Below are 217,723 nucleotides of genomic sequence, written 5' to 3' on the forward strand. Positions count from 1 at the left end.
CACTGGAAAAACAAGGTCAAAATACATCGAGGATTGAAGAAGGATCGGCGGAGAAAAATGATCAGCTTTTTGCTCTCAAAATCGTGAATCTACCCACACCTTTTGATCATTATGCCCTAAAGGGGAATATCGCCATAAAAAAACACCGTCATGCCCGCGAAAGCGGGCATCCCGTTTGTTTTTTCTCTACGAGTCACTTCATTTGCTTTTTGGTATGACAGATCGGTTATCTGTTTGGCTCGCTAAGTTGGCGTGAATGGTTCGCTAGGCTAAAGACGTTTTCATTCCTGTAAACAAAGTCCCGATCAAGTGGCGCAATGGTTTTTAGGAAGCTTTGAGAGTTGGCCTCTTTGGGCAACATCCAGTCATGTAGCTCAATGATCAAAAGATCAAATTGGTCGATCCATTGCGTATCTTTTGAAAAAAGTTCACTTTCAAAGCCTTCGATATCAATCTTGATGATAAGGGGCGTTGCGTCCTTGTTTTCGTCCAACAGGCTGGGGACGGAGAGCATCTTGGTTGCCCCTCCCTCGGCCATCTCGGTGCGATAGCCCCACTCGCCGTACTGTGGGTCAATAAGGTTGGCGCTTCCTTTTTCCGAGGCGATGCCCGCATGAATAAAATGAACGTAGGGCGAGCGGCAATTCTTGGCGGCAAGCTCGATATTGTTTTGATCTGGCTCGATGGCGACGATGCGAGCCTTGGGAAACATTTGAGCAAAATAATCGGCAGATAAACCTATGTTGGCACCACAATCGATAATGAGGGGGATTTGGCCCTTTTCTACCATGGCTTGATAGAGGGTGATGATTTCTTTTTCGCGATCCAGAACGAGGCAATAATCCTCAATGTAAAACATTTGCACAAGCGTATTGTAATCCGCCAAAGACCTGACCTTATAGGCCCTAAAGCGCAAGGCGCGTTTTGAGAACACAACCTGCCGCGCAAACGCAGGCGGCGTGATAAGGACATAATTCCGATGAGGGGAGAGGGATCCTATGACAAACCTACCAAGCCACCGGATAAAACGCTCTATCGCTTTTTTGCAGCGGCGCATTGTTCCAGCCTTTTTCACAGCGAATAGAACCATGGCGCCGCACCATAGTCCGTGAAGTGCTGCGCGGAGACTTCCAAGACTGGTGTGCCGCATCTTATAAACGTCGGCAATATAGTGTAAAAGAGCACCCTTCAAGGAGCCCTCACAAGGCCGCACGGCCTGATAGCCTGCGACAAAGCTCCGCGCCATCGCGCAATAGTAACGCCCATGAAGGATAACGGCTTTGAGACCAACGTTAGAGAAAATACCGAATAAAAGAGAAATGACATCGCGACGCCTGTCTCCACTCAAAAGATCGTCGCGATAGGGCAGTTGCTCCGGTGGATGGGCATCGATAATAAACAACTTATCCACTGAGCAGAAAACATTGTGAGGAACAAAATCGCCATGCAACAAATTATTGTGACCATCAGGTGACGTTTGCGCATGAAGGGCGGCCAAGACCTTGCCGACACGGCGCATGCCGCCCTCGGTACAGGCGCGGGATCGCAACAGGTCGGAGAGAGAGGGCGGCAGAGAATCAAAATAGCGGTAGGTAATGCTTGTCGCGGTATGGGACAGCGGCTCCTCAAATTGGCAGCAAGGGGCATCCTTCAGTGCGGCGAATATGGCCTGCGCATGGGTATACAGAGCCTTGACTTGCTCTTGTGTGTAGGAGGGAAAGGGCTTGCAAATGACCTTTCCTGCTCCCTCATTCATTATTGTGTTTTTTGGCATAACGCTTCTTTGAACCATATTTTTCCCTCTTTGGGAATCTTAAAATAAAGACGGGCATTAAGGCTGGTTATTTTTAAGGCACTTTGCTAAAAAGGAGTCGCTAATAATTCGGTGAAAGTCAGAAAACCTATGCAAACGCGAGAATTAATCGCCAAGCTTGTGGGTGTCCATCACGCGACACTTTTGTCGGATATCGTGGCCGCGCCTTTTGGCGATATCGACCTTTATGTGCCGCCTGATTTCTTTCCCCAAGCGATAAAATGTGTTGAGGATGAGGGCTATACCATAACGCACAAAGACCCCTGTAGTGCCGTTTACTCGCGTTTTGAAAATGGCACGATGTACATGGTTGATCTTCTTTGCGACTTTAATGTCTACGCAAGGGCAGGGCCCAGCCTCCGCCTCTCACCTAAGGGCAGCGCGTCTTTGGTTCAGTCGGTTGTGTTGAATAGCTGTTTTAAGGGTCTTTGCCTTAATAGACGGGCTAAGATTCCCTTTATACAAACGCATTGGGCCGAGTTTAAGTCGTTTCTTATGGATGGCGATAATTTTGAAAGCCATCAAGTTTTGAGTGCTGGCTCTAAGAATGAAACGGCCAAGGGCTTTTTTAACCACATGGCCAGAGCGTCATTTTGCAAGCGCCTGATCGCAAGCCTTCGCTACCGCTGGAGCGTTCTGGGGACAGGCGTTTCTTTGGCGTTTATTGGCCCCGATGGTTCTGGAAAATCCTTTATTATCGATAAACTACGTCCCATCGGGCCGACCTCTTTTGTTTACATGGGGGATTGGTTCTTTGCCTTCCAGCGCCTCTATACACTCCTGTTAAAAATACCCTCGCCATGGAATCGTTTTCTTTATGGCATTTATTTTATCGAAAACCTTATCCGTTACGGCAAGGTTCTGCTCCTGCGGTTTCTGGGACATATAGTCCTGATTGACCGGTTTCCGGGCACAAACAGGAACGTCATTCACAAAGGTCTTTTGCAAAAGATCAACAAAGCCGTTTTTGCTTTCTTTCCAAAACCCGACTTGTTGGTTTTGTTAGAGGCTTCGCCGGACGTTGTTTATAAAAGAAAGCAGGAGCTTTCGGTTCAAGAAATTGCTCAAATCCAAGAGGCGCTTCGGGTGATGCTGAAGGGCGAACGGCATGTTGTCTTAAACACCGAGGCCCTTGATGAAACGCTGAACAGCCTTCTTGCGGCAGCCTATGCCTGTCGTGACGTCAAAAAGAAGAAAAGCGTCTAGGGGGGGGCATTTCTGGGCGTTTATTCCGCTCTATTTCTGGTTTCTATGGATTGGCCTAGATCAAGAAGGACAGACTTGAGTTCGGGGTCTTCAATATCTTTTGTTTTATCGCGTAGCGCCGCCTGCTGGCTGGACGAGAGCGCAGGAATCTCGGCAGGAAGGGCGGCGGCGGGCAAAGCGGTATCGTAGCGCCCTTGTAATGCAATTTTCTCAATCGCCGGATAGCCAAAGAATCCGTTGATGCGTGCCAGCATGGTTTCGGTAAGGAAGGAGAACTCCATGGCAAGGCCGTGGGGGAGGGCGATGGTCAGGATGCCGCCTGTTCTGTTCCCACTCGCCCATTTGTCCCCCTCTTTTTTTCCATGGGGAAAGACAATTTTGACGGGCGTTGTCACTTTGGCGTATTCTTCCCCGACGATCTCTCCCCAGTGATTCAAAAGGGTGGCGTAAAGCGCCCAGTCTTTGCCCATCGCCGTACGGGCGATTGAGTTGATGGTTGAGGCGATGGTTTGGGGTAAGCGCATGGGAAGGCAGTTTGGCTGAAAAAATGGATCAAGACAATCCTGTAAAAGCAGGCAAGAAGCCTTCAGCGGCTAAGCTTTTGGCGTGGTATGACAAAAATCGTCGTGTCTTGCCATGGCGGGCCTTGGCGGGGGAGGAGGCTAATCCCTACCACGTTTGGTTGTCAGAGATTATGTTGCAGCAGACAACCGTTGTGACCGTTGCTCCCTATTTTAACAAATTTATCAAGCGTTGGCCAAGTGTGCAGTCTTTGGCAAGGGCTCATTTGGACAGTGTTTTGCAAATGTGGGCGGGCCTTGGTTATTACCGCCGCGCCCGTACGTTGCATGAAACCGCGCGAGCCCTTGCTCGTGATTATGATGGTGTTTTTCCGCATGATGAGGAAGGCCTAAAGGCGTTGGCTGGTGTTGGCGATTATACCGCTGCCGCGATCCGCGCTATTGCCTTTGGGCAAAAAGCCAATGTTGTGGACGGCAATGTCGAGCGGGTGATGGCGCGGTTCTTTGCTGTCGATGAGCCATTGCCTCATGCCAAAAAGACCCTTAAGGCGTTAGCGGCCGGTTGTTTACCGCGAGGGCGTTTTGGCGATTATGCACAAGGTCTGATGGATTTGGGCGCTATGATATGCACACCGCGCTCGCCGCGTTGCGATCTTTGTCCGTGGGCGAGTGGTTGTCTGGCAAGGCAAAAGGGCTGCGCCGAACAGCTTCCCAAGCGTGCAAAAAGTGTCAAAAAACCGCAAAAAAAGGCTTTTGCCTTCGTTCTTTTTGACAAGAAAGGCCGCGTTTTTCTGCAAAAAAGACCAGAAAAGGGGCTTTTAGCGTGCATGATGGGCGTGCCGACGACGCCACTTCAGGCAAGCAAGCCCCTTTCATGGAAAGAGGCGCTGGCTTATGCTCCTGTTCTAGAGGAATGGAAGCCTTTAAAAAGAGGCGTTCACCATACCTTTACACATTTTGAGCTTGAATTGTCTGTTGTTGTAGCCACAACGGCTTGTTCTGTTCCTGAAGGTGTTTGGGTTGATCCAGAAAGGTTGTCTGCGCAGGCCTTGCCTAGTGTCATGCAGAAGGTTCTAAAAGTTGCACTTCAGTCTTAAGAGGGTTTTTATGAAACGGGTTAGCTTTTTATTGATCGTTATGATGTTCCTGCCCCTTTCACACAAGGTTATGGCACAGGAGTTTGCCAAGCCCAGTTTTGATAACATTGTCAAAACCCTTATTCGAGCGGGTGCCGTTGATATTTATCAGGATGATGTTATCGATCTTTATGCTCGCGTCATGCATTGTCCTTGGTATGTTGAATCCTATCATGACGATTTTTCTTGGGAGAAGAAGCGGCAAGAAATGCGCGAAGAGATTCGTCAAAACATATCGACCTACCCGATTAGTTATGCCTATGAAACAGCGGTCAAGCTGGGACGGTATAATTTTGAAGAGCGTCTTTATCCTTTTATAGGTGAGGATAATAAGGAAATTAACGTCAATGCTTTTTCCATGATTGTTCAAGATAAGAGTTTTTGTGCCGGACCAAAAAACTTCTGGTTGCCCTCTATTTATAGGCTTTTATTAAATAAGCCTGTCAAAATGGCTGGTCTTTACCTGAGCGAAGAAGACGGGCGCGCTTTGCTTCAGCGCATGGATGCAGCGGGAAACCCAACGCATGTTCTCTTTCTTCGCGTTAATGTTCGGGTTGTTTTTGTGGCTTTTTTGGCTAGACCAAGCGATTTTTCCAAAAGCCGAGCAGTACTAACGAGAAAAAACGATCTTGCTGGGAACGCCGTCGTTTTGCAAAACATAAAAAGTGGATCCGTCCAGTTGGATAGCCGTTTGGAATCCATCGAATATTTTGAGGATGAAGCACACACCAAGCCGATTTATACCTATCGACCCACAACCTTTTCTGCATATTAAAGGGCGAGGTTAAAGGCTGATGGTGGTTACTTTATGGCTCCGAATGGTGAGAGCCAGCTTGCCGCGTTTCAAGGCCAGCGCCGTTTCTCCGTAAACCGTGTGTCGCCAGCCTTGCAGGGTTTTGATGTTTGGCTCTTCTTCGCTGGCGAGGCGCTCCAGATCATCCGTTGAAGCGATAAGCTTGGCGGCGACTCCGGCTTCGTCGCTGATGCCGCGCAGCAAAACCTTAAGAAGCTCCAGAATCGCGGATGCGCCATTGGGCATGCCCCGTTTCTTTTCGGCGTGTGGGCAGTCTTCAAGGGGCAGGGCGTTCGCGTGGGCGATCGCTTTAAGAATGGCCGCGCCATAGCGTCCTTCGGCAAGGCCGTTTGGCAAGCCGCGCAGCCGTGCCAGCGCGGCGGGCGTTTCCGGCGCGTGCGTCGCGATGTCCACGACTTGTTCGTCTTTTAAAATGCGGGAGCGGGGTAGATTAGCGCTTTGGGCTTCTTGCTCGCGCCATGCCGCAACCTCACGCAGGACGGCAAGCTTTCTGGGTTTATCCAGACGAGACTTCAAGCGTTTCCAAGCGTCTTGAGGTTTGACGGTATAGGTGGAGGGATCATTGAGGATGGCCATTTCCTCGCGCACCCAATCGCTGCGTTTGCTGGCTGTAAGCATAGCCGCCAGCTTTTCATAGACGATGCGCAGGTGCGTCACATCGCCCAACGCATAGACGATCTGTTTGTCCGAAAGGGGGCGTTGTGCCCAGTCCGTAAAGCGACTGGATTTATCGACTTTGGCATCGGCAAGAGTGGCCGCCAGCGTTTCATAGCTGATAGAATCGCCAAAGCCGCACACCATCGCGGCGACTTGCGTATCAAAAATCGGGGTTGGGACGCGCCCCGTTGCCTGCACAAAGATTTCGATATCTTGCCGCGCGGCATGAAAGACCTTCAGGATAGACGGATCGTCCAAAAGATCATAAAGGGGCTTGAGGTCGATGCCTTCCGCCAAGGGATCAATGGCAGCCGTTTTGTCCGCCCCCCCGCTTAGCTGCACAAGGCATAGTTTGGAGTAATAGGTGCGCTCGCGCATAAACTCGGTGTCGATGGTGACATAGGGGCAGCCCGACAAAGAGGCGCAAAATGAAGCCAACGCTTCAGTCGTTGTGATAAGGCTCATGCTCTCTGTCTTAATCTATTCACATCGTGGGGGCAAGAGGCACGGCTGCCGCTGCCGCCGTACGAATCGGCGCTGTTGGATTCGCGAGGTGAGCCTTCGTGGCCTCAATCATGGACGGAGTCGATGCGGCCTTGGCTTCCGCAAATTCTTGCGGATACAGTTTTTCCGCCAAGGACAGGAATTTCTTGACCATTGCATCTTTTTGATCAGCGAGCATTAACTCGCCGATGCCTTTTGATACATCCTTTTCAACACCATTTTGACCCGTCAGAAGATTGATGCCCGCATCGCGGGTTAACCGCGCACCATCCTTTGAGTCAAGAAGACCGTATTGCCCCGCGCGGTTGACGCCTTCAAAGTCTATCATCGCCCCCTGTTTGTGTGCCAAAGGATCTTGAACTTCGTTCATCAGCACATACGACATTTCCTTGCATATATGCACTATGGATTTCTGGTTGCCGGAATGAAAGGCAGCAACGGCTTCGCGCTGCATCGCGGCGGGGAGCTTGTTGAAAACATCTTGCGACAGTATTTCTTGAAGCACCACGGGAACAGGCAGGTGCAAGATTTTCGCATGCTCTGCCGTCAGATGGACTGGATCGACAGGCGCTGTTTGGGGTGTGGCGTCCGCTACGATGGTTGCCGTTGGGGGTTGAGCAGCGATATCGTGCGTTTGGCTCATATCAAGGAATGTCTCGGCATCCGAGCATACGGCATGCGCATCCGGCAAGGGGGCAGATGCTTCCGGAACAACAGGCGGAACCACGATAGAAGGGGTTGAAACGGTTGTCAGGCCTTGGGTCGCGTCCTTAAAGGTTGCCACAACGGGTTTAACGGCGTCAAGGATGACAGGGTTATGGAGGAGGGCGCTAACGGCATGGAAGCCTTCACGCACAGCGCCACCAATAAAGCCGCCAACCGCGCCCCACGCTGTGCCTTTAAGGGCGGCGTTCATGACCCAATGACCCGTCTTTTCTTTTTTGCTGAAAGCTTCGCGGGCAACGCTGCTTGCCGCCCCGACGATAGCACTGACGCCCATCAATGTCGCTGCGCCTGTAAGGGTAGCAGGGGCTGTCATAGCGGCGGCAGCGCTGCTGAAGCTCATCAAAATGACCGAACGCGTTACAAAGCCCGTAGCCATACCAGCGGCAAGAGACGTTTTATTGGTCTTGATGGATTCCCAAACATTTCTTGCGATTAGCTTTTTGTTTGTCAAAACAAAGGTAGCGGCTTGACGAAGAAGAGCGGGCGTTTTTTGAGCCAAAATTACAGCGGACTTAAAATGCGCTTTGGCTGCGGTCGCTTTATGAGCGACAGCTTGATCCAATACAGACAGCCCCATTACAATCGGCATAACAAATGTTTTTGCGGCGTTAGCTTTGTTCTTGAGGGCTTGCCCCCATAGAGCTTTTTGAGTGCGAAGAGAACGTGCCCAATCAGAGGCAGACTCTAGCGCGTCCTGTATTGTGTCGTTGGTGGCTGTATAAAGTGAAACACTAACCATCATTTTTTTGAACCATGACGGTGCGCTTTTTCGTTGGGTTTTAGGGGGAGGGGCTTCCCCGATCTTTATTTCAAGCTCTCTGACGCGTTGGGAATATTTTTCGCCGACCATGCGGACGCGCTCAAGTATCTCGGCACGACGTAGTGTCATGCGCTTGGCAACTTTTTTCAGACGGCCTTTTTGTTGTTCTATGCCCTCAATCGCTCTGCGTGTTAGGGCGTGCCTGCGTACGCGGCGCTGCTCCGCTTGTTTTTGGTAGGGGGTCGGAGCATCCTCTTGTGGGATAGCGATGTTGCCAAAATAATCAGGGGTGGCGGTGTCTGTCATAATGGGTGGCCTCTTATAAAAATGGATTGGCGAGCCTTCATCGTTTTATAGCACGAAAACAGCGGGGAATTCAAACAATCCCAATAGTTTCATGGGGGCTCGAACTCATGTTAGCAAAAGCTCTGAAATCACTCTCCCGCAAGGGGAGGGTGATTTTTACAGGCATTGCGTGGCCGTCTTTAGAAAAAAAAGAGGCGGGCGTTTGACAGCCCGCCTCCTTGTTAACCTAGTCGCGCCCTATTAGCAGGGGACGTATTTTGTGTTCAATTTCACGTTAATTGAGCAACCTTCTCTGCCGTTTCCACAGGGGTGATGGCGTTGTGGTTCTACTACCCTGATGTGGTTGTTATTACGGATGTTGTTTTCGTTGCTCACCTTCGTTGAATTGGTCGCGGCAGCCTCTGATGAGGCCGCACCGCCCGTGGCACTTCCGCCAGTACCGCCAGCGCCACCCGCGCCGCCTTCGGCGCTGTTGCTGATAGTTGTTTGTTCGGGGGCCCACTTTTCGCCAATGCGCAAGTTGCCATAGCCTGACATCGCTGCGCCACTGCCCATGCCGAAGCTAAGAATAGCACCACTATACTGTTGAATATCTGAAGGGGCTGTAACTGGAATGCCGTTAAAATCTGTTGTCAATTTTGAAACAACGACGGGTCTTGATGCAACATTGACAACATTTGGATTAGTCGCGCCTTGACCATCAAGGACAAGCGCACCGACAACTTTTTCGTTATTGACGAGAATGGCGTTGCCGTCAGAGTCCACAATATGGGCTGTTTTCATTACAGGGTTGCTGCCGCAAGCGGTCATCGCGAGACCAACGGCAACAGAAGCAAACGCGATTTTCATATTCTTATTCATCTTATCATTCCTTTCGAAAGGTTGATGGGGTCTTAAGTTCGAGTTAACTCATAGCGCCTTTTTATAGTTTTGTACAGGAATGAAGGTAAAAAGCATCCTTAACTATAGAATAAATAGCGTTCATGGTTAATGATAAGGCATGTTTTAAGAAGAACTATTAAGGGCCATTGTCTACAAGGGGTAGAGCCTTGACCCTATAAAGGATTGCTTTCACCCCAGAAGTTGGGGATAAAGCACCCCCTGCCGCCTTTTGGGGTTTGTTTGAACCCCTCCTATCCAAGGAAAATACAGTTTTATGCTTTCGATACAGAACCTAACCTACCGGATCGCCGGACGCACGTTGTTGGACAATGTTTCCGTGAATATCCCTGCGGGGCATCGCGTTGGCTTTGTGGGGCCCAACGGCGCTGGGAAATCGACGTTGTTCAAGCTTATTTCGGGTGAGCTTGCCGCCGATGATGGCGCGATCTCGTTGATCAAGAACTCGACGCTTGGCCTTGTAAGGCAGGATTTTCCCGAAGACGGCCTTTCGCTTATCGATATTGTTTTAAACGCCGATACCGAGCGTGCCTCTTTATTGATCGAGGCTGAAACCACGCAGGACATCGACCGCATTGGCTATATCTATGAACGGCTAACGGAAATCAACGCCTATGAAGCGCCGTCGCGGGCGGCTTATATCCTGGCGGGCTTGGGCTTTGATGAAGCGGCGCAGGCGTTGCCGATCACCAGTTTTTCCGGTGGGTGGCGCGCGCGTGTGGCTTTGGCGTGCGTCTTGTTCTCGCAGCCCAATGTGTTGCTTTTGGATGAGCCGACGAACCATTTGGATTTTGAATCGATGGTATGGCTGGAAAACTTTTTGATGCGCTATCGCGACACGATGATCATCATCAGCCATGATCGCGACATTTTGAATAAAACGGTCGATCACATCATTCATCTGGATAACAAGAAACTGGTTCACTACACCGGAACCTATGACCAGTTTGAAAAGGCCCGCGCTGAGAAACAAATGAACCAGCAGGCCTTGCACGAAAAGCAATCGGCGCAAAAAGCGCAGATGATGAAGTTTGTAGATCGTTTCCGCGCTTCGGCCAGTAAGGCGCGGCAAGCGCAAAGCCGCCTGAAGGCCATTCAAAAGATGGACATTGTGGACGCCGTGATGGCCGAGCGCGTGACAGCCTTCACCTTTCCTGACCCGCAGGAAATCAAGTCGCCTTTGATCCGTTTGGAAAATGTCGAGGCAGGCTATACGGTGGGAAAACCTGTTTTGCGCAAAATGAATCTGACCATCAATCAAAGCGACCGCATCGCTCTTTTGGGCGCGAACGGCAATGGCAAATCGACGCTGATCAAGCTTATATCGGATAGGCTTCCTCCCATGGGCGGTGAGGTTCATAAATCTGCCAAGCTTAAGATCGGCTATTTTGCCCAGTTTCAAACGGATGAGCTTGATACAGCCCTCACGCCGTTTGAAACGATGAAGGAGGCGATGCAAGAGCCGTCAGAGGTCAAGGTGCGCTCGGCCCTGTTCCGTTTTGGTTTTGATAAGCATAAGGCCGATACCAAGGTGGGAGAGTTATCGGGCGGCGAAAAGGCGCGTCTCCTTTTCTGTTTGATGAGTTTTGATGCGCCGCATATTTTGCTGCTTGATGAGCCGACCAACCATTTGGATATGGATGCGCGGGAAGCATTGATGCAGGCGCTCAACAATTACGCCGGTGCGGTTATTTTGGTCAGCCATGACCCTCATTTGGTTTCCTGCGTGGCGGATGAATTGTGGTTGGTGGCGGATGGCGGGTGTCACCCGTACGATGGCGATTTGGATGATTACCGGAAACTGGTGATCCAGCAGCGCAAGCAAGAGCGTAAGGAAAACAAAGCCTCGGAAAAACCGTCAGAAAAAGCGCCCGTGGCCGTCGATCATGAAAAAGAGGCGGGCCGTCTTGAGGCGTTGATCGCCGATATTGAGGAGCAGAAAACGGCGCTTGAGCATGAAATCGCCGCCTGCTATGCCAAGGGTAATGAGCCTAAGCAGCTTAAGCGTCTTGAACATGCCTCCAGCAAACTCTGCAAAGAACAAGAAGCTCTTGAGGCTGAACTCACGCGCCTGATTGCGCAATTATAAAAAAGAGGCGGCGTGAAATAAATGACCGTTTCAAAATATGATGTTATCATTCTTGGTGCGGGGGCTTCTGGCCTTATGGCGGCGTTGCGCGCAGGGCAAAGGGGTCTAAAGGTTCTCCTTCTTGATCGCGCAGAACAGGTGGGATCAAAAATCCTTGTCTCTGGGGGCGGGCGTTGCAATTTCACTAATCGGCATATCGCGCCTGATCGCTACATTTCGCATAATCCACATTTTTGTTTATCCGCGTTAAAGGGCTATACGCAGCATGATTTCATGGCTTTGGTCGAGAAACATAAAATCGCCTATCACGAAAAGACGTTAGGCCAACTATTTTGTGATGCGTCATCAAGTGACATCGTTTCCCTGTTGTTGGAGGAGTGTCTGGCTGCTCACGTCGATATACGTCTTGAGCAACAGATACAGGCCGTAGAGAAGAGTGATGTTTTTCAGGTTGAGACTGAGGCGGAAGTTTTTCATGCTCTCTCCCTCATTCTGGCCACGGGCGGTTTGTCCATTCCCAAAATCGGGGCGACAAACTTCAGCCATAAGGTTGCGTCGCATTTTGGCCTTGCCGTTACGGAAACGCGCCCCGCCTTAGTCCCGCTGGTTTTTACGGGGGAAACGCTTGAGCTGATGAAGTCTCTTAGTGGCGTGTCTCTTGAGGTGATCGTGACGTGCGGTAAGCGTTCCTTTCGTGAAAGCATGATTTTTACGCATCGCGGCCTTTCGGGGCCGGCGATCTTGCAAATCTCTTCCTATTGGCGTGAGGGTCAGCCGCTTTCGATCAACTTCTTGCCGGACAGCGAGGTTGAAACTTTCCTTCTTGATCGAAAGAAAAGCCGTCCCAAGGCTGGCCTTAAAACTATTTTGGGCGAGGTCTTGCCTAAACGCTTGGTGCAAGGTCTGGTCGAGGATCATTTTCCTCCTTCCCCGATGGGTGAGCTGTCCCATAAGAACCTAAAGGCGGTCGCGACGCTTCTTGGCGCATGGACAGTTTTGCCGACGGGGACAGAAGGCTATGCCAAGGCCGAGGTCACGTTAGGCGGCGTTTCAACGCATGAGCTTAATTCAAAAACGATGGAGGCCAAGAAGGTTCGCGGCCTATATGTTATTGGCGAGGCGCTTGACGTAACGGGATGGCTTGGCGGGTATAATCTTCAGTGGGCGTGGTCAAGCGGCTGGGCCGCCGGTTCCGCCATGGCTCTATCGCCCATGTCGGGAAAATCGATTTAAACGGCGCTAGAACGCGTTAATAATTTTTTTGGCTGGGTTGGTGGCCGAGGACTCGAAATAACGCGTCCACGCTCATCCTAGGCCCCGTGAGGGGCATTATAAATGGATATTTCGCCCACATTATTGGAAACACCCCACAGATACCCTTTTAAAGTCCGATTTTAACCATGTTGCTTGCCTGTGACTACGGGGGTGGTGGTGTGATGGTTTTGGTAAGGCACTTGTTCTTACGGCTGGGGCTTCATAAGAGACGAAGGCTTACTGCCAAATATTGTAAATCTATTGATATAGGCTTCGACGGCTTTAACATCGATCTCATAGCTGGGTGGGGTGTCGCTTTGAGGCGATTTGAAGAGGACTTGTTTGACAAGTTGCTCCTTAACAGCATTAGCGATTACAAGCGCTTTTCTATATTCGATGGCTTGGTTCTTTGTCGTCAACGCCATGGGGCCGGCAGCGTTGGGATCCATCGCGATTCTTACGTTGGTCCTACTGGTTCTGATGTCATCTATCGTGACAGGTTCTTCAAAAAGGACTTCATAGGAACGCGGCTCTTTATCGCCTTGCAGTTTGACCTTGGGCGTTGTGTAGCCGTCGATCAGCGGGTTGTTGTCTTTGTCGCGCAAGACGACGGGTTTGCCGTCTTTTAGAACGGGCTCACCCTTTTCATCCAACGCCACCGCGTAACGAACATAAAGGGCATTTTCGTTGCGCTCAGCAGCTGGAACAGGATGTGCAAATTCCTCGGGGGTGGCGACGATCTCTGGCTTTGGCTCTAGCTTCAGCGCTTTATCTGATTCGTGATCTTTGGCGCAAGCGGGAAGGGTCTCTGCGGCGGCTAGAAGGGCGGCATATTTTAGAAACTTGCGGCGGTTCATGGGGATATTCATCAAAGACCTCATAGAAAAGTATTCGTTGGAAAAAACGCCCTGTCAGGAGCACTGTACTGAAAAAGAGCGTGTTTTACAATTGTGAAAGCATTAAAAAGGCGGAGCCTTGGCCTCTTTCCCCATTGCTCTTGCCCGCCGCGCGTTATAAAAGCGTGCGTTAACCTTTATTTATTGGAGTTTTTACTATGCATCCCTATCGCACGCATACCTGTGGTCAGTTACGTTCAGAACATGTCGGGCAGACGGTTCGTCTTTCAGGTTGGGTCAATCGCAAGCGCGATCATGGCGGTTTGCTGTTCATCGATCTGCGCGACCATTACGGTATGACGCAGTGCGTGATCGATATGTCCAGCCCGCTGATGAATGTGGTGGAGCATATTAAGAACGAAAGCGTCGTGACGGTAACGGGCAAGGTCGTAGCGCGTCCCGATGAGACGTTGAACGAAAGGTTGCCTACGGGCGCGGTTGAGCTGGACATTGCCGAGTTTGTCGTGCAAAGCGCCGCTGATCCCTTGCCCATGCAAGTGAATGCCGAGGCCGACACGGGTGAGGACGTGCGCCTGACCTACCGCTTCCTTGATTTGCGCCGCGAGAGCTTGCAGCAGAACATGAAGCTTCGCTCGGAGGTGATTGCTTCGCTGCGTCGCCGCATGTGGGATGCTGGCTTCCATGAATATCAAACGCCGATCCTGACCTCGTCCTCGCCAGAGGGCGCGCGGGATTATCTGGTTCCCTCGCGCGTGCATCCCGGTAAGTTCTATGCGTTGCCGCAAGCGCCGCAGCAGTTCAAGCAATTGCTGATGATCGCGGGCTATGACCGCTATTTCCAAATCGCGCCTTGCTTCCGCGACGAGGATGCGCGAGCAGATCGTTCTCCGGGCGAGTTCTATCAACTTGATTTTGAGATGAGCTACGTCACGCAGGACGATATCTTTAACACGATTGAGCCGGTTCTTCATGGCGTGTTTGATGAGTTCGGCGGCTTCCGCCGTGAGGCGAAGCCTGCCGTTGATGGCATTCCTTTCCGCCGCATCCCGTATGATGAGGCGATGCTGACCTATGGCTCGGACAAGCCCGATCTGCGCAACCCGCTTGTGATTGTGGACGTGACAAGCGTGTTTAAGCGCGATGATGTCGAATTCCGCGCCTTTCGCTCCACCATTGATGCGGGCGGCGTTGTTCGCGCCATTCGCGCCCCTAAGGTTTCCGATAAGCCGCGCAGCTTCTTTGACAAGTTGAACGATTGGGCGAAGGATATTGGCGCGGTGGGCCTTGGTTATATTGTGTTCGAAAACGGCGCGGGGAAGGGGCCTATCGCTCGTTTCGTTGGCGAGGAAGCGCAAAAGGAGCTGCGTGCGTTGACGGGTTGTGAGGATACCGATGCCGTCTTTTTCGTGTGCGATAAGCCCATGGTGGCCGCGAAGATGGCGGGGCAGGCTCGTACCAAGATCGCGCAGGATATGGACATCATCGAGAAGAACGCTTTCCGTTTCTGCTGGATCGTCGATTTCCCGATGTTCGAGTATGATGAGGAACGCAAGAAGATCGACTTTTCGCATAACCCGTTCTCAATGCCGCAAGGCGGCATAGAGGCTTTGGATACGCAAGACCCGCTCACGATCAAAGCCTATCAGTACGACATCGTGTGCAACGGGATTGAGTTGTCGTCCGGCGCAATCCGCAACCATCTTCCCGAAGGCATGTACAGGGCGTTCGCGATTGCGGGTTATCCGGCGGAGGAACTGGAAAAACGCTTTGGCGGGATGCTCTCGGCGCTGAAGCTCGGCGCGCCGCCGCATGGTGGCTCAGCCCCCGGCATTGATCGCATCGTGATGCTGCTGGCTGATGAGCCGAACATCCGTGAGATCATCGCCTTTCCACTGAACCAACAGGCACAGGATTTGATGATGCAAGCGCCCAACGTCATCGATGAAGATCGCCTGCGCGAGCTTCATATCCGCCTGTCGCTTCCCGTAAAGAAGGTGGCGGGGTAGAAGGTTTTACGCCAACGACTCGATGAAGTGACTTATTGAGAAAGAAAACAAACGGGATTCCCGCTTTTCCCTTTCGCCCGCCGCAAGAGCGGCGGGACGAGGGCGCGGGAATGACGGATTTATTTTAACATTAATCCACAAGTGTCATCCCCGCGAAAGCGGGGATCCCGTTTTTTTTGACCGTTGGTTTTACGCCCTAACCTTTTCCAAGAACTTCTGCACCTTTTGGCCGAGCGAGGCGGATTGTTCGGTCAATTTGTTGGCCGCCGCCTGTACTTGCGAAGAGACACTGCCTGTCTCTTCCGCCGCACGGCTGACGCCGCCGACATTGCGCGATACGTCGCGCGTGCCTGTGGTGGCCTCGGCAATGTTGCGGGCGATTTCCTGTGTTGCCGTTCCTTGCTCTTCAATCGCGGCAGCGATGCGTGTAGAGACTTGATTGATCCCTACGATGGTTTCGCGGATTCTTTCAATCTCGCCCACGGCGATGCCTGTGGCTTGTTGAACGCTGCCAATTTGGTTGGTAATCTCTTCGGTCGCTTTGGCAGTTTGGGTCGCCAGCGATTTAACTTCACTGGCCACGACGGCAAAGCCTTTGCCTGCCTCGCCCGCCCGCGCGGCCTCAATGGTGGCGTTAAGCGCCAGTAGGTTGGTCTGACTGGCAATCTCGCCAATCAAGCTTATAACGCGGCCTATTTTTTCAGCAGTTTCGGCAAGGTCGCGCACAGTTTTGTTGGTCGTATTGGCTTGCTCAACGGCTTTGTGCGTGATGTCCGAGGATTCGGTAACCTGACGGCTAATCTCACCGATCGAGGCCGTCAGTTCCTCTGTCGCCGTTGCAACGGTTTGCATGTTGGACGAGGTTTGCTCAGCCGCCGCCGCGACGGTTGCCGTGAGCTTGTTGGACTCTTGCGAGGTGGAGGCTAACGTGTCAGCGGCAGATTTAAGCTCGTGGGCTGAGGTGGTCACGTCATCCACAACCATTTTAATACTATCCTCAAACTCCTTGGCGAGTACCAGCATTTCAGCTTTGCGTTGTTTCATGGCGCCCACAATTATCCATATCAAGATCAAGTAGGCGATGCCTAGACCGATAATGGAAACAAGCAGGTGTTGAACTTTTGAATCATCAAGCTCAGATAAGAGTGTCGATTTTTTTTCATCGATCGCGTTCTTGTAGGCCGTAATGATGTCGATGAGGTTTTGCCGTGCTTGCAAGCGAAGCTCCCCAGAAGACAGGGCAATCTCTATGCCCTCAGCTTGTTTCCCAGCTTTCTTAAGGACTATCATCTTTTCAATGTTGTCAGAATATTTTTTCATAGTCGTCAAAGAGTCTTCGACAAGTTTCTTGCGTTCCGCGTTTTTAATGAGAGATTGAAACCCTGTCATATCAGTAATGAATTTCTTGTAGATTTCTTGATAGTTTGTTACGGCCTTGTTAATTCCTTCGACAGATTCCTCTAGCATGATCGTTTTTACCGCACCTTCAATACGATTCAGTGTTGAACGACCTTCAAGGGCAACAATGGAGCGAGTGACATCATTTTCGATAATACTGGTAAGACCCCCCTCAGCATTCGAAAAACCAAGTCTTGCCGTGACAATCAAAACCACACAGACAGCGACGACGAGGATCTGTGGAATAAAAACTTTGACAAGCAAACTGCTTTGAGACCACCAACGAAACATGACATCTTCCCCTTCTGATAAGATGTTCTATTAATAATAAATAGAAGTGAAAAAAGAATTACCGAAATAATATGATGGTATGACGTCAATATAGTATTCAAGCTGGTTTTTTCGATGATATTGGGAGCGAGATGGTTCTTTCTTAAATGAATACATATGTGTTACTTTGTAATCGAGGATTGAACTCTCTCTTTGCGTTTTAGATTGAAAATGAGTATCAATTCCGTTCCATGAGCGTCCTATTAAATGCCCTTCACAAAGCGGCGCACGATTATAGAAGTCAGAAGGCTCCTGTTATTGTTCCGTTATTGTCATCGCGTCCTGCTTTCTCGTTGAGGAAGCGGGTGGCGTTTGTTTCTGCGCTTGTGGCTCTCCTTTTCGTTGTTATTGGCGTGCTGGCTTTTTATGGTGGTGAGGCGGTGGCTGCGAAAGAAAACCTTTCAAAACGACAGGTTGCCGCTACACTTGTTCAAAAGAGCCCGCCGACTTCAAAGAAGGCTCGCAAGATGCAAGAGGGTGAGCCTTTGGGCATCGCTCTTTCAGAGGGAAGCCAAGATTCCGAGGTTCAGGACAAGCCCGTTAAGGCCGCGCCAGCCACCGCCACGAAATCGGGTGCAACGATTGTCGTGACCAAGGTCGAGAAAAAGTCGGCGAGCAGTGAAGATAGCGAGGATGTCGAGCGGGGTAGCGGCGATACGCTATCGCTCGCGCGCAAGGCTACGCAGGATGGAGCTTGGGACAAGGCCATCAAGCTGTATGGCGTGATTTTGAAAAAAGAGCCTAAAAATCAGGCGGCCTTGCAGGGCAAGGTTTTTGCGCTCTCGCAGCGTGGGCGCGATGAGGATTTGGACGTTTTGGATGGAATAGCCGAGAAAAACCCGTCTCTAGCGGCGGTGCATGCCGCCCGCGCCCGCATTCTGGTGCGGCAAAAGGATACGATGGAGGCTTTGACCGCTTGGCAAAAGGCCGTTGCGCTTGATCCCAAGAACAAGGATTGCCGTCTGGGCCTAGCCATCTTGAATGACAAGCTGGGACGGCAGGATGAGGCGCTGAAGCTTTATCGTGCGATCCCCAAACCCTTGCCGCCCGAGGCGCAGCGTCGTTTGGACTATTTGGCGTCGCATGAGGCGTCTGCGCCATCGTCTGCGGATGATGCAGGCGAAAGAGATACGGACGAGTAAAGGGACTTTATGCCTTTTTTGACGCATTTTGGCCTTGCCACCTATCCCTTTGGTCTTACACCCAATCCCGCCCTTTATTACGCGTGGGGTGAAACGGAATCCCTTCTTGCGGCGTTGAAGTTTTCGATCACGCGTGGCGACGGCCTTTTGAAAATTGTTGGTGAGGTCGGGAGTGGTAAGACGCTTTTGTGCCGCCTTCTTCTCGATGGTTTAAATCAGCTTCCTATCGATATTGCTTATCTTAATGCGCCTGTGGCGATCCAACCCAATGCGCTGCCTGCACTGGTTGCTCATGAGTTTGGGATCAAGCGCAAGGCTGGGCAGGACGAAGGCGAGGCGCTTCGCACGTTCCTTTTGGCAAGGCATGCGCAGGGTCGTCGTTGCGTTTTGGTGATTGATGAGGCGCAGGCGCTTGGCGCGGCGGGACTGGAGGTCGTGCGGCTTCTCTCAAACCTTGAGACGGAGACGGACAAGCTGTTGCAGATCGTTCTGTTTGGGCAGGCGGAGCTTGACCGGCTTTTGCATCAAAAAGCCTTGCGTCAGATTTTACAGCGCATTCATTTCAGCTTTATGACAAGGCCGTTTCCGCGCGAGGTTGTGGATTCGTACATTCGTTTTCGCCTAGAACATTGCGCGGTGAAGGCGGGTAAGGGGCGGCATAAAAAGAGCGGCCTTAGCGTTTCCTTTGCGCCACAAGCCACGTCGATGATCGCTCGCGCCAGCGGCGGCTTGCCGCGCCTTGTGAATGTCTTGGCGGATAAGGCTTTGCTGGCGGCCTATGCGCAGGGCGTAACGCTGATTGAGCCCGCGCACGTTCACGCTGCGTGCCGCGAGACGGCAGGGTTGGCGTGGCCGTGGAATTGGATCAATAAATTCCTTCCATAACCGCGCCCGTGAGAAGGTTGAGGCTTTGGTTGGTTCGCAGCGTTACCTCGCGCGGCTCTTTCTCGCCCAGCAAAAGGATGGACAGGCGCACGCTATCCGGCTCGACGCTTTGGATATGAAGGTTGGGTCGATCCGTCTGAGGCGTCCATTTTTCGCCCTGAAGCCACACCGTCCATTGATCCGCACTGACATACATAATGCTACCGCAATGAAGAACGTGCTTGGCTTGCGCCAGCAAAGCGGGCTCCTCGCGGCGTAACGCGGTTTCAATTTGCCAGACTTCTTGGGGCGTATAAAACAGCGAGGGCGGCGCCTCTTGCGCCCTCAGTGGTGAGGCGAAGAGGGCAAGTGCGGCGAGGAAAAGGCCTTTTCTTATCATGGCGCAGCTCCCTCGGCGGGTGCATTGGTTAGCCACAGAAAGCGTGCTGTCATGTGAAGGTTGAGCGCGGACAAAGGCGCGGCGTCATTATGGACGATGGGCTTGATCGTCAGTTGTTGCAGGGCCAGACGACCCTCTAGCGCATTCAGGTGGGACAGGAAGCCTATAATATCGGCATCATTAGGCGCGTCAGCCTCTAGCGTCAGCGCACTTTGCGCTATGCCGTCGATCCCCGTGAACGGCCCTGTTCCCGTCCATGGCTGCGTGGCAGAGAGAAGATAGGTCGTGTTAAACAGTCGCGCCGAGGCCGCCACGCTTTCCAGCCGCTGGGTCATCAACGGGCGGTCACTGGGCGCAAGAAGGGCGCTGATGTCGTTGGGGGAGAGTGTTCCGTCGATGGTTTTTGCCGTCTGCAGGTCTGCTTCAAATTGCACCTTTTGCTGGGCAAGGGCGAAGAACCGCGCCGCAAGGTCGTCTTGCGTTTTGGCTTGGCGTAGTCGCAAGACTTGCGCCGCCATCGGCTCCACCAGCGTCAAGGTAAGCGCCAGCGCAAGCCCCAAGACCCACGCGCGGTGATAGAGCCATTGGCGGCGGGTCATGGCTCTTTCCTTTCAATGGTGAAAGAGGCCGTGTCCTTGGGTGCGGCGCTCTTTTGTTGAGTGGCGCTAGAGAGGGCCGCGCCCGCGCCACCTTCTTGTGGCCCCTTCACGAGCGTGACGGCATAGGCTGGTAGGCCTTCTTGTAAAATACGCAAAAGCGCGTCGGCTTGAACCCTGTTTTGATCGGACTCATTGTCTGTTGGCGCAGCGAATTTGACATCAAGCGTCAGGACGCCCTCTTTCCAGTCAAGCGTGGTCGCCCTTGCATGATCTTGCATAAGCGGCGCAAGGTCGGTCCAAAGCGCGACGATTTCGGGCGGGGTGTTATGGAACAAACGCTGGCGCTCTACGGCTCGTCTTAAGGTCGCCAGCGACCCCGCGTTATCGCCCGTTGTCGCTTTGGCTTGAGAGCTGGCCAAGCTTGTCTCCAGTCTTTGAACGGCTTCGCGCGAGGCGTAGGTGGCTCTCAGGTCTTTGGTCAGCAAGGCCGTGTCTACCGTCATCATCGCAAGGAGAAGGGCCAGCATCAACGCCATAGCGATCAAGCCCGCGAGACGGATACGCGATGCGTTGTAAAGCCTCCGCGTTTCCGGCTTCATCAGGAGGGCAGTAGGGCGGCGGCGCTGCGCTAGGGCGACAAGGTGCAGCAGATCGCTATGCGGCTCATCCTCTGACGGGGCAAAGGGAAGGCCAAGCGTGAGCGCTGCTTGATGCGGCGTGAAAAGAGCGCGGGAGGACACATCCATCGGCGTAACGGCCAGCGCTTCGTGCGTGGCAGCGGCCATCACGGCAACAAGCGTCAGCGGTTCATCGGATGTCAGGCCAAAACGCGCCAGATAGTCGCGCAGGGTCTTAATTTCGACCGCGATGGTGGAGGCGATGAGGCCTGCGCTGGACGATGCGGGCGGTGAGCGCGTGAGGCGTGTGAAAACCATCTGGCCATCGCGCATGGCGATAAAGCGGGTGTGCCCCGTTTTCTGTTGCGTTAGGAAAAAGCACCAGCCCGTTGCCGCCGCAGGTGTAAGACGAGCGGCAAGGCCCGCGCTTTCCATCGGCAGCAGGCTAACAAAACCGGACAGGGCAGAACGCGCCGCCAGCCTCTCCAGCCAGACGGAAAGCGCGGCGTTTTCTTGGATGGCCATCAGCGTTGCGGTTTTATTTTTGTGCTGAAGAAATCCTTTATGTTCATGGCCTTCATAAGCGTCGTTCAGGCGGCGCTTTAGGATTTTAAGGCGATCCCAAGGTGCAAGAGGTGGCAGGGTTTCCGTTTTGTAAAGCTGCGCCTCACCATCATAAAGGATGAGGACGGGCACACGCGGCGCGGCGGCCAATTCATCCATAATCGCGCCTGTTTCGTCTTTGTCGCTCGTGGCTGCAAAAACGGGATGGGCCTTTTTCAGTCGCGCGGGCGGCAGCAAGAACGCGCCCCTGTCGCCGACCAAAAGAAGAAACGAGCGTTTGGGGTTCATGGCCTTACATTCCCTGCGCAAGTGGCGTGAGCGAGCCATAGACAGGCCCCAGAACAGCCAGAACAATCCATGCCAACAACCCACCGACCGACAGGGTAAGCGCAGGCTCTAACGCGCCAAGGAAGGCGTCGATGGATTCTTTGGCCTGCGTCTCAAAGCCCGCTGCGATGTCATCTAGCACGGCTTCTAGCGTGCCACTTTTCTCGGCGACGATCAATCTCTGCGTGATAAGCGGATCAAACAGCGTGGCCGTCGCTTGGGACAAGGGCTTGCCTGTTAAAAGGCTGTTTTTAGCCTCTACCACTTGTGCCTCTAGCGCGGCGTTGACACAGGTTGGTGCTGCCGTCTCTAAGGCTTCGGGCAGGGTTAACCCCGCCTTGATCAAAAGAGCAAAGCTTGCCGTCAGGCGCGACAGCGCGATTTTTTGAAGAAGAACGCCAACCACGGGCAGGGAAAGAAGGATGCGATCCGTCGTGATTTTTACGGCGTGATGGCGGCGGCGTAGGTGGACGAGGGGAACAGCCAGTGTCAGTGCCGCAAGAGGCAACGCCCACCACAAGGTTGCGAACAAATCGGCGCTGCTGATCAAAAAGAGGGTCATGGGCGGCAAGGTCGTGCCCAAGCTTGTCAAAAAAGCGATGAGTTGAGGCACGACGAACGTCATCATAAAGCCCGTTACGCTCAGCGCGACGACCATCAGAAACAAGGGATAGCGGATGGCGCGGCGCAGTTGTTTTCTCAGCGCCTGTTGTTCTTGAAAATGGCGGGCAAGGCGCGAGAAGGTTTCCGCAAGGTCGCCGTTTTTCTCACCCGCGCGAAGGATGGACAGGGCCACCGCGTCGAATAGAAAGGGGACGCTTTCAAAGCTTTGCGTGATGGAGGCTCCCGCTAAGAGTTTCTTTTCAATCTCGTCCAAAGGGTGGCGCAGGGCCGTATCACGCATGGCTTGAAGAACATGGTGAAGCGCCTGCGCAAAAGGCAGGCCCGCTTTCAAAAGATCGCGCAACTGCCCGCAGAGGAGAAGGCGTTCTTCACCTCGCAATGTGGGTTTGAACGGGTTGACCCAAAGGGAAGGCGGCCCCTCGCGCCGTTCGCGGGCGTCGATCAGCTCCATATCCTGCTGGCGCAAAAGGCTGGCCAGATCGTTCTCATTCGCCGCTGTCATCAGGCCTTTTTGCAAGCGTCCTGCCGCATTCACCGCGCGATAGGCAAAGGCGGTCATGGCCGTCCCCGTGTCAGATCAACGGCGCGGCGCAGATCGTCCAAGGCAATGTCTCCCGTCATAACGCGCCTTAGGCCATCTTGTTGCATCGTGACGAAACTCTCGCGGCGGGCGGCATCCAGCAGCGCGGCGCGGGGCGCTTTGGCCGCGATTAGGTCATCCAGCGCGGGCGTGATGGGAAGCGCTTCGGCAATCACGCTGCGTCCCATGCGTCCCGTGTGACCACACGCCTCGCATCCCTCGGCTTCGGTCAGCTGTGGCGCGTCAAGGCAAAACGCGCTGAAAAGGCCTTGCTCTTCGGGGGTGGCCTCGCGCTCATGCCGGCAATGGGGGCAGAGCGTGCGGACAAGGCGCTGCGCGATTAAGCCCGAAAGATTGCCGGAAAGGACTCGCGGGTTAAGGCCCAGATCGATAAGGCGCGGCAAAGTCCCCAGCGCATCATTGCTGTGCAGTGTCGTATAGACTTGGTGACCCGTCATCGCGGCGCGAAGCGCCATCTGCGCGGTTTCGGGATCGCGGATTTCGCCGATCAGGATAATATCGGGATCCATACGTAAGATGCCGCGCACGCCTGCCGCAAAATCGAGATTCTGGCCATCGGTAAGGGAGGTCTGGCGGATTAGCTCCAGCTGATATTCAACTGGCTCCTCCAACGTCGCAATATGCACGTCGGGCGTGCTTATTTTCTTCAGCATAGAATAAAGCGTGGTTGTCTTGCCGCTGCCCGTTGGCCCCGTCACCAGCGTGATGCCTTGCGGTTTGTCCGTCATAGCTTGAAGGCGTACTAGCGTCGCCGCGCTATAGCCCAAGGATTCCAGCGGCAGCAGGGATTTTTTATGATCCAAAAGGCGCACGACGATGGTTTCACCCCACACCGTCGGCATGATCGCCACGCGGCAATCGACCACGCTATCGCCCTGTTGTTTTTGAAAGCGGCCATCTTGGATGCTGCGTGTGTCGGCGATGTTCATGCCAGCCATAATCTTCAGGCGGTGGGACAGCGCAGGCCAGTGAGTCAGATGAATGGCGCGGATTTGGCGAAGGCGGCCATCGATACGATAGCGCACGCGGACAAAAGATTCTTCGGGTTCAAAATGAATATCGGATGCGCCTTGCCGGATGGCTTCGGCCAAAAGGTGATCGACAAGGCGGATAACGGGATGCTCCGCCTCTGCCTTGGCGGGGGACGCTGTGGACTCAATCTCATGCAAAAGATCATAAAGGCTGTCCGCCCGCGCTGTAAGACTGTCCAGAAAGGCGTCAAGCGAGGCTTGCGATGAGACGCAAAGAGAGAGCGTCGTGGCTAGAGGAAAGGCGCGATGAACCTCATCAATCGCGACCAGATCGAACGGGTCAGCCAGCGCGACGGTCAGGGTTTTTCCCGTCAGCGATAGGGGAAGCGCCTTTGCTCTCCTGACCTGATGCGGCGAAAAGTTTTCCAGCAACGCAAGGTCGGGCGCGATGGCGTCCAAAGGCAGGAACGAAACGCCCGCATGCCGCGCCAGCGCCTTGGCAAGGCTTTCCTGATCCAAAAAACCAAGCCCAATAAGCGTTGCACCCAGCATAAGGCGTGTTTTGGCTTGCTCATGAAGGGCGATGTGAAGCTGATCGGGCGTTATGATTTTCTCGCGCACCAGACGCTCGCCAAACTTAAGAGGCGCGCGCAAGGGCGGGAGAACCTCGACCTCTGTCAGGCTGTCATCATCAAAAGCGAAGGCTTGGGCGGTTGCTTTCATGCTTGTCACCATGTCGTTTGACAGGCTGGATTGCCAAGGGCGGTGACGAGCGCGTCGCGTCCCGCATAAACCATCACGTCGTCATACGGCGCGGCGGGGTCGTTTGAAAAGGGAGCCTCGACATACGCCAGATCGCTGTTTGCGTTGCAACGCTCAAAGCCTCCTGTGGCCGAGCATGGTGTAAGCGCGCCTTTAAAGAGATGATCATTAAGGCCTGCGCTGATGAGAGGATCGGCCTTGAACGCGCCCCAGCCGTTCGCGCCGTGGCTAAGGAAGAGGATCGCCGCTTGCTGCGTTCCGCCGCCAACGGTTGCGACAGCAATGCGATTAGAGGAGGGCAGATTGGCTTGGCATAGGCCTTTGCGGCTTTCGCCTGTGACACATAAGGGCGTGGTGTCCCCCGCCATGCAAAGGGCTGTTGGTGGCACGACGCCGAAGTTGATGGTCAACGCCGGATCGACGCGCATGGTAATCCAGCGACCCCAGCCATCCTTAGCCGTTTGTGTGGGAACGCCTAGCGAGACAAAGGGCACGATACCCTCGGCCACAGAACAAGTTCCGCAAGATGACGTAACGGTATCGCCGCGCACGCGCCCAAAGCCCGCCCCTGTCGTGGCGGCGGGTGTGGGGCAGGGCAGGCAGCCATTGGCCTGCACAAAAGCGGCAGAGGCCCGCATCAACGCCTGCAAATTGCTTTGCGTAGCGCTGACTTGCATGGTTTGCCGAAAGGTGGTCAGGGCGGGAAACACGATCATGATCACAAGACCGATAATCACCAGCACCATGCTCATCTCGGCAAGTGTAAAGGCTTTTCTATGAATTCGGTTTAGCGTCGTCATACCGGCGAAAGCCGGTATCCAGTTGCGCCGTGTCCACGGCGCGCATGAGTCAAAAACATGAGAAATTAGTCTATTTTTTATCAACCAACCTTTTATGCCGCGCGGACGCGCGGCGCTGGATTCCGGCTTTCGCCGGAATGACGGAGGGGAGGGTGGGTTTATGATGAGCCCTTGAATTGTTTTGCGAAGAGAGCGTCTCATTCGCTTTTAAATCCTTACGCACATCGTATAGGTCGTGTCGTCGCTATAGGTCGTTATGGGCGCGTTTGCGCTGCTGCCCGTGGCGTTTGTGTAGGGCGTGGCTTGGATTGATCCCGCGTTGCTCGTGCCGTCGTCAAGCCTTGCGTCGATGGCTTGCGCCGCGCCCGCCGTGACTTTGTCCAAGCACAAAACGGTCGTCGTGAAGACACCACCAAACGCGCCATTTTGGAAACCAAACACGCCACCAAAAGGATTGGGGGGCTGAATGGCCGTCGTGCCACCCGTTACTTGATTTTTCACAAGCCCCGCCGCGCGAAGGTGCGCCCAAACATGCAGGCTCTCGCTGGCTGTTCCCGTTGTCGTCGTCGTGTCAAAGGAACTGGCCGTCCCGATCTTGCCATCATTGTTGCCATTCGCGCTTTGCGTCATCGAAGAAAAGCGCGTCGTCGCGCTGGGATCGTCGCCCGCTAACGCGCCATAGTTTTGGGTATAGGTTTGCAGTTGCCCTTGATAGGCTTGGATGCCGTTGATCGCGTTGGTGATGCGGGCGTTTTGGATAATCTGCTGTCCCGTCAGCACGCCGCCGATAATCAGACCAATGATGACCAGAACGATGGAAAGCTCGACAAGGGTAAAACCGGATTGCGTCGTTTTGTTTTTCACTTTTATCTCCATCTAGCGCTGGGGAAGGGGAAGAGGGCGAGGATCGTTGTTGTATTTTTTGTACAGGTCAGTATCGGCTTTGTCGGGTGTGGCGTTGTTCAAAATCGTGGCGCGAAGAAGGATCACAAGCTCGCTGGTTGTGCCTTGGTTATCGCGTGATTTGGCAAGGTTGCCGACGACGGGCAGCGCGTCAAAAGGCGGCACGCCTTGATCCGAATTTTCCGAGCTGTCTTGCATCAACCCGCCCATCACCGCGACTTCGCCCGATTGCAGTTGAAGGACGGAGTCCATCTCGCGCACCGCTAACACGGGTATTTTCGATTGAATGGGGTTGGTGACGCCCGCGTTGGCGGCGTTAAGCCCAATGGAAGGATCATTCACGCGATCAATCACGCGCGAGATCGTGGGGCGCAAGGTCATCGTCACGCGGTTGCTGTCCGCGTTGATGGCCGGTTGCACCGTCATGACAAGGCCGACGGGAACGGTGCGCGGTGTGCTGGAAAAAACGGGCGTGCCCGACACAACAACACCGCTGGCGTTTGTCGTGGTCGGAAACTGCGCCGAGGTCAGGAAATAGACTTCGTTGCGGGCGACCTTTAGGACGGCAGTCTGGTTGTTCATGACCGTGAGGCGCGGTGAGGACAAGACGCGCGTCGTGCCAAAGGTGCGTACCAGACTTAAAATGCCGTTAAAATCCTTGGTATCCAGCGAGGCCGTAAAAAGACCCGTTGAGGCGGCGGTCATGGCTACGCCCACCCCTGGTGCGCCGAAATTGGCGGCTAGGCCCGTTGCGCCTTTAAACAATGTTGACCAGTTGACGCCGCTTTGGAACTCATCGGATAGCTCAACCTCGACGATCCGCGCTTCAATCAACACTTGTGACGAGGCCTTTTGATCTAGGCGCGTGAGAAAAGCTGCGACGGCTTCTTGCTGGCGGCTGTTGCCATACACGGTGACAAGGCCGCCTTGACGATCAATGCTGAAATTGGATTCCTGTTTGGCATCGCCTGCACGGCTCGTTGTCAAAGGCTTGTTCCTAACGGCGGTGGCGAGAACTTGCGGCAAAGACTTTTCAACCTCGCTCCAGAAATCAGCGTCCGAACTTGCCGCGATTTTCGACGTTGAGTTGTTATCGCTGCCGCTCTTTCCCCCACCACTGCTGGTTCCGCTGCTTCCGTTCGCGCCCGCGACATCAACATCAAAGACGTTCGTGGCGATGGTGACTTCGCTGGTCGTTTTGCGCGACAGGCTCAGGTGATCGAGGGCATAGGTGCGTTGATAGGGCTCATCCACTTCGATCCGCACGAACGCGCCATCCGCTTTGTACCGTAGGCCCGCCAGATCGCAAATGCGGCGCAAAACAGTGTCAAAGGGCTGCTCATGTGCGGTAAAAATAATGCTGCCTTCGATGCGCGGGTCAATCTCTAGGTTGACCTCACCCTCGCGGCCCAGCTCAATCAATATATCGCGCAAGGGAACAGAATCCGAAATCGTCACGCTGACTTTTTTGTCCGGCAAATCGGGGTTATAAAGGCTTTCGGGAGAAATGGCCTCAGGCAAAGCAGGGATAGGGGGCGGCGCATCCAGCAATAAAGGCGGCAGCTGCAACGCCGATTCCAAATCGGGAATGGGGGGAGGCTCTTCCAAAGGAAGGTTCTTTTTTTCCTTCGGCTCACCGCGATGGCGGAGCGCCAAATAATCCGCGCGGTCCATATTGCCCGCAGGGTCAATCTTGTCAGGGGGAAAAGTATTGGTGCAGGAGACTAAGAAGAGGCACAGGCTCAAAACAGTCAAAGATGTCTTCAAGAAAGCACTCACGCGTAACCGTTCCCGTTTCTTTTTCACAAAAACACTACAAATTATAGCGATGAAAGAAACTGAACGGAATAGGGGTGTATGTCAAAGCATTAACGCTCGTAGGGGTTGTGGATAACACCACTTATCTGTGGATAATTAAACCTTATACCAACCGCCATTTGGAATGATCCATTTAAAAAATAAGAAAACGGGATCCCCGCTTTCCCCCTACGCTGCTTCGCAGCTTCGGCGCGACAGGTCGCGGGGATGACGCTTGTGGATTGATATTAAAAACAAATCCGTCATTCCCGCGCCCTCGTCCCGCCGCACTTGCGGCGGGCGAAAGGGCAAAGCGGGAATCCCGTTTGTTTTATCTCTTAATGAGTCACGTTATCGTGCCGTTGGTATTAGGGCATTACCCCTGTTGCCTTTTCACCTCATACAGCGCGATGGCGGTGGCGTTGGAGACGTTGAGGCTGCCGATGCGTCCGCTTGTGGGCAGGCGGGCAAGATCGTCGCAGCGCTCACGCGTCAGGCGGCGCAGGCCTTCGCCTTCGGCTCCCATGATCAGCGCGACACGGCCCTCGGAAAGTTTGGATTCGCTTAAATCCTTTTCGCCTTCTTCGGCCAAACCAACGCACCAGAAATTCTCGGCCTTCAGCGCGTCAAGGGTGCGTGCGATATTGACGACGGAGATAAGCGGCACATGCTCAGCCGCGCCGCTTGCGGTCTTGGCCATAATGCCCGTGGCCGATGGCGCGTTGCGCTCGGTCACAATCACAGCACCCGCGCCAAACGCGGCGGCGGATCGCAAAATCGCACCGACATTGTGCGGGTCGGTCACTTGATCCAGAATGATGACCAGCGTGGGCGCGTTCTCTTGCCCCAGTAGATCGTCAAGGCTCATCTCTGCCAGAGGTTCGACCTCTAACGCGACACCTTGATGCACGCTGCCATGCGGCAGGAAATGTTCAATGGCTGACTTTTCCGATGAAAGGGGGGGGGGACGGGTAAGGCCTTTGGCCGTCGCCTCGTCCAGCGCTTCTTGCATCGCGGCCATGCCTGCCTCGGTCGTCCATAGGCGATGGCATTGGCGGCTGGGATTAAGCCACGCCTCACGCACCGCATGAATCCCCCAAAGGAGAATGCCTTGCCGGTTCAGGCTCTCGCGCTTGGGCTGCATCGGGCGGCGCTTTTCAAAGGAGCGAGGCGCAGCGGCAGAGAGGGTAGGGGCGGCAGCCTCGCGGGGCGGAGCGCGACGCGGACGCTTGTCCGTAGCGCTTGGGCTACGCTGATCATCCCGATTGCCAAACGCAGGTTTCTTGGAAAAGCGTGAAGCTGGGCGTGAGGTTGGCTTGCGCGTTTCTCCACGAGGCGCGGCTTCTTCGGCGCGGTCAAAGCGGCGCGGGCGCTTATCCGCATCCCTGCCTGTGCTTCTGCTTGCGGGACGCCCATCATCCCGATTGCCAAACGCAGGCTTCTTGGAAAATCGTGAAGCCGGGCGTGAGGTCGGTTTGCGCTCTTCTCCCGATGAAGCGCCTTCCCCAGCGCGATCAAAGCGGCGGGGGCGCTTGTCCGCAGAGCCTTCCGTCTTGCGGCCACCCGTAGGCTTGCTAAAGGACTTTCCAAAGGAAGGGCGTTTGGCGCCAGTTGAGGGGCGTCCTGTGGGCTTGCCTGTCGGCTTACGCGGGCTGCTTTTCATGATTTTTTGCTTTCTTGAGACAATCTTGAAGAATTTGTGTCCTACTCAAGCCTGTGGGATTGACAAGCGCAAGTAAAATCCGTTATTTGGCTGCTTCCCACTGTGATGTGGGACAAAAATGTGGAAGGGTGGCCGAGTGGTTAATGGCAGCAGACTGTAAATCTGCCCTCTTACGAGTACACAGGTTCAAATCCTGTCCCTTCCACCATTCTTCGCAAGCGCAGCTTGGGGAGAATGCCACGGCGCAGCCCAACGGGCGAAGACGGGCTGGTTGCCGCGCTTGCTACGCCTCGGCAAGCCAGTTATGGGCTACTCCCCCAAAGGATGGCGCAACGGCGAAAGCAAAAAGGAGCCTTGACGAGGCTGGGGACTTTCTGACACCATTAAAGGCATGAAAGCTTTGAACAGAAAAATAAACCGTCTGGCCGCTGCGTGTTGTTGATCCATTGACGCGCGCGCTTGGTTTATTCCGTCTTTTTCTGTTTTTATGAGGCTCTCCATGGATCATACCCCTTCTTCGGCTAGCGTTGTTTGGCAAAGTCTTCGTTCTGAATCCCATTACTTTGTCGGTAAGGGCGACCCTGTTGCCGCCGCCTTGTTGCGCCTGTTTGAGGTGTCAGCAGGGTTTGGCGATATGCTTTCCCGCCTTTTGGCGTACCAGCTGGCTAGTCCCTTTATCGATTACGATTCTTTGCGGCGTCTATTGTTCGAAGCCTTTGATGGTGATCCTGCCGTGATCGATCAGGCGGCGCGTGACTTGCTGGCCGTCAGGGCTCGCGATCCGGCGGCAGAGGGATTGCTGCGTCCCTTGCTGTTTTTCAAGGGCGTGCAGGCCATCCAGACCTATCGCGCCGCGCATATTTATTGGCATAAGGGGCAACGGGATACGGCGCTTTATTTGCAAAATCGCTCCAGCGTCGTGTTTGGCGTTGATATTCATCCGGCGGCCAAGTTGGGGGCGGGGCTGATGATGGATCATGCGACAGGCGTGGTGATCGGCGAGACGGCAGTGGTCGAGGACGACGTATCGATTTTGCACGGTGTTACGCTGGGCGGCACAGGGAATGAGCAGGGGGATCGTCACCCCAAGGTGCGGCGAGGCGTGATGCTGGGTGCGGGCGCGAAGGTCTTGGGCAATATCGAGATAGGACAGGGAGCCTGCATAGCGGCGGGGAGCGTGGTTCTTAAGGACGTGCCGCCGCATGTGACTGTGGCGGGCGTTCCAGCGGAAATTGTGGGGCGTCCTCGCAGCGAAGATCCCGCCAAGGCGATGGATCAGACGTTGGCGCATTGAGTATAAGAAACAGGCTTGCTTTTATAAGCGTTGTAGTAAGGATTGAAAGGCTTGGAAGGCAGAAGGCCGAAGCGCTTCGCTTCACGCTCAATGGTTTTTAAGGCGGCGTGTATATAAGATTCTAAGGTGTCGTCTATTGGCGTTACTGGAGTGCAAAGGGGATCATGGTTGCAATGGAATAAATGGAACAAATGGGTGGCGTGAGTAAAAACCGTTCCCTTTCGTGGCGATAAGCTATGTCCTATGGTAAGAGAAAAGTAGATGGGGGCTAATTTGCCATTGCTATAGCTTATAGGGCCGCTGGGAACATTGGTGTTGAAAACACTATGGACTTTGTTGTTTCCCGTGAGGCCGTGGAAGTATCGAATCCCAGATTCAGGATGATGTGATAGAATATCAAGGCCTTCCTTAAAGCACATTATCGCGTTTTTTATCTCGCGAGCGTCTACTTGTTGCGGGTACACTGAATAAAGAAAGGGGGAAGATGCTGTCATGGGAAGGACCTCGTAAAACAGAATCATGCAAAATAACGAATCATACTGGCAATTTTTTTCCTTCAATTCAATAGACTATATAGGCCTTTGAGAAATTATTTCTTGGTAAACCGCGCCGCCAGCTCCATATGCGGGGACCATAGGAATTGGTCAACGGGAAGCATTTTTTCCAAGGTATAGCCGCCCTGAATGAGTATTTTGGCATCGCGGGCGAAGCTGGCCGGATCACAGCTGACGGCCACGATTTCGGGGACATCGCTTTGGGCCAGATGCGCAGCTTGGGCCTTGGCGCCGCTACGCGGCGGATCAAAGATCACCAGATTATAGTCGTTGCATTCGCCCGTTGTGAACGGATCGCCCATCAGGTTCCGCAGGCTGACCTGATAACGCCCTGATGCCTGTGCCGCGCGTTGGAGGGATTCGATAGCGGGGCCGTCCAGATCGGCAAAGTGGACGCTTTTGACGTTTTCAAAGGACAGGCCGAAGCCCCCAAGACCGCAGAAAAGGTCTAAAACGCGCATTCCCTTTTCGTCATGCGTGGTGGCGAAGTTGATGAGGGCGGATTCTCCAGCCTCGGTGGCCTGCAGGAAGGACGCCGGAGGAAAAGGCAATTGTGTTATGCCAAAGCGAACCGTCAGGGGGTGGGCGTGGGCGATGGGCTCGACGGGGCTGCGGTCCCACTTGCGCCAAGACAGGTGGGCGACGCCCAAGGCTTGGGCCAGCGCGGCAAGATTGTGCCTTTGATCCATTTCCAGCTTGGGGCCGCCAATAAGCACAACATCAAGTCCGTCAGGCAGAGCCGTTACCTGAATATCGCACCCCATGTCTTGGGGCAGCCAAAGGGAAAGGTGCTTCTTCAAAGGCTCTAGCAGTGCCGTAATGGCAGGCAGCATAACACTGCACATGGTGATGGGAACGATGGCGTGGCTGCGCCATTCGTTAAAGCCAAGAGTTACGAGTCCTGTCTTATCGCGATGCGCGACAAAGCGGGCGCGCCTGCGCGTTTGGATGGCCGTGGTGACGACGGGCATCATGGACGGGAGGGGAAGGCCGGCGCGGATCAAGGTTTGCTGCAACTGGCCTAGCTTGACGTTGGTATAGGCCCCGTCCTTCATGTGTTGGAACTGACAACCACCGCATTTTGAAAAGTGGACACAGGGCGGGTCGTTGCGAAGAGAGCAGGGGATCAGAATTTCCAGAAGCTGACCGCGCTTAACCATATTGTCGTTATCGGGAACATCAGCGCGAACACGTTCACCCGTCAACGCGCCCGAGATGAAGATAGTTTCATTCCCGTGGTGGGCAATGCCATCGCCTTGCGTGCCGACATCGTCAATCGTGAGCTCTAGGATGGTCATAACGGCTTCTGTTTTGCTTTTTGATTTATAGGAGAAGCCGCAGTATAGTCACGCTTCGTTAATAATTAGTGCAAAAAAGGACGACATCAATGCGGGGCTATTTTGGCGTGGGAGTAGAAGGTATTAGCAAAAGCTTTAACCTTGGGAATCTGGTGCGAACGTCCCATTCTTTTGGCTCCAGCTTTTTCTTTACCATCGGCTCGGCCTTGGATTACCAGAACATTCGCACGTCGGACACGTCACACGCGGCCATTCATATGCCTTTTTATGCCCATGAGAATGTCGAGGCCTTTACACTTCCCGACGATTGCTCGCTGGTGGGGGTAGAGCTTTTGGACGAGGCGGTGGATTTGCCGACGTTCCGCCATCCTCTTCGCGCTGCCTATGTTCTGGGGCCAGAGAAAGGCAACCTCTCGCCCGCGCTGGTGGCGCGCTGCGATCATATCGTGAAAATCCCGATGAAGTTTTGTGTCAATGTCGGTGTGGCGGGGGCTTTGTGCCTTTATGATCGGATGATCTCTCTTGGCTCGTTTGCGGAGAGGCCCGTTACGCAAGGCGCACGCGTCAAGAGGTAATCTTGCCCCAGCGTTGACTTTTTGCCCGTTTCCTGCGGTTCGCTGCGCACGTACATTAACGTACGCTTGCGCTGCGATCCTCGCAAACAAACAAAAATCCTTTGCTGGTTCAAGATTACGAACAGGCCTTAAGGCAGGGCTATTCTCCTGTGGCGCTATGCTTGCGGATGAATTGGTGGACAAGCGGCTGGATGTTGTTGCGCCATTTGCGCCCGTTAAACACGCCATAATGGCCGACGCCGATTTCAAGATGGGATTGTTTCATTTCAGCCGGAAGGTTGCTGCAAAGGTCAAGCGCCGCGCGTGTATGTCCTGCGGGCGATAGATCGTCAAGCTCGCCTTCAACAGTGAGCAGTGCTGTCTTGGTGATGGTGGCGGGGTTCACTTTGCTGCTGCGCCAGACAAACGAGCCGTTCGCTAGATCGTGTCGTTGATAGGCGCGTTCAATATACTGAAGGTGAAATTCTTCCGGCACATCCATCACGGCCAGAAACTCGTTATAGAAGGCCTCATGCGCTTCGACAGCATCATCGTCCCCGCGCACAAGATGCCGATAATACTGGACTTGCTCTGTAATATGACTGTCTAAAGACATGGCCATGCGATCAAGAAGCTGCATTATGCCGGGATAAACGCGCCGGAACGCGCCCGCATAATAAGTCGGAACCATCTGGATTTGCGCGGTGCGAAACCACGACAGGGAATGGCTTTTGGCCTCTTCGCTAAGAGCGCAGGGCTGGCCCCGCGCATCGATGGGGCCGCCGATCAACGTCATAGAGAGAGGCTCGACCGGCGTTTCCTGCTCTGCCAAAAGCGCAACCGCGCATAAGATTGAGACTGACGCTTGACTAATCGCCAGAAGGTGAAGGTTAGCGCCAAGCGACTGGATCACGTCCATCAGATAACCAATCTGATCCTCAAGATCGAAGTAGCCTTGCGAAAGGGGAACGTTCTTCGCATCAACCCAGTCTGTAATGTAAACGTCATGGGACGGCAGCATGGCCTCAACCGTGCCGCGCATCAGCGTCGCGAAATGGCCCGACATGGGCGTGATGATAAGAAGCTTGGGATCGCCCACCAGATGTTGCGCGATTTCGGGATGGCGCGTGGCGCGGTCAAAGTGCAGCAAGTGGCAAAACGGCGTTTTGTGAACCGTCTTAATCTCAACCTCAATCGGCTCGCCGCGAAACTTCGTTGACTTGATATTGAAAGGGGGCTTTTCGTGAAAGCGCGTGCTGCGCTCAAACATCGCTATCTGCGCCTCTAAAGCGCGGCCACACTCATAGCGCGAGGTTGGGCATTGGGCGCTTTTTAGCGTTTGCGCCATAAACCGCGCCACGCTATTCCAAGGCGCCAGCGCCATATTTTGCATATCTAGTAACTGGTACAGGAACATCGAATCACAAGGGTTCAAAGCGGAGGGTGACGTTAGGCTATTATGGTTAATGCCGACTGTAAACAGGATGTCGGAGAAGGACGTTGCCAAAAATAACCGATTTTGAATCCAAAATCGGTCGAAGTTTGCTAAACACAGCAAAATCAATGGGTTAGTGTGTGGTCAAAATCGAGTCAGTATTGTTATATTTCAAGGTGTTACGGCATTAACTTTGTTCTGATGGCGACTGAGAGGCACTATTCCACGCCAGCGCAACTGTGGTGAGCGTTTTTTGACTAACACATTGATAGAAAAGGATTTCGTTTTTTGGATTTTGGGTGGCGTTTTTTCTGTATCGCGAGGCTTGATCGGGAAGGCGATCAAGGGGATAGCGAACGACGCCCCCCTCTCGTCATCCCGCACAGCGGATGACGCGGCAGCGTCAGACGCGTGATGCGGGATCCATCGCCTGAAGTGGCAAGAGGGACTTTGGTGGAAGGTTCAGGTGATGGATCCCGCATCTTCGCGATGCTGACGCATCGCTTTGTGCGGGATGACGTGGGGAAGACGAGGGCACGGGGATGACGAAGGGGGGGGCGGCAGGAGATGGATTGCCGCGCTCCCTTTGGTCGCTCGCAATTGACGGGGGTAATAGAAGGAGAAAGCACCGTCCTATTTCTTCGCCTTCATCCACCACAGGCTTTCGATATCCAGCCCGTATTTTGGATTGATGGCGGGCATGCCAAACTTGTCCCAATACGCGATCCGATACGCGCCAAAGTTCCAGTGCGGAATGACATACTGCCCCCACAACAGAACGCGATCCAACGCGTGGCACAGGGTTATCAACTCGGCGCGGTCTTTCGCGTGGATCAGCTTTTCGATCAGCGCGTCCACCACGGGATCATGCACGCCGATCAGATTGCGGCTGCCCTTTTGATCCGCCTTGGCGCTGCCCCAGAAATCGCGTTGCTCATTACCCGGAGAGAGGGACTGGCCGAACACATGAATCGTCATGTCGAAGTCAAAGCCGTCGATCATGTTTTGATATTGTGAGCTATCGACGATGCGGAAGGTCGCTTGAATGCCAAGGCGCTCTAGGTTGCGGATGAACGGCTGCACCCAACGCTCAAACAGCGGTGAGCTATCGACAATCTCAAAGCGGAAGGGCTCGCCTTTATCGTTCACCAGCTGGCCATTTTTCAAAGTCCATCCCGCTTGCGTGAGCAAGGTGGTGGCTTGCCGCAGATTGTCGCGCGCATCGCCGCTGCCGTCCGTCTTGGGAGGCTCATAGGTTTGCGTAAAAACCTCGTCAGGGATGCGCCCGCGATAAGGCTCCAGCACTTTCACTTCGTCGGGGGAGGGCAGGCCGCTGGACGCAAGCTCGGAATTCGCAAAATAACTTTTGGTGCGCGTATACGCGCCATAAGCCAGCGTCTTATTGCCCCATTCGAAATCGAATGCGAGAGCCAAAGCCTGCCTCACGCGCTTGTCTTGAAACAGCGGGCGGCGCGTGTTCATCACAAAACCCTGCATACCAGCGGGCAACTCGTTCTTGATCTCCTTTTTGATCAGCTTGCCTTCTTTGACGGCGGGCGTGGTGTAGGCGCTCGACCAATTCTTGGCGCTGTTCTCTAGGCGGAAATCATACTTGCCCGCAAACAAAGCTTCCAGCGCGACGGTCGCATCGCGGTAGATGTCGACGACGATGGTGTCAAAGTTATAGCGGCCCTTGTTGACGGGAAGATTCTCCCCCCACCAGTTGGGAACGTGGCGATAGGTGATCGTGCGTCCTGCCGTGAAGTTTTCGATCTTATACGGCCCGCTGCCCAGCGGTGGTGTGAGGGTCGTTGCGGCGAAATCCTTACCCTTCCAATAGGCTTTTGAGAGGATCGGCATCTGTCCCATAATAAGCGGAAGCTCGGTATTACCGGCGCTTTTAAAGGTGAATTTCACGCCGTTTTCGGACGTTTTTTCGGCTCGTTCGACGTCTTTATAGTAGCTGCGGTAGAACGGATGGCCCTTCTCGCGCAACGTCTCAAACGAAAAGACGACATCGTCGGCCGTGATGGGCGTTCCGTCTTGGAAACGCGCCTCAGGCCGTAGCTCATAGGCTACCCACTGCTTGTTGTCCCCCACGGTCACGCTTTTCGCGACGCGGCCATACTGGCTAAACGGCTCATCCAGAGAGCTTTCCATCAGCGTTTCGAAAACCATTGAGGATTCAGCGGCGGCTTGTCCTTTCAGGATAAAGGGATTGAGGTTGTCGAACGTGCCAATCGCGGCCAGATGCAGCGTGCCGCCTTTTGGCGCGTCGGGGTTGGCGTAATCGAAATGCGTGAAGCCTTCCGCATATTTCGGCGTGCCATGCAGCGCGATCCCGTTCGCGGGCGCAGCCGCGTAGGCTGGCGTGGCGATAAGCAGGGCAAGAAGGGCGAGGAGAAGAAGAGGGTGGTGGGACATGGTAACCAGCATTTAGGATTCAGGATTCGGCATTTAGGAAAAGAAGAGTTTAGACCTAAAGGAAAGGGGAAGCTATAGCTCCCCCCGAATCCTGAATCCTGATTGCTGAATCCTTTTTTACCCTTGTTCCTTCATGGAAGACAGGGCGATGAGGTTCTGCCAGCGATGTGAGGACAGAAGGTGCGCGAAGATAAGGCCGATCCAGCCCTTGCGCCGCCAGCTAAGATAGACATTGTCAGGCAGCAGGTCGAATTTCTTGGGGTCGATGACCTGAAAGCCCGCCAATTGCAGCTTAGAGCCGTTGGGCATGTCGATCTGCGCATCGTTGGGCATCAGCAAATTGTAGTCCTTCAGTGCTTTGACGAACTCGTCGGTCGCTTCGCCTTGTTGACGCAATGAGGCGCAAAAATTCATCGCGCTTTGCGTAAACTGTGTGGGCTTGCCGTCTTTGAACAGCGCGTATTCGCCGCTTGTGCCCAGCATCTCGCTGGTTTCATCGATGCACAGGACGTATTGCTTTTGGTTGGGATCATCCATCAACAGGAACGGATAGCGGCGGACATAGGCGGGGAGATAGCTGCCGCCCAGCCATTGGCCGTTCTCATCCAAAAAGAGGTTACTGTCGTTCGTGAGGCCGACCACGGCGGCGGGAACAGGAGAATCGCCAGCGGCAAAAACGATGGGGTAATGCGCGGCGGCCATTGGAAACTCATCGACCAGCAAGGGGATCGCGTTCGTCTTGGCGGCGAAGTTGAAATGTTTGGGAGCGGAAACAAATAATGAGGAATCATGCTCAATGTCCAACGGACGGATCGAGGAATAAAACATGGGCATATCGGGGGCAGCTTGCGTCGTATTTTGCGGGGTCTCGGTCATAGTCGCTCCTTAAATAGAATCTGATTTACCGGATGGATTTTAACCGCCGATAGGGGCGGGAAGGCAAGGCATTTCTTAGAATCTGCCCACAATCTCTACTGCAACTTTCGCTTTTTGTCTGTTTTCTGCGGTTCGCTGCGCACGTACTTTAACGTACGCTTACGCTGCGATCCTCGAAAACAAACAAAAACCCTTTGTCGCAGCGAGTTTGTGAACAGATTCTTATCATTAACATCTTTTCCTTATAAAACCCTTAAAGTGAGTCCATTATTCGGCCCGTGAACCACAGGCGGCCTTGGCGGTCTTCAACTTCGATAACCCAAAGGTCGGGATCAAAGGCGATTTGCTCGGCCAAATAGCGGTCGGCTTCTTTTTCGGGGGTTGCGTCCGTTGAAAGGGCTGGAACCCAGACCTTTTCGCCGTCCAGACGTACTTGATTGTAAACATGAGCCGTGCCGTCTAGCTTGTTGATTTTAAGGAAGAGTGCGCCGTTGCTGGGGTCGCCCTTATGCGTGACGATCATCGAGACGCCGCTTTGCGCCGCGATATGGCTTTGCGCCGCAATCAGTAAGTCGGTGGGCAGGTCGTCAGACATCGTGGATTAAATCGTCCAAAGGCTCATCAAGGATTTCGGCTTGAGGTTTAAACCGGACAAAGGGCTTGGCGATCTCAAGGCTATGGGACAGGCTTAGCGCCGTGATGGCAATTTCGCCTCGGCTAAGCAGTGCCGCTTCGCCATTTGGCAGGGGGACGGGTTCTTTTTCTTCTAAGGATAGCCAATAGTACTCCTCACCGCGTGGATTGATGCGGCGGCTGCTTAGGACGCGCGGGATGTTCTTGTGCCCCTGCATGGCCCAGCCATAGCCCTTGATCTCATCCGGCGGATAGTCGGGGATGTTGACCGACAGGCATGTTTCCTTGCGCCAGCCTTCGCGAAGGAGGCGTTGCAGAACAGCGGGCAAAACAATCTCGGTCGTCGCCCACGGCGTCTTGCCTTTCTTGGCGCTTTGTTGGCTGATCGCGATGGCGGGGATGCCCAGCATCAGCGCGGTCATCGCCGCGCCAACGGTTCCCGACAGATTGTTGGCATCCGCAATGTTGGCTGAAGGATTGACGCCAGAGAGGACAAGGCTTGGCCGCGCATCGGCCATCAGAACGTCAAGCGCCAGCGCGATGCAATCGGACGGCGTTCCCGTGACGGCATAGGCGCGTTCGCCGCGCGGGATGATTTGAAGAGGCTGACGCAGGGACAGTTTTTGGCTTGCGCCGCTTTGGTCTTCGGTTGGTGCGACGATCCACACTTCTTGCGCCAGCGTGGCCGCAATCTTGGCCAGCAACGTAAGCCCGATGGCATCAAAGCCATCATCGTTGGTCAAAAGAATACGCGGCAAAAGAAGATCATCGGGCATGAAGAACGTATCCGTTTACAAAAAAAGGAATCGTAACAGATCCATCTTATGCGGTTTTATTGGCGTTGGCTATGCACTCGCGTAAGCCGCGCATTAACCATAACAAGGGTTTGGCCACAAAAAAAAGGCGGGGATCAACCCCCGCCTTTTTCGTTATCAAGTATCGTCTTAGCGAAGAACAGGCGTGCTGTTTTCCGCATCGTAATCTTCAAAAACGGGCGACTGAGAGCCCATTTTTACGCCAAGTTGCTTGGCGCGGTATTGACGATAGACGCTACGCATCTGAGCATAGAAGTCCAAGGAGCCTTCGCGAAGAGCGTCAAGCCCTTCGATGTTGGCTTCGCGGCGAGACAAGGCCGAAGCCGACATATCGGCAGCGGTAAAGGTTCCCTCAATCGTCGCATCGCCATAGGAAACAATGTATTTCCAAGGCGACATAACCGTGTCAACGCCAAGACCAATAGCATCACGCACGTTCGACGGGCCAAAGAGCGGCAGAACGAGATAGGGGCCTTCGCCCATGCCCCATACATGCAGGGTCTGACCAAAGTCACCTGTTTGACGGGCAAAGCCATAATCGCCAGCGACTTCAAACATACCGCCACCACCAAGGGTCGTGTTGATCAGGAAGCGGCTTGCCGTCGTACCAGCGTTTTTCACTTCGCCTTGCATCAGGTTGTTGGCAAAGATAACAGGCTCGGCCATATTGCGAAGAATGGCGGCGATCCGGTCACGCAAGGGAGGCGGAACCGTAATGCGGTACAATTCGGCCATCGGACGGATCAGTAAACGATCAAGGAAATCGTTCACATCGAAAATGGCGCGGTTCACGGGCTCAATGGGATCATTGACGCCATTGAGTTCTGCTCTTTCTGCCTTTGTTTGGGGCAAAGACGAACAGGCCGAGAGGGCTAAAAGCGCGAAAAGGGAAAAAGTGACAAAACGTTTCTTTAGCATGGCTAACCTCAAACTCCTTAGTAAGGGCGTTGCGACTCAAAGCCCTATAGTTAGTGTTTATCGGATTTAGACCCCTCTAGCAAGACGGGAAGTACGACAAACGTGCATAAAAGCGAATATAAGAGGGCAATGGTTAATAATTCGCCCATCGAGCGCGTGCCTGTGTGAGAAGATAGTGATAGCGACCCAAAAGCCACAAGTGTCGTTCCCGCGCTAAAAAGCACCGCGCGAGCCATGCTGGAGGAAAGAGGATTCGTCTGCCCGTTTTTCCAATAACTTATAAAGTAGATCGCATACGATACGCCTAAGGAAAGCAGCAAAGGCAGAGCGATGACGTTCGCAAAATTTAACGGCAGGTTAATCGCTGTCATGGTGGCCAGCGTTAAGATTCCAGCAAGGATTAGGGGCGTGATCAGGCGAACAACGTCCATTGCACGCCGCAAAATAACCCAACCCAGAAGGGCAATCAGGAAAATGCCCAGCGCGCCCGCCTGAATAAAGGCGTTCATGACGGTCTTGCCAGATTCTTGGATCGAGATGGGGGAGCCTGTCGCGTCCGGCGCGATTTTTCTGACGGCTTGCGTAAAGGCGGTCAGGACGCGGTGATCCCGTGCATTGCCTTTGGGATAGACTTCAATCTTGGCGCGGCCATCGGCAGCGATCCAGTCATGGCGCAAATCATCCGTGATGGAATCGAGTGAGGCTTTCTCACCGCTCAGCAACAGGCGCACGCGCGCCAGATGACCCACCATGCCGCCGATCATGTTGCGCTTAAGCTTCGCCAGAAGCTTGATGCTGTCGCGATCCACGACTTTGTATAAAGCGTCCGCCAGCTTTTGCGCCTCAACGCGGCTTGTGCCTAAGGTTCGCAGTGTTTTGGCCGTATCCTTCATGGTGGCAAGGTTGTCTTCGTCCGACGGGGGGATAAAAATTGCATGAGGATTGAGCGAAGGATCCAAAAGAAACTTCGCATCGGTGATTTGCGCCAGTTTGGCTTCTTGATTTTCGGGGACGAAACTGGCCAGCGTGATCGTGTGGTCCACTTCGGGCAGCGCATCAATCTTGGCGGCTAGCGCTTTGGCAGCATCCAATGAGGGTGCGAGAATCTGGATAACATAGGGGCTGGCGTCGGGGTCCTTCATAATATCGAAAAGGGTTGATACGGATTCCGTGTGCGGGTCTTTCAGATTGAGCGGGTCGAAATCAAAGCGCACCTGCGCGGCCAAGAGCAAGGCGATGAGGGCAAGCAGACCGACCCCTAGGCGCAAGCGCTTACGGTGGGTGGTCAGGAAAGCGTCTATCGGCGCGGCCCATGCGAACCCGATGGCTTCCGGTTCGGCGGGCGGTCTCATCAGGGCCAGCAGGGCGGGCAGCAAGGTGAGATTGAGGATAAACGCGATTACCATGCCTGCGCCCGCGATGAGGCCTAGCTCAGACACGCCGCGATAGCTGGTGGGGATAAAGGCCATAAAGCCGATGATGGTAGAGGCGGCGGCCATCGTAAGCGGCGCGGCGATAAGGCGCGTGGTGGCCAGCATGGCCTTGGTGGCGTCGGGCTCCTTGTGATGCTCATCGCGGAAACGCACGCCGAATTGGATTCCAAAATCGACAGCAATGCCGACGAACATCACGGCAAAAGCGACGGAAATCAGGTTGAGCGAGCCGATGGCGGCCATCGCAAAAGCTGTCGTGGCGATCAGACCAACCCCCAGCGTCATCAGGATGGGCAGGATCAGGCGCAGCGAGCGCAACGCCAGAAACAGGATGAAAATGACCAGCACAACCGAGACGATGGTGGCTGTTTTTGTACCTTCGGCTACGCTGGCGAACTCTTCGTCATTCAGCGCGACGGAGCCTGTCAGGCGAACGGTCACGCCGCTTTCGGCGGTAAGGCCCAACGCCTTTGCGGTATCACGGACGACTTGGCTGGCCTTAGCGCCGGGCGACAGCGCGCCGAAATCAAGGATGGGCTGCACAAGGATAAATTTGCGCGTTTCGCGCAGCGTCGGGGCGTGGTTCGACATCATGCTCTGCCACGGCAGGAGGGCATCTTGTCCCGCCAGATTAGCGTCGAGTGTTTGTGCGATTAGCGCGAAAGAGGGCGCGATGTCTTTATAATCCGTCTGGCCGCGTTTGACGCCTTCGACGGCCAGATCCATCGTCTTGAACAGCCCGCGCAGAGAAGGATCCTTGGCAAGGCTGCCCATCAGTGGTTGCGCTTGTATCAACATATCCAAAAGGTCGCTTAACTTCTCCTCATCCAGCAATAGAAAGCCGTATTTTTGGAAAGTGGGGGAGGCGTCAGGGCGCATAACGGTCTTGAATAAGGCGGGCTGGCTCACCAACGCGTCGGCCAGTGAGGCGGCGGCATTCTCGGCCAAGTCGGCGTTCAGGCCATCCACGACGATGACAAGCCGATCCAGTTTTTGCGGAAAGGCGGCATCCAATTCTTTTTCGCGCTGCCGCCAATCAAGGTTGCTTGCCATCAGCTGATCGATATCGGTGTTGATCTTGATATGATCACGCACGTAAACGCCTAGCCCGACGCTAAGGGTCAAAAGGGACAGGACAACGACAAGCGCGAAGCGGCGGCAGAAAGAGACGGTTTGGACAAGAAAGGTGGTTAGCAAGGGGTGTTCCTTAGGTTTCAGAGTTCAGAGTTCAGAGTTCAGAGTTCAGAGTTCAGAGTTCAGAGTTCAGAGTAAAGAGTAAAGAGCCTTGATAGTCATTTCTCCCTTGGCGTCATCCCCGTGCCCTCGTCCCGCCGCTCTTGCGGCGGGCGAAAGGGAAAGGCGGGGATTCAGCTGCGCCGCGTCTGCGGCGCACATGAATCAAAAAAAGTGCGGCAAACACAATGTTTTTGACTCATCTGCCGCGTTGACACGCGGCGCTGGATCCCGACTTTCGTCGGGATGACGAGTGGGAAAGGTAACAAGAATGACAGTTTCTCATCAGGTGACTATTCTTTCTCTTCCTCCCTTTCAATCGGCACGCCCGCCGCGTATTTTGTGCGGCGCATGGCGGGGAAGGATTTGACGTGCGACACATTGGTTGTGGCGGTCAGTTGTGTTGTTAGAAACTTTTGAAAGGACTCCCAGTCCTCAGAGACGACCTTAAGAAGAAAATCGGAATCGCCCGTCAACATATAGCTGGCGCGAACTTGTGGCCAGCCATCGACTAGCTTGGCAAAGTGGAGCAGGTCGGATTCGGCGTGGTTGGCCAGTCCAACATGGATAAAGACGGTCAGGCCAAAGCCTAGTTTATCGGGCGCGACATCGGCATGATAGCCGCGAATATAGCCCGCATCCTCTAGCGCCCTTACGCGCCGAAGGCACGGCGGGGCGGAAAGGCCCACCTTTTTAGCCAAATCGACGTTGGAACCGCGCCCGTTTTCCTGCATTTCGCGCAGGATTGTAAGGTCGATTGAATCAAGTTTGACGTGCTTCATGCGTTTCTCGTACAGTGATTGTTCAGTCCAGAGTCGCTTCTTCAAAAAGGATCATAGCGTTATGTCTGCCAAGAGCCAAGTCACATGCTGGATCGTCACTTCGGGCGTTATCGGAATGGAAAACCAGTGCCTTGGGCTGGCGGCGGCCTTGGGCGTTCAGCCCGTGGTCAAGCGCATCAAGCTTCGCGCCCCGTGGCAGCAGCTTGCGCCTTTTTTGCGGCGCGGCCTTCGCCGCGCTTTTAGTGCTAAGGGCGATCCCGTCGCGCCGCCTTGGCCCGACTTGATCATCGCGTCGGGCAGAGCAGGGGCGGCCGCGTGCCTTTATGCCCGCCGTGCGGCGGCCAAGGCTGGCAAAAAGGTCTTCACGGTCTATATTCAAAATCCTGTCATTGATCCCTCGCGCTTTGATCTGGTGATTGTGCCGCGCCATGATGGCGTGCTGGGCGACAACGTGATGACCACGCGCGGCTCGATGCATCGCGTGACGCCAGAGCTTTTGGCGCAAGAGGCTAAGAAATTCCTGCCGCGCTTTGCGGAGCTGCCGTCACCGTTGGTGGCTGTCGCGATTGGTGGCAACAACGCGGTTTACCGCCTGACGCCGGAGGAGATGAAGCCGCTGGCCGCGCAGCTTGCCAAACTGGCCAAGACCACGGGGGGCAGCCTTTTGGTGACGCCCTCGCGCCGGACAGGTGAGGATAATATCGCGATCTTGAAAAAGGCGTTGAGTGGCGTGCCGCATTTTCTGTGGGACGGGCAGGGCGAGAACCCCTATTACGGGATGCTGGCGTTGGCAGAGGTTCTTCTTGTCACGGCGGATTCCGTCAACATGGCGTCCGAGGCTTGTTCGACGGGCAAGCCGACCCTCATTATTCCGCTGGCGGGCGGGTCAGAGAAATTCCGCCGCTTCCATCAAACCTTACGCGATGATGGCTTTACGCGGCCTTTTACAGGCAAGCTAGAGCGTTGGACGTATCACCCCTTGAACGACGTGGCCCTCGCCGCCGCACGGATTAAGGAAATGATGGGGCGCTGAGGGTGGGGTGATCCTCTTGCCCCTACGCTACGCCGATGCGCAAGAAGGTCAAGTCGGGCTTGTTATTAGGTTTATGCCTTGGCGGCCAAGAGGCGTGCCATACATTCCCTTGATGGGTTCTGATCCCGCATATTGCCATAGAGTGCAATCAGGGCATGCCTTCTTTAAGGTTGTTGCGCCGAAACGTTTTTCAAGTTCTCTTGAAAGCTGTGCATGACCACCCCAATCTTCACCCAAAAGAACATTTTCGCTTGCGGCATAGAGCTGTGACATTTGATACACAAAGCCTTCAGCTTTTGGCGATCGCATAACGATAGTCGCAAGGCTTGCATGGTAATCTGTTATGCGACCTGGTGCGCTATAAGCGCACCGTTGAGCTACTTCGTTGATGAAAGAGGCTTTACTAAAAAGCGTAGGGCGTACCTCAATGGCGTGACACAAAAACGAAGCAATCGCTGAATTACGGGTGTCAACTTCGTTCAACTTGTCTTGCGTGATGGGGGCGAATTTGTTGCGTCCCATTCGGTATACATCATAAGAATTAGAGCGGTAGGCCAGAAGAATCGGGTCTAGAATGTTAAAAATCAAAACACTATCTGAAATCTTCCGGTTGGTTGTGAGGTTTTGTGACAAGGTGCTAAGAGAGCCGCAGTTAAGGCCTCCGCTTAAGGCAACCTTTATCCTAAAACCCTTGTAAACGCCTTCATTGTAGGAATAGGCGCTATGGTTATCGTGCCAATTTTCTGCGGTGAGGCCACGAAGAAAAGATTTGGCGCACGATATAAAATCGCCGATTAATCGAGGGGAAGCTTCATGCTCCTTGCGTTTCAGAACTTTCCCTATAACAGGATGAGACATAGCAAGTGCACTAAGGGCATCTGTGTTGTCGTGTATTTCCGTAAAGGGCTTCGTCAATGATTTATTAGGCATTTAAATTTTCCTGTATCCAAAAAAGGGAAGAAAAATTGATACGCTTTGTGTATGCCGCAGCGCAATTAAAAAGCATGGTTAACGGCTACGCCACACCGATTTTCAGAAGATCATGGATATGCAAGATGCCAAGTGGCGCGGCGCGTTCATCCACCACAAAGACTTGTGTGCGGTTTTTCTCGTTCAGGACTTTCAGCGCCTCGGCGGCCAAAAGGCGCGGGGCAAAAACCATCGGGCTTTTCGTCATCACTTCAGCGGCTGTCTTTTGCGTTAGGCCATCGCCCATATGGCGACGCAAATCGCCGTCGGTGATGATGCCTTGCAGCGTGCCGTTTTCATCCACGATGCCCGCGCAGCCAAAGCGCTTTTCCGTCATCACGACCAGCACATGCGCCATCGTGTCGGTAAGCTTCGCCAGCGGCACATCATCGCCGCTGTGCATAATGTCTTGAACGCGTAGCAGCGCTTGACCCAGCTTGCCACCCGGATGGAAGTTGCCGAAATCCTCGGCGGTAAAGCCTTTCATCTCTAAGGCCGCAACAGCCAGTGCGTCGCCTAGCGCCAGCGTGGCGGTGGTGGACGTTGTGGGCGCAAGGCCCAGAGCGCCGACTTCTGGCACGTCGGGCAGTTGCAAAAGGATATCCGCTGCGCTGCCCAGCGAACTGGACTCTTTGCGCGTGATGCCGATCAGCGTCATGGCAAAGCGCTTGGCATAGGAGATCATGTCGCCAAGCTCCTTGGACTCGCCAGAGCTAGAGATGGCGATCACGACGTCCTCGCGCATCACCATGCCCAAATCGCCGTGGCTGGCTTCGCCCGGATGAACGAAGTAGGCGGGCGTTCCGGTCGAGGCCATGGTTGCCGCAATCTTGCGGGCGATATGGCCGCTTTTGCCCATGCCCGTCACGATCACGTGACCTTTACAGGCGACGATAGCGCGGACAGCGCGAACAAAGGCATCGTTCATCTGCTCGGCCTGTTGTGCCAGCGCCTTGCTCTCGGCCACAAAGACAGCCCGCCCGCTGGCGAGGATAGAGGAGTCGTTCATATAATTTAGCCTACTTTCCTAGCAATCGTTTGTTCGCCGCGTTTGGCTGTCCAGTTATCAAGATCATGGTCGCCGTAAAGCGCGGCTTCTGGTACGTCGTCGCCCAGAATGTTCAGCATCTTTTGCGCTATGGGCCGCAGCGAACCATGCACCGTTTTGGCCGAGCGAAGCTCACCGACATAAACCGTTTCCGGCACACTATAGGCCGTATGCACCAGCGCCTGCATCCCCATGGGGAAAAGGTACTGGTTTTGCTCTGGCGTGGCGGCGACTCCTTGAGCGGGCAGGGCGGCGATGGCCTTAACCTGCGCGTCGATGGAGTCTAGAAGGGTTTTATAATCCGCTTCGCCCATCAGGCTCTTGAACTGATCCAAATACCAAGGATGTAGGCCATAGCGTCCATCCAGAAGCGGGATTTGGCACACGCCATTGCGATGGCGCTGAATGTCGCGGAAACTGCCATAATCGAGCAAAAAAACGAAGTTGTACGAGCCATAGGCATTCAATCGCCACGGCAGCGCTGCGCCTTGCGGACGCGTAGCCAAAACCTCGCCTTCGTTTTTCTTAAGGCCGTCAAGGTCTAGGCTATCGCGCCGCGCCACCACGTCGCCTGCCGCCAGCGCGGTGCGCTCGGCCTCGGTCAGGTGAAAACGCGCCTCGATATCTTCGGGCGTTTGATAGTGCGTGCGGCTGGCATTTTGCTTGGCATAGGCATCGCGAGGGGCGGAGCCGCTGTCATCCATATCGTCGGCGCGGAAGCTGTGAGGGTAGCGCTCACGCAGCGTGGTGTGCAGGCTTTGCGCGACCTCGCGCACTTCGGCCAGAGGATGAAACTTCAGGCGGCGCAGATTATCCCGCGCTTGCCGCAGGGATGTGCTCCAGCTGAACAAAGTGGTGGTTCCCAGCGGCAGAAGGCTGCGGGCGATATCAAAGCCCCGCGCATTTAGCGTGTTATGCCAGACTTTTTCGTTCTTGTATTCGGTGGGGTCAAAGGGATGTTGTTTTTCTAGTCCCGCGATCAACTTAGCGAGCGTGTCGTTGTAAATCTCTTTCCAGCGGTTTTGGATGGCGGTAGAGGCCGCATGGTTATAAGGATCGACGATGGCTTGCTGGGCATAGTCCAGATAGCGAGTGGAGGCTTCCTGCCCGTTATACAGAGGGTTTTCCTGTACCGCCTTGGCGACCAGCATGGAGACTTGTTCGATAAAGCAGGTCGTCGACCCGCAATCGCCAATCGAGGCGTGACCATAACCGACATAATACTGATCCATAAACTTGCCGCTGCCGGACTCTTTCAGCTTTTTGATATGGGTTACAACGCTGGCGGGTGAGCGCGAGTACAGCGCTTGCAACATGGCCATGTCTTCGGGGTGGTGATCATCGACAACAAAAACTTCGTGCGGCATAGTTTCCCCCCATTTATTTTAAAATCAGGCTGTGTGTCAAAAAACAACACAAATCCTTGGGATGATCAATAACTAATACTGGGGGTAGGTTTTGCTTGCCAATGAGTCGTGTTTCGCCTTCCATTAACCATGGTTTCTGGATCATAGGCGGCCAGTTCATTCATGGCGGCGATAGAAAGAGCGTCTGATTCTTTACCCTGCACAAGTAGTTCGGCTTGTTTTAGAAAAGTGCCAACAAGACCCAAATACCATGTCGGTCTATCCTGTGTTACGCTGTTGACGCGATCATAGAGGTTAGTAACTTGTTCGAGATGGTCGCGTTTCTCCTCGCGGCTCCAAAGGCGGTTTTGCTCATCAAGTAGGATCTCGCTAACTTTTCTGTTGTGGGATTCTATAGGGGATAGGGCGAAAGGTTCTTGGCCTCGCCGATAGACGCTTACGGGGCTTTTGCAGGTGTATTCAAGCCTGTCCAACGATGATGAAAGGCCTTGGTATAACGCGTTGTGATAATCAACAGAAACCCATCGTGCTGGCGTGCCAGCAGCCTTTGCCTCTTCGAAACGGTTGATAATGCCGAAAAGGCTTTTTCTCCAATTAAGGGCAATGCATGACGCCCCAACGGTGTAACCAAGAATCTGAATGACCCCACAGAAGGGCATTTGAACGTAGGGCGACCATTTTGCTCCCTCGGTCACGATATGTGCCCGCCTCATAACGGCTTCAATGGTAAGCCGCCTACATAGGGCATTCATCTTTTTTCGAATGGGTCTTTGATCCATAAAAGGGTTTTTGTAGAGGGGGGTATAATCTGGATGAAGCTCTCCCATAGCATCGCCATCGCCCTCGAAAAGCAATTCACCCTTGGGGTGATCCTTTGCAATCATTTTTCTGCATGTTGTTTTACCGGATCCCGGTTGCGCCAAAAAGAATGTAAACTTTGGTGAAGATGGTTTGGTGCCGTGCGTAAAAAATGACTCCCTCAGTGTCTGAAAGAGGATTTGATCCTGTGGTGCGCTATTAGGAGGAAGAGTCACGGAAATGCTCATTTCTATATATAAAGTCTGGCTATTATAGGGACGGAAACCAATGTTTCAATACCGCAACAATACTTTCTTATGTAGATTCGATATAATTGTATGGTATACAGGCCTGTCGGTTAACGCCGACTATGGTGATAAACGCTTTGTGGCATAGACGCTGCGGACCCGGGGGCGGTACCCGGCGCCTCCACCATTCTTTTGTAGGGGGGCGAAATAGGATCGACGCGTGTAATAAAGACAGAGTTTTTGCCCGGCATGATACCGCCGTTATCGGGTCATTTTGACAAATGCCAACGACAATGTTGACATGAGTGCAGTTGCTGTTGCTGCCTAACCTCCGCTTTGCGGAATTAGGGTAGTTTGTGACTCACGCGGTTCGGGGGGCACCGGGCAACAGAAGCCCCCCACTTATACTTTGGGTCTTATTCGTTGAAAGTGCACCATGGCGACCGATCATATCCGATACGACATGCTTGTTGAAAATGCTTTGCGCTCGGTGGTGCATCAGGCGATGTCCAAGGTGGTTCAAACGGGTCTCCCTGAGGAGCATCATTTCTATATCTCGTTTTTGACGCACTATCCGGGGGTCGATATCCCCGATTATCTGTATGAAAAATATCCCGAGGAAATGACTATCGTGCTGCAGCACCAGTTTTTTGGGCTGACCGTAACGGATGAGGGCTTTAGCGTCCTTCTCAGCTTTAATAATGTGCGTGAGCGTTTGACGATTCCTTTCGCCGCGATCACGACTTTTGCCGACCCTTCCGTGAATTTTGCTCTCCAGTTCCAAAACATCCCCGTTTCGGAGGAGGGCGAGGAGCTGCCTGAGGCGATTGGGGTTGGCGATTCTCCCGTTGGCGAGGAGGAGCCCAAGAAGGGCGAAGTGATCAGCCTTGATAAATTCCGCAAGAAATGATGCAAAATACTTGTTTGGCATCAATGTCTTAGCCCTTTGTTGCGTTTTGTGCGGCGAGGGGAAAAGAAAAGCTTTTGCCTAACGCTTTGGTTGTGCTATCAAACGCTGCTGCTGATCGCCGTGAAGGCTTTCGGAAGGTGGCTTTTGTATCTTTTACAAATGACCCCCGATAAACTGTTTTTCATTCCCATAAGGAGGGGATTATTCGTGCAAGTACTCGTACGTGATAACAATGTTGACCAAGCGCTCCGCGTCCTGAAGAAGAAGCTTCAACGTGAAGGCGTGTTTCGTGAAATGAAACTCCGCCGCAATTACGAAAAGCCTTCGGAAAAGCGTGTTCGTGAGCAGGCTGAAGCCGTCCGCCGCGCCCGTAAGGTCGAGCGCAAGCGCAAGGAACGTGAAGGCATGTAAGCTTGCCTTTCAACGATCTAAAGAAATTATTAAAAAAGGCCGCTTCATGCGGCCTTTTTTTGTTTTCGTTTTGACACACAACAGTATTTTTCCTGCCAATAAGCGCGTAGGCGGGGTGTTAGGCATATTTAAACCAATAAAACCTATAACCGTCTTTATGAAAAGACGCACATAAAGGTTTTAGACGTGGCTCAACCCTATCAAAATCTTCTGGAAGACATCACCGTCGAGTTTCGGCGGGCGCACGTTGTCATCGTTGATGATGATCCGACCAACCGAATTCTTTTGCGCAGTGTGTGCGAGAAAATCGGTGTGGGCATTATTGATGAGGCCGAGGACGGCGTTGTCGCCATGGAATTGATCTCTCGCTTTCAGCCGGATTTGATCTTATTGGACATTCGTATGCCGCGCATGGATGGGCTAGAGCTTATGCGCCGTCTTCGTGAAAACCCTGCGCTAGAGAGGCTTTCCATTCTTGTGCAAACGGGTTTGCAGGGGGAAGATGATCGCGTTCGTTGTTTTAACCTTGGCGCGACGGACGTTGTAAGTCGCCCTTTCCATCTGACAGAGCTAAAGGCGCGCATCACCGCGCATTTGCGAAGCGCCATTGCGTCGCGCGTTCTTTTTGATTTCCGTAACCGCATTCAAGCGCACATCGAAATCACGCACTCGTTTCTGGATGCCATTTTGCCGACGCAGGAAAAGGCCGAGATTATAACAGCCTCTTTTGGGTTGAATTGCTCATCCGTTTATCGACCTCATGATGAAATCGGCGGCGACCTTTGGTCTTTGCATGCGATTGATGATGATCTTCTGGGCATTCTTTTGATTGATGCCAGCGCTCATGGCCTTGCGGGGGCTATCAACGCGCTTCGCGTCGATTGTCTGGTGCAGGAATATCAAGGTGATCTTCGTGATCCGGGGCTTTTCCTGAACAAACTTGATGCGGCTATGGCCAAGATATCTTTTGGCCAGTTGTTCGCGGGTGCGATTGCCATGACGTTCAATAAAAAAACGGGGGAAATCCGTTATGCCGGTTCAGGTATTCCTTACCCTCTTTTAATGTCGAATGGTTTCGTCACAGAGCTGAAAACACGGGGGCTTCCCTTAGGGTCTGGGGTTGTATCGTTGACAACGGCGTCGACGACGATGAAGGAGGGGGACACGCTCGTTCTTTATAGCGATGGGTGGTCCGAAAGCATCACGGGAGAACCGGCTGCTTTGCTCGCCAAGGCCGATCTTGATTGTTACGACTTGGCTGAAAGCTTGGCCCCAGAGGAATCCTTGATCGACGATCTTACGCTTATCACTTTTAAAAGGAGAGCAAGCCATGCCGTTTAAATTTCGTCATGAAGGGCGTGATTTGGCTGTTTATGTTTCCGGTGTTTTGACCTTTCACCAACACAAGGAGGGGGAGCAGTTGGTTTATCAGATTGCGACCCTTGTTGATAATGGTGAGGTGGGGTCGGTGAGGATGAACTTTGAGGAGGTCTTGCGGATGGACAGCCATTGGCTGGGTGTTTTGATACGCATCCTGCGCCGCGTGAAGGAAAGAAAGGCTACTTTCGTTATCGAAAAGCCGAATAAAGATATTTGCCGGTTGTTCGATATCGTTGAATTAAGTCGTATCGCTGAGATCAAACCTTAAAAAAATTGTGGGACGGGTATGAAAACTTTTGGTTTTCTCACTGATGAGCAGGTAAGGCCTATTCAAGAGGCTTTAGCACATCCAAATAACATTTATATGGCGTTGTTCGATCGGCAGTCGTTGTGGGATCCTATAACGCTTGATCTGGTGCTTGAATCTTTTCCGTCAGGCCATATTGATAGCGCCGATTTGTTCCTTGTTTTGGCCGAATGTATCGCGAATGCTGTTTTGCATGGGCAAGCCGAGATTCTTGGTTTTTCGGCGCGGCGGCGTAGCGATATCCTGTTGTTCACTTTCCTCCAAAAGCCCCCTATGCAAAAACGCATTAGCGCTGTTCTCTCGATGGCGAAGGGGGGGCAGATTCGTGAATGCAGCATGGAAGTGCCAGGTGGGTTGGGCTTCCCGATTTTGTTGAAGCTGGCGCGGAAAATAACGATCAGCTCAGACTATAGAAAGCTTCATCTTTGGATCAAGGCCGACGCTGGCTGACCCAAGGCACTGGGTTAGAACATGTCAACCACGGTTTGGTAGGTATTACCCAGCTTCGTGCCGAGCAATAGAACAACCCCGACAATAGCCACGCAAATCATGGCGGCGATAAAGGCATATTCAATGGCCGTCGCGCCGCCCGCGTTTCCCCAAAAGCGTTTTTTCGAAAAAGTCATCATGCCGGACTGCCTTTCGTTTGTTAGCTGATGGGCGCGTGGTGTTGCTCGCGGGTTTTGAGGAACTTCAGATCGGGGTTTTCCTCAATCGTGCGGTTTAGATGCCAAGCGTTGCGCGCCAGAAAGACTAGCGCACCATCATGATCTTCCGCAAGGGAGCTGCGATTGGCGTCGGTAAAGCGCTTCACAGCATCGGGGTGATCTGACTCCACCCACCGCGCCGCCTCTAGCCCTGCCGTCTCAAAATGAGCGGGCAGGCCGTATTCGGCTCCGATGCGAGAGGCCAAAACCTCAAACTGCAACGCGCCGACGACGCCCACAATCCAATCCGCGCCTGTCAGAGGTTTAAAGACTTGGCTGGCGCCTTCCTCGGCAAAGTGTTCCAGTGCGCGACGGACATGCTTGACCTTCATGGGGTCGCCGATATGGACGCGCTGTAGCATTTCTGGCGCAAAGCTGGGCACGCCGACGAAGTTGATCGCTTCGCCTTCGGTTAGCGTATCACCGATGCGCAAGGAGCCATGGTTGGGGATGCCCATAATGTCGCCGGCAAAGGCGTCCTCGGCCAGTTCGCGCTCACGCGCGAGAAACAGAACGGCGTTGCCCACGGCCAGCATCTTGCCGCTGCGCCCATGAAACAGCTTCATGCCGCGCTTGAAGTGGCCAGAGCACAAACGCACGAACGCGATGCGGTCGCGGTGGTTGGGGTCCATATTCGCCTGCACCTTGAACACAAAGCCCGTGACCTTATGTTCCAAAGGATGAACGATGCGGCTGTCGGCTTTTTGGGGGCGGGGTGAGGGCGCGTGCTCGGCCAATCCCATCAAGAGGTCTTGCACACCAAAGTTATAAAAGGCGCTCCCGAAAAACAGGGGTGTTAAATGACCCTCGCGGTAGGAGTCGATGTTGAACGGCTTGCACAGCGCCCGCGCCATCTCAACGTCCTCGCGCAGTTTTGTGGCAAGCGCCGCGCCTAAAAGAACGTCGATTTTGGGATCGTTCAAGCCCTCGCACGCGATGCCTTCCACCGCGCGGTGGCGATCGGCCTTGTCCAGCAAAATAAGGCGATCACGCAGCAGGTCATAGCAGCCCCGAAAGTCAGAGCCTTGCCCTATGGGCCAGTTCAGTGGCGTGACGTCCAATGCCAGCGTTTCTTCAATCTCGCTGATCAGGTCAAAGGGGTCGCGTGACTCGCGATCCATTTTGTTGACAAAGGTGATGATGGGCACGTCGCGCAGGCGGCAAACCTCAAACAGTTTGCGCGTCTGGGTTTCAATGCCCTTCGCGCCGTCGATGACCATCACCGCGCTGTCCACGGCGGTCAGCGTGCGATAGGTGTCTTCCGAAAAATCTTCGTGTCCGGGTGTGTCCACAAGGTTGAAGGATTTACCCGCGTAGTCAAAACTCATGACCGAGGCGGTGACGGAGATCCCGCGCTCACGCTCGACCTTCATCCAGTCCGAGCGCGCGCGGCGCTGCTCGCCACGCGCCTTGACCGCGCCCGCCAACTGGATCGCCCCGCCGAACAGCAAAAGCTTTTCGGTCAGCGTCGTTTTTCCGGCGTCAGGATGGGCGATGATGGCAAAAGTGCGCCTGCGCATCACGTTTAGGGTGAGAAGCTGGTCTGTCATAAGGGTGTTCTAACGATACAGGTAAAGGGCTTGTTCTAGCTGCGCGGGTCGCGGATCCATCTTCAGCGTGTGGACGGGAATTGGGTGAGGCGCGATGATATGGGGAAACATATCATCGCCGCCAAAGAAAACAGGTCGCCTTATGCGGTCGAACATATCGGCATTGCGATGGTAGAAAAGAGGAACGGGTTTGATCATGTCCTGTCCGTGATTACGGTCGCTGGGAACCGAGGGGCGATCATAGATCCAGTTCTTGCTATAGAACATATCGCCACGGCGATCATCAGGACGCGCAGCCGCGGGGCTTGAAAGCCCCACCAGCAAAACCGCCGTTGCTAAAAGAAGTGTAACCGCCTTCATCGCTCATCCTTGATCTTCGCCGACAACTTTGTTCCGGCCTGTTTCTTTGGCACGATACAGGGCGGCGTCGGCGCGATCAAGAATGGATACAGGGGTTTGATCATTTTCATGGTTAAAGGAGGCAACGCCGAAACTGGCGCTAATCATCAGGGAATCCCCTGTTTCGTCTAGGATAATGGGGGTTTGGGCCACGGCCTCGCGCAGGCGGTTGCCGACGGTGAGCGCTGTTTTATAGTCGGTTTCGGGCATAATGACTGCAAATTCCTCGCCCCCCATACGCACAACAAGGTCAAAGGGGCGCAGGCTCACCAGCACGCGGTTAACAACTTCCTTAAGGGCGATATCGCCCGCCTTGTGGCCCTTTGTGTCGTTAACGGCCTTAAAGTGGTCGATGTCGAAGGATAAAATGGAAAGGGCGTGACGTGTGGCCTGACTGCGTGAAAACAGGGTAGGCAAATGCATGTCCAGATAGCGGCGATTATAGGCCCCCGTTAGAGGATCGACGAGGGCGAGAGTCAGGCTGGCTTCATAGTTTTTATGCAGCCTTTCATAGTGCCGCTTCTGTCGTAGTTGCGTGCGCAGGCGTGTGAAGAGTTCCTCTTTTTCCAAGGGGCGGAGCAAATAATCGTTGGCGCCAAGGTCAAGGCCTCGTGCAACCTGATCGATGTCTTCTTCGCCCGCGACAAGCAAAATGGGCAGCGTGCGCGTTGACTCGTGCGCGCGCAATTGAGCACATAGATAAAGACCGTCGCCGTTCGTCAGATTCAAACTGATCATGATAAGGTCAAAGGACTGTTGGCTTAAGGTAGGCGCAACATCCTCAACATTTGGGACGCGCGTGACGGTGTGGCCGCCCGTGGTCAGATGCTTTTCCAGTATATCCGCGTTGTATGCGGAATCATCCAACAACAGGATTTTCCCGCCTTGGTCGCTGATAGGTTCTTCCTGCGCTGGATAAAGCGTGAATTGTGAGGCTGTCGATTCGCGCATGCGCCATTCATCCATCAGCATTTTAAGACGCAAAAGGGAACGGACTCGTGCCATCAGCGCAATATCGTTGATGGGCTTGGTTAGGAAATCGTCCGCGCCGCACTCAAGGCCGCGCACGCGATCTTTGACATCACTGAGCGCTGTGATCATCACGATTGGAATATGCTGGGTAGCCGGATCGGCCTTTATATGCGTGCAGACCTCAAATCCATCCATCTCTGGCATCATAATGTCCAAAAGGATCAGGTCGGGCATATCGCGTTTGACAAGCTCAATCGCTTCGGGGCCGTTTGCCGCTGTCGTGACGAGATAATAATCCTTCGCCAGTTTAGCGGACAAAAGCTTAAGGTTTAAAGGCGTATCATCAACGACAAGGATGCGTGCAGACATGAGTGGAAAGGCCTTAAGCCGGAGGAAGAGGCGGGGAGTCGATAAAGCGTTTGACGGTTGCCAAAAACGACGCGACAGAGATGGGTTTAGAGATATAGCCTTCACAGCCGCCAGCGCGTATTTTTTCTTCATCGCCTTTCATGGCAAAGGCGGTGATGGCGATGACGGGGATTTTTTTTAGGGTCGCGTCTTTTTTAAGCCAGCTTGTGATTTCAAGCCCCGACACTTCGGGCAGCTGAATGTCCATAAGGATCAGATCCGGTTTGTTGGCGCGGGCCATGTCGATGACCTGCAGGCCATCTGCCGTATGCACAGTCCTGTAGCCGTTCGCTTCAAGAAGATCGCGAAACAGTTTTTTGTTGAGTTCGTTATCCTCAACAATCATGACGCATTTGCTAGGGCCTTGAGACATGGGGTATAAACAAACAGAAGGGTTGAACAGATGCCGAATCCGGCCTCCTAAAGTACAGTCAAAACCCTTAGCATCCTCTTAAAGTTGGGAGGGGAGATGCGAAAAAGTCTTTTTAGTGAAAGCTTTACGATTTATTTACCATAAAAGGCGGTTTTGGGCGGGCATGAAAAAGAAAAACAAGAAAAGAGTAATGGGGCTGTTGTGGCTTTTGGTGCTGGGCGCTTTGGTCACCTTTTGGCTCTTGCCCGTCAGGGTGGCGGCTCCCCGCCTTCATTGGCGTGCCCCTGTTCACGTTGTCCTTCCCTCTTTACCCAAAACCCCGACGCTTGATGAGGCCTCCCATGTTCTTGAGGAAATAAGAAAGCAAACCCTGTTGTTTGAAGAGGAACATAAGCCGGACGAGAAAGAGCCCCCCGCCGTGACGGAAGCGCCAGCAACGCAGGCGCCACTGCCTCCCGTTCCCGCTCAACCCGTGCCGCCTCTCGTCCCCCCCCTTAAGGGCAGTCCCTTTATCGCTATTATTATCGATGATATGGGGATGACCCCTGCCTTGGATGCGCGGGCGCTCAGGCTTCCTGCGCCCGTTACGCTGTCTTATTTGCCTTATGCCCCACGCGTGCAAGAGCAAGCGGATCAGGCCAAGGCGCGGGGGCATGATATCTTGCTGCATTTTCCGATGGAGCCTTTGGGCAAGGCTAATCCGGGGCCGAATGCACTGCGCGTGGGACAAACGCCAGAAGAGTGGGCAGAGCTTATCGACAAGAACCTTCAGTCCTTTTCTGGTTATACGGGCGTGAACAATCATATGGGTAGCCGTTTTACAAGCGATCCAAAGGGGATGGCGGTTGTTGCCGAGGCTTTGCTTCAAAAGGGGATCTTTTTTGTCGATTCACGAACCAACCCCGCCTCCATCGCTGAACAAACAATGCGCGGCGCGGGCGTTAAAACGATTTCACGCGATATTTTTCTGGATGATACCCAGTCTTTACAAGCCATTCGGGGTGAGTTGGCACATCTTGAGCGCGTGGCAAGGCGGCAAGGCGTCGCGGTTGCCATCGGGCATCCCCACCTTGTAACGATTCAAGCGCTAGAATCGTGGCTGCCAGAGGCTGAATCGCGCGGTTTTAGGCTTGTACCTGTTAGGTCTTTGGTAAGATAATCTTGCCACAAGGTGCGTGGCTAGGCATAGTATCAACCACGCGTGAAAAAGCGCGATTCGAGGTAATGGCACATGAATGGGCTTGTCATGACAATAAATGGACGTATCTTCAAACGTAGTGTGTGCGCTTTTGCGTTGATGTGTGTTCTGATGATAGCCAGCGGGCGCGTTAGGGCAGGCGATATGCCAACGGCGGCAGGATCACCGATTGCGGGCATTTCCTTTGATGATCGTCCCCTTATCCTTCCCATTCAACGTAATTTCCAAATGGCGATGTTGACGGCCAGCAGCGAGATGGGCCGCAGTTGTGGCCGGATGGAAGCCTATGGCTGGCGCTTAGGGGATGCGGAGCAGGATCGTGTCAATCAGATTTTCGATAACACGGTCGATCGTATGCGTGCGCAAGGCTTTAATGTTGCGTCGAAAACGGCCACCACGGTGTCGCGCGATGTCACGCTTTTTGCGGCGGATCGCGCCGATAAGCATCTTATCTTCATGTGGTCGGCGGGTGAGATTGGGCTTGTGATGGTTCTGTGCGAAACCTCTGCGCCGCTTTCCCCCATTGCCTCTAATCTTGTGAAGAACGCCCAAGAGGATCAGCCTGCTTCTCTGCCAACGCTGTCCCCGATGTCCAAGGCCGTCGACTCGACCAAAACAGAAGGCAAGCGTGTGAGCTTGTCGCAGACGGGTAAGCCCCTTTATGAAAACTTTTCGCCGGTTGGTTCTTGGGCGGGGGATTATACCTGTTCGCAAGGCACAACGGGCGCGACGCTGCGCATTGCCAGCCTGAAGGGCGATCATTTCGAAGGGGAATTTCAATTCTATCCCACAGCCAAGAATCCCTATGTTCCTCGCGGCAGGTACAAGGTTTTTGGTGAGTATGATCGCGATTCTCAGCGCATTCTGGTTAATCCGGGGGCATGGATTGAACGACCCAAAGACTTTTATAATACGATCATGATTGGCAGCTTCGATCCTGTAAACAAGACGTTCAGCGCTTATTTCCAAGGGATAACGGGCTGCACAAGCTTTGAAGCGCGTGGTGAGCATGGGGCAGAGGCGGTATCGCCTTCTCATGAAAAGGCCAAGGCTTCAGCAGCAACGAAAGCCAAAAGCCAAGCCAAGCCCAAAGTCAAGAAACCAGTTAGTGTGAAAAAGAAGAAAGCTGAAAAGGCTCCCGCGACGACAGGAAAAAGCGCCGTGAAGGAAGCTCCTTTAGATTTGAAGAATGACGCGGTGACAGTGTCACCCGCGCCACGCGCCTCTTCAATTGAGCCTCCGGCGGAAGGCATTAAGATACCCTCTCCCTAAGAACTAAGGCGGCGAGAGGGGCTGACTTCTCCCTTTTCTCCGGTTTTGGCCGATCATTTCGCCTGCACCTGTGGATAACAATCTGTGGGTAGTTTTCCTTTCCGGCCTACTACATCTTGCGTCTAGGTGTTAACTATGCGTAAATGATTTCCTGTTTAGGGAGAATCTTTATGCGTCCTGTCAGTGAAAAATTCGTCGATTTGGGAAGCCCTTCTCGTATTTGGGCTGTGGCGGCTATCCATGGGGATCGTGAGCGTCTTGCGACGTTGCATGATCATCTGGCCTCGCGCTTTAATGTGCGGGATCGCCTCATTTATCTGGGCAACTATTTGGCCACAGGCGCATGGGACAATCATGCGCTGATCGAAGAGCTTCTTACTTTTCGCGCAGCGCTTATGTCCAAGGCGGGGATGATGCCGTCTGACATCGTTCATTTGCGTGGCCCTGCCGAGGAATCGTGGCAGCGTTTGCTGCGCCTTCAATTCGCGCCATCACCTGCGGCGGCCTTAGAAAAATATCTTGAGGCGGGGGCCGAGGCTTATTTGCGCCTGTATGGTGTCAGCCTAAACGACACAAAATCAATGGCGCGTGCGGGCAGTGTGGCCATCACGCGCTGGACGAACCAGCTTCGCGTGTTGCAACGGCAGACCGTGGGACATGAGGCCTTGGTGTGCAGCTTGCGTCGTGCGGCGGTTACGTCGCCACAGGATGGGCAGGGGCGCGTGTTGTTTGTGCCTGCAGGTTTTGATGCGCAGCGTTCGTTAGAAGATCAAACGGATCATCTGTGGTACGGCGGCCTTGGTTTTCACGGCGTTGTGCAGCATGAAAAGTATGCGCGTATCGTGCGCGGCTTTGATTCCATGCGCGGCGGCGTCAATACCGATGGCCTTGCCGTTACGCTTGATGGCGGCTGTGGTCGCGGCGGGCCTTTGGTGTGTGGTTGCTTTGACGGCGCGGGTCGTCTTCTTGAGATGGTGGCCGTTGGTGGGCGTGGTGCTATTGAAACCTCGCGCTTTGAAGAGGTCACGCAAGCAACATTCACTTCCTCACGCCATAGTTCCAAAGGCGTCTCTCCCAAGCAGCCGACCTTGTGGTCGGCGCAGGCGTAAGGGGTAGTGTATTATAGTCAAACAGAATAAGTTCCGTAATATCCCGCGTCATTGCGAGCGACCAACGGGAGCGTGGCAATCCATCTCCTGAACAGTGCAACAGGGATGATGGTGAAATGTTCAGGAGATGGATCGCCACGTCGGCCTGCGGCCTCCTCGCGATGACGGCGGGAGAAATACGGAACTTAAATGGTTTGGCATCACCCCTTTTTCACAACCCCATGACGCTTCTTGCCGGCGCTTAGGCGGGCCGTTGAGTCTTGGATCAAATCGGTGGCTGAGATACTTGCCGTGACATCGCTGACAACCGCATCGTTCAAACGCACGCCGCCGCCTTCGACCAGACGCCGCGCCTCGCCCTTCGAAGCGGCAAAGCCAAGCCCCACCAGCGCGTCCACGACGCTGACGCTTTGATCCGCCATCGCATAGGTCGGCAGGTTCGCGCCGATACCGCCGCCCTCGAACGTCGCCTTGGCCGTTGCGGCAGCTTGCTCGGCGGCCTCGACCCCGTGGCATAACTTCGTCGTTTCAAAGGCAAGGATTTTCTTCGCTTCGTTGATTTCGGAATCCTTCAGCTGGCCAAGGCGTTCAATTTCATCCAGTGGCAAGTCGGTGAAGATTTTCATAAAGCGCGTGACGTCGGCGTCCTCGGTATTGCGCCAGTACTGCCAGTAATCATAGGGGCTGAGGCGATCCTCGTTCAGCCACACCGCGCCGCCGACGGTCTTACCCATTTTTTCGCCTGACGATGTCATCAGAAGAGGCGTCGTCAACGCAAAGAGATCAAGGTTGTTCATGCGACGTCCCAGCTCAACGCCGTTGATGATGTTGCCCCACTGATCCGATCCGCCCATTTGCAAGATGGCGCCATAGCGTTTGTGCAGCTCAACAAAGTCATAGCCCTGCATGATCATGTAGTTGAACTCAAGGAAGGTGAGCGGTTGCTCGCGCTCAAGACGCAGCTTGACCGAGTCAAAACTTAGCATGCGATTGATAGTAAAGTGGCGGCCCACTTCGCGCAGGAAAGGCAGGTATTCCAGTTTGCCCAGCCATTCGTAATTGTTGACGAGTATCGCGTCTTTTTCGCCTTCGCCAAAGGTCAGGAATTTGGCAAAGCCCTTTTTGATGCCGACAATATTCTGGTTGATCTGATCGTCCGTCAGCATCGGGCGGCTTTCCGTTTTAAACGAAGGGTCGCCGACTTTGGTTGTGCCGCCGCCCACAAGTGCGATGGGCTTGTGTCCAGTTTGCTGCATCCGACGCAGCATCATGATCGACGCTAAATTGCCGATGTGCAGTGAGGTTGCCGTTGCGTCATAACCGATATAGCCCGTGATCACGCCCTTGCACGCGGCGGCGTCCAGCGCCTCAAGGTCAGAACATTGGTGGACATGGCCACGCTCAATCATCAGGTTCAGAAAAGCGGATTTTACGGCTGTCATAGGGGTTCTCTTTTGCGTCTTGTGGTTCCAAAGAAGAAAAGGCAGATTAAAGCGTGTTTGCCCCGATGAAAAGGGTGGAAATATGATTTCTTAAGAAAAACAAACGGGATCCCCGCTTTCGCGGGGATGACGGATAAGCTAAACATTCTACAAACTCTGTCACTCCCGCGAAAGCGGGAGTCCCGTTTACTGTTAAAGGGAACCCTTATGCTTGAAATCTATCGCGCCATCGGCCTTATGAGCGGCACATCGCTGGACGGGATTGATGTCGCCCTGATTGAAACGGACGGGCGCAGCCATGTCCGCCCTTTGGGGTTCCTTTTTTATCCATATGAAGCGGCGTTTCGTGAGTGGCTGCGGGCTTGTTTTGGCAAGCGGCAGGGGACGGCTGATCCCATGGTGCGCGAGGTCGAGGGCGAACTAACAACGCTTCATGCAAAGGCTGTTGCCGCTTTCTTGGCGCAAGAGGGGCTAAAGCCTGCCGATGTGAATCTAATCGGGTTTCATGGCCAGACGATTTGGCACAATCCGGCGGCGCGTGAGACGATCCAGATTGGCGATGGCGCTCTTTTGGCCAAGCTCACGGGCATCGATGTCGTGAATGATTTTCGCACAGCGGACGTGAAGGCGGGCGGGCAGGGTGCGCCGTTGGTTCCCTTGTATCATCGCGCCTTGGCGGCGGCGCTGCCTAAGCCTACGGCGATTATCAATATCGGCGGCGTGTCGAACATCACATGGATCGGCGGCGAAAGTGACGATGAGATTTTGGCCTTTGATCTGGGAACGGGCAACGCGCTGATCGATGATTGGATGCTGCGGCATACGGGGCAAAGCTATGATCAGGGCGGCGCAATGGCTGCGCAAGGCTGCGTGGATGAGGCTCATGTCGCCGCTTTTCTCTCCCATCCGTTCTTTGCACAAAAGCCACCGAAATCTTTGGATCGCGATGCGTTTGCGGCGTTTGTGCCAGAAGGCGTAAGCCCTGCCGATGGCGCGGCGACGCTCACCATGATGACGGTGGCCGCGATTGCCAAAGGGGTGGAAGCCTCACCGCAAAAACCGTGCGAGGTTTATATCGCTGGCGGTGGTCGCCACAACGTGACGATGATGCGGTGGCTGGCGGAGCGAACGGGAGTACCCGTCAAATCCGTCGATGAACTGGGTTGGAATGGCGATTCACTTGAAGCCGAGGCGTTCGCCTATCTGGCTGTCCGTTCTCTTTTAGGACTACCGCTCAGTGTGCCAAACACGACAGCTGTCCCCGCGCCGATGACGGGCGGGGTGTTGCATCACATGGATTAACGAAGTGGATGCAAGAAGTATGACTTCCACCGTGTACCAAGGCTTGGTTGCTGTCTTCGCTCATTCTTTGAGGCGTCGTCCGCGGCTTGTGCTAGCGAGATAATCGCATAAACGGTAAGTGTTAGGGCCGTGGCCACACCCGTCATGATATTCGGGTTCACAATGGATTCAGCGGCCGAGATAAACGCACCGACAAGCATACCTCTTTTGAGATAGCGAGCGACGGCTATATCCTCGGGAGTGACTTCTGTCTTGTGTTGTCGTGTTGCTGTCATAATCTCTCTCCTTTCAAAAACGTGAAAACAATATCAAAAACTATAGTCTATAAAGGTTTTAGCTAGCCATTGCGATTTGTGACGGCGCGGTGCGGAGAAGCGCGTTGTCGAGGTAATCTTCGACGTGCGTGGCCATCTCATCGATTTGCTGCGTGAAGAAATGTCCTGCTCCTGGTATCACGCGGTAATCCAGATGAATGCCGCGTTGGTGAGAAAGCTTGGCCACCAGCTTAGAGACAAAAGGTTCCGGCACGATATCGTCGGCTTCGCCATGAAGGATCAGGCCTGATGAAGGGCAGGGAGCCAAAAAGGTGAAATCCAGCATATTGGCGGGAGGTGCGACCGAGACAAAGGACTCAATCTCGGGGCGGCGCATCAAAAGCTGCATCCCGATCCATGCGCCGAACGAAAAACCGGCGACCCACACGCTGCGGGCGTTGGGGTTGATGGATTGAACCCAATCAAGAGCCGAAGCGGCATCGCTCAATTCGCCTTCGCCGCGATCATAGGCTCCTTGGCTGCGTCCTACGCCGCGAAAGTTGAAGCGCAGGGTTGAGAAGTCGCGTTCGGCAAAGGCGTTAAAGAGCGAATAAACAACCTTATTATTCATCGTCCCGCCATGCTGAGGATGCGGATGAAGGATAAGCGCAACCGGAGCCGTCGGAGATTTTCCGGGCGTATAGCGACCTTCAAGACGACCCGCAGGCCCCGCAAATAAAACTTCAGGCATGGCTCACCAATGTAAGTTGTTAATATCAAAAGAAGACCAAAGTATGCACCGATTAAAGCGCTTGACCCATTCTTTCTATGGTGAGACCATAGCACAAGTGATAGGTGTAAATTCAAGCAAGTAATGCCATTTATTAATATTATTTTAAAATACACCCATTGTGGGGTTGAAAGACCTTGAAGTGATACCGATATAGTCCTATAACAGTCATGACGACTGAGAAAAGGGGGAGAGCATGAGAATTAGCACAAAAGGACGGCATGCTGTTATGGCGATGGTTGACATTGCCCGTCACAGCGAGGAAAGGCCAGTTCCGTTGGCCGATGTAGCCCAAAGGCAACTGATTTCACTCTCTTACCTTGAGCAGTTGGTCTCAAAACTGAAGAAAAACGCCCTTGTTAAGAGTATGCGCGGGCCAGGTGGGGGCTATGTCTTGGCCAGCGATCCTGCGCTGATTTCCATTTATCAGATCGTGGCGGCGGTTGATACGCCTTCGCAAGCCGAAAGGCCTATGCCTCACGGGGAAGGGCAGACGGCGCGCAAGTTGACGGATGCCTTGTGGCACAGGGTGGGGGAAGAGGTTCAAAAGTACCTTAAAGCCGTGACCTTGGCCGAAGTGGTTCATAGAAAAAGCTAGAGAAGCTAAAACTTCTAAATTCCTCACACAGAAAGGCGCGATTCGGGTTATACTGAATCTCGTCTTTCTTTCGTTGAGGAATCTCTATGGACAATGTTATCGAGTTTAACGAGTTTACTGTTTCAGCCAATTGTTCAAATGGAGAGGCGTGCTGTTGGCTTTGTCAGAAAGGCACCTCGCTTCGCGCTCTTTTTTGCCAGTATTGTGGCACAATCCAGCCTGTCCGCGCCTTGGATTATTTTTCGCGCCTTGGGCTAGAGCGGCGCATTGACGTCGATTCCGATCTTCTTGAGCGTCAGTACGCTGCTTATAAGCGCGCCCTTGAGCCCGAGCGTTTCGTTTTGCGGGGCATGGGGGAGCGTGGGCATGCCGCCAAGCAGTTGGAGGCGATGGAGGAGGCCTATCAGACCTTGCGCGAGCCTTTGCGGCGTGGGCGTTATTGGCTGGCTCTTCATGAAAAAGAAATGGCTGAAGCCGACGCGGCAAACCCGATGGTTGCGGAATTGCGCCGTGATCTGAATGAGGCGGGGCAGGCCTCTCAATGCGACCGCATCGCGCAAAAAGCGGGGAACGCGATGGAGCAGGGCGTCGTGAGTTTAATGCAGGCCTTGCGCAGCCAGAACTGGCCGCTAGCGAACGCCATCTTATTCGAGGTTGATGGGCTTGAATCTATTTTGAAAGATGTGCGTGATCGTCGCACCGTTCTTGCGCCCCATATGGGGGTCAATGCTGACGATCTGGCCAGCGTAAAGTGAAAATCTATAAACCTAGACAAAAACTAAGGTGAGGGGGCGTGGGCTTCTTGCCAATTTGTCACCATATGGTGGACTTGGCGGCCCGAATTTTTGTCGAGAAGATCCTCAAGAACAATTTGTCCTTTAGCCATTGCCTCGTGCAAGGTCTCCCAGCCTTTCTTTAACACGATGACATGGGGGTTTGTATACATTCTTGGATGCTTCTCTATGAAATGTGCATGGCCCAAGCGGTGTTCGCGCAGATGGTCGTTGACCAAAAGCTTATTCGGCGACATGCGGGCCCCTACCTCTTGATAGGCGAAGTAGCCGAGGCGATAACCATGAGGCCCTTTGATGCAGCTATAATCCGTCGCGCTTTCGCCGACATAGAGCATTTCGTCCGCGGCAACATCAAACATCCGCAGCATTGTTGTTACCTGCTCAAAACTTTTTTTGCCAATATAAGGGACAACTTTTTCGGCAAAGGCGATGGCGCGTGGATCGGTTAGGTTTTTCCGCCACGGTAGATTGAATCCTTCTTCATCGTCGGTTCTGGCAAAAATCAAAGAGACGTGATCGGGATTCAGTTCGGTAGAGCGAGTCAGGCGGCGCACAGCCGACTCGGCCTTGGTGGCCGTATGAATGATAAAGCCTGTTCCGTTGGTGTTGGCGTCATCCATGACGCGCGTTGCGCCGCTGTAGGCTTTGAATGAATCATGAGCCATCGCGAGGCCCTGTTCCAGCATCGAGTCGATATGGACTTTTGTTCCATTGCGCGGCGTGCCGCCCTCTATTCTGCCTGCTTCGCCTTCGGCTTTGACAAGCAGGTTGACGATTTGTGGCAAAGCTTCATCGGGCGCATGCAAAATATCCGGCATCTGAATTTGGCCGCGAATACGATCCGTATAATGCTTGATGGCATCGTTAGGTCTTTTTACACACTTGCCAAGCTCTTGCATGATGTGATGCAGGCCTTCAAGAGTCCTGTAGGTTTCAACGAGAGTGCCATCAAGATCGGAAACAATAAGCCGTACGCGCCAACAGCGCTCGGTCGTTATTGAAGGATCAATCGTCACGGGTTGCAGTGAAAACCTTGTGTGATTGCCTTCGTCAACTGATGGGACTGATAACATGGGAGGAGGGGATCCGTGTTGGCGTTGGTTTGTGGTTAATGATGATGGCCGAATATGGCCTTATAAAAAACAAATTGTCAAAAACTTTCATGCTTATTTTGAATAACTTATCTCGCAACTGCGAAGGAAAAGCGGGGGCTTGACCGACGTAGAGAACTCTTCGCAGTTGCACAAAAACATAAAGGGGGCTGGTTGAGTTTTAAATTGTGGATGGACTTGTGCAGAAGGCGTGTGATAGGAGAAAACGTCGTTAAAAAGCCTAATGTAGGCTCTTCGCCTTTTCCTTATCTTGATCAAAGCAGGAGAAACCTTTCATGGAAGACAATTCATTTTTACGGTTCATGGGCAAGCCCGATGGTGAGCTTCTTAATCCGTCCGTTTTGCCTATTCGCGTCTTGTGGTTCGAACAAAGGCATCGTTATTACGAGTATCTTAACAATCCAACTACAGAAAATCTGGAAAAGGTTTTTGGCATTTTCGGCAAACCCGACAATATCGAAAGTTTGCGCCTTGATCAGGGCGCAGAAGTTCCTTTTGCTGGTGACATGTTTTTCAAAACGACCTTTGGTCGGAACGTCAGCATAGGCACTGAGGCTCTCTTTTTATCACACGCAGGTGTGCATCTTGGTGACGGAGCCATTGTTGGTCAAAAGGCACGTCTTGTGACTTTGGGACATCCAACCCATCCCTCACAGCGGCACCTACACAAGATTGGGCCTATTCGTCTTGACACAGGTGCGATGTTGAGCGCGAACGCGATCATCATTAATGGAGGCCGTGCGGATCCCGTTGTGATCGGCGAAGGGTCTATTGTTCTCCCTTATGCGATTATATCCAAGAATGTTCCGCCCTATAGCCTTGTCACAGGCACGAATGAAATTCTTTTGCAGGGCAAGCAGTTCTTCCGGCCTCTTGATCCGATGAAGACTCATGAACAGCTCAGCCTTAAGAGCCGCCTGACCCCCGAAGGATTGGACAAGCTGGCCTCGGCGAGGGAGATTCTTTGCGGTCTGGACGACCTCCTGTCCAAAACGACGGATGCTACCTATACCGCTAAAACAAACATCTACAAGGAAACGGGAATCGCTTTGACCAGCCTGAAGAGCGATTTCTTCAGCGCGACCCCTCCGGCGATTCTTGCCTCTTGCCTCATTCCTTCCCCTGTTTATGTTACGGGAACAATTCCCGTTCTTAAGGAAAGGATGACCGTTAATCAGGGCTGTCGCTTTACGATTGATGAGGGCTCAAGCATTGAGTTTTCGGAAACAGTTTTGTTGGCGCCTTGGGTTGATTTGAAGGCCAAGAACAAAGGTACAATCCATTTCGAGCCAAGTGTTTGGGTCGGTGTGGGTTGTCGCATTATTGCCGATGCCAAAAAGATTACAATTGGACAGGGCTCTGTTATAGCCTCTGGGGCTCTTATCACGGGCGACGTTCCGCCTTGGAGCATTGTGACGAATGGCGGAAAAGTTCTGAAAGCCATGACCGAGGCTGACATCATCCCTCTACCGCCAATGTGGCGCGACTGGGATGCCTATGCCAAGGCTTTTGCGGATAACACCAAGACCGCTAGAGACATGCCTTCGCCTGAAAGGATGGAGCTGCTGCAAAAAGCCTTACAAGCAACGCAACCACTTAATGGCTAAAGAAAACAATCTTCCTTCACCCCTTATCAGCGTGGACATCATGACACAAAATCCTCACGATTTTCTTATTGGTCTTTATAAGGCGGGTCTAAGCGCCGCGATGCCAAGCCAGTGCGTGCCGGCGAACCTGCCTGCGCCGCCCAAGGGGCGGACGATTGTTGTCGGCGCGGGCAAGGCGGCGGCCTCGATGAGCAAGGCGGTGGAGGAACATTACAAAGGCAAGATTGATGCGGGTCTGGTTGTTACGCGCTATCTGCATGGGCTTCCGCTTAAGACGATTGAGGTTGTTGAGGCGGGTCATCCCAACCCCGATGATGCGGGGCGCAAGGCCGCGCAGCGCATCCTTGATCTGGCGGGAACGCTTACGCCGGACGATATGCTGCTTTGTCTAATTTCTGGCGGTGGTACGGCGCTGTTGACGTTGCCGGCGGCGGGGCTAGAGATGCCCGACATTAGAGCTGTGAACGATGCATTGCTCAAGTCGGGTGCGACGATCAATGAGTTTAATTGCGTTCGCAAGCATCTCTCGGCTATTTCGGGCGGACGTCTTGCTCGCGCGGCAAAAGGTGCCAAGGTTGTCTCGCTGATTATCTCGGACGTATCTGGCGATGATCTTTCGGTGATTGCTTCCGGCCCCACCGTTGGTGACGTGACGACGTTTGCCGATGCGCGGGATATTCTGCGTCGCTATGGCATCACGCCACCGCCCGCGATTGCTGCGTATTTGGAAGAAGCGCGAGAGGAAACCGTTAAGCCTGATGATGCGTGCCTCAAGAATGTTGAGAACATCTTGATTGCAACCTCACAAGACGCGGTAGAAGCGGCGGCGGCCTATGCGCGGGAGCAAGGCGTCACACCCTATATCCTTGGCAACGCGATTGAGGGCGAGGCCAAGGACGTGGCGCTTGTCATGGCGGGGATCGCCAAGCAAGTCGCGCTCCATGACCAGCCGTTTGCGGCCCCTTGCGTGTTCATTTCGGGCGGCGAGACGACCGTGACGGTCAAGGGAAAAGGCAAGGGTGGACGCAACAGCGAGCTGTTGATCCATATGGCGATGGCGATGCAAGGCAACCCGCGCGTTCACGCGATCTCATGTGGCTCGGACGGCTCGGACGGAACCGAAAATAACGCAGGCGCGATCTTGCATCCTGATACGCTGGCCAAGGCAGCGGCAGCAGGTGCGGCCAAGCCCGTCACCTATGCCGACAACAATGATTCCTATAGCTTCTTTAAGCTGTGCGATGGGATTGTTGAAACGGGCCCGACGCTCACCAACGTCAACGATATCCGTGCGGTTTACGTCACGGGGAAGTAAAGCCGATTTTGTACCGGTAGAAAAAGAGAGCGCGCCAAGGAAAACCTTGGCGCGTTTCTTTTGTCTTAACCATAGTCTTTTGTTGATTCCGCTCTATCCGATCCTGTAAAAAAGGCCTTCTATTAAAAAATCAAACGTCATTCTTTGAAGGGATCGGTTATGAAAGTCATTAAGGATTTTACAGATTTGTATCTTGAATTATGCAACAAGCCTCGTGCCGGATGGGTGGCTCGTCAAGTGAAGCAGCCAGAGACGGTTTGGCAGCATACAGAGCGCGTCACCTTTTTATCAGAAGAATACGCGCCACAGTATCTTGGAAAAAAGAGCGTCTTTCATTGTAAAATGTTGGGACTATCCCATGATTTGCCGGAAGGCATTATGCATGACATCACCCCGCATGATAGGGTTACAAAAAAGCAAAAACAGGATTTGGAATTCCTTGTTATCGATCATATTGGAATGATGCCTTACAAAGAAGGGGATATTTTCAATGGTGCGGTGATGCGGGAGTATTTCTTGGAGTACGAGGCGCAGGAAACGCCTGCTGCCAAGTTCGTTGGCAAGATTGACAAGCTTCAGATGGGGGTTGAAGCGCTCAATATCGAGTTGACCAACCGTTGCGCCTATAGCCTTCAGCCTTTCTGGGATTATATTGAAAAACATCTTCAAGATTCCCCCCTTATGGAGGTTTTCGTTAATTTGAAAACAAGACGTCCAGCCTCTGCTTATCTTAAGCCTGAGATTGCAGTTCCGCCTAAGCCCCCCGGTTTTTTTGAGCAGATACAGCAAGAAGTTTTGATAAAAATGGGGCGGCTGCCTATTCCTAAGGAATACCCTACACTGCGGCGCTGATGGACGGCAGCCACGCGCCGAAATCTTCTTTGGCGCGGGTGGCATAGGCTTTTTTGCGCTCGCGCTTGCCTTTGACCGTTGTAATCGGCGGGAAGAGGCTAAACGTCACATTCATCGGCTGAAACGTGTCGGCATTGGCTTGCCCCGTGACGTGGGCGAGCAGCGCGCCCATCGCCGTGGTGCGCGGCGGCGGCGTGAGGGGTTGGCCCAAGGATTCCTGTGCGATGAGAAGACCCGCCACAAAGCCCATCGCGGCGGATTCGACATAACCCTCAACGCCCATGACTTGCCCTGCAAAGCGAATATGCGGGAGGGACTTCAGCCGAAGCGCGTGGTCAAGAAGGCGCGGGCTGTTGATAAACGTGTTGCGATGAATGCCGCCTAAACGGGCGAAAACAGCGTTTTTAAGCGCCGGAATTAGACGGAAAACGCGCTTTTGGTCGCCATATTTCATCTTGGTTTGAAAGCCGACGATATTCCACAGCGTGCCATCCACGTTATCCTGCCGCAGTTGCAAAATCGCATGGGATTTTTTGTCCGGTGCATGGGGATTGGTGAGCCCCACGGGCTTCATGGGGCCATAGCGCAGCGTGTCAATCCCGCGTGAGGCCATGACTTCGATAGGAAGGCAGCCTTCGAAATAGGGCGTGTTCTTTTCCCATTCTTTGAACGCCACGGTTTCGGCGGCCAGCAGCGCAGCGATAAAGGCTTCGTAACCGTCCTTATCAAGGGCGCAGTTGATATAGTCGCTGCCATCGCCTTTGTCATAGCGTGATTGCATCCACGCTTCGTTCATGTCGATGCTCTCGCGCTCGACAATCGGCGCAATCGCATCAAAGAAGTGAAGGGATTCCTCGCCCGTTATCGTCCGGATACTCTGCGCCAGTGCATCTGAGGTCAGGGGGCCAGAGGCAACCAGCACAGACATTTGCGCGTCATCAAGGGGCAGGGCGGTGATCTCGCCGCGCTTGATGGTGATCAGTGGGTGAGCCTCTAGCGCCGCCGTCACGTCCGCTGCGAACAGGTCGCGATCAACGGCGAGCGCGCCGCCAGCGGGAAGCTTATGCTTATCCGCCATCGACAGGATCAATGAGCCGCCGCGCCGCATCTCGTCATGCAAAAGGCCAACGGCATTATAATCGCTGTCATCCGAACGCAAGGAGTTGGAGCAGACAAGCTCCGCCAGCTGATCCGAGTGGTGGGCAGGCGTGGCCTTATTGGGGCGCATTTCATGGAGGATAACGGGCAGGCCGCGCTGCGCGATCTGCCACGCTGCTTCACTGCCCGCAAGGCCGCCGCCAATGATGAGGATAGGGGCCGACACGAAGGGGACTTATTCCTTCACGTCCGCCGCGACCTGCATCTTGATGATCTTGGACGGATCGCTGACCTTGCCGTTATCAAGGCGTGATCCTGTCTTGATCTTGTCCACGAACTCCATGCCAGAGGTCACATGCCCCCAGACGGTATATTGTCCGTCAAGATAGGAGGCATCATCAAAGCAGATGAAGAATTGGCTATCGCCGGAATCGGGGCTGGCCGCGCGGGCCATCGAAACCGTACCGCGTACGTGCGGCGACTTGCTGAACTCGGCCTTCAGTTTTTGGCCAGAGCCGCCCGTGCCGTCGCCCTTGGGGTCACCCGTCTGTGCCATAAAGCCCGGAATGACGCGGTGAAAGGCAAGGCCGTTATAGAAGCCCTGACGGGTCAGCTCTTTGATGCGGGCGACGTGGTTCGGCGCTAGATCGGGGCGAAGCTGGATCACGACGCGGCCATCCGCAAGGTCAAGATAGATTGTGTTTTCAGGATCAAGTGTGGTTTTGGCGTCTGCGAACTGGGTCATGGGCAAAGCTCCGATAAGAAAGGCGAAAAGAAGAGTGAGAATGGTTTTTTTGGTCATTGGCGCACCCTGTGGTTTGTTGTATGAGTTTTCTATACTCAAGACAATTTAAGAGTTGGGTTATAGTATAAGAGGAAAAAAGAAAACGGGATGCCCGTTTTCACGGGCATGACGGGATTAGTGTTTGATTCTAACCCTCTATCGTCATCCCCGCGAAAGCGGGGATCCCGTTTGTTTTCTTTCTTATTTGCCAACTCTTAAAGTGGAAAAGGTATACTTGTTTTTTATCTTGGTGGGAAGGGCGTAAATGAAGCGTAAGGCGCTATTTTTGGATCGGGATGGCGTGATCAACGAGGATGTCAACTTCGTCGGCACGGTGGAGCGGTTTGCCTTTAAGCAGGGAATCTTCGCTTTTCTTCGCGCCGTGCAGAGCCTTGGGTATCGGCTGGTTGTCGTCACCAACCAATCGGGGGTGGCGCGGGGGCTTTATACCGCGACCGATCATGAAACCGTGACCGCGCATATGCTGGCCGCGTTGGCGCATGAGGGCATCACAATCGATGCGGTTGAGACATGCTATCATCATAAAGATGGAACGGTTCCGCCCTATAACCGCGCCAGCTTTTGGCGCAAGCCGAACGCGGGCATGATTCTTGACGCGGCGCAGCGCCTTGGGATTGATCTCACGCGTTCCGCGATGATAGGGGATAGGGAAGGCGATATGCTGGCCGCGCAAAACGCCGGTATTCCCGTGCGGCTGTTGCTTTCGGCCTCGGCGGCGCTGCCAGAGGGGGCTGCGCGGATGGCCTCGTTTGACGAGGCGTTGGCCTTCTTAAAGAAAGCCTAGTTTGTCGTGAATCCGCCGATGTTGCGTAGGTAAAACTGGAACAGGATTGTCCTGCCCGCTTCAACATCCACGCGTTCGGTGTAGTTGCGCGAGGCCGTGACGCCTGTGCGGAAACATTCATCCTCATAGATCAGGCCAAAACCTGTGCTGCGCGGGCCGGGGGCTGGGTTGATTGCTTGCGTGTGGTTTGACGTCAGTGACCAGTATTTGGCAAAGGCGGAAGAAAGGCTATAAGTGACTTCCTCCATTCTATTGTTGGTGATGGTTGCCGTGTTCGGTTGATTGACGGAAAGATAATGGACAGACGGCCTAAAGAGGTTGGGGCCTGCCGAGGCTCTGACTTCCTGTTTAGAGAAAGTCAGGTCTTTTTGATCCAGACGGAAACCGTAGTTGATGTTGAAGTAACTGTTGGGCGCGATGTCAAGACGGCCAACGTAATCCGAAAGTTGTTCGGTAAGGCCCGACCCTTCGTTAAAGGAGGAGTCGCGGTTCAGGCGAAAGACTTGACCCCCCACCATTTCAATGCGTCCGCCGTTGGCGCCTGTAATCGCGTGGCGTAGGCCATAGGCCGCGCGCGTGCCGCCTTCCACGCGGTCATTGCCGGCATAGCGGTTGGGGGAAAACAGATTGGTTTCGTCAAACTCCATATCCAGACTGTCTTCATTGGGCAGCAGCGTGTGGCGCGAGACGCGTGGCGCGACGGAAAGAACGGCAATAGGCTCTAGCAATTGCTGATACGTCTCGCCATGACGCCCCAAAGGATAGCGCAAGGACAGATCGCCTTGAACAAAGGGGCGCGTGTGCACAACATTGGTGAAGCCGGTTCCCAGCGGAACATCGGCCATCGGCACATGATCCGCCCAATAGCTGTCCGAGCGAACAAGACCCGACACGGTTGTCAGGAAGCCGATGGACGAGGCCATCTGGCGCTCCCAGCCTCCCGCAAGCGACAGGCGGCGGGTATTCGCGCCTTGACGATTGGGATCGACATCGGTGCGGCGAGAGGTGACAAGCAGACCGCTGTTAAAAGACCAGCGTCCGCCCAGCGTTTTGTTCGGCTCGCCAAAGGCGCTGTATTTCATTTCAGGCGCGACGACAGGTTCGACCAGCTGGCTTCCGGGGCGCTGGTCTTTAAAATAGTACATATTGCCAGAGGCGTAGTTGCGGCCTTTAAAATTCTCGACATAGGCGCGGTTGACCAGCACGTCGTCGCCCGCAAGGCTATAGCGCTGCAAATAGCTTTTATCCGTCGTATAGGCGATATCGGTTCCCGCCCGCCATGTCGGCGTCAGGTCAAACAGCGTCGTTCCAAAAAGATGGCCGCGCCATTGCTGCCCTTTGTCGACCCCTGCGCTGCTTATAAAGTCTGTGCGGGCGACGCTGCCCGACCATTTCATCGAACCGTTGACGAAGCGATAGCGCCAATCGCCTTTCATTTGAAGTTTGTCCGTCGTGCTGAAAAGGGGTGTGACAACCAGATCGCTGTTAGGCGCGATATCAAAGTAATAGGGCGTGCGCGCCACCGTGCCCAGCGTGTTGTTAAGGCCTGCGGTAGGGGTCAGGAAGCCTTGCCTGCGCCGAACGGTGGGGTCGGGGTGCGAAAAATAGGGCGTATAAAAAACAGGAATACCGTCAAATTCCAACGTCGCATCGCGGTAAATCACGTTCTTGGTTTCCGTGTCATGCGTGATGCGTCGCCCTTTAAGTTGCCATAGGGGAGGTTTTTTCGGATCGTCCTTGCATAGATCGCAAGCGGAATAAATGCCGCGTTGGGTGATAAGATAGCGGCCTTCGTAACGCTGCGCGTCATTGGCAACCAAACGGGATTTGTCCGGAAAGTAGATGCCGACTTGATCGATGAAGCCTTGCTTCATGTCGGATGTCATTTCCATTTTGTCGGCAAACAAAATCTCTCCCGCTGTTTCGGTCAGGGCGACATGGCCGCTGGCCTGCACAACATCCGTCTTTTTGTTATAGGTGACGTTATCGGCGCGCAGCACCTTATCGTTCATGCTGACTTCCACATGGCCTTGCGCGGTCATAATTTCGGTGTTTTCGTCATAGGCCAGATGATCGGCCAAAAGCAGCGGCGGCGGCGACGGCGCTTTTTCGGCAGCGCAAGCGGGCGCATGGAAAGAAAGCCACAAAAGCGTAGCCGCCAAACCGAACAGAGCGCACCGTCGCGCATGTTTTAAGCTTCGTTTTTGCATGCCTTCTGCTTGCCAGAGTCTTGATAAAGGGCGTCAACTTGAAAACCCGAAAACTTTTTGGTCGCTTTGATTAACCTATCTTGGTCTTAGCCGGCTTGGCGACGAAAAACTTTTCGGGTTTTCAAGCGGACTGAGTATAAACCGACAAGAATGTAATGGGCTGAAAACTTTGATTATTTGTTAACTTTTTGCTCGAAGTAGAATGGCGCCCGCTGGGGGCCGTTTTTTTCGTATTTCCTTGCCCTTTGGGGGCGTGCCCCATACATTTGCGGCATGAAAAACAGCCCTTCCATCTTTTTTTGCGCCATAGGCGGCAGCGGCATGCTGCCGCTGGCTTTGATCATGAAAGAGCGGGGCTCTGCCGTGAGCGGTTCGGATCGCGGGCGCGATCAGGGGCGTACGCCAGAGCGTTTCGCCTTTCTGGAATCGCAAGGGATTCGCCTCTATCCACAAGACGGCAGCGGCGTAACGCCCGCCGTCAGCCGTGTGGTTGTTTCGACGGCGGTTGAGGAAACCATCCCCGATTACCGCGCCGCACTGGATTGCGGCCTTCCCATCGTGCGCCGCGCCGCCCTGTTGGCTGAGCTTTTTAATGAGGCCAAGAAGCGCGTGGCTGTGGCTGGAACCAGCGGAAAATCCACGACCACGGGCATGATCGGCTGGATTTTGCATCAAGCGGGGCTGAGGCCGACCGTGATGAATGGCGCGGTGATGAAGAACTTTGTGACGCCAGAAATTCCTTTAGCTTCCGCGTTGGTGGGTGATCCTGATCTGTTCGTCAGCGAGGTGGACGAAAGCGATGGCTCGATTGATGGTTTTACGCCAACAGTGGCTGTTTTGAATAACATAGCGCTTGATCATAAGACGATGGATGAGCTGCGCGGCCTGTTTTCCCGTTTCGTCGGTAAGGCGCAAAGCGTCATCATCAATCTGGATAATGAAGAGACGGCGCGGTTGGCCAGCCCGTCCATGACCACCTATAGCCTGCGCAATCCGGCGGCGACGCTTGTCGCCAGCGATCTGGTTTTTAAGCAAGACGGCGTGCGCTTTAATGTTGTCCACACCCCCACGGGGGAGCGTGCGACTCTACGTCTTCCTGTGGTTGGGCGGCATAACGTATCGAACGCTTTGGCGGCGATGGGAGCAGCGATGGCTTTAGGCGTTTCTTTAACGACGTCGGCCAAGGCCTTGGAATCTTTTTCGAGTATAGCGCGGCGCATGGAAAAGATAGGCCAAGCGAAGGGCATGACCGTCTATGACGATTTTGCTCACAATCCCGATAAGATAGGGGCCAGTCTTGAGGCTTTGCATCAGTTTGATGGAAGGCTCTTGATTCTCTTTCAACCGCATGGTTTTGGCCCCCTTAAACTGATGAAGGATGCGTTTGCCGCGGCCTTCGTCGCGGGCCTGCGGCCACAGGACCGCTTGTATGTCGTCGATCCTCTTTATCTGGGGGGGACGGTGGATCGCTCGGTCACCAGCCTTGATTTGACCAAGGGCGTAGAGGAGCAGGGGCGGCAGGCCTTTTACCATCCCTCACGCGATGACGCTGCCGCCGCGATGGCGCTGGAGGCGGCTGCGGGGGATCGCCTAATTATTATGGGCGCACGCGATGACACGCTGCCCGCCTTGGCACAAGCCTTGCTGGACAAGGTGGCCAAATCCCTCTGATTTTCGTTTGATTACGACGAGCGTTTTTCCACGCTGCGTGGGCGACGAAGGAAGGCGGGCATATGCTCGCCAAAGCCTTGGCCATGATCGTCGCTGGCGCTGCTGTGGGCTAACGCCGCCGCTGATGCCGTCGTGTGGCCGTAAGGCTGAGGCGCGGGATGTGGCGGCACATGCGGCGATTCATAGATGGGTTCAGGGACTCTTTCTGGCGCAGTCTCTGCCATCACGGCCTGTTGGGTCTTATCCTGCCGTGGCGCACGCGCACGAGGGGGCTTGCCCCGTCCTCGTGGAGAAGAGGGCTTGCGATCGCGCCCCGAAGAGCGCCCTTCCTGAACGGGAGGCAGGTCGAGGGTTGAGCGTTCGATGTCTTTCTTGATCAGCGTTTCAATTGCGGCGACCAGCTTGCTTTCATCGGGAGTCATCAGCGTAAAGGCCGTGCCTTCCTTGCCCGCGCGACCTGTCCGCCCAATGCGGTGGACGTAATCTTCCGCGTTAAAGGGCACGTCGAAGTTAAAGACGTGGCTGACATCTGCGATATCAAGGCCACGCGCCGCAACGTCTGAGCAAACGAGAAGGGAGATGTTGCCGCTTCTGAAGGAATCCAGCGTTTCGGTGCGTGTGCTTTGATCCAGATCGCCATGCAAAGCGCCCGCGTTGAAGCCATGCTTTTGCAGCGATTTGTGGACGATGGCGACATCGCGCTTGCGATTGCAAAAGATAAAGGCGTTCTGCACCGCGTGATTGCGCAAAAGGGTGCGCAGCGCTTCGCGTTTGTGCCAGTCATTTGCGGTTGGCAAATTGACGATGGAATGCGTGATGTTCACACCCGTGCTGGCGGGCGGCGAAACGGTCACGGTTTTGGGATTGCTTAGGAACCGATCCGCCAGTTTGCGGATTTCGGGCGGCATGGTAGCCGAGAAAAACAGCGTTTGACGCATCGCGGGCAACAGCCCCGCGATCTTTTCGATATCGGGAATAAAGCCCATATCCAGCATGCGGTCGGCTTCATCAATCACAAAAATCTTGATGTCGTTGAGCATAATCTGCCCACGCTCAAACAAATCGATAAGGCGTCCGGGCGTGGCGATCAGCACATCAACGCCGCGCTCTAGCTTTTTGATCTGCGGCCCCATGTTCTCGCCGCCGATCAACAAAGCCATGCTAAGCGAAGGATGATACTTGCCATAGGTGCGGAAGTTTTCGGCGACTTGCGTGGCCAGCTCACGCGTTGGCTCTAAGATCAGCGAGCGTGGCATGCGTGCCCGCGCCCGTCCGCTGGAAAGAATTTCGATCATCGGCAGCGTAAAGCCCGCCGTTTTTCCTGTGCCCGTCTGAGCGCAACCGAGAACGTCCCGCATTTGCAGGACATAGGGGATGGCTTGTTCTTGGATGGGGGTGGGGGTGGTATAGCCGACGTCGTCAATGGCCTTGAGCAGCTCGTCGCTTAACCCTAAATCAGCAAATGTTGTCACGTTGTTTATAGTATCTTTCTTTTTTCTTTTCCATTGCGGCGAGCCATCGTGGCGCGCTCACCTAAAATGACCGGTTCAAAAAATCGTGGGGTCAATAGGGCAATAGTGTTTCGACAGGCCGCCTTCGGCTGTCTCACTTTTTGTGAGCGCATACATAGTCCTTTTTAGGGGGGAAAGCAAACGACAAGGGAGCGGTGCGTGATTAGTTGTTTGATTACATGGGGATGCAAGGTTTTCTTAAGCTAGTGGTAGTGTGAAGCTAAACCGCGCACCACCTTCGGCGCGGTTTTGCGCCCAAAGCTGGCCGCCATGAAGATGAATGATGCCCGACGCGATGGTGAGGCCAAGCCCCGTTCGTTTTGTTTGACCCTCTGGCGCGATGGAGCAGAACTTGTCAAAGATTTTATCTTCAAAGCCTTTAGGTAGGCCGATTCCTTCGTCTTCGATAGTGACAAGCATGACCGCGCCTTGCCGCCCAGCCATCAGGGTGATCGTGCTTTGCGGCGGTGAAAATTGCGCGGCGTTTTCCAAAAGGTTGATAATCAGCTGTTCAATCAAGACCGGATCGATCAAGACATCGGGAAGGGCTTCTTCGATCTTCTGGACAAACGTATGTTGCGCCAGAGCCGTTGTCAGGCGGGTGGCGGCTTGATCGATGCGTTCATGAAGAGAGGAGGGCACGCGTTGAGGCTCAACCGCGCCTTGCTCCAGATTGCTGGCATCCAGAAGATGCGTCACCGTTTTTGTCAGATGCTTTGTTTCCTGATGAAGCGTTGATGCGATGGCTTGCAGTGTTGTGGGATCAAGAGCTTCCTGAGGCTGCATAAGGCCTGCGACGGTTCCCGCAATCGATTCAAGCGGCGTACGGAAATCGTGTGTGAAGCTGGTCATCAAGGAATCCCGCAGCTTTTTGTTTTCGCTTTCGACGATGGCTTGCGCCGCAATCTCGCCAGCGCGAACGCGCTGAAGCGCCGAAGCCAAAAGGCTTGCCATCGTTTCCATCGCCAGAATGTTGTCATGGGTAAAAAGGCGCTCTTTGTCATAGGGAAAACTTCCTAAAACGCCCAAGGTTTCGCCTCCTGTGACGAGCGGCAGGTAAAAGCCTGCGGCGCTGGGCATGGTCGATGTGCCGCGCCCCGCGCCTTTCAGGTTCTCAAAGCACCATTGCAGCGCACCGAAATCATTGTAATAGGTATCTTGGGGCAGTTCGCCCAGCAGCATGGCGGGATGGCCTTGCGCGTTGGTCATCCAGACGGTCGCGTTGACATGAAGCGTTTTGTCCAGATAATCCGCAATGACTTGGGCGACCGGCAGACGACCCCGCGTGGCGGTTAATTTCCGTGTCAGAAGGTACAGGGCTTGCGTCCGCTCCTCCTTATCGCGGGCGGCGCGCGCTTGGCTGCGAAGGCGGGCGGCTTGCGTTGCGATGGCATAGCCCGTGATGAGCATCACGACGAAAGTCATAATAGACGACTGGTCATTTGCTCCTTGGTCGGGGTGCAGGCTCATAAAAAAGATATTAAGGGCAGACGCCGCCAGCAGGGCGTAAAACAAGGCAGGGCCAAGCCCAAGCTTGGTGGCCACAAGGACAATGCCCGTCAGGTACAAAAGAGCCTGATCCGTTGTCGTCAGGATTTTGTCCAGCCCTCCGCCTAAAAGGGTGAAGGCGACAACCGTGATAAACGCAATCAGGTAATTTAAAGGCCTGAAATGGGTGAGAGGCGATACGGTGGATTCCGGCGCGATAAGAGAGTCCTGCCGCGTGATAATAAGAATATCGATCACTCCGCTTTGGCGGATCAAACGGTCAATGGCGTGGTTCTTTAACAGATTACGCAAAGACCACGCGCTGTCTTTGCCGACAACGATTTTGGTGATGCCGTGCTTCCGCGCATAGGCGAGCGTTTCATCAATAATATCGTCGCCGCGCAAAGAAACCATTGTGCCGTCCAGTCTTTCGATGATGCGTTCCATCATTTCGGCTGAGCGGCGTTTGGTACGATTAGAGGCCGAGTCATATTCGCCGACTTCGACATAAAGGGCTGTCCATGGCGCTTTAAGCGCAATGGCAAGGCGTTTGGTGGCGCGGATCAATTTAACGGAGTCGTAATCCGTATCAATTATCACCAGCAGTTTTTCGGCCACGTTCGCGTGGGGGGAGGACTCGCTGGCCGTCGCGCTGCGTTCGGCATCTACGCGCTCGGCCATGCGGCGTAGGGCGATTTCGCGCAGACTGTTCAGGTTATCAATTTTAAAGAAGTTTTCCGCCGCGCGTTTGTTCGCGCCCGCCGCGACATAGACCTTGCCTTCGCGCAGGCGCAGCAAAAGGTCTTCGGGGTTGATATCGACCAGAACGACATCATCCGCCATATCGAAAACAGAGTCAGGAAGCGTTTCCTTGACCCAAATGCCCGTAGCGCTCGCGACAATGTCGCTAAGGCTTTCGATGTGCTGCACGTTAAGCGTTGTAAAGACGTTGATGCCCGCGTCAAGAAGCTCAATCACGTCGTTCCAGCGTTTGGGATGGCGCGAGCCGGGGGCGTTGGTGTGCGCCAGCTCATCGACGATGATTAGGGCAGGCTTGCGCTCTAGCGCTTTTTCCAAATCAAACTCATACAGCGTGATGCCGCGATAGGTCAGCGCTTGCGGGGTCAGGACGGGGATGTCTTTCAGCAATTCTTCGGTTTGCGGGCGGCCATGCGTTTCGACAAGGCCGACGACGACATCGACGCCTTGCTTGATTTGCTCATGCGCGGCGGTCAGCATGCTATAGGTTTTGCCCACGCCCGCGCAGCTGCCGAAAAAGATTTTCAGGCGTCCGCGCTTGTCCTTCTTTTCCTCTTTTTGAATCTGCTTCAAAAGGTCTTCGGGATCGGGGCGGCCATCGTCGGTCATGGGCGGCCTCCGCTTAGCCGATCTAAGGCAAGGTTGAGGAGAAGGACATGCACGCGCGGCTCGCCAAGGATTCCTAGCGTTCTGTTTTCCGTGGTTGCCTGAATAAGGGCGTGAACGCGCTCTAGGGGAAGCCCCCGCGCTTTGGCGACGCGGGCGGCCTGATAAAGCGCAGCGGCGGGAGAGATATGCGGATCCAGCCCGCTGCCTGACGCCGTGACAAGATCGGCTGGGATCGTGCCATTTTGGTTCTCATGCGCGTTGGAGAGAAAGGCGATGCGTTTGCGTATCTGGTCAATCAGCGCAGGGTTGGCGGGATTAAGGTTGCTTGCCCCCGAAGACAGGAAGGCATAGGGATGTCCCCCCGATGACGGGCGCGGCCAGAAATAACGCTCCCCCGTAAAGTTCTGACCGATTAGCGCCGAGCCGATGATTTTGCCTTGATAGGAGACAAGGCTGCCGTCCGCCTCGTGGGAGAAAAAAAGCTGCCCTGCAACCCATACGGCAGCGGGATAGGCAAGTCCCAACAACAGCGTGAAAACGACCAGCAGGGCGAGCGAGGCGCGAAGCGTTTTAAACATGGAGGCCTCCCGCGATTAGTACGATAGCCATATCAATCAGCTTGATCCCGATAAAGGGCGCTAGTATGCCGCCAAGACCATAGATAAGGAGGTTGCGCCGTAAAAGCTCACCCGCGCCCACAGGGCGATAGGCTACGCCGCGCATGGCGACGGGGATAAGGGCGACGATGATAAGCGCGTTAAAGAGCAGAGCGGAGAGAATGGCGCTGTGCGGCGTTGCCAGCCCCATAATGTTTAAACGGTCAAAGGCCGGATAGGTTGCCATAAACACGGCCGGAATAATCGCAAAATACTTGGCGATATCGTTTGCGAGGCTAAAGGTTGTGAGAGAGCCGCGAGTCATGAGCAGTTGCTTGCCGATTTCGACCACCTCGATCAACTTGGTGGGATCCGAGTCCCTATCGACCATGTTGGCCGCTTCCTTGGCGGCTTGCGTGCCGCTGTTCATCGCCACTGCAACATCGGCCTGCGCCAGCGCGGGCGCGTCGTTCGTGCCGTCGCCCACCATGGCGACCATCTCGCCGCCTTCTTGCATTTTGCGGATATAGGTCAGCTTCGTTTCGGGCGTTGCCTGCGCGATAAAATCATCCACGCCCGCCTCGGCGGCGATGGCAGCGGCGGTCAGAGGGTTATCGCCTGTCACCATCACGCTTTTAATGCCCATGGCGCGAAGCGAGGTCAGGCGCTCCTTAATGCCTTTTTTGACAATGTCTTTGAGGTGAATGACTCCCAGAGGCTTCGCCCCTTCCGTAACCATAAGCGGCGTGCCGCCTTGCCGCGCAATGGTTTCAATCTGTTTGTGCAGGGTTGGAGGCACGCTGCCGCCCTCTTTGATAACATGGGCCTCAATGGCATCGCCTGCGCCTTTAAGGGTCGTGATGTTCCCTTGGGTCACGCCGCTAATACGCGTATCGGCAGAGAAGGGAATAAACACCATGTCCTCGGTTTTAGCGGGAGGCGTCAGGCCATAGGATTGATAGGCCAGATCAACGATACTTCTCCCTTCGGGCGTTTCATCGGCGAGAGAGGAGACGAGGGCGGCTTTGACAAGCTGGATCGGCGCGACGCCCTCTGCCGCGAAAAAAGCGACGGCTTGCCGGTTGCCCAGCGTAATCGTGCCTGTTTTATCAAGCAGCAGGACGTTGATGTCGCCCGCTGCCTCGACCGCGCGCCCCGATGTGGCGATGACGTTGGCTTGCATCAAGCGGTTCATGCCCGCGATCCCGATGGCCGAGAGAAGGCCGCTGATCGTCGTGGGCGCAAGGCAGACAAGAAGGGCGATAAGGACGGTCAGGCTAACAGGTGCGCCAGTAGATATTTGTTGCACGTTGTATAGAGAAAAGGGCAGCAGCGTGGCGCAGGACAAAAGGAAGATAAGGGTCATCGCGGCCAAAAGAAGCCCCAGCGCGATTTCGTTGGGCGTCTTCTGGCGCTTCGCGCCTTCGACCATCGCGATCATCTTATCAAGATAGCTTTCGCCCGCATTGGCCGTGACCTTGATCACAAGCCAGTCCGATAAAACGCGCGTGCCACCTGTCACCGCATCGCGGTCGCCGCCGGACTCGCGGATCACGGGGGCGCTCTCGCCCGTGATGGCGCTTTCATCGACCGAGGCCGCGCCTTCGATCACTTGCCCGTCGGCAGGAATGAAATCGCCCGCGCAGGCGTACACGCAGTCGCCTTGCCTAAGGGCGCTGGCCGGAACGGCTTGAACCTTTTGCTTGTCCGCTGAATCGTCCAGCTTTTTGGCCATGATGTCGCTGCGCGATTGTCGCAGTGTGGCGGCCTCAGCTTTGCCGCGCCCCTCGGCGTAGCTTTCCGCGAAGTTTGCGAACAACACTGTAAACCAAAGGATGAGGGAGACGGTCAGCGTAAAGCCAAACGTGTCGCCTTCGGGATTCTTAAGCGCGGCCATCGCATCGATAAAGGAAAGGATCGCACCGACAAAGACAACAAACATCACCGGATTGCGCATCTGATGAAGGGGAGATAGGCGCAGGATTGCAAGCTTGAGCGGCTCGATCAGGTCTTGGGGGGAGAGGCGGATAGGCGTTGCGCTCTTATTCATCCAAGGCCTCCTGCCGCCATCAAATGAAAGTGCGCGGCCACGGGGCCCAAAGAAAGCGCTGGAATAAAGGTCAGGACGCTAAGGATCACAATCGTGCCAACGAGAAGTCCGATAAAAAGAGGAGAGGCCGTGTCCAGCGTTCCGGCGGAGGTGGGCGTGATCTTTTTTGTGGCCATAGAGCCCGCGAGCGCTAGAAATGCCACAATCACGGCATAACGGCCTAGCAACATGCAAAAACCCAAAAGGATATTGTAAAACGGCGTGTTGCTGTGAATGCCGCCAAAGGCGCTACCGTTGTTGTGGCTGGCGGAGGATAAGGCATAAAGGATTTCGCTAAAGCCTTGCTCCGCCGGATTGCCAGTGCCGCTTTGTCCCGCCTGCGTCATGACGGCCAACGCCGCCCCGCCCAACGTCAGAAAAGCGGGGATCAGGACGATTAGCGACACCATTTTCATATCAAAGATGCCGATTTTTTTACCAAGATATTCGGGGCTGCGGCCAATCATCAGGCCCGCAATAAAGACCGTGAGAAAGACGTAGACGAACAGGCCGCATAGGCCGCTGCCGATGCCACCAAACACGACCTCGCCAAAGTGGATGAAAAGAAGCGGGATCAAGCCTGCCAGCGGCATAAAGGAATCGAGTGCCGCATTCGTAGAGCCACTCGATGTCGCGGTGGTCAGGCTAGCCCACAGGGTCGATCCGAAAACGCCAAAGCGCATTTCTTTGCCTTCCATGTTGCCTAAGGCCGGATCGACGCCGAGTGCCGATAAAAGAGGATTGATTTGATGCTCGGCCATAAGGCCCAATATGGCAAGTGGAATGAGGAGAGAAAACATTGCCCACAAAAGCGCCCGCCCATCGTGGGGCCTACGCGTCATCGCGCCAAAACAAACGGCGCTTGCCGCGGGTATTAACAGAATGGCCAGCATTTGCAGGAAGGTTGAAAGCGGTGTCGGATTTTCAAACGGATGGGCGGCGTTTGCCGAGAAAAAGCCGCCGCCGTTCGTGCCAAGTTGTTTGATGGCCACTTGCGAGGCCACGGGGCCCGTCGCGATGATTTGCGAAGCTGTGGGGTCCAAGGGGGATACAACAGAAACCTCACCGAACGTTTGAACGACGCCTTGCGAGATAAGAAAGAGGGCGAACAGAAAGGCAAACGGCAAAAGCAGATACAAAAGGCCTTTGATCAGATCGCTCCAAAAATTGCCTAGTGTTTTGCTGTTATCACGCGCAAGGCCTCGTATAAAAGCGATGAGGATGGCAAGCCCCACGGCAGCGGATAAAAAGTTCTGCACGGCAAGCCCGATCATCTGGCTTGCTGTGGTCACGGTGGTTTCGGGGACATAGGATTGCCAATTCGTGTTGGTGACAAAGCTGGCCGCGATGTTTAAGGCAAGGTCGGCGCTTATGTCGGGAAACGGCTGGTAGAGAAGAAAAAGAAAAAGGACGAGTGCGCCAGCAAGGGAAAATACAAGAACGCTTGCGGCATAGGTTTTCCAGCCCATCTCTTCCTTGGGGTCGATGCCGCCCAGTTTGTACAGGGCGTTTTCAAGGGGCTGCATCAGGGGCGTCAGAAACGTGTGCTCGCCTTCAAACACCCGCGCCATATATAGGCCAAGCGGCTTCATTGCGATCAACAGGATCGTGAAGAACAGGGCGACTTGCCCCCACCACGCAAGGGGAAGGGAGAGAAAGCTCATGGAAACAGCTCCGGCTTAAACAGCGCGAGGCCAAGATAGCCAAAGAGAAAAAGCGTCGCCAGAGCGGCAAGAATGATCATCGTCGGGTGGTTCCTTTAGGAGAAAAAGGAAAAAGGCAGGTAGGCTTCAGCGGGTTATACCAGCGACCATAAGAAATGACGTGTGACGATAAAAAGAAAACGGGATTCCCGCTTTCGCGGGAATGACGGGTTTAACGTTTAGTTTTAACCCATAATCGTCACCCCCGCCCCGTATCAAGTACGGGGCAGGCTCCAGCGGGGGTCCCGTTTGTTTTCTTCCTATACGAGTCATTTCATAGGGGCGTTGGTATTAGACTCTATTTATTCTTTGTCATCCCCGCGAAGGCGGGAATGACGTAAGGGGAAACGTAAGGTATCGAGGCTATTCTTCATCAAGAGTTAGGCTTGGTCTTTCCGGTAACGCTGTAGGGTTCCCTCCCCCTTGCGGGGAGGGATAGGGAGGGGGGAGTGACGCTTGGCACGATTACAATTAGGGATCCCCCCAGTCGCTCTCCCCCCTCCCTTGCTTCCACCGCTATCGCGGTGGTAGCTTTTCCTCCCCGCAAGGGGGAGGGATATGTGGCCGCAAGGGGAGGGTGATTATTAAAATTCTAGACTCGACCCCCTTTCTTATTCTTCATCGAGCTGACGTCCATAGATTTCGCGTTTGCCCACATGGTTGGCCTCGCTGATGATGCCGTCTTTTTCCATGCGTTCAATAAGCGTCGCGGCGCGGTTGTAGCCAATCGAAAGCTGGCGCTGCACATAGCTGATCGAAGCCTTGCGGTCGCGCAGGACGACATCGACGGCCTTGTCGTACATCTCATCGCCTGAATCGTTGCCGCCGCTAGAAAGGCCCTCTTCGTTTTCGCTTTCGTCTTCGGTTACTTCGTCCAAATAGTCGGGCTCGCCTTGTGCCTTAAGGAAGGCGACGACGTCCTCAACCTCTTTGTCCGAGACAAAGGGGCCATGCACGCGCGTGATGCGTCCGCCGTCTGCGCGGTAAAGCATGTCGCCTTGTCCTAAAAGCTGCTCGGCTCCCTGTTCGCCCAAGATGGTGCGGCTGTCGATTTTTGAGGTGACTTGGAAACTAATGCGCGTGGGGAAGTTGGCCTTGATCGTGCCCGTGATGACATCCACCGAAGGCCTTTGCGTGGCCATCATAATATGAATGCCAGCCGCACGCGCCATTTGCGCGAGCCTTTGGACGGCGGCTTCGATTTCTTTACCCGCGACAAGCATTAGATCGGCCATTTCGTCCACGATCACGACGATAAAGGGCAGGGGGGTCAGATCAAGGGGCTGCTCTTCGTAAACAGGCTTGCCCGTCTCGCGGTCAAAGCCCGTCTGCACCGTGCGAGTCAGACTTTCCTTATTCTTGGCGGCTTCACGCAGGCGGATGTTATAGCCGTCGATGTTACGCACGCCCAGCTTGGACATGGCGCGGTAACGCTCTTCCATCTCGCGCACCGTCCATTTAAGCGCCATGATGGCCTTCTTCGGCTCGGTCACGACGGGGGCGAGCAAATGCGGAATGCCTTCATAGATCGAAAGTTCCAGCATCTTGGGATCGATCATGATGAAGCGGCATTTTTCAGGTGGCAGCCGGTAAAGGAGAGACAGGATCATGGTGTTGATGGCGACGGATTTGCCCGCCCCTGTCGTTCCGGCGATCAGCAAATGCGGCATCCGGATCATGTCGGTGATGATGGGCATGCCCGCGATGTCTTTGCCCAGCACCAAAGGAATAGCGCCTTTATGATCGGTATAGACTTCGCTGCTGAGAAGATCGCGTAGGAACACCATCTCGCGCTTCTTGTTGGGCAGTTCAATGCCAATGACGTTGCGACCTTGCACAACGGCAACGCGCACCGAGACAGCGCTCATGTTGCGGGCGATGTCGTCGGCCAAGGATATGACGCGTGAGGAACGCGTGCCCGGTGAAGGCTCTAGCTCATACAGCGTGACGACGGGGCCCGGACTTACCTTGGTGATTTTGCCGTACACGCCAAAGTCGGCAAGGACGGATTCCAAAAGTTTGGCATTTTTCTCTAAGGCTTCCTCGGACAGATCCGGTGCGCTTTTGCGAGACGCTTCTGGCCATTGCAGCAATTCTAAAGGTGGCAAGGCGTGAGAGCCTTCGGCTCGCAAGGGTAGGCGAGCTTGCCTTCCCGTTGGTTTGGGTCTGCTGATAAGGGGCTTTTTGACGGTGCGTTTTAGGGGGCGGATAAAACCTTCTTCCTCTTCCTCATCCTCTTCTTCGTTCTCGTCTTCCTCCTCCTCCTCTTCTTCTTCGACTTCTTCGTCTTCAGCGGGCCATTCTTGATCGCGGTGGCGCAGGCGGTTCCACAGCGCTTGGCTCTTGTTGATCAAAGAGGTCGTGGCGCTATGTGCCATTTGGTGCAGGAGCCTTACGAAATCATGCCACTCGCCAAAGGTCAGCGCGCAGGCCATGTAAAGGGTTCCCAAGGACAACAAGCCCATTGTGACGGCCACGATGATCCCGCCGCCCGTTTTGGGCAGAAGGCCAAGGAGCGCTCCTGCGATAAGTTTTCCAAAAGAGCCTCCCCAAAAACGGGTCATGCCTAGGGACGCGTCGGGGGTAAGGGCGGCCATCGCGATTCCGGCGGCTAGTACGGACAAAAAGGCGGCCAGTGCGCGACTCCATGGCAAATCAAGTCCGCGCCCTTCGCTAATCCGCCAACCCCAAGCCGCGAGAACAATGGACAGTAAGATCGAGGCAATGCCCCAGTATTGCCATAGAAAATCGGCAAGGTAGCTCCCCGTTGTTCCAAAAAGATTGTGGATGACGTCGGTTGAGGCCGCGTTGAGTGAGGAATCTTCAGGGTGGTAGCTAATAATAACAAGCGCCAAGACAACCGCCAGCAGGATCATGGCGATCCCTTCGACGCGGGCGAGGAGTCGCAAAAGGGCCGCCCGCAAGGAATCCGGCATCCAAGGCGAGCCGCCGCGGCGATAACGTGAAGAGGTGCGAACAAGAGGACGTTGTGACATAAGGCAAAAAACTCAATGAACGACAAAAAGAAGCGGGTGGGGACATTCTTGCCGATTCGGGCGTTCCTGTCACCTTGTCGTTATACGCGTAGGGTTCAACCTGAAGAAACGAAAAATCCTGCCAAAAACAAACAAAATAGCGTCCGTTAACTTCTTGCACACCGTTATTGTTGCATGACTGAAACTGTAGGGGAGGCGACTCACAGGGGTGAGTCGAGGGCTTCTCGTAAAAAGCAGGTGGATAAGGCGTGGTTAAAGCATTCTTTCATAACGGGTTAAAGGCCTTGTCGCGTTGGCTGACCCCGCGCGTTTTGCCGTCAGGGGGCGGCGGGAAGCTGTCGCGTATGCGCCGCATGTTCCAAGGTCTTGCCGTGATGACGGCGCTGGGCATGGTGGCGGTTTTTGCCCCTTATTTTGCCGGCGACCTTGCGGGCATGATTATCGGGGGGCTTTTGGCCGCCTCGCTTTTGGGCATGTCGGCCGCCGTGTGGTGGCAGATCAAGCACTCCCATGATGATGCGGCGGAAGAGGTTTTGCTGCGCGAGGCCTTCCATAGCATGCTCACCCCCCAATTGATCACCGATCAAAAGGGCGACATTGTGATGGCCAGTCGTGCCTTTCGCGGCTGGATTGATTGGGGCAAAGAGCCGGTGATGGAGGCCCTGACGACGCGGTTTGGTGCGACGGCGGAAAGTCGGCAGAAGTTTAAGCAGATTCAGGACACCTTGAAAAAGGGGCAGTCCGTTATTGTGGATCTTCCCGTCATGCGTGGTCAGCGCATGGTCGAATGGCGCCGCATTGTGGCAAGGCCTATTGATGGGAATAATCGCTATTATCATTGGCGCTTTGAGGACATTAGCGAAAGCCGCCGCATGGAACGCGCCATGCGGGACGAGCAAAACAAATTGATCGATTTTATGGCGCGTGCGCCTATTGGTATCTATTCCGTCGATCAACATGGCCGTTTCCGCTTTGTGAATGAAACGTTGGCCGATTGGCTGCAAGTCACGCCTGACGATCTTGTGAAGGGCGACGTTCGGATTCACGACATATTGAAGGATGCCCCCGATGGGGCGGCGGCTTATGCCATTGCGGCGGGCGCTCAAGGAGAAACGCGGGGCGAAGTGATCTTGCGCCGCCGCGATGGTACGCTCTTTCCTGTGGCTGTTACCCAAACAGTTGTGCCTTCCGAAGACGGCAAGGCCCTGCGCACGCGCTCGGTCGTGCGCGATCTCTCGCCAGAGCGCGAATGGCAAATGGCGCTTTCGCTTTCCGAGTATCGCTTTCAACGCCTGTTTGCCGAAGCGCCGATTGGTGTCCTTCTTTTGGATGCCAATTTTATCGTGATGGAATGCAATCAGGCGTTTTTGACGATTGCGCGGCGCAAGCGCGAGGCCACGATTAGCCAGCCGATAGCCGAACTGGTCGCGCAACAAGCGCGTAAGGAGTCGTTGGATATTCTTGCTCAGGTTCTCTCTGGCGCGGACATGACCAAGCCGATTGAAGTCCTCCTTCAGGCGGATCGCGATATCATCGTGCATGTGTTTGCCAAGCGTTTTGGCGACGCGACGCAGATCGAAGGCGAAGGCGGCGGCGATGGCGGCTTGATGCTCTATTTCATCGATGTGACAGAGCAAAAGCGCATGGAAATCCAGTTCGCCCAGTCGCAAAAGATGCAAGCCATCGGTCAGCTGGCGGGCGGCGTCGCCCATGACTTCAACAATTTGCTCACGGCGATGATCGGCTTTTGCGATTTGCTTCTTATGCGCCACAAACCGGGCGATCAAAGCTTTACCGATATTATGCAGATCAAGCAGAACGGCAACCGCGCGGCTAACCTTGTGCGCCAGTTGCTTGCCTTCTCGCGTCAGCAAACCTTGCAACCCAAGGTTATCAACATCGTCGATGTGGTGTCTGAGCTTACGGCGCTGTTGCGCCGCCTAATTGGTGCACAGATACGCCTCGATATGTTCCATGGGCGTGACATCGGCCTTGTCAAGGTTGACCAAGGCCAGCTAGAGCAAGTCGTGATCAATCTTGTGGTCAATGCGCGTGACGCCATGACAGACGGTGGTGCGGTCACGATCACGACGGCCAATCATATCCAAAAAGACCATGTCCTGCGCGGGCAGGACGATATGCCACCCGGACGCTATGTTTTGATCAAGGTGGAGGATACCGGCTCAGGCATTCCGTCGGAAATCATTCCGCGTATTTTTGATCCTTTCTTTTCGACGAAGGAAATCGGCTCTGGTACGGGGCTTGGCTTGTCCACTGTGTACGGCGTTGTGCGGCAAACAGGCGGTTTTATCCATGTGGAAAGCGCCGTGGGGCGTGGCACAATCTTTACGGTTTACCTGCCAGTGTTGGCCGAGAATGAAAGCCAGCGCGTCACCGATGTGACGGATGAGAATGCCGAGGAAAAACCCGGCCCCGATTTGACAGGCGCGGGCACGATCTTGCTGGTTGAGGACGAAGACGCGGTGCGCGTGTTCTCAACCCGCGCGCTGAAGAACAAGGGCTATAACGTCCTTGAGGCGCGCAGCGGCGAAGAAGCCTTAGAGATTTTGGAAAAAGAAGGCGACAAGATCGACCTGACAATCACGGATGTCGTGATGCCCGAGATGGACGGGCCGACACTCTATAAACATATGCAAGGAAGATGGCCCAAGATGAAGGTTGTCTTTGTGTCGGGCTATACCGAAGACCGCCTGCGCGAGCAATTTAAGTCGGGCGAGGTCATCCACTTCCTTGGCAAGCCGTTCTCCCTCAAGCAACTCGCCAGCAAGGTCAAAGATCTGCTGAGCGAAGGGGCGTAAAGGTATGTCCGCACTCGCCCAAACCGATAAGCTTTTTTTTGAGGCCGCGTCATTGGATCGCGGCAAGGTTGAGAGCCTTGTCAGTGACACGCTTATGGGCGCAGACGATGGTGAGTTGTATCTTGAATACGCGCAATCCGAAGGCATGGTGTGGGACGATGGTAAGCTGCGCACGGCCAGCTATGACACCACGCAAGGCTTTGGGCTTCGCGCCGTGTGTGGTGAGACGATTGGCTTTGCCCATGCCGTTAATCTGGATGAGGAAACCTTGCGCCGCGCCGCATCATCCGTGGCGGCGGTGAAGGGCGGCTATGCGGGTGAGCTGGCACTGCCCCCCATCGGCACAAACCGTCACTTGTATGGCGATGATAATCCTCTTTTGTCTAAAACTTTTGAGCAGCGCCTTGTGCTGTTGCAAGAGATCGACGCCTATGTGCGCGCGCGTGATCCCCATGTCCATCAGGTAAGCGTTTCGCTCGCTGCGACGTGGCAGGCCGTGCAGATCATCGGCGCGGGCGGGTTTCGCGTGGCAGACATTCGCCCCCTTGTGCGTCTCAATGTTTCGGTTGTCGCCAAGCAGGGGGATCGCATGGAAAGCGGCGCACGCGGCGCGGGCGGGAGGCTTTCCTATGACCATCTGTTTGATCCAACGCAGTGGCAGGGTATGGCCGATGAGGCGTTCCGCAAGGCTCTTGTGAACCTTGACGCTGTTGAAGCGCGGGCGGGTGAGATGACGGTGGTGGTTGGCGCGGGCTGGCCCGCCGTGCTTCTTCATGAGGCTATCGGCCACGGCCTAGAGGGCGACTTTAACCGCAAGAAGACCTCGGCTTTCGCGGGGCTGCTGGGGCAGCAAGTGGCGGCCAAGGGCGTGACCATTGTGGATGATGGCACGCTGGAAAACCGGCGCGGCTCCATTTCCATTGATGATGAGGGCACGCCGTCCCAATGCACGACGTTGATCGAGGACGGGAAGCTTGTGGGGTATATGCAAGATCGCCTGAACGGGCGGCTGATGGGCGGCGCATCAACGGGCAACGGGCGGCGCGAGAGTTTCGCGTGCCAGCCGTATCCCCGCATGACCAACACGATGATGCTAAAGGGCAGCCATGTGCCCGAAGAGATTATCGCTTCGGTTGATCGCGGCATTTACGCCGCCGACTTTGGCGGCGGGCAGGTAGATATCACCTCTGGCAAGTTTGTTTTCTCGGCAACCGAGGCTTATGAGATTGAGGGCGGCAAGATTGGTCGTCCCGTCAAAGGCGCGTCGCTTGTCGGCTCCGGTTTTGAGGTTCTCAAGAAAGTGTCGATGATTGGCAACGATGTCAAACTGGACACGGGCGTCGGGACTTGTGGCAAGAATGGCCAAAGCGTCCCCGTGGGCGTGGCGCAGCCGACCTTGCGGATCGATGCCATGACGGTCGGCGGCGCAAGTGTGTAGGTGAATAGGATTCAGCATTCAGGATTTAGGATTTAGGATTTAGGATTTAGGATTTAGGATTTAGGATTTAGGATTTAGGGAAGTGTTGCGTCACCCTTTTTCCTTTACCGTCATCGCGAGCGACTGTAAGGAGCGTGGCGATCCAGCTGCCGAGCGTCTGCGAGGCCGAAGAGTCATTTGCGCGGCAGACGCCGCGCAGCTGGATTGCTTCGTCGCATTCGCTCCTCGCAATGACGAAATTGAGGAAAGGGGAAACCCCTCACTTTTTGCCCCTTTTATAGGCAGTTTTAAAAGGCCCCGTACGGCGCTTGTGATGAGCGCTGAATAGGGGTAAAATCCTAGGCCACACAGGTAGCGGAGGCATCAGAATAACGCGTCAGCGCTTATCTAAACGCGTGTACGACCCCTTCTATAAGTGATTTTCCCCAACACCCAAAATGAGGGCCCGTTTTTGCCCCTATTGCCCCGCTAAAACGCCCATGACGGCGGCGGCGCTGGCGGCACTGGCCTCGACGTCATAGCCGCCTTCCAACAGCGCTATCAGGCGGCCTTGGCACTTGCGCTTGGCCATGTCCAAAAGGTCGCGCATAAGGGTCGCATAATCCTCTGTTTCCAGATTCTGCGAGCCCTTCGGATCGTCCTTATGCGCATCGAAACCCGCCGACACAAGAAGAAGGTCAAAGTCCTCCGTCTCCAACCGCGCCATCGCTTTCTCGCGCCACTGCGTCAGCCATGCCTCACGCGGTGTGTTGGGTGGGAAGGGGATATTCAGGATGTTGCCTGCGCCGACCTCATCCGCATGACCCGACTCCGGCCATAACGGCAGTTGGTGAAGACTGATAAAAAAGACGGACGTGTCTTTTTCAAAAATCGCCTGCGTGCCGTTGCCGTGATGTACGTCAAAGTCAACAATGGCGATGCGCTTCAGCCCATGCGCTTTCTGCGCATGACGCGCCGCGAGGGCGATATTGTTCACCGCGCAAAAGCCCATGGCTTTGTCCGGCATCGCATGATGACCCGGCGGGCGCGTCAGGCAAAAGGCGTTATCGGCTTTTCCCGTGACGACTTCATCCACCGCCTGCAAGGCTCCGCCGACAGAGCGCAAGATAGCATCGCCAGAGCGGGGGCACAGAACGGTGACCTCACCCGCATCGTCGTCCGAAGTCACTTCGTTGATTTCGATAGGGCAGTAGCCACTTGCCGGAACCGACATAAAAACAAAGTCGATGTAAGCGGGCGTATGGGCCAGCAACAGCGCCGCACGATCCGCCAAGGGAGGTTCTTTCCACACAATAGTTGGATCGGGGAGGGCGCGCAGCGCCTTGACTATGGCCGTGATCCGCGCCGCACGTTCCGAGTGTCCCTTGCCCGGATCATGCGCTTCATTGTCGGGATGGTAAAAGCAGAGTGTTGTCATGGTTCGTTCTCCTTAATCGGCCGGTTTAGTAAGGTATACCCCTTCCACTTCAAGAGCTGGGGAAATTGGGCAAGATAGTCAAAAGAAAACGGGATCCCCGCTTTCGCGGGGATGACGCGTATAGGATTAAATTAAAACAAAAACCCCGTCATGCCCGCGAAAGCGGGCATCCCGTTTGTTTTGTTCCAATGACCACCTCTTGACCGGTATTGGGTATAACAAAATAATCTTTCTTCTATCGTCATCCCGCTGACCCTGCTTCGCTCTGACGAGCTTCGCAGGGCCGAAGCCTGGCCCGACGAAGCTGCGGAGCAGCGCAGACGGGAAAGCGGGATCCAGCGCCGCGTGTCAACGCGGCATAAGACGCAAAAAACTTCACAATAGCGCTTGTTTTTCATTTTTAACTCATACGCTCGCTATCGCTCGCGCTGGATTCCCGCCTTCGCGGGGATGACGATAGGTTTCTCTTATGGCCCATAAACCAACTCTTCAGGTGCGGGGGGGGAATGACGACAGCGGACAAAACATTCCTTTATGACTTTCCATGCGTTCATGGTTAATGACAACGAAGATGCGTTGTCAGATCGCGGTTGCCGTAACGGCAGGCAAGCTTGTGAAGTGCGGAATCGTGTAAGCTTCTGACGATCATCTTGTCCTCACCATAGGCTAACGGCTCAAACCCCGCTTGTTCGATAACGGGATTAAGCCATTCCTTTTGCCTATCGGCAAGAGTGATATCCGTATGGCCCAGCAGATTCCTTTTGTGCTGAAGGGGCGTGAATTGGCGCAGGAGGCTGGAAGCAATCTGCGGATCATTGCCTTGCGCGTAAAGGCTGCTGATATGCAGGCCGCTAACAATGCGGAAGGTTGAAAAGCTGCGATAGGCCGAGGCCATGCCAACAACGTTGCCCTCATGCCCGCTCTTTGTCGTTTCTGTTGCGACGATAAACAAGGGGTCTTCGTCGTAGGCTTTGTGGCTCAAAAGCTTTCTTTGCCCTTCATGGGGAGGCATTCCTTGCTCTTCTAAAAAAGAGATCAGTGGCCTATAGTTGCCAAAGCTAATTTTGCGAAAGGCTAGCCCAGAATCTGTGTCAGTTTCCTGTGCGTTAAGGTTGGGGACTTGGCCTTGCCGCCATGTGTGTTGGTCATTGTGGCTCATGGCCCCGTGAGATGTATAGAAGTCTTGCGCCACCGTGTTATGAGCCGCGCATTCCCATGCGACATAGTTAAACCTTCTCTTTAGAGCCACTTGCGCCAACGTCGCCAAGGCGAACGATCCCGCGCCACGGCCGCGCTCGCGCTTTGTCGTGACAATATCTTCAAGATAGAGGCCCGCGCCACGCCCGTTATGGGCGGCGTAATAGGTCACGGCCGTCAACGGCACAGGCTGCCATGGAATCGTCGTGTCCATCACAAGAAAGGCCTCGCATTGTCTGTGGCGGGCGATGGCATCGAAAAGCGCCTCAGCCTCGTGCTCTCTTTCCTTAGCGGCGGGGGAAAAGGCATGCTGTTCGGCTTGCTCTTGGATCAGATCGTAAAAGGCCTGTTCCCAAAGCTTGGCGAGTGGATGAGGTTCAAGATTTTGCGCATAAAGAGGAAAGGCGGCTAAATTGTGGGCATGGGCTGACATAGGATAAAACTCCCGATAAACGGATTAAAGGTATTCTTTTGTTTTTTGGTGGGGGAGGCTGGTGCGGAACGTCAACGCTAGGCAGCAGCCAAAATATAAAAAGGCCTTAGGCCTTTTTGTGTTTCAAAAAAGGCTTTATCTGTAGAGCAAAAAGGGCGCTGTTCGTGACCATAGAAGAAACCTACAGATTTCCTGTGCGCCTTACAACAGAAAAAAATAGTTTCAGGCGCTACTTGTTTTTATCAAGGACAAGCTTGTAGCCCTTATAGTTTTCTTGTTCTAAAAAACGCGCCACGCGGCCAATGGTTGTGACGCTGACCCCCGTTAATTGATGAATGGCGCGATAGGATAATCCGCCTTCATTGAGCAAGCGGGCAACCCACCAACGCTCGGCCATGTCCGATAACTCTTTGGGGGTGCAAAGGTCATAAAAAAAGCGGCGGCAGTCGTCTTCATTTTTTAATGTCATGAAAGCCGCGAAAAGCTCTTTTTCTATCGATTCCTTTTTGGGCTTGTTGGCAGCGTTGCTGCCTGAGCGCGTATGATGGGTTTCGGACATGACGAATCCTTTGAAGGTGTGCTAAAGGAAGCATAGCACCCCCAAAAAGGTGTTACCACCTTTCCGTTCCACCTTGATTTAAGCAGAGCTGTTCCATGTTTTTTCCTCCTGATTTGGCTCCCAACTTTATGGCCGCTCTGAAGCCCATTTGGGAGGCGGACTACCCCGATCATATCAAGCTGCGCGGCTTGTGGAGCATGCTCAGCGGTCTGCAAGGCGCGGTGCTGGGGCAGCATCTTTTGCATCGCATCGGTAATAAGGTTTTTGCGGGGCCGTTTCGCGGGATGGAGCTTTCTGCCGCCATGATGAAAAACCATCTGCCGCCGCTCTTGCTGGGAACCTATGAATGGGAGCTGCATGACGCTGTTGAGGCGGTCATCGCAAAGCCCTATAAAAACATTGTCAATATAGGCTGCTCGCAAGGTTATTACAGCGTTGGCTTTGCGATGCGGATGCCGCAAGCGACGGTTTATGCCTATGATAAAGATGACGCGGCGCAGGCCGATTGTAAGGCTTTGGCGGCCCTTAACAACGTGGAAGATCGCGTGATCGTGGGGGGCGCTTTCGCGGATGAGGCCTTCAGCCAATTCGCGGGTGAAGAAACCTTGGTCTTTATGGATATCGACGGAGCCGAGCAAGACCTTCTTGATCCTGAACGGTTTCCCGCGCTTAAAAAGATGGACGTGATTGTCGAGCTGCATGATGGCTTGCAGGCCGATTTATCGACCGTTATCCCCTTGCGTTTTGCACCAACGCATGATGTGCGCGTGATCCCCAATGCGGCCTTTAGTTTCCCGTTGGATAAAATCCTTGGCCCCGATTACGTTCCCGACCATTTCGACAATCTTTTGGCGACGTGGGAGGGTCGTGTCGGCCCAACCCCTTATGGCGTCTTTGCAAGAAAGTAGTTTAATATCAGTTGGGTATCCTGTTTTTGGGTCGTGGAGCAAAAAGAACAAAAAAAGAACTTGCCAGCGCGTATGGACGAGGGTAGGATGAGAACAAAGCAGAAACAGAACGATTCGAACCAAAAGGAAAAAGCTATGGCCTCCAAAACCACCACAACCCTTCATGTCGTCGAAAAAACCCATCAGGATCCCGAACGCCAAAAGGCCTTGGATGCCGCACTCAGCCAGATTGAGCGCGCCTTTGGCAAAGGCTCGGTGATGAAATTGGGCTCGCAAGAGGGGGTTGGGGAAACCGAAGTGATCTCGACGGGGTCACTTGGTTTGGATATCGCCCTTGGCATTGGTGGGTTACCACGGGGCCGCGTGATCGAAATCTATGGCCCTGAAAGCTCTGGCAAGACGACGCTGGCTCTTCACGCCATCGCGCAAGCCCAAAAGAATGGCGGCACATGCGCCTTTGTGGATGCGGAACATGCGCTGGATCCGTCTTATGCGCGGAAGCTGGGCGTCAATATCGATGAGTTGCTGATTTCGCAACCCGATGCGGGGGAGCAGGCTCTTGAGATTGCCGATACGCTTGTCCGGTCGGGCGCTATTGATATTCTGGTCGTGGACTCCGTTGCCGCGCTTGTGCCGCGTGCCGAGTTGGAAGGCGAGATGGGGGACTCCCATGTTGGCCTTCATGCGCGTTTGATGAGTCAGGCCTTGCGTAAGCTGACGGGTTCTATCTCGCGCTCGAACTGTATGGTTATCTTTATCAACCAAATCCGCCTGAAGATCGGCGTGATGTTTGGTAATCCCGAAACGACGACGGGCGGCAACGCGCTAAAATTCTACGCCTCCGTTCGCCTTGATATTCGCCGCATCGGCGCGATTAAAGATCGTGACATGGTCGTGGGTAACCAAACGCGCGTCAAAGTTGTCAAAAACAAAATGGCGCCGCCGTTCCGCGTTGTTGAATTTGACATCATGTATGGTGAAGGCATTTCCAAGCTTGGCGAGCTTATTGACTTGGGTTCTCAGGCAGGCGTCGTCGAAAAGTCCGGCGCTTGGTTTTCTTATGACGGCGTTCGCATAGGGCAGGGGCGTGAGAACGCCAAGCAGTACCTGCGCGACAATCCCGAAATGGCGGCGTCCATCGAAAGCAAGGTTCGCGCCAACGCCGGTCTTGTGGGCGAGGCGATGCTGAAGGGCGTGCCAGAACACGATGAAGTGGAGGGTTAAGAGAGCGTTTTTCCACTTAACTTCTTGATTGTAGTAATCATATGGCGTTAAGAGAAGTGCGCTTTTCTATTCTTTCCCGTGTAAGCAAGGCTTGAAAAGAAAACAGCAGGGATGGGCTTGACTCGTGGCGCAAGGACACTATACTGCGCGCCTCGGCTCTTTTGTGTGGGAGCCGAAGCCCCTGTTTCGTCTTAGCGATTCTTTTGTCATCTTATGACGGGTTTTGCGCGACTTTGAAGAGGAACGCCTCGGCCACCAATCGTAAGGTTAGGTGATCGGGTCGTTTTTGCGTTGATTGAAAGCTTTTTTTGATCGACTTCTTTGATGGACTGGGGTGATTAACACAAAAGAAAAGAGTGGGTCGTTTTTGATTTTTGGATCGAGAGGGGCCTTATGAGGCTGGGAGCTTCCTTTGCCTACCGCAAGGTGGATAGTAGGATGCGTTTGAACCGGTCGTTTTAAACTGAGGAGAGCCACGTGGCCCGTATTGCAGGCGTTAACATTCCGGCTGGTAAGCCTTTGCACATTGCATTGCGTTACATCTATGGAATTGGTCCGACAAACTCGCTAGAGATTTGCGGCCGTATTGGGATCGCTCCCGAAAAGCGCGTTAATCAATTGACTGAAGCTGAGCTTCTTCGTATTCGCGAAGACATCGATAAAAACTACAGGGTCGAAGGCGATTTGCGCCGCGAAGTGTCCATGAACATCAAGCGTCTGATGGATTTGGGCTGCTATCGTGGTTTGCGTCATCGCAAGGGACTGCCGGTTCATGGCCAACGCACGCACACCAATGCGCGTACGCGTAAAGGCCCTGCCAAGGCAATCGCTGGCAAGAAGATCGCAGCCCGTAAGTAAGGGTTGAGGCTTTTACCTGTTCGCTTTGCTCCCTAGCGAAGTATCGATGACATCAAAAGAAAATGGATTTAAAAAATGGCTGCAAAAGATCAAAAGGGCAAACCCGTCGCCCGCACGCGTCGCCGCGAGAGAAAAAATATTGTTAGTGGCGTCGCGCATGTGAATGCAAGTTTCAACAACACCATCGTGACAATCGCGGATGCCCAAGGCAACACGATCGCGTGGTCGTCTTCGGGGCTGATGGGCTTTAAGGGCTCGCGCAAGTCAACCCCTTATGCGGCGCAGATGGCGGCTGAGGACGCAGGCAAGAAAGCCATGGAACATGGCGTGCGCACAGTTGAAGTTGAAGTGAAGGGGCCTGGGTCAGGCCGCGAGTCGGCGCTACGCGCCCTTCAATCGGTTGGGTTTACAGTCACAACCATTCGTGACGTGACACCCATCCCCCACAATGGTGTTCGTCCCCGTAAGCGCCGTCGCGTTTAAGGGTTTTGTTGTTTAGTCGTATTTTTTACTCGAACCAATGAGGTCGATCCGTGTTGCAAAAGAATTGGAAAGCGCTCATTCAGGCCAGCAAACAAGTTGCCGTTTCGGACACGCCGAACCGTTATGCTTCTTTGGTGATCGAACCGCTTGAACGCGGCTTCGCGCTAACGCTTGGAAACTCTCTGCGTCGTATCTTACTGTCCTCGCTGCAAGGCGCGGCGGTGACGTCTATTCAAATTGAAGGCGTGTTGCACGAGTTTTCGTCCGTTCCGGGCGTTCGTGAGGACGTGACCGACATCATCCTTAACGTCAAAATGCTCGCCATCGATATGCATGCCGAAGGCATGCGCCGGATTCGTTTGCATGCCGAAGGGCCATGCGAAGTGTTGGCCGGTCAAATTGAAACGGGCGCAGACGTTGAAATCATGAACCCTGATCTTGTGATCTGCACGCTTGATAAGGGCGCTCACTTGAACATGGAAATGACCGTTGAAACGGGCAAGGGTTACATCCCCGCCTCGGCGCTTCGCAAAGAAGACACGCCCATCGGTTTGATCCCTGTCGATGCGCTGTTCAGCCCCGTTCGCAAGGTTGCTTATAAGGTTGATAACAGCCGCGTCGGGCAGGTCACCGATTATGACAAGCTGACGCTTTCGGTTGAAACCGATGGCTCGATCACGCCGGAAGATGCCGTGGCCGTGGCCGCGCGTATCTTGCAAGACCAGCTGCAACTCTTCATCAACTTTGAAGAGCCGCGCGCTGCTGTGCCGCAAGAACAAGCCGTTGGCGATCTGCCGTTTAACCGCAACTTGCTGCGCAAGGTGGATGAGTTGGAATTGTCCGTTCGCTCGGCCAACTGCCTGAAGAACGATAACATCGTTTATATCGGCGATTTGGTTCAAAAGTCGGAGAGCGAAATGCTTCGCACGCCGAACTTTGGCCGTAAGAGCCTTAACGAGATCAAGGAAGTCTTGCAGCAAATGGGCCTCGGCCTTGGGCTGCAGATTCCTAATTGGCCCCCCGAGAACATCGAGGATTTGGCCAAGAAGCTTGAAGAGCCTTTCTAAGGGGGATTCAGCATTCGGCATTCAGGAATGAGTGACGAATTGTTTTCTGCCGGTTCTGGGTTCAGGTCGGCGGAGCGCGTAATCGGTTCCTGCAGGAGCGCCATGGGGGCGTAGCACAGGAGCCACATCATAAAGGGAGAACGCTATGCGTCACGGTATTAAAGGTCGTAAACTCAACGTCACAAGCAGCCATCGTCAAGCGATGCTCGCCAATATGATGTGTGCGCTGATCAAGCACGAACAAATCAAGACAACGCTTCCTAAGGCGAAAGAGCTTCGCCCTGTCATCGAAAAGATGATCACGATTGGCAAAAAGGGAACCCTTGCGGCTCGCCGTCAGGCCTTTTCTACGCTGCGTGATGACGCGATGGTCACCAAGTTGTTTTCCGTTCTGGCCGAACGCTATAAGACACGCGCGGGTGGTTATACGCGCGTTTTAAAGGCGGGGATCCGTTACGGCGACGCGACGACGATGGCATTCATCGAGTTTATCGATCGCGACCTTGAAGCTAAGGGCAAAGACAGCGGCCCCGTGATCGTCAAGACAGACGAAATGGACACCGAGGCGGCGGAATAAACCAAAGCTTACCGTTTATAACTTTAGAGAAGGGGCCTTCGAAGATGTTCAACAAAAATATCGGGAAGGCCCCTTCTTTTTTTCTGTTACTCGCGGGGATTGCTTTGCTTGGCGCGTGCAGCGCAGCGCCCCAGAAGACAACCTCCTACACCAGCTCAAGCGGCGCGGTGATGCTGCTGGATAACGACAAAGAATCCTGCACGCGCTCGTGCAATGCGGACTTTGATCGTTGCAGTGAAAGCAGCGCGGCACAAAGCCCCGTAGGCCGTGGCCAGATGACGGGCGTCTTCGGCGCTCAGGCCGATTGCAAAGCCTCCCTTAAGGATTGCTTCTCCCGTTGCAAAGCGCGGTAGAGCCGCTTGCGAAAGGCGACCCTCATGTCATCTGGCATTATTAAACAAAGCGACAAAATCGGTATCATTGTATCGATTATAACCGCCGCAGTTTATGGCCTTTATCCTGCTGCCGCGCGTGGTGCGTACGCTGATGGGGCGAACGCCATCTTTATCGTGTTGATGACAACATCGGTCAGAGCCCTTTTAATGGCCACGTTCTGTCTGTTGAAACGCAAGCCCCTTTATCAATCCAAAGATGATCGCAAGATGGCGTTAATCGGCGGCTTTTGGCAGGCTGTTTCCGTTATCGGGATTATCGGCGGGTTGGCTTATCTTTCTGGCCCTATCGTTCTCGTTATTGTCTTTACGCATACGTTGATGCTTCTCTTTTTTATGGCGTGGCGGCGCGAAATTAAACTTGACGCTGTGACGTTTGGCTCAACGGTGGCCGCGCTTATCGGTCTTGCGTTCGTTCTTGATCTGTGGAGTGCACAAACGCCTTCGCATTGGGAAGGTGTGGCGCTCGCTTTTATGGCGGCTATTGCGACGGCCAACCGCCTTTATATCTATGGCCGCCAAATGAAATCGCGCAATCCGGCGGTTGTCGGGGCTGAGACTTTTATCGTGACGACCGTCATCTTGATCCTCATCGCGCTTTTCAAAACGCCTGTGATGCCCGAGACAATAAGCGGGTGGGGCTGGGCAGTTTTGTGCTCCCTCTCTTTGGGAACGGCCAGTTTTGGCATGTTCTATGGCATTGCGCTTTTGGGGTCTTTCCGGTGGAGTTTGTTTGCAAAGATCGAGCCCATCTTTACAGCCCTTTTCTCTGTTTTGTTTTTAAGTGAGTATTTGAAGGCCTATCAGTATCTTGGCATGGGGTTGGTTCTTGGTAGTTTGATTGTTTATCAAATCATCACGCATCGTGCTGCCCTAAAAGAAGCCATTCTTGAAGGGCAGGGCTGACCCCTTTTGTGGGCGGTAGTATATTACCACAACCTTTTTCTTGGCTTGAAAGCTTATTTATTGTTGACTCGTGCGCGTTAAAAACGTAAAGGACACCCCTGAAGAGGACATCTCTTGGTATTTTGCCATGGGAAGGTTCGCACGTAATATGCCTGAAAGGTACGATCAATGGCTGGAAAAACAAGTTTATCAAAGCGGAGCGTTCAGACGAAGAGCTTTGCTGCAAAACATGGCGAAGTCGAAAAGAACTGGGTTCTTTTCGACGCCGAGGGCGTTATTTTGGGTCGTTTGGCGGCGGTTGTCGCGACGATCTTGCGCGGCAAGAACAAGCCGACCTTTACGCCTTCTGTTGATTGCGGTGACAACGTCATCATCATCAACGCCGAGAAGATTGCTCTGACGGGCAACAAGGCGACGGACAAGCCTTTCTATTATCACACCGGCTTTCCTGGTGGGATCAAGTCGCGCACGCCTGCCGCTATCTTGGCGGGTAAGTACCCAGAGCGCGTGATCGAAAAGGCCGTTGAGCGTATGTTGCCAGGTGGGCCTTTGGGTCGTCGCCAGTTGGGCAACCTTAAGGTCTATGCCGGCACAGAGCATCCGCACGCAGCGCAGACCCCCAAGACGATTGATTTTGCCGCCGCTAATCCCAAGAACAAGAGGACAAAGTAATGGCCACGACTACTCGCAAATCTACCCTCACAGGGATCAAGGCCGCCGTGACTGAAGCTGCGGCTTCGGCTCCGGCTCAAGATGAAGTTGTGGCTGTTAAGGCCGCTGCTGATGAAGCGCCCAAGCATGAGCGCAAGGTCGATGACTTTGGCCGCTCCTATGCGACGGGCAAGCGCAAGAATGCGATTGCTCGCGTTTGGATCAAGCCCGGAAATGGCAAGATTTCGGTCAATGGCCGTGACGTCGCCGTTTACTTCGCACGTCCCGTTTTGCAAATGATCGTCAACCAACCTTTCTCGGTTGCTGATCGCGCCGGCCAGTTCGACGTTGTTTGTCTTGTGAACGGCGGTGGTTTGTCAGGGCAAGCGGGTGCTGTTAAGCACGGCATTTCGAAGGCCTTGACGTACTTTGAGCCTGCGCTTCGTGCGCCACTCAAGGTTGCCAAGTTCCTGACACGCGACTCGCGCGTTGTTGAACGTAAGAAGTATGGTCGGGCTAAAGCTCGTAAGCGATTCCAGTTCAGCAAGCGCTAAAAAACGTTTGCCCCACTTGGGCACACAAAAGAAAAAGGGAGCCGCAAGGCTCCCTTTTTTTGTCGGACGCGAACATTATCCGCGCCGCCATTTGCGGGCATAGTCGTCGATGAGCCAGCCTTGGAATTTGGTGATGCCAAGTTCCACGCCCGCCTTCAGGGTTTGATCGCTGTCACAATGATAGAAAATAATCTTCTCACGCGGGGCGTGCATGATGGATTCTCGAATAAGAGGGTATTTAAAAGAAACAGCATGATCGCGTGAGGCTTTGATCTTGATAAAATCGACGTTCAGGCGCGTAAAGTTAAAGAAGCCAATCATATCGGGCGTTACGCCATCAATGGCAACATTGTAGCCTTCCTGATGCAGCGTTTCGAGAGCGCTGAGCGATTGAGCAAAGTCTTGCAGTAAATCCCCGCAGTGAACTTCAAACCCGATCCTTGCGCGCGCGGCGCGTGGAATACGGTGTGTGAATTGCGCAAAATCAACGCCTAAAATGGTCTGTAACGACAGGTTGAGGCTCAGGTTCATGCCGCTGACGGAGTCGTAATTGATGGTCAGGGCTTGAAGCAAGCTTCTGTCCAGAACGTGGCACAAATCTAAAAACAAATGGCGGGGCTGTTCGGCATCGATGTGGGGAAAGAAGCGTTGTTTGACTTCTTCAAGCCCGATGTAGGATTCATCGAAAAGAACCTTCCAGCTACGATCTTTTTGAATCTCGTAAACGGATTGGGAGCGGATAAAGGGGCATAGATCGATTTCTTTGACAAGGCGATCAATGAGGTCAACGGTCCATGCCGTCAGTGGGCCTCGTGCTGCCTCGCTTTGGAGAAGTCGCGAGGGCGAGTTTTCATCTTCGTCGCTTTCACCTGCGCGTGATTCATTCACATAGTGGTTGGCACGTTCACGCAGCAGCGCATAGTCTTGCGGCAGGTTAAAGAGAACCGTGAATTTGGATGTATCATCCGGTGCGACGCCGTTAGGCAGGGCCACCATCATGGCTTGATGGGGAAACGTCTTGGCAAGCATCGTGTCGGGCCAGATCAGAAAAACATCGCCGTTTGACATTTCGGCGTAAGTTCCTTTTTGAGCCAAGGCCAAAGCTTGAAGCCTTCGCTGCGCGTCTCTAAGCGGGCCACGCCCGCTGTAATCTTCTGGAATGGTAGATAAAAGGACGTTGGCGACGAGATGAGGCGAATTCAGGCGATGCAAACGCCGAATGCGCAGGATGAAATCCTGCTCAAGGACTAGGCTCGTTGCCGCTGTGCGGCTGTCTTCGGCGTCCCATACTCTCATGCTATTATTTTTACCATAGAAAGAGATAAATTCTCTTTAAGAATGACGTAATTCTCTAAATAAATCATAAAAATCAACCCCTTCATGCTGCATCTGCGAAATGCATTCTTTAAAGTAAGGTTATTAAATAACGTTCTTCTGCTTTGTTTTTGAAGGGTTTTCTTATTTTGAGGCTTTTGCGGTTTATTCTTGGTCAAATAAACCTTTGGGCTGCGGCAAACAGGCAACAATCCCATAAAAATAGTTCTGCTGCAGTTGGTTAGAACCCATGAAAGCAAAACAAGGCCTTCTTTTTCGCCCAAGAGTATGGCATAAGGTTTCATCATCAAAACGAGGGATGGGATCCCCATACAGCGGCCTTTTCGTGGCCGTCTCTTTTTGTTCACAATCGCATTACAGGAGCAGTTCCATATGACCTTATCGCTTGCCTCTCCAAGCATCGCTATTCTTGTCGCCAATGGTTTTGACGAAAACCACATCACCGCTGTCCAACGGTCTATGACCAAGGAAAAGATGACTTACAAGATGATTGCGCCGGAGCAGGGCTTGGTCAATGGCTGGCAAGATTCGACATGGGGGCATTATTTTACCGTTGATGAGTCCATTTCAACGGCGATGGGGTCGGATTACGATCTTTTGGTTCTTGTTGGCGGTGAGCGTGGCGTTGCAAAACTGAAAACCAATTTGCATACGCGCCGTATTATCAATCATTTCCTTGAGGCGGGGAAACCTGTCGCCGCGATTGGATCGGGCGTTGACCTTTTGACACTTTCTCCTAAAAGCGCTGGCCTTTCCGTTTCAGGCTTTTCGGGCGCGGCAGAAGAGTTGCAAGCGGCCCAAATGGTTGTTAGCGAAGAGGACGTGTGCGTTGATGGCGCTGTTTTGACAGCCAAGGACTCCCAAATCGAGGGGTGGCTTTCTGCCCTTATGGGGCAGGTGGCTCAAGCCCAACTGGCTCAAAAAAACGAAGACGAGGCCGTGGCCGCCTAATCGCGCGGCATCGGCCTATCGTTGAATCCGCCGCCACAGATAGTTGCGAATACGCCGATAGTCTTTCTTCGATAAGTCTTGCAGCGAGGGAAGCTCAAACACATCCTGCAATTCTTGCCGTAGAATCCTTTCATTGATTTTTTCTTGCCGCGCCGCATAGAAAACGAGGGCGTCGAGTTCCACGCGTTCATAGCGCGTGATGGGATTGTGCGATTCCCCGATATAGCTGGTGAGGGCAGCGCTGCCGATAGCGGCGGTCACAGCGGCGACGCATACAGCCTTCATGGTTTTTTTTCTAGCGCTTGTTTCGTTTTCGACTTCTTTATAAGAAGCTGTTTCTTGGGTCGCTGTCTGCCGCAACATTTCATGTGCTAAATAAATGATGTTATCGCTGTCATCACTCATAATTCTATCCTTTCAATAAAAGGGTGGCACTATCGAAATAACGTCTCTCTTCAGAATTCACATCACAAACAAAACTTAAAGGCCCGTTCAAAACAAGTGTCAGCTCTTGCTGCCTGAACGGCGGCGCAGCGTGTCATAGGTAACCAACTGGTTGATCGTCGGCGTGATGTCGGCACGCGGATTCTTGAAGGCTGGTTTTTCTTTGATCGTGCGGAAAATCGTGGTCGCCATGGCCGCGAAATCCCGTGGCTTGAGCGGCTGTTTCTGTTCTTCCGCCGTCTCTTGAAGGCGGGCGATAATTTCCGTCAGCAAGTTCAAATCTTCCTGCGCCATAGGATCGCCGCCAGCAGATCCATCGGCAAGAGGGCTGCCCCCCATCAATTGAGCAGGGGTGACTTCCAAGGAATGCGCCAACGCCTCAATGGTGTCATAGCGAGGATAGCGCGCACGGCCATCCAGCATATCGCGCACAGCTGTTGCGTTGAGGCCTGACTTGATCGACAGGCGTCGAGGATTGAGATTTCTGGCGGCCATAAGGGCCTTCAGGTTTTCGATCCAGTGAGGCGGTTCTTTATCTGATTTCTTCATCATGGCTTTAATTCCTAAAGAAAGGGATATTTCCTGTCAAGGTTTCTTTCGTAGCGGCCTATTTCCTTAAAAAGCCGCCACGCCGCAAAGCTTCCAATTTTTCGGGGGTTTCCGCAAGCTCTGAGGAGATCATCCCTCCGGCGGTAGCGCCCATTAATTCTTCAGCCGCATTCTCCAAAAGACTCTTTGCGTCGCTATCGACTTCTAGCGCATCGCGGACAAGGCCGCAAAGGGCGAGATAAGCTTTGGGTGATAATTCTACAAGCACGATATATTCCTTTTATGTTTGGTTGTTGATGATGTGACCAACAACGCTCTTGTGGATAGAATAAACTAAAATTCGGAAAGTGAAAAAACTTTCATCACTCTTTTTTTCTTCTAACATGATGAAAATTCAGTCTAAATACCCATTAGGGGTAAGAACTTACCCTTTTTAGGCAGGTGGTCTTTTTTTTAGCCTTCGGTGATTCCCGTTCGCGAGATTCGGATGTCGCGATGTACCGAGATGCTCAGCAAGACACCGCACCCGAACAGCAAGGTCATCATGGCCGTCCCGCCATAGGAAACGAGCGGCAAGGGGATGCCGACGACGGGAATAAGGCCCGTGACCATCGCGACATTGACGAAGACATAAAGGAAGAAGCTTGTCGTCAAGCCAAAGGCGGTCAGGCGGGCGAATTGGCTGCGGCTTGTCAGCGCGATCATCACCCCATATACCAGCAGCATAAAATAGAGCGCCAGCAAAGCGACCGCGCCAACCATGCCAAACTCTTCGGCCAGCACGACGAAAATGAAATCGGTGTGCTTTTCAGGCAGGAATTGCAGTTGGCTTTGGCTGCCCATGCCAAACCCTTTGCCAAACAAACCGCCAGAGCCTAGCGCGATCTTGGATTGGATAATGTTATAACCCGTGCCTAGGGGATCATTATCGGGATGGACGAAGGTGAGCAGGCGGTCTTTCTGGTAATCGTGCAAATGGTTCCACGCATAAGGCAAAATAAGGGCCGCTAGAGCGATCACAATCATGAATTTCCACCATCTTACGCCTGCGACAAAGAAGATAGAGCCGCTGGCCAACGTCAGAAGCAGGGCTGTGCCAAGGTTGGGCTGTAAAAGAACGAGGCCAACGGGGGCTAAAACCATCAAAAGGGGAGGGATGAGCATGGCGGGGCGGCCAATCTCGTCAAGTTCTAGCGAGTGAAAATACTTGGCGAGCGCCAGAACGAGCGCGATTTTCATCAGCTCTGATGGCTGCAGGACGAAAAACCCAAGATTGATCCAGCGTTGCGCCCCCATGCCGACATGACCCATGATTTCGACGACAATTAACAGAAAGAACATAAAGCCAAAAAGGGGATAAGCGGCGCGAAGCCAAAACCGAATATCAACCAGCGCTAGGCATAGCATCAGGCAAAAGCCCAAGGCCAAGCGAATGGCTTGGGGGGCAGCCCATGGCTCCCAGCTCTTCCCGCCTGCGGAGTAGAGGAGGGCGATGCCCGTCAGGCCGATAAGGGCAATAATCGCCACAAGCCCCCAATTGATAAGGTGGAGCTTGTCGGTCAGGCTCATGTGTTCGGCGCTGGAAAGACGGGACATGGGGGCTAATAAACCGTGTAAAAGGATGGTGGTGGCATAGACCAACGGATATAATTAATGACACATGGACGGACAAACCCCCTTTCGTCATCCCGCTGACCCTGCTTCGCTCTGACGAGCTTCGCAGGGCCGAAGGCTAGCCCGGCGAAGCTGCGGAGCAGCGTAGACGGGAAAGCGGGATCCAGCGCCGCGCGTCCGCGCGGCGTAAGACTCTTATGCGCCGTGGACACGGCGCGACTGGATACCGGCTTTCGCCGGTATGACGCTAAAGGAAAAGGCTTTCCATAAGAGTCAGTATTTATGGCCGTTGGTATTAGGCCATAGTTATGACCTGTAAGAACCCTTGGCGTCAAGAATCGTGAGCTTCAAGCCTTGCGCGGGAGGCTTAGGCCCTATAGATTTCCCTAACATTCTCTTTTTTCTTGATTCTCATAAGGTGGGGCTCCGATGAAGGCTGCTGTTGTTGTATTTCCGGGATCCAATTGCGACCGTGACGCGGCGCGGGCGCTTGAGCTTGCCACGGGGCAAAAACCCCACATGGCGTGGCATGGCGATGCGGCGATGCCCGATGTCGATCTGATTGTTTTGCCCGGTGGGTTCTCCTATGGCGACTATCTGCGTACGGGCGCGATGGCCGCGCATTCCCCCGTGATGCGCGAGGTTGTGGCGCGGGCGCAAAAAGGCGTGCGTGTGATCGGCATTTGCAACGGCTTTCAGATTTTGTGCGAGTCTGGCCTTGTGCCGGGTGTTTTGCTGCGTAACACCAGCTTGAAGTTCGTGTGCCGCTCGGTGCGATTGAAGGTGGAGAATAACACCACCGATTTCACGAAGGGCTACGAGCAGGGGCAGACGGTGGCCATTCCTGTCGCGCATGGCGAGGGTAACTATTTCGCCGAGGCCGAGACGATCAAGAAACTGGAAGGCGAGGGCCGCGTGGTGTTTCGCTATCTCGACAATCCCAACGGCTCGATGAACGATATTGCGGGTATCATGAATGAAAAGGGCAACGTGCTGGGCATGATGCCTCACCCCGAGCGCGTGGCCGAGCCTTTGCACGGCTGCACCGACGGGATCAAAGTGTTTGAAAGTTTGCTGAAGGCGGTAGGGTAGGGGAAAGCATTCAGGATTCAGCATTCGGCATTCAGGGGATAACGATGATCAATCCCCCCCTGTCATTGCGAGGAGGCCGAAGGCCGACGCGGCAATCCATCTCCCCAAAGAACGCAAAGGGATGATGGTTGAGAGTTTAGGAGATGGATCGCCACGCGCCTTTGGCGCTCGCGATGACGGATAGAGAGAGCGGGAAAACAAAAATGGCAACACGAGGTAAGACAACACCGTGAATAAGCTTTCATCCCTTTTGCTGATGGTCGTGATTGCCGTGGTGGCGTCTTATGGAACCATGCGGTTTGTTGATCGTGGAATCTTGCCGACCGCGCAAACCGCTGCCAAAGAAAGCGCATATGATCGCGTGATGCGGACTCAAGCCATTCGGTGTGGGTATATTGTTTATCCGCCAGAGACAATCAAAGATCCTAACACAGGGAAATTGTCGGGAACGATTGTTGATACAATGGAGGAAGTTGGCCGTCAGCTTGGTTTGAAAATCGAATGGACGGCAGAGGTTGGTTTTCAGGACATGTTTGAAGGACTTAAGAACGGTAAATATGATGCTCTTTGTGCTGGCCTTTACGAAAATCCGGATAGGGCTAAAGCCGCATTATTTTCTGTTCCCTTTAACTATGGGGCAACATATGCGCTCGTCCGTGCCGAGGATAAAAGATTCGACGCGTCTCTTGATGCTATCAATGATCCTGACGTTAAAGTCGCCCAGATAGACGGTGAAATGGGTCAGTTTATTGTGCGAGAATCTTTCCCCAAAGCCGGACAATACTTGCTGCCAACGCTAAGCGATATTTCTATGGAGCTTGAGGCGTTGGCAACACGGAAAGCGGATGTCGTTTTTATGCAAGTCGGGCCTGCGCGGGGTTATATGCAGAACAATCCTGATAAGATAAAGGTTTTGCGCAAGGTTCCGGCTCGCGCTTTTCCAGCACCTTTGATGGCGTTTGCCCGTGAAGAACATGACTTGAAGTTTATTGTTGATGCGACATTGCGCGCTTTGCACGAAAATGGATTTGTTGAACGGACTCTCCGCAAATATGATCCAAACTTAGATTCTTATAAGCTGGTCGCCAAACCCTATGCGGAGTGAAAGGTTCTTATATCAAATGGCAACGCATAAAAGGAAAACCCTATGACTAAGCTTTCATCCCTTTTGCTGATGGTCGTGATTGCCGTGGTGGCGTCTTATGGAACCATGCGGTTTGTTGATCGTGGGAATCCTTCTGTTTCGCAATCCGCCGTCAAAGAATCAACCTATGACCGGATTATGAGAACCCGTACCCTTCGGTGTTCTTACCTTATTTGGCCTCCCTATATGAACCGCGATGTGACGACGGGGAAGCTGTCAGGCGTTTATTATGACCTTCTTGAGCGCATGGGGAAGGATTGGGCGGTAAAAATAGATTGGGTTGAAGAAGTTGGTGCTGCCAATAGGTTTGAGGGGTTTAAAACGGGACGCTATGATCTTTTATGTTCCCCTACTGGTGGAACGGCGGAGCGTACCGCTGTTAGCGATTTTTCGATCCCTTTTGTCTATGAGTCCTTTTATCTTTACGCTCGTGTTGGGGATACGCGCTTTGACAATTCTTATGAGAAACTGAACGATGAGCATATGACCCTTGTGACGCAAGATGGTTATATGGGAGCGATCATCACAAAATCCGAGTTTCCAAGGGCAAAACTTTCTTCTTTGCCGGAGCTATCATCCAATATTGAAATTTTGACAAACGTTGAAATGGGGAAGGCGGATGCCGCTGTGTGCGATGCGTCGATGGGGTATGATTTTATGAGAAATAACCAAGGCAAAATTAAGCGTGTGAGCGGCCATCCTCTTCGCGTTGCTGGTGAGACAATACCCTTTCCTATCGGCGAGGATAGATTGCGCTCTAAGATCAACACGACGTTGACGTACTACCTTGATTCAGGCGTGATTGAGAAGATTTTGACGGCCAACGGCCTTACTGCAGATAAAGTTTTGCGCGTCGCCAAACCCTATGCGGAATAATTGTTTCTTACAACACGAGGAAAACACAATGACCATCAGCCCCGAAATTGACAAGCTTATCGCCGAGCACAACATGGCGCGTGACGAATACGCGGTTCTTCTGAAAGTGTTGGGGCGGGAGCCGACCGAGGCCGAGTTTGGCGTCGTTGCCGCGATGTGGTCAGAGCATTGCTCATACAAATCCACGCGCGTTTGGCTGAAAACTTTGCCCACCACGGGGCCTCAGGTTATCATGGGTCCGGGCGAAAACGCGGGCGTCATCGACATCGGTGACGGTCAAGCGGCGGTCTTTAAGATGGAGAGCCACAATCATCCGTCCTATATCGAACCCTATCAGGGTGCGGCGACGGGCGTGGGCGGCATTCTTCGCGACGTGTTCACGATGGGCGCAAGGCCGATTGCGAACCTTAACGCGCTGCGCTTTGGCGCGGTTGATCATCCCAAGACTCGCTCGCTGATCGTGGGCGTTGTGGCGGGTATTGGCGGCTATGGCAACTGCGTGGGCGTGCCCACCGTGGGCGGCGAGACGAATTTTCATGCCAGCTATAACGGCAACAATCTTGTCAACGCGATGACGGTTGGCCTTGCGGATGCTAAGCGCATCTTTACCTCGGCGGCGGCGGGCATTGGCAACGCGGTTGTGTATGTCGGCTCAAAGACGGGGCGCGACGGGATCAAAGGCGCGACGATGGCGTCCGGCGAGTTCAACGCGAATGCGGAAAGCCAGCGCCCCACGGTGCAGGTCGGCGATCCGTTCACGGAAAAGCTGCTGATTGAAGCGTGCCTTGAGCTGATGAACACCGAGGCCGTTGTTGCTATTCAGGATATGGGCGCGGCGGGCCTCACGTCCTCCGCCGTTGAGATGGCGTCGAAGGGCGGCCTTGGGATTGAGCTTGATCTGGATAAGGTTCCGCTTCGCGAAGAGGGCATGAGTTCCTACGAAATCATGCTATCCGAAAGCCAAGAGCGCATGCTCTTTGTTCTCAAGCCCGGTCATGAAAAAGAAGCCGAGGATATCTTTAAGAAATGGGAGCTGGATTACGCCGTCATAGGCAAGCTCACCGACACGGGGCGCATCGTTTGCCTGCGTCACGGCAAGGTTGATGTGGATATTAAGGTTGATCCTTTGGTTGAAAGCTCGCCCGTCTATAACCGCCCCTATGAAGCGACTCCGGCGCAGCCCGCCCTGAACGCGGCGGATTATCCTTTCCCTGCGGGGCAGACTCCACTTTCGGTTTTGAAGACAATGATCGCAACGCCAGACCTCTGCTCACGCCGCTGGATTTGGGAGCAGTATGATTGCCACGTCGGCACGAACACGGCGCAGTCTTCGGGCGGTGATGCCGCCGTGGTGCGTATTGAGGGCACAACGAAGGGCCTTGCGATGTGCGTCGATTGCTCGCCGCGTTACTGCGCCGCCGATCCCGTTATGGGCGGCAAGCAAGCAGTAGCCGAGACGTATCGCAATATCTCGGCGGTTGGCGCAAAGCCCCTTGCGATTACCGACAACATGAACTTTGGCAATCCCGAAAAGCCGCGCATCATGGGGCAATTCGTCGGTGCGTGCGAAGGGATGAAGGAAGCGTGCATCGCGCTTGATTATCCCATCGTGTCGGGCAATTGCAGCCTTTACAATGAAACGAACGGCCAACCGATCCTGCCCGCGCCCGCTATCGGCGGCGTTGGCCTGATGCCCGACGTGGCCAAGATGATGACGGTGGCCTTTAAAGGCGAGGGTGAGAGCATCCTTTTGATCGGCGAGACAAAGGGCCATGTTGGCCAGTCTTTGTACCTGCGTGAAATTCATGGGAAGGAAGAGGGCGCACCGCCACCCGTCAACCTGACGGCAGAGCGCCGCCACGGCAAGTTGATCCGCCAGTTGATTGAGGACGGTGAGATTACGGCTTGTCATGATGTGTCTGATGGAGGCCTTCTGATTGCGTTGGCCGAGATGGCTTTGGCGGGGGATGTTGGTTTCAAGCTTGACGCGCCCGCTGCCGATGCCGGTTTCTGGTTCGGCGAGGATCAAGCGCGTTACGTCGTGACAACCCATGATCCTGACGCCTTATTGGTGAAGTGTGAGGACGCGGGCGTGCCCTGTATGCTCCTTGGCTTGACGGGCGGGGACAAGGTTGTTTTGGGCGCGGAGGCCGTCGATTTGGCGTGGCTGCGCGATTTGCACGAAAGCTTTCTGCCAGACTATATGGAAGGGTGAAGGACGTGCGATGATGCAAGCCGATGAAATTATCCAACTGATTGCCGAGGCTCTGCCCGATGCGCGGGTCGAGGTTGAGGATTTGCGCGGCGACGGCGACCATTATGCCGTCACGGTGCAAAGCGCGGCCTTTCAGGATATGTCGCTTGCCGATCAACATCGCATGATTTTTACGGCGCTTCAGGGGCGTGTGGGCGGCCTTCTTAAAGGGATGACGCTTACGACCATTATCGACGAGAGGGCGAAGTGATGAGCCAACCGCCTGACGAAAGAATGCAACGCCTTATTGATCCCTCTGTCCTTGACCGCATTCAAGCCGAGGTTGATTCCGACCTTGTTGTCCTCTTTATGAACGGGACGCCTGTGTTTCCCTTATGCGGCCCTTCGGCGCAGGCGGCGCAGATTTTGGGTCTATTGGGGGTTCGCTATAAGGCGATTGATGTGACGGTTGACCCCAGCGTTCGCCTTGCGATCAGGGACTTCAGCAATTGGCCGACCTTGCCCCAGCTTTATATCAAGGGGCAGTTTATTGGCGGCAATGATGTCATGCGCCAAATGCTTGAAAATGGCCAGTTACAGGCTCTTTTCGTGCGTCATGCTATCCCGATGGCTGACTAGACCCTTTGAACAACCTTATTGGAATTGACAGGCAACCTTGCCGTTTCCAACATATTGCGCGGTAAGCGTTCCTACAGTGGCGTAGGCTGTTTTCTTTTCAGGGGCGCAGCTTGATCCGCCCGTGAGAAGAATAGAGTATTTGTCGCCTGAACGCGTGATGATGCCGGCATTGGGGGGGAGCTCTTTGGGCGGGTTACAAATGGCGCGTGCCTTGAAAGAGGCTTGTTGAAACTCGCCGTTGTACTTGATCTTTTTTTGCTGGCCTGAAAAGATTTGCCCCGCATAGGGTGCGTCTGTGTTGGAGGTGTTCACCGTGGCGTCAAGCCTGACCTGACAATTTTGAGGAATGGTCTTCGCGTCATAGCCTAGCGATCTTTCCAACAATTGAATGTCCTCTTCTCCCCATAAATAGGTCGGGGCCACGGTCACGTCTATGGCGGCTTTGTAGGCGCTGTCGTCAAGTGGGGTCGGTTCAATTTCGTCAAGAAAGAGAGGCGGCCTCACGTCTTTTTTCTGTTGGTCTTCTATCGATTTTCTTATTTTCTGGGCAAACTGCATCATTTTTGATGGAGGGCTTGATTGTTGAGGAAGGTTCTTGCCAAATATCTTTTGGGCGGCGAGTTGCTCTTCTGTCATGGATTCCGGTGCGACGTTGCCTCCGGGAGAAATGGCTACAGGCCCCTTTGGTGTGATGGCGCTATAGGAGGACGTATCAAACATTTTTCTCTGTTCGGGAGTCAGCTGGTTCATAATCGCTTGGACATCTGCCGCGCTTTTGATGTTTTCAAGCTTGCCGCCCATTTGATTCATAATCGCTTCTTGCATTTTGGCCATAGCAGCAGGATCAGACATCAACTTTTGCAGATTGCCTGCCTGTGGTATAGCAGGCATGGTCGGAGGCGTCGGCGCGTTAGGTAGGGAGGGCGAAGGCGTGGGCGGAGCGACTTTGGGGAGAAGCCCCAGATTGACGGGGGTCGATCCGCTGTTATCGTCATCGGGGAGAAGGACGGATTGGCTCATCGCGGGCTGTGCGGCCAGTATAAGAAAAAACGATAAGGCCAAAGCGGAAAAACGCATGGGAAGCTCCTTGGGAAAAAAGACTATCGAATCATAATCTACTCTTTTTAAAAACTCAACGACTTGTATGGGTCTCATCCCGATCTAAAAAGCCGCACAGCGGCATCTTTTTCGAATAAGTACAACAAGATGCGCAGAGCCTTGCCGCGTGGGGTTCCTAATTCAGCATCTTGGGCCAAAATGACCTTGGCATCGTCGTGTGCGATGGCCAAAAGGTCGCGGTCGCGGGCAAGGTCAGCAAGGTGGAAGGTCGGAAGGCCGCTTTGGCGCGTACCTAAAAGCTCTCCGGGGCCGCGTAGGCGCAAATCTTCCTCCGCGATCACAAAGCCGTCCTCCGTTTCGCGCATCATCTTAAGGCGTGCCTTGGCGATCTCGCCCAAGGGCGCTTGATACATCAAAAGGCATGTCGATTGAGCCGCGCCGCGCCCAATGCGCCCGCGAAGCTGGTGAAGCTGCGCAAGGCCAAAGCGCTCGCTATGCTCCACGATCATCAGCGAGGCGGTTGGCACATCTACGCCGACTTCGATTACCGTGGTGGCGACCAGCAGCTTGATCGTGCCACTCGCAAAGGCCGTCATGACGTTTTCTTTTGCTTCGGAAGATAAGCGGCCATGCACAAGGCCTACCTTATCCGCGCCAAAGCGTTTGGCCAAAAGCTCGGCCCGCTGCGTGGCGGCGGCAAGGTCGCTTTTTTCGGACTCTTCAACCAAGGGACAAACCCAATAGGCTTGCGCCCCTTTGGCCAGCCCACGGCCTACGCCCTCAATCACTTCGTCAAGGCGCGCCATGTCGATCAGGCGCGTGTCGATGGGTTGGCGTCCTGCTGGTTTTTCCATAAGGCGCGAGACATCCATATCTCCAAACGCAGTGAGGGTCAGCGTGCGCGGAATGGGCGTGGCCGTCATCACCAGAATATCGACGCCGTGGCCTTTTTCCGAAAGCTGCAAGCGCTGGTGAACGCCAAAGCGGTGCTGTTCATCCATCACGACAAGGCCAAGATTGGCAAAGGCGACATCGTTTTGAAACAGCGCATGCGTGCCGACGATAAGGGAAAGACTGCCGTCCTCTAGTGCCTCTAGTGTTGCCTTACGGTCTTTGCCGCGTCCTTTGCCAACCAGAAGGCCGATGGAAACGCCCAGCGGCGCAAGGAAAGCTTGCAACCTTTCATAATGCTGCCGCGCAAGGATTTCTGTGGGAACCATCAGCGCGGCCTGAGCGCCGGACTCCACAGCTTGCAGCATCGCCATTAGAGCGACGATGGTCTTGCCCGACCCGACATCGCCTTGCAAAAGGCGCAGCATGCGGCGCGGGGCGGCCATGTCCTCGCCGATTTCCTGGATCGCGTGCTGCTGCCCCTGCGTCAACGTAAAGGGCAGGGAGACAGTAAGCTTGTCTTGCATCTTTTTTGTGCCTGCGAAGGCGCGGCCTCCTGCTTGCCGATGATGGCGGCGGATAATGGCCAGCGCCAGCTGATCCGCCAGCAGTTCGTCATAGGCAAGGCGGCGGTGGGCGGGGGGGATAATATCATCGTCATTGCGAGGAGTCTCTAAGACCGCCCCCCCTGCGGGGGAGGTTTCTGGACAATGCCCCCCCACCAACGCCGCCTTCCAAGCAGGCCAGCCTTCGCGCTTCATCAGCGGTGCATCGTTCCATTCGGGCAAGTCGGGTAGGCGATCCAAAGCCTGCTGCGCGACCTTATGCACCATCTTGCGGGAAAGACCTTCGGTCAGTGGATAGATAGGCTCAAACTTCGGGATTTCAGCGATGCGCGAAGCGGGGAGGGCGTAGTCGGGATGGCTCATCGTCCAGCCGCGCCCAAAACGCTCTAGGTTGCCGCTCACGACCAGTGGCACGTTGGTGGGATAGAGCTTGGTCAGGTAATCGCCCTTGGCCGTGAAGTAGGTGAGCGTAATGTCATCGCTGCCATCGGTGCAGATGATGCGATAGGGCTTGCCCTTTTGTTTGTTGGGCACATGTTCGGCCACGGTCAGGGTGAGCGTCGCAACGCGGCCTTGCTGCGCGTGTTTCAGCTTGGGGGCATAGGTACGGTCGATCACGCCGATGGGAAGATGCCATAAAATATCAACAATTTTCGGCCCACACAGCCGCTCATAAAGCGGTGCAAGCTTGACTCCCACGCCCTTGAGGGTCGTCAGCGGCGCAAACAGGGGAAAAAGGATCGATGGGCGCATGGGGGGAGAATAGCGGATAAAAGGGATCGAGGGAATAGACCGAAACATCTTCTCTTTGCCTCCCCCCTTGCGGGGAAGGAAATGAAAACTTGGGTTTATGCCGTAACGCAGTGTAGGTATAAACCTTAGTTTTCATAGGTGGGGGGGTAGAATCCGATCCATCCAATTACCCCCCACCTGAAAAAACTAATGACTTGCTGACGCAAGCCAAAGTTTTTTCTTCCTCCCCCGCAAGGGGGGCGGTAAGAAGTAGGTTCTGTCGGATATAGAGAAAAGAAAAAAATAGCGTTAACCATAGATGTTCATCTCCTCCTTTAACCCATCCAAGCCATGCCGCGCCCGCATTGGCGGAGCGCCTGCGGGGCATGATGCCCGCGTGGTGGCCGAGGTCGCCTTGCGCTGCGCTGGCGTGCCGCTTGTGCATGTCGCGCTGGATGATCTGCGGGCGGCGGTGATGGCCGAGGCCTTGGCCTTTTTCGCCCCGCATGTTGAGGTCGTGAGCTTCCCTGCGTGGGATTGTTTGCCCTATGACCGGATATCGCCTCATGCGGATATTGTGGGGCAAAGGCTGGCGGCGCTGGGACGTTTGGGGCGGCCCTTTAAAAAACCGGCAGTGCTGCTGACCACCGTTGGCGCTTTGATGCAAAAAGTCCTGCCGCCTGAAATCCTGAAAGACACCTGTTTGTCCCTTGCGGTGGGGGAGGTGATGCCGCTGGAGAAACTCACGCGGCTTTTGACGGCGAGCGGCTATCACAAAGCGGGCACAGTGCGCGAGGTCGGTGAGTTTGCGGTGCGTGGCGGGATCGTTGATCTGTATCCTACGGGCTACGACCAGCCTGTCCGCCTCGACTTCTTTGGCGATGAGCTGGAGTCCTTGCGCTTTTTCGATCCGCTGACGCAGATTACGACGGAGAAAGCGGATAGGTTGTCGTTAGAGCCGACCTCGGAAGTCCTCCTTGATGAGCGCAGCATTGCCAGTTTCCGCAGCGGCTACCGTGAGCTGTTCGGCGTGTCGTCGGATAATGATCCCCTCTACACGGCGGTATCGGCGGGCCAGAAATTTCCGGGAACCGAGCATTGGCTGCCGCTTTTCTATCCGCGCCTTGTAGGACTTTTGGATTATGTGCCGTCCTCTGCGCCCGTTTTCTTTGACCCGCAAGCGCAAGAGGCGATGGAGTCTCGCGCCGCGCAGGTGGCGGATTTTTATCAGGCACGCGTGGCGCTGTTCGAAGCCTCACGGCGTGGTAAGGAGAGGAAGAAGGAGACGCAAAGCGCCCCCGCCCCCTATAAGCCCGTGCCGGTGGAACGCCTGTATTTTTCTGTGGCTGAGCTTGACGCGGCGCTATCCAGCCATGCCGTCGGGTTGCTTTCGGTGTTTGTGGAGGAAAATACAATGACCCCTCCCCCTTGCGGGGAGGGGCGCGACCACCGCGAAGCGGTGGACGCAGGGGAGGGGGGAGGACGACAGGGAAAACAACTTTCGGGTTTGTCCCCAGTCGCACTCCCCCCTCCCTATCCCTCCCCGCAAGGGAGAGGGGACTCCATCGTGTTCGCGTCATCCCTTAACGCCGCCGCTATGCGTGGCCGCGACTTTGCCGATGCGCGGGCGATGCCGCAAAGCGCCGCTCTTTACGATGCGGTCAAAGCCTATGCCGCGCAGCATCAGGGGGCGAACAGGCGCGTCGCCATCGCGTGTTATTCCCATGGCTCTGCTGATCGTATCGCGGGGCTGCTCCGCGCCCACGGCGTTGACACCGCGACGCTGGCAACCGATTGGGAGGCTGCGCGTAAGCTGGATCCCAAACTGATCGCGCTTGTTGTGCTGGGGCTAGAGCATGGCTTTATTGCGCCTGATCTTGCGCTGATGACCGAGCAGGATATTCTGGGCGACCGCCTTGTGCGCCAAACGCGCAAAAAGAAAGCCTCCGCGCAGTTCCAGCTAGAGCTGGGCAGTCTTGAGATTGGCGACTTTGTCGTGCATGGCGAACATGGCATTGGCCGCTATGAAGGGCTGGAGATGATCACCGCGCTGGGCGCGGCGCACGATTGCGTCCGCTTGATTTATGATGGCGGTGACAAGCTGTTCGTGCCGGTTGAGAATCTGGATGTTCTCTCGCGCTATGCCTCGGCGCAGGCGGGCGCGGTGCTGGACAAGCTGGGCGGCGTGGCATGGCAAGCGCGTAAGGCTCGCGTCAAGAAACGCTTGTTGGATATTGCAGACGGCCTTTTGAAGATCGCCGCCGAGCGCCAGTTGAAGGCGGGCGAGGTGATTGAGATTCATGACGGCGGCTATCAGGAATTCGCGGCGCGTTTCCCTTATAACGAAACGGATGATCAGGAGCAATCCATTCAGGCCGTCTTGGACGATTTGTCCAGCGGCAAGCCGATGGATCGCCTTGTCTGTGGCGATGTCGGTTTTGGCAAGACAGAAGTGGCGCTTCGCGCCGCTTTTGCCGTTGTGCAGGCGGGCTTACAGGTCGCGGTGATCGTGCCGACGACGCTTCTGGCGCGGCAGCATTACCAAAACTTCGTGCAGCGCTTTGCGGGCTTCCCCGTTCGTATCGCGCAATTGTCACGCATGGTGACGCTAAAGGAAGCTAAAGAGGCCAAGGAGCAGTTGAACAAAGGCCAAGTCGATATCGTCGTCGGAACGCATGCGATCCTTAGCAAGGAGTTGAAGTTTCAGCGCCTAGGCCTTGTTATCATTGATGAAGAGCAGCATTTCGGCGTGAAGCAAAAGGAACAGCTGAAGGAGCTTCGCGCCAATGTCCACGTCTTGACCCTCACCGCCACGCCCATTCCGCGCACGCTGCAACTGGCTTTGACAGGCGTGCGTGAGCTAAGCCTTATCACTACGCCGCCCGTGGATCGTTTGGCCGTTAGCACCTATGTTTTGCCTTATGATCCGATGGTGATCCGCGAGGCCTTGATGCGTGAGCATTATCGCGGCGGGCAGAGCTTTTACGTTTGCCCGCGCATAGAGGACATCGCCGCGCTGTCGGCAGAGCTGCGTGAGCTTGTGCCAGAGTTGAAGATGATTGCCGCGCATGGCCGTATGGGCGCGAGCGAGCTGGACGATATTATGACGGCGTTTGACGCCAACAAGTATGATCTTTTGCTGGCGACGAACATCATTGAATCCGGCCTTGATATCCCGAACGCTAACACGATCATTCTGCATCGCGCCGATATGTTTGGTCTCGCGCAGCTGTATCAACTGCGTGGACGGGTGGGTCGTGCCAAGCAGCGCGGCTATGCCTATTTTACCTATAGTCCGCGCGCGCCTCTTTCCTCGACGGCGCAGCAGCGGCTTGAGGTGATCTCGACGCTCGATCAATTGGGGGCAGGATTCCAGCTGGCCAGCCACGATATGGATATTCGCGGCACGGGCAATCTGCTTGGCGAGGAGCAGTCGGGCCATATCCGTGAGGTCGGGATTGAGCTGTATCAGCAAATGCTAGAGGATGCCGTCGCGGCGGCGAAGGCCGGTGGCGGTGGGGCTGAGGCTGGAGGCGCGGCAGCACCAGAAGAACGCTGGACACCGCAAATCAACATCGGTTTGTCTGTTATGATTCCTGAAACCTATGTCACGGATTTGAACGTGCGCCTTGGCCTTTATCGGCGCTTGGCTGAGGGCGGTGAGGACAGCGAGGCGGTTGCCGCCGAGATGGTGGATCGTTTTGGTGCGTTGCCCGAGGAAGTCGAAAACCTGTTGCAAACCGTGGCGATCAAACAGCTGTGCCGCAAGGCGGGCATTGCCAAGCTGGATGCGGGCGCGAAGGGGGCTGTCATTGGCTTTTATCAGGATAAATTCGAACGTCCTGACCTTCTCATTCAGTGGATCACGAAACAGGCGGGAACGGTAAAGGTTCGGCCTGATCAACGGATCGTCCTTTTGCGCACATGGGACGATATGACGCGCCGCCTTGAGGGGCTTAAGAAAACGCTGGAAGAATTGGTTGCCTTAGCAGCGGGCTAACTTTACCGCTTCAAATCCTCAAGAATCTTAAGGGGCGCGTGGCTATTGTTCAGGCGCGCGCGATAGAATTGCAGGTTCTCGATAATCCGTTGGATGTAGTTGCGCGTTTCGTAGATAGGGATCAGCTCGATCCAGTCGATGGGATCAACATTGGGCGTACGAGGATCGCCGTAGGTGTCCATCCATTCCCTTGCGCGGCGTGGCCCCGCGTTATAGCCCGCTAAGGCCAGAACGTATGAGCCGTCGAAATTATCAATCTGGTGTTGAATAAAAGTTGTGCCAAGACGCACATTGTAATCGGGGTCGGTCAAGCGTGAAGCGCTAAAGGGCATCCCTAGCTTCTTGGCGACGTCCTTGGCTGTGGTAGGCATCAGTTGCATCAGGCCTTGCGCCCCCACGGGGCTTCCCGCATCGGCCTTGAATTGGCTTTCCTGTCGGATCAGGGCGTGGGTGAGGGCTGCTTCAGGCTGTCTTGGCATGGCCATTGCCAAAACGGGATAGGCTGCGCCTGTGATGATAAAGTTTTTCTGGTTGGCGGCCTTGGCCGCGCTCACGGCCCAGTCGGGGCGTTGCAGTTGATAGGCCAGTTCCAATGTCAACGCGAAATCCACGCGCTGTGTGGCGTTGTCCGTGATCGCTTTGAAGAAAGTGCGCGCCAAGTCGTTTTGGCCAGCTTTGTAAAGGCGCTCGGTGGCGCGGACGACATCGCGATCAAAAAAGCGCGTGCGAATAGCGGTCGGAATGGTGGGCTCAGTGGCGGCGCGAATGGTGGGCTGCGCGTAAAGCCTTGTGATCGCCAACTGCCCGTAAAAGGTGGTGTTGAGCGTGGCAGCGGTTTCATAAGCTTGCTGCGCGTCGCCTGATTGTCCGGCGGCCTCATAGGTGCGACCCAGCCAGTAATAGCCGCGCGCGCGGGAAATAGGCGTGACGCATTCTTTAAGAAGGGCCGTGAAATGATGATGGGCGAGGGTTGGTTTGTCCAAAAACCGCAAGGCTAGCCACCCCGCCAGAAACTCGGCCTGAACGAAGTTAAAGCCTGTTTTTAGACCGTGACGGGCGGCAAGGCGGTAGGCCGTGGCGAAGTTTTTGGCCTCCATCAGGCGGCGGATGACGATATGGCGTTCTTCCCACCATTTCTCAGGTTGACCCAAATCATCTGGCGCATTAAGCAAAAGCTCTAACGCTCCGTCATCATTGTCGTTCTTGCGCCGCCAGCGCACGCGCTCATAAAGCAGACCCGCATCGTTTTGCAAGGACGAGGGAACCTGCGCGATAAGCGCCTCGGCATTGCTTGTTTGGTTGGCTAGGGCGATGCGCGCTTCGGCTAGCGCCTTGTGGGCGGCATCGACATAGGGATACATGGCTCGCGCCGCCGTCATCTCGTTTTCCCAAAGCAGACGGTCAAGGCGCACTTCATGGTCGGTTTTGTTTAACATGAAGGCATAACGATCGAAAAAAGAGGCCTGATCGCCGTTCCCAAAATTGCGATCAACCCAGCGGGCCTGCACAAGCTCCTGTGCTTTGGGGGCTTGCCCGATGGCTTGCAGCGAGTCGATATAGCGGTAAAACGCGGTTGGTGTCAGGGGTGGGTGCGCGTTAAACCAGTTCACCAGCTGCGCGTCGGTCGCGCCAGAGGGAATCTTTTGCTCAAGGATCATCATGATCCCCTTAAGTCCGGGCCAGTCGGGATTATTCGTCACAAAGGCAGCCAGATCGTCAAAGCTGTAATCATTATTGGGTTGCGCCATCAATAGGCCGCGCAGAACCTTGTTCAGGATGGGATCGTTTCCCTTTGCCATCATCTGGCGGGTCTTGTCGGCATGGCCTTCTGCCAACGCGGAAAAGGCGCTGTGATAGGTGAGGGGAGGTGGCACTGGGGGTGGTGGAGAGGCCTTTTTCTTGGCGTGCACATCGCACGGCCAAAGAAGCAGCAAGGTTAACAGAAGAAAGCTGATGCGGCGGAAGAGAATCATAAGACGCACTAAACAATTTTATACAGGCCATTGCAAGCGTCCCTCAGGCAGGGTATTGGTTTTTTATGACCGAACCCAAAGCATCCGATCGTTTAAATGCGCAGCGCTATGTCGCGATGAACCGTCGTGCCCGTCATGATTATTTTATCACGGACACGGTAGAGGCGGGCATTATCCTGACGGGAACGGAAGTGAAGGTTCTTCGTTTGGGCCAAGCCAGCATTCAGGAGGCTTTTGCTAGCGGCAAGGATGGCGGTATTTTCCTAATCAACGCCTATATCCCCGAATATCAGCAGGCGGGCACGCATTTGCAGCACGAAACGCATCGGCCTCGCGCCCTTCTTCTCCATAAACGGGAGAGGGATAAGATTTTGGGTGCGGTCAAGCGCGAGGGCATGACCATTGTGCCTTTAGGCCTTTATTTTAATAAGCGCGGGATTGCCAAGGTGGAGCTAGGCCTTGCCAAGGGCAAGCATAAGGCTGACAAGCGCGAGGCGATCAAGGATCGTGACTGGAAGCGCGATCAGGCTCGCATCCTGCGTGATCGGAATAGGTAAGGGTTCGTCACGTTTTTCCCATAAAAAAAGGCGGCCCCTAAAGGGCCGCCCTTTCTTATGGCGTATTGGGATCCAGTCAAGCAACGTCCTGTTTAAGGGAGTCGTCAACATCGGCCATGGTGTCCGCCACGTCATCCAGCGTGGGCTGGGCTTGTGGGGGCGTGACCTGAATCGGGGGAGCATTGGGATCACGGGCACGAGCAACGTGCGGCATAAGATCCTGCAACTCGATGAAATTATCGGCTTGGCGACGCAGCTCATCCGCCACCATAGGAGGCGAGGAGCGCATCGTGCTGACAACGCTGACGCGTTTGCCGCGACGTTGGACGGCTTCTACCAAGCGGCGGAAGTCCCCGTCGCCTGAGAAAATCATGATGTGATCGACGTTATCGCACATTTCCATGACGTCAATGGCTAGTTCGATGTCCATGTTGCCCTTGATTTTACGGCGACCAAAAGCGTCTGTAAATTCCTTCGTAGGCTTGGTGACCATGGCATAGCCATTATAGTCTAGCCAATCGACGAGAGGGCGAATGGGGGAGTATTCTTCATTTTCGACAAGCGCCGTGTAATAAAAAGCGCGAACAAGGCGAGCCCGTCCGGCGAACAGCTCCAAAAGACGTTTGTAATCAATGTCGAATCCCAAACCGCGTGAAGCGGCATAGAGGTTGGCTCCGTCAATAAACATTGCCATGCGTTCTTCTTTATAAAAAATCATAGTGACCTTCCTTGGATATGAGACGTGTTGTTAACTATAACAAAAAATTCTACGGCTGCCTACCGTTTCTTGCGCCGAAATCCCACAAAAATACCCAAAAAAGGTAACAAGCAGGCTGCGGCGCTGGTGGGCTACCGCTGTATCCTTACGATAAAAAAAACCGTTGCGCAACATCACGATTTAAAAACGGAGCCCTTTTTTATCATTAAGCCTTCGTAACGCTTTACATTAAGGATAAGAGACGGCTAATATGCGCCTTCGCGTTAGAGATAGACCCTTCTACTCAATCAGGATTATATCTTCTTCCCTGTTTGGAAGGCTTCCTTTCTGCGCCGTTTTTTGTTTTTTATGAGGATAGGCCCTATGGCACGCGTTACCGTTGAAGATTGTGTTCTTTTGGTTCCCAACCGTTTTGAGCTTGTGATGCTTGCGTCGCATCGCGCCCGTGCGCTTTCGTCGGGGGCTGAGCTGCATGTTGAGCGTGATCGCGATAAAAACCCCGTTGTGGCGTTACGCGAAGTTGCCGAGCAAAAGCTTGATCTAGAGAGCTTGCATGAATCGCTTGTGAAGGGCTTGCAAAAGCGCATTGAGCCGGATCGTCCCGAAGAGGAAGTGACCGAGCTGATGAACAGCGAACAGCAAAACTGGATCGGTGCGGCTATGGACGCCGACGATTCGGATGATGATCTGGATATGGATGCCGATCTTGATGAGGAAGAGGGCGGCGATGACGCCGACCTTGGCATCACCGGCTCCTTTGAAGATGCAGACATAAAGGATTAATTGGGTTCAGGAAAGAGCAGTACGATGGCTGATGGCTGGAAAAAGCTCTTCTTGTTGGTAATGTGGCAAGGGGCGCGATCATGAGCCCTTCTCAAAAGAAGCCCCCTTCGCCTGACGAGCCTGCTCCCTCTGTTGTCCCCTCTCAAAATTCCGAAGAGCCTCCCCGCAAGCCTGTTCGAATGCTTCGCCAATATGAGTTGGTGGAACGCGTGCGCGCTTATGACCCTTCTGCTGACGAAGATTTGCTCAACCGCGCCTATGTCTTTTCTATGCAGGCGCATGGCACACAAACGCGTGCGTCGGGCGATCCTTATTTTTCCCATCCGTTAGAGGTCGCGGGCATCCTCACCGAAATGAAGATGGACGCGACGACCATCGCGACGGCGCTTCTTCATGATACGGTCGAAGACACGTTGGTGACGCTCCCCGATATTGAAAAACATTTCGGGCGCGAGGTGGCGCGGCTTGTCGACGGTGTGACCAAGCTTTCGCGAATTGAGCTTCAAAGCGATCAGGCCAAACAGGCCGAGAATTTCCGCAAGCTAGTCTTGGCGATGTCCGAAGATATTCGCGTGTTGCTTATTAAGCTGGCGGATCGTCTGCACAACATGCGCACGCTTCATTTTATTAAGGGCGAGGAAAAGCGGCAGCGCATCGCGCGTGAGACGCTGGATATTTATGCGCCCTTGGCCGAGCGCATCGGTATCGAGAAAATGCAGAACGAGTTGCAAGACTTAGCCTTTGCCGAGCTTCATGCCGATGCGCGTGACAGCATCGTGGCGCGCCTTACCTATTTGCGAGAGGAAGGCGGCAATCTGGCCAAAGATATTCGCGCCATATTGCAGCGCGTTTTGGCCGAAGGCGGCGTCGCGGCGACAGTCGAAGGGCGCGAGAAGAAACCCTTTTCGATCTGGCGAAAAATGAACCGCAAGGACATGGGGTTCGAACAGCTTTCGGACATTATGGCCTTTCGTATCCTTGTTCCGACGGTCGAGAGTTGTTATCAAGCGCTTGGCCTTATCCATAACCACTATTCCGGTATTCCGGGGCGGTTCAAAGATTACATTTCAACGCCCAAGCCCAACAAATACCAAAGCATTCACACCACCATCATCGGCCCCGAAAATCATCGCATCGAGGTTCAGATCAGAACCTATGAAATGCATGAGGTCGCCGAGCTGGGCGTGGCCGCCCACTGGGCCTATAAGCAAGGCGAGCTGACACAGGAAGGGTCGCAATATCGTTGGCTGCGCGAGCTTTTGGATATTGTGGAACATGCCCAGAAACCGGAAGAGTTTTTAGAGCATACGAAGCTAGAGCTTTTCCAAGATCAGGTTTTCTGTTTTTCTCCCAAGGGGACGTTGATTGCGTTACCGCGCGGCGCAACGCCTGTCGATTTTGCCTATGCGGTGCATAGTGGCATTGGCGATTGCTGTGTCGGATCCAAAGTCAATGGACGCATGGTTCCTTTGCGCACCGAGCTTCATAACGGCGATCAGGTTGACATTATCACGCAGAAAAATGGCAACCCTTCGCCAGCGTGGGAGCGTTTTGTCGTAACAGGTAAGGCACGGGCGCGAATTCGGCGCTTTGTCCGTCTTCAGCAGCGCACAGAATACGTCGCGCTGGGCAAGGCCATTTTAGAAAAGATTTGTAAGCAAGAAAACGTCGACTTCGGCGAAAAGCCTTTTGAGGCTGTCGTCAAAAACTTTCAGGCGGCGACCCTTGATGATTTGTTTGCCAATGTTGGCGCCTCGCTGCAATCCTCACGCGATGTTTTTACGGCGGCTTTCCCAGAGCATCGAGCCAAGCAGCCGGATAAGACGTTGCCGGAAATCGAGCTAGCGGCGCAGAAAATGAAGGCACGCGCTGCGGCGCAGGCGGCTTCGACGTCCCCCCTGACGCTTAAAGGGCTGATTCCGGGCATGGCCGTTCATTTTGCGCGGTGCTGCCATCCCTTGCCGGGTGATTCCATTGTCGGGATCGTATCGACAGGGCGCGGTGTGACTATCCACACGACGGATTGCGACACGCTGGATTCCTTCCGTGATATGCCAGAGCGCTGGATCGACGTGGATTGGGGCGAGGGCCATGGCAAAGATACGGGCATGGTTGGCAGACTCTCTATCGTCGTAACCAATAGGCCTAACTCCTTGGGCACGTTGACCACCATTATCGGCAAGGGCAACGCGAATATCCTTAATCTGAAAATCACGAACCGTTCCATTGATTTCTTCGATATTTTGATCGATGTCGAGGTTGTGGATACCAATCACTTGCTTAGTGTTGTGGCGGCGCTTCGCGCCAGCAGCGTCATAATCTCGGTCGAGCGCACCAAAGGACGGTAGCCTTGCGTTAAGGCTCTTTCATGGCTAACCTTGCCTTCGTCTCGCTAAGAAAGTATTTCCTCTATGATCCATGAATCCAGCCGCCTTGTTGCCGATATTGAAGCGCTGTCCGACTTCCGTATTTTTGGTCGGGTTACGGCTGTGCAAGGATTGCTGATTGAGGTCGCGGGCGTTGAGCGCCACTTGTCGCTGGGTGGCCGTTGCGCCATCGTGGCGCGAGGCGGACGGCGCGTTTTGTGCGAAGTCGTTGGCTTTCGCGATGATCGCGCCTTGCTCCTTCCTTTTAACACGCTGGATGGGATAGGCCTTGGCTGTAAGGCGGAGGTTGCCGAAGCGCAGCCGACTATTTCTCCGACGCCTGCATGGCTGGGGCGCGTCATCAATGCGCTGGGGGAGCCGATTGACGGGGGGCCGCCGCTGCCGATGGGGGATCGTCACCAACCTATCCGCAGCATGCCGCCGCCTGCCCACAAAAGAAAACGCGTCGGGGGCAAGCTGGATCTTGGCGTGCGGGCGCTTAACACCTTTTTGACCTGTTGTAGCGGTCAGCGTATGGGCATTTTTGCGGGATCGGGCGTTGGTAAATCGATCCTGATGTCCATGGTCTCGCGCTATACCTCGGCTGACGTTTCGGTCATTGGCCTGATTGGCGAACGTGGCCGCGAGGTTCAAGAGTTTATCCATGACGATCTTGGCCCCGAAGGTTTGGCGCGTAGCGTTGTTGTCGTGGCCACGTCCGACGAGGCCCCTTTGATGCGCCGTCAGGCGGCGTTTATGACGCTTGCGATGGCCGAGTATTTCCGCGACTTGGGTAAGAATGTCCTTTGCCTGATGGACAGCGTGACGCGCTTTGCTATGGCGCAGCGTGAGATCGGCCTTGCGGCGGGGGAGCCTCCCACCACGAAGGGTTATCCGCCGACGACCTTTGCGGAATTGCCGAAATTGTTGGAGCGGGCAGGGCCGGGGGAAAGCGGTAAGGGCGCGGGATCCATCACGGGACTCTTTACGGTTTTGGTCGACGGCGATGATCATAATGAGCCGATTGCCGACGCGACGCGTGGTATTTTGGACGGTCATATTGTTTTGGAGCGTTCGATTGCCGAGCGTGGCCGCTATCCCGCCATCAACATTCTGCGCAGCGTCTCGCGAACGATGCCCGCCTGTAATAATGATACGGAAAACACGTTGGTCAGCACGGCGCGGCGGCATTTGGCGGCCTATGAAAACATGGCCGAGATGATCCGCCTTGGCGCGTATCGCAAAGGAACCAACCGCGAGGTTGACGATGCCATCAATTTTTATGAGCCTATCGAAACTTTTTTGCGCCAAGGCAAGAATGAAAGCGACAATCTGGGAGGCGGTTATGAAAAACTGGCGCAGATTTTGGGTGTGCCTTGGAGCGGGACGTGATTTTTCTTGCGCTCACTTTGTTTGTTGTTACCCATGCTATTTCCATCGCCGTCATACCGGCGAAGGCCGGTATCCAGAGCGCCGCCCCGCATCAAGTGCGGGGCAGGCTAGCAGCGTGTATGACTCTTATGCCGCGCGGACGCGCGGCGATGGATCCCGCTTTTCAGCGGGATGACGGTAAGGGTTGGGGGCTGGCATGAAATCTCTTGTAACGCTGATTAAATTACAAAAGACCAAGGTGGATGAACAGCGCGTCCTTTTGGCTAATCTTCAAAAACAACTGACGGATATTCAAGCGCAAATTGATGCGTTGATGGAGCAGCAAGCGCAGCAGACCGCGATGCTGCGGCAAGAGCCTGCCTTGGCGCTGAATTATGATCTTTATCTTAAAGGGGCGATCAAGCGTCTTGAGGAGTTTGAGAAAAGAAAAAGAACGGTAGAGCTGGCCGTCAATCTTGCGCGGGATAAATTGGCCGAGCTTTTCGAAGAGCAAAAACGCTATGAGTTGGCCGAAAAAGCCCGCCTTGAAGAGGAAGAGGCCGAAGAACAGCGTCGCGAAACCCACATCCTTGACGAAGTTGGTAGCGTCAGCTTTGTCCGCAAGAAAAAGAAGAAGTAATCTCATGGCGCCTCATACCGATATTCGCGTAGGCGACTGGATTGATCGGTTCTTGCCGTCCGTGGCGCGTCCTTATGCGCGGTTGATGCGCCTTGACCGCCCGATTGGCACATGGCTTCTTTTGTTGCCGTGTCTGTGGAGCGTAACGCTGGCCAGCGAGGGGCGGCCTTCCATCACGATGCTTTTTTTGTTTGCCTTGGGCGCGCTTGTCATGCGCGGAGCGGGGTGCGCGATCAACGATCTTTATGACCGCCACCTTGATGGCAAGGTGGAGCGGACGGCTACGCGGCCTTTGCCCAGTGGTCAGGTCAAGCCGTGGCAGGCTCTCCTTTTTGTGGTGGCGCTTTTGCTGCTAGGCCTTGCGGTTCTGGTGCAGTTTAATACGTTCACCATCCTGCTTGGCGTGGCATCTCTGGCGCTGGTCTTTACCTATCCTTTGGCCAAGCGCGTGACATGGTGGCCGCAGTTCGTCCTCGGCCTCGCCTTTAACTGGGGCGCACTGATGGGGTGGAGCGCGGTTCAGGGCAAGCTGGAAGCGCCTGCCTTCCTGCTTTATGGGGCGGGAATCTTTTGGACGCTGGGCTATGACACGATCTACGCGCATCAGGATAAAGAGGACGATGCGAAGATAGGGATCAAATCGTTGGCGCTGAAACTAGGGAGCCGCTCACGCCCCGTCATTGCCTTTTTTTATGCGGCGACTTTGGCGGGGCTTGCGCTGACGGGCTTTGTGGCCAAGCTGGACGCCCCCTTTTATGGGGTTCTTTTTCTGGCCGGACAGCATGCGTTTTGGCAAGTAGTCTTGTGGCGGGTCGATGATCCGGCGGATAGCCTTAGGCGCTTCAAATCCAACCGCGACTTTGGCCTGATCATTTTGGCCGCGCTCGCGGTTGGGAAGCTCTTGTAGGAGAGAGGGTTATTCTGCCGCGCCGCGATATTCTTGAATGCGGGTGGCGCGAAGGCCATGGACGCCGTGGCTGTCAAGCAGGAACGACCACGACTTAAACTCTTCCTCGGACAGGTGGTAACGCTCACAGGCTTCGTTCAGCGAGATAATGCCATTGCGCACAGCCGTTACGACCTGAGCCTTGCGGCGCATGACCCAGCGACGGGTTTTCGGGGAAGGGAGCTTGTCCATCTCTCGCTGGCGTTCTGTTGAACGAACAATATGGACTTGATCTCCATCGGTGCTGAATGACGCATTGCTCTGGGGCATGGTATGACTCCGTTTGAAAGTAATTCGATGACAAGGGAAAGGATACACGAAAATCCTTTAGGAACGCCTAACGTTAAGCTTAACGTAACGGCATCGCAACAAATAAAAATACTTTCATAAAAAAGAGTTAGAAGTTAAATAAAGTTAAGAAGACCCTGCTTGCAGGGCCTTCTTGTTGAAACTATTGGCTTACACGCAAGCTTGAAAGCGAGTCCGCGATCTGATTAAACACCCCTGCAAGATCGGACGAGGTTGGTGAATTAAAATAGTAATTCTCGGCCGACGCGCAGGCTTTCAGCTTGGTTTGGATGTTCGTGCCGGGATTCCCAAGCGCGATGGTATAGATATAAATACCAGCAGTTTTCATAGCTGTGCAGACGGTTGACAATTTCGTATCCAAGGTTGCAGCGGCTACTGCGGTGTTGGTTGTTGTACCAAGTCTTCCATCGCTGAGGTAGCCATAGGCGGTGAAGATAGTGCTGTTCATCGTGTTTTCACCGTCGGTGAGCAGAATCATGGCTTTGTTCATATGCTTAGTTCCGTAATCAAGCGGCAGGCTGTTGGCAGTCATCTCGCCACCCCACAGACCGCGCCAACGTGGGGAGAGCATGTTCCATGCCCAAAGCGCGCCTAGATTGGTGTGCGTGTTGCCGTTGGCCACCATGCTGTTTACCGCGTTTAAAATGGTCGTTTTATTTGATGTCATAGGTGTCATGACCTGTGGGCAATAGGCGTTGGGTCCAAGCGTTGTCGTGAAGGTCGCATAGGTTTTGGGAGTTCCGTCATGGTAACGCGAAGTCACCCATTTATTCACGGATGTATAAATAAAGGTATTATAGGGAGCGGGTCTGTTATCCGTACTGGGCGAGTAATAAGCCTTATAGGTTTGAATGGTGGGAGGATCATCAATCTTGTCTCGGTTGTTCAGCTCACGCGCGTCAACGCAACCCCCCCAGCTTGTTGGCCCCCAGTTCAGGGTCGCAAAGTTGACTTGATCGATCCACGACGTGCGCGATGTGCCGATGTTCACGGTTTGAGAAAAGGGGACAAGGCCTATCCACAGGTTAGGCACTGTTGTTTTTGAGCCATAAAGAATATTGACTAACGATGTGGCGGCCAATTTCAAAGAGGTTAGTTTGGTTCCGGCCATCGAGCCCGTGTTATCAAGCGCTAGAACAAGCTCCAACCCTGATGACGTGCGCGTGACCTGTGATGTAGCGGATAGGTTCATGCTGGTAATGCCAAAGACGTTCATAAAGGTTGTTGGCATGGTTGTCGAGGCGGCCAGATCGATGATCATATTGTCGGCGGAGACTTCTGATGTAACGGCTGGCGTTGTTGCGCCCATATAATTTGCCGGAAAGTTGGCCGTCATATATTTGGCCAGCTCTTCATTCAAGTTGCTGGTGTTCAGGGTCGATCCTGCCGCAAGCCCTGCGGCATCCAGCGAGAAAGAAAGGCGTGATTGGACAAGTTGTAGCCTTGCGATATCGACAGAGGTTCCCACAAAGCCCATGACGCTCAAGAAGGTCAGCGCCAGCATAGGCAGGGTCATACCCTTTTCATCGCTGGCAAAGCGGCGCAGCGTTGAAGCGGAACAAAGAAGTGAGCGAAGTGATACCATGATCCTTCTCCTTTATGTCGGCGGCGTGATAAGGGGACTAAGACGCGGTTTATAGATGGCGACGCGATACAAATCCGCCGCTTTCAAAATCCCCGCGTTGATAAAAAGAGGCGTAAAGGCATAGTAAACCTCTGTGATAATGACGTTATCATTGTCGTTGAGGGTTAAGCCGTTGGGCAGAACTGGCGTCGATCCCGCTATGCCCATTTTGCTGACGCGTGCCAACGATCCGCCGCCTGCGTATTGCCAACTTATTTTTGTTGCTAGACCGGCCGGTTTGTAAACCGAACTGACAATCACGATGCCCTTCACGCCAAAGGGGAACGGTTCCATCAGCTGTCCTGCCGCAAGCATAATATTATTCAAATCGTTGATGGTCACCATTTCCGATTGGGTCACGATGTCTGTAACGGAATAGGCGATGCGATCCACGCGCTGTGAAATGATCATCAAAAAGGCCGCATCTGAGCTGCCGAGCAAAAGGATAATCCAGATCGGTAGCGCCAAGGCAAACTCAATAGCGACCGAGCCTCTCTCCTGTAAGGCCAAGGAGGATCGCTGAAAAAGACGCTTCGCTGTTTTAATCAGTCGGTTCATTGCGCACCACGATACGAGATGTCAAATTGATAACCCTGTTTTCATCCCCGATGAGGTTTCCGATAAGGGGTGTAAACATTGTCCATGGATAGGTGATGGTATAGACGACGACTTGGCTGGCTGTGCCCAGACTAGATTCCGTGCCTTGCTCCGGCTGGCCAATATCGCTGAGGTCGCCATAGGATGTCGTTGTGATCGTGATTTTGGCCGGATCAATCAGGGGATCCAAACCGCTGAGGCGCGACAGAAGCGTATCCGTCACTGTTTCAAGTTGTGTTTTACCTTCTGCGACGTAGCCCGTCTTACCTGTGCGCGAAGCGTTATAGGTTGCGTTTTCCAACAAGTGATTGGCCAGAAGGACAAGTGACATTTCCGTGATGCCGACAAGAAGCATAATCAGGACAGGCGATATCAAAGCGAACTCGACGGCCGTAACGCCGCGTTCGCCTTTGGCGCGCTTCGCACGAAGGGATAGTTGCCGATACGTTTTTATAAACCGAAACATCGTATGCGCCTTTGGTTGCTATCAGAGGAAAACACGCACTTTCCCATTGTTTTATTATGTCACAGTATGCTTGACGTTCGTTTAAGTTATCGTGACATTTTCGGGATTGTTAACGGGTCTCCAACGTCCTGACTCTAGCCCCGAATCAGAGCGTGTGACAAATGAGGATGTTGGCGGAAAAAGTTTAAAAAATACTTCGATTTTCGAATGATTTTTCTTTTTAAGCGCACCCGTGACATTCGGGCGATTGTGCCTTAAACTGCGCTCTTCAAATCCCTTTACTAAAGGCTTTAGCGATGACCTTTTCCTACACCTTCGATCCCGTTATTATCCGTGAATACGACGTGCGTGGCACGGTCGGCAAGAACTTGGGGCGTGAGGACGCTTTGGCGCTTGGCCGCGCCTTTGGCACAATGATCCGCCGCGCTGGCGGCAGCAAGATCATGGTGGGCTATGATGGCCGCACCCATTCGCCGATGTTTGAAGAGGCCTTAGTCGAAGGTCTGATGTCCACGGGGATGGCGGTCACGCGCGTTGGCCTTGGCCCGACGCCGATGCTCTATTTTGCGACGTACCAAAATGATGCCGATGCGGGCGTGATGGTGACAGGCTCACACAATCCCCCTGATCAAAACGGGTTTAAGATGCTTATGGCTCCGCGCCTTGTCGGCGGCGGGCCTATCTATGGCGACAAGATTAAAGCTCTGGCCGAGATTGCAGCCAAGGGCGATTTTGAAGTTGGAGAGGGGACGTCCCAAACGTTGGACGTAAGCGAAGCGTATATCGAGCGGATGCTGAAAGACTTCCAAGGCACAAAGGGTCTTCATGTCGTTTGGGACAACGGCAACGGTTCAGCGGGCGATGTTCTGGCGCGTCTTGTTAAGCGTCTTCCCGGTAAGCACACCATTTTGTTTGGCGAAATCGATGGAACCTTTCCCAACCATCACCCCGATCCGACCGTGCCGAAAAACCTTATCGATTTGCAAAACGCCGTCATCGAGCAGGGTGCGGATATGGGTATAGCGTTCGATGGCGATGCGGACCGCATCGGCGCGGTGGATGGGCAAGGGCGTATCCTTGCGGGTGATCAATTGGTGGCGATTTATGCGCGGGAAGTGCTGAAAAGCTTCCCGAATGCGACGATTATCGCGGACGTTAAGGCCTCGCAGGTTCTGTTTGACTCGATTGCCAAGGATGGCGGCAAGCCGCTGATGTGGAAAACGGGCCATTCGCTCATTAAGGTCAAGATGGCGGAAACCAAGTCGCCGTTGGCGGGCGAGATGAGCGGCCATATCTTCTTTGCCGATAAGTATTACGGCTATGACGATGCGCTTTATTGCGGCGTGCGCCTCATGTCGCTGGTGGAGACGTTTGGGCAGTCGCTCGCCGCTCTGCGTGACACGCTGCCGACGATGATCAACACGCCGGAGCTTCGTTTTGAGGTTGATGAGGCGCGTAAGTTTGCCGTGGTGGATGAGGTGAAGGCGAGCCTTGTCGCGGCTAAGGCGAACGTTGATGACACAGACGGCGTGCGCGTTTTGACGGCGGATGGCTGGTGGCTTTTGCGCGCGTCGAATACGCAGGCTGTCCTTGTCGCCCGCGCCGAAGCCAAAGATACGGCGGGGCTGGAGCGGCTTAAGACGCAACTGGTTGAGGCTTTGGCCGCCAGCGGGATTGCGCCACCAGCGTTCTGAAAATCTTCTATACCTGAAACGGGTCAAGAGATGGTGTCATTGGGACAAACCAAACGGGATGCCCGCTTTCGCGGGCATGACGGGTTTTTTGTTTTAAGTTAATCCTATATGCGTCATCCCCGCGAAAGCGGGGATCCCGTTTTCTTTTGACTATCTTGCCCAATTATCCCAACTCTTAAAGTGGAAAGGATATAATGAAGCGGGTCGGAGTGGGTGAGGGGATCGGTGAAAAGGAGGCCGTGACCCATCACAGCACGCGAAGGCGACCGTAGTCGCGCCTCCTTTTACCTTTGAATGCCTAAGGCGAACCCGAGGTCAAAGGATCCGCCTCTCTCTACTCTAGGCAAGGAGAAGGGTAGCGCAGCGGGGCGGGCCAAGTCAACCGAATGTTCTTCTTTTGTTCAAAACTATTTCTTCATTTTAAAAGAACGCTTGCGAAACTAATCGATTGAATCTATTGAAATAGATATGAATGACGTTAACGAAAAAAAGCTTGCCAAGCCCTTGGCGTGGATCGACGCGGTTTTGCCCTTTCAGCTAGAAGGCAGTGCTTTGCGAGGCCGTTTTGTGCGCCTTGGCGGGTCCATCGACACGATTTTGCGCCAACATGATTACCCCTTGCCCGTTGCGCGTCTACTGGCCGAGATGACGGCGCTTGCGGCGGCGTTAGGAACGGCGATGAAGTATGAGGGCGTCTTTACGATCCAGACCAAGACCGATGGCGCGGTGCGCATGATGGTGGCCGACGTGACCTCGGACGGCGCGGTTCGCGCCTATGCCCAGTTCGATGAGGCGGCGGTGGCCGAGGCCAGCGCCAAGGAGGGCGGCAGCCTTTTGGGGCGCGGCCATCTGGTGCTGACGCTTGATCAAAAGCTGGGCGAGGAGCGCTATCAAGGCGTTGTGCAGGTCGAGGGCGATGATCTGACGCAAGCCTTCCAGTTGTATTTTAAGCAGTCCGAGCAAATTCCGACAGGCCTTGTCGTTGCCGCGCATCGGGATGAGGCGGGCGTTTGGCAGGCGGGTTGCCTTATGATCCAACGCATGCCGCGTGAGGGCGGGCTGGCGGTCATGCCCGCGACGGATACGGCCATTGAGGATGACTGGCTTCGCGCCATGGCGCTTATGCAGACGTGTTCGCCGGATGAGCTGACGGATCCGTCCTTGGCTGCGCCAGACCTGCTTTTCCGCTTGTTTCATGAGGAAGGCGTGCGCGTTTATGAGCCGTTGGCTCTGCGGCACGAATGCCGTTGCTCGCGTGACAAAATCGCGGGCGTTCTGGAGGGCATGCCGCCGGATGAGCTAAAGGCGATGGCGCAAGACGAAGGGCACATCGCCGCGACCTGTCAGTTTTGCAGCAAGACCTATCGGTTTGGTGTGGACGAGTTAGCTGCGCCTGAGCCTGTTCAGCCATCCGCCTAGGCAGACTGGCGACATGCGCAAAAGAATATCGTCGCGCTCAAAGAAATGGTGAAGCAAGGCCGCGCCGGTATGGATGCCGACAAGCAGAACAAGAAGCCCAGCCAGCGATTCATGGCTTTCTTCGATCAGGGTGTAAAAGAAGCCGTCTTTTGCCACAAGATCAAGAAGGGGGAGGTTGGGAACGGGCCATAGGCCGAAGAGTTGAATGCCGTGGCCGCTCATGGAAACCAGAGCCCATCCTGACAGGGGAATAACAATCAGCAGCGCATAAAGGCCTCTATGCGTAAGCCTCGCCGCCCAAACTTGCCAGCGGGGCATGGATGCGACGGGCAGCGGTGGCGCATGATGACGATAGAGCCAATAAAGGCGGAAAAACGTCGCCAAAAGGATCAAAATACCGATGGTTTTGTGTGTGGTGAACAGCGCACGCCGCACGTCAGGCGGCCAGAAATCTTCACCCATGACACCGCCCAGAACCAACATGAATCCTATGGCCAATACCGTGCCCCAATGCAGAGTCTTGGCAACGGGATCATAGATTAAAGATTGTGACATGGCTTTCCCTCCTTAGTTTAAAGCAAATTCCATTTGAATAATCTTAACATATCGCGTCATGCCCGCGTAAGCGGGCATCCCGTTTGTTTTTTTTTAAAGAAAACGAGACTCCCGCTTTCGCGGGAGTGACGGAATAAAGAATTTACGTCAGGAGCTTACCATTTATAGTGCGCGGCGAGGTTAAAGATATTTTCGGAAGAATCGTCGCGGAAGAAGTCGTGTTCATACTGCGCGGCGAAAGTCCAATCGTTGGCTAGCGCTGCGGTTAGGGAGGGGTTCACGTTGACCCAATCGCGCGATTTCTTGGCGCCCTTGGTTGTGAAGCTTGAGCCTGCCAGATTGGCGAACTCGGCCTTGATGGTGGATTGGTCGTCGCCAAGCTCGTGATTATAGCCAACGCGCAGAGCGGGCAGGAACACGCCGCCATTGCTCATCGCATAGGGCATAGAGCCGCCCATGCCAAGGCTTGCGATGGCGGAGAGGTCGCTTGTGCCCTTAACCTTCAGGTTGAAATTGCCAGCCCCGTCTTCTGTGAAGCTGCCAAAGTCGGCATAAGCAAGTCGCAGGCCAGCATAAGGCCCATATTTCAGGTTCTCGTGCTTGAAGTCATAGCCTGTTTCGGCTTTGCCCGTGAATTGGAAGCCGTCGGGGGAGGCCGTGGCTTTGCGTGTTGTGTCATTGCCCGCCAAAATCGTGCGCTGGCTGTCAAGGCTGTGATACCCCACGCTGATAAAGCCATCCACATAGGCGTTGGTGGCATAATCGGTCGTGCCATAGGCGGACAGCGCCACGCTATCGGCCTGTAGATCGCCAAGGCTGGCTGTCGTCAAACTGCTGTGGGCATAGGTCAAAGCCAGCCCGACATAGCTATTATCCTGAACGCGGTAGTCCATACCCGCCGTGATCCCCGCGCGGACGGATTTGGCTTTGGCGCCGTCTGTTTGGAGTTCATCGTGGCCAAAGCCCGCTTGGCCGGAGACAAAAGTTCCCCAACGACGATCAGCATTGATGGGGGTGGCCTCAAGCGGCTCTTGCGCCAAAAGGGGAGTCTCATCCGTTTTCGTGGTGGTGGTCAAAGGCGTCAGCGTGGCGTGGCTGTCTTCGTCATCGGAAAGCCAAAGATAGGTTCCTGCATCGGTTGTTGCCCGAAGGGGGACAAACTGGCTCTTTTGAACAGTGTTGGCCTCTTTTGCCACAGGATCATTGACCATCGCGAAATGATTGGTCTGACGGAAGCGCAGCGTCGATGAGGTGGTTTTTGAGACGGGGGCGGCTATGGCTTCGTTATCAGAGGAAAAGTCAAAGAGTGAAGACGATTGAGCTGGCTCCGGCTTGGCAACGGGCTTATTCGGCGCATCATCGTCTGGGCCATAAATGACGGGGGGCACAGGGGCGGCTTGCGGCGCGGGAGCCACAGAGTCAGCGGGGATAACGTTATAGTTCACCATGTTGGACAGGGGTTGTCCGGGATAGTTGGCGATAGCCTTTTTGTCTTTTTCGCGCAAAGTCGGTTGGGTGTAGCGCGGATAAAGGCCTTTGGCCGAGTCAAAGGTATGGCCAGAGCCACCGACTTCTCCGGCCCAATTCACGATATCGCGCCCTGTGCGGTCGGCTTGGTTCAAAAGGATACGCTGACGAACGCCTTGTGTGTCGCGCGTTGTGGCGTTGGCCGCGCCCGCGCCAATAGAAATCTTGCGCATCATTTCGTCATATTGGCGCTCAACCCATGTGCTCGCGGGCTTGGGCGGCTGAGGATCTTGATAAACGGCGGGGTTGTAAAGGCGATAATGGTTGGTCGTGCCGTGGGTTGAGGTGGCGGCTGGCGTCGGCTCTTTAAGGCGCAAATCGTGCAGCGGTTCGTCAGATTTCTGTAAATCCGTAAAAGGCGCAGGGCGGGTGGCTGCAACACGGCGCGTGGCAAGGCGGTTCCCTTCGCGCAAGGAGCGAAGCCGTGACGTGATGGCGCTGTCTGTGCTGGCGGCTAGACCGCTTGCGACGCCTTGCATGTTATAGGCCGTTGTCGGCAGCATGGATTGAAGAGAGGCGGCCTCGCCGCCGCCGATAAACAGGCGGTTGTAATCCGTGTCGAGGGTTGATCCACCCGCAGCGGCGCTTCCATAGGTGTCGAACACTGTGCCGACCGTGGTTTGATCTGGCGTTTGCGCGTAGTCCGCTAGGGAGGTGCTGGCCTGCGCGGTGCAGGGAGCCAAAGCCCACAAAAAGGCCAGAACGGACAGGGACGAAACGCGGGGGTGAGCCATAGAAAACCTCGTGCGACACGAAAAAGGGGCGATGAGAAAGAATCCCCTCGACCCTAAGGTCTTTGCCTCCTCCTGTCCAGCGATTCGAATCGGTTAGGGGGATGGCGTTTTTGCGGCTTGAATGGCCGTAAGGGTTTGGCAAAAGCGGGTCACAACGCCTCGCGCTTTTTCTTTCGAAGCAGAGTTGGCCAACGGATACCTAAGTATTTCGTCGCTTACGCTTTCAAGGCGAATAGCTGGATAGTCGTAGGCGGTAAAGAGCGCTGGATTGATAAAACGGTCAACAATCCTTCTTAAATCTGTGCCTAATGGCTTCATGTTAAGGCAAATCTCTTCGCGTATTTTATAAAAAGATTCGTTTCCGGCGGTTTCGCTCGTTGCGCCGTGGCGCGCGCAAAGTTCTTCAAAATAGTCCTTCCATAAAGTGACGATGTCCTTGGCTTCATCGACGGGGTCTTTTTTGAAAGGCAAGCGAAAGCCAGCAAGGCCGCGATTCAGCCAGTGCTTCATCGTTTCGCCGTAAAACATAAGGTGGGCTTTTGTCGCCTTATCATACAAAACAGCCGCATCACCCATGCCTTGCAAGGGAATAGTAAAAGCCGATTGTAGGACATAAACGGTCAGTCGTTCATTGCCCATGGAAAAGCCTTTCGCATAGCTTCCGTCCCGAACAGCAATAGATAAAGCATCGGTGTTTGATCGCGTTGAGTAAGATCTGTGGAAAAAATTGGAATAATCACTTTGAAACGGGCGACCCACGTCCGCTTCACGAAGGGAGCTGACAACTTCCCAGCGTTTATAATTCTTATAACGGTCTTTGCTATGTATAGGATAAGAGAGCATGAAAATCTCCGTCAAAAAAAGAATAGCGATCCCGCATCTTAAGCGAGTGGTGAGAAGCCCTTCAACATATATTTATGGTTAATAGCCTAAAACGTCAGCTTCCCCATTCGCTCAACCGCCTGTGCCATGCGCTCTTTGGAGACGGTGAGGGCGAAGCGAACATAGCCTTCCCCCGGCTCGCCAAAGCCGCTTCCCGGAGTGGTGACAATGCCCGCTTCTTGCAGCAAAAGTGCAGTGAACTGCGCCGAGGTCATGCCCTTGGGCGTGGCGCACCAGACGTAGAACGTCGCGCGGGGAGGCTCGACCTTCAGCCCCAGTGCTTGCAGACCGCTCACCAGAACATCGCGGCGCTCGGTATAGATCGTTTGCATGGCGGCGATGCTGCTTTGATCGCTGTCCAGCGCGGCGATGCCTGCCTCTTGCACGGCATTGAACGCGCCGGAATCGATGTTGGCTTTGACTTGGCCAAGCCCGTCCAGAATCTCGGCATTACCGATGGCAAAGCCAAGACGCCAGCCTGTCATGTTAAAGGTCTTGGACAGTGAGTGAAACTCAACCCCCACATCACGCGCGCCCGCGACTTCAAGGAAGCTGATCGGACGATAGCCGTCATAGCCCATTTCGCTATACGCTGCATCATGGGCGATGATGATGTCGTGATGCTTGGCAAACGCCACGACTTTCTCAAAGAATGAGGCATCGGCGGTCGCGCCCGTCGGATTGTTGGGATAGTTCAGGAACATAATCTTCGCTTTTTGTGCCACATCCTCAGGGATTGCGTTCAGATCGGGTAGATAATTATTCGCAGCCACAAGCGGCATAAAGTGCGAGACGCCGCCCGCGAAAAGCGTGCCGGAGTGATAGACGGGATAGGCTGGCGTGGGGATGAGCGCCACATCGCCCGCATTCAGGAAGGCGAGCGGAAAATGCGCGATGCCTTCTTTGGAGCCGATAAGCGTGACGACTTCGGTCGCGGGATCAAGCTCAAGGCCAAAGCGGCGCTTGCACCACGCTGCCGCGCTTTTGCGGAACGCGCCCATGCCAGAGTAAGAGGGATATTGGTGATGTTCGGGGTTCTCGGCGGCTTTTTGCAGCGCCTTGACGATAAAAGCGGGTGTCGGTTGATCGGGATCACCAACGCCCAGATTGATCACGTCCACGCCCTTGGCCGCCACTTCGGCCTTGAGCCTATCGATTTCCTTAAACAAATAAGGGGGCAGGGCTTGAAGACGGGCGGCTTTGGGGTGAGGCATGGTAAAAATCCTGTTGCTAGAAAAACGGTGAATTCTTTTTCCATCCTATCATCCGTTTTCTGCTTGGCGAAAGAGGAATAACGTGGTTAAAAATGAAAGGCCTAGGAATAGAGGCCGTGACATTTGATTGAGGAAAGAAATCTGTTAGCATTCCGTTAGCGACTGATTCTAGTCCGTCCGCTTGATAACCCGAAAAGTTTTTCTCCGCTATGTCGCATAAACCAAAGAGAAACAAACAGACGCGGCCAAAAAGTTTTCGGGTTTTCAAGTTGACGTGGTATCTAATGCGTTGATCAAAGGGAAAAGGCGGGCCATGAGCTCTACGACCAAAGACAAGAATTTGACGAATGATATTCTGATTGTCGATGACGAAGCCGACATCGGCCTTTTGATTGAGGGTATCTTGAACGATGAGGGTCTTAAGACCCGTAAGGCGATTAGCGCCGAAAAAGCGCTGGGCGAGATCGCTGCGCGTCGCCCCAATCTGGTGATCCTTGATATTTGGCTGCAAGGCAGCGGCATGGATGGTCTGCAGCTTTTGGACCGTATTGTGCGTGACCATCCCGATGTGCCCGTGATTATGATCAGTGGCCATGGCAATATCGAAACCGCCGTCTCGGCCATTAAGCGCGGCGCGTATGATTTTATCGAGAAACCCTTTAAGGCGGATCGTTTGGTCTTGCAGGTGCGTCACGCGCTGGAGCATGCCCGCCTGAAGCGTGAAAATCAGGTTTTAAAAGTGCGTGCCGGATCGGATATCGAGCTGATCGGCAAATCCAGCGCCATGGCGCAAGTGCGCCAAGTGATCGACCGCGTCGCGCCCACGGGCAGCCGCGTGATGATCATCGGCCCTTCAGGTTCCGGCAAAGAGGTTGTGGCGCGCGCCCTTCATGAACGCTCACGCCGCGTGGCGGGCGCTTTTGTGGTTATTAACTGCGCCGTTTTGCGCCCCGATCAAATCGAGGTTGAGCTGTTCGGCACAGAAGGCGATGCTACAGGGCAAAACCGCAAGGTTGGTTTGTTTGAGCAAGCCCACGGTGGCACACTTTATCTGGATGAAGTCGGCGATATGCCTCTTGAGACGCAGGGCAAGATCGTGCGCGTTTTGCAAGAGCAGGTCTTTTCCCGTGTGGGGGGCAATGCACGTGTTGAGGTTGATGTGCGCGTTGTGGCTTCCAGTAATCAGGATTTGCAAACGCAGATGCAGGCCGGAAAAATTCGGCAAGATTTGTATTATCGCTTAAGCGTTGTGCCGATTGTCATTCCGCCCCTTTCGGATCGGCGTGAAGACATTCCCATGCTTTCGCAACATTTTCTGACACGCGCCGCCGAGGTTTCCGGCCTTGCGCCGCGCACGCTGGGCGAAGATGCCCAAGCGGCACTGCAAGCGTATGCTTGGCCCGGTAACGTTCGCCAGCTCCGCAACGCAATGGAGTGGCTGTTGATCATGGCGCCGGGAGAGGCCGAGGACCTTATTCGCGCCGATCAGTTGCCACCCGACATTACGGCGGCGACGCCCAATGTTTTGAAGTGGGAAAAGGGCGGCGAGATTATGACTCTGCCCTTGCGCGATGCGCGGGAGATGTTCGAGCGCGAGTATCTTTTGGCGCAGGTCACGCGCTTTGGAGGGAACATTTCGCGCACCGCGAATTTTATCGGCATGGAGCGATCGGCCCTGCATCGCAAGCTGAAATTGCTAGGCGTTCATGGTGGTAGCGTACTTGAAGCTCCCGCTGAGATTGTCGATAAGGCGAGCTAATCGCGAACGGTTCTGACGGTTATTCCCTTTGTTTTTATCCTCGAAAGGCGATGCCATGACTCCCCAATCCCAAGACCCCTCGTGCAACACAAAGACGGAAACGAAAGCCCCCTGTTGCTGCTGTTGTCAAGGAAGCGCACGCACTCAGAAAACGATGCTGGTTGTAACTGGCCTTGTTCTTATTGTGCTGGCGTTGGCCTTTCTTTGGAAAGGAGGACATTCTCTTTTTATAGGCATGCAAGATGAGCGTGCCCATAAGGTTTTTAACGCCGCGTTGACAGAAGTCTTTTCGTCGCAGGACGTTTCTCTGGTTCGCAAAGATGGGAAGACTTTTAAAATCAAGGCCGAGATCGCTGCGACGCGTGAGCAACAAGAACAGGGCTTGATGCTTCGTGATCATGTGGAGGAAAGTGAAGGGATGCTTTTTACCTATGTCCAACCTCAGCGCGTTTCTTTCTGGATGAAGAACACACTTATTCCTTTGGATATGCTTTTTATTGGCCCTGACAGCGCCATTATCAAAATAGTCAAAAACGCCACACCGAAAGACGAAACCCCTATTCCCTCGGACGGGTTTGTTCTGTCTGTGCTGGAGTTAAAGGGCGGAGAAGCCGACCGTATGGGGCTAGCCGTTGGCGATAAACTGAAGTGACAGAAGGCGCGACAACAGAAGGTAGTGCATTTATCTTTGCCTACACAACGACGCCGACCTATGAAAAGGCCCGTGAGATTGCGCAGGATGTTGTGGAACGCGGTCTGGCTGCTTGCGCCAACATTATACCCACGATGACATCGGTTTATTGTTGGCAGGGGAAGGTGGAGGAGGCGCAAGAGGTTGTCTTGATTCTCAAAACGGCGCGCGCCCGTTTTGAGGAGCTGTCTGCGCGTATTAAGGCTTTGCACCCCTATGAGTGTCCTTGTATTATCGGATTACCTTTGGCTGCGGGATCGTTGGAGTATCTGAATTGGATGCGTGTCGAAACGGAAGTGGCCTTGTAATGTATCAGGAGATTTTATGACTTATAAGAATCTAAATGAGTTCTTAGGCGAGTCCGCTAAGGTTATGCAAGCGGCAGCGACGTCGTCTATGGAAGAAGCACTTGAGAAGGCCACGGATCTGTGCGTTGACGCTTTAAAAGCGGGCAAGCCTCTTCTTGTGTGCGGCAATGGCGGAAGCGCTTCGGATGCCATGCATATTGCGGGTGAGCTGGTGGCGCGGTTTTTAAAAGAGCGCAAGGGGCTGAATTGCATTTGCCTGTCCTCTAACCCTGCGATGATCACAGCTTGGGCGAACGATTACGATTATGATTCCGTCTTTGCGCGGCAGGTTGAGGCGTACGGGCAAGGTGGCGGCGTCCTTCTGGCGATTAGCACCAGCGGCAATTCGAAGAATGTGTTGCAAGCCGCGCAAAAAGCTAAGGCGATGGGGCTTGCCGTGATCGGCTTAACGGGCGGTGGGGGCGGTAAGCTTGCGCCTTTGTGTGACGTTCTGCTTGATGCGCCCTCGACCTTCACGCCGATGATCCAGCAAGTGCATTTGTGCCTGTATCACTATTTGTGCGAGCAGATCGAAGCGCGGATGATCGGCGCTTAACCCCTCATCAACTTTGCTGATCGAACAGTTTTGTCGATAGGTAGCGCTCGGCGCTATCTGGCAAAAGAGCGACGATAATCTTGCCCGCCATGCTGGGGCGCTTGGCGAGTGTGAGAGCGGCGGCGACCGCCGCGCCCGATGAAATACCAGCCAAAATTCCTTCTTTTTGAGCTAGTTTTTGCGCGGTTTGGATCGCCTCTTCATCGCTGACGGAAACGATTTCATCGACAAGGGCAAGGTCAAGGTTGGCAGGAATAAAATTGGCGCCGATGCCTTGAATTTGATGGGGCTGAAATGTGCCGCCTGATAAAACCGGACTGCCCGCAGGTTCGATGGCAAAAATCTTGATCAAGGGGTTGTGCGCCTTAAGGCCTTCGGCGACGCCTTGCACGGTTCCGCCTGTTCCCACGCCTGCGACAAAAGCGTCAACATGGCCATCCGTGTCTTGCCAAATCTCTTGCGCCGTTGTCGTGCGGTGAATGGCAGGATTGGCGGGATTATCAAACTGTTGAAGCATTACGGCTTTAGGATTGGTTCTGACAATCTCTTGGGCTTTTTCAAGCGCTCCGGCCATGCCGTCTTTGGCGGGGGTTAGAACGATATGGGCACCAAGATGGGCCAGTAACTTGCGTCGCTCGATTGACATATTATCGGGCATCGTGAGCGTTAGGCCATAACCACGGATTGCGGCGATAAAGGCCATCCCAATGCCCGTGTTACCAGAGGTCGCTTCCACCAAAACTGATCCCGCCTTAAGCCGTCCGTCTTTTTCGGCTGCCTCAATCATGCCCAGCGCCGCACGATCCTTGACGGAGGAGAGGGGATTAAAGAATTCCATTTTCGCCAGAACGGCTCCAACGCATCCGGCTTCGGCGGGGAGTTTGTTCAGGCGAACAAGCGGCGTTCCGCCGATGGTTTCCGTTATGTCCGAATAGATTTTCCCGCGTGCGCTGCTCATGCGTCTTTTAGCCGATCAGCTGGCGCTGGTTTCGCGCCAGCTGGTAAGCCAGCGGTTAAACTCTTCGGGCGGCATCGGTTTGGCCATATAGAACCCTTGGGCAAAATCGCAGTTTCGCTCGGCCAGCATGCGCCATGTCCGCACGTCCTCAACCCCCTCGGCGATAACTTTCAGGCCAAGGTTATGGCCCAGATCGATGACCGAGTTGACGATCACGGTGCAGTCGCGGTTGTTGACCATGTCCATGACATAGCTCTTGTCGATTTTCATTTCGCTGAACGGCATGCGTTGCAACTCGCGCAGCGAGGAATGCCCCGTTCCGAAATCATCGATGGACACGCCAATGTTGCGAATGCGCATGCGTAACAGAACGTCCATGGTGCGGGTGACATCGCGCATGGCTTCCGTTTCCGTGACTTCAAGGACAAGTTTTTCTGCCGGAATTTGGTGTTGCGCGCACATCTCGGCGATGCGGTCGGGCAAGCTAAGCTCCAGCAGGGATGAGGCGGTGACGTTGACCGAGACGGTCAAATTTTCTCCGGCATGATGCCACTTGGCAACTTGGTGAATGGCGGTGGTCAGGACATGCTCGGTCATCGGGGGCATAAGGCCCTCTTTGACGATTTCGTCCAGAAACTCGGAAGGCGGCAGAATGCCGCGTGTGGGATGAGCCCAGCGGATAAGGGCTTCGGCCCCTTTGACGCGGCGCGTGGCCAGTTCAATGACGGGCTGATAATAGAGGATAAGCTGCCCCAGCGCTAAGGCTTGCGCGATGTCAGCGCCGACGACGCCCTTGTTATTTCCCGCCGCCAATTGATCAAGCGTGGCGCGTAGGGATTCAATCTCGATAGGTTTTTCCAAAGCGGCGACAACGTCAAGGCCATGCGCGCTGCCAAGGCGGCGGGCACTGTTCAGGACGCGCGTGTCGCTACCGCTCATCAAACAGATTTTCGCGTTCTTCACGCGATCCACAAGGACTCGTAAAAGCTCAACGCCATCCGTTCCCGGCATCATAAGATCCAGCATGATCACGTCAGGCTTAAACTCATCCAGTTTGTCCGCGACCGTGGCGGGCGAGCTGGTGGTGGCGACTTCAAACCCACGGGCTTCGGCAATCTCGGCGATCGTTTCGCAGATATCTTCTTCGTCATCGATGACCAGTAAACGCATTGTCGGTTCCTTGTGCTCAGCCTGCTGTTTCAGGCGGTGGGGCGGGGAGGTGTGATTCGCCTGAGCCTAGTGTGCTCTGGCTTTCGTTTTCCTTCAACAGTTTAGAGAGGGCCTTTTGTACATCGGCAAGGCGATAAGGCTTTTCAATAACAGGTACGGGCGTTTCACTCAAGAAGGCGTTGACATGAGGAGACAGCGTATCGCCCGTTACATAGATGATTTTGTTTAAGTATTGGGGCAGATTTTTCTTAAGTTCCGCATACATTGTCGGGCCATCCATCACGGGCATCCGCAAATCGCTGATAATAACGTCAAAGGGCTTTTTCCTAAGTTTATCGAGGGCAATCGCGCCATTGGCCGCCAAATCAATGTCATGACCTTGGGGATCCAACAAATCCGCCAAGGTTTGGGCAAGCTCCACCTCGTCATCAACAAGAAGGATTGAGAGTTTGCCGTAGGTTGTTTCCTCGTTAGCGGGGGCGGCTTCCTCTGGCAGTTGGTCGAGGGAGGCCACGGGCAATTCGATGGTAAAGGTCGCGCCGCCGCCCTGTGTGTCCTCAAGACGCATCACGCCGCCATGATTTTCGATAATGCTTTGACAAAGGGCTAGCCCGACGCCCGTGCCGCCGACGCTGCCCTTGGTCGTGAAGAACGGTTCAAAGATACGCTTTTGAAGCTCAGCGGGAACACCGGGGCCCGTGTCGATAAAGGATAGGACAATGGGCCCTCCCTCACGCAGGGCGGAGCGAATGGTCAGGTTGCGTGCCCCTTCAAAGTTGCGCATGGCTTGCGCGGCGTTGAGAGCGAGGTTGGTGAAGACTTGGGTTAATTGATCGTCATCGCCGACGATAGAGGGTAAGTTGTCCTCAAGCTCCAGCTTCAGTGTCACGTTTTCGTTACGGAATTGATAGGTGAGCAATTCCAGCGAGGCATGGATAATGTCGTTAAGCGCGACGTTTTTGTGCTCTGGCGCTTTGCGCCGCGCCAAGGAAAGAAAGCTTTTCACGATGCGCGAGCAACGATCCGCGGCCTTAAAGATTTTCTCGGCGCGTGTTTTTGTTTTCTCTTCCTTTTGGTTTTCCATGAGCAGGGTCGTTTGCCCCATAACGACGGACAAAGGATTATTCAGCTCGTGCGCGACGCCAGCCAAAAGACCGCCTAGCGCCGCCATCTTTTCGCTTTGTTGCAACGCTTCTTGCTGCATGGCGATTTTGACTTCCGCTTTCTTGCGTTCGGTCAGGTCATAAAGACCGATGACCATCGCCGCTTCGTTCTGATAGTTGATGCGTCGTGCCGATAACGCGGCGGGCAGGGGGTCGCCATCGCCTCGCGACAGCATCACTTCCTTCATATTGACTTCTTGGCCTGAGGTAATGGCCTCATGAATCTCTTTTCTCTCCAGCGCACGCACTAAAAAGCGGTCTAGCGTATGGCTGATCAACGTGGCATGCGGAAGACCCAGCAGGTTTTCGGCCCCTGGGCTGGCATACAGGATGGCGTTGTCCTGTAGCTTGATGATGAGAACGGGGACTGGGTGGGCCTCGGTAATGCTGCGGAACCGCACCTCGCTGGCGCGAAGGGCTGACTCGCTGCGTTTGCGTTGCGTGACGTCGCCAATCGATCCTACCAGACGCTGGATATGGGTCGAGTTTGTTGGCTTAACAGCCACCATTTTGGTGTGAATCCAATGCATCTCGGCATTGCTGTAGCGCACGCGGTATTCAAAACTTACGGTCGAGGTTCCGGCGGCGTACTTCAGCTTACGCAAAGCTTTCATGATCAAAAGGCGATCCGGCGCATAGACAAGACTGAGCCATTCCTTAAAGCTTTTGGGGCTTAACGGGCGTGGTAGATTGGTGATGCGACGAAATTGTTCCGAGATATAAAAGGTATTGAGGTTTCGATCCCAATCGAAAAGACCTTCGTTGGAGCCTCGCGCCGCTAACGAAAAACGCTCGTTACTGACCTCCAGCGCCTTTTCTTTTTCTTCCTGACGTGTGGCGAATTGTCCGGCAATAACGATGGCGAACATCATCGCCGCAATAGCATATCCCATATACATAAAATTCTTGGCGGTATCCAAACTGTCGATGAGTCCTAAATCATACAGCGGCATGGCCATGGAGCCGACCAAAAAGGCCGTAAAGGCCGTTAAGTGGCTTAGGGCTCCGTTGACTCCCATTTGCAGCGTTATAAGGCCGATGGCCAATGCTAAAGAAACGGACAAGGATCCTAAAGTGGGGAGGATAAAGCGCACATCGCTACTAAGTGAGGCAATAGCCAGAACCAGAATCTGCGTTAGGGCAAAGACGATAAGTGGCGTTTTCATAAAGGGCGTGTTGGTATCGACCTCTAGGAAGGCGTAGGTAAAAAGGAGGCTGAAAAAAAAGGATAGGATCAGGCTATAGTTTTGCAGCAGGCTGACCATGTTGGCGCTGTAGATACCCATAAGTTGAAGCATGGAGTCATTCGTGCTGGCCATATTGATGCCGAGGCAGAGCAAAAGCAGCATCAGAAAGATTTGACTGCGATCACGAATAACAGCCCAAATAAAAAACAGGTACATCGCCGCCGTCATCATCACGCCGATGAAAAGCCCAAAAACAAGATCGGGGGTGTGATTGACAAAAAGGGGCGCAGCCGTTTCCTGTGGAAAAACACTTGGCATTGAGGATTGGAGCGTTTGGGAACTATTCGCAAAAACAGGAGGAATCATAAGAAAAAAAGCCCCCCAAAAGGCAGCCCCAAGCCTTAGGGCGCGCGTCTGTAAAAGGGTGCGCCACAAAGTATTGGGGAGTAGAAGGGTTTTTTTGAGTATAAACACAGATGATAGGCCGTTTTCTAATAGAGCGTTCACTTTATTGTAGAGTTGAACTTGCTAAAAACTTCCTAAGACGCGTCCATTGGAATCAACGCGTTATAAGAATAAAAACTGGCCATCTGTTTAATATCCTGTTAACGTCCCGCCCACCTTTTGGATTCCCCTTTTTTCATTGTTAACGAGGACGTTACGACCATGACCGAGAAACCTGCCCGCATCACCGATGAAGAAGCCCTTGCCCTGCACGCCAATGGTCGCCCTGGTAAGCTTCAGATTATGCCAACCAAGCCGCTGGCCAATGCGCGGGACTTGTCTTTGGCTTATTCGCCGGGCGTGGCGGCTCCTTGCTTAAAGATTCAAGAAGATCCGTCTAAGGCCTATGACTATACGGCCAAGGGAAACATTGTCGCCATCATTTCGAACGGTACGGCTGTTTTGGGCCTTGGCAATCTGGGGGCTCTGGCGGGTAAGCCCGTGATGGAAGGCAAGGCGGTTTTGTTCAAGCGCTTTGCGGATATCGACGGCATTGATCTTGAAGTCGACACCGAAAATGTTGAAGAGTTCATCAACTGCGTGCGTTTTTTGGGGCCTTCCTTCGGTGGCATCAACCTAGAGGACATCAAGGCACCGGAATGCTTTGAGATTGAAAAGCGGTTGGCGGCCATGATGGATATTCCCGTTTTTCATGACGATCAGCATGGTACGGCGATCATCGCCAGCGCTGGCCTTTTGAACGGGCTAGAGCTTACGGGTCGCAAGATCGAGACGACCAAGATGGTGATCAACGGCGCTGGCGCGGCGGCGATTGCCTGCGCCACGTTGTTCAAAAGCATTGGGTTGAAGGCTGAAAACATCATCATGTGTGACACCAAGGGCGTGATTTATAAGGGACGGACGGAGTCCATGAATCCTCATAAAGAAGCCTTTGCTGTTGAGACAACGGCGCGGACGTTGGCCGAGGCTGTTGCGGGCGCGGACGTTTTCCTTGGCCTTTCAGCCAAGGGCGCGATGACGCAGGACATGGTGAAAAGCATGGCGGCCAAGCCCCTTATCTTTGCGATGGCTAACCCCAATCCCGAAATCACGCCCGAAGAAGTCGCCGCTGTTCGTGACGATGCGATTATGGCGACGGGACGTTCGGACTATCCGAACCAGATCAACAACGTCCTTGGTTTTCCCTATATTTTCCGTGGAGCGCTGGACGTTCGCGCCTCATGCGTCAATCAGGAGATGAAGATTGCGGCGGTCAAAGCCATCGCGGCGCTAGCGCACGAAGAAGTGCCCGCCGAGGTAAAGGCGGCCTATGAAGGGCGTGATCTTGTTTTTGGGGCTGGTTACATCATCCCGACGCCGTTCGATCCCCGCATGATGACGCGTGTGCCACCCGCCGTGGCGCAGGCCGCCATGGACACCAAGGTTGCGCGTAAGCCTTTGACCGATATGAATGCCTATATAAAGGTTTTAGAGGCTCGTCAGCGCGGTTAACCCAATCGTAACGCTCTTGGCCGTATACATAATCGGTTATATTTCCGAGGGAACCTCCCTCGGTTTGCGGTAAGGACGTTTGTTTCATGGGTTTAGTAACGCAGGAAGAGCTTGAGCCTATGCTTGGGCTGCATGAGCGGTTCTTGAAGGGGCTTAACAACTCCCATCGCCTTGATTTGACGATGGCGCACGCGCGCAATCTTGACTTCTCCAAACGTCTCCTCAGTGAGGGCGACTTTGTCGGCTCGATCATGGATGGCAGTTGTTTTGCGGAAAGCACCGTGCAACGCGCCAACTTTTTTGGGGCGAACCTAAACCGCTGTGATTTCCAGAAGGCTGATTTGATACAGGCGGATTTGCGCGGGGCGCATATGCGGGCCGCTGACTTTACCGGTGCGATCCTGACCGAGGCCAATTTTGGGGAAGGCTCGCTTTTGCAACGCGGCGGTGACGGGGACATCGCCCCCGTTCACGATCAAGGCAGCCAAAAGTCACGTATGAAGGATACAGTCTTTCGTCATGCCTCGGCTGAGCGCGCACGTTTTTCTAGCGCTGTGGCGCTTTCAACGGATCTTAGCTTTGCCAACTTTCGCGGCGCGAAACTGTCGGGCGTAAACTTTGCAGGCAGCAATCTGCGCGGTGTTTCCTTTTCCCAGGCGGATTTGAGTAACTGCGATTTTTCGGGAACCAACATGAACTCGGTTATTCTCAGCGGCGCGATCCTTAAGGGCGCGACGTTTGAGAAGGCTGACCTAACCGCCAGCGTCATCGATATGAGCGATTATTCGCATGTTTCCGTGATGACGGATAAACTGCCTCGCAATCTGGAGCATTTGGATATCGAGATTCAAGAAATCCTTTCCAATCATCATTTATGGATTAGCTCAATCGGTAGGCAGGGGGCTCAAGCCGATCTGTCGGGTGTCAATTTGGCCTCGGCGGTATTGAATGGCGTTCAGTTGCAAGCCGCTAATTTGAAGAATGCGCTGCTGCGCCACGCGTCTTTTAATAGCGGGACGTTTTCTATGGCCGATTTGTCAGGCTGCAACGCTGCTGGCGCACAATTCCTTAAAGCGGATTGTCGTGGCATCAACTTTTGCGAAGCGGCTTTGGAAGAGATCGATATGCGTGAGGCCAATTGTTCGCCCATGTCGATTATGACGGGTTTTTCAGGCTCGCGTCCTGTCAGTTGGCCTGCTAATTTTTCACAATGCAGCCTTCGGTACAGTAAAATGAATGGGGCCAACTTGAGCTTTGGCAACTTTGAAGGGGCTCTCCTCACGCATGCTGATTTGCGCGATGCCAATCTTGAGGAAGCGAACTTGGTCGATGCCGATCTAACAGGCGCAGATTTGCGTGGCGCCAATTTGAATAAGGCAGATACGCGCGGCGCTATAGGTTTATGAGGGAATTTCGATGGCAAACAAATATCTAAAACCGATGCTGGACACGGGAAGCCCCCGTGTTTTCAACTGCAATGAAATGTCGCGCCGCGTTCTGGCAGTCAACCCAGAGGCGGCCCTTTTCTTTCGCAACAAAGCGCTCAATCAAATTGTTTTGATTAAAGATGCAGTGCCCGAAAACGAACGCGTTGCAGGCATGGTTGCGGTCGGGATGAAGCTTTATTTCCCTTTTAACCAGAACGACATTTATGAAGGTGGACGCACCATTTTTCTGCATAGCAAAGGCGTGGAAAGCGCCATCACGGATTATTGTGGCGAAGGAGCCGTGACGCCTGACTCGCTTGCCCATGATATGAAGATGCTGTCGATTTTGAATCATATTCCTTCTTTGGATCCTTTCTTGATGAAGGATGTTTTTTTGCGCGAGGGCATGACAATTGACGAGGCTTATTTCGAGGTAAGCGCCGAGATGTGGGCTGAAATCGAACTCTTCATGCTTCAAAAGTTTGAGCCGTTGATCATGGCCGCTTTTCCTGAGGCCCAGTCGTCGGATGAGAAGGCGCGTTTACTGATCGACAAGATTTGGGAAGCACGTGACCTTGAGGCGTTGATGCCGCTTATTGAAGGCTTCCGTCTTCCTAAAGAACGTGCTTTGGATATTTTTGCGTCGTGGAAGGGCATTGTTTATTACACCTATCAATATGCGCGGGAGCAGCCTCACTTTGTTGAGCTTTTGAAATGGGTCAAAGATAATGAGACTCTTCCCGCTGGTCTGACGGCTGCCGAGATCAAAGATTTTACAACCATGATGACGATGATCCGCGACCAACTGCGAACGGAGTGGCAAAAGACGGATCAGATCGTAAAGGACTATCAGACCAGCTATGACAAGATGTTTAAGGACAGGACGGGCTCGGCGGATTTCTTGGCCTTTTTGAAAAACAGCGACAAGATTTATTGGGAAATCGGCAACTGCCTTGGCAAGGTCGACCACGCCCTTTATTGCTGGGATGTTATGTCGTCCCGTTATAATGATCGCAAAACGCCGTGGCCCGCTAGTCAGGAAATCTTTCGTTTGTTGGCTCAAGTCTTGGAGCCGGAGAAGAAACAAACAACCAGCGCGGCATGGACGTGACGACCGAACTTTTGATGCCGGCCGGCTCGCTGGAAAAGCTGAAGGTTGCCATTCTTTATGGGGCCGATGCCGTTTATATGGGCACGCCCGACCTGTCGCTGCGCACGCGATCCAATTTTACATTACAGGATGTGGTTGAGGGCGTGGCGTTTGCGCATGCTCATGGCAAACGCGCCTATCTGACGCTCAACCTGTTTGCGCATAACCACGATGTTGAAAAATTGCCGGACTATGTGGAAACGATCCGCAAGGTTGCCCCCGATGGCGTCATTGTCGCGGATCCGGGAGTGTTCCAGTTTGTCCGCAAGAACGCGCCAGATCTAGAGATTCATATCTCGACCCAAGCGAATGTTTGCTCAGCGGCAGCGGTTACGTTTTGGCAAGAGATGGGCGCAAGCCTTGTCGTGCTGGCGCGTGAGGTGTCGTTTGCCGAGCTTAAGGAAATCCGCGCTGCGTGCCCCGATGTGAAGTTGGAAGCCTTTGTCCACGGCGCGATGTGCATGACCTATTCGGGGCGTTGTTTGCTGTCGAACTATTTGGCCGAACGCGGCGCGAACCAAGGCAACTGCGCCAATTCCTGCCGTTGGCATTACAAGGTGCGAATGCGCCTGAAGGACGGCACGCTCAAAGAGCTGGAGTTGAACGAACAGACGCGTGAGCTGTTTGATTTCTTCTTGGTCGAAGAGCAGCGGCCCGATGAGTTTTTAGAAATCGAAGAGAACGAGCGCGGATCGTACATCCTCAACAGCAAGGATTTGTGCTTGATGCCGCGCCTTGACGAGATTTTGGCGATAGGTATCGATTCCTTGAAGGTCGAAGGGCGCAACCGCAGCGCTTATTACGCCGCCGTGACCGCTCGTGCTTATCGCATGGCGATAGACGCGTGGCGGCGCGATCCAGAAGGCTGGCGGCCTGATGACTATATGCGTGGGCTTTTGACGCTGCCGACGCGTGGTTATTCCTTGGCGTTTCATGAAGGCCGCCTCAGCCATCACGCGCATAACTATGAGGACACGCACACGCTGTCCGCGTGGGACTACGCGGGAATCGTGGTCGAGGTAACAGACGACGCCTTTATTTTGGACATTAAAAACAGGCTCTCGCAAGGTGATGTTTTAGAGTTTATTCCTCCCGATGCGGGCGAGCCTTTGTTGCTGCGCATTTATGAGTTTGAGGATATCGCTCATCGTCGCACGACGCATGAGGAAGGCATCCACGCGGGGCAAAAACCGCGCCTGCGGATTCCGTTCTCGTGGTTCCATGAAGAGGACGCCGAGGTAATCAAAAAGCGCTTTCCGCCCTACACAATCGTGCGCAAGGAACGCGCCTTAAGCGAGGATGAAGTGGCGCGTCTTAAGTTGGATAAGGTCGCCTCACAGGTGGAGGTGGGCCGCGCCAACGAAGAGGAATATCAGACGAAGCGCGACGCGCTTGTCGAGGCGTTGCAGGAGACGAACAGCGGCAAGACGTTCCGCTCGCCGCGTTTGGGCGTTGAGGGCTGCTGCGGGCGTGGCTGTAACGGCTGCCAGCATTTCTGGCATGATGAGCGCTTTGCCAAAGCCCGCGATCTTCTCCGCACAAAGAAGCAAGGCGTTTTGCTAAGCGGGGAAGAAGCGAAAATGCCCGAAAAAGGGCTTTAAACGTCAAATTCCTCGCAAACAGGCAAAGTATGCTATAGAAAGGGGCTTGCCCTGTGGTTTCTTTGAGTTTTTTGACAATGAAAAAAATGTTTTCTATCGCTATCGCTGGCCGTCCTAACGTCGGCAAGTCGACTTTGTTCAATCGCCTGATTGGCAAGGCCATGGCGATTATCGATGATCAACCCGGTGTCACGCGCGACTGGCGCGATGGCGAGGGCAAGCTGTTCGACTTGCGCTTTATGCTTTATGACACCGCTGGCCTAGAGGATATGAGGCCGCGTGGCAGCATCGCGGCGCGAACGGCGCAACGCACGAAAGAGGCCATGGCGCGGGTCGACGTCATCATGATGATGGTGGATGGTCGCGCAGGGCTGACAAATGATGATATTTTTATCGCGCGTGAAATCCGCAAGGCGGATCGTCCCATTATCGTGCTGGTCAATAAATGCGAAAGCACGAAGGTGACGGTTGGCTTTAACGAAGCGCTGACGCTGGGCTTTGATCGTGTGATCGCGATCTCGGCCAAGCATGGCGAGGGTCTTGGCGACGTGTATGACGCGCTAAAGGATCTGGCGCCGGAGTCAGCCTTTGAACCTGAGGAGGATGAGGCCACGCCGGACGAAAGTGAAATGCGCCTGCATCTTGCGATTACGGGGCGTCCCAACGCGGGCAAGTCCACGCTCGCCAATCAATTGTTGGGCGAGGAGCGTATGCTCACGGGCCCCGAACCCGGATTGACGCGTGATGCCATTCATATGGAGTTCGCCTATCGCGGCCAGCCTATCCGCCTTGTGGATACGGCGGGTATTCGTCGCCGCTCGCGCATTGATGAGAAGCTGGAGAAAATGAGCGTGCAGGAATCCTTGCGCTCTATCCGTCTTGCGCATGTCGTGATTTTGATGATCGATGCCGATATGCCCTTTGATAAGCAGGATTACACGATCGCGCAGCATGTGGCCGAAGAGGGGCGCGGCCTTGTGATCGCGATCAACAAGTGGGACACGGTCACGGAAAAGACCGCGACGCTTCGCATGATCCAAGCGAAGGTCGAAGCCTCTCTCGCGCAGCTTTCCGGCGTGCCGATTGTGCCGATGTCAGCCTTAAAGGGCGACGGGTTGAACGCTTTGATGAAGGCCGTGTTCCAAGTCTATGAAACATGGAACAAACGCGTCTCGACGGGGCAACTCAACCGCTGGTTTGCGGGCATGCTTGCCGACCATCCGCCTCCCATCGTTGGTGGTGGTCGCGTCAAGCCGCGCTATATCACACAGATGAAGGGGAGGCCTCCCACCTTTGGCATGTGGGGCAATAAGCTGGACAAGCTGCCCGAAAGCTACCTTCGCTTCCTGACGAACGGCCTTCGTCGCGCCTTTGATTTCCAAGGCGTGCCCATTCGCTGGGATCTGAAAAAGGGCGAGAATCCCTATGATAAGAGTTAGCCGCGATGAGCCTTCCGTTTCCTCAAGCCGTTGTCTTTGATTGGGACAATACGCTGATTGATAATTGGGACGCGATCACCGAGGCGCTGAACAAAGTCCGCGCCATGAGCGGCCTTGAAACATGGACGACTCCTGAGGCACGGGTGAAGTCTGCGAGGCCCATGCGCGTTAGTTTCCCCGAATGGTTCGGCGATGCGTGGGAGGCGCGGCGCGATATTTTTTATGCGCATTTTGAATCTGTTCATATCGAAAGGCTGAAGGTCATGGCGGGCGCGCCAGAGCTTTTGGCGTGGCTAGAGGCGCAAAAGATTCCGGCGTTTATCGTCAGCACGAAGAAGAATACTTTGCTGAATAAGGAAATTGATCATCTGGGGTGGCGGCACTATTTTAAGGGTATCGTCGGGGCGCTGGATTGTCCGCGTGATAAGCCCGACAGGATGCCCATCGATCACGCGCTTGCGGCAGCGGGTTTGAAGGCGGATGATCCCGCCAACTGGCTGGTGGGGGATACCCATGCGGATGTTGAGTGTGCCTTGCGCAGCGGTTGTACGCCGGTTCTGATCGGTGATCCGGCCTATGCCGCTAGCCTTGGCATCCGCGCCTCTTTCCCCGATTGCCACGCGCTAAGAAAGTGGCTGGAGGATGCAAGGTGCTTGTGATGGATTTCTGAAAGTAATAAATATAAAAAATTAACCAACATTATTAACGGGTTGTCAACTTATGCTATGAGAGAATGTCTCAACGAAACGAATTTGATCACGTTTTTATTTGGCGAAAGGATAAAAAATGCTAACATCGGCTCATAGCTATCCGCCCTTTTTAAATAGGGGCACTTTTATGGATGTGACTGGAGCCATGTCAACGACAACACCTAAGAAACGCGTTTACGTTCCCCGCGAGCTTTCCCTACCAGAGGGAAGCACGATCTTTGGTTTTGCCTTAGACGAGGTTCCTGATTTAACGGTTGATGATATTGTTAAAAGAGCAGTGAAAATAGGGGCTAAGCCCACTCAATATGATTGGCATTTGCTTGTAAGGTATGGGTTTGATCCTGAAATGCCAAAAAAGCCGCAAGGCGGAGATTCTTTGCTCCATTACAAAACAAACGCTCTCTAACTAATTTCCCGCGCTCGTTTTCTATCATTAATTTTAACGGATGGTTTTTATGACTCATAATGCCTCCCCTCTAGAAAAGCCCAATTGTAATCATGACCGTGCCCAGTTGGCGGCGGCAGCGATCAACGTTTTTTGTCCTGTCGGCAATAAAGAAAAATATCGTGGTAATGCGTTCATGGATTTTATATGGGACTATGATCATTTGCCATATTTTACACTTGAACATGGTCTTTCTGAATTAAAAAGTTCTGGGTATGTTGCTGCCCGTCTTCAGAACGCAAAGATGGATTGTAAATCTGAAAACATGTTTGAACTTGGTCTTTTGCAAATTCATCATAGACTTGGCACAATCGAAACCGTTGCCAAGGATCATAGAGGACTTAGTGGTGTTCAGAACATTCGATTGTCCAAAATGGCGAAAGAACTGGCAGAGGCTAATCGCAGCTTGAAAGCAACTCAAAAAGAGCTTCAAGCAACCAAAGATGAACTTATCAAATCCAAGAAAACCGCCAGAAGGAGATTCTGGGCGGGTGCGGCGCTTTCTGTAACAGGCATTGTTATTGGGGCTGCTATAAAATTTGGCGCTTTCGATAAAGTGGAAAAAAAGGTTGAAGATTTATTCCGTGACGGGCCGCAAAAAGAACATACCCTGAAAGAGCAGCCTTCGCCGACCCTTCCTTTGACGGGGGAGGTTCAGCGTTTTGCGTTGCCGCCTGTTCGCTCGCTCAGAAAAGACAGGGCGATGACAAGCCTGTTTTGCTAGAGAGCAAATCCCGCCGTCCCTCAAAGTGTGAAGACGCTTATAACGGCAGTTTTTCTTCCCAATGGCATTAAGTCGCCAGCCGTGATAACCTTGCTTGACGGTTTATCGTTTTTATAAGGCCTGAAAGCGTGAGCAAAAAACAATTTGAAGAGACGGATCAATCCTTGGACGTTGATGGCGTGCGCCACGGCGTGAGGGCGCTTGTGCTTAAGCCGGTTTTGCGGGTTGAGACTTCCGCCAAAGGAACAACGCGCCAAGTTGCCATGATCCTTGAAGAGGCCGTAGCGCTGGCGCAGGCCATTGATTTAGAGGTTGTCGAGGCTCAATCGTTTAATCTGAACCGTCCGACGCCCGCCACGCTTTTGGGCAGCGGGTTGGTGGAGGAATACGCCGCGCTGATCAAGGAAAGCGAGATTGACCTTGTGGTTGTTGATCATGCGCTATCGCCCGTGCAGCAGCGCAACCTTGAAAAAGCATTTGCCTGCAAGGTCATTGATCGCACCGGCTTGATCTTAGAGATTTTCGGCGCCCGCGCCCGCACGAAGGAAGGCAAGCTGCAGGTTGAGCTGGCGGCGCTATCCTATCAAAAATCGCGTCTTGTGCGCTCATGGACTCACCTTGAGCGGCAGCGCGGCGGCTTTGGCTTTATGGGCGGCCCTGGTGAATCGCAGTTAGAGATTGACCGGCGGCTGATTACGCAGCGCATTGTCAAACTGAAGGACGAGCTTGATCAGGTGCGGCGCACGCGCGGCCTTGGGCGCGAGGCGCGGCAGAAGGCCGAGCATCCGACCATCGCGCTTGTGGGCTATACCAACGCGGGCAAATCGACGTTGTTCAATCGCCTGACGGCCTCGGACGTGATGGCCAAGGATATGCTGTTCGCGACGCTGGACACCTCTATGCGCGGGCTGAAGCTGCCCAGCGGGCGACAGGTGATCATGTCCGACACGGTTGGCTTTATATCGGATTTGCCGACGCACTTGATTGACGCCTTTCGCGCAACGCTAGAGGAAGTGCAGTTCGCCGACGTGATCCTTCATATTCGCGATGTGACCCATCCCGAAGCGCGATCGCAAAAAGAAGCTGTCGAACAGATCCTCGCCGATTTGGGGATTGAGGAGGACGATGCTCGTTTGATCGAGGTGATGAATAAGGCCGATTTGCTTGACCCCGATGAGCGCGACAATTTGCGCGACTTCGCGCAGCGCCAGTCGTGGGATAGCCAGAACGCGCTTATCTTGGAGGGCGTAAATCCACAGGCGCGGGGCGGCGTTGTGGCCGTGTCGGCGCTCACGGGCGAGGGGATTGATGCTCTCCTTGCGTTGCTTGAAGAGCAGTTGGCGGCGCGGACGAAAGTGTATGATATAGACTTGCCGCTCAGCGAAGGCGCGGCGTTCGCATGGCTTTATGGGCATGGGCGCGTTATTGAAAAGCAGGACAAGCGCGCCAAAGTGCTGCTAAAAGTTACTTTAGAACCGGCTGATTTCGGAAGGTTTATCAGCAAGTTTGGGAAGATTGCTCATGTTAAAGATAAAGAGTGATGAGGTTGAAAAAGCCATTGTCGACGTTGCCGATCAATTCATCGTGCCGCGCTTTCGCAACCTGAAAGCGGGGGAGATTCACTTCAAAGGCGAGGACGACCCCTATACAATTGCCGACAAAGAGGCCGAATTAGCCCTGTCAGAGCGCCTTTTGGCCCTGTTACCCCCCTCAAAAGTGGTGGGAGAGGAGGCTTTCGCCTCTGATTCGGGTCTTTTGGGGCATTTTTCTGGCGATTCGCCCGTCTGGATCATCGATCCGGTGGATGGAACCAAGGCTTTTATAGCTGGTGAGCCGGTTTATGGCGTCATTGTTGCCCTGACGGAACAAAATCAAACGATTGCGGCATGGCTTTATGATCCGACCTCAAGAGAGTTCATCACGGCGGAAAAAGGCGCTGGCGCGTATTACAAGGGGCAGCGCCTTAGCGTTCTGCCGCCTGCTCCTATCGCGCAGATGTCGGGCGTTATCGGGGCGCGGATCATCGATGCTTTCCATGCGTGCGCGGAAAACGCACCCACCGAGAAGCCAACCTTTCACCGGATGCTGTCATCGTGTCATGACTATGCCCGCCTTGTGGTGGGGGGGCCGCATTTTTCGCGGCGGACGACGCAGGCTCATTTTCATACGTGGTTGAACAGCTGCACGCCTTGGGACTGCGCGGCGGGGATTTTGATTCATGGCGAGGCGGGCGGCCACACGGCGCATTGGAACGGCGATCCGTTCCAGCCCTCGCATTATCAGCGCGGCCTCCTCAGCGCCCCCGACCCCGATAGCTGGCACGCCTTGCGAGGCTGGATTTCCCAGTTTTGTGAAATGCCGGAATAGGGGCTACTACATCGCGCCCGCTTCGGCCCACTTGCGCTGCCAACGGCGGTTGAAGACATAGAGGGCGGCCGCCAGCGCGGCGAGTGCCAGCAAATAGACCCTTACATTCACAAACATGATCGGGACGAAAACGATAATGCCGATGGCGCGTCCCGTTGCCATGTAAACCTCGCTCCACATCATCGTGGCATAGCTTTGCATTTCGTAAAGGCCAGAGGCTAAAGCCCCATTGGAAAAGTTCATACCAATGCCATAGAGGATAAGAAAGGCGAGAAAGACAAGACTAAGCGATGGGTCTATCGCTAGGATAAGCATTGCAACGCCGATAAAACCAAGGCCTATCGCATAGCCGTGATGTCTGTGATTATGCGCAATCTTGCCGACAAGCGGGGACAGAAACGCCATAAGGACAAGGCGGGCGATAAGGATCGTCGCCATAATCGTTGGCGAAATCCCGACCAAAAACATCAGGGCGGCAAAGGTGAAGCTAGAGGCTTCGAAGAGGCTTTGCGAGATAATGCGTCGCGCCATATAGGGATTGTCGCGCGCCGTGTCTTTGCATTCCTTGATATAACCTGTGACGGTTTTTTGGCGAACGCAACGCGAGGTCAGCAAGAAACAACCCGTCCCTGTCATAAGGGAGGAAAGGGCGAGGGTGATGGCAACCAGCGGATTGGCTTCTTTCAGATAATGCGCGGCGAATAAAGCCGTCGCCACACCGCTCAACAACATGAAGAATTGCGAAAGCGCGACTTCAAATCCCCGATTGTCTTTGGTCGTGTTTTGAACCATGGCGATGTGATGGGCTGTCCAAAAAGGAGCCAGCACGATGCCTGCGGCAAGGCCTCGCCAAAACGGTTGGGCGGGGGCGATGAGATAGCCCGCGATAGCAGCCATTTGGAAAGCAAAGATAAAGAAGCGCCACTTCATGCCGTCCGCGACGCTAAAGCCCATGTAGAGAAGCGGCCAATAGATAAAACCCGCCAACAAAAGCGCGGGCGCGAAATAGGAGACTAAAGAGCCATACCCGCCCGCGCTTAGGTCATAGGATGAGAAAACATTGACGAGGCCAAAACCGAACACGCCCAAAAATGTGCCCAGAAGGACAAGCGTGCGTTTGATGTCTTTAAACGGATCGAAATAAGTGCGCTTGGCGGCGTGACGAGGTTTGCTCGCGGGCATGATGATAGGTCTTTCAAATAAACTTCGATAAAAGGGGGATAACAGAAAAAGAAAGAATCAAAAAGAGATTTAGAGCCGAACCATTTAATTTCCGTATTTCTCCCGCCGTCCTTGCGAGGAGCCTTGAAAAGGCGACGCGGCAATCCATCTCCTGAAGAAACAAACAAAACCAATGGTGGAAAGTACAGGAGATGGATTGCCGCGCTCCCGTTGGTCGCTCGCAATGACGCGGGATATTATGGAAACTATTCGGTTTGACTATAGAACCTATTCTTCCAAAGCCGACAGGACGAGCGAGAGGCCTTCGATGACGGCTTGGTGGCGGATTTCGTGGCGGTCGCCTTTCAGGTTGCTTTGAACATGGACGTGCCGTCCATCGCGCGTTGCCACGCCAAAAAAGACAAGGCCGACGGGCTTGATCTCTGTGCCGCCATTCGGCCCCGCCACGCCCGTGACGGACAGCGCGATGTCGGCGTGCGAATAGGCCAGCGCTCCGGCGGCCATGTCGTCGGCGATTTCCGCGCTGACCGCGCCAAAGACGTTGAGGCGGTCGGGCAGCACGCCTAGCAAATCTGTTTTGGCGTTGTTGTCATAGGTGACGAAGCCCCGATCAAACGTGGCCGATGCGCCAGAGATGGAAGTCAGCGCCGCCGCAATCAGGCCGCCTGTGCAGGACTCGGCGGTCACGATCTTTTTGCCTTTTTGCGTTCCGGCTTCAATGACCTGAAAGGCGAGGCGTTCGATATCGTCTAACATCCGCATGGCGTGGGCTCCTTTTCGCGATTAGAGTCTTAAGTCATTAGATCAAACACTCTGTTTCGATTTCGTCATCCCCGCGAAAGCGGGGATCCCGTTTTCTTTTTTTCAAAGTTCAACAAGCAGCTATGGTATTAACGGCGATTATGTAAAACAAACTGGATCCCCGCTTTCGCGGGGATGACGCTAAGGGATAACGCGTTGTTGTATGATCTTACTTTCGTTCTCATTAATAGCATCCCTAAATCCTGACTCCTGAATGCTGAATCCTTGGCTTATCCTTCAAACCTTACCGTAGCGATGGCCTGCGCCGCAAGCCCTTCGCCGCGTCCCGTAAAACCAAGGCGCTCGGTCGTTGTGGCCTTCAGGCTCACGCGCCCCTCATTGACTTCCAACAATTCGGCAAGGCGCTTTTGCATCGCGGCGCGGTGAGGATTGAGCTTTGGTTCCTCGCCCATCAAGATCACATCGACATGCGCGATCATCCCGCCGCGCTCGTTGATCATTTGAACGACATGGCGCACGAAAAGGGCGCTGTCCGCGCCTTTCCATTGTGGGTCAGAGGGCGGAAAATGCGTGCCGATATCCCCCGCTGCCATCGTGCCCAGCAGCGCGTCCGTGATGGCGTGAAGGATCACGTCGGCGTCCGAATGGCCTTCCAGTGTTTTCGTGTGAGGGATGGCAAGGCCGCCCAGATGAATCACGTTGCCGTCAATCAGGCGATGCACGTCAAAGCCCATCCCTGTGCGAATGTCGCCAAAGTTTTGGCCGAGCAAACGCGCCGCACGACCCAGATCGTCGGGATTGGTGATTTTCATATTGTCGGGGTTCGAGGGAACGAGGGTCACGCTCATACCTGCTTTCTCCGCCACGGCGGCATCGTCGGTGAGTTGTTGGCCGATGGTGGCCTGATGCGCTTTTAAAATCGCGCCAAAGTGAAAGGCTTGCGGCGTGTGCGCTTGCCACAGGTTCGCGCGGTCGATGGTGTTTACTATTATTTGGTCTGCGACTACTCTGCGGGCGCTGTCGCTCCCGCAACCGTGACTGCAGACGGGCGCGCCCTTCTTCAACGTATCGACAAGCGGCTTGGCGGCAATCGCGCCCTCGGCGCTGTCCAGCGCTTTGCGTACCGCCGTGATCGTCACGGTATCGATAAGCGGTCGTGCCGCATCATGGATCATTACGAAGTCGGGCGGGTTCTCTTGTGCGGCTAGCGCTTCAAGACCAAGGCGCACGCTATCCTGCCTTGTCGCGCCACCATGAACGGGGGAGGGGAGATCAAGCCCCGCCACGGCGCGGTCGTACAGATTGCGGTGCTGCGGGCTGATGACTATCTGCACGTCCGTGATGTGGGGATGGTTCAAAAAGGCAAGGATTGAGCGGCGCAAAATCGGCATACCGCCGATGTCCTGATACTGCTTGGGGATCGGACTGCCAAAACGCGAGCCAGAGCCAGCCGCGACGATCAGCGCTGTTGTACGGGTCATAAGGGATTCTCTTCGTGAACAAAAAGGGGAGTGTAATCATTCCAAGACGAGGAGGAAAGGGGGTTAACCATACAAGGTGCTTTCTCTTTGCGGCTAAGAGCGATAAAATCATTCGATAAGAGTGGAAAAGACAAGGGGGTAGGATGACAGCGCTTGGAAAAGATCCGGAGTCTCGTGTTCACCGGTTTTGGCGTGAGCCTGCGAAGAAGGCGTGTTGTGGTGCAGGCCTTGCGGCGGTAAGCGCGGGCATGATTTGGCAAAGGGAGCCGCTGTGGAAGGCTATTTCATCGGCAACGTCCCTTCCACTGCCTGCGGCTGAGCAGCTCTGGTGGATGGGGGCGATGACCGCCTTGGCGGCGGCGGGCTGCTGTTTTTGGGAGGCTAACCAAGCCTATAAGATTCATAAACGCCGGAAACACGACGTGGCAGACATGGCAAAATACCGCGACGAAAGAAAAATAACATTAACCTAGTTTATTTCCTTGACATAGGGGGACAATTCTGCTATTGACATTGCTACGCGGAGCTTTGCCCCTTTAACATTGCCTCTTTTTTAGGCAAATGCTATTGGGGTTTTTGCTTTTTGAACCCCCGAAAAAATGAATCCTGAATGCTAAATCCTGAATCCTTTGAAGGCCTGACGATGCCTCGACCTCTTGCGCCCATCCAGCTGGGGCGTGAGGTGATTGACGTGCCTGTTATCCTTGCGCCGATGGCAGGCGTGACAGACAGGCCTTTTCGCACGCTGGTGCGGCGGTTCGGCGCGGGCCTTGTGGTGTCCGAGATGATCGCCAGCCAAGCGATGATCCGCCATGTGCGCAAAACGATGCAGATGATCATGCCTGCGGATAAGGACGATATCCTGACGGTGCAACTGGCGGGCAGCGATGTGGCCGTGATGACTGAGGCCGCGAAGCTGAACGCGGATCGCGGCGCGCGGATACTGGATATCAACTTTGGCTGCCCCGCCAAAAAGATCGTGAGCGGTGAGGCGGGTAGCGCTCTGATGAAGGACGAGGTGAAGGCGGCGCGGATTATGGAGGCTCTTGTTAAGGCGGTGTCCATTCCTGTGACTGTCAAGATGCGCCTTGGCTGGAGTCACGAGAATCTGAACGCGCCTCGCCTTGCGAAAATCGCGCAGGAGTCCGGTATTCAGATGGTTACGGTGCATGGCCGCACGCGCCAGCAATTCTATGGCGGGCAAGCGGATTGGGCGGCGATCCGCGCGGTGAAGGAGGCGGTGAGCCTTCCCGTTATTGCGAATGGCGATATTCGTGGGATTGAGGATGTTGTGGAGGCTCTCACGCTTTCCGGCGCGGATGGCGTGATGATTGGGCGCGGCGCCTACGGCAAGCCGTGGCTTTTGCGGCAGTTGATGGATTTTATGACGACGGGGAAGATTTCTCCTGCGCCCGATGCCGCGGCTTTGCGTGCCCTTGTGCTGGCACATTTCGAGGACATGCTGGAGACGTATGGCGAGTATTCGGGCCTGCGGATCGCAAGGAAGCATATGGGGTGGTACAGCAAAGGCATGGTGGACGCGGCGGAGTTTCGCGGCGTGGTCAATCATGCCAGCGAAGCGAGCGAGGCGAGGCGGATGATTGAGGGGTTCTTTTAGGGGTCAGAGTTCAGAGTTCAGAGTTCAGAGTTCAGAGTTCAGAGTTCAGAGTTCAGAGTTCAGAGTTCAGAGTTCAGAGTAAAGAACCTTGATAGTCATTTCTCATGTCCGTCATCCCGCACAGCGGATGGTGCGAAAGCGCCAGACGCGTGATGCGGGATCCACAGAGGACTGGGCAGTGAACGAACGAAAGAGATGGCGGTAAGGAAAACTGGATCCCACGTCCATTTTCTTTCGCCCAAATGGGCGAAGAGAAAATGTCTTGGGATGACGGTAGAAAGAAAGGGGCGAGCATGACGGGATTACACGAAAGCGAGAAAAAGGCTGGATTAGCCGCGTCGGTCGAGCGTCACTTGAGCGCCTATTTCGCGGCGCATGAGGGGGCTTTGCCCGCTTCGGGCCTGTATGATCGCGTCCTGCATGAGATCGAAACGCCGTTGATCGTTCTGGCCCTTGAGGCCTGCGCGGGAAACCAGATTCGCGCTGCCGCTCTTTTGGGCTTGAACCGTAACACGCTTCGCAAGAAGATGTCCGAGCGGGGGATTACCGCCTTGCGGGGCCGAGTCCAAAGACGGCAAAGGGAAGAAGGAAAAAAGATATGATCAGGATCTTTGAAAAAAGCCTTCGCTCTTTGTCCGGTTGGTTTACGCGCCATGGCGTGCGCGACAATCTGGCGCTCTTCTTGTCGATTGCCGCCATCGTTTTGGGCGCATCGACCTATGCCGCTATGACGCGCTCGCCCTTTTTCGGCAGCGATCCGACGACCGTTACCGTTTTGCTGCTGTCGGATTTGGGAGTCATGCTGCTGCTTGGCACGCTTGTCGCGCAACGAATCTGGGTGATCTGGGGCAAGCGGCGCAAGAATATGGCGGCCTCGCGCCTTCATGTGCGGGTTGTGTCGGTTTTCACCATGCTGGCCGCTGCGCCCGCCGTGCTGGTTGCCATGTTCGCGGGTGTGTTCTTTTACTATGGCGTCGAGGCTTGGTTTTCCGACCGCGTCCATACCGCCTTGGATGAATCGCAAGCTGTCGCGCAAGCGTACCTGAAAGAGCATCAGCAGGTTCTTCGCGCCGACGCGATGGCGATGGCGAACGATTTGAACCGTAACGCTGTGCGCTTGGCCGAGGATCCCGTGCGTCTTGCGCAGGCGGTATCGGCACAGGCTTATTTAAGATCGCTGACCGAGGTGATCGTCTTTGATGGGGCAGGGAAGATCCTCGCGCGGTCGGGTTTGACTTTCGCGTTGTCGTTTGAGCCGATCACGGACGAGATGCGCGAGCGCGCCCGTGCGGGCGAAGTGGTATTGGTCGTTAGCGATAACGATGACCGCGTGCGCGCGCTTTTGCGGCTGGATAACTTCGTCGATACCTATTTGTTTGTCGGGCGTCTTGTCGAGCCAAAAGTGCTGGCGCACATGGAAACGACGCAAAAGGCCGTGACCGAGTATAATAATTTAAAGGAGCATAGCTCTGGCATTCGCGTGATGATTACGGTGATTTTTGTTGTCGTCGCGCTTCTGTTGCTGTTGACGGCGGTGTGGTTCGGTTTGAATTTCGCCTCTAGTCTTGTGCGGCCTATCAGTGCACTCATCGGCGCGACGGATCGTGTGCGTCATGGTGATCTAACCGCGCGGGTCGAAGAGACTGAGGATCAAAAGAGCGATGATGAGCTGGCCTTGCTGGGCCGCGCGTTCAACCGCATGACGGGGCAGTTGGAGGGCCAGCGTAGCGAGCTGGTAGAGGCCAACCGTCAGCTTGACCTTCGCCGTCGTTTTACCGAAGCGGTTTTGGAAGGCGTATCGGCGGGCGTGATCGGCCTTGATGCGCAGTTTTGTATCCAGATGATGAACGCACGGGCGATGGAGTTCTTTCAGATTACGAACGATGAGGCTTTGGCGGGGCATCCGTTGAAGGTTATCGCGCCGGAGATTGAGGCTCTTTTGGTCGCTATGCCTCATAGCGCCAAGATGAAGGATGGCGAGGTCGAGATTAAGCGGACGGGCCATTCGCCGCGCACGCTGTTGGTGAGGCTTGCCTCTGAGATGGCAGGTGGTGAGGTGCGCGGCTATGTCGTGACGTTTGATGATGTGACCGAGCTGGTTTTGGCGCAGCGCAAGGCCGCATGGGCCGACGTCGCACGGCGCATCGCTCATGAGATCAAGAATCCGTTGACGCCCATTCAGCTTTCGGCGGAGCGCCTTCGCCGGAAGTACATGAGCGAGATCACGACGGATCCCGAAGTCTTTGCGACCTGCACCGACACGATCATTCGCCATGTGGAGGATATTGGCCGCATGGTGGATGAGTTTTCGGACTTTGCCCGTATGCCTACCCCTGTCATTCGGCGCAATGATGTTCGGGCGCTGTGCAGGCAGATGCTGTTTTTGCAAAGCTCCACGCGGGCGGATATCCGGTACTTCCAAAGCTTGCCGGATGACAAGGTGATGGCCGATTGCGATGAGCGGCAGCTGGCGCAGGCGTTGACCAACCTTTTGAAGAATGCCGCCGAGGCTATCGACGGGCGGCCTTTGCCCAAGGGGGATGAGCGGTTGCCAGCGGGCGAAATTATCCTGACTTTGAGCGTTGAGGACGGCATGATGACGCTTAGCGTCGCAGATAACGGGCGCGGCCTTCCGGTGGAGGAGCGCGAGAAGCTGACGGAGCCGTATGTCACAACGCGCAGTAAGGGGACGGGGCTAGGTCTTGCCATCGTCAAAAAGATTATGGAAGATCATGGCGGTAGCCTGACCTTGCAAGACCGGACAGGTGGCGGCGCGGTGATCGCCCTCACATGGCCGCAGTGGCAGAAGACGGCAAGCAGTGAGGGGGAGGCGGAGGTTTAATGGTTTTTAAGGATTTTGGAGTAGAATGTTTTTAGAAGAGTTTTATTAAGACGCCTCCTTTGGGGCGCTCTAACTTCCTTTCAGGAAAGGCTGCTATCATGAAACGTCTCATTTCTTCTCTTTCTTTAGTCGCGCTTATGGCCTTGTCGAGCGGGGCATATGCCGGTGCGCCTATTCAGATGCTGCCGCCTTTGCAGGATGATCTCACTGGGGCAGGGGGCCAAGCGGATAATTGCTCTTCAGTAACCGATAATAAAGTTCTAACATGGAATGGCTCTACTGCTATCAAGTGTCGAAGTGGTCTTGTGGTTAATAGCACGACGGGTCGTGTGGTCTCGTCAATGGGCTTAAATGTTGGAACGGCTTCCTCTGGGGGAGATTTGTATGTTGGAGCTACCAATGCAGCGAACGAGGGGGCTCAATTAACGTTGGAGGGCGCTGGGACGTACGACACATGGTATCCCGACGTTTTTCAGCACAATTTACGTTTTTTGACAAACTCGGCCAATACCAATCAGGTGCAAATATCTAATATTGGAACTGGCGCGGCGGGATTGTACGTTGAAGGTAATGTTGGGATTGGAACGGCAGCGCCAGCGGCTAAACTGGATGTTGCGGGTGCGGTGAATGCTTCTGGCAGCATGAAAATTGGAGCTGACGCGGCGGCTTGTTCGGCGGCTAAAGCGGGGACGATAAGATGGACGGGCACAGCCTTCCAAGGGTGTAATGGAACGGCGTGGACAAGTATTGGCGGTGGAACCCTGTCCTGCAGCGTGGTGGGGAATTCGGGCGTTGCTCCTCACTATGTGTCGACGGCTACTTGCAATGCCGATGAAACCCTTACAGGTGGGGGCGGGTACATCCCTAATCCTATTGCTAACCGTGGGTTTATTCATCAAACAAATCCAAGTGGACAAAGCTGGATTGTAGATGCTTTCACGTACACTTATGGTGGGGATGTGCCAACAACAGCCTATGCCATTTGCTGTAAGGTTCAGTAAGGGCATCGTTTAGTTTTTTGAACGAAGTGGTGATTGAGGGGGCCGATCCTTTAAATGGGGTCGGCCCTTTTTCTGGAGTGGGTCGTGAGGGCGGAGAGGGATGACGGAAGGGAAGGGGCATTCAGGATTCGGGATTCAGCATTCAGGAAAAGACTGCGGTGCAGTCCTACTCTGAATCCTTATTATACCAACGGCACGATGACGTGACTCATTAAGATAGAAAACAAACGGGATTCCCGCTTGCGCGGGAATGACGGATTTATTTTTAATATCAATCCACAAGCGTCATCCCCGCGAAGGCGGGGATCCCGTTTTCTTATTTTTCTTTGTGGATCAGTTCAAAAGGCGGTTGGTATCACGCTTCCTTTTTCAGGCCCGCTTCTTCGATGGTTTCATCAAGCTCGATGACGTGTTCGTTGATGGCGCTCATCGTCGTGATCAGCTCGTTGATGATCTCGGTCTTTCTGTCTTCGGCTTCGTCGCTGGTGGCGGCGCTCTTGATTTCGTCTGTGGCCTCGCGGATTTTTTTGTCCATGACCACAAGGCGCGTCTCCAGCTGGTCTTTTTGCTGAATGACCAGTTGCGCCAGTTGATCGTGCATGGCCTCGATTTGCACGACGGCCTCATGCCATTGGCCTTGAAGCTCCTTCATGATGTCTTCGGTCTGTTGCAAGATGAGAGCCTTGGTTTCCTGTCCGCCCATCGCGGAATCGGAAGATGCGCTGCCAGCATAAAGTGGCAATTGCGTGAGCGTCGGAACCAGCTGCCCCAGCTGCCCCGCGACGGTTCCCAGCGTACCCGTCAGTTGCCCCAGCATGCCAAGGCGCTGCATGACGCTATCGACTTGCTCGGCGATGGTGGTGAGTTTGGTAAAGCTTTGCGCCGCCCATTGCTCGGTTTTGCCGAAGGTCGTCGTCGCCTGCTGCTCAAAGCGGGTGCTAAGGTCATTAATGGTGTCGCTGAAATGATTGCGTGTGGCCGTCAGCTTTTCTTGCTCGCTCTTAAGGGCTGTGACGGTTTGCGAGAGGGTTGAGGTTGTCGTTGTCGCTTGCTGCGCCATTGTCTGTCCGTGGACGGAAAGCGCTTCGATATGCGTTTCGGCGCTTTGCGCTTGCTGCTGGATTTGAACCTCTAGCCGTTGCATGAGCGCATGGCTCTTTTCTGCCAGCGTTTGCGCGGCGCTGAAGCTCATCTGGCTGTTTTGGTGAACGGTTGCCAACAGCTGGTCGTTGTTCGCGTGCAAATCGGCCAAAAGTGTGCTGATCAGCGTGCCATCGCGGCGCACCTGCGCCGTGGCATCACTCATCGAGCGCTGAGCGGCGTCGAAGCTGGAGACAATGGATTCCATACGATGCGTGGCGGTCACGACTTGCTCGCTCAGGCCCTCATGCCTATCGGCGATGGCATTGACGGCCTGTTCCATCTTTTGGGCGCTGATCTCGGTCCGCGTGGCCAAAGACGCCATGTTTTCTTCGGCATTGATGGTGCTGGCCAGTCTGCTTTCGGCGCGTTCGATGATTTGCTGTAGATGCGTTTCGCCGCGTCCGAGCGTCGCGACGGCATCACTAAAGTTGCTTTTGACGGTTTGTGTCGTGTCGCCCAAAAGCTTGCCGCTGGCTTGAACCAGATTGAGGGCGGCGAACATGCGCTCGCCCATCTGGTTTGTTGCCCCTGCCAGCTGTTGCGTGACTTGCTCGCTGCGCGCGGCACTAGCGTGTAGCGTGCCTTCGGCCTTGACCAGTGTTTGTAGGGATTGCGCGACTTGCGTGCCCGCCAGTTGCGTGACCTCTGCCATATTCTGGATGCGCTCTTGTAACGCGGGGACGAGCTTGCCGATTTGAGCAACGCCTTTTTCTTGCGTCTGGGCAAGGTTGTCGCTGGCGTCAATGAGGGTTCTGGCAAGCGCCTGCATCGTTTCTCCATTTGACGCGCCGCGCTCTTGCAATTGGGTCAGTGTCGCGTTGAGGCGCGAGGTCAGGGACAAAAGCGTCTCCTGTTGCAGACCCATCATGTTGGTGAAGCTAGACGAGCTTTGCTTTGTTGTATCAAGATGATCCGTGAGGTTTTTGATCAAGGATTGGAAGAGAGAGCGTTGCTCACCATCCACTTTAACGCGCACGGGGCCGTCTTCGCCCATAATGGAAAAGTCGGGCATTTGAATAAAGGCAAGGCGCGCCTTTTCAATCATGCGGGCCAGATCGCCAATCGCATCGCGGCGCTCGATGCCCCAGATGGCGGTTTGATCCGAGCCTTTGAGCATGTTGTCGATGCACTGCGTCAGTTTGCCCAAAGGCTCTGCCTGCCGCGTTTTATAGGTGTAATAGAGGCTGCCGCCAAGAAGGGCGGTTATGATCAAACTGCTCCATGTCATGAGCATAAGCGCGAGGCTCCAAAGCTTGATCGAGTCCTGCGCCGTTTTCCGTTGCGTGGCCGCTGCTGTTTGCAAGCGCGAGTCGAGCGTCGTCAGGGCACTGGTGGCCGTCAGGAGATCGGCGTTGGTCAGGCCGTTGCTCATGGCGTCGTTCTGATCGGCCTTGGCAATGAGCGAGGCAAAGATATCGAGGATAGCTTTGATGTCGCGGCGCGTGGCGGCGGGCGCTTTGTCAGCAAGGCGCATCGAGGCTTCTTGCGCGGTTTTAAAGTTCATGCGCATGTCGGCCAGTGCGGCGCGGTCGCCGTTGTTCATATAGGTTTGCGCAGAACCCAGAAAGCCGCTGTAGCCTAGCGCGACGATAGTTTTCTCATACGTTTCTTGATCGGGGGTGAAGGCGGAATCCGGCGCGGCCAGCGTGGTTTCGTAGCGATCCAGTTGATATTTGACATAGCCTGTGCCCGCCATCGCGGCCAGACAAAGCCCCATAAACGCAACAAGAATCAGGGAAGAAAACGAGCCGGAGGAAGAGGAGACTTCATGGGTCATGGGGCACTCACCAACGAGGAAAAAGACGGTTCTTAAAGAAAGCGCATAAAGTTAACGGATTTTTTCGAATCAGTCAAAGAATTAGTCAAAAAAGTAAGGCGGCTCAAAGAGGTTGGTCGTTTTCCTCATCCGGTGGGTGAGCGGGGCATGGGCCTACAACATAAACTGTTCCCGAATGATGCGCTCCCCTAGATGTTGATCGGGATCGAAGAGAAGGGTGAACGCTGTCTCGCTATCAAGGCTTAAGCGAGCCGAAAGAACGTTATGGATATTTTCCGTTCCGGCTTCGACGCGAACGGGGCGCTTTTCATGTTCGACCACTTTGATGTCGATCACGGCGTTTTGCGGCAAGACGGCATATGACCAGCGGCGCGGGCGAAAGCCGCAGATTGCGGTCATCACCAGTGTATTGGAGTCGAGCGGCATGATGGGGCCTCCCGCCGAATGGTTGTAGGCGGTGCTGCCCGCTGGCGTCGAGATCAGGAGGCCATCGCCGCTATAGCGGTGGATACGCTCAATGCCATCGATGCACACCTGAAGCTTGGCAGACTGCGGAGAGTCGCGCAGGAACGAGATTTCGTTGATGGCCAAGGCTGCGTGGGTCTGGCCGCCTGTCGTCGTGCATTCGACTTTAAGGGGGTGGAGAGTCACGCTTTGGGCGCGTTCAATCCTCTCGATCAGGTTTTGCGGGTTGTAGTCGTTGCACAAAAAGCCAACCGACTGCGTGCGCCTAAGGGCAAAGACCCGTTTGTTGCCATGAAGGGACGCGTGCAGGGTTTTAAGAACCTGACCGTCTCCGCCCATCACGACCAAGGTGTCAGCCTCTTCGACGGGGACATGGTCGTAGAGCCTTTCAAGATCAAGAAGCGATTCTTGCGCCAAAGGCGTAGGGGAGGCGACAAAGGCGATTTTCATGGCAACCTGATGACTAAAAGAATAGGGATGTTAACCCCTCATTAATGATCAATTAACGGTTGCTGCGCAACTGTAAATGTGAGGGGCGGTCTTTTTTTGTACCATGAGTCGCCGCCCTGTTGAATTATGGGCGCAGAAGGGGATTTTATGCAGATAGACTTGCGTGTTCTTGAGCTTTTGTCCTCGAAGATTTGCCATGATCTGATCAGTCCCGTGAGCGCCATTAACAATGGCGTTGAGCTTATTGAGGATATTGGCGAAACCGTCGTCGATGAGGCCATGAAGCTGATCGCGGATAGCGCCAGCGTTTCCTCGCGCCGCCTCAAGCTCTTTAGGATCGCCTATGGCCGCGCGGGGAGCGAGGAAAGCCTTCCCGTTAAAGATGTTCGCCTTGTGGCGGCGCAGTATTTTGAGGTAGGCAAGATCAAGCTTCATTGGGATGAGGCGCTGGCGCTGTCCGATTTGTCGGAGAAGCGCGGGGCTTTGAAGACGCTTATTAACATGCTTCTTCTAAGCGAGGAGGTCTTGGCCTATGGCGGGACGATTACCTTGCAACGAATCGAGGGGGAGGGCACACTTGGCTGTCGTTTGGAGATTGTCGGAAAGTCGGCGCAGTTATCGCCCTCTTTTGGGGATGCTTTAAACGGCATCACGCCTGTCGAAGACCTCACGCCGCGAACGATCCAGTCCTATATGACGGGCCGATTTGCCTCTACTTTTGACCTGTCTATCCTTCCTTCCTCTCCTTGTCCTGATCAGCTGGATTTGACGCTGCTGGTCAAGGCTCCTGAATACGATAGCGACCGCCCCTTATAAGGGTTTTTTTAAGATTTGTTCACCATGATCACCGCAGAACGATTTTGTTGGTGATTCTGTCTAACTAAAGGGCCTTGAAAATGGATGATCTGTTAAGAGAGTTTTTGACGGAGACTCATGAGAGCATCGCTCAACTTGACGTTGAGTTGGTCAGGCTTGAGCAAAATCCCAACGATCCTTCCTTGATCGGCAGCATTTTTCGGCTGGTTCATACGGTTAAAGGGACGTGCGGCTTTTTGGGGCTGCCCCGTTTGGAAAAAGTTGCCCATTCGGGCGAGAACATTTTAGGCAAATTCCGCGATGGTCAGCTTAAGGTTACGCCGCGCGCTGTGACACTTATTCTGCGCTCTATCGATGCGATCAAATACCTTTTGTCTGTTTTGGAAGAAACGGAAGCCGAAGCTCCTGGCGATGATAGCGTGTTGATTGCCGAATTGGACGCTATGGCCGAAGGGCGAGGGGAAGAATCGTCTGCGCCCGTTGAGGCCGCCGCGCCTCCTGCGATGGAGCCTTCGGCTTCGCCCGTTCAAGAGACAACGCCTCCTGCCGCCGAGGCGGATGCCTTTGGCTTTGTGCCTGTTCGCGCCGAAGATACGGGTCTGAATATGAAGGAGACTAAAATGTCGGAACAACCATCTCAGCAAGCGACCGTTCCCGCCCCGATGGATGCCAAGAAAGATGCTGAACCCGCTGGCGGAGAGGGCGGTATCAAGGAGTCGGCGGTTTCGTCGCAGACGATCCGCGTGAGCGTCGATCAGCTTGAGAATTTGATGGTGATTGCCAGCGAGTTGGTTTTGACCCGTAATCAGCTGAACCAGATTTCCCGCACGCAAAAGGACAATCCTTTTGCCACGTCTTTGCAGCGCTTGAGCCATGTGACCTCGGAGCTGCAAGAGGGTGTGATGAAGACGCGCATGCAGCCGATTGGCAATGCTTGGTCGAAACTGCCGCGTATTATTCGCGATTTGTCTTTGGAGCTAGGCAAAAAGATTGATCTTCAAATGCTGGGGGCAGAAACCGAGCTGGATCGTCAGGTCTTGGAGCTTATTAAGGATCCGTTGACCCATATGGTGCGTAACTCGGCTGATCATGGCATTGAGATTCCGTCGGATCGCGCTATGGCTGGAAAGCCGGAGACGGGCGTTGTTTTGCTGAACGCTTTTCATGAAGGCGGGCATATCATCATCGAGATTTCCGACGATGGGCGCGGCTTATCGATGAACAGGATCAAGGCCAAGATTGTCCAGAACGGGATGGCCAGTGAAAACGAAGTTGCGACGATGAGTGAGCAACAGATTATGCAGTATATTTTTAAGCCTGGTTTTTCTACGGCGACGCAGATTACAGCCGTGTCAGGCCGTGGCGTGGGCATGGACGTTGTCAAAACGAACATTGAGAAAATCGGCGGGACGGTTGATCTTCAATCAACGGAAGGTAAGGGCTCGCGTTTCTTGATTAAGATTCCTTTGACGTTGGCGATTGTCTCGGCTCTCATTGTGGAATGTGCCGGTGAGCGGTTCGCTATTCCCCAAATCAGCGTTGTCGAGCTTGTTCATGCCTCGGCTCATAGTGAGTATAGGGTGGAGCGGATTAACGATACCCCTGTTCTTCGTCTGCGCAATCGTTTGCTGCCGCTTGTTTCTCTGCGCCGTGCGCTTAAGCTCGGCGAAGGCAAAAAAGATGAGGAAATGTCCTTTATCGTTGTGGTTCAGGTCGGTAGCTCAAGCTTCGGCATTATCGTGGACCGCGTATTCGATACGGAAGAAATCGTGGTCAAACCCGTTTCCCCGATCTTGCGTAACATCACCATGTTCTCGGGCAACACCATTTTGGGGGATGGCAGCGTCGTCATGATCCTTGATCCAAACGGCGTTGCGACGCACGCGGGCGAGATTCACACGACAGCGGATTCAACACTGAAGCATCATGCGGCCTCTGGTCATGGGCGCGTTTCGTCCAAACAATCGTTGTTGTTGTTCCGTGCGGGTGGTGAAGCCCCCAAGGCTGTTTCCCTTTCGTTGGTTGCGCGCCTTGAGGAAATTGATCTGACCAGCGTTGAGTATTCGGATGACAAACCCGTTGTGCAGTATCGCGGAAAACTTATGCCCCTCGTGCCGCTTGATGAATCTTTCAAGCTTGGCAAGGAGGGGATGCAGCCTATCTTGGTGTTCAGTGATCATGAGCGCAGCATGGGGCTGATTGTCGATGAAATCATCGATATCATTGAGGATCAGGTTGAGGTCAATGTGGCGGCGCATCATCCCGGATGTCTGGGGAGTGCGATCATCGCGGGGAAGGCCACGGATATTATCGACACGGGCCATTATCTGGCGCAGGCCTACCAAGACTGGTTCGGATCGCAGCAAGACTCTTCCTTTGGGACTGAGCAATTGCACCGTGTCTTGCTTGTGGATGACAGTCCCTTTTTCCGCAACCTATTAACGCCGCTTCTTATGGTGGCTGGGTATACGGTGACAACGGCAGAAAATGCGGCGCAGGCTCTTAAGCTTCGCGAAGAAGGCGAAGAGTTTGATGTGATCGTCAGCGATATTGAAATGCCCGGTATGAATGGTTTTGATTTTGCCGCAGCGGTTCGCAAGGACGGCGGCAAATGGGGCGAGCTTCCCTTCATCGCTTTGTCATCGCATGCTACGCCACGCGATATTGAGCAGGGACGTCGGGCAGGCTTCACGGATTATGTTGCCAAGTTTAACAGAGAGGCCTTGCTCTCAACGCTTCAACAAACTCTCAGCACAATAAGGGTGAACGCATGAGCGAAAACAACCTTCCCGTGAAATCCGATAAACCGCTTCCTGCTGTTGTGGATAGCGCTTCGGGACGTGAGTTTGTGACGATGTATATCGAAGGGCAGCTTTTCGGTATCCCTGTCCTTCAGGTTCAAGATGTTTTGGAGCCACTAAAGATCACGCGTGTTCCTTTGTCGCCACGCGAGGTCGCTGGTTCTTTAAACCTTCGTGGACGCATCGTCACGGCCATTGACGTTCGTACGCGACTTGGACTTTCGCCGCGTGAAGGTAATGTCAAGTGCATGAGCGTTGTCGTGGAGTCAGGTGGTGAGTTTTACAGCCTGATCGTTGACCAAGTTGGAGAAGTGATGACGCTTGCCGCCGCTGAGTTTGAAAAAACGCCCGCCACGCTTGACGACCGTTGGCGCGAAATAGCGGACGGTATTTATAGACTTCAGGAATCCCTTTTGGTGGTTATTGATGTCAAAAGGCTGTTACGTTTAGAAGAATTAACGGCAGCTTAAAGCCGTCTTTACTGGAGCAAACCATGAAGTCATGTCTTCTTGTTGATGATAGTCGCGTTATTCGCAAAGTAGCGAGGCAGATATTTGAGGCGCTCGATTTTGCATGCGAAGAGGCCGAGAATGGCCAAATGGCGTTGGAGGCCTGTCAAAAGGCTATGCCTGATGTCATTTTGTTGGATTGGAACATGCCCGTTATGGATGGGATGGAGTTTTTGCGCGCTTTGCGTAAGATGGCCAACGGGGGCGAATCGGTTGTCGTGTTTTGCACGACAGAGAATGACATGAAGCATATTCAAGACGCTATGGCGAGCGGTGCGAATGAATATATCATGAAGCCTTTTGATGCGGATATTGTGCGCAGCAAGCTTGTTCAGCTGGGGATTGTCGAGGGCTGATTTTTTTGGCTTTGGACGCAAGAAAACAACAAATAAAGAATTCGGTGATTATGGATTATTCTTCGATGACAGGTGATGAGGACGGATGTTCTGATATTTATCAGGTCATGGTTGTAGATGATTCCGCGTTTATTCGCGGTGCGATTACGCGTGCCATTGAAAGCGATCCTAGTTTGCGTGTGGCCGTTTCGGTCAGCAATGGTGAGCAGGCTATCCGTTCTCTTCAACGTGAGGCAGTTGATGTTATCGTTTTGGACATCGAAATGCCTGTTATGGATGGCTTGACGGCGTTGCCCAAGCTTAAGGAAATCGATGGTGCTGTGCAGGTGATTATGGCTTCGACTCTAACACAAAAGAACGCTGAAATTAGTTTGCGTGCCATGTCCTTGGGCGCCACGGACTATATTCCGAAGCCCTCCAGTAGCCATGAGGTCATGGCGGCGGAGTCTTTTCAGCATGACTTAATTGAGAAGGTCAAAGCCTTGGGCGCGCTTGCGCGGCGATCCGGCGTGCGTGAGCATCCTCGCTCGGCCCCCCCGCCCAAAAAGACAGAAGAGGTGGCTAGACCAGCTTCTTCCCCATCAGCAGCCCCCCTCGATCAGGGAAAGCGCGCTGAGAATGTGCGTTTGGTTTCACCTTTCCCTAAACAAGGGCGGCGGGAAGTCGTTTTGCGCAAAGACCCAATCTTGCGCCCAGACGTTTTGGCGATAGGGAGCTCGACAGGCGGGCCTCAAGCGCTTTTTAAGGTGATCAAGGATATGGGGAAGGGGCTTCCTCAGCCAATCGTGATTACGCAGCATATGCCTCCCGCTTTTACAACCATTTTGGCTGAGCACATTGCCCGCCAGTGCGATGTTGTTTGTCAGGAAGCGAAGAACGGCGATATTTTGGTCGCGGGGCATTATTATATAGCGCCCGGTGATTTTCACATGTTGGTGGAGCGCAGGGGCTCGGATGCCATTGTCAAGTTGGTGAAGGATCCGCCAGAAAATTTCTGTCGTCCCTCTGTTGACCCTATGTTGCGTTCTTTAGCTGTTGCGTATGGACGTAATATTCTTGTCGTGATTTTGACGGGCATGGGCGCTGATGGCACAAAGGGTGGGGAAGTTGTCGTTAAGGCCGGTGGTTCCGTTATTGCCCAAGATGAAGCGACAAGCGTTGTGTGGGGCATGCCCGGATCCGTTGCTATGGCTGGCCTTTGCACGGCTCTTTTCCCAGTCGATAAAATTGGTAGTTTTGTTCGCCAGACGGCGATGGGAGCAAGAGCATGAAGCCAGAAGATTTTGATCTGTTCTCAAGCCTTGTGAAGCAGCGGTCAGGCCTCGTTCTGACGAAGGACAAGTCGTACCTGCTTGAATCGCGACTGATTCCTGTCGCCAGAAAATACAATTTAAAGACCCTTGAGGATCTCGCTCAATTGGTTCGTACCAAGCGCGAGGAATCTGTTCTTCACGATATTACGGAAGCCATGACGACCAATGAGTCCTTCTTTTTCCGTGATACGAAACCTTTTGACCAGTTTAAAAAGTTATTGTTGCCTGAGCTTCTACGCACGCGCGCGGCCAAAAAACAGTTTCGTATTTGGTCTTCGGCTTCGTCCAGCGGGCAAGAGGCCTATTCTTTGGCCATGATTTGCGCGGAAGAAGCAGCTAAGCTTCAGGGGTGGAAAGTTGACATCCTTGGAACCGATATTTCGACCGAGATGGTGGAGCGCGCGAAAAGCGGCATTTACTCGCAATTCGAGGTGCAGCGTGGCTTACCGATTGCGCTTTTGATGAAGTGCTTTTCTCAAATCGGCACGGACAAGTGGCAGATCAAGGAAGAGCTTCGCCGCATGGTTCAGTACCGTGAGGGGAACCTTTTGCTGGATTTTGGTCCCATCGGGTCGTTCGATGTTATTTATTGTCGCAATGTTCTTATCTATTTCGACCAACCTACCAAAACGCGTGTTTTAGAGGCGATGAGCCACGTTCTGGCTCCCGATGGCGTGTTGTTCTTGGGCGGCGCGGAAACCGTTTTGGGCATTTCCGACAAATTCAAGCCGTTGGAAAATGAGCGCGGCGTTTATGTTCTGGCAAACCGACCTGACACAGGTATGTTGCCCAAAGGGCGGGGGACGGGTGTGAGTCCACTTGCCGGTTCTTCCTTTTCTGGAACGACAGCTTCCGTTTCTATGTAGATAGGTGTGTTGTTTATAAAAAAAGGGTTGGCTGGCTTATAGCGCCGTGCCAACCCTTTTTATTTGTTTCTACCTGATAGAAATCTAGACGGGTCTTTGTTGAAGCTTGGGGGGCTCTGATCCGGCAGGATCGCGCAGAACATAGCCGCGTCCCCAAACGGTTTCGATGTAATTCTCGCCGTCTGCGGCTTGCGCCAGCTTCTTGCGCAGCTTACAAACAAACACGTCGATGATTTTCAATTCAGGCTCATCCATGCCGCCATAAAGGTGGTTGAGGAACATTTCCTTGGTCAGTGTCGTGCCCTTACGCAGGCTAAGCAACTCAAGAATGCCGTATTCTTTGCCTGTGAGATGAAGAGGGGCTCCGCCGACTTCAACGGTGCGAGCATCAAGATTGACGGTCAGCTTGCCTGTACGAATGACACTGTCCGAATGGCCCTTGCTGCGACGAATAATGGCGTGAATACGCGCGACGAGTTCGCGGCGGTCAAAAGGTTTCGTCAGGTAGTCGTCCGCGCCGAATCCAAGGCCTTTAATCTTGTTATCAAGTTCGGACAGACCGGAAAGAATCAAAATGGGGGTCGTGACCCGTGCGGCGCGAAGGCGGCGCAAGACTTCATACCCGTCGATATCGGGCAACATAAGATCAAGGATGATGATGTCATAATCATAAAGCTTACCAATCTCCAATCCGTCTTCACCAAGATCAGTGGTATCGACGATAAAGCCTTCGGCTTGAAGCATGAGCTCAATGCTCTTGGCGACGGAAGTGTCATCTTCAACAAGGAGAACGCGCATGGTATTGCCTCTTGGGAAAAGGGGGCTTAGGAACATCATCACGATTAACGGTGGGAGTAAAAGGAACCGCGTTAACCATAACTTTCTACCTATTGGTAAAGCAGCTTTAACAAAAAGTAAACATTATTAACAGAGAAATTTGTTAAAAAATTCAGGGTGATCAGTTTTGGGCCCTAAGTCTATTAATGAGAAAACCAAGCTTCCTTCTTGATTTTTGTTCTTTTAAATCATAATGTTAATATGTTGTCGTGGGGGCGGAGCGATGAGCTTGTTTCCTTGTCCCCGTGATTTTTCTTGGAAAAGAGGCTCTTGTGAGACACTTTAAGCCTGTGTTGTTGGGATGCGAAGGCCCTGTTTTAACGGAAGAGGAACGCAGCTTCTTTGCGCGCCTTAATCCTTTTGGCTTTATCCTTTTTCAAAGAAACTGTGTCAATCCCGATCAAGTGAAAGCGTTAACGTGTGCGTTAAGGGCGTGCGTCCAGCAGCCTGCCCTTCCCATTTTTATTGATCAAGAGGGGGGGCGAGTCGCCCGCCTAAAGCCCCCTTATTGGCCATCCTTGCCAGCGATTCGCACAATCGGAAAACTTTATGAAAGGAATCCCGTCCAAGGGCGCGAGGCTATGCGTTTGCATTCTCTTGTAACAGCCAAGATGCTGCGAGCCGTCGGGATCAATGGCAACTGCGCGCCAGTTCTGGACTTATGCCTTGATGGCGCGTCGAGCGCGATTGGTGATCGAGCGCTTAGTGCTTCGCCTCAGACTGTGGCTGATCTGGGGCGCGTGGCAATTGAGGCCTATCTTGCCGAAGGCGTGTATCCCGTCATCAAGCACATGCCGGGCCATGGGCGCGTGCAGGTGGATCCTCATGTTGATCTGCCTTTTGTCGATACAGATGAAGAGACGTTGCAGAAAAATGATTTTGTCCCGTTCAAAAAGCTTCATGACGCGCCGATGGCCATGAATTGTCATGTTGTCTTTCGGGCACTTGATCCTTTGGCGCCAGTTTCTCTTTCGCCGTCCGTTCATGAGCGGATCATACGCGGCGTTCTAGGGTTTCAGGGGCTTCTTATGACGGATGATCTGGCGATGGGTGCTTTAAAAATGCCGCTTGAGCAGCGCGTGCGCGGCGCGCTGGAGGCTGGAGCCGATATAGCTCTTTATTGCACAGGCTCCATGGAGGGGATGCGCACTGTTGAAGAATCGCTGCCAGCTGAAACGTGTGAGGCGACTCTTATGCGATGGGCGCGGGCGCAGGATCATTTGTCAAGGGCGGGCGCGATGAGGTCGGTTGAGGACGAGGCGGCCTTGCGAGCGCGTCTGGCGGCGCTTCTTGATGTGGGCGCAGTTACGCAAGAGGCCTGATCTTGGTGTCGGTCATAATCGCGTTTTTGAATATCGTGCCCGTAATATCCGCGCCTGTGAAATTGGCCGAGCTTAAATCCGCGTCGGTAAAGTCGGCATCGCGGAGCACCGCGTTGGTAAAGTCACTATAGCGGAGATTAGCACCGACAAAACAAGTGTTCAGCGTTCTGTTGCCTTCAAAAAAAAGAGGCTCCATGCGGGCCTTGGTGAATTTGGCGCCCACCATGACGCATTTGCTAAAATTGGTTCCGCGTATGTCCGAGCTTCTAAAGGCGCAATGACGGAAATCACTGTGTTTAAGGTTAGCGGCTTGAAGATTGATGTTCGAAAGATCGTGGCCGTACCAAATTGAATGTTCGGCAAAAAGCATCGTCAAGTTTACCCCTGTTAAGGGCGGGGCGTTGCGCAGGTCAAGGTTGGACAAATTGAGTCTCTTCCCGTCTTCGCCTTGTGTCCTTAGCCAAATTTGATGGAGTTTGAGCATTTCCTCAAGGGGAGCCTCTAACTCGTTCAGCGTATTTCCCATCGGTTGATCCGTCAGGGTTCCCGAAAGATCGACGTTTTCAAGATTAGAAAAGTCCATCATCGTGCCCGTCAGGTTCGCACCCTTAAGACTGACATTCTTCAATTCGCACTGACTAAGATCCGCGCCGGATAGATTGGCTCCGGCCAAATTAGCGCCGTTTAGGTTGCCACGGATGATGGTTGATTTGGACAGGTTCGCGTCTTCGAAATTGGAGTTGATGGCGATGGCACCGGAAAGTTTAACAGAGCCAAGATTGGCCCCGCGCATATCGACGCCGCCTGTGCCTTCTTTCCAAACGTCGCTGTCGCTTGTGAAGGTGAGGCCCTTATCGGGGTCATAGGTGGCATAGGAGCCTTCGCGCAAATCGGCTTCGTTGAGATCGGCATTGGCCATGATCGCGCCGCGCAGGCAAGCGCCGCGTAGATCGGCGCGAACAAGACTAGCATGAGAAAAATTGGCTTTACGAAGGTCGCAGGCATAAAAAACGCAATAGTCCAGTTTGCAGTTTTCAAGATCCGCCTCCACCATAACGGAGCCGGTGAAGTCGGCATTGGACATATCGCTGTCTTTAAAGGAAAGGCCGGATAAATCGTAATGTTGCAAGGCCGCCCGTGCACCATTGGCGCGACCTTTTTTAAAGGCCACATGCTTGGCGATAATGTCGTTCAAGCTCGCTTGATCGATGATTGTCAAAGCATCTGTTGACATAGTGGGGGGTGCCTTAATTCTTTTGTTATTGTTTAACGCCCGTCAAGGGACGGAGCATTTTGCAAAGGCTGCCCTCGCATTGAACAAGCATAGAGGTTGGCATGGGTGTTACATTTTCTCCGACGGTTTTGGGGGCTATACACTCAACGCGATAAAGAGTCGATGAATTGCTTCCCATCTTCTGCTGATAGATTTCAATCTTTTTAGGGGAACAATTGTTCATGCGCGCGACTTCGCGCGCGTCTGCCGGTGCGGCTAAACAATCCGTTCCATAAAGGCTTGTGAGAAGGGAAAGAAGGGCTATTCCTTTCACCACAAGACTATAACGAAAGAATGTTAAGGGGGCGTTACTGATGGGATTCATCGCCGCGATGCTTCAAGTCGTTCAACATATTGTTATTGATAGTCACAGGAAAAGCCTTGCGAATATAAAGGGCATATTCCTCGGCTACGTTTTGGGGCAGGTGGGTGGTTACGTCTTCTACGACTGTTGAGAGGGTCTCCTCTGGCTTCTTGGGGTCAACGGGGACGATGTCCGAGAGCCTTAAGATATAGTGCAAGCCTTGTCCTTCAGCCGTTATGACATCCCCTTTCTTCATCTTGAAAATGGAAGCAATAGCCTGCGCCGGAAGGGTGCGGTCGGGTTCGCTCAGTTGAGAAAGAGGCTTGGAGAGAGTGAGGCTAACCCCCGGATAGGAGGCATAGCTTGTCGCAGTTTTTCCTTCGCGCAGAGCCTTGGCAATATCTTCAGCGGTGGCGGCTGCCTTGATGGATTGTTGTTGCTTGAGCCAGTCAGCGGCGACCTGCGTTTTGGCTTCTTCAAAAGGTTTGGCATGGGTTGGCGTTATTTGGTCATTTCGCACAACATAGTATTTGCCGTGCCCGCCGTCGATGACTTGGCCGGTTTCTCCTTGGCCCAATTCAAAGGCTGCGCGCAACACGGTGTCTTTGTTGGGGATGTCCTTGGCTTCTTTCCCATCAGGCGTGTGACCCGTCTGGTCGAGGGAGGGGAAGCGCTCAAGGCGGAGCTTAAGGGTGTCGGCGCATGTCTCCAGCGATTGGCCGCCCGCAATCATATCATCCATCTTGTTGACGGTGCTGGCAACTTGGTCACCAGCTTGTTCGTCCTGAAGCGTCTTTTTGAGGTCGCTCCGAACCTCATCAAGGGAAGGAGCGCCGCCTGCATGGATTTTCTTACTCTGAAGAACGTGCCATCCAAGAGAGCTTTTGATAGGAGACGAAATCTGTCCCTCTTCAAGCGTAAAGACGGTTGTGTAAAGTTCAGGCAGGATGTTCTTTTCGCTCACCTTGTCCATGGTGACAGGGGTGAGGCCTTTTGCTTTGGCCGTAGCGGTTAGGTTAGAGGCGGTGTGCGCGGCTTCGTAAAAAGCCTTGGCTTTTTCTTCGTCTTGAAAAACGATTTGAACAAGATCACGTGTTTCTGGTCGCATAAGTTCGCTTGCGCGGGACTCATAGGCCGCTTTGATTTGTTCCTCACTCACCTTGATGTCTTTGACGAGGGAGTCGGTCTCAAGGGTGGCCACGGTCACGCCCCGATATTCGGGGACAACATAGCTGCTTTCATGGTCTTTGTAAAAAGCCTGCAGCGCAGCGTCATCAGCCTTTGGCATGTTTTTCAGACTATCGTTGCGCAAGGTTAGAACTTCTAGAATCCTTTTGGCTCCGCGCGCCTGATAAAGCGTGTCGATCATGATCTGGGGAATGGGCCGTTCTGAGGCTATGGACGAAAAAATAAGCTTACGCGCTGTTTCATGACGTTGCGTGTCCAGAAATCCTTGCTCGCTCATGCCCGTTTTATTGAGGAACTGTTGCCAGAGTTGGGTGTTGAAGCTCCCGTCTTTATCGCGAAAATGGTCGTTTTGAGCCAACTGGCTCATCACAAACGCGCTGTTGAGATTCAGACCAAGACGCGCCGCTTCTTGATCAAACAAATCTTCATGGATGATAAGGTGAAGGGTTCTATCCAAAACGCCGATTTGTCTGGCCTGCGTCACGGTAAGGTCAGCGCCAAAAACCTTGCGAGCTTCGGGCATGCCCATTTGAAAGCGTTGTTCAAGGGTTTGAACGGGGATGGCTATCGAACCGACCTTGGCAACTTCCTTCAAGCGGGGATTACCCTTGAATATATCCCCGATGCCCCAAATGCCAAAACTGACAATGAGGAGGAGCATAAGGCTTTTGAAAACCCATGATTTGGCAAGCTCGCGTATCGTTTGAAGCATAAAAAAATCCTCGGTGTTAGTGAAAAGTGATTCCCGATTGCACAGGAACATGATAAAAGCCTATGATCGATACGGCAACAGGATTAAGAAAAAAAGCCGCGACAACGATAACCCAAGGAAACCGCTATGGCCAAAAGACGTAAGCTGATTGTAGGCAATTGGAAAATGAATGCCCGTTTGACGTCGGGTCTGAATTTGGCGCGGGAAGTTGCGGATCGGGCCACGGCTTCGATGCCTTTGACGTTCGATATTGTTCTTTGTCCTCCTGCCACCTTGATCTGGCCGCTTGCCGAGACTCTTATGGGATCGCCCGTTATGTTAGGGGGGCAGGATTGCCATTATGCCAATCATGGGGCCTATACCGGCGATCTAAGCGCGGGGATGCTGGCCGATCTGGGTTGCCGCTATGTTATTTTAGGCCATTCTGAGCGTCGTGCGGCCTATGGCGAGTCGGGCGAGCTTATCGCCAAGAAAGTCACGTCCGCCCAGTTGGCGGGTCTGACGACAATCGTATGCCTTGGGGAAACGCTGGAGCAGAGGGCCAGTGGCGCAACGGAAACAGCCATTGTGCAGCAGCTTTCGGCGTCTTTGCCGGATAAATATCATGCCTCGCAGCTTGTTGTGGCCTATGAGCCTGTGTGGGCGATTGGAACGGGCGAGGTTCCCAGCGTTGAAGAAATCCGCGCCGTTCATAAGCTTATTCGTCGTTCCTTGGGTGTGGCCGGAGAAACGGTTCAGGTGATCTATGGCGGCTCGGTTGTTCCCAGCAATGCTGAAAGCCTCTTGCAAGACGATGATATTGATGGGGTTTTAGTGGGCAGCGCCAGCCTAAACAGCGAGGGTTTTTGGACCATTGCTGATAAAGCGCGGTAAAAGGCTTAAAATAGGGCTTGCCTTCCCCTGTGCGTATCGACTATAGAAGCACCCTCGCTGCCCGCAAGGGCGGAGATTCCTGTCCAAGACTGCGGGCGCTGATAACTCAGCTTAAACTTGCCAGCATAGACGGAATTGATTGTAAGAGCGCCCTTTGCGGATCAGCCGCAGACTTTCGCGCCGTTTCATTCCTTCTTTCCCCTTGGACATGACAGATAAAAAAGTTTTACGCCGCAATCGGTTTTGCGTGCGTCGTTAGGGTTTGAATTTGGTTTTTGAAGGAGGAACTATGATCAATCTAAGCAATAACCGTAAGGGTAAAGAGAAAAAAGTCGGGGCGCTTGCCGACCTGATGGAGTCCGATCTTGTTGTCGTGGCTCATTCGTCGGGCTTGAATGCCGATCAGACGTTGGCCTTGCGCCGCGCTGGTCGCGCCGCTGGCGTGACGATCAAGGTAGAAAAGAACACGCTGGTTAAGCTGGCCATTAAAGACACATCGCTTGCCGGTTTGGATCCTTACATGACAGGCCCAACGGTTCTGCTGTATTCCAAGGATCCTGTGGCTGCGGCGAAGATTTCGGCCGAGTTTTCGAAGAAGAACAAGCAATTCAAAATGGTCGGCGCTGCTTTGGGCGACCAGATTTTGGATGCCAATGGGGCGATGGCTCTGGCAACCTTGCCATCGCTTAATGAGCTTCGCGGTACGCTTGTCGGCTTGCTTCTGGCTCCGGCCACGAAGATCGCCGGCATTCTGCAGGCTCCCGCTGGTCAGCTGGCTCGTGTGGTTTCCGCGCACAGCAAGCAGGCCGCTTAAGGATACAAGAATTCCGCTCTCCCTACGCTAAGGCTGCGGGAGACAAGCGGATAGAAATGCAACAACACTATACTGTTTAACAAAGGAGAGAGTACGATGACCAAGCTAGCGAAGATTGTTGATGAATTGTCGGCCCTGACCGTTATCGAAGCGGCTGAGCTGTCCAAGTTGCTGGAAGAGAAGTGGGGCGTTAGCGCCGCTGCTCCTGTGGCTGTTGCCGCTGCTGCTGGCCCTGCCGCCGCTGCTGCTGAAGAGCAAACCGAGTTCACGCTCGTTCTGGCCGCCGCTGGCGACAAGAAGATTGACGTCATTAAGGAAGTCCGTGCGATCACGGGTCTGGGCCTTAAGGAAGCCAAGGATCTGGTTGAGGGCGCGCCCAAGACCGTCAAGGAAAACGTTGCCAAGGCCGAAGCCGAAAAGTTCAAGAAGCAGCTTGAAGCCGTTGGCGCCAAGGTTGAATTGAAATAAGCGATAAGCTTACTTCAAGAGTTAAAAAAGGCGGGGTTCATCCCCGCCTTTTTTTATGTATATTACGAAGGAGACAGGCCGTCAGGATTGATGCGATGCGCAATTTCGTGCCGACCTGGGTGTCTTAAAGAACCATAAAGCCGCGCGGCGGCATGGACAAAGGACATAAGCGGGCTTGGCATCTTACCCATATCCGCAGGTGCTGTGGCTAGAGAGTTCAACCAAACGCTTCGCGCATGGTGAATCCTGCGTATTTTTTCATGTGCCATGTTCTCCTGCGAAGGTGCTGCATATCCATACAAGGCGGATTTACTGCCGGACTGGTCGGCCCAGAATTTGTTTCCATAATCCGCGTGCCACGGTTCATCGGGGAAAAAGGTAAAACCGACAGAACTCATTATGTTGTAAAGCAGGCGGCGGTTTTGGAGGGCTTCCCTATCTTCAGTGGAAAGCTTGCCTTCTTTTTCAAGTTTCTCTTCAAAATAACGAAGTGAGGTTTTGTGATTGCCGTCTTCATCATCGGCGACTTCATCGAAGGCGACCCCCATGTTCAGCATCTTGCTCTTTTCACGCAAAAGCTGATGTCGCTGCATTTCGATATTATAGATTTCCTGCCAGCGTGATGGATCGGCTGCTATGACTTTCAGTTGCTTTGTAAGAGCCTTCATCCTTTCCCATGCTTCAGGTTCGTCGGGCAAAAACGTGACAATGGTCAAATCGACCGCGCCGCCTGTCATATGGGGTGCGTTGGCGCGAGAGGGTTGTGAAACGTAATGTTGAGTTTCGGTTATGGCCTTTTCTTCGCTGTAATTATGTGGAGCGTCCATCAATTTATTTTTGAAGTATTCGAATAATGATTGCTGCACCTCTTCTGTACGCAACGTGTCCAAAAGTAAGAACGCGCAGCCATCAGGCAGTAGTTTGCTGGCTTTAGCGAGCCGTTTGGCGACGCCCTCCCTCACAAAGCTTGTGATTAAAGCGCCGCCCAGCTTCACTGCGGGCGCGGGTTCGTTTCCCCCACCACTATATGAATAAGGTGATGTTTCACGTTCGCCGTAATAGATTCCGTCTGTAAAGATTTCGGGACAATATGTTTCGCGGTATTCTTCTGTGAAAAGGCCGAGCGGCACTAAAGGCTCATTAAACGCTGCGCCTTGATCGTTAATAGGGGTGTCCCTCCAATCAGAAGATAGGGGCTTTAACAGTGGGATTGGGCTGTTGTAATCTACATGCCGAAAATTCTTCACCCAAAAAACTTTAAACGCGGTAAGCATTCACATTCTCCGCAAAAAATATGATGTTAGTTGTAAGAGTTGTTATACCACTTTTTAGTTACGATTAAATTACTTTCACTCTGCCAAATGGTTAATTTTTGCAAGGAGCCTTTATTTCATGAAACTTTTAAGGGTTGAGGCAAAAGCTGGTATAAACCTTTTGAGAATTATCTAACCCTGATTATAGGAGCGCAGAAATATGGCCGGTACAACGGATGCCGATAAGGGGAGTCTTGAGGGCTCGAAATCTAGAGAGGAAGTAATTGCGGGATTGAAACTTGCTTTGCAAAATGGCTCTAAACCTAAAAAGGAAATAATTGCGGAATGGAGGCGTGCCACGCAATGCACGAAACCAACTGTCGGAGGCACAATCATGTCTTATGCGTTCGGCGGCGTGGTTCTTTTCATGGGGGCGGCCGGTTTTTTGGGGGCGGTAAGTTCTGGCGCTTATGCCGTGCAGGGTCTTATGGACGCTGCGCCAGCAAAAGACGTGCTAGTTGGAGCTGCCATTACGGTTCTTATGGGATGCGGCGGGTATGAGTATTCAAAAATTGGTTTTTCCCTTTGTCGAAAAACAACCGCCATGTGGAAAGCAAGAAACGCTCCTGCCTTGAAGCAAGGATAGGCGTCCCCCCCGCTTTGTATAGTTAAACCGGATAATCATTGTAGTGTCCTGTCGTCATCGCGAGCGACGCAAGGAGCGTGGCGACCTGTCGCGCCGAAGCTGCGAAGCAGCGTAGGGGGATCCATCTCCTATATTTCCCACCATTGACTTTGTTGGCCAATTCAGGAGATGGACTGCCGCGTCGCCTTTACAAGGCTCCTCGCAGTGACGGCAGAAGGCTTTACGAAAGAACGCTTGTTTGCTCGTCCGGCAGAGGCCGCGATGACGTGGCCTTGCGTTGATCAAGAGCGCTGAGCCAAGGCTTTTCGAACGAGGGCCTGCCCAGATGATAGCCTTGCAGCATATCGACGTTCTCATCACGCAGCCATTGCGCGACTTCTTCGTCCTCGATGCCCTCGGCAACCGAGCGTAGGCCAAGGCCGTGAGCCATGGCGATCAGCATACGCACAAGATGCTGCTGTTCGCCGTTTGTCGTAAGGTCGATGATGAGATCGCGGTCGATTTTCATGATCGCAAAATCAAGATCGCGCAGATGGCGGATGGAGGTTGAGCCAGCGCCGAAATCGTCCAACGACACCTCACTGCCCAGACTACGCAGAGCCTCAACAAGGTTTTTCATCTTGGCGATGTCCATCACGGCCGCGGTTTCCGTAATCTCGATGATCAGGCGACGTGCCAGATCGGGATGGGCCGACAGCTTGTTTTTGATGTGATCGGGCCAATGGGGCAGGGCGGCGGTCAGGCCAGAGATATTGACGGCAAGGTGCAACGTATCGCACGCCGCAAGCTCACGCAAAGACAGATCCAGAACATGCTCATCAAACTCTGGCGCCATGCCCATTTGCTCAACGATAGGAATAAACTCGCCCGCCGGAATGGCCGTGCCATCGTCATAGAAAAGGCGTGACAGGACTTCATAGAATAGAATCTCGCCCGTTTTCGCATCCACAACGGGTTGAAAGGCCAGCTTGACGGTGTCGTTTTTTAAGGACTGTTTGACCCGTTCGCAAATATCAAGAACGATGCGGTTTTGTTCGGCGCGGCGCGCGGACTCGCTATAGGTGACGTTTTGCCCGCGTCCTTTTTCACGCGCTTCGGACAGAGCTTGTTCGGCGTGAATCATCATCTCGGTCGCATCGCTTTGCGTGCCCTCAAAGGGGATCGTGCCGACACAAACGGACAGATGCAGGCATGTGCCGCCCGCCGAAAGGGCGTGGTCATGGAAATTAGCCAATATCCGCGTCACCAGCGATTCCATATCGTGCGCCATATTGGGCAGCAGGACGCCGAACATATCGCCCGCCACGCGCCCGACGATGGCGCGTGTGGGGCACAGCTCATTCAAGCGATCCGCAACAGCGCAAATCAAGTGATCGGCGGCCTTGGTTCCCATCGCCTCATTGACAAAGGCGAGCTTATCGATGCCGACCACAAGATAGGCGCTTTGATGGCGGTTCTCGCGCGATATTTTCAGAATCTTTTCGATCAGCGAAAGCATGCAGGCGCGGTTGGGGCGCCCCGTCAGCGGATCGCGGTCGGGACTCGTTACCGCATAGGGGCTTTGCTTTTCCGCATCCTCGATGATGCGTAGCATGCCTTGCTGGCGAATGGCGCGACCCTTTTCGAAGTCGGTCGTGCCGTGTTCTTGAACCCAGATAAAAGAGTTATCCGCAGCGCGTAGGCGATATTCGCGATTAAAGGTTGGTGTGGTGTCATTGAAAATCAAATGGTGATCGTTGGGCAAAACGATGGTCGAAAGCTCTAGTGCATTGATGGGCGGCTGCTCGCGATCATGGCCAAACAATTGCTGCCACGGGCCGCACCAGACGATGCGGTCGGCTTTCAGATCCCACTGATAGGCGATGTGGCCAGAGGCGGAAAGAATGTCGGTCAAAGAGGTAATAGAGGTCACTTCATTCATGATAAAAACAAACTGTCAAATGGTGAAAGGGAAGGGGAGGCCTTCCCTAAAATACAGGGGCAGTCTTAAAATTAGATAAAATTGCCATTTCAAACTTCAAAATCGGGCGAAGTTTCTAAAATCGTTTATTATCAATGGGTTATCATGTGCCCAAATTCGAGTCAGTATTGTTATATTTCAATAAGTTACGGCATTAACTTTGAGCAAAAACAAAAAAGCGGTACATTCCCACGCTCTTGGGGCTGAAAATCGATGTTATTTGACTAAGTCGTTGATAAGCAACGATTTCGGTTTTTTGATCAGGTGCGGGGAAAACGGTTCCTGTTTTATGCCGAGCGAACCGTCAGACGCGAGAGGCCAAGGCCAAAGGCGAAGACCAAAAGCGTGCCGATAAAGCCCGCAAGCCCAGTCGAGAGTCCTTCGGCGGTTATCGCGCTCACCTGATAATCGGGAAACAGGCTATAGGCCCACGTGGTCGCGCTGGCCATAGAGAGGAAGCCTTGATCTGTTGCGATTTTCTCTAGGCCGTCGGGGCTGCCAGAGGCAAAGGGGCTAACCAGCACCGCCAGCGCAAGCGCGACGGCAAGGCCGCCTGCAACCAGCTTACGCATGGATATTTTTTCTGCCGCTTTGGTGTTGCCAAGGAGTGCCCATGCGGGCAGGACGCTTGGGCGCACAGCGGCCACTGTCGCCAGAGCTGCGACGGTGATTGCGGCCTCGCCAACGCCGATGATGGCGTGCGTTTCAACCATAGCGGGGAAGGAAACGGATAGAAGTGTCGTGCCCGACAAGGCCAGCTCAATCGCGCAAGCGGCAGAGGCAAGGACGATTCCGATCCAGCTGGCGGCTCCCGCCGACAGGTAATAGCCAGAAAGACCCTTGGGCATAAAGCGGCGCAGGGTACGCATAAGTGGATACACCATCGCACCACCAATGATCCCCATGTTCATGATGTTGCTGCCCAGCGCGGTGACGCCGCCATCGGCAAAAAAGAAAGCCTGCGTCGTCAGGACAAGCGCCATCATAAGGCAAGCGCTCCATGGCCCCAGAAGAGCCGCGATAGCCACGCCGCCAAGGAAGTGGCCGCTTGTGCCGCCGCCGATGGGGAAGTTGAGCATTTGCGCCGCAAAGACGAACGAGGCCATCATGGCGGCCAGAGTCATCGATGAACCATCGTTGTTTTTAGGAGAGCGCGTGCGCCAGAAAGCCACAGCCAGCGTTGCGGCTGTCGCCACCATCGTGGCGGCATTGACGGGAAGGCTGACGAATCCATCGGGGATATGCATGGCGGAGGATCTCCTGAAAAAAAGGGGGGGGAATCAGGGCAGGAAGCAACCTCTTTATGGTTAATGAAAAAAGGCGAACCCCACAAGGCCAAAATTGAAGGGGTGTGTGTGCGCAAAACGCTGTTAAAGTAAAAAGGTATGGAAAGCACGGAGCTATTTGTGCTATCGCAAGTGAAGCGGCATAGGAAGTATTAGCCCTGCAAAAGTATGTAAGCATAGTGTTTTAACGAAATTTAGGAGAAGATTATGAGTTTAAAAACATTCTTTCAGAGTGCATGGCGTGAGATTTCGGGCGCAAACGATCCAATTCGCATAGCGGCTAAATCTGTGCGCCTTGCGGCAAAAAATAAAGATCAAGAAAAAGCCAGAGAGAATTTCTTCAGCCTTTTGGGCAAGATAAACCCAGACGATCCGAAGGCGGCTGATTTGGTTTTAAGGGATATTATTCCCTTTTGCCGCGAGAATCTTGGAACGCACTTTGCCTGCAAGATGGCGGATGCAGTTTACTGGCGTTTTTGGGACAATCTCTTTCTTGGAGCTACGCTAAACAGTTTGCGTTTTGAGCTTGCCAAGGAGGCGATGAATGAGGCGATTGAAAAGGGGGATCGGGGGGCGTTTGTGGATGCCCATGAAATATACTGTCAAGCGTGCAACCCACTTGACAAAAAGGTTAGCACACTATGGGCAAAGAGCATCGGCCTAGCCATCCCCAAGTTTGGCGCAACGCTTGTCAGTCGTATGGTGGATGAAGTTCGTTGGAATACTCCGCACGGCACGCCTCTTAGGGAAGAAGCTGTAAAAGCGCGCTACAGCCTGTGTGAAGATAAGCCCACTGCAGGCTAGGGTGATGCCCGTAAAGGTGGCGTGATGTCCGTTATAGCGCCTTCGCCCCTCGCGTCATTGCGAGCGACCAGCTAGATCGCAACGTCGGCGGCAGCCTTCGCTACGCTTCGGCCTTGATCGCCTTCGCGATCAGGCCTCGCGATGACGGATAGAGGGGGATGCTTACTTCCGGCGGCGTCTGGTGGGGGTGGCGGAGGTTTTGCTTTTACCTGCGCCTTTCTCTTTGGGGCTTGCTTTAGGTTTCTGCCTTGGTTTTTCTTTGGCTTTCTCTTTGTCCGGATCGATGATCGAAAAGCTCATGCTGCCCGTCAGAGGATCGGCTTTGTCGAGCTTGACGGTGACGGCGCTGCCCAACTGATACACGCGGCCATGACGTTGGCCAACCATGGACTGGTTCTTTTCGTTGTACTCATAGAAATCACGGGGCAGGGCATTAAACGGAATAATGCCGTCCGCGCCTGTTTCATTCAGCCGCGCAAACAAGCCAAACCGCGCCACGCCGCTAATCCGCGCGGGGAAAGTCGCACCGACTTTATCCGCCATAAACATTGTCGTGAAGCGATCCACCACGTCGCGCTCTGCCATGGCCGAGCGTCTTTCGGTTCCCGAAATATGCGCCGCCGTGTCCTCCAGCTTTTTGATGGCCACGTCGGTCAGTCCATCATCGCCCAGATTAAGGGTACGGATCAAACCACGATGCACGACCAGATCAGCATACCGACGAATGGGCGAGGTGAAGTGCGCGTACTTCGCTAAAGCAAGCCCGAAATGACCGATATTCGCGTGGCTATAGGCTGCTTGGGATTGTGAGCGCAGCATGACTTCGTTGATGACCTGCGCGTGATCACCACCCGCCGCGTTTTCCAAAATGTGGGTCAGCATGCGCGGGTGAAGCTGTTTAAACGGAACCAGCTTGATCCCCAGCGTATCCAGAAAATCGCGGAGCGCGTCTAGCTTAATTTCCGTTGGCTTATCATGCACGCGATAAAGGCATAGGCCGCCTTTGCCTTCCAGTTGTGCGGCGGCGGCGACGTTGGCGCAGATCATGAACTCTTCGATCAGCTTGTGGCTATCAAGGCGCTCACGCAGGGCTATCGCCTTCACGCGGCCATCCTCGCCGATCACGACTTTGCGTTCTGGCAAGTCCAGCTCTAGCGTGCCGCGCACAAGCCGTGCCGCGATCAGGCATTCATAAGCGCCGTAAAGCGGCTTGATCACGCTGTCCAAAAGAGGCTTCGTCGTCGCGTCCGTGTGGCCATCCTTCGCTTTTTGCGCTTGCTCATACGTCAATCGCGCATGCGATTTCATCACGCCACGCTCAAACTTCCACTTGACCAGCTCACCCTTTTTGTCCAGCCAAAGATGGGCGGCCAGACAGGCACGGTTCACGTTGGGCTTAAGCGAGCAAAGCTCATTCGACAAGGCCTCCGGCAGCATCGGCACGACGCGGTCGGGAAAATAGGTGGAGTTGCCGCGCCGGTAGGCCTCGCGGTCAAGCGCGCTTTCAGGCTTCACATAATGCGCGACATCGGCGATAGCGACGATCAGATGCCAGCCGCCTGCGCCATGAGGCTCAGCAAACACGGCATCGTCAAAATCTTTCGCGTCCTCGCCGTCGATGGTGACAAGAGGAATGGCGCGAAGGTCGGTGCGCCCCTCCAGAGTCACAGGCTTGGCGGCGTTCGCTTCATCCAACGCTTCTGGGGGAAAAGTGGTGGGAATGCCGTTCGCCTCAATGGCGATCAGGCTTACGACTTTGGGATCATCGGGGTTGCCAAGAACCTCCGTAATCTCAAGCTCTTCTTTGCCGTTCTTCGTGCTGTGGATGATCTTGGCGGCGACCAGTTGCCCCGCCAGAGTCTTGGCTTTATCGGGATTGCGTAGGGTATAGGTCGTTTTATCTTTGCGATCCGTAAGCTCTAGCGCCCAGCCAAGCTTTGTTTTGACAACCACGCCAACAACGGCGGCGGGCGCGGGGCGGGCGGGTTTGGATTTAGTGTCTACTGTTTTTTCGTCTGGTTTTTCTGATATTTGACCAAAGCTACGCTTCGGCTTTTTTCCGTTTCTGAAATCAGCACGCGTCTTGCGCGTGGATTTTACCTTATGCTTTACTTGCAACTTTTTTCCTTTGGTGTGTTTGCGCTGTGAACTGTTTCATGAATTGAACATCGGCTCCATAGCGCATATGTGTTTTTTTGGTTTGGGTAAGGCCCGTCTGGCCATAAGCTTTATTCGATAGTTTGTTATGGGGATCGGCTGTAATCGAAAAGGAGCGAACGCCGTCTTTCAACGCAATCCTCATGGATTCTTGAATAAGCGCTGTCGCGATCCCTTGCTGGCGAAAGGCCTCATCGACGAACATATATTCAACCCGTGTCTTTTTGATGGCAGAAACCATATCAACAGCATAAACCATTGCACAAAAGCCAACAAGGCTGCCTTTTAGGACGGCCACAAGGATATGAAAGCTTTTGCGCGGCCCTAAAGCGTGCTGGGCGATAAAGCTGGCCGAGGCCTTTGATTTGTCACCATGAAACGCCGCCAGCCTCTTCATCATCCGTGCCACGTCCGCGCTATCGGCCTTGCGAAAGGAGCGGATGGAGAGAGTCACGCTTTTGCCCTTGTTGATGTCGTGCGGCGGGGTTTGGCAGGCGGCGTGGTCTTTGCACACATCGTTCTTGTGGTCGCCGCTGTGCGCAAGCCCCTTTTTCTTTTGTCTACAGCTGATTTTTGTTTGAGGGGCGCAACGCTTAGGCGCATGCCAAGCGCAGTCAAAACGCGCAAAATTGTGTTCAGCGCTGGATTGCCATCGGGGCTAAGCGCCTTATAAAGGCTCTCGCGTGACAGATTGGCGTCCTTGGCGACTTTTGTCATGCCGCGCGCACGGGCAACAACGCCAAGAGCATGAGCAAGATAGGCGGGGTCATTATTAGAAAGCGCGTCTTCAAGAAAAGACTGAATCATTTCTTCGTTTTCCAAGAAGTCGGCTGTGTCGTAAGGAGTAAGTTTTAGCGTCATGCCGTCATTTTATTCTGTATTAGAGGTGATAGGCAATAGACTTCTTGTCTAAACCATATAGCCTACGCCTCATAAAATGATCATAAAGAAGAAAACCAAATGGGATCCCCGCCCCCCGCCTTCGCTGGGGCAGGCCCCGCGGGGATGACGATAGGGGCTTAATAACAAAAACTAATCTCGTCATGCCAGCGCCCTCGTCCCGCCGCCCTTGCGGCGGGCGAAAGGGCAAGGCTGGCATCCCATTTGTTTTGCCTATTTACAAACATTCGCGCTGTTTTGCGTGCCGTATCCTAGTATTTTTTAGGAAACCACTCTTTTCCTGCGAGCCATAAGAAAAGATCAATTTCTTTCATAGAAAATGCGTTGAGATTATAGAATGTTCTGAATTTTTTTACAATTTCAACAAATCGTCCATAGTCTTTGAAATCCTCCCGACGAAAGCCTGCGAAACCATCTTGTTTTTCATAAGCGCAAAGCACTTTCTCGACGAAAGAGTCATAAATTGGATAGGTTGTTGGTTTATGGTGGCTGCAGTATTTTGATGCAAATGAATAAAAATTGATGGTTCGACCATTCACGAAAACTTTTGCGATATCGTTGACCAAACCATACTCTTGGGATTCCAACCGTTCATCCACGTTTTGAAGATGAATGTGTTTTGCCACGGCATAAACATTAAGAATATGCGTGCTGTAAAAGTCATTAAGAGCGCAAACTTTGAGGAGGATATGTTCTATTGCAGTGTTCTTAGGACAAAACTGTTTGAAAAGAAGGTCTAACGATTTTTCCTGAAACTGATAGTTTTCCAATTTTTTAAATTGATCGAGGTACGATTCCACCATAGACGGGTTTGGCGCAGGAATCTTTTTAAGGCACTCTTTTTTGCGAAAGGAAGGGGTGTTCGAAACATTTGGTTCTTTGATTTTATTTGCCTGCAGGGGCGATTGAAGGATGCCTTCGCTGTTCCACCTGAAAAGCATTGGTTTTTTTGTTTTGTCAACCAAAAGCCATCGCGCCGAACGACTCATAGCGTATATCTGAGCTAAAAGAGCGTGATCCAAATTTTTGCAATGTCCCTTTTGAACACTGCGGCGATGAGATTCCGTGTCGTAAAAATCAGGATAATGCGCCTTGATAGCATCCCTCATTTGCTGGGGTGTGATACCTTGCGGGTTCTCTCTTACAATTTTCTTCAAGATTTCCGAGAAAATCATGAGATTCTCTTCTTCTCCGTCGGTTTCTTTTTGGCGGCGGGTTTGGCTTTTGGCGCAGCTTTGGCCTTGGCGGCGGGTTTGGCTGTTGCCGCCTTCTTGACCTTAGGCTTGGGTTTGCCCTTGTCCTTGGTGGCGGCCTTGGCCTTTGGCGCTGCCTTCGCTTTTGTTGTTTTGGCTTTGCCGCCAGTGCCGCCCTTGGCGATTTTGGCCTCAATGATTTCCAAGGCTTGCTCCAGCGTCAGCGCTTCGGGGTCATAGGCTTTGGTGACCGTTGCCATCACCTTGGCCCACTTGACATAGGGGCCAAAGCGTCCGGCGTTCAGCGTCACGTGTTTTTGATCACTTGGATGCTCGCCCAGCAATTTGGCAGACGATGTGCTGCCGCCGCGCCTGCCTTTATCCGGCTCGGCCAGCAAGACAACGGCACGATTTAGGCCAATCGACAAAACATCATCGTCGTCGGGAAGGCTTTTGTAACGCGGCCCTACCTTGATATAAGCGCCATAGCGGCCAAGGCCCGCCGTGATGATCTCGCCCGTTTCAGGATGAGCCCCGACTTCGCGCGGCAAGGCCAACAACTGCAAGGCCGTGTCCAGCGTGATCAAATTGGGATCGACGCCCTTGGGCAGAGAAACGCGCTTGGGCTTTGCCTTCACTTCTTTCTTCTTTTTCGCGGGCTTTTTGCCTTTGGCAGGTTTTTCTTCGGGCGCATCGGCGGGGGCGGTGGCCTCTGGCAAATCCAGCTGGACATAAGCGCCATAAGGCCCCATGCGGGCGCTGATGGGCATCTTAGTCTTCGGATCAAGGCCAAGCTCACGCGGAGGCATGTTCTGCGCGGCGTCTTCGCCCGCGCTTCCGCTGACGGCCAGAGGCCGCGTGTTTTTGCAATCGGGATAGTTAGAGCAGCCGATAAACGCGCCGAACTTACCCAGCTTCAATCCCATGCGACCAGAGCCGCACACGGTGCAGACGCGTGGATCGCTGCCATCTTCGCGCAAGGGGAAGAAGTGGGGGCCGAGAGCCTCATCCAGCGCATCGATCACGTCCGAGATTTTAAGGTCTTTCGTGCCGTCGACGGCCTTGGCAAAGTCCGTCCAGAAGCCACGCATGACTTTTTTCCACGCCAGCTTGTTGTCCGCGACTTCGTCCAGCTTTTCCTCAAGATCAGCGGTGAAGTCGTATTGGACGTAGGTTGAGAAATAATTCTCTAGGAAGGCCGTGACGATGCGGCCCCGATCCTCTGGCACAAAGCGCTTTTTATCCAGAACCACATAACTACGATCCTGCAAGACCTGCATGATGCTGGCATAGGTAGAAGGACGGCCAATGCCCAGTTCCTCAAGCCTTTTGACAAGGCTCGCCTCGCCATAGCGGGGAGGGGGCTGTGTGAAATGCTGCTCTGGCTTGATCTCTTGCTTATCCAGCGGATCGTTTTGATTGACGGGCGGCAGGCGGCGGTTGTCGTCATCTTGTTCGGCGGCATCATCGTCGCGGCTGTCCTGATACACCTTAAACCAGCCATCAAAAACGACGGTAGAGCCTGTGGCGCGGAAGGTCGCTTTGTTGCCGTTATCTGTAATATCGACGGCGACTTGATCCAACACGGCGCTGGCCATCTGGCACGCCATCGTGCGCTGCCAGATAAGCGTATAGAGGCGAAGCCCATCGGCATCCAAATACTTGGCGACTTGCTGAGGGCGGCGTTTTAAATCCGTGGGGCGGATGGCCTCGTGCGCTTCCTGCGCATTTTTGGCCGTCGATTTGTACATACGCGGAGAGCTGGCCACAAAATCCTTGCCATAGTCTTGTGCGATCACGTCTCGGGCGGCCATCACGGCCTCGGTCGAGATTGAAACGCCATCGGTACGCATATAGGTGATCAAACCCACCGTCTCGCCGCCGATATCAACGCCCTCATAAAGGGCTTGGGCGATCCGCATCGTGCGCGTTGCGCCAAGGCCCAGCTTACGGCTGGCCTCTTGTTGCAAGGTGGAGGTCGTAAAGGGCGGGTAGGGGTTGCGCTTGGATTGCTTTTTCTCGACCGCGCCAACATGGTAGGAAAGCTTGCTTAAAATCGCGAGGGTGGCGGTGGCCTCGGCCTCGTTGGAAATGGCAAATTTATCCAGTTTTTTGCCGTCCAAATGCGTCAAATTCGCGCTTAAAACACCCCCTTTTTGTGTCAAAAACGACCCTAAAAGTGTCCAAAATTCTTGCGGTTTGAAAGCTTCGATTTCGGACTCGCGCTCGCAAATCAGGCGAAGCGCGACCGATTGGACGCGTCCTGCGGACTTTGAGCCGGGCAGTTTGCGCCACAAAACGGGCGAGAGGGAAAAACCTACAAGATAGTCCAAAGCGCGGCGCGCGCGGTACGCGTCGACAAGGTTGTGATCGATCTCGCGCGGATGGGCGATGGCGTCCAAAACCGTCTGTTTCGTAATTTCATTAAAGGTGATGCGGTGGACGGGCGTGCCCTTGATCAGGTTCTTTTCCTTCAGGATTTCTTGAACATGCCACGCAATCGCTTCCCCTTCGCGATCAGGATCCGAGGCGAGATAGATGGCGTCTGCGCCTTTGGCGAGCTTGGCAATCTCGGCGACGGGTCGGCTGGCTCTATCGCCCAGCTCCCAATCCATGGCGAAATCTTCATCGGGGCGAACCGAGCCATCCTTGGGCGGCAAGTCGCGGATATGGCCGAACGAGGCCACAACGACATAGTCACTGCCTAGGTATTTATTGATGGTTTTCGCCTTAGCGGGCGATTCGACGATAACGACTTTATGCGACACGAGTTACCCTTTGCTGTCAGTTATCCGATTAAGGCCACTTGGTGTCCGGGCTGGCGATCCAGCCTTCCGGCCAGCTCCAATTCAAGCAGGACGGTAAGGACCAAGGGCAGAGACAATTGACATTGCCGGACGAGTTCGTCAACTAAAACTGGTGAAGGGCTTAGATTCTCTAGGATTTTTTCCCTTACTTGATCCAGTTTTTGGTCATCCACGATCATTTCCGCGTGTTCAAAGGGGTTGGCTTCCGTCTCGGCGAATAGTCGCAAAGGCCTGCTCAGGGACTCTATAACGTCTGCCGCGCTTTCGGTCAGGGTCGCGCCTTGGCGTAGCAAATCGTTCGTTCCTGCCGAGCGCGGATCAAGGGGCGAGCCCGGAACGGCGAACACCTCGCGCCCTTGTTCTAAGGCCATGCGGGCGGTGATCAGCGAGCCGGACTGCTTGGCGGCTTCGATCACGATGACCCCAAGGCTTAGGCCCGCGATGATCCGGTTGCGCTTTGGGAACAGGTTAGCGCGAGGCTCACAGTGGGCGGGCTGTTCGGATACCACGCAGCCTTGCGCGATGATGCGCTCATAAAGGACGCGGTTTTCTTCGGGATAGACGACATCGACGCCGCCCGCCACGACGGCGATGGTTCCCGTCGCAAGGGCGTTGTTATGCGCGGTTGTGTCGATCCCCCGCGCAAGGCCGGACGTGATGACATAGCCCTGTGCCGCCAGATCACTGGCCAGACGCTCGGCCATCTTGCGGCCATTGATGGAAGCGTTCCTTGCGCCAACGATGGCCAGCTGTTTTTTGTGAAGGATCGCCGGATCACCAAAAACCGTTAAGACGGGCGGCGCGTCTTCAATCGACGCCAGCCTTTCGGGATAGTCCGACTCACACGCGCAAAGGATATGCCCGCCCTTCTTTTCTATAAAGGTGATTTCCGTTTCGATGTCTTTGAGCGGGGGAGGGGTGAGGGGACGCCCACGTCCTCCCTTTTGTGCCAAGGCAGGAAGAGCCTCTAGCGCTTGCCGCGCTGAGCCATAACGGGTGAGCAGCTGATAAAAGGTGATGGGGCCGACATTTTCCGTGCGGATAAGGCGTAGCCAGTCCAAGCGTTCGGAAGTGGAAACGGTCGTTCTTTTCATAAGGCCTCTTCTTGCTATGGCTTTTCTTTAGAGTATTAGCCGTTTGATGAAAACAAGCATAGAACCTTTTTATCCTCCTGTTTTTCAGGCGTTTTTTGTATCACCTTGTCTCATTACTTGTTCTGCAGTAAACTGCGACCTTATTAAGATCGATTATCCAAGTATTGGAAGGCGGCTCCCGATGCATGACCTTATCCGTTATGACTATATTAATGAGGTGGCGGGGCTCGCTGGGCTTCTAAGCCTTCGTTTTATGGGGATTGATTTGAACGATGTTTATATTGATGACGACGTGCTTGGCGACGTTGTCAAAGATCACCGCACGCAATATAAAATTCGTACGGTCAGAGAGCGCTACCTTGATCCGCAAAGCCTCCAAAATGTTGATAATAGATTTCCTCTTGGGAAGGATTTTAAAGAATGGTTTGCTAAGAATAGTGCGTTCGTAAACCAATTAGATAGGCTTGTGGAGATACTAAACACAACAAACGATATGACGGCCTTTAGAGGGGCCTATAATAAGATATGGTCTTGCTGCCGAGATGATCAATCAAGCCTTGTCTCGCTTTGTGAAATTAAGCCTAAAGAGGTTGTCCGCCAGCAAAGGTATTCTCTGGCGTTGCATAGAAAATCTGAAAGGCCTGCGCCACGATAAGGGCCGTGAGACGGTTATAAGGCTGCGCTGAGAAGTGCTTTTGTGTATTCTTCTTGCGGCGCTTGAAACAGGCTTTCTGCTGCGCCTTCTTCCACGACGCGGCCTTCTTTCATCACGATGACATAGTTGGACAAGGCCTTCACGACGCGCAGATCGTGGCTGATAAACAGGTATGCAAGGCCATAGCGTTTTTGAAGATCGCGCAAAAGGTCGATGATTTGCGCCTGTACCGAGCGATCCAGTGCGGATGTCGGCTCATCAAGAATGACCAACTTGGGGCGCAGGATCATGGCGCGGGCAATCGCGATGCGTTGGCGCTGCCCACCTGAAAACTCATGCGGGAAACGCGTTTGCAAAGCAGGGTCAAGGCCGACATCGGCCAAGGCTTCCTCAATGCGGCGCTGGCGTTCTGCTTTGCTGCCCGCAAGGCCATGAATGTCGAGGCCCTCCGCGATAATATCGCCCACTGTCATGCGTGGGGACAGGCTGCCATAGGGGTCTTGAAACACGACTTGTATGGCTTGCCTTAAAGGCCGCATGGCGCTTCGTGAAAGTTTTTCTATTGCTTGGCCGTCAAAGGTAATCGTGCCTTGGCTGTCCGTGAGGCGCAAAAGGGCTAGCCCCAACGTCGTCTTGCCAGAGCCGGATTCGCCCACGATGCCAATGGTCTCACCCGCGCGGATAGACAGGCTAATGCCGTCCACGGCGCGGATGGTGTCCGTCACGCGGCGCAAGAAGCCCGTTTTGATCGGAAAATGCACCTTGATGTTATCGGCTTTTAGCACCAGTGGCGCATTAGGCGTGGCCTTGGTCGCATGGCCCTTTGGCTCCGCTGCCAGCAGCATTTGGGTATAGGGATGTTGGGGCGCGTTAAAGATCGCGTCACACGATCCGCTTTCTACAATCTCACCCGCCTGCATCACACTCACGCGATCCGCAATGCGGCGCACGATGCCCAGATCGTGCGTAATCATCAACAGCGCCATGCCCATTTTCTGTTGAATGTCTTTTAGAAGAGCCAGAATCTGCGCCTGAATGGTGACGTCCAGCGCGGTTGTCGGCTCATCCGCAATTAGCAAATCGGGATCATTCGCGAGCGCCATCGCGATCATCACGCGCTGTCGCTGCCCACCCGATAGCTCATGCGGATAGGCGGCAAGGCGCTTTTCGGGATCGGGTAAGCCTACCAGAGTCAAAAGCTCCAGCGTTCTTGCCCGCGCTGCCGTTTCGCTTAGGCCCTTATGGACAAAGAGAACCTCGCCAATTTGCTTTTCAATCGTGTGCAGCGGGTTAAGCGAGGTCATCGGCTCTTGAAAAATCATCGCGATCCGGTTGCCACGAATGGTTTGGATGGGGGGGGCGCTTTTCATTTTTTCGTCATCCCCGCGTAAGCGGGGATCCCGTTTTACTTGTTCAACAGAAACTAAACGGGATGCCCGCTTTCGCGGGCATGACGGACAAAGGATTGACAACCCATCAAACACAATCTCTCCCACCGGCTCTACAGGGAGTAGGCGAAGGATCGACAAAGCGGTGACGGACTTGCCAGAGCCGGACTCGCCGACCAGCGCCAGAGTCTCTCCTTTGTTGATCGTGAAGGACACGCCGCGCACCGCTTGGACGGCGCACGCGCCATTGCCAAAAGTAACATTCAGGTTTTCAACGGAAAGGAGCGTCATGCGTCAGCCCTCGTCGTTTTACGCGCATCAAACGCATCGCGCACCGCCTCACCGATAAAGATCAGCAGCGTGAGCATAAGCGCCAGAATGGTAAAAGCGCTGATGCCCAACCACGGCGCTTGCAGGTTGTTCTTGCCTTGGTTGAGCAGCTCCCCCAGCGAAGGCGATCCCGGAGGCAGGCCAAAGCCAAGAAAGTCCAGCGCCGTTAGCGTCGTGATGGAATGGTTGAGAACAAAGGGCAGATAGGTAAGCGTCGCCACCATCGCGTTGGGCAAGACATGCTTGAACATGATGAGCGTGTCGCCCGCGCCCAGAGCCTTGGCGGCGCGAACGTAATCAAGGTTGCGGGCGCGCAGAAACTCGGCGCGGACAACATGAACCAGTGACATCCACGAAAACAGAAGCATGAGCGTGAGGAGCCACCAGAAGTTTGGCTGCACGAGCGAGGCCATAATGATAAGCAGGTAGAGAACGGGCATCCCCCCCCATACTTCCATCACGCGTTGCATCAAAAGGTCGGTGAGGCCGCCGAAATAGCCCTGCACCGCGCCCGCGCAAACGCCGATGATCGATGAGAAAAGCGTAAGCGTCAGGCCGAACAAGACCGAGATGCGAAAACCATAGATCATTCGCGCCAGCACGTCGCGGCCTTGATCGTCCGTGCCCAGCCAGTTTTCGGACGAAGGCGGCGCGGGCGCGGGAACGGTCAGGTTGTAATTGATCGTGTTATAGGAAAAGGGGATCGGCGGCCAGATCATCCAGCCTCCCTTTTCAGCGATAAGCTTTTTCAGGTAAGGCTCGCGGTATCGCGCCTCTGTCTCAAACTCGCCGCCAAAGGTGGTTTCAGGATAGACCTTAAAAATAGGCGCATAAGTTTGGCCGTTCACATGCAGGAGTAGCGGCTTGTCGTTCGCGATCAACTCGGCGGCCATGGCCAGCACAAACAGGATCAGAAAAAGCCAGAACGCGTAGTATCCGCGCTTGTTGGCTTTAAAGCCCGCCAGCCGCCGTTGCGTGAGGGGAGAGAGGGACGTTTTCAAGTGCGGCTCCTTCCCTTCGTGTCATTCTGGCGAAGGCCGGAATCCAGTGCCGCGCGTCTGCGCGGCGTATGACTCTTGTGCGCGGCAGACGCCGCGCGCTGGATCCCGCTTTTCAGCGGGATGACGAAAGTGTTTTGGATTGAAAGCGATTCCATCACGTCTTCCTCGCTTCAAAATCGATGCGGGGATCGACGGCGACGTACATCAAATCCCCCACCAGCTGCAAAACAAGCCCCAGAAGCGTGAAGAAGTACAGCGTGCCAAACATCACGGGGTAGTCGCGGTTGATCGCGGCCTCAAAGCCCAAAAGCCCCATGCCGTCCAGTGAAAAAATCACCTCGATCAGCAGAGAACCTGTGAAAAGAATGCCGATAAAGGTGGATGGGAATCCGGCGATGACAATCAGCATCGCGTTGCGAAACACATGGCCGTACAGCACGCGGTTTTCACTGAGCCCTTTGGCGCGGGCGGTCAGGACGTACTGCTTGTTAATCTCGTCCAGAAACGAGTTTTTGGTGAGCATGGTTAGGCTCGCGAAGCCGCCAACGACAAGAGCCGTGATGGGCAGGGCAATATGCCAGAAGTAATCGCCGATCCGCGCAGGCCAGCTTAAATCTTGCCAGTTGTCGGACACAAGGCCGCGCAGGGGGAACCAGTCCAGATAGCGACCACCCGAAAAAACGATAATGAGCAATACGGCGAACAAAAAACTGGGGATGGCATAGCCTGCGATAATCGCGGCGCTAGTCCACATGTCAAACGGTGAGCCGTCCTTCACAGCCTTGCGGATGCCCAAAGGAATGGACACCAGATAGATAATAAGGGTTGACCACAGCCCCAGTGAAACCGACACGGGCATTTTGGCGATGACCAGATCCAAAACCTTTTCATCGCGGAAATAGGACGTGCCGAAATCAAAGCGCACGTAATTCCCGATCATCTTGAAAAAGCGCTCATGCAAAGGCTTGTCGAAACCAAACTGTTTTTCAAGCTCTAGGATCAATTCAGGGTCAACGCCTTGCGCCCCTTTGTAGCGGGAGGTCACGGCGCTTGTGGCGGCGTTATTCTCGCGCATGTTTTGCCCTGCGCTGGCCGTATCACTGCCTCCGCCCGACACCCGCGCGGTCGCCTCCACGGCATTGCCTTGCAGCTTGGCGACGATTTGCTCAATAGGGCCACCGGGGGCGGCCTGAACAATCACGAAGTTCAGCACCATAATCCCCAGCAAGGTGGGGATCATCAGGAGGATGCGGCGAAGGATATAAGCGACCATGAATCGGGAGATTAACCGTATGCGGCGCGTAAGGAAAGGCTGAAGGCAAGGTTTTTTCTCTTTTCCCCCATAGACAAACGCCTGATTTTTCGCGAATATGCCCTCCTTTGTATACTCATAACAGATCAAGGGTTGGTTCTTGGGTGGAACAAACGGGATCCCCGCTTTCGCGGGGATGACGATAGGGGGATTAAGTTAAACACAAATCCCGTCATGCCCGTGAAAACGGGCATCCCGTTTTTTTACTGCTTTATCAAGCGAACCAACTCTTGAAGAGGATGGGTGTCGTTAGGTTTTGGTTCTAGAAAGAGGCTTTGATGAAAACGCTTGCGGACATTCGTTCGACATTCCTGAAATTTTATGAAGCGCAGGGTCACACGGTCGTGGACTCCTCGCCGCTTGTGCCGCGTAACGATCCGACGCTCATGTTCACTAATGCGGGCATGGTGCAGTTCAAGAACGTCTTTACGGGAGCCGAAGCACGCCCTTACTCGCGTGCGACAACGGCGCAGAAATGCGTTCGGGCGGGCGGCAAGCATAACGATCTTGAGAACGTTGGCTACACGGCGCGGCATCACACCTTTTTTGAAATGCTGGGCAACTTCTCGTTTGGCGATTATTTCAAGGTCGACGCCATCGACTTCGCGTGGACTCTTGTCACCAAGAATCTTGATTTGTCTAAGAAGAACCTGCTCGTCACCGTTTATCACGATGATGACGAGGCCGCGAACCTGTGGAAGAAGATTGCCGGCTTCTCGGATGATAAGATTATCCGCATTCCGACCTCTGCCAACTTTTGGCGCATGGGCGACGTGGGGCCTTGCGGCCCGTGCTCCGAGATTTTCATCGATCAGGGCGATAAGCTGCAAGGCGGCCCCCCTGGATCGCCCGATGAGGACGGCGACCGTTTCCTAGAGTTTTGGAACCTTGTGTTCATGCAGTTTGAGGAAACGGCGGATGGCAAGCGCACATCGCTGCCCAAGCCTTCTATCGATACGGGGATGGGGCTAGAGCGCATTGCGGGCATCTTGCAAGGCGTCACGTCGAATTATGATATCGATTTGTTCAAGGCGCTGATTGGCACGACCGCCGATCTGGTCAAGGTGGATTCCGAAGGGCCGCAAAAGGCAAGCTTCCGCGTGATCGCGGATCATCTTCGCGCCACATCGTTTTTGATCGCGGATGGCGTGTTGCCCAGCAATGAAGGGCGCGGCTATGTTCTGCGCCGTATCATGCGACGCGGTATGCGCCACGCGCATTTGCTGGGCGCGAAGGAGCCGCTGATCTATCGCTTGGTTCCCGAACTCGTCAAGCAAATGGGCGTCGCGTATCCTGAGTTGGTGCGTGCGGAATCCATGATTACCGAAACGCTAAAGCTGGAAGAAACGCGCTTTAAGAATACATTGGATCGCGGCCTTAAACTGTTAGATGAAGAATCCGCGCCGCTGGGCAAGGGTGACGCGCTACCGGGTGCGGTAGCGTTCAAGCTGTATGACACGTTCGGCTTTCCCTTGGACTTGACGCAGGATGTCTTGCGCGGGCGGGGCCAAAGCGTCGATACGGCTGGCTTTGATGCCGCGATGGCTAAGCAAAAGGCCGAGGCTCGTAAAAGCTGGACAGGGTCGGGCGATGCGAGTGTGTCCAAGATTTGGTTTGAGCTGGCTGACGAGCTGGGCGGCACAGATTTTCTGGGCTACAGCACCGAAGCAGCGGAAGGCCAGATCACGGCCATCGTGCGCGGCGGCGCGCGCACGGCGGACGCGCCAGCGGGTAGCGACGTGCAGATCATCGTCAACCAAACGCCGTTTTATGGCGAGTCCGGCGGACAGGTCGGCGACACGGGCGTGATCAAAACGTCTTCGGGCGCGGTTGTTCGCGTGACGGACACGCGCAAGGAATCCGGTAATCTGTTTGTGCATTACGGGCGCGTTGAAAGCGGCAACCTTAAAAAGGGCGATGAGGTTTCTCTTATTGTGGATACTGAGCGCCGCGCTGCGATCTGCGCCAACCATTCGGCCACGCACTTGCTGCATGAAGCCTTGCGCCGCAAGCTTGGCACGCACGTCGCGCAAAAAGGCTCACTCGTGACGTCGGATCGTTTGCGCTTTGATATCAGCCAGCCTACGCCTATCGGCGCGGTGGCGCTGACCGAGGTTGAGGCGGAGGTCAACGCCGTGATCCGCGCCAACGGCGCGGTTGGCACGCGCCTCATGTCGCCCAAGGAAGCGATGGAGCAGGGCGCGATGGCACTCTTTGGCGAAAAATACGGTGATGAAGTGCGCGTTGTGTCTATGTCTCTTGGTGAGGGCGCGAATGCACCTTTTTCGGTTGAGCTATGCGGCGGTACGCATGTGCGCCGGACGGGCGATATTGGGTTGATAAAAATCCTGTCCGAGAGCGCCGTATCGGCGGGTGTTCGCCGGATCGAGGCCGTGACGGGCGCGGGCGCGTTGGCCTATTTCGCGGAACAAGAAAAACAATTGCAAGGCGTCGCCGATGCGCTGAAGGCATCGCCCGCCGATGCGCCGTCACGCGTTCATCAGTTGGTCGAAGACCGTAAGAAGCTGGAGCGCGAGGTTGCCGATCTGCGCCGCGCGGTCGCGATGGGCGGCGGCGGTTCTGCCTCATCGGCAAGCGCGGATGCGCCACGCCAAGTCGGCGGCGTGAACTTTATAAGCCGCGTGATGCAAGATATGCCCGCCAAGGATTTAAAGCCGATGGCGGACGCATTTAAGGCGCAGGTGAAGTCGGGCGTTGTGGCTCTGGCTTCAAGCTTTGAGGGCAAGGTGTCGCTGGTTGTCGCCGTGACGGATGATCTGACGAGCAAGATAAGCGCCGTTGATCTGGTCAAGGTCGGCGCAGAGGCTCTGGGCGGCAAGGGCGGCGGTGGCCGTCCCGATATGGCTCAGGCTGGTGGCGTTGACGCTTCGGCTATGCCTGCCGCGATCAACGCTATCGAAAAAGCTCTGCTGGGATAAAAGAGGCGCTGGGGGTCGTTTTAAACGATCACGGGCGCGTCTTGCTGGATGGCTTCGCGAAGGTATGAGACGACGCTTGACCACAAGGCGCTGGTTTCATCATCGCCATTCCTTTGTGCGGCGGCAGCTTCGCCAGCCGCACGGGTCAGGGCGAGGCGGCCATAACGTCCAGCAACTTGAGAGGCCAGAGCCCACGCTTCGCTTTGTTTTTCGTGTGAATCCGTCATTTGCTTCCCCCGTTATCGTCGCCTTACAAAAAGCCACCAGATCGTGGCCTGATAAAGGCAAGATAGAGGAAAGAGTTTGAAATCTCGTTAACAGCGACTCGAAAACCGAAGCTGTTGCTTAGGGGACACGATTATCATGCTCTGGCATGTCGAGGTCGCAGGAGTCGGCTTCGCCTATCGCTGGCCAAGAGGGGAAAATGCGTTGGTAGGCCGCACATAGACGTGCCACCCAAGCCTTGTCTCTGGATAAATCACCCTCGTATAGAGCGGCCGCCAGATGTCTTTCGGTTGGCAGGCGGTGAACATCCTGCCGCGCCTCGGACAGTTGGTTCGCTTTTTCAATAAATTCGGAAGGGGTTAAGGCGTTGCGCTCTACGATATTATTGGCCAGAACGCTGATTTCATCGGGAGTCATTTTTAGAAGGTGCGAGGGCGTTTCGATAGGAAGGGCAAGCCGCCGTTCGGCCTCATCGGAGGTTCTGTCAATGAGGTCGGAGGTATCAAAAGCCGCTGGCACAGAATAAGTCATGGAAACGTGCGTGATGCACTCATAGCCGCTGGCAAAGGCCCCAATGGAGAGAAGGTCGGCCATAATGCGCGCGACGCGGGTTGATCCCGTGGCTTGTGCCACAAAGAGGGTTGATTCTGCATCAAGGCGGGCGCGGTGGCGATAAAGGCCATAAAGCTCAGAAAGAGGAGAGGGCAGATCGCAACGTGTCGAAAGGAAGTCCCGTCCGACCAAGCGATCGGTTTCGCGGTGGTTGCGGCGGAAATGATCGATTTCGGCGGCGCTGATGGGGAGTCTGCTGCCGGAAAACATAACATCTTCCAAACTATGTCCCGCTAGGCTGGCAACCACTTCCCAATCGTCCATGGGGCTGCGGGCGCGTTCATCCAAAAAGGCGCGGCTTCTTTCAAAGGGATTTGGGGCCGCTTCTGTCGCAAGGCTGTGTTTGACCGCATTGTCATTTCGCGCGGTCATACGACACAGCCACGCCACGATCTTTTGATCAGAGGACAGAGAGGACATCGCATCGTCGGTGTTAGCAGGTTTAGGGATAGGGTTCATGATACTTGTCCTAGAGAGACTTGTTTGAACTGTTGCCACGAGAACCTCATGAATTGGACGGTGTTGATGAAAAACACTACAGAATCAGTGTGGTCTTAAGCTTTTCCCTTGGTAACCATTTTACCATGAATCGTCTCATTCATTAAGAGAATTTCACGATGATGAACGCAAAATTAACAAACCTGCCTTGTTTTTGACAATTTGTGACATCGTGGCAACAACAACATTTTGAAATCAAAACAATCACTTTTTTTATTTTTCTTTAACGGAAATACGCAGAAGATGTACGGGAGTTAAGATTCGATAAGAAGATGAGCGCGTTTTTTTACAAAGGAAACAGCAGCCATGGTCGATGTATACTTTCTCAATGCTAAATATCGTTTTTCGAACGGTAGTCAGCGCATGATTAAAGACGCCATTCTTGATTATTGCCGCGAAACGCCTTCCTCTATATCTGTTTGCGACATGACCATCGGTGTTGAGGGGGTTAATTGTGGCAAAAGCCTTATCGGAACCGTCCTGAGTCCTTCCAACATGATCATTGGATTTGATCACGAATTATTTCCAGCCAATACCGAATCAATGTTGGATTCTCTTCATATTCTTTTGGCTCAAACGTCCTTTCGCATGGCGCGTTCCAAGCATGTTAGGGATGGGGTATTTTTTGGGGATCAACTTGTGTCTTATGGTCTTGCTCAAAGGTTTTCAACCTCCTTGGGGCTTGCGTCCCCTTCTTTGCCCGAAAAGGGTTTTATAGAAAAGCAATTAGATGAAACAAAACCAACTCTAACGGATTTAGCCACTTGTAGGGTTCTCTACCCAAGGATCGTTAATGAAAAGACATGCTCTGCGTTGAATATTGCAGACCGTTCGGATGTTGAGGGCCCTTCTATGGAATACTTTTTTTCCAGAATGGGATCTCATATCGTGGGATCGTGGCTTCAAGAAAAGGATTTTGATGTCGATGCTGCTTTACGCGTAAAGGCAAAGGACGTTTTAAGGGCGTGGAGGAGGAGCGTGAACGCGGAAAAACCGTGGAAGGTTAATGTGAGGCTTCCCATGCCTCCCCGTTTATTATGGGCGGATGGTGCGTCTTTGCCGCCCCCAGTCTCTTTGTCGAGGGAGAGAGCGGCTGTACCGCATACACCCGCCTTTATGCAACATCAGTCACTTCATCTTTCTTATTCGGTGTAGAAAAAGCCAGACAGCCTGTAAGCCGGGTTTTGTCCTTATCTTGCGATAAGGGATGACCATTCCTCTAGGATGCTTGTTGCCAAGCACCTCAAGCAACCAACCCGAACCTGCGTGCCGTGACGAAGAACGGTGTTCCTTCTTGCGAAGGAACGTGCGGTTCCTATGCGGTTTTGCTCCCGATGGGGTTTTCCCTGCCGTTTTTGTTGCCAAAAACGCGGTGCGCTCTTACCGCACCTTTTCACCCTTACCTGACCCTTTTGCAAGGGCAGGCGGTTTGTTTTCTGTGGCACTTTCCCTAAGGTTACCCTCGCCGGACGTTATCCGGCATCGTTTCGTCTGGAGCCCGGACTTTCCTCTCCCCGCCCTTTTAAGGGGGAGGGCAGCGGCCATCCGGCTGTCTGGTTCTTTTGAATTACCATGATTTTCATGTATTTACACTACATAATTGGCGCAAGAAGGCAAAAGGGGTGTTATTCGTGATACACTTATGATTTCAAAACCGTTTTTTAATAAAAAAGGCTGACAGATTATTAAGGATAGGGGTATACTCCGCCTGACATTGAGGAAATTGTCCCTCTTATGCCCAATTTAAAAGGAGACCGCCCATGATTTCGCTTCGTACGATGAGCTTGGCTGTTGCGACACTCGCAATCCTCGCGCCGCTCTCGGCTCAAGCCGCAACGCCAACAGGCTGGTATGTTGGTGGCAACACGAACCTTTCCTATCAAACCGATGCTGACAGCAAATTGTCCGGCGTCACGGACGTTTTTAGCTACAAGACGGGCTGGGGCCTTTCGGGAGATGCCGGTTATGCTTGGGGCAATGGCATCCGTACAGAAGCCGAATTGCTGTATCGTCATTCTCAAGTGGAAAACGTAACCGGTACAGGCGCTGGCACAGCTGGCGGCGGCATTCATAACAAAGCTCTTATGGGCAATGTGTTCTATGACTTCAACACGGGCACGCGCCTGACGCCTTACCTTGGCGCTGGCGTTGGTACGTCGCTTGTTGACGCGGACGCTATGCGCACCGTCAATGGCGCAACGCTTGATGATAATGATCGCGTCGCCTTTGCTTATCAGGGTATCGCGGGCTTTGCGTTGGCCTTGGAAGGCAACTGGGACTTTACGGCGGATTACCGTTACTTCGCGACACCCGATGTTAAGTTTAAAACCAGCGCGGGTGTGCGGGCTGAAACAGAAAACGCCTCGCATAACCTGATGATGGGTATCCGTTATACCTTTGCGCAACCTAAGGCGAAGGCCGAGCCTATGGCGGAAACGCCAGCGCCGGCTCCTGCGCCTGTAGTGGCTTCGTCTAAGGCGACGCCTCCCGTGGTTGCGCCTGTTCCCCAAAGCTACATGGTGTTCTTTGACTTTGATAAGTCAGTGTTGACACCGGAAGCCTTGCGCATCATCGCGTCGGCGGCTGAGGACTATAAGAAGGGTGGCTATGTCCGCTTGGTTGTGACGGGTCACACCGACACGATGGGTACGGCTAAGTATAACCAGAAACTCTCCGAACGTCGCGCTGCGGCTGTGAAGGCTGAGTTCATCCGTTTGGGCGTTCCTGCTGAAGGTCTTATGGCCTCTGGCGCTGGCAAGGGTAACTTGCTTGTCCCGACCGCCGATCATGTGCGTGAGGCTCAAAACCGTCGCGCTGAAATCGTGATGAAGAAATAAGCTTCTACGCTTTTAGAGGCAAGGAAAACGCCGCTCCGCAAGGGGCGGCGTTTTTCGCAACTATGTTGATGACCTGAATCCTGACCCCTGAATGCTTAAAACATGACCTCCCTCTCCAAAATCCGTAACTTCGCCATTATCGCGCATATTGATCACGGCAAATCCACGCTGGCGGATCGTTTGATCCAAAACTGCGGCGGGGTGGAGCTGCGCGATATGAAAGAGCAGATGCTCGACAATATGGATATCGAGCGCGAGCGCGGCATCACCATCAAATCGCAAACCGTTCGCCTGACCTATAAAGCCAAGGACGGCGAGACGTATCAGCTTAACCTGATGGACACACCCGGCCATGTTGACTTCGCCTATGAGGTAAGCCGCAGCCTTGCTGCATGCGAGGGCTCTATTCTGGTCGTGGACGCCTCGCAGGGTGTGGAGGCGCAGACGCTTGCCAATGTCTATCAGGCTCTCGACAACAATCATGAAGTTATTCCCGTCCTGAACAAAATCGACCTTCCTGCGGCGGAGCCAGAACGCATCAAGCAGCAGATCGAAGACGTGATTGGCCTTGACGCTTCGGACGCCGTTTTGATTTCTGCCAAGACCGGTCTTGGCATTAATGACGTGTTGGAAGCCATTGTCACGCGCCTCCCTCCACCCAAGGGCGAGGCCAATGCGCCGCTGACGGCGCTGCTCGTCGATAGCTGGTATGACTCGTATCTTGGCGTTGTGATCCTTTTGCGCGTTGTGGACGGCACGATCCGCAAGGGGCAGAAGATCCGCTTTATGGCGACGGGCGCGGTGCGCGATGTTGACCGCGTCGGTATCTTTACACCCAAGAAGGTCGAGCTGGATGAGCTTGGTCCCGGTGAGGTCGGCTTTATCACCGCAGGCATCAAGCAAATTAGCGATACCAAAGTTGGCGATACGATCACGGACGACCGCAAGCCTGCGCTTGCGGCCTTGGCGGGCTTTAAGCCGTCTATTCCCGTTGTGTTCTGCGGGCTGTTTCCTGTCGATGCGAATGACTTTGAGCATTTGCGCGAGTCGCTGGGTAAGCTGGCGCTTAATGATGCCAGCTTCCAGTTTGAGGCCGAAAGCTCTGTCGCGTTGGGCTTTGGTTTCCGTTGTGGCTTTCTTGGCCTCTTGCATCTTGAGATTATCCAAGAACGCCTTGAGCGCGAGTTTAATCTCAACCTGATTACAACCGCGCCATCGGTTATCTATCATATTTATAAAACAGATGGCACGACGCTTCATTTGCATAATCCTGTTGATATGCCCGACCCCGTTCGCATCGACCATATGCAAGAGCCGTGGATCAAGGCGACGATCATGACCCCCGATGAGTATTTGGGCAGCATCCTGACGTTGTGCAGTGATCGCCGTGGTGAGCAGATAGAGCTAACCTATGTCGGCAATCGCGCCATGGCGATTTATCGCTTGCCGCTGAATGAGGTTGTGTTCGATTTTTATGATCGCCTGAAATCTATCTCGCGCGGGTATGCCAGCTTTGATTATGTGCTGGACGAATACCGCGAGGGCGACCTTGTTTTGATGAACATTCTTGTGAATGCCGAGCCTGTGGACGCGCTGGCGTGCATCGTCAACCGTGCGGCGGCGGAAAAGCGTGGGCGCATGCTCTGCGAGCGGCTAAAGGAGCTGATCCCCAAGCAGCTGTTCAAGATTGCCATTCAGGCGGCGATTGGCGGGCGCGTGATCGCGCGTGAGACGATTTCCGCGATGCGTAAGGACGTGACGGCCAAGTGTTATGGCGGCGATATAAGCCGTAAGCGCAAGCTTCTTGATAAGCAAAAAGAGGGCAAAAAGCGCATGCGCCAGTTCGGCAATGTCGAGATTCCGCAATCCGCCTTTATCGCCGCGCTTAAGATGGATGATCGTTAAGTCCTATTGCTCTAGGCTTTCTCATACCAATCCGTCTATGAACTGACACGTAATAACAACAAGAAAACGGGATCCCCGCTTTCGCGGGGATGACGCTAAAGGGGAGTATCGCCATAAAAAACACCGTCATGCCCGCGAAAGCGGGCATCC

Annotated in this window: 188 protein-coding genes, 1 tRNA gene and 1 other RNA gene; 94 read left to right on the top strand and 96 right to left on the bottom strand. The window is 54.0% G+C overall.

Going from position 1 to position 217,723, the window contains the following annotated elements; genetic code table 11:
* Positions 1 to 218: hypothetical protein (locus tag WC612_02435; GenBank protein ID MFA6279633.1), on the top strand; the 218-nt coding region annotated here is incomplete at its 5' end.
* Positions 219 to 226: 8 nt separating this feature from the next.
* On the opposite strand, the gene WC612_02440 is transcribed toward WC612_02435, so the two are convergent.
* Positions 227 to 1,774, bottom strand: coding sequence for an FkbM family methyltransferase (locus tag WC612_02440; protein ID MFA6279634.1), 1,548 nt, complete (start codon positions 1,772 to 1,774; stop codon positions 227 to 229).
* Positions 1,775 to 1,885: 111 nt separating this feature from the next.
* Here WC612_02440 and WC612_02445 point away from each other — a divergent pair, with 111 nt between their 5' ends.
* On the top strand, positions 1,886 to 3,019 hold the full coding sequence (locus WC612_02445; GenBank protein MFA6279635.1) for a hypothetical protein: 1,134 nt from the start codon (positions 1,886 to 1,888) through the stop codon (positions 3,017 to 3,019).
* 20 nt (positions 3,020 to 3,039) lie between these two features.
* On the opposite strand, the gene WC612_02450 is transcribed toward WC612_02445, so the two are convergent.
* Positions 3,040 to 3,543 carry a DciA family protein gene (locus WC612_02450; protein ID MFA6279636.1) on the bottom strand — a complete coding sequence of 168 codons (504 nt, stop codon included), beginning with the start codon at positions 3,541 to 3,543 and terminating at the stop codon, positions 3,040 to 3,042.
* An 11-nt stretch (positions 3,544 to 3,554) separates the two neighbouring features.
* Between WC612_02450 and mutY the strand changes: the two genes are divergently transcribed.
* Both mutY and WC612_02460 read left to right on the top strand, forming a co-directional pair.
* Positions 3,555 to 4,637: an A/G-specific adenine glycosylase gene (gene mutY, locus WC612_02455; protein ID MFA6279637.1), complete on the top strand. Its 1,083-nt coding sequence runs from the start codon at positions 3,555 to 3,557 to the stop codon at positions 4,635 to 4,637.
* A 10-nt stretch (positions 4,638 to 4,647) separates the two neighbouring features.
* Positions 4,648 to 5,451: a DUF4852 domain-containing protein gene (locus tag WC612_02460; protein MFA6279638.1), complete on the top strand. Its 804-nt coding sequence runs from the start codon at positions 4,648 to 4,650 to the stop codon at positions 5,449 to 5,451.
* Between the two features lie 9 nt (positions 5,452 to 5,460).
* Here WC612_02460 and rnd read toward each other — a convergent pair whose 3' ends face one another.
* The 3 genes from rnd to WC612_02475 all read right to left on the bottom strand — a co-directional run bounded on the left by rnd (position 5,461) and on the right by WC612_02475 (position 9,304).
* On the bottom strand, positions 5,461 to 6,612 hold the full coding sequence (rnd, locus tag WC612_02465) for a ribonuclease D (GenBank protein MFA6279639.1): 1,152 nt from the start codon (positions 6,610 to 6,612) through the stop codon (positions 5,461 to 5,463).
* 19 nt (positions 6,613 to 6,631) lie between these two features.
* Complete coding sequence (locus WC612_02470) at positions 6,632 to 8,443, bottom strand: hypothetical protein (GenBank protein MFA6279640.1); 1,812 nt, start codon at positions 8,441 to 8,443, stop codon at positions 6,632 to 6,634.
* A 240-nt stretch (positions 8,444 to 8,683) separates the two neighbouring features.
* Positions 8,684 to 9,304, bottom strand: a complete 621-nt coding sequence (locus tag WC612_02475; protein ID MFA6279641.1) for a hypothetical protein — start codon at positions 9,302 to 9,304, stop codon at positions 8,684 to 8,686.
* Between the two features lie 295 nt (positions 9,305 to 9,599).
* Here WC612_02475 and WC612_02480 point away from each other — a divergent pair, with 295 nt between their 5' ends.
* Entirely contained in the window at positions 9,600 to 11,432 is a 1,833-nt protein-coding gene (locus tag WC612_02480; protein ID MFA6279642.1) for an ABC-F family ATP-binding cassette domain-containing protein, read from the top strand.
* A gap of 21 nt (positions 11,433 to 11,453) precedes the next feature.
* A complete protein-coding gene (locus WC612_02485) occupies positions 11,454 to 12,665 on the top strand; it encodes an NAD(P)/FAD-dependent oxidoreductase (GenBank protein ID MFA6279643.1) in 1,212 nt (403 codons plus the stop codon).
* Between the two features lie 227 nt (positions 12,666 to 12,892).
* Here WC612_02485 and WC612_02490 read toward each other — a convergent pair whose 3' ends face one another.
* Positions 12,893 to 13,555: a hypothetical protein gene (locus WC612_02490; GenBank protein ID MFA6279644.1), complete on the bottom strand. Its 663-nt coding sequence runs from the start codon at positions 13,553 to 13,555 to the stop codon at positions 12,893 to 12,895.
* Between the two features lie 185 nt (positions 13,556 to 13,740).
* Here WC612_02490 and aspS point away from each other — a divergent pair, with 185 nt between their 5' ends.
* Positions 13,741 to 15,549 carry an aspartate--tRNA ligase gene (aspS, locus tag WC612_02495; protein MFA6279645.1) on the top strand — a complete coding sequence of 603 codons (1,809 nt, stop codon included), beginning with the start codon at positions 13,741 to 13,743 and terminating at the stop codon, positions 15,547 to 15,549.
* Positions 15,550 to 15,738: 189 nt separating this feature from the next.
* On the opposite strand, the gene WC612_02500 is transcribed toward aspS, so the two are convergent.
* Complete coding sequence (locus WC612_02500; protein MFA6279646.1) at positions 15,739 to 17,238, bottom strand: methyl-accepting chemotaxis protein; 1,500 nt, start codon at positions 17,236 to 17,238, stop codon at positions 15,739 to 15,741.
* A gap of 344 nt (positions 17,239 to 17,582) precedes the next feature.
* On the opposite strand from WC612_02500, the gene WC612_02505 reads away from it, so the two are divergent.
* Positions 17,583 to 18,419, top strand: a complete 837-nt coding sequence (locus WC612_02505; GenBank protein MFA6279647.1) for a tetratricopeptide repeat protein — start codon at positions 17,583 to 17,585, stop codon at positions 18,417 to 18,419.
* Between the two features lie 9 nt (positions 18,420 to 18,428).
* Complete coding sequence (locus WC612_02510) at positions 18,429 to 19,304, top strand: AAA family ATPase (protein MFA6279648.1); 876 nt, start codon at positions 18,429 to 18,431, stop codon at positions 19,302 to 19,304.
* Here WC612_02510 and WC612_02515 read toward each other — a convergent pair.
* The 9 genes from WC612_02515 to rlmB all read right to left on the bottom strand — a co-directional run bounded on the left by WC612_02515 (position 19,285) and on the right by rlmB (position 29,911).
* Positions 19,285 to 19,683 carry a hypothetical protein gene (locus WC612_02515; protein MFA6279649.1) on the bottom strand — a complete coding sequence of 133 codons (399 nt, stop codon included), beginning with the start codon at positions 19,681 to 19,683 and terminating at the stop codon, positions 19,285 to 19,287. The two genes, WC612_02510 and WC612_02515, sit on opposite strands and share 20 nt — an antisense overlap.
* On the bottom strand, positions 19,680 to 20,282 hold the full coding sequence (locus tag WC612_02520) for a hypothetical protein (protein ID MFA6279650.1): 603 nt from the start codon (positions 20,280 to 20,282) through the stop codon (positions 19,680 to 19,682). The genes WC612_02515 and WC612_02520 overlap by 4 nt, the downstream gene beginning before the upstream one ends.
* Positions 20,279 to 21,751, bottom strand: coding sequence for a hypothetical protein (locus tag WC612_02525; GenBank protein ID MFA6279651.1), 1,473 nt, complete (start codon positions 21,749 to 21,751; stop codon positions 20,279 to 20,281). Before WC612_02525 ends, WC612_02520 begins: the two co-directional genes overlap by 4 nt.
* A gap of 4 nt (positions 21,752 to 21,755) precedes the next feature.
* Positions 21,756 to 22,973 carry a type II secretion system F family protein gene (locus WC612_02530; GenBank protein ID MFA6279652.1) on the bottom strand — a complete coding sequence of 406 codons (1,218 nt, stop codon included), beginning with the start codon at positions 22,971 to 22,973 and terminating at the stop codon, positions 21,756 to 21,758.
* Positions 22,970 to 24,709 (bottom strand): GspE/PulE family protein, encoded by a 1,740-nt coding sequence (locus WC612_02535; protein MFA6279653.1) that lies wholly within the window; start codon positions 24,707 to 24,709, stop codon positions 22,970 to 22,972. The genes WC612_02530 and WC612_02535 overlap by 4 nt, the downstream gene beginning before the upstream one ends.
* A gap of 5 nt (positions 24,710 to 24,714) precedes the next feature.
* A complete protein-coding gene (locus WC612_02540; GenBank protein MFA6279654.1) occupies positions 24,715 to 25,548 on the bottom strand; it encodes a type II secretion system protein in 834 nt (277 codons plus the stop codon).
* 207 nt (positions 25,549 to 25,755) lie between these two features.
* Positions 25,756 to 26,412, bottom strand: coding sequence for a prepilin-type N-terminal cleavage/methylation domain-containing protein (locus tag WC612_02545; GenBank protein ID MFA6279655.1), 657 nt, complete (start codon positions 26,410 to 26,412; stop codon positions 25,756 to 25,758).
* Positions 26,413 to 26,424: 12 nt separating this feature from the next.
* Positions 26,425 to 28,218, bottom strand: a complete 1,794-nt coding sequence (locus WC612_02550; GenBank protein ID MFA6279656.1) for a secretin N-terminal domain-containing protein — start codon at positions 28,216 to 28,218, stop codon at positions 26,425 to 26,427.
* A gap of 406 nt (positions 28,219 to 28,624) precedes the next feature.
* A complete protein-coding gene (gene rlmB / locus WC612_02555) occupies positions 28,625 to 29,911 on the bottom strand; it encodes a 23S rRNA (guanosine(2251)-2'-O)-methyltransferase RlmB (protein ID MFA6279657.1) in 1,287 nt (428 codons plus the stop codon).
* A gap of 122 nt (positions 29,912 to 30,033) precedes the next feature.
* Here rlmB and WC612_02560 point away from each other — a divergent pair.
* Positions 30,034 to 30,119 (top strand) — tRNA-Tyr (locus tag WC612_02560).
* A gap of 291 nt (positions 30,120 to 30,410) precedes the next feature.
* On the top strand, positions 30,411 to 31,205 hold the full coding sequence (gene cysE / locus WC612_02565) for a serine O-acetyltransferase (protein MFA6279658.1): 795 nt from the start codon (positions 30,411 to 30,413) through the stop codon (positions 31,203 to 31,205).
* On the opposite strand, the gene WC612_02570 is transcribed toward cysE, so the two are convergent.
* Both WC612_02570 and WC612_02575 read right to left on the bottom strand, forming a co-directional pair.
* Entirely contained in the window at positions 31,187 to 31,699 is a 513-nt protein-coding gene (locus tag WC612_02570) for a hypothetical protein (GenBank protein MFA6279659.1), read from the bottom strand. The genes cysE and WC612_02570 overlap by 19 nt on opposite strands.
* A 95-nt stretch (positions 31,700 to 31,794) precedes the next feature.
* Positions 31,795 to 33,057 (bottom strand): methyltransferase, encoded by a 1,263-nt coding sequence (locus WC612_02575; GenBank protein ID MFA6279660.1) that lies wholly within the window; start codon positions 33,055 to 33,057, stop codon positions 31,795 to 31,797.
* 89 nt (positions 33,058 to 33,146) lie between these two features.
* Here WC612_02575 and WC612_02580 point away from each other — a divergent pair, with 89 nt between their 5' ends.
* Positions 33,147 to 33,632, top strand: coding sequence for a TrmH family RNA methyltransferase (locus WC612_02580; GenBank protein MFA6279661.1), 486 nt, complete (start codon positions 33,147 to 33,149; stop codon positions 33,630 to 33,632).
* Positions 33,633 to 33,771: 139 nt separating this feature from the next.
* Here the strand turns inward: WC612_02580 and phaZ are convergent, their stop codons facing one another.
* The 8 genes from phaZ to WC612_02620 form a co-directional block, all read right to left on the bottom strand.
* Complete coding sequence (gene phaZ / locus WC612_02585; GenBank protein ID MFA6279662.1) at positions 33,772 to 35,028, bottom strand: polyhydroxyalkanoate depolymerase; 1,257 nt, start codon at positions 35,026 to 35,028, stop codon at positions 33,772 to 33,774.
* A 651-nt stretch (positions 35,029 to 35,679) separates the two neighbouring features.
* Positions 35,680 to 37,470: an extracellular solute-binding protein gene (locus tag WC612_02590; GenBank protein MFA6279663.1), complete on the bottom strand. Its 1,791-nt coding sequence runs from the start codon at positions 37,468 to 37,470 to the stop codon at positions 35,680 to 35,682.
* A 117-nt stretch (positions 37,471 to 37,587) separates the two neighbouring features.
* Entirely contained in the window at positions 37,588 to 38,346 is a 759-nt protein-coding gene (locus WC612_02595; GenBank protein MFA6279664.1) for a SapC family protein, read from the bottom strand.
* Positions 38,347 to 38,599: 253 nt separating this feature from the next.
* Positions 38,600 to 38,941: a DUF1491 family protein gene (locus tag WC612_02600; protein MFA6279665.1), complete on the bottom strand. Its 342-nt coding sequence runs from the start codon at positions 38,939 to 38,941 to the stop codon at positions 38,600 to 38,602.
* The gene (surE, locus tag WC612_02605; GenBank protein MFA6279666.1) at positions 38,934 to 39,755 is read right to left on the bottom strand and encodes a 5'/3'-nucleotidase SurE; all 822 of its coding nucleotides are present in this window, start codon (positions 39,753 to 39,755) and stop codon (positions 38,934 to 38,936) included. The genes WC612_02600 and surE overlap by 8 nt, the downstream gene beginning before the upstream one ends.
* A 168-nt stretch (positions 39,756 to 39,923) precedes the next feature.
* Positions 39,924 to 40,712 (bottom strand): VacJ family lipoprotein, encoded by a 789-nt coding sequence (locus WC612_02610; protein ID MFA6279667.1) that lies wholly within the window; start codon positions 40,710 to 40,712, stop codon positions 39,924 to 39,926.
* A gap of 50 nt (positions 40,713 to 40,762) precedes the next feature.
* A complete protein-coding gene (locus WC612_02615; protein ID MFA6279668.1) occupies positions 40,763 to 43,342 on the bottom strand; it encodes an MMPL family transporter in 2,580 nt (859 codons plus the stop codon).
* Between the two features lie 329 nt (positions 43,343 to 43,671).
* Positions 43,672 to 44,160, bottom strand: coding sequence for an Lrp/AsnC family transcriptional regulator (locus WC612_02620; protein ID MFA6279669.1), 489 nt, complete (start codon positions 44,158 to 44,160; stop codon positions 43,672 to 43,674).
* A gap of 61 nt (positions 44,161 to 44,221) precedes the next feature.
* Here WC612_02620 and WC612_02625 point away from each other — a divergent pair, with 61 nt between their 5' ends.
* Positions 44,222 to 45,193, top strand: a complete 972-nt coding sequence (locus tag WC612_02625; GenBank protein MFA6279670.1) for a mitochondrial fission ELM1 family protein — start codon at positions 44,222 to 44,224, stop codon at positions 45,191 to 45,193.
* A 48-nt stretch (positions 45,194 to 45,241) separates the two neighbouring features.
* On the opposite strand, the gene WC612_02630 is transcribed toward WC612_02625, so the two are convergent.
* From WC612_02630 to WC612_02645, 4 genes are all read right to left on the bottom strand, one after another.
* Positions 45,242 to 46,123, bottom strand: coding sequence for a hypothetical protein (locus WC612_02630; protein ID MFA6279671.1), 882 nt, complete (start codon positions 46,121 to 46,123; stop codon positions 45,242 to 45,244).
* Between the two features lie 85 nt (positions 46,124 to 46,208).
* Positions 46,209 to 47,171: a KpsF/GutQ family sugar-phosphate isomerase gene (locus tag WC612_02635; protein ID MFA6279672.1), complete on the bottom strand. Its 963-nt coding sequence runs from the start codon at positions 47,169 to 47,171 to the stop codon at positions 46,209 to 46,211.
* Between the two features lie 5 nt (positions 47,172 to 47,176).
* On the bottom strand, positions 47,177 to 48,577 hold the full coding sequence (locus tag WC612_02640; protein ID MFA6279673.1) for an FAD-dependent thymidylate synthase: 1,401 nt from the start codon (positions 48,575 to 48,577) through the stop codon (positions 47,177 to 47,179).
* A 65-nt stretch (positions 48,578 to 48,642) separates the two neighbouring features.
* Positions 48,643 to 49,623, bottom strand: a complete 981-nt coding sequence (locus WC612_02645; protein ID MFA6279674.1) for a zeta toxin family protein — start codon at positions 49,621 to 49,623, stop codon at positions 48,643 to 48,645.
* A 436-nt stretch (positions 49,624 to 50,059) separates the two neighbouring features.
* On the opposite strand from WC612_02645, the gene WC612_02650 reads away from it, so the two are divergent.
* From WC612_02650 to WC612_02670, 5 genes are all read left to right on the top strand, one after another.
* Complete coding sequence (locus WC612_02650) at positions 50,060 to 50,533, top strand: ClpXP protease specificity-enhancing factor SspB (GenBank protein MFA6279675.1); 474 nt, start codon at positions 50,060 to 50,062, stop codon at positions 50,531 to 50,533.
* 207 nt (positions 50,534 to 50,740) lie between these two features.
* On the top strand, positions 50,741 to 50,944 hold the full coding sequence (rpsU, locus tag WC612_02655) for a 30S ribosomal protein S21 (GenBank protein ID MFA6279676.1): 204 nt from the start codon (positions 50,741 to 50,743) through the stop codon (positions 50,942 to 50,944).
* Between the two features lie 186 nt (positions 50,945 to 51,130).
* A complete protein-coding gene (locus WC612_02660) occupies positions 51,131 to 52,285 on the top strand; it encodes a response regulator (GenBank protein ID MFA6279677.1) in 1,155 nt (384 codons plus the stop codon).
* The gene (locus tag WC612_02665; protein MFA6279678.1) at positions 52,275 to 52,592 is read left to right on the top strand and encodes an STAS domain-containing protein; all 318 of its coding nucleotides are present in this window, start codon (positions 52,275 to 52,277) and stop codon (positions 52,590 to 52,592) included. The genes WC612_02660 and WC612_02665 overlap by 11 nt, the downstream gene beginning before the upstream one ends.
* An 18-nt stretch (positions 52,593 to 52,610) precedes the next feature.
* Positions 52,611 to 53,081, top strand: coding sequence for a hypothetical protein (locus WC612_02670; protein ID MFA6279679.1), 471 nt, complete (start codon positions 52,611 to 52,613; stop codon positions 53,079 to 53,081).
* A 14-nt stretch (positions 53,082 to 53,095) separates the two neighbouring features.
* Here WC612_02670 and WC612_02675 read toward each other — a convergent pair whose 3' ends face one another.
* Genes WC612_02675 through WC612_02695 form a run of 5 tightly spaced genes read right to left on the bottom strand, consistent with a single transcriptional unit; the run spans position 53,096 to position 57,040 of the window.
* The gene (locus WC612_02675) at positions 53,096 to 53,260 is read right to left on the bottom strand and encodes a Flp family type IVb pilin (protein ID MFA6279680.1); all 165 of its coding nucleotides are present in this window, start codon (positions 53,258 to 53,260) and stop codon (positions 53,096 to 53,098) included.
* Positions 53,261 to 53,280: 20 nt separating this feature from the next.
* A complete protein-coding gene (locus tag WC612_02680; protein ID MFA6279681.1) occupies positions 53,281 to 54,888 on the bottom strand; it encodes a peptide chain release factor 3 in 1,608 nt (535 codons plus the stop codon).
* Between the two features lie 9 nt (positions 54,889 to 54,897).
* Entirely contained in the window at positions 54,898 to 55,248 is a 351-nt protein-coding gene (locus tag WC612_02685) for a hypothetical protein (GenBank protein MFA6279682.1), read from the bottom strand.
* Positions 55,249 to 55,251: 3 nt separating this feature from the next.
* Positions 55,252 to 56,628, bottom strand: a complete 1,377-nt coding sequence (locus tag WC612_02690) for a PleD family two-component system response regulator (protein ID MFA6279683.1) — start codon at positions 56,626 to 56,628, stop codon at positions 55,252 to 55,254.
* 13 nt (positions 56,629 to 56,641) lie between these two features.
* On the bottom strand, positions 56,642 to 57,040 hold the full coding sequence (locus tag WC612_02695; protein ID MFA6279684.1) for a response regulator: 399 nt from the start codon (positions 57,038 to 57,040) through the stop codon (positions 56,642 to 56,644).
* Positions 57,041 to 57,203: 163 nt separating this feature from the next.
* Here WC612_02695 and WC612_02700 point away from each other — a divergent pair, with 163 nt between their 5' ends.
* The 3 genes from WC612_02700 to WC612_02710 all read left to right on the top strand — a co-directional run bounded on the left by WC612_02700 (position 57,204) and on the right by WC612_02710 (position 60,619).
* Positions 57,204 to 58,199: a divergent polysaccharide deacetylase family protein gene (locus tag WC612_02700; protein MFA6279685.1), complete on the top strand. Its 996-nt coding sequence runs from the start codon at positions 57,204 to 57,206 to the stop codon at positions 58,197 to 58,199.
* Positions 58,200 to 58,286: 87 nt separating this feature from the next.
* The gene (locus WC612_02705) at positions 58,287 to 59,510 is read left to right on the top strand and encodes a hypothetical protein (protein MFA6279686.1); all 1,224 of its coding nucleotides are present in this window, start codon (positions 58,287 to 58,289) and stop codon (positions 59,508 to 59,510) included.
* A 170-nt stretch (positions 59,511 to 59,680) separates the two neighbouring features.
* Positions 59,681 to 60,619: a hypothetical protein gene (locus tag WC612_02710; GenBank protein MFA6279687.1), complete on the top strand. Its 939-nt coding sequence runs from the start codon at positions 59,681 to 59,683 to the stop codon at positions 60,617 to 60,619.
* Between the two features lie 200 nt (positions 60,620 to 60,819).
* On the opposite strand, the gene tyrS is transcribed toward WC612_02710, so the two are convergent.
* Entirely contained in the window at positions 60,820 to 62,061 is a 1,242-nt protein-coding gene (gene tyrS / locus WC612_02715; GenBank protein ID MFA6279688.1) for a tyrosine--tRNA ligase, read from the bottom strand.
* 207 nt (positions 62,062 to 62,268) lie between these two features.
* Between tyrS and WC612_02720 the strand changes: the two genes are divergently transcribed.
* Entirely contained in the window at positions 62,269 to 63,363 is a 1,095-nt protein-coding gene (locus tag WC612_02720) for an anhydro-N-acetylmuramic acid kinase (protein ID MFA6279689.1), read from the top strand.
* Here WC612_02720 and WC612_02725 read toward each other — a convergent pair.
* Both WC612_02725 and WC612_02730 read right to left on the bottom strand, forming a co-directional pair.
* Positions 63,360 to 63,638 (bottom strand): hypothetical protein, encoded by a 279-nt coding sequence (locus WC612_02725; protein ID MFA6279690.1) that lies wholly within the window; start codon positions 63,636 to 63,638, stop codon positions 63,360 to 63,362. The genes WC612_02720 and WC612_02725 overlap by 4 nt on opposite strands.
* Before the next feature lie 58 nt (positions 63,639 to 63,696).
* The gene (locus WC612_02730) at positions 63,697 to 64,368 is read right to left on the bottom strand and encodes an alpha/beta hydrolase (GenBank protein ID MFA6279691.1); all 672 of its coding nucleotides are present in this window, start codon (positions 64,366 to 64,368) and stop codon (positions 63,697 to 63,699) included.
* Positions 64,369 to 64,603: 235 nt separating this feature from the next.
* Between WC612_02730 and WC612_02735 the strand changes: the two genes are divergently transcribed.
* Both WC612_02735 and WC612_02740 read left to right on the top strand, forming a co-directional pair.
* The gene (locus WC612_02735) at positions 64,604 to 65,005 is read left to right on the top strand and encodes an Rrf2 family transcriptional regulator (protein MFA6279692.1); all 402 of its coding nucleotides are present in this window, start codon (positions 64,604 to 64,606) and stop codon (positions 65,003 to 65,005) included.
* An 86-nt stretch (positions 65,006 to 65,091) separates the two neighbouring features.
* Complete coding sequence (locus WC612_02740) at positions 65,092 to 65,760, top strand: hypothetical protein (GenBank protein ID MFA6279693.1); 669 nt, start codon at positions 65,092 to 65,094, stop codon at positions 65,758 to 65,760.
* Positions 65,761 to 65,783: 23 nt separating this feature from the next.
* On the opposite strand, the gene WC612_02745 is transcribed toward WC612_02740, so the two are convergent.
* Positions 65,784 to 66,872 carry a hypothetical protein gene (locus WC612_02745; GenBank protein ID MFA6279694.1) on the bottom strand — a complete coding sequence of 363 codons (1,089 nt, stop codon included), beginning with the start codon at positions 66,870 to 66,872 and terminating at the stop codon, positions 65,784 to 65,786.
* 314 nt (positions 66,873 to 67,186) lie between these two features.
* On the opposite strand from WC612_02745, the gene WC612_02750 reads away from it, so the two are divergent.
* The 3 genes from WC612_02750 to WC612_02760 all read left to right on the top strand — a co-directional run bounded on the left by WC612_02750 (position 67,187) and on the right by WC612_02760 (position 70,685).
* Entirely contained in the window at positions 67,187 to 68,518 is a 1,332-nt protein-coding gene (locus WC612_02750) for a hypothetical protein (protein ID MFA6279695.1), read from the top strand.
* A complete protein-coding gene (locus WC612_02755) occupies positions 68,511 to 69,833 on the top strand; it encodes a glycerate kinase (GenBank protein MFA6279696.1) in 1,323 nt (440 codons plus the stop codon). Before WC612_02750 ends, WC612_02755 begins: the two co-directional genes overlap by 8 nt.
* A 159-nt stretch (positions 69,834 to 69,992) precedes the next feature.
* Positions 69,993 to 70,685 carry an HD domain-containing protein gene (locus WC612_02760; protein MFA6279697.1) on the top strand — a complete coding sequence of 231 codons (693 nt, stop codon included), beginning with the start codon at positions 69,993 to 69,995 and terminating at the stop codon, positions 70,683 to 70,685.
* Here WC612_02760 and trmFO read toward each other — a convergent pair.
* The gene (gene trmFO / locus WC612_02765; protein ID MFA6279698.1) at positions 70,669 to 72,009 is read right to left on the bottom strand and encodes a methylenetetrahydrofolate--tRNA-(uracil(54)-C(5))-methyltransferase (FADH(2)-oxidizing) TrmFO; all 1,341 of its coding nucleotides are present in this window, start codon (positions 72,007 to 72,009) and stop codon (positions 70,669 to 70,671) included. The two genes, WC612_02760 and trmFO, sit on opposite strands and share 17 nt — an antisense overlap.
* Positions 72,010 to 72,018: 9 nt before the next feature.
* Entirely contained in the window at positions 72,019 to 72,585 is a 567-nt protein-coding gene (locus WC612_02770; GenBank protein ID MFA6279699.1) for a peptidylprolyl isomerase, read from the bottom strand.
* A gap of 247 nt (positions 72,586 to 72,832) precedes the next feature.
* On the opposite strand from WC612_02770, the gene WC612_02775 reads away from it, so the two are divergent.
* A complete protein-coding gene (locus tag WC612_02775; protein MFA6279700.1) occupies positions 72,833 to 73,372 on the top strand; it encodes an HAD family hydrolase in 540 nt (179 codons plus the stop codon).
* Here the strand turns inward: WC612_02775 and lptD are convergent.
* On the bottom strand, positions 73,369 to 75,582 hold the full coding sequence (gene lptD / locus WC612_02780) for an LPS assembly protein LptD (protein MFA6279701.1): 2,214 nt from the start codon (positions 75,580 to 75,582) through the stop codon (positions 73,369 to 73,371). The genes WC612_02775 and lptD overlap by 4 nt on opposite strands.
* A gap of 273 nt (positions 75,583 to 75,855) precedes the next feature.
* Between lptD and WC612_02785 the strand changes: the two genes are divergently transcribed.
* Positions 75,856 to 77,253 carry a Mur ligase family protein gene (locus WC612_02785; protein ID MFA6279702.1) on the top strand — a complete coding sequence of 466 codons (1,398 nt, stop codon included), beginning with the start codon at positions 75,856 to 75,858 and terminating at the stop codon, positions 77,251 to 77,253.
* An 11-nt stretch (positions 77,254 to 77,264) separates the two neighbouring features.
* Here the strand turns inward: WC612_02785 and WC612_02790 are convergent, their stop codons facing one another.
* The 6 genes from WC612_02790 to WC612_02815 form a co-directional block, all read right to left on the bottom strand.
* Complete coding sequence (locus WC612_02790; GenBank protein MFA6279703.1) at positions 77,265 to 78,725, bottom strand: DEAD/DEAH box helicase; 1,461 nt, start codon at positions 78,723 to 78,725, stop codon at positions 77,265 to 77,267.
* Positions 78,726 to 78,962: 237 nt separating this feature from the next.
* Positions 78,963 to 81,620 (bottom strand): sensor histidine kinase KdpD, encoded by a 2,658-nt coding sequence (locus WC612_02795; GenBank protein ID MFA6279704.1) that lies wholly within the window; start codon positions 81,618 to 81,620, stop codon positions 78,963 to 78,965.
* Positions 81,617 to 82,198: a potassium-transporting ATPase subunit KdpC gene (gene kdpC / locus WC612_02800; GenBank protein MFA6279705.1), complete on the bottom strand. Its 582-nt coding sequence runs from the start codon at positions 82,196 to 82,198 to the stop codon at positions 81,617 to 81,619. The genes WC612_02795 and kdpC overlap by 4 nt, the downstream gene beginning before the upstream one ends.
* On the bottom strand, positions 82,191 to 84,266 hold the full coding sequence (gene kdpB / locus WC612_02805; protein MFA6279706.1) for a potassium-transporting ATPase subunit KdpB: 2,076 nt from the start codon (positions 84,264 to 84,266) through the stop codon (positions 82,191 to 82,193). The genes kdpC and kdpB overlap by 8 nt, the downstream gene beginning before the upstream one ends.
* Positions 84,263 to 85,969 carry a potassium-transporting ATPase subunit KdpA gene (gene kdpA, locus WC612_02810; protein MFA6279707.1) on the bottom strand — a complete coding sequence of 569 codons (1,707 nt, stop codon included), beginning with the start codon at positions 85,967 to 85,969 and terminating at the stop codon, positions 84,263 to 84,265. The genes kdpB and kdpA overlap by 4 nt, the downstream gene beginning before the upstream one ends.
* A 650-nt stretch (positions 85,970 to 86,619) precedes the next feature.
* Complete coding sequence (locus WC612_02815; GenBank protein MFA6279708.1) at positions 86,620 to 89,004, bottom strand: DNA translocase FtsK 4TM domain-containing protein; 2,385 nt, start codon at positions 89,002 to 89,004, stop codon at positions 86,620 to 86,622.
* Positions 89,005 to 89,252: 248 nt separating this feature from the next.
* Here WC612_02815 and WC612_02820 point away from each other — a divergent pair, with 248 nt between their 5' ends.
* Positions 89,253 to 91,823, top strand: a complete 2,571-nt coding sequence (locus tag WC612_02820) for an ATP-binding protein (protein ID MFA6279709.1) — start codon at positions 89,253 to 89,255, stop codon at positions 91,821 to 91,823.
* A gap of 4 nt (positions 91,824 to 91,827) precedes the next feature.
* Positions 91,828 to 93,261 carry a metalloprotease TldD gene (gene tldD / locus WC612_02825; protein ID MFA6279710.1) on the top strand — a complete coding sequence of 478 codons (1,434 nt, stop codon included), beginning with the start codon at positions 91,828 to 91,830 and terminating at the stop codon, positions 93,259 to 93,261.
* A gap of 457 nt (positions 93,262 to 93,718) precedes the next feature.
* Here the strand turns inward: tldD and WC612_02830 are convergent, their stop codons facing one another.
* The 3 genes from WC612_02830 to WC612_02840 all read right to left on the bottom strand — a co-directional run bounded on the left by WC612_02830 (position 93,719) and on the right by WC612_02840 (position 96,867).
* The gene (locus WC612_02830; GenBank protein ID MFA6279711.1) at positions 93,719 to 94,678 is read right to left on the bottom strand and encodes a histone deacetylase family protein; all 960 of its coding nucleotides are present in this window, start codon (positions 94,676 to 94,678) and stop codon (positions 93,719 to 93,721) included.
* A 556-nt stretch (positions 94,679 to 95,234) separates the two neighbouring features.
* Positions 95,235 to 96,308, bottom strand: coding sequence for a GNAT family N-acetyltransferase (locus WC612_02835; GenBank protein ID MFA6279712.1), 1,074 nt, complete (start codon positions 96,306 to 96,308; stop codon positions 95,235 to 95,237).
* 229 nt (positions 96,309 to 96,537) lie between these two features.
* On the bottom strand, positions 96,538 to 96,867 hold the full coding sequence (locus WC612_02840; protein ID MFA6279713.1) for a YerC/YecD family TrpR-related protein: 330 nt from the start codon (positions 96,865 to 96,867) through the stop codon (positions 96,538 to 96,540).
* Between the two features lie 95 nt (positions 96,868 to 96,962).
* Here WC612_02840 and WC612_02845 point away from each other — a divergent pair, with 95 nt between their 5' ends.
* From WC612_02845 to rpsI, 10 genes are all read left to right on the top strand, one after another.
* On the top strand, positions 96,963 to 97,775 hold the full coding sequence (locus WC612_02845; protein MFA6279714.1) for a hypothetical protein: 813 nt from the start codon (positions 96,963 to 96,965) through the stop codon (positions 97,773 to 97,775).
* Positions 97,776 to 97,910: 135 nt separating this feature from the next.
* On the top strand, positions 97,911 to 98,999 hold the full coding sequence (recA, locus tag WC612_02850; protein ID MFA6279715.1) for a recombinase RecA: 1,089 nt from the start codon (positions 97,911 to 97,913) through the stop codon (positions 98,997 to 98,999).
* A 477-nt stretch (positions 99,000 to 99,476) separates the two neighbouring features.
* Positions 99,477 to 99,857 carry a 30S ribosomal protein S13 gene (rpsM, locus tag WC612_02855; GenBank protein ID MFA6279716.1) on the top strand — a complete coding sequence of 127 codons (381 nt, stop codon included), beginning with the start codon at positions 99,477 to 99,479 and terminating at the stop codon, positions 99,855 to 99,857.
* A gap of 75 nt (positions 99,858 to 99,932) precedes the next feature.
* Positions 99,933 to 100,340: a 30S ribosomal protein S11 gene (gene rpsK / locus WC612_02860; protein MFA6279717.1), complete on the top strand. Its 408-nt coding sequence runs from the start codon at positions 99,933 to 99,935 to the stop codon at positions 100,338 to 100,340.
* Between the two features lie 50 nt (positions 100,341 to 100,390).
* On the top strand, positions 100,391 to 101,407 hold the full coding sequence (locus WC612_02865; GenBank protein ID MFA6279718.1) for a DNA-directed RNA polymerase subunit alpha: 1,017 nt from the start codon (positions 100,391 to 100,393) through the stop codon (positions 101,405 to 101,407).
* 145 nt (positions 101,408 to 101,552) lie between these two features.
* A complete protein-coding gene (gene rplQ, locus WC612_02870) occupies positions 101,553 to 101,984 on the top strand; it encodes a 50S ribosomal protein L17 (protein ID MFA6279719.1) in 432 nt (143 codons plus the stop codon).
* A gap of 44 nt (positions 101,985 to 102,028) precedes the next feature.
* Positions 102,029 to 102,337 carry a hypothetical protein gene (locus WC612_02875; GenBank protein MFA6279720.1) on the top strand — a complete coding sequence of 103 codons (309 nt, stop codon included), beginning with the start codon at positions 102,029 to 102,031 and terminating at the stop codon, positions 102,335 to 102,337.
* Between the two features lie 24 nt (positions 102,338 to 102,361).
* A complete protein-coding gene (locus tag WC612_02880; GenBank protein ID MFA6279721.1) occupies positions 102,362 to 103,282 on the top strand; it encodes a DMT family transporter in 921 nt (306 codons plus the stop codon).
* A 168-nt stretch (positions 103,283 to 103,450) separates the two neighbouring features.
* Entirely contained in the window at positions 103,451 to 103,954 is a 504-nt protein-coding gene (gene rplM, locus WC612_02885) for a 50S ribosomal protein L13 (protein ID MFA6279722.1), read from the top strand.
* 89 nt (positions 103,955 to 104,043) lie between these two features.
* Positions 104,044 to 104,487 carry a 30S ribosomal protein S9 gene (gene rpsI / locus WC612_02890; protein MFA6279723.1) on the top strand — a complete coding sequence of 148 codons (444 nt, stop codon included), beginning with the start codon at positions 104,044 to 104,046 and terminating at the stop codon, positions 104,485 to 104,487.
* Between the two features lie 75 nt (positions 104,488 to 104,562).
* On the opposite strand, the gene WC612_02895 is transcribed toward rpsI, so the two are convergent.
* Together WC612_02895 and WC612_02900 are read right to left on the bottom strand one after the other, a co-directional pair.
* A complete protein-coding gene (locus tag WC612_02895) occupies positions 104,563 to 105,783 on the bottom strand; it encodes an EAL domain-containing protein (GenBank protein MFA6279724.1) in 1,221 nt (406 codons plus the stop codon).
* Positions 105,780 to 106,133, bottom strand: a complete 354-nt coding sequence (locus WC612_02900; GenBank protein ID MFA6279725.1) for a hypothetical protein — start codon at positions 106,131 to 106,133, stop codon at positions 105,780 to 105,782. Before WC612_02900 ends, WC612_02895 begins: the two co-directional genes overlap by 4 nt.
* 61 nt (positions 106,134 to 106,194) lie before the next feature.
* Here WC612_02900 and WC612_02905 point away from each other — a divergent pair, with 61 nt between their 5' ends.
* Positions 106,195 to 106,773: a DJ-1/PfpI family protein gene (locus tag WC612_02905; GenBank protein MFA6279726.1), complete on the top strand. Its 579-nt coding sequence runs from the start codon at positions 106,195 to 106,197 to the stop codon at positions 106,771 to 106,773.
* Between the two features lie 15 nt (positions 106,774 to 106,788).
* On the opposite strand, the gene WC612_02910 is transcribed toward WC612_02905, so the two are convergent.
* From WC612_02910 to rodA, 4 genes are all read right to left on the bottom strand, one after another.
* Entirely contained in the window at positions 106,789 to 107,178 is a 390-nt protein-coding gene (locus WC612_02910) for a hypothetical protein (GenBank protein MFA6279727.1), read from the bottom strand.
* 99 nt (positions 107,179 to 107,277) lie between these two features.
* Positions 107,278 to 107,769: a helix-turn-helix transcriptional regulator gene (locus tag WC612_02915; protein MFA6279728.1), complete on the bottom strand. Its 492-nt coding sequence runs from the start codon at positions 107,767 to 107,769 to the stop codon at positions 107,278 to 107,280.
* A 55-nt stretch (positions 107,770 to 107,824) separates the two neighbouring features.
* Complete coding sequence (locus tag WC612_02920) at positions 107,825 to 108,034, bottom strand: hypothetical protein (protein ID MFA6279729.1); 210 nt, start codon at positions 108,032 to 108,034, stop codon at positions 107,825 to 107,827.
* Positions 108,035 to 108,219: 185 nt separating this feature from the next.
* Positions 108,220 to 109,362, bottom strand: coding sequence for a rod shape-determining protein RodA (gene rodA, locus WC612_02925; GenBank protein MFA6279730.1), 1,143 nt, complete (start codon positions 109,360 to 109,362; stop codon positions 108,220 to 108,222).
* 447 nt (positions 109,363 to 109,809) lie between these two features.
* Here rodA and purQ point away from each other — a divergent pair, with 447 nt between their 5' ends.
* The 6 genes from purQ to WC612_02955 all read left to right on the top strand — a co-directional run bounded on the left by purQ (position 109,810) and on the right by WC612_02955 (position 115,325).
* Positions 109,810 to 110,472, top strand: coding sequence for a phosphoribosylformylglycinamidine synthase subunit PurQ (gene purQ, locus WC612_02930; GenBank protein MFA6279731.1), 663 nt, complete (start codon positions 109,810 to 109,812; stop codon positions 110,470 to 110,472).
* A 229-nt stretch (positions 110,473 to 110,701) separates the two neighbouring features.
* The gene (locus WC612_02935) at positions 110,702 to 111,577 is read left to right on the top strand and encodes a transporter substrate-binding domain-containing protein (protein MFA6279732.1); all 876 of its coding nucleotides are present in this window, start codon (positions 110,702 to 110,704) and stop codon (positions 111,575 to 111,577) included.
* Positions 111,578 to 111,619: 42 nt separating this feature from the next.
* Entirely contained in the window at positions 111,620 to 112,492 is an 873-nt protein-coding gene (locus WC612_02940) for a transporter substrate-binding domain-containing protein (protein ID MFA6279733.1), read from the top strand.
* A 28-nt stretch (positions 112,493 to 112,520) separates the two neighbouring features.
* Positions 112,521 to 114,707: a phosphoribosylformylglycinamidine synthase subunit PurL gene (purL, locus tag WC612_02945; GenBank protein MFA6279734.1), complete on the top strand. Its 2,187-nt coding sequence runs from the start codon at positions 112,521 to 112,523 to the stop codon at positions 114,705 to 114,707.
* Between the two features lie 10 nt (positions 114,708 to 114,717).
* The gene (locus tag WC612_02950) at positions 114,718 to 114,957 is read left to right on the top strand and encodes a BolA/IbaG family iron-sulfur metabolism protein (GenBank protein MFA6279735.1); all 240 of its coding nucleotides are present in this window, start codon (positions 114,718 to 114,720) and stop codon (positions 114,955 to 114,957) included.
* Positions 114,957 to 115,325: a glutaredoxin domain-containing protein gene (locus tag WC612_02955; GenBank protein MFA6279736.1), complete on the top strand. Its 369-nt coding sequence runs from the start codon at positions 114,957 to 114,959 to the stop codon at positions 115,323 to 115,325. Before WC612_02950 ends, WC612_02955 begins: the two co-directional genes overlap by 1 nt.
* A 15-nt stretch (positions 115,326 to 115,340) precedes the next feature.
* Here WC612_02955 and WC612_02960 read toward each other — a convergent pair whose 3' ends face one another.
* Both WC612_02960 and recG read right to left on the bottom strand, forming a co-directional pair.
* Entirely contained in the window at positions 115,341 to 116,402 is a 1,062-nt protein-coding gene (locus tag WC612_02960; protein ID MFA6279737.1) for a hypothetical protein, read from the bottom strand.
* Between the two features lie 74 nt (positions 116,403 to 116,476).
* Entirely contained in the window at positions 116,477 to 118,642 is a 2,166-nt protein-coding gene (gene recG / locus WC612_02965; protein ID MFA6279738.1) for an ATP-dependent DNA helicase RecG, read from the bottom strand.
* A gap of 250 nt (positions 118,643 to 118,892) precedes the next feature.
* Between recG and mfd the strand changes: the two genes are divergently transcribed.
* Positions 118,893 to 122,573 carry a transcription-repair coupling factor gene (gene mfd, locus WC612_02970; GenBank protein MFA6279739.1) on the top strand — a complete coding sequence of 1,227 codons (3,681 nt, stop codon included), beginning with the start codon at positions 118,893 to 118,895 and terminating at the stop codon, positions 122,571 to 122,573.
* Between the two features lie 2 nt (positions 122,574 to 122,575).
* Here the strand turns inward: mfd and WC612_02975 are convergent, their stop codons facing one another.
* Positions 122,576 to 124,546: a lytic transglycosylase domain-containing protein gene (locus WC612_02975; GenBank protein ID MFA6279740.1), complete on the bottom strand. Its 1,971-nt coding sequence runs from the start codon at positions 124,544 to 124,546 to the stop codon at positions 122,576 to 122,578.
* Positions 124,547 to 124,611: 65 nt separating this feature from the next.
* On the opposite strand from WC612_02975, the gene smpB reads away from it, so the two are divergent.
* Positions 124,612 to 125,103 (top strand): SsrA-binding protein SmpB, encoded by a 492-nt coding sequence (smpB, locus tag WC612_02980; GenBank protein MFA6279741.1) that lies wholly within the window; start codon positions 124,612 to 124,614, stop codon positions 125,101 to 125,103.
* Positions 125,104 to 125,179: 76 nt separating this feature from the next.
* Here the strand turns inward: smpB and WC612_02985 are convergent, their stop codons facing one another.
* Positions 125,180 to 125,797, bottom strand: a complete 618-nt coding sequence (locus WC612_02985; protein MFA6279742.1) for an NYN domain-containing protein — start codon at positions 125,795 to 125,797, stop codon at positions 125,180 to 125,182.
* A gap of 387 nt (positions 125,798 to 126,184) precedes the next feature.
* Between WC612_02985 and rpoZ the strand changes: the two genes are divergently transcribed.
* The 6 genes from rpoZ to ubiA all read left to right on the top strand — a co-directional run bounded on the left by rpoZ (position 126,185) and on the right by ubiA (position 131,888).
* A complete protein-coding gene (rpoZ, locus tag WC612_02990; GenBank protein ID MFA6279743.1) occupies positions 126,185 to 126,604 on the top strand; it encodes a DNA-directed RNA polymerase subunit omega in 420 nt (139 codons plus the stop codon).
* A gap of 80 nt (positions 126,605 to 126,684) precedes the next feature.
* A complete protein-coding gene (locus WC612_02995) occupies positions 126,685 to 128,952 on the top strand; it encodes a bifunctional (p)ppGpp synthetase/guanosine-3',5'-bis(diphosphate) 3'-pyrophosphohydrolase (GenBank protein ID MFA6279744.1) in 2,268 nt (755 codons plus the stop codon).
* Between the two features lie 63 nt (positions 128,953 to 129,015).
* Positions 129,016 to 130,362 (top strand): flagellar protein export ATPase FliI, encoded by a 1,347-nt coding sequence (fliI, locus tag WC612_03000; GenBank protein ID MFA6279745.1) that lies wholly within the window; start codon positions 129,016 to 129,018, stop codon positions 130,360 to 130,362.
* A complete protein-coding gene (locus WC612_03005) occupies positions 130,359 to 130,562 on the top strand; it encodes a hypothetical protein (GenBank protein MFA6279746.1) in 204 nt (67 codons plus the stop codon). The genes fliI and WC612_03005 overlap by 4 nt, the downstream gene beginning before the upstream one ends.
* Positions 130,559 to 130,981 carry a hypothetical protein gene (locus WC612_03010; GenBank protein MFA6279747.1) on the top strand — a complete coding sequence of 141 codons (423 nt, stop codon included), beginning with the start codon at positions 130,559 to 130,561 and terminating at the stop codon, positions 130,979 to 130,981. Before WC612_03005 ends, WC612_03010 begins: the two co-directional genes overlap by 4 nt.
* Before the next feature lie 4 nt (positions 130,982 to 130,985).
* Positions 130,986 to 131,888, top strand: a complete 903-nt coding sequence (gene ubiA / locus WC612_03015; GenBank protein ID MFA6279748.1) for a 4-hydroxybenzoate octaprenyltransferase — start codon at positions 130,986 to 130,988, stop codon at positions 131,886 to 131,888.
* Between the two features lie 9 nt (positions 131,889 to 131,897).
* Here the strand turns inward: ubiA and WC612_03020 are convergent, their stop codons facing one another.
* From WC612_03020 to WC612_03035, 4 genes are all read right to left on the bottom strand, one after another.
* A complete protein-coding gene (locus WC612_03020) occupies positions 131,898 to 132,197 on the bottom strand; it encodes a DUF1153 domain-containing protein (protein ID MFA6279749.1) in 300 nt (99 codons plus the stop codon).
* A gap of 181 nt (positions 132,198 to 132,378) precedes the next feature.
* A complete protein-coding gene (locus WC612_03025; GenBank protein ID MFA6279750.1) occupies positions 132,379 to 133,821 on the bottom strand; it encodes a TadE/TadG family type IV pilus assembly protein in 1,443 nt (480 codons plus the stop codon).
* Between the two features lie 12 nt (positions 133,822 to 133,833).
* Positions 133,834 to 134,418, bottom strand: a complete 585-nt coding sequence (locus WC612_03030) for a TadE/TadG family type IV pilus assembly protein (protein MFA6279751.1) — start codon at positions 134,416 to 134,418, stop codon at positions 133,834 to 133,836.
* Positions 134,402 to 134,923 (bottom strand): TadE/TadG family type IV pilus assembly protein, encoded by a 522-nt coding sequence (locus WC612_03035; GenBank protein MFA6279752.1) that lies wholly within the window; start codon positions 134,921 to 134,923, stop codon positions 134,402 to 134,404. The genes WC612_03030 and WC612_03035 overlap by 17 nt, the downstream gene beginning before the upstream one ends.
* 296 nt (positions 134,924 to 135,219) lie before the next feature.
* Between WC612_03035 and WC612_03040 the strand changes: the two genes are divergently transcribed.
* Together WC612_03040 and WC612_03045 are read left to right on the top strand one after the other, a co-directional pair.
* Entirely contained in the window at positions 135,220 to 136,617 is a 1,398-nt protein-coding gene (locus tag WC612_03040; GenBank protein MFA6279753.1) for a phosphomannomutase/phosphoglucomutase, read from the top strand.
* Between the two features lie 468 nt (positions 136,618 to 137,085).
* Positions 137,086 to 138,036 (top strand): Hsp33 family molecular chaperone HslO, encoded by a 951-nt coding sequence (locus WC612_03045; GenBank protein ID MFA6279754.1) that lies wholly within the window; start codon positions 137,086 to 137,088, stop codon positions 138,034 to 138,036.
* On the opposite strand, the gene WC612_03050 is transcribed toward WC612_03045, so the two are convergent.
* The 4 genes from WC612_03050 to WC612_03065 all read right to left on the bottom strand — a co-directional run bounded on the left by WC612_03050 (position 138,001) and on the right by WC612_03065 (position 142,948).
* Positions 138,001 to 138,591, bottom strand: a complete 591-nt coding sequence (locus WC612_03050) for a cytochrome b (protein MFA6279755.1) — start codon at positions 138,589 to 138,591, stop codon at positions 138,001 to 138,003. The genes WC612_03045 and WC612_03050 overlap by 36 nt on opposite strands.
* Before the next feature lie 155 nt (positions 138,592 to 138,746).
* Positions 138,747 to 140,852, bottom strand: coding sequence for an autotransporter outer membrane beta-barrel domain-containing protein (locus tag WC612_03055; protein MFA6279756.1), 2,106 nt, complete (start codon positions 140,850 to 140,852; stop codon positions 138,747 to 138,749).
* Positions 140,853 to 140,945: 93 nt separating this feature from the next.
* Positions 140,946 to 141,491, bottom strand: coding sequence for a hypothetical protein (locus WC612_03060; protein ID MFA6279757.1), 546 nt, complete (start codon positions 141,489 to 141,491; stop codon positions 140,946 to 140,948).
* Between the two features lie 290 nt (positions 141,492 to 141,781).
* On the bottom strand, positions 141,782 to 142,948 hold the full coding sequence (locus tag WC612_03065; GenBank protein MFA6279758.1) for an LL-diaminopimelate aminotransferase: 1,167 nt from the start codon (positions 142,946 to 142,948) through the stop codon (positions 141,782 to 141,784).
* Positions 142,949 to 143,261: 313 nt separating this feature from the next.
* Between WC612_03065 and WC612_03070 the strand changes: the two genes are divergently transcribed.
* The 4 genes from WC612_03070 to WC612_03085 are packed head-to-tail and all read left to right on the top strand — an operon-like array spanning position 143,262 to position 146,301.
* Positions 143,262 to 144,707, top strand: coding sequence for a sigma-54 dependent transcriptional regulator (locus tag WC612_03070; protein MFA6279759.1), 1,446 nt, complete (start codon positions 143,262 to 143,264; stop codon positions 144,705 to 144,707).
* Positions 144,708 to 144,762: 55 nt separating this feature from the next.
* Positions 144,763 to 145,359 carry a DUF192 domain-containing protein gene (locus tag WC612_03075; GenBank protein ID MFA6279760.1) on the top strand — a complete coding sequence of 199 codons (597 nt, stop codon included), beginning with the start codon at positions 144,763 to 144,765 and terminating at the stop codon, positions 145,357 to 145,359.
* The gene (gene cutA, locus WC612_03080; GenBank protein ID MFA6279761.1) at positions 145,356 to 145,706 is read left to right on the top strand and encodes a divalent-cation tolerance protein CutA; all 351 of its coding nucleotides are present in this window, start codon (positions 145,356 to 145,358) and stop codon (positions 145,704 to 145,706) included. The genes WC612_03075 and cutA overlap by 4 nt, the downstream gene beginning before the upstream one ends.
* A 16-nt stretch (positions 145,707 to 145,722) precedes the next feature.
* Positions 145,723 to 146,301 (top strand): SIS domain-containing protein, encoded by a 579-nt coding sequence (locus WC612_03085; protein ID MFA6279762.1) that lies wholly within the window; start codon positions 145,723 to 145,725, stop codon positions 146,299 to 146,301.
* A gap of 7 nt (positions 146,302 to 146,308) precedes the next feature.
* On the opposite strand, the gene cysK is transcribed toward WC612_03085, so the two are convergent.
* The 3 genes from cysK to WC612_03100 are packed head-to-tail and all read right to left on the bottom strand — an operon-like array spanning position 146,309 to position 151,097.
* On the bottom strand, positions 146,309 to 147,259 hold the full coding sequence (gene cysK, locus WC612_03090) for a cysteine synthase A (protein MFA6279763.1): 951 nt from the start codon (positions 147,257 to 147,259) through the stop codon (positions 146,309 to 146,311).
* Between the two features lie 15 nt (positions 147,260 to 147,274).
* Positions 147,275 to 148,429 carry an EAL domain-containing response regulator gene (locus WC612_03095; GenBank protein MFA6279764.1) on the bottom strand — a complete coding sequence of 385 codons (1,155 nt, stop codon included), beginning with the start codon at positions 148,427 to 148,429 and terminating at the stop codon, positions 147,275 to 147,277.
* A 16-nt stretch (positions 148,430 to 148,445) separates the two neighbouring features.
* Entirely contained in the window at positions 148,446 to 151,097 is a 2,652-nt protein-coding gene (locus WC612_03100) for an ATP-binding protein (GenBank protein MFA6279765.1), read from the bottom strand.
* Positions 151,098 to 151,445: 348 nt separating this feature from the next.
* Here WC612_03100 and WC612_03105 point away from each other — a divergent pair, with 348 nt between their 5' ends.
* The 10 genes from WC612_03105 (at position 151,446) to WC612_03150 (ending at position 162,598) form a co-directional block, all read left to right on the top strand.
* Positions 151,446 to 152,735, top strand: coding sequence for a malic enzyme-like NAD(P)-binding protein (locus WC612_03105; GenBank protein ID MFA6279766.1), 1,290 nt, complete (start codon positions 151,446 to 151,448; stop codon positions 152,733 to 152,735).
* A gap of 86 nt (positions 152,736 to 152,821) precedes the next feature.
* Positions 152,822 to 154,141 carry a pentapeptide repeat-containing protein gene (locus WC612_03110; protein MFA6279767.1) on the top strand — a complete coding sequence of 440 codons (1,320 nt, stop codon included), beginning with the start codon at positions 152,822 to 152,824 and terminating at the stop codon, positions 154,139 to 154,141.
* Positions 154,142 to 154,151: 10 nt separating this feature from the next.
* Positions 154,152 to 155,273, top strand: a complete 1,122-nt coding sequence (locus WC612_03115) for a hypothetical protein (protein MFA6279768.1) — start codon at positions 154,152 to 154,154, stop codon at positions 155,271 to 155,273.
* Positions 155,270 to 156,913 (top strand): U32 family peptidase, encoded by a 1,644-nt coding sequence (locus tag WC612_03120; GenBank protein MFA6279769.1) that lies wholly within the window; start codon positions 155,270 to 155,272, stop codon positions 156,911 to 156,913. Before WC612_03115 ends, WC612_03120 begins: the two co-directional genes overlap by 4 nt.
* An 86-nt stretch (positions 156,914 to 156,999) precedes the next feature.
* Entirely contained in the window at positions 157,000 to 158,352 is a 1,353-nt protein-coding gene (gene der / locus WC612_03125) for a ribosome biogenesis GTPase Der (GenBank protein ID MFA6279770.1), read from the top strand.
* 5 nt (positions 158,353 to 158,357) lie between these two features.
* Positions 158,358 to 159,011 (top strand): HAD family hydrolase, encoded by a 654-nt coding sequence (locus tag WC612_03130; protein ID MFA6279771.1) that lies wholly within the window; start codon positions 158,358 to 158,360, stop codon positions 159,009 to 159,011.
* 178 nt (positions 159,012 to 159,189) lie between these two features.
* Positions 159,190 to 159,468, top strand: a complete 279-nt coding sequence (locus tag WC612_03135) for a hypothetical protein (protein ID MFA6279772.1) — start codon at positions 159,190 to 159,192, stop codon at positions 159,466 to 159,468.
* A gap of 49 nt (positions 159,469 to 159,517) precedes the next feature.
* Positions 159,518 to 160,231, top strand: a complete 714-nt coding sequence (locus tag WC612_03140; protein MFA6279773.1) for a hypothetical protein — start codon at positions 159,518 to 159,520, stop codon at positions 160,229 to 160,231.
* Positions 160,232 to 160,359: 128 nt separating this feature from the next.
* Positions 160,360 to 161,772: a GTPase HflX gene (gene hflX / locus WC612_03145; protein ID MFA6279774.1), complete on the top strand. Its 1,413-nt coding sequence runs from the start codon at positions 160,360 to 160,362 to the stop codon at positions 161,770 to 161,772.
* Entirely contained in the window at positions 161,753 to 162,598 is an 846-nt protein-coding gene (locus tag WC612_03150) for an inositol monophosphatase (protein MFA6279775.1), read from the top strand. Before hflX ends, WC612_03150 begins: the two co-directional genes overlap by 20 nt.
* Before the next feature lie 6 nt (positions 162,599 to 162,604).
* On the opposite strand, the gene WC612_03155 is transcribed toward WC612_03150, so the two are convergent.
* The 3 genes from WC612_03155 to WC612_03165 form a co-directional block, all read right to left on the bottom strand.
* Positions 162,605 to 163,780, bottom strand: a complete 1,176-nt coding sequence (locus WC612_03155; GenBank protein ID MFA6279776.1) for a hypothetical protein — start codon at positions 163,778 to 163,780, stop codon at positions 162,605 to 162,607.
* A 267-nt stretch (positions 163,781 to 164,047) separates the two neighbouring features.
* Entirely contained in the window at positions 164,048 to 164,542 is a 495-nt protein-coding gene (locus WC612_03160; GenBank protein ID MFA6279777.1) for a CinA family protein, read from the bottom strand.
* A gap of 269 nt (positions 164,543 to 164,811) precedes the next feature.
* A complete protein-coding gene (locus WC612_03165; protein MFA6279778.1) occupies positions 164,812 to 166,023 on the bottom strand; it encodes a bifunctional 2-C-methyl-D-erythritol 4-phosphate cytidylyltransferase/2-C-methyl-D-erythritol 2,4-cyclodiphosphate synthase in 1,212 nt (403 codons plus the stop codon).
* A gap of 143 nt (positions 166,024 to 166,166) precedes the next feature.
* Between WC612_03165 and WC612_03170 the strand changes: the two genes are divergently transcribed.
* The 5 genes from WC612_03170 (at position 166,167) to WC612_03190 (ending at position 171,484) form a co-directional block, all read left to right on the top strand.
* Positions 166,167 to 166,496: a hypothetical protein gene (locus WC612_03170; GenBank protein ID MFA6279779.1), complete on the top strand. Its 330-nt coding sequence runs from the start codon at positions 166,167 to 166,169 to the stop codon at positions 166,494 to 166,496.
* A 137-nt stretch (positions 166,497 to 166,633) separates the two neighbouring features.
* On the top strand, positions 166,634 to 167,641 hold the full coding sequence (gene dusB / locus WC612_03175; protein MFA6279780.1) for a tRNA dihydrouridine synthase DusB: 1,008 nt from the start codon (positions 166,634 to 166,636) through the stop codon (positions 167,639 to 167,641).
* 293 nt (positions 167,642 to 167,934) lie between these two features.
* Positions 167,935 to 168,243 carry a helix-turn-helix domain-containing protein gene (locus WC612_03180; protein MFA6279781.1) on the top strand — a complete coding sequence of 103 codons (309 nt, stop codon included), beginning with the start codon at positions 167,935 to 167,937 and terminating at the stop codon, positions 168,241 to 168,243.
* Positions 168,240 to 170,483: a PAS domain-containing sensor histidine kinase gene (locus tag WC612_03185; protein ID MFA6279782.1), complete on the top strand. Its 2,244-nt coding sequence runs from the start codon at positions 168,240 to 168,242 to the stop codon at positions 170,481 to 170,483. Before WC612_03180 ends, WC612_03185 begins: the two co-directional genes overlap by 4 nt.
* Positions 170,484 to 170,581: 98 nt before the next feature.
* The gene (locus WC612_03190) at positions 170,582 to 171,484 is read left to right on the top strand and encodes a hypothetical protein (GenBank protein ID MFA6279783.1); all 903 of its coding nucleotides are present in this window, start codon (positions 170,582 to 170,584) and stop codon (positions 171,482 to 171,484) included.
* Between the two features lie 355 nt (positions 171,485 to 171,839).
* Here the strand turns inward: WC612_03190 and WC612_03195 are convergent, their stop codons facing one another.
* Positions 171,840 to 174,404 carry a hypothetical protein gene (locus WC612_03195; protein MFA6279784.1) on the bottom strand — a complete coding sequence of 855 codons (2,565 nt, stop codon included), beginning with the start codon at positions 174,402 to 174,404 and terminating at the stop codon, positions 171,840 to 171,842.
* A 153-nt stretch (positions 174,405 to 174,557) separates the two neighbouring features.
* Entirely contained in the window at positions 174,558 to 175,319 is a 762-nt protein-coding gene (locus tag WC612_03200; protein ID MFA6279785.1) for an NAD kinase, read from the bottom strand.
* A gap of 147 nt (positions 175,320 to 175,466) precedes the next feature.
* Here WC612_03200 and WC612_03205 point away from each other — a divergent pair, with 147 nt between their 5' ends.
* The 6 genes from WC612_03205 to WC612_03230 all read left to right on the top strand — a co-directional run bounded on the left by WC612_03205 (position 175,467) and on the right by WC612_03230 (position 181,980).
* Entirely contained in the window at positions 175,467 to 176,135 is a 669-nt protein-coding gene (locus WC612_03205) for a histidine phosphotransferase family protein (GenBank protein MFA6279786.1), read from the top strand.
* 80 nt (positions 176,136 to 176,215) lie between these two features.
* Complete coding sequence (locus WC612_03210) at positions 176,216 to 178,909, top strand: chemotaxis protein CheW (GenBank protein ID MFA6279787.1); 2,694 nt, start codon at positions 176,216 to 176,218, stop codon at positions 178,907 to 178,909.
* On the top strand, positions 178,906 to 179,406 hold the full coding sequence (locus tag WC612_03215; protein ID MFA6279788.1) for a chemotaxis protein CheW: 501 nt from the start codon (positions 178,906 to 178,908) through the stop codon (positions 179,404 to 179,406). The genes WC612_03210 and WC612_03215 overlap by 4 nt, the downstream gene beginning before the upstream one ends.
* 23 nt (positions 179,407 to 179,429) lie before the next feature.
* Positions 179,430 to 179,801 carry a response regulator gene (locus WC612_03220; protein MFA6279789.1) on the top strand — a complete coding sequence of 124 codons (372 nt, stop codon included), beginning with the start codon at positions 179,430 to 179,432 and terminating at the stop codon, positions 179,799 to 179,801.
* 50 nt (positions 179,802 to 179,851) lie between these two features.
* Positions 179,852 to 181,072: a chemotaxis response regulator protein-glutamate methylesterase gene (locus WC612_03225; GenBank protein MFA6279790.1), complete on the top strand. Its 1,221-nt coding sequence runs from the start codon at positions 179,852 to 179,854 to the stop codon at positions 181,070 to 181,072.
* Complete coding sequence (locus tag WC612_03230) at positions 181,069 to 181,980, top strand: protein-glutamate O-methyltransferase CheR (GenBank protein MFA6279791.1); 912 nt, start codon at positions 181,069 to 181,071, stop codon at positions 181,978 to 181,980. Before WC612_03225 ends, WC612_03230 begins: the two co-directional genes overlap by 4 nt.
* Before the next feature lie 84 nt (positions 181,981 to 182,064).
* On the opposite strand, the gene WC612_03235 is transcribed toward WC612_03230, so the two are convergent.
* Entirely contained in the window at positions 182,065 to 182,778 is a 714-nt protein-coding gene (locus tag WC612_03235; protein ID MFA6279792.1) for a response regulator transcription factor, read from the bottom strand.
* Between the two features lie 329 nt (positions 182,779 to 183,107).
* Here WC612_03235 and nagZ point away from each other — a divergent pair, with 329 nt between their 5' ends.
* Positions 183,108 to 184,139 (top strand): beta-N-acetylhexosaminidase, encoded by a 1,032-nt coding sequence (gene nagZ, locus WC612_03240; protein MFA6279793.1) that lies wholly within the window; start codon positions 183,108 to 183,110, stop codon positions 184,137 to 184,139.
* On the opposite strand, the gene WC612_03245 is transcribed toward nagZ, so the two are convergent.
* Both WC612_03245 and WC612_03250 read right to left on the bottom strand, forming a co-directional pair.
* On the bottom strand, positions 184,123 to 185,373 hold the full coding sequence (locus WC612_03245; GenBank protein MFA6279794.1) for a pentapeptide repeat-containing protein: 1,251 nt from the start codon (positions 185,371 to 185,373) through the stop codon (positions 184,123 to 184,125). The genes nagZ and WC612_03245 overlap by 17 nt on opposite strands.
* 347 nt (positions 185,374 to 185,720) lie before the next feature.
* Positions 185,721 to 187,616: a peptidyl-prolyl cis-trans isomerase gene (locus tag WC612_03250; GenBank protein ID MFA6279795.1), complete on the bottom strand. Its 1,896-nt coding sequence runs from the start codon at positions 187,614 to 187,616 to the stop codon at positions 185,721 to 185,723.
* Between the two features lie 126 nt (positions 187,617 to 187,742).
* Between WC612_03250 and tpiA the strand changes: the two genes are divergently transcribed.
* The 3 genes from tpiA (at position 187,743) to rplL (ending at position 189,771) form a co-directional block, all read left to right on the top strand.
* Entirely contained in the window at positions 187,743 to 188,489 is a 747-nt protein-coding gene (tpiA, locus tag WC612_03255) for a triose-phosphate isomerase (GenBank protein ID MFA6279796.1), read from the top strand.
* A 289-nt stretch (positions 188,490 to 188,778) separates the two neighbouring features.
* A complete protein-coding gene (rplJ, locus tag WC612_03260) occupies positions 188,779 to 189,303 on the top strand; it encodes a 50S ribosomal protein L10 (protein MFA6279797.1) in 525 nt (174 codons plus the stop codon).
* Positions 189,304 to 189,399: 96 nt separating this feature from the next.
* On the top strand, positions 189,400 to 189,771 hold the full coding sequence (rplL, locus tag WC612_03265; protein ID MFA6279798.1) for a 50S ribosomal protein L7/L12: 372 nt from the start codon (positions 189,400 to 189,402) through the stop codon (positions 189,769 to 189,771).
* Positions 189,772 to 189,833: 62 nt separating this feature from the next.
* On the opposite strand, the gene WC612_03270 is transcribed toward rplL, so the two are convergent.
* Positions 189,834 to 190,652 (bottom strand): hypothetical protein, encoded by an 819-nt coding sequence (locus WC612_03270; GenBank protein MFA6279799.1) that lies wholly within the window; start codon positions 190,650 to 190,652, stop codon positions 189,834 to 189,836.
* Between the two features lie 592 nt (positions 190,653 to 191,244).
* Between WC612_03270 and WC612_03275 the strand changes: the two genes are divergently transcribed.
* Entirely contained in the window at positions 191,245 to 191,670 is a 426-nt protein-coding gene (locus tag WC612_03275) for a hypothetical protein (protein ID MFA6279800.1), read from the top strand.
* A 220-nt stretch (positions 191,671 to 191,890) separates the two neighbouring features.
* Here the strand turns inward: WC612_03275 and WC612_03280 are convergent, their stop codons facing one another.
* A complete protein-coding gene (locus WC612_03280) occupies positions 191,891 to 193,582 on the bottom strand; it encodes a bifunctional diguanylate cyclase/phosphodiesterase (protein MFA6279801.1) in 1,692 nt (563 codons plus the stop codon).
* A gap of 335 nt (positions 193,583 to 193,917) precedes the next feature.
* A complete protein-coding gene (locus WC612_03285) occupies positions 193,918 to 194,877 on the bottom strand; it encodes an energy-coupling factor ABC transporter permease (protein ID MFA6279802.1) in 960 nt (319 codons plus the stop codon).
* 246 nt (positions 194,878 to 195,123) lie between these two features.
* Here WC612_03285 and WC612_03290 point away from each other — a divergent pair, with 246 nt between their 5' ends.
* Complete coding sequence (locus WC612_03290) at positions 195,124 to 195,720, top strand: hypothetical protein (GenBank protein ID MFA6279803.1); 597 nt, start codon at positions 195,124 to 195,126, stop codon at positions 195,718 to 195,720.
* A gap of 162 nt (positions 195,721 to 195,882) precedes the next feature.
* Here the strand turns inward: WC612_03290 and rnr are convergent, their stop codons facing one another.
* The 6 genes from rnr to dprA all read right to left on the bottom strand — a co-directional run bounded on the left by rnr (position 195,883) and on the right by dprA (position 203,871).
* Positions 195,883 to 197,838, bottom strand: a complete 1,956-nt coding sequence (gene rnr, locus WC612_03295) for a ribonuclease R (protein MFA6279804.1) — start codon at positions 197,836 to 197,838, stop codon at positions 195,883 to 195,885.
* A complete protein-coding gene (locus WC612_03300; GenBank protein MFA6279805.1) occupies positions 197,822 to 198,331 on the bottom strand; it encodes a GNAT family N-acetyltransferase in 510 nt (169 codons plus the stop codon). Before WC612_03300 ends, rnr begins: the two co-directional genes overlap by 17 nt.
* Positions 198,328 to 198,738 (bottom strand): addiction module antidote protein, encoded by a 411-nt coding sequence (locus tag WC612_03305; GenBank protein ID MFA6279806.1) that lies wholly within the window; start codon positions 198,736 to 198,738, stop codon positions 198,328 to 198,330. Before WC612_03305 ends, WC612_03300 begins: the two co-directional genes overlap by 4 nt.
* A gap of 290 nt (positions 198,739 to 199,028) precedes the next feature.
* A complete protein-coding gene (locus tag WC612_03310) occupies positions 199,029 to 199,952 on the bottom strand; it encodes a hypothetical protein (protein MFA6279807.1) in 924 nt (307 codons plus the stop codon).
* Complete coding sequence (gene topA, locus WC612_03315) at positions 199,949 to 202,738, bottom strand: type I DNA topoisomerase (GenBank protein MFA6279808.1); 2,790 nt, start codon at positions 202,736 to 202,738, stop codon at positions 199,949 to 199,951. Before topA ends, WC612_03310 begins: the two co-directional genes overlap by 4 nt.
* Before the next feature lie 20 nt (positions 202,739 to 202,758).
* Positions 202,759 to 203,871 (bottom strand): DNA-processing protein DprA, encoded by a 1,113-nt coding sequence (gene dprA / locus WC612_03320; protein ID MFA6279809.1) that lies wholly within the window; start codon positions 203,869 to 203,871, stop codon positions 202,759 to 202,761.
* 181 nt (positions 203,872 to 204,052) lie between these two features.
* Between dprA and WC612_03325 the strand changes: the two genes are divergently transcribed.
* Entirely contained in the window at positions 204,053 to 204,526 is a 474-nt protein-coding gene (locus WC612_03325; GenBank protein MFA6279810.1) for a hypothetical protein, read from the top strand.
* A gap of 14 nt (positions 204,527 to 204,540) precedes the next feature.
* Here WC612_03325 and WC612_03330 read toward each other — a convergent pair whose 3' ends face one another.
* The 4 genes from WC612_03330 to WC612_03345 are packed head-to-tail and all read right to left on the bottom strand — an operon-like array spanning position 204,541 to position 208,518.
* Positions 204,541 to 206,205, bottom strand: coding sequence for an ABC transporter ATP-binding protein (locus WC612_03330; protein ID MFA6279811.1), 1,665 nt, complete (start codon positions 206,203 to 206,205; stop codon positions 204,541 to 204,543).
* Positions 206,202 to 207,245 carry an ABC transporter permease gene (locus tag WC612_03335; GenBank protein MFA6279812.1) on the bottom strand — a complete coding sequence of 348 codons (1,044 nt, stop codon included), beginning with the start codon at positions 207,243 to 207,245 and terminating at the stop codon, positions 206,202 to 206,204. The genes WC612_03330 and WC612_03335 overlap by 4 nt, the downstream gene beginning before the upstream one ends.
* On the bottom strand, positions 207,242 to 207,400 hold the full coding sequence (locus WC612_03340; protein MFA6279813.1) for a hypothetical protein: 159 nt from the start codon (positions 207,398 to 207,400) through the stop codon (positions 207,242 to 207,244). Before WC612_03340 ends, WC612_03335 begins: the two co-directional genes overlap by 4 nt.
* Complete coding sequence (locus WC612_03345; protein ID MFA6279814.1) at positions 207,400 to 208,518, bottom strand: microcin C ABC transporter permease YejB; 1,119 nt, start codon at positions 208,516 to 208,518, stop codon at positions 207,400 to 207,402. Before WC612_03345 ends, WC612_03340 begins: the two co-directional genes overlap by 1 nt.
* A 317-nt stretch (positions 208,519 to 208,835) precedes the next feature.
* Between WC612_03345 and alaS the strand changes: the two genes are divergently transcribed.
* Entirely contained in the window at positions 208,836 to 211,496 is a 2,661-nt protein-coding gene (gene alaS, locus WC612_03350) for an alanine--tRNA ligase (GenBank protein MFA6279815.1), read from the top strand.
* Positions 211,497 to 211,516: 20 nt separating this feature from the next.
* Here the strand turns inward: alaS and WC612_03355 are convergent, their stop codons facing one another.
* Positions 211,517 to 211,723 (bottom strand): hypothetical protein, encoded by a 207-nt coding sequence (locus WC612_03355; protein MFA6279816.1) that lies wholly within the window; start codon positions 211,721 to 211,723, stop codon positions 211,517 to 211,519.
* Positions 211,724 to 211,841: 118 nt separating this feature from the next.
* Complete coding sequence (locus tag WC612_03360) at positions 211,842 to 212,792, bottom strand: hypothetical protein (GenBank protein ID MFA6279817.1); 951 nt, start codon at positions 212,790 to 212,792, stop codon at positions 211,842 to 211,844.
* A 345-nt stretch (positions 212,793 to 213,137) separates the two neighbouring features.
* Between WC612_03360 and WC612_03365 the strand changes: the two genes are divergently transcribed.
* Positions 213,138 to 213,986, top strand: coding sequence for a hypothetical protein (locus WC612_03365; protein ID MFA6279818.1), 849 nt, complete (start codon positions 213,138 to 213,140; stop codon positions 213,984 to 213,986).
* 2 nt (positions 213,987 to 213,988) lie between these two features.
* Here the strand turns inward: WC612_03365 and rnpB are convergent.
* Positions 213,989 to 214,388, bottom strand: an RNA gene (gene rnpB, locus WC612_03370) — RNase P RNA component class A.
* Between the two features lie 203 nt (positions 214,389 to 214,591).
* On the opposite strand from rnpB, the gene WC612_03375 reads away from it, so the two are divergent.
* Entirely contained in the window at positions 214,592 to 215,668 is a 1,077-nt protein-coding gene (locus tag WC612_03375; protein MFA6279819.1) for an outer membrane beta-barrel protein, read from the top strand.
* A 102-nt stretch (positions 215,669 to 215,770) separates the two neighbouring features.
* Entirely contained in the window at positions 215,771 to 217,573 is a 1,803-nt protein-coding gene (lepA, locus tag WC612_03380) for a translation elongation factor 4 (protein ID MFA6279820.1), read from the top strand.
* Positions 217,574 to 217,723 lie beyond the last annotated feature (150 nt).

The sequence above is a fragment of the Bdellovibrionales bacterium genome, from assembly GCA_041662785.1.
Taxonomy (GTDB): domain Bacteria; phylum Pseudomonadota; class Alphaproteobacteria; order UBA9219; family UBA9219; genus UBA8914.

Bases quoted from the DNA above. Each gene is read 5' to 3' on its own strand.
- WC612_02440 (MFA6279634.1), bottom strand. From the start codon at position 1,774: ATGCCAAAAAACACAATAATGAATGAGGGAGCAGGAAAGGTCATTTGC.
- WC612_02450 (MFA6279636.1), bottom strand. From the start codon at position 3,543: ATGCGCTTACCCCAAACCATCGCCTCAACCATCAACTCAATCGCCCGT.
- WC612_02460 (MFA6279638.1), top strand. From the start codon at position 4,648: ATGAAACGGGTTAGCTTTTTATTGATCGTTATGATGTTCCTGCCCCTT.
- rnd (MFA6279639.1), bottom strand. From the start codon at position 6,612: ATGAGCCTTATCACAACGACTGAAGCGTTGGCTTCATTTTGCGCCTCT.
- WC612_02470 (MFA6279640.1), bottom strand. From the start codon at position 8,443: ATGACAGACACCGCCACCCCTGATTATTTTGGCAACATCGCTATCCCA.
- WC612_02475 (MFA6279641.1), bottom strand. From the start codon at position 9,304: ATGAATAAGAATATGAAAATCGCGTTTGCTTCTGTTGCCGTTGGTCTC.
- WC612_02480 (MFA6279642.1), top strand. From the start codon at position 9,600: ATGCTTTCGATACAGAACCTAACCTACCGGATCGCCGGACGCACGTTG.
- WC612_02485 (MFA6279643.1), top strand. From the start codon at position 11,454: ATGACCGTTTCAAAATATGATGTTATCATTCTTGGTGCGGGGGCTTCT.
- WC612_02490 (MFA6279644.1), bottom strand. From the start codon at position 13,555: ATGAATATCCCCATGAACCGCCGCAAGTTTCTAAAATATGCCGCCCTT.
- aspS (MFA6279645.1), top strand. From the start codon at position 13,741: ATGCATCCCTATCGCACGCATACCTGTGGTCAGTTACGTTCAGAACAT.
- WC612_02500 (MFA6279646.1), bottom strand. From the start codon at position 17,238: ATGTTTCGTTGGTGGTCTCAAAGCAGTTTGCTTGTCAAAGTTTTTATT.
- WC612_02510 (MFA6279648.1), top strand. From the start codon at position 18,429: ATGCCTTTTTTGACGCATTTTGGCCTTGCCACCTATCCCTTTGGTCTT.
- WC612_02515 (MFA6279649.1), bottom strand. From the start codon at position 19,683: ATGATAAGAAAAGGCCTTTTCCTCGCCGCACTTGCCCTCTTCGCCTCA.
- WC612_02520 (MFA6279650.1), bottom strand. From the start codon at position 20,282: ATGACCCGCCGCCAATGGCTCTATCACCGCGCGTGGGTCTTGGGGCTT.
- WC612_02525 (MFA6279651.1), bottom strand. From the start codon at position 21,751: ATGAACCCCAAACGCTCGTTTCTTCTTTTGGTCGGCGACAGGGGCGCG.
- WC612_02530 (MFA6279652.1), bottom strand. From the start codon at position 22,973: ATGACCGCCTTTGCCTATCGCGCGGTGAATGCGGCAGGACGCTTGCAA.
- WC612_02535 (MFA6279653.1), bottom strand. From the start codon at position 24,709: ATGAAAGCAACCGCCCAAGCCTTCGCTTTTGATGATGACAGCCTGACA.
- WC612_02540 (MFA6279654.1), bottom strand. From the start codon at position 25,548: ATGACGACGCTAAACCGAATTCATAGAAAAGCCTTTACACTTGCCGAG.
- rlmB (MFA6279657.1), bottom strand. From the start codon at position 29,911: ATGAAAAGCAGCCCGCGTAAGCCGACAGGCAAGCCCACAGGACGCCCC.
- cysE (MFA6279658.1), top strand. From the start codon at position 30,411: ATGGATCATACCCCTTCTTCGGCTAGCGTTGTTTGGCAAAGTCTTCGT.
- WC612_02570 (MFA6279659.1), bottom strand. From the start codon at position 31,699: ATGACAGCATCTTCCCCCTTTCTTTATTCAGTGTACCCGCAACAAGTA.
- WC612_02575 (MFA6279660.1), bottom strand. From the start codon at position 33,057: ATGACCATCCTAGAGCTCACGATTGACGATGTCGGCACGCAAGGCGAT.
- WC612_02580 (MFA6279661.1), top strand. From the start codon at position 33,147: ATGCGGGGCTATTTTGGCGTGGGAGTAGAAGGTATTAGCAAAAGCTTT.
- phaZ (MFA6279662.1), bottom strand. From the start codon at position 35,028: ATGTTCCTGTACCAGTTACTAGATATGCAAAATATGGCGCTGGCGCCT.
- WC612_02590 (MFA6279663.1), bottom strand. From the start codon at position 37,470: ATGTCCCACCACCCTCTTCTTCTCCTCGCCCTTCTTGCCCTGCTTATC.
- WC612_02595 (MFA6279664.1), bottom strand. From the start codon at position 38,346: ATGACCGAGACCCCGCAAAATACGACGCAAGCTGCCCCCGATATGCCC.
- WC612_02600 (MFA6279665.1), bottom strand. From the start codon at position 38,941: ATGTCTGACGACCTGCCCACCGACTTACTGATTGCGGCGCAAAGCCAT.
- surE (MFA6279666.1), bottom strand. From the start codon at position 39,755: ATGCCCGATGATCTTCTTTTGCCGCGTATTCTTTTGACCAACGATGAT.
- WC612_02610 (MFA6279667.1), bottom strand. From the start codon at position 40,712: ATGCTAAAGAAACGTTTTGTCACTTTTTCCCTTTTCGCGCTTTTAGCC.
- WC612_02620 (MFA6279669.1), bottom strand. From the start codon at position 44,160: ATGAAGCACGTCAAACTTGATTCAATCGACCTTACAATCCTGCGCGAA.
- WC612_02625 (MFA6279670.1), top strand. From the start codon at position 44,222: ATGTCTGCCAAGAGCCAAGTCACATGCTGGATCGTCACTTCGGGCGTT.
- WC612_02630 (MFA6279671.1), bottom strand. From the start codon at position 46,123: ATGCCTAATAAATCATTGACGAAGCCCTTTACGGAAATACACGACAAC.
- WC612_02635 (MFA6279672.1), bottom strand. From the start codon at position 47,171: ATGAACGACTCCTCTATCCTCGCCAGCGGGCGGGCTGTCTTTGTGGCC.
- WC612_02640 (MFA6279673.1), bottom strand. From the start codon at position 48,577: ATGCCGCACGAAGTTTTTGTTGTCGATGATCACCACCCCGAAGACATG.
- WC612_02645 (MFA6279674.1), bottom strand. From the start codon at position 49,623: ATGAGCATTTCCGTGACTCTTCCTCCTAATAGCGCACCACAGGATCAA.
- WC612_02650 (MFA6279675.1), top strand. From the start codon at position 50,060: ATGGCGACCGATCATATCCGATACGACATGCTTGTTGAAAATGCTTTG.
- WC612_02665 (MFA6279678.1), top strand. From the start codon at position 52,275: ATGCCGTTTAAATTTCGTCATGAAGGGCGTGATTTGGCTGTTTATGTT.
- WC612_02670 (MFA6279679.1), top strand. From the start codon at position 52,611: ATGAAAACTTTTGGTTTTCTCACTGATGAGCAGGTAAGGCCTATTCAA.
- WC612_02675 (MFA6279680.1), bottom strand. From the start codon at position 53,260: ATGATGACTTTTTCGAAAAAACGCTTTTGGGGAAACGCGGGCGGCGCG.
- WC612_02680 (MFA6279681.1), bottom strand. From the start codon at position 54,888: ATGACAGACCAGCTTCTCACCCTAAACGTGATGCGCAGGCGCACTTTT.
- WC612_02685 (MFA6279682.1), bottom strand. From the start codon at position 55,248: ATGAAGGCGGTTACACTTCTTTTAGCAACGGCGGTTTTGCTGGTGGGG.
- WC612_02690 (MFA6279683.1), bottom strand. From the start codon at position 56,628: ATGTCTGCACGCATCCTTGTCGTTGATGATACGCCTTTAAACCTTAAG.
- WC612_02695 (MFA6279684.1), bottom strand. From the start codon at position 57,040: ATGTCTCAAGGCCCTAGCAAATGCGTCATGATTGTTGAGGATAACGAA.
- WC612_02700 (MFA6279685.1), top strand. From the start codon at position 57,204: ATGAAAAAGAAAAACAAGAAAAGAGTAATGGGGCTGTTGTGGCTTTTG.
- WC612_02705 (MFA6279686.1), top strand. From the start codon at position 58,287: ATGACAATAAATGGACGTATCTTCAAACGTAGTGTGTGCGCTTTTGCG.
- WC612_02710 (MFA6279687.1), top strand. From the start codon at position 59,681: ATGCGTCCTGTCAGTGAAAAATTCGTCGATTTGGGAAGCCCTTCTCGT.
- tyrS (MFA6279688.1), bottom strand. From the start codon at position 62,061: ATGACAGCCGTAAAATCCGCTTTTCTGAACCTGATGATTGAGCGTGGC.
- WC612_02720 (MFA6279689.1), top strand. From the start codon at position 62,269: ATGCTTGAAATCTATCGCGCCATCGGCCTTATGAGCGGCACATCGCTG.
- WC612_02725 (MFA6279690.1), bottom strand. From the start codon at position 63,638: ATGACAGCAACACGACAACACAAGACAGAAGTCACTCCCGAGGATATA.
- WC612_02730 (MFA6279691.1), bottom strand. From the start codon at position 64,368: ATGCCTGAAGTTTTATTTGCGGGGCCTGCGGGTCGTCTTGAAGGTCGC.
- WC612_02735 (MFA6279692.1), top strand. From the start codon at position 64,604: ATGAGAATTAGCACAAAAGGACGGCATGCTGTTATGGCGATGGTTGAC.
- WC612_02740 (MFA6279693.1), top strand. From the start codon at position 65,092: ATGGACAATGTTATCGAGTTTAACGAGTTTACTGTTTCAGCCAATTGT.
- WC612_02745 (MFA6279694.1), bottom strand. From the start codon at position 66,872: ATGTTATCAGTCCCATCAGTTGACGAAGGCAATCACACAAGGTTTTCA.
- WC612_02750 (MFA6279695.1), top strand. From the start codon at position 67,187: ATGGAAGACAATTCATTTTTACGGTTCATGGGCAAGCCCGATGGTGAG.
- WC612_02755 (MFA6279696.1), top strand. From the start codon at position 68,511: ATGGCTAAAGAAAACAATCTTCCTTCACCCCTTATCAGCGTGGACATC.
- WC612_02760 (MFA6279697.1), top strand. From the start codon at position 69,993: ATGAAAGTCATTAAGGATTTTACAGATTTGTATCTTGAATTATGCAAC.
- WC612_02770 (MFA6279699.1), bottom strand. From the start codon at position 72,585: ATGACCAAAAAAACCATTCTCACTCTTCTTTTCGCCTTTCTTATCGGA.
- WC612_02775 (MFA6279700.1), top strand. From the start codon at position 72,833: ATGAAGCGTAAGGCGCTATTTTTGGATCGGGATGGCGTGATCAACGAG.
- lptD (MFA6279701.1), bottom strand. From the start codon at position 75,582: ATGCAAAAACGAAGCTTAAAACATGCGCGACGGTGCGCTCTGTTCGGT.
- WC612_02785 (MFA6279702.1), top strand. From the start codon at position 75,856: ATGAAAAACAGCCCTTCCATCTTTTTTTGCGCCATAGGCGGCAGCGGC.
- WC612_02795 (MFA6279704.1), bottom strand. From the start codon at position 81,620: ATGACCGACGATGGCCGCCCCGATCCCGAAGACCTTTTGAAGCAGATT.
- kdpC (MFA6279705.1), bottom strand. From the start codon at position 82,198: ATGTTTAAAACGCTTCGCGCCTCGCTCGCCCTGCTGGTCGTTTTCACG.
- kdpB (MFA6279706.1), bottom strand. From the start codon at position 84,266: ATGAATAAGAGCGCAACGCCTATCCGCCTCTCCCCCCAAGACCTGATC.
- kdpA (MFA6279707.1), bottom strand. From the start codon at position 85,969: ATGAGCTTTCTCTCCCTTCCCCTTGCGTGGTGGGGGCAAGTCGCCCTG.
- WC612_02815 (MFA6279708.1), bottom strand. From the start codon at position 89,004: ATGTCACAACGTCCTCTTGTTCGCACCTCTTCACGTTATCGCCGCGGC.
- tldD (MFA6279710.1), top strand. From the start codon at position 91,828: ATGTCCGCACTCGCCCAAACCGATAAGCTTTTTTTTGAGGCCGCGTCA.
- WC612_02830 (MFA6279711.1), bottom strand. From the start codon at position 94,678: ATGACAACACTCTGCTTTTACCATCCCGACAATGAAGCGCATGATCCG.
- WC612_02835 (MFA6279712.1), bottom strand. From the start codon at position 96,308: ATGTCAGCCCATGCCCACAATTTAGCCGCCTTTCCTCTTTATGCGCAA.
- WC612_02840 (MFA6279713.1), bottom strand. From the start codon at position 96,867: ATGTCCGAAACCCATCATACGCGCTCAGGCAGCAACGCTGCCAACAAG.
- WC612_02845 (MFA6279714.1), top strand. From the start codon at position 96,963: ATGTTTTTTCCTCCTGATTTGGCTCCCAACTTTATGGCCGCTCTGAAG.
- recA (MFA6279715.1), top strand. From the start codon at position 97,911: ATGGCCTCCAAAACCACCACAACCCTTCATGTCGTCGAAAAAACCCAT.
- rpsK (MFA6279717.1), top strand. From the start codon at position 99,933: ATGGCTGCAAAAGATCAAAAGGGCAAACCCGTCGCCCGCACGCGTCGC.
- rplQ (MFA6279719.1), top strand. From the start codon at position 101,553: ATGCGTCACGGTATTAAAGGTCGTAAACTCAACGTCACAAGCAGCCAT.
- WC612_02875 (MFA6279720.1), top strand. From the start codon at position 102,029: ATGTTCAACAAAAATATCGGGAAGGCCCCTTCTTTTTTTCTGTTACTC.
- WC612_02880 (MFA6279721.1), top strand. From the start codon at position 102,362: ATGTCATCTGGCATTATTAAACAAAGCGACAAAATCGGTATCATTGTA.
- rplM (MFA6279722.1), top strand. From the start codon at position 103,451: ATGGCTGGAAAAACAAGTTTATCAAAGCGGAGCGTTCAGACGAAGAGC.
- WC612_02895 (MFA6279724.1), bottom strand. From the start codon at position 105,783: ATGAGAGTATGGGACGCCGAAGACAGCCGCACAGCGGCAACGAGCCTA.
- WC612_02900 (MFA6279725.1), bottom strand. From the start codon at position 106,133: ATGGGGATCCCATCCCTCGTTTTGATGATGAAACCTTATGCCATACTC.
- WC612_02905 (MFA6279726.1), top strand. From the start codon at position 106,195: ATGACCTTATCGCTTGCCTCTCCAAGCATCGCTATTCTTGTCGCCAAT.
- WC612_02910 (MFA6279727.1), bottom strand. From the start codon at position 107,178: ATGAGTGATGACAGCGATAACATCATTTATTTAGCACATGAAATGTTG.
- WC612_02915 (MFA6279728.1), bottom strand. From the start codon at position 107,769: ATGATGAAGAAATCAGATAAAGAACCGCCTCACTGGATCGAAAACCTG.
- rodA (MFA6279730.1), bottom strand. From the start codon at position 109,362: ATGTCCCGTCTTTCCAGCGCCGAACACATGAGCCTGACCGACAAGCTC.
- purQ (MFA6279731.1), top strand. From the start codon at position 109,810: ATGAAGGCTGCTGTTGTTGTATTTCCGGGATCCAATTGCGACCGTGAC.
- WC612_02940 (MFA6279733.1), top strand. From the start codon at position 111,620: ATGACTAAGCTTTCATCCCTTTTGCTGATGGTCGTGATTGCCGTGGTG.
- purL (MFA6279734.1), top strand. From the start codon at position 112,521: ATGACCATCAGCCCCGAAATTGACAAGCTTATCGCCGAGCACAACATG.
- WC612_02950 (MFA6279735.1), top strand. From the start codon at position 114,718: ATGATGCAAGCCGATGAAATTATCCAACTGATTGCCGAGGCTCTGCCC.
- WC612_02955 (MFA6279736.1), top strand. From the start codon at position 114,957: ATGAGCCAACCGCCTGACGAAAGAATGCAACGCCTTATTGATCCCTCT.
- WC612_02960 (MFA6279737.1), bottom strand. From the start codon at position 116,402: ATGCGTTTTTCCGCTTTGGCCTTATCGTTTTTTCTTATACTGGCCGCA.
- recG (MFA6279738.1), bottom strand. From the start codon at position 118,642: ATGTTTCGGTCTATTCCCTCGATCCCTTTTATCCGCTATTCTCCCCCC.
- mfd (MFA6279739.1), top strand. From the start codon at position 118,893: ATGTTCATCTCCTCCTTTAACCCATCCAAGCCATGCCGCGCCCGCATT.
- WC612_02975 (MFA6279740.1), bottom strand. From the start codon at position 124,546: ATGATTCTCTTCCGCCGCATCAGCTTTCTTCTGTTAACCTTGCTGCTT.
- smpB (MFA6279741.1), top strand. From the start codon at position 124,612: ATGACCGAACCCAAAGCATCCGATCGTTTAAATGCGCAGCGCTATGTC.
- WC612_02985 (MFA6279742.1), bottom strand. From the start codon at position 125,797: ATGGCAATGTTTATTGACGGAGCCAACCTCTATGCCGCTTCACGCGGT.
- rpoZ (MFA6279743.1), top strand. From the start codon at position 126,185: ATGGCACGCGTTACCGTTGAAGATTGTGTTCTTTTGGTTCCCAACCGT.
- WC612_02995 (MFA6279744.1), top strand. From the start codon at position 126,685: ATGAGCCCTTCTCAAAAGAAGCCCCCTTCGCCTGACGAGCCTGCTCCC.
- fliI (MFA6279745.1), top strand. From the start codon at position 129,016: ATGATCCATGAATCCAGCCGCCTTGTTGCCGATATTGAAGCGCTGTCC.
- WC612_03010 (MFA6279747.1), top strand. From the start codon at position 130,559: ATGAAATCTCTTGTAACGCTGATTAAATTACAAAAGACCAAGGTGGAT.
- ubiA (MFA6279748.1), top strand. From the start codon at position 130,986: ATGGCGCCTCATACCGATATTCGCGTAGGCGACTGGATTGATCGGTTC.
- WC612_03020 (MFA6279749.1), bottom strand. From the start codon at position 132,197: ATGCCCCAGAGCAATGCGTCATTCAGCACCGATGGAGATCAAGTCCAT.
- WC612_03025 (MFA6279750.1), bottom strand. From the start codon at position 133,821: ATGGTATCACTTCGCTCACTTCTTTGTTCCGCTTCAACGCTGCGCCGC.
- WC612_03030 (MFA6279751.1), bottom strand. From the start codon at position 134,418: ATGAACCGACTGATTAAAACAGCGAAGCGTCTTTTTCAGCGATCCTCC.
- WC612_03035 (MFA6279752.1), bottom strand. From the start codon at position 134,923: ATGTTTCGGTTTATAAAAACGTATCGGCAACTATCCCTTCGTGCGAAG.
- WC612_03040 (MFA6279753.1), top strand. From the start codon at position 135,220: ATGACCTTTTCCTACACCTTCGATCCCGTTATTATCCGTGAATACGAC.
- WC612_03045 (MFA6279754.1), top strand. From the start codon at position 137,086: ATGAATGACGTTAACGAAAAAAAGCTTGCCAAGCCCTTGGCGTGGATC.
- WC612_03050 (MFA6279755.1), bottom strand. From the start codon at position 138,591: ATGTCACAATCTTTAATCTATGATCCCGTTGCCAAGACTCTGCATTGG.
- WC612_03055 (MFA6279756.1), bottom strand. From the start codon at position 140,852: ATGGCTCACCCCCGCGTTTCGTCCCTGTCCGTTCTGGCCTTTTTGTGG.
- WC612_03060 (MFA6279757.1), bottom strand. From the start codon at position 141,491: ATGGGCAATGAACGACTGACCGTTTATGTCCTACAATCGGCTTTTACT.
- WC612_03065 (MFA6279758.1), bottom strand. From the start codon at position 142,948: ATGCCTCACCCCAAAGCCGCCCGTCTTCAAGCCCTGCCCCCTTATTTG.
- WC612_03070 (MFA6279759.1), top strand. From the start codon at position 143,262: ATGAGCTCTACGACCAAAGACAAGAATTTGACGAATGATATTCTGATT.
- WC612_03075 (MFA6279760.1), top strand. From the start codon at position 144,763: ATGACTCCCCAATCCCAAGACCCCTCGTGCAACACAAAGACGGAAACG.
- WC612_03085 (MFA6279762.1), top strand. From the start codon at position 145,723: ATGACTTATAAGAATCTAAATGAGTTCTTAGGCGAGTCCGCTAAGGTT.
- cysK (MFA6279763.1), bottom strand. From the start codon at position 147,259: ATGAGCAGCGCACGCGGGAAAATCTATTCGGACATAACGGAAACCATC.
- WC612_03095 (MFA6279764.1), bottom strand. From the start codon at position 148,429: ATGCGTTTACTGGTCATCGATGACGAAGAAGATATCTGCGAAACGATC.
- WC612_03100 (MFA6279765.1), bottom strand. From the start codon at position 151,097: ATGCCAAGTGTTTTTCCACAGGAAACGGCTGCGCCCCTTTTTGTCAAT.
- WC612_03105 (MFA6279766.1), top strand. From the start codon at position 151,446: ATGACCGAGAAACCTGCCCGCATCACCGATGAAGAAGCCCTTGCCCTG.
- WC612_03110 (MFA6279767.1), top strand. From the start codon at position 152,822: ATGGGTTTAGTAACGCAGGAAGAGCTTGAGCCTATGCTTGGGCTGCAT.
- WC612_03115 (MFA6279768.1), top strand. From the start codon at position 154,152: ATGGCAAACAAATATCTAAAACCGATGCTGGACACGGGAAGCCCCCGT.
- der (MFA6279770.1), top strand. From the start codon at position 157,000: ATGTTTTCTATCGCTATCGCTGGCCGTCCTAACGTCGGCAAGTCGACT.
- WC612_03130 (MFA6279771.1), top strand. From the start codon at position 158,358: ATGAGCCTTCCGTTTCCTCAAGCCGTTGTCTTTGATTGGGACAATACG.
- WC612_03135 (MFA6279772.1), top strand. From the start codon at position 159,190: ATGGATGTGACTGGAGCCATGTCAACGACAACACCTAAGAAACGCGTT.
- WC612_03140 (MFA6279773.1), top strand. From the start codon at position 159,518: ATGACTCATAATGCCTCCCCTCTAGAAAAGCCCAATTGTAATCATGAC.
- WC612_03150 (MFA6279775.1), top strand. From the start codon at position 161,753: ATGTTAAAGATAAAGAGTGATGAGGTTGAAAAAGCCATTGTCGACGTT.
- WC612_03155 (MFA6279776.1), bottom strand. From the start codon at position 163,780: ATGCCCGCGAGCAAACCTCGTCACGCCGCCAAGCGCACTTATTTCGAT.
- WC612_03160 (MFA6279777.1), bottom strand. From the start codon at position 164,542: ATGCGGATGTTAGACGATATCGAACGCCTCGCCTTTCAGGTCATTGAA.
- WC612_03165 (MFA6279778.1), bottom strand. From the start codon at position 166,023: ATGACCCGTACAACAGCGCTGATCGTCGCGGCTGGCTCTGGCTCGCGT.
- WC612_03170 (MFA6279779.1), top strand. From the start codon at position 166,167: ATGACAGCGCTTGGAAAAGATCCGGAGTCTCGTGTTCACCGGTTTTGG.
- dusB (MFA6279780.1), top strand. From the start codon at position 166,634: ATGCTAAATCCTGAATCCTTTGAAGGCCTGACGATGCCTCGACCTCTT.
- WC612_03180 (MFA6279781.1), top strand. From the start codon at position 167,935: ATGACGGGATTACACGAAAGCGAGAAAAAGGCTGGATTAGCCGCGTCG.
- WC612_03185 (MFA6279782.1), top strand. From the start codon at position 168,240: ATGATCAGGATCTTTGAAAAAAGCCTTCGCTCTTTGTCCGGTTGGTTT.
- WC612_03190 (MFA6279783.1), top strand. From the start codon at position 170,582: ATGAAACGTCTCATTTCTTCTCTTTCTTTAGTCGCGCTTATGGCCTTG.
- WC612_03195 (MFA6279784.1), bottom strand. From the start codon at position 174,404: ATGACCCATGAAGTCTCCTCTTCCTCCGGCTCGTTTTCTTCCCTGATT.
- WC612_03200 (MFA6279785.1), bottom strand. From the start codon at position 175,319: ATGAAAATCGCCTTTGTCGCCTCCCCTACGCCTTTGGCGCAAGAATCG.
- WC612_03205 (MFA6279786.1), top strand. From the start codon at position 175,467: ATGCAGATAGACTTGCGTGTTCTTGAGCTTTTGTCCTCGAAGATTTGC.
- WC612_03210 (MFA6279787.1), top strand. From the start codon at position 176,216: ATGGATGATCTGTTAAGAGAGTTTTTGACGGAGACTCATGAGAGCATC.
- WC612_03215 (MFA6279788.1), top strand. From the start codon at position 178,906: ATGAGCGAAAACAACCTTCCCGTGAAATCCGATAAACCGCTTCCTGCT.
- WC612_03220 (MFA6279789.1), top strand. From the start codon at position 179,430: ATGAAGTCATGTCTTCTTGTTGATGATAGTCGCGTTATTCGCAAAGTA.
- WC612_03225 (MFA6279790.1), top strand. From the start codon at position 179,852: ATGGATTATTCTTCGATGACAGGTGATGAGGACGGATGTTCTGATATT.
- WC612_03230 (MFA6279791.1), top strand. From the start codon at position 181,069: ATGAAGCCAGAAGATTTTGATCTGTTCTCAAGCCTTGTGAAGCAGCGG.
- WC612_03235 (MFA6279792.1), bottom strand. From the start codon at position 182,778: ATGCGCGTTCTCCTTGTTGAAGATGACACTTCCGTCGCCAAGAGCATT.
- WC612_03245 (MFA6279794.1), bottom strand. From the start codon at position 185,373: ATGTCAACAGATGCTTTGACAATCATCGATCAAGCGAGCTTGAACGAC.
- WC612_03250 (MFA6279795.1), bottom strand. From the start codon at position 187,616: ATGCTTCAAACGATACGCGAGCTTGCCAAATCATGGGTTTTCAAAAGC.
- tpiA (MFA6279796.1), top strand. From the start codon at position 187,743: ATGGCCAAAAGACGTAAGCTGATTGTAGGCAATTGGAAAATGAATGCC.
- rplJ (MFA6279797.1), top strand. From the start codon at position 188,779: ATGATCAATCTAAGCAATAACCGTAAGGGTAAAGAGAAAAAAGTCGGG.
- rplL (MFA6279798.1), top strand. From the start codon at position 189,400: ATGACCAAGCTAGCGAAGATTGTTGATGAATTGTCGGCCCTGACCGTT.
- WC612_03275 (MFA6279800.1), top strand. From the start codon at position 191,245: ATGGCCGGTACAACGGATGCCGATAAGGGGAGTCTTGAGGGCTCGAAA.
- WC612_03285 (MFA6279802.1), bottom strand. From the start codon at position 194,877: ATGCATATCCCCGATGGATTCGTCAGCCTTCCCGTCAATGCCGCCACG.
- WC612_03290 (MFA6279803.1), top strand. From the start codon at position 195,124: ATGAGTTTAAAAACATTCTTTCAGAGTGCATGGCGTGAGATTTCGGGC.
- WC612_03305 (MFA6279806.1), bottom strand. From the start codon at position 198,738: ATGACGCTAAAACTTACTCCTTACGACACAGCCGACTTCTTGGAAAAC.
- WC612_03310 (MFA6279807.1), bottom strand. From the start codon at position 199,952: ATGATTTTCTCGGAAATCTTGAAGAAAATTGTAAGAGAGAACCCGCAA.
- dprA (MFA6279809.1), bottom strand. From the start codon at position 203,871: ATGAAAAGAACGACCGTTTCCACTTCCGAACGCTTGGACTGGCTACGC.
- WC612_03325 (MFA6279810.1), top strand. From the start codon at position 204,053: ATGCATGACCTTATCCGTTATGACTATATTAATGAGGTGGCGGGGCTC.
- WC612_03330 (MFA6279811.1), bottom strand. From the start codon at position 206,205: ATGACGCTCCTTTCCGTTGAAAACCTGAATGTTACTTTTGGCAATGGC.
- WC612_03340 (MFA6279813.1), bottom strand. From the start codon at position 207,400: ATGGAATCGCTTTCAATCCAAAACACTTTCGTCATCCCGCTGAAAAGC.
- WC612_03345 (MFA6279814.1), bottom strand. From the start codon at position 208,518: ATGGTCGCTTATATCCTTCGCCGCATCCTCCTGATGATCCCCACCTTG.
- alaS (MFA6279815.1), top strand. From the start codon at position 208,836: ATGAAAACGCTTGCGGACATTCGTTCGACATTCCTGAAATTTTATGAA.
- WC612_03355 (MFA6279816.1), bottom strand. From the start codon at position 211,723: ATGACGGATTCACACGAAAAACAAAGCGAAGCGTGGGCTCTGGCCTCT.
- WC612_03360 (MFA6279817.1), bottom strand. From the start codon at position 212,792: ATGAACCCTATCCCTAAACCTGCTAACACCGACGATGCGATGTCCTCT.
- WC612_03365 (MFA6279818.1), top strand. From the start codon at position 213,138: ATGGTCGATGTATACTTTCTCAATGCTAAATATCGTTTTTCGAACGGT.
- WC612_03375 (MFA6279819.1), top strand. From the start codon at position 214,592: ATGATTTCGCTTCGTACGATGAGCTTGGCTGTTGCGACACTCGCAATC.
- lepA (MFA6279820.1), top strand. From the start codon at position 215,771: ATGACCTCCCTCTCCAAAATCCGTAACTTCGCCATTATCGCGCATATT.